Annotated in this window: 204 protein-coding genes, 2 tRNA genes, 1 other RNA gene and 5 pseudogenes (1 of these 212 running past the window's edge); 118 read left to right on the top strand and 94 right to left on the bottom strand. The window is 59.3% G+C overall.

Annotated elements, in window-relative coordinates; all coding sequences use genetic code 11:
• The 6 genes from AACU78_RS01060 to AACU78_RS01035 form a co-directional block, all read left to right on the top strand.
• Window positions 1-285, top strand: partial view of a sigma-54-dependent Fis family transcriptional regulator gene (locus tag AACU78_RS01060; protein WP_106579391.1) — the 3' end only. 1617 nt of this gene lie to the left of the window's left edge; the window shows 285 of its 1902 coding nt (coding positions 1618-1902); the start codon falls outside the window, past its left edge; the stop codon is at window positions 283-285.
• A 236-nt stretch (window positions 286-521) separates the two neighbouring features.
• Window positions 522-3692: a hypothetical protein gene (locus AACU78_RS01055; protein ID WP_146151452.1), complete on the top strand. Its 3171-nt coding sequence runs from the start codon at window positions 522-524 to the stop codon at window positions 3690-3692.
• A 194-nt stretch (window positions 3693-3886) separates the two neighbouring features.
• The gene (locus AACU78_RS01050) at window positions 3887-4858 is read left to right on the top strand and encodes a hypothetical protein (RefSeq protein WP_146151451.1); all 972 of its coding nucleotides are present in this window, start codon (window positions 3887-3889) and stop codon (window positions 4856-4858) included.
• Window positions 4859-5080: 222 nt separating this feature from the next.
• Entirely contained in the window at window positions 5081-6430 is a 1350-nt protein-coding gene (mpl, locus tag AACU78_RS01045) for a UDP-N-acetylmuramate:L-alanyl-gamma-D-glutamyl-meso-diaminopimelate ligase (protein ID WP_106579388.1), read from the top strand.
• The gene (gene ubiX, locus AACU78_RS01040; protein ID WP_003219402.1) at window positions 6427-7056 is read left to right on the top strand and encodes a flavin prenyltransferase UbiX; all 630 of its coding nucleotides are present in this window, start codon (window positions 6427-6429) and stop codon (window positions 7054-7056) included. Before mpl ends, ubiX begins: the two co-directional genes overlap by 4 nt.
• A complete protein-coding gene (locus AACU78_RS01035) occupies window positions 7049-7333 on the top strand; it encodes a YceK/YidQ family lipoprotein (protein ID WP_106579387.1) in 285 nt (94 codons plus the stop codon). Before ubiX ends, AACU78_RS01035 begins: the two co-directional genes overlap by 8 nt.
• 147 nt (window positions 7334-7480) lie before the next feature.
• On the opposite strand, the gene AACU78_RS01030 is transcribed toward AACU78_RS01035, so the two are convergent.
• The 3 genes from AACU78_RS01030 to AACU78_RS01020 form a co-directional block, all read right to left on the bottom strand.
• Entirely contained in the window at window positions 7481-8122 is a 642-nt protein-coding gene (locus tag AACU78_RS01030) for an oxidoreductase (protein ID WP_106579386.1), read from the bottom strand.
• A gap of 29 nt (window positions 8123-8151) precedes the next feature.
• Complete coding sequence (locus tag AACU78_RS01025) at window positions 8152-9870, bottom strand: C13 family peptidase (RefSeq protein WP_106579385.1); 1719 nt, start codon at window positions 9868-9870, stop codon at window positions 8152-8154.
• Between the two features lie 105 nt (window positions 9871-9975).
• A complete protein-coding gene (locus AACU78_RS01020; protein WP_106579384.1) occupies window positions 9976-10431 on the bottom strand; it encodes a MaoC family dehydratase in 456 nt (151 codons plus the stop codon).
• A gap of 158 nt (window positions 10432-10589) precedes the next feature.
• Here AACU78_RS01020 and AACU78_RS01015 point away from each other — a divergent pair, with 158 nt between their 5' ends.
• From AACU78_RS01015 to AACU78_RS01005, 3 genes are read left to right on the top strand one after another with little or no spacing between them, the layout of a single operon-like run.
• Window positions 10590-10943, top strand: a complete 354-nt coding sequence (locus AACU78_RS01015; protein WP_106579383.1) for a CidA/LrgA family protein — start codon at window positions 10590-10592, stop codon at window positions 10941-10943.
• Window positions 10940-11656: an LrgB family protein gene (locus AACU78_RS01010; protein ID WP_106579382.1), complete on the top strand. Its 717-nt coding sequence runs from the start codon at window positions 10940-10942 to the stop codon at window positions 11654-11656. The genes AACU78_RS01015 and AACU78_RS01010 overlap by 4 nt, the downstream gene beginning before the upstream one ends.
• A gap of 21 nt (window positions 11657-11677) precedes the next feature.
• Window positions 11678-12271: an LON peptidase substrate-binding domain-containing protein gene (locus AACU78_RS01005; protein WP_106579381.1), complete on the top strand. Its 594-nt coding sequence runs from the start codon at window positions 11678-11680 to the stop codon at window positions 12269-12271.
• Here the strand turns inward: AACU78_RS01005 and AACU78_RS01000 are convergent.
• Together AACU78_RS01000 and AACU78_RS00995 are read right to left on the bottom strand one after the other, a co-directional pair.
• On the bottom strand, window positions 12265-13581 hold the full coding sequence (locus AACU78_RS01000; RefSeq protein ID WP_106579380.1) for a bifunctional DedA family/phosphatase PAP2 family protein: 1317 nt from the start codon (window positions 13579-13581) through the stop codon (window positions 12265-12267). The genes AACU78_RS01005 and AACU78_RS01000 overlap by 7 nt on opposite strands.
• Window positions 13582-13778: 197 nt before the next feature.
• On the bottom strand, window positions 13779-14462 hold the full coding sequence (locus tag AACU78_RS00995; RefSeq protein WP_106579379.1) for a DNA-3-methyladenine glycosylase: 684 nt from the start codon (window positions 14460-14462) through the stop codon (window positions 13779-13781).
• Window positions 14463-14636: 174 nt separating this feature from the next.
• Here AACU78_RS00995 and AACU78_RS00990 point away from each other — a divergent pair, with 174 nt between their 5' ends.
• The 13 genes from AACU78_RS00990 to AACU78_RS00930 all read left to right on the top strand — a co-directional run bounded on the left by AACU78_RS00990 (window position 14637) and on the right by AACU78_RS00930 (window position 27128).
• The gene (locus AACU78_RS00990; RefSeq protein WP_106579378.1) at window positions 14637-15902 is read left to right on the top strand and encodes a glutamate-5-semialdehyde dehydrogenase; all 1266 of its coding nucleotides are present in this window, start codon (window positions 14637-14639) and stop codon (window positions 15900-15902) included.
• Complete coding sequence (gene nadD, locus AACU78_RS00985; RefSeq protein WP_106579377.1) at window positions 15902-16546, top strand: nicotinate-nucleotide adenylyltransferase; 645 nt, start codon at window positions 15902-15904, stop codon at window positions 16544-16546. Before AACU78_RS00990 ends, nadD begins: the two co-directional genes overlap by 1 nt.
• Window positions 16547-16615: 69 nt before the next feature.
• Window positions 16616-17110 carry a ribosome silencing factor gene (gene rsfS, locus AACU78_RS00980; protein ID WP_003215432.1) on the top strand — a complete coding sequence of 165 codons (495 nt, stop codon included), beginning with the start codon at window positions 16616-16618 and terminating at the stop codon, window positions 17108-17110.
• Between the two features lie 9 nt (window positions 17111-17119).
• Window positions 17120-17587: a 23S rRNA (pseudouridine(1915)-N(3))-methyltransferase RlmH gene (rlmH, locus tag AACU78_RS00975; RefSeq protein ID WP_106579376.1), complete on the top strand. Its 468-nt coding sequence runs from the start codon at window positions 17120-17122 to the stop codon at window positions 17585-17587.
• Between the two features lie 15 nt (window positions 17588-17602).
• Window positions 17603-19501 carry a penicillin-binding protein 2 gene (gene mrdA, locus AACU78_RS00970; protein WP_106579375.1) on the top strand — a complete coding sequence of 633 codons (1899 nt, stop codon included), beginning with the start codon at window positions 17603-17605 and terminating at the stop codon, window positions 19499-19501.
• A 31-nt stretch (window positions 19502-19532) separates the two neighbouring features.
• Window positions 19533-20636 (top strand): rod shape-determining protein RodA, encoded by a 1104-nt coding sequence (gene rodA / locus AACU78_RS00965; RefSeq protein WP_057703348.1) that lies wholly within the window; start codon window positions 19533-19535, stop codon window positions 20634-20636.
• Between the two features lie 17 nt (window positions 20637-20653).
• The gene (gene mltB, locus AACU78_RS00960; RefSeq protein WP_106579374.1) at window positions 20654-21664 is read left to right on the top strand and encodes a lytic murein transglycosylase B; all 1011 of its coding nucleotides are present in this window, start codon (window positions 20654-20656) and stop codon (window positions 21662-21664) included.
• Entirely contained in the window at window positions 21664-22674 is a 1011-nt protein-coding gene (locus AACU78_RS00955) for a septal ring lytic transglycosylase RlpA family protein (RefSeq protein WP_106579373.1), read from the top strand. The genes mltB and AACU78_RS00955 overlap by 1 nt, the downstream gene beginning before the upstream one ends.
• A 176-nt stretch (window positions 22675-22850) precedes the next feature.
• A complete protein-coding gene (locus AACU78_RS00950; RefSeq protein WP_106579372.1) occupies window positions 22851-24008 on the top strand; it encodes a D-alanyl-D-alanine carboxypeptidase family protein in 1158 nt (385 codons plus the stop codon).
• Between the two features lie 85 nt (window positions 24009-24093).
• Window positions 24094-24375: a DUF493 domain-containing protein gene (locus tag AACU78_RS00945; RefSeq protein WP_017136054.1), complete on the top strand. Its 282-nt coding sequence runs from the start codon at window positions 24094-24096 to the stop codon at window positions 24373-24375.
• Complete coding sequence (gene lipB, locus AACU78_RS00940) at window positions 24375-25022, top strand: lipoyl(octanoyl) transferase LipB (protein WP_106579371.1); 648 nt, start codon at window positions 24375-24377, stop codon at window positions 25020-25022. The genes AACU78_RS00945 and lipB overlap by 1 nt, the downstream gene beginning before the upstream one ends.
• A 2-nt stretch (window positions 25023-25024) precedes the next feature.
• Complete coding sequence (gene lipA, locus AACU78_RS00935; protein WP_090401916.1) at window positions 25025-26044, top strand: lipoyl synthase; 1020 nt, start codon at window positions 25025-25027, stop codon at window positions 26042-26044.
• A 166-nt stretch (window positions 26045-26210) separates the two neighbouring features.
• Complete coding sequence (locus AACU78_RS00930; protein WP_106579408.1) at window positions 26211-27128, top strand: S66 peptidase family protein; 918 nt, start codon at window positions 26211-26213, stop codon at window positions 27126-27128.
• A gap of 125 nt (window positions 27129-27253) precedes the next feature.
• Here the strand turns inward: AACU78_RS00930 and AACU78_RS00925 are convergent, their stop codons facing one another.
• The 5 genes from AACU78_RS00925 to leuS all read right to left on the bottom strand — a co-directional run bounded on the left by AACU78_RS00925 (window position 27254) and on the right by leuS (window position 33402).
• On the bottom strand, window positions 27254-28579 hold the full coding sequence (locus AACU78_RS00925) for a lytic murein transglycosylase (RefSeq protein ID WP_106579370.1): 1326 nt from the start codon (window positions 28577-28579) through the stop codon (window positions 27254-27256).
• 61 nt (window positions 28580-28640) lie between these two features.
• Window positions 28641-28805, bottom strand: coding sequence for an alternative ribosome rescue factor ArfA (gene arfA, locus AACU78_RS00920; RefSeq protein ID WP_003176285.1), 165 nt, complete (start codon window positions 28803-28805; stop codon window positions 28641-28643).
• A gap of 219 nt (window positions 28806-29024) precedes the next feature.
• A complete protein-coding gene (holA, locus tag AACU78_RS00915) occupies window positions 29025-30062 on the bottom strand; it encodes a DNA polymerase III subunit delta (protein WP_106579369.1) in 1038 nt (345 codons plus the stop codon).
• A gap of 39 nt (window positions 30063-30101) precedes the next feature.
• Entirely contained in the window at window positions 30102-30707 is a 606-nt protein-coding gene (locus AACU78_RS00910) for an LPS-assembly lipoprotein LptE (protein ID WP_106579368.1), read from the bottom strand.
• 88 nt (window positions 30708-30795) lie between these two features.
• A complete protein-coding gene (leuS, locus tag AACU78_RS00905; protein ID WP_106579367.1) occupies window positions 30796-33402 on the bottom strand; it encodes a leucine--tRNA ligase in 2607 nt (868 codons plus the stop codon).
• Window positions 33403-33664: 262 nt separating this feature from the next.
• On the opposite strand from leuS, the gene AACU78_RS00900 reads away from it, so the two are divergent.
• Both AACU78_RS00900 and AACU78_RS00895 read left to right on the top strand, forming a co-directional pair.
• On the top strand, window positions 33665-33976 hold the full coding sequence (locus AACU78_RS00900) for a hypothetical protein (protein ID WP_106579366.1): 312 nt from the start codon (window positions 33665-33667) through the stop codon (window positions 33974-33976).
• A gap of 97 nt (window positions 33977-34073) precedes the next feature.
• Window positions 34074-34835, top strand: coding sequence for a YdcF family protein (locus tag AACU78_RS00895; protein WP_106579365.1), 762 nt, complete (start codon window positions 34074-34076; stop codon window positions 34833-34835).
• Window positions 34836-34971: 136 nt separating this feature from the next.
• Here the strand turns inward: AACU78_RS00895 and lnt are convergent, their stop codons facing one another.
• From lnt to miaB, 5 genes are all read right to left on the bottom strand, one after another.
• Window positions 34972-36495 carry an apolipoprotein N-acyltransferase gene (gene lnt, locus AACU78_RS00890; protein WP_106579364.1) on the bottom strand — a complete coding sequence of 508 codons (1524 nt, stop codon included), beginning with the start codon at window positions 36493-36495 and terminating at the stop codon, window positions 34972-34974.
• Between the two features lie 8 nt (window positions 36496-36503).
• On the bottom strand, window positions 36504-37343 hold the full coding sequence (locus AACU78_RS00885; protein ID WP_015373027.1) for an HlyC/CorC family transporter: 840 nt from the start codon (window positions 37341-37343) through the stop codon (window positions 36504-36506).
• Window positions 37344-37370: 27 nt separating this feature from the next.
• Window positions 37371-37844, bottom strand: coding sequence for an rRNA maturation RNase YbeY (ybeY, locus tag AACU78_RS00880; protein ID WP_106579363.1), 474 nt, complete (start codon window positions 37842-37844; stop codon window positions 37371-37373).
• Window positions 37837-38838: a PhoH family protein gene (locus tag AACU78_RS00875; protein WP_106579362.1), complete on the bottom strand. Its 1002-nt coding sequence runs from the start codon at window positions 38836-38838 to the stop codon at window positions 37837-37839. Before AACU78_RS00875 ends, ybeY begins: the two co-directional genes overlap by 8 nt.
• Window positions 38839-39064: 226 nt before the next feature.
• On the bottom strand, window positions 39065-40393 hold the full coding sequence (gene miaB, locus AACU78_RS00870) for a tRNA (N6-isopentenyl adenosine(37)-C2)-methylthiotransferase MiaB (RefSeq protein WP_106579361.1): 1329 nt from the start codon (window positions 40391-40393) through the stop codon (window positions 39065-39067).
• A 131-nt stretch (window positions 40394-40524) separates the two neighbouring features.
• Between miaB and AACU78_RS00865 the strand changes: the two genes are divergently transcribed.
• Window positions 40525-40851, top strand: a complete 327-nt coding sequence (locus AACU78_RS00865) for a DUF1820 family protein (RefSeq protein WP_003194436.1) — start codon at window positions 40525-40527, stop codon at window positions 40849-40851.
• A 128-nt stretch (window positions 40852-40979) separates the two neighbouring features.
• Here AACU78_RS00865 and AACU78_RS00860 read toward each other — a convergent pair whose 3' ends face one another.
• The 4 genes from AACU78_RS00860 to AACU78_RS00845 form a co-directional block, all read right to left on the bottom strand.
• Window positions 40980-41540: a tetratricopeptide repeat protein gene (locus AACU78_RS00860; RefSeq protein WP_106579360.1), complete on the bottom strand. Its 561-nt coding sequence runs from the start codon at window positions 41538-41540 to the stop codon at window positions 40980-40982.
• Window positions 41541-41765: 225 nt separating this feature from the next.
• Window positions 41766-43049 carry a glutamate-1-semialdehyde 2,1-aminomutase gene (hemL, locus tag AACU78_RS00855; protein WP_106579359.1) on the bottom strand — a complete coding sequence of 428 codons (1284 nt, stop codon included), beginning with the start codon at window positions 43047-43049 and terminating at the stop codon, window positions 41766-41768.
• 11 nt (window positions 43050-43060) lie between these two features.
• Window positions 43061-43690: a thiamine phosphate synthase gene (gene thiE / locus AACU78_RS00850; RefSeq protein ID WP_106579358.1), complete on the bottom strand. Its 630-nt coding sequence runs from the start codon at window positions 43688-43690 to the stop codon at window positions 43061-43063.
• A 19-nt stretch (window positions 43691-43709) separates the two neighbouring features.
• Window positions 43710-44507 carry a hydroxymethylpyrimidine/phosphomethylpyrimidine kinase gene (locus AACU78_RS00845; protein ID WP_106579357.1) on the bottom strand — a complete coding sequence of 266 codons (798 nt, stop codon included), beginning with the start codon at window positions 44505-44507 and terminating at the stop codon, window positions 43710-43712.
• A gap of 286 nt (window positions 44508-44793) precedes the next feature.
• Between AACU78_RS00845 and AACU78_RS00840 the strand changes: the two genes are divergently transcribed.
• The 4 genes from AACU78_RS00840 (at window position 44794) to AACU78_RS00825 (ending at window position 51276) form a co-directional block, all read left to right on the top strand.
• Window positions 44794-47172, top strand: a complete 2379-nt coding sequence (locus AACU78_RS00840) for a hybrid sensor histidine kinase/response regulator (protein WP_106579356.1) — start codon at window positions 44794-44796, stop codon at window positions 47170-47172.
• Window positions 47173-47261: 89 nt separating this feature from the next.
• Window positions 47262-48911 (top strand): acyl-CoA dehydrogenase family protein, encoded by a 1650-nt coding sequence (locus AACU78_RS00835; protein ID WP_106579355.1) that lies wholly within the window; start codon window positions 47262-47264, stop codon window positions 48909-48911.
• Window positions 48912-49096: 185 nt separating this feature from the next.
• A complete protein-coding gene (gene amn / locus AACU78_RS00830) occupies window positions 49097-50569 on the top strand; it encodes an AMP nucleosidase (RefSeq protein ID WP_164487962.1) in 1473 nt (490 codons plus the stop codon).
• A gap of 71 nt (window positions 50570-50640) precedes the next feature.
• Complete coding sequence (locus AACU78_RS00825) at window positions 50641-51276, top strand: pseudouridine synthase (protein WP_106579354.1); 636 nt, start codon at window positions 50641-50643, stop codon at window positions 51274-51276.
• On the opposite strand, the gene AACU78_RS00820 is transcribed toward AACU78_RS00825, so the two are convergent.
• Window positions 51271-51480: a DUF2788 domain-containing protein gene (locus tag AACU78_RS00820; RefSeq protein ID WP_007975837.1), complete on the bottom strand. Its 210-nt coding sequence runs from the start codon at window positions 51478-51480 to the stop codon at window positions 51271-51273. The two genes, AACU78_RS00825 and AACU78_RS00820, sit on opposite strands and share 6 nt — an antisense overlap.
• A 205-nt stretch (window positions 51481-51685) precedes the next feature.
• A complete protein-coding gene (locus AACU78_RS00815; RefSeq protein ID WP_003194418.1) occupies window positions 51686-52165 on the bottom strand; it encodes an Lrp/AsnC family transcriptional regulator in 480 nt (159 codons plus the stop codon).
• 442 nt (window positions 52166-52607) lie between these two features.
• Between AACU78_RS00815 and AACU78_RS00810 the strand changes: the two genes are divergently transcribed.
• The gene (locus AACU78_RS00810; RefSeq protein ID WP_106579353.1) at window positions 52608-53702 is read left to right on the top strand and encodes a DUF6515 family protein; all 1095 of its coding nucleotides are present in this window, start codon (window positions 52608-52610) and stop codon (window positions 53700-53702) included.
• Here the strand turns inward: AACU78_RS00810 and AACU78_RS00805 are convergent.
• Both AACU78_RS00805 and AACU78_RS00800 read right to left on the bottom strand, forming a co-directional pair.
• Window positions 53699-54592, bottom strand: coding sequence for a cation diffusion facilitator family transporter (locus tag AACU78_RS00805; RefSeq protein ID WP_106579352.1), 894 nt, complete (start codon window positions 54590-54592; stop codon window positions 53699-53701). The genes AACU78_RS00810 and AACU78_RS00805 overlap by 4 nt on opposite strands.
• A 15-nt stretch (window positions 54593-54607) precedes the next feature.
• Complete coding sequence (locus AACU78_RS00800) at window positions 54608-55027, bottom strand: polyribonucleotide nucleotidyltransferase (RefSeq protein WP_106579351.1); 420 nt, start codon at window positions 55025-55027, stop codon at window positions 54608-54610.
• A 254-nt stretch (window positions 55028-55281) separates the two neighbouring features.
• Between AACU78_RS00800 and AACU78_RS00795 the strand changes: the two are divergent.
• A pseudogene (locus tag AACU78_RS00795) lies at window positions 55282-55701 on the top strand (DEAD/DEAH box helicase); the annotation flags it as partial.
• 217 nt (window positions 55702-55918) lie between these two features.
• Window positions 55919-58444: an ATP-dependent helicase HrpB gene (gene hrpB / locus AACU78_RS00790; RefSeq protein WP_106579350.1), complete on the top strand. Its 2526-nt coding sequence runs from the start codon at window positions 55919-55921 to the stop codon at window positions 58442-58444.
• 123 nt (window positions 58445-58567) lie between these two features.
• On the opposite strand, the gene AACU78_RS00785 is transcribed toward hrpB, so the two are convergent.
• A complete protein-coding gene (locus tag AACU78_RS00785) occupies window positions 58568-59485 on the bottom strand; it encodes a hypothetical protein (RefSeq protein WP_106579349.1) in 918 nt (305 codons plus the stop codon).
• Window position 59486: 1 nt separating this feature from the next.
• Window positions 59487-60584 (bottom strand): type IV toxin-antitoxin system AbiEi family antitoxin, encoded by a 1098-nt coding sequence (locus tag AACU78_RS00780; RefSeq protein ID WP_106579348.1) that lies wholly within the window; start codon window positions 60582-60584, stop codon window positions 59487-59489.
• A 504-nt stretch (window positions 60585-61088) separates the two neighbouring features.
• Here AACU78_RS00780 and AACU78_RS00775 point away from each other — a divergent pair.
• Genes AACU78_RS00775 through AACU78_RS00765 form a run of 3 tightly spaced genes read left to right on the top strand, consistent with a single transcriptional unit; the run spans window position 61089 to window position 63661 of the window.
• Window positions 61089-61733: a hypothetical protein gene (locus AACU78_RS00775; protein WP_256587017.1), complete on the top strand. Its 645-nt coding sequence runs from the start codon at window positions 61089-61091 to the stop codon at window positions 61731-61733.
• The gene (locus AACU78_RS00770; protein ID WP_106579346.1) at window positions 61726-62592 is read left to right on the top strand and encodes an ImmA/IrrE family metallo-endopeptidase; all 867 of its coding nucleotides are present in this window, start codon (window positions 61726-61728) and stop codon (window positions 62590-62592) included. The genes AACU78_RS00775 and AACU78_RS00770 overlap by 8 nt, the downstream gene beginning before the upstream one ends.
• On the top strand, window positions 62585-63661 hold the full coding sequence (locus tag AACU78_RS00765) for a beta family protein (protein ID WP_106579345.1): 1077 nt from the start codon (window positions 62585-62587) through the stop codon (window positions 63659-63661). The genes AACU78_RS00770 and AACU78_RS00765 overlap by 8 nt, the downstream gene beginning before the upstream one ends.
• On the opposite strand, the gene AACU78_RS00760 is transcribed toward AACU78_RS00765, so the two are convergent.
• The gene (locus tag AACU78_RS00760) at window positions 63620-64207 is read right to left on the bottom strand and encodes a sce7726 family protein (protein WP_106579344.1); all 588 of its coding nucleotides are present in this window, start codon (window positions 64205-64207) and stop codon (window positions 63620-63622) included. The genes AACU78_RS00765 and AACU78_RS00760 overlap by 42 nt on opposite strands.
• A 205-nt stretch (window positions 64208-64412) precedes the next feature.
• On the opposite strand from AACU78_RS00760, the gene AACU78_RS00755 reads away from it, so the two are divergent.
• Window positions 64413-64955, top strand: a complete 543-nt coding sequence (locus AACU78_RS00755; protein ID WP_106579343.1) for a hypothetical protein — start codon at window positions 64413-64415, stop codon at window positions 64953-64955.
• A gap of 14 nt (window positions 64956-64969) precedes the next feature.
• Here the strand turns inward: AACU78_RS00755 and AACU78_RS00750 are convergent, their stop codons facing one another.
• The 4 genes from AACU78_RS00750 to AACU78_RS00735 all read right to left on the bottom strand — a co-directional run bounded on the left by AACU78_RS00750 (window position 64970) and on the right by AACU78_RS00735 (window position 68708).
• Window positions 64970-65176, bottom strand: a complete 207-nt coding sequence (locus AACU78_RS00750) for a hypothetical protein (protein ID WP_106579342.1) — start codon at window positions 65174-65176, stop codon at window positions 64970-64972.
• A gap of 542 nt (window positions 65177-65718) precedes the next feature.
• On the bottom strand, window positions 65719-66573 hold the full coding sequence (locus AACU78_RS00745) for an HNH endonuclease (protein WP_146151450.1): 855 nt from the start codon (window positions 66571-66573) through the stop codon (window positions 65719-65721).
• Window positions 66570-68108 carry an AAA family ATPase gene (locus AACU78_RS00740; RefSeq protein ID WP_106579340.1) on the bottom strand — a complete coding sequence of 513 codons (1539 nt, stop codon included), beginning with the start codon at window positions 68106-68108 and terminating at the stop codon, window positions 66570-66572. Before AACU78_RS00740 ends, AACU78_RS00745 begins: the two co-directional genes overlap by 4 nt.
• 144 nt (window positions 68109-68252) lie before the next feature.
• Window positions 68253-68708 carry a helix-turn-helix domain-containing protein gene (locus AACU78_RS00735; RefSeq protein ID WP_106579339.1) on the bottom strand — a complete coding sequence of 152 codons (456 nt, stop codon included), beginning with the start codon at window positions 68706-68708 and terminating at the stop codon, window positions 68253-68255.
• Window positions 68709-68866: 158 nt separating this feature from the next.
• Between AACU78_RS00735 and AACU78_RS00730 the strand changes: the two genes are divergently transcribed.
• Genes AACU78_RS00730 through AACU78_RS00720 form a run of 3 tightly spaced genes read left to right on the top strand, consistent with a single transcriptional unit; the run spans window position 68867 to window position 70167 of the window.
• Window positions 68867-69262, top strand: coding sequence for a DUF6957 family protein (locus AACU78_RS00730; protein ID WP_106579338.1), 396 nt, complete (start codon window positions 68867-68869; stop codon window positions 69260-69262).
• 42 nt (window positions 69263-69304) lie between these two features.
• Window positions 69305-69775 carry a hypothetical protein gene (locus AACU78_RS00725; RefSeq protein WP_106579337.1) on the top strand — a complete coding sequence of 157 codons (471 nt, stop codon included), beginning with the start codon at window positions 69305-69307 and terminating at the stop codon, window positions 69773-69775.
• A 2-nt stretch (window positions 69776-69777) separates the two neighbouring features.
• The gene (locus AACU78_RS00720; protein WP_106579336.1) at window positions 69778-70167 is read left to right on the top strand and encodes a hypothetical protein; all 390 of its coding nucleotides are present in this window, start codon (window positions 69778-69780) and stop codon (window positions 70165-70167) included.
• Window positions 70168-70523: 356 nt separating this feature from the next.
• Here AACU78_RS00720 and AACU78_RS00715 read toward each other — a convergent pair whose 3' ends face one another.
• Together AACU78_RS00715 and AACU78_RS00710 are read right to left on the bottom strand one after the other, a co-directional pair.
• Window positions 70524-71219, bottom strand: coding sequence for a hypothetical protein (locus AACU78_RS00715; protein WP_106579335.1), 696 nt, complete (start codon window positions 71217-71219; stop codon window positions 70524-70526).
• Between the two features lie 385 nt (window positions 71220-71604).
• Window positions 71605-72360: a hypothetical protein gene (locus AACU78_RS00710; protein ID WP_106579334.1), complete on the bottom strand. Its 756-nt coding sequence runs from the start codon at window positions 72358-72360 to the stop codon at window positions 71605-71607.
• Window positions 72361-72638: 278 nt separating this feature from the next.
• On the opposite strand from AACU78_RS00710, the pseudogene AACU78_RS00705 reads away from it, so the two are divergent.
• Window positions 72639-73055: pseudogene (locus tag AACU78_RS00705) on the top strand (DJ-1/PfpI family protein); the annotation flags it as partial.
• 540 nt (window positions 73056-73595) lie between these two features.
• Here AACU78_RS00705 and AACU78_RS00700 read toward each other — a convergent pair.
• Complete coding sequence (locus AACU78_RS00700) at window positions 73596-75104, bottom strand: hypothetical protein (protein WP_106579333.1); 1509 nt, start codon at window positions 75102-75104, stop codon at window positions 73596-73598.
• A 103-nt stretch (window positions 75105-75207) separates the two neighbouring features.
• Between AACU78_RS00700 and AACU78_RS00695 the strand changes: the two are divergent.
• The 3 genes and pseudogenes from AACU78_RS00695 to AACU78_RS00685 form a co-directional block, all read left to right on the top strand.
• Window positions 75208-75601: pseudogene (locus AACU78_RS00695) on the top strand (DinB/UmuC family translesion DNA polymerase); the annotation flags it as partial.
• 127 nt (window positions 75602-75728) lie between these two features.
• Complete coding sequence (locus AACU78_RS00690; RefSeq protein WP_106579332.1) at window positions 75729-77261, top strand: LA2681 family HEPN domain-containing protein; 1533 nt, start codon at window positions 75729-75731, stop codon at window positions 77259-77261.
• A gap of 67 nt (window positions 77262-77328) precedes the next feature.
• Window positions 77329-78327: a DUF4238 domain-containing protein gene (locus tag AACU78_RS00685; RefSeq protein ID WP_106579331.1), complete on the top strand. Its 999-nt coding sequence runs from the start codon at window positions 77329-77331 to the stop codon at window positions 78325-78327.
• A 347-nt stretch (window positions 78328-78674) separates the two neighbouring features.
• Here the strand turns inward: AACU78_RS00685 and AACU78_RS00680 are convergent, their stop codons facing one another.
• Complete coding sequence (locus AACU78_RS00680) at window positions 78675-79025, bottom strand: hypothetical protein (RefSeq protein ID WP_177410117.1); 351 nt, start codon at window positions 79023-79025, stop codon at window positions 78675-78677.
• Between AACU78_RS00680 and AACU78_RS00675 the strand changes: the two are divergent.
• Window positions 78930-79334: pseudogene (locus AACU78_RS00675) on the top strand (ATP-dependent helicase C-terminal domain-containing protein); the annotation flags it as partial. The gene AACU78_RS00680 and the pseudogene AACU78_RS00675 overlap by 96 nt on opposite strands.
• Window positions 79335-79471: 137 nt before the next feature.
• Here the strand turns inward: AACU78_RS00675 and AACU78_RS00670 are convergent.
• Both AACU78_RS00670 and AACU78_RS00665 read right to left on the bottom strand, forming a co-directional pair.
• Complete coding sequence (locus AACU78_RS00670) at window positions 79472-80560, bottom strand: endonuclease/exonuclease/phosphatase family protein (protein ID WP_106579329.1); 1089 nt, start codon at window positions 80558-80560, stop codon at window positions 79472-79474.
• Window positions 80561-80599: 39 nt separating this feature from the next.
• Window positions 80600-81259 carry a YciC family protein gene (locus tag AACU78_RS00665; protein WP_106579407.1) on the bottom strand — a complete coding sequence of 220 codons (660 nt, stop codon included), beginning with the start codon at window positions 81257-81259 and terminating at the stop codon, window positions 80600-80602.
• A gap of 180 nt (window positions 81260-81439) precedes the next feature.
• Between AACU78_RS00665 and AACU78_RS00660 the strand changes: the two genes are divergently transcribed.
• The 3 genes from AACU78_RS00660 to AACU78_RS00650 all read left to right on the top strand — a co-directional run bounded on the left by AACU78_RS00660 (window position 81440) and on the right by AACU78_RS00650 (window position 83442).
• A complete protein-coding gene (locus AACU78_RS00660) occupies window positions 81440-82207 on the top strand; it encodes a DUF2076 domain-containing protein (protein ID WP_106579328.1) in 768 nt (255 codons plus the stop codon).
• Window positions 82208-82324: 117 nt separating this feature from the next.
• Entirely contained in the window at window positions 82325-82801 is a 477-nt protein-coding gene (locus AACU78_RS00655; RefSeq protein WP_032884625.1) for a LabA-like NYN domain-containing protein, read from the top strand.
• Window positions 82802-82830: 29 nt separating this feature from the next.
• Entirely contained in the window at window positions 82831-83442 is a 612-nt protein-coding gene (locus AACU78_RS00650) for a 3'-5' exonuclease (protein ID WP_106579327.1), read from the top strand.
• A 257-nt stretch (window positions 83443-83699) separates the two neighbouring features.
• Here AACU78_RS00650 and AACU78_RS00645 read toward each other — a convergent pair whose 3' ends face one another.
• The gene (locus AACU78_RS00645; protein WP_106579326.1) at window positions 83700-84008 is read right to left on the bottom strand and encodes a DUF3077 domain-containing protein; all 309 of its coding nucleotides are present in this window, start codon (window positions 84006-84008) and stop codon (window positions 83700-83702) included.
• Between the two features lie 1048 nt (window positions 84009-85056).
• Here AACU78_RS00645 and AACU78_RS00640 point away from each other — a divergent pair.
• Window positions 85057-85320 carry an acyl carrier protein gene (locus tag AACU78_RS00640; RefSeq protein ID WP_106579325.1) on the top strand — a complete coding sequence of 88 codons (264 nt, stop codon included), beginning with the start codon at window positions 85057-85059 and terminating at the stop codon, window positions 85318-85320.
• Window positions 85321-85439: 119 nt separating this feature from the next.
• Here AACU78_RS00640 and AACU78_RS00635 read toward each other — a convergent pair whose 3' ends face one another.
• Window positions 85440-85901 carry an Lrp/AsnC family transcriptional regulator gene (locus tag AACU78_RS00635; protein ID WP_106579324.1) on the bottom strand — a complete coding sequence of 154 codons (462 nt, stop codon included), beginning with the start codon at window positions 85899-85901 and terminating at the stop codon, window positions 85440-85442.
• Window positions 85902-86061: 160 nt separating this feature from the next.
• Between AACU78_RS00635 and yedA the strand changes: the two genes are divergently transcribed.
• Together yedA and AACU78_RS00625 are read left to right on the top strand one after the other, a co-directional pair.
• Complete coding sequence (gene yedA, locus AACU78_RS00630) at window positions 86062-86958, top strand: drug/metabolite exporter YedA (protein WP_106579323.1); 897 nt, start codon at window positions 86062-86064, stop codon at window positions 86956-86958.
• 48 nt (window positions 86959-87006) lie between these two features.
• On the top strand, window positions 87007-88344 hold the full coding sequence (locus AACU78_RS00625; RefSeq protein ID WP_106579322.1) for a DEAD/DEAH box helicase: 1338 nt from the start codon (window positions 87007-87009) through the stop codon (window positions 88342-88344).
• Window positions 88345-88466: 122 nt separating this feature from the next.
• On the opposite strand, the gene AACU78_RS00620 is transcribed toward AACU78_RS00625, so the two are convergent.
• Window positions 88467-89693: a TIGR03862 family flavoprotein gene (locus AACU78_RS00620; RefSeq protein WP_106579321.1), complete on the bottom strand. Its 1227-nt coding sequence runs from the start codon at window positions 89691-89693 to the stop codon at window positions 88467-88469.
• Between the two features lie 170 nt (window positions 89694-89863).
• Entirely contained in the window at window positions 89864-90784 is a 921-nt protein-coding gene (locus tag AACU78_RS00615) for a histone deacetylase family protein (protein WP_106579320.1), read from the bottom strand.
• A gap of 75 nt (window positions 90785-90859) precedes the next feature.
• On the opposite strand from AACU78_RS00615, the gene AACU78_RS00610 reads away from it, so the two are divergent.
• Genes AACU78_RS00610 through AACU78_RS00600 form a run of 3 tightly spaced genes read left to right on the top strand, consistent with a single transcriptional unit; the run spans window position 90860 to window position 92936 of the window.
• Window positions 90860-91429 (top strand): GNAT family N-acetyltransferase, encoded by a 570-nt coding sequence (locus tag AACU78_RS00610; protein WP_106579319.1) that lies wholly within the window; start codon window positions 90860-90862, stop codon window positions 91427-91429.
• A gap of 41 nt (window positions 91430-91470) precedes the next feature.
• The gene (gene tesB / locus AACU78_RS00605) at window positions 91471-92340 is read left to right on the top strand and encodes an acyl-CoA thioesterase II (protein WP_106579318.1); all 870 of its coding nucleotides are present in this window, start codon (window positions 91471-91473) and stop codon (window positions 92338-92340) included.
• Entirely contained in the window at window positions 92337-92936 is a 600-nt protein-coding gene (locus AACU78_RS00600; protein ID WP_106579317.1) for an HAD family hydrolase, read from the top strand. Before tesB ends, AACU78_RS00600 begins: the two co-directional genes overlap by 4 nt.
• 123 nt (window positions 92937-93059) lie before the next feature.
• Here AACU78_RS00600 and AACU78_RS00595 read toward each other — a convergent pair whose 3' ends face one another.
• The 3 genes from AACU78_RS00595 to AACU78_RS00585 all read right to left on the bottom strand — a co-directional run bounded on the left by AACU78_RS00595 (window position 93060) and on the right by AACU78_RS00585 (window position 95522).
• Window positions 93060-94046 (bottom strand): hypothetical protein, encoded by a 987-nt coding sequence (locus AACU78_RS00595; RefSeq protein WP_106579316.1) that lies wholly within the window; start codon window positions 94044-94046, stop codon window positions 93060-93062.
• Window positions 94047-94934, bottom strand: coding sequence for a KPN_02809 family neutral zinc metallopeptidase (gene ypfJ, locus AACU78_RS00590; protein ID WP_106579315.1), 888 nt, complete (start codon window positions 94932-94934; stop codon window positions 94047-94049).
• A gap of 171 nt (window positions 94935-95105) precedes the next feature.
• The gene (locus AACU78_RS00585; protein WP_106579314.1) at window positions 95106-95522 is read right to left on the bottom strand and encodes a membrane lipoprotein lipid attachment site-containing protein; all 417 of its coding nucleotides are present in this window, start codon (window positions 95520-95522) and stop codon (window positions 95106-95108) included.
• Window positions 95523-95719: 197 nt separating this feature from the next.
• Here AACU78_RS00585 and AACU78_RS00580 point away from each other — a divergent pair, with 197 nt between their 5' ends.
• Window positions 95720-96598, top strand: a complete 879-nt coding sequence (locus AACU78_RS00580) for a DMT family transporter (protein ID WP_106579313.1) — start codon at window positions 95720-95722, stop codon at window positions 96596-96598.
• Window position 96599: 1 nt separating this feature from the next.
• On the opposite strand, the gene AACU78_RS00575 is transcribed toward AACU78_RS00580, so the two are convergent.
• Window positions 96600-97934 (bottom strand): MFS transporter, encoded by a 1335-nt coding sequence (locus AACU78_RS00575; protein WP_106579312.1) that lies wholly within the window; start codon window positions 97932-97934, stop codon window positions 96600-96602.
• A gap of 220 nt (window positions 97935-98154) precedes the next feature.
• Between AACU78_RS00575 and quiC the strand changes: the two genes are divergently transcribed.
• Both quiC and AACU78_RS00565 read left to right on the top strand, forming a co-directional pair.
• The gene (gene quiC / locus AACU78_RS00570; RefSeq protein ID WP_106579311.1) at window positions 98155-100056 is read left to right on the top strand and encodes a 3-dehydroshikimate dehydratase QuiC; all 1902 of its coding nucleotides are present in this window, start codon (window positions 98155-98157) and stop codon (window positions 100054-100056) included.
• A gap of 81 nt (window positions 100057-100137) precedes the next feature.
• The gene (locus AACU78_RS00565) at window positions 100138-100803 is read left to right on the top strand and encodes a TetR/AcrR family transcriptional regulator (protein ID WP_106579310.1); all 666 of its coding nucleotides are present in this window, start codon (window positions 100138-100140) and stop codon (window positions 100801-100803) included.
• A 126-nt stretch (window positions 100804-100929) separates the two neighbouring features.
• On the opposite strand, the gene AACU78_RS00560 is transcribed toward AACU78_RS00565, so the two are convergent.
• The 4 genes from AACU78_RS00560 to AACU78_RS00545 form a co-directional block, all read right to left on the bottom strand.
• Window positions 100930-101778, bottom strand: a complete 849-nt coding sequence (locus AACU78_RS00560; protein ID WP_106579309.1) for a shikimate dehydrogenase — start codon at window positions 101776-101778, stop codon at window positions 100930-100932.
• Between the two features lie 5 nt (window positions 101779-101783).
• Entirely contained in the window at window positions 101784-102224 is a 441-nt protein-coding gene (gene aroQ, locus AACU78_RS00555) for a type II 3-dehydroquinate dehydratase (protein WP_106579308.1), read from the bottom strand.
• Window positions 102225-102407: 183 nt separating this feature from the next.
• Entirely contained in the window at window positions 102408-103487 is a 1080-nt protein-coding gene (gene trmA, locus AACU78_RS00550; protein ID WP_106579307.1) for a tRNA (uridine(54)-C5)-methyltransferase TrmA, read from the bottom strand.
• Window positions 103484-104779, bottom strand: a complete 1296-nt coding sequence (locus tag AACU78_RS00545) for an NCS2 family permease (protein ID WP_106579306.1) — start codon at window positions 104777-104779, stop codon at window positions 103484-103486. Before AACU78_RS00545 ends, trmA begins: the two co-directional genes overlap by 4 nt.
• Before the next feature lie 210 nt (window positions 104780-104989).
• On the opposite strand from AACU78_RS00545, the gene AACU78_RS00540 reads away from it, so the two are divergent.
• The 4 genes from AACU78_RS00540 (at window position 104990) to AACU78_RS00525 (ending at window position 109220) form a co-directional block, all read left to right on the top strand.
• On the top strand, window positions 104990-105433 hold the full coding sequence (locus AACU78_RS00540) for a DUF4879 domain-containing protein (RefSeq protein WP_106579305.1): 444 nt from the start codon (window positions 104990-104992) through the stop codon (window positions 105431-105433).
• 96 nt (window positions 105434-105529) lie between these two features.
• Window positions 105530-106054, top strand: coding sequence for a (2Fe-2S)-binding protein (locus AACU78_RS00535; RefSeq protein ID WP_106579304.1), 525 nt, complete (start codon window positions 105530-105532; stop codon window positions 106052-106054).
• Window positions 106051-107040 carry an FAD binding domain-containing protein gene (locus AACU78_RS00530; protein ID WP_106579303.1) on the top strand — a complete coding sequence of 330 codons (990 nt, stop codon included), beginning with the start codon at window positions 106051-106053 and terminating at the stop codon, window positions 107038-107040. The genes AACU78_RS00535 and AACU78_RS00530 overlap by 4 nt, the downstream gene beginning before the upstream one ends.
• Window positions 107037-109220 carry a xanthine dehydrogenase family protein molybdopterin-binding subunit gene (locus AACU78_RS00525; protein WP_106579302.1) on the top strand — a complete coding sequence of 728 codons (2184 nt, stop codon included), beginning with the start codon at window positions 107037-107039 and terminating at the stop codon, window positions 109218-109220. The genes AACU78_RS00530 and AACU78_RS00525 overlap by 4 nt, the downstream gene beginning before the upstream one ends.
• Before the next feature lie 145 nt (window positions 109221-109365).
• On the opposite strand, the gene AACU78_RS00520 is transcribed toward AACU78_RS00525, so the two are convergent.
• Window positions 109366-110622 (bottom strand): MFS transporter, encoded by a 1257-nt coding sequence (locus AACU78_RS00520; protein ID WP_106579301.1) that lies wholly within the window; start codon window positions 110620-110622, stop codon window positions 109366-109368.
• A gap of 330 nt (window positions 110623-110952) precedes the next feature.
• On the opposite strand from AACU78_RS00520, the gene AACU78_RS00515 reads away from it, so the two are divergent.
• Genes AACU78_RS00515 through AACU78_RS00505 form a run of 3 tightly spaced genes read left to right on the top strand, consistent with a single transcriptional unit; the run spans window position 110953 to window position 113581 of the window.
• A complete protein-coding gene (locus AACU78_RS00515) occupies window positions 110953-112392 on the top strand; it encodes a cytochrome ubiquinol oxidase subunit I (RefSeq protein ID WP_106579300.1) in 1440 nt (479 codons plus the stop codon).
• Window position 112393: 1 nt separating this feature from the next.
• A complete protein-coding gene (gene cydB / locus AACU78_RS00510; RefSeq protein WP_106579299.1) occupies window positions 112394-113401 on the top strand; it encodes a cytochrome d ubiquinol oxidase subunit II in 1008 nt (335 codons plus the stop codon).
• Between the two features lie 12 nt (window positions 113402-113413).
• Window positions 113414-113581, top strand: coding sequence for a DUF2474 domain-containing protein (locus tag AACU78_RS00505; RefSeq protein ID WP_071489954.1), 168 nt, complete (start codon window positions 113414-113416; stop codon window positions 113579-113581).
• A 66-nt stretch (window positions 113582-113647) separates the two neighbouring features.
• On the opposite strand, the gene AACU78_RS00500 is transcribed toward AACU78_RS00505, so the two are convergent.
• Window positions 113648-114772, bottom strand: coding sequence for a methyltransferase (locus AACU78_RS00500; RefSeq protein WP_106579298.1), 1125 nt, complete (start codon window positions 114770-114772; stop codon window positions 113648-113650).
• Window positions 114773-114938: 166 nt separating this feature from the next.
• Window positions 114939-115649, bottom strand: a complete 711-nt coding sequence (locus tag AACU78_RS00495; RefSeq protein ID WP_106579297.1) for a helix-turn-helix transcriptional regulator — start codon at window positions 115647-115649, stop codon at window positions 114939-114941.
• Window positions 115650-116105: 456 nt separating this feature from the next.
• Between AACU78_RS00495 and AACU78_RS00490 the strand changes: the two genes are divergently transcribed.
• Window positions 116106-116882: a ferredoxin--NADP reductase gene (locus AACU78_RS00490; RefSeq protein ID WP_106579296.1), complete on the top strand. Its 777-nt coding sequence runs from the start codon at window positions 116106-116108 to the stop codon at window positions 116880-116882.
• 57 nt (window positions 116883-116939) lie between these two features.
• Here AACU78_RS00490 and mscL read toward each other — a convergent pair whose 3' ends face one another.
• The gene (gene mscL / locus AACU78_RS00485) at window positions 116940-117356 is read right to left on the bottom strand and encodes a large-conductance mechanosensitive channel protein MscL (protein ID WP_106579295.1); all 417 of its coding nucleotides are present in this window, start codon (window positions 117354-117356) and stop codon (window positions 116940-116942) included.
• A gap of 287 nt (window positions 117357-117643) precedes the next feature.
• On the opposite strand from mscL, the gene katB reads away from it, so the two are divergent.
• Genes katB through AACU78_RS00465 form a run of 4 tightly spaced genes read left to right on the top strand, consistent with a single transcriptional unit; the run spans window position 117644 to window position 121948 of the window.
• Window positions 117644-119185 carry a catalase KatB gene (gene katB, locus AACU78_RS00480; RefSeq protein WP_106579294.1) on the top strand — a complete coding sequence of 514 codons (1542 nt, stop codon included), beginning with the start codon at window positions 117644-117646 and terminating at the stop codon, window positions 119183-119185.
• 58 nt (window positions 119186-119243) lie between these two features.
• Window positions 119244-119783 carry an ankyrin repeat domain-containing protein gene (locus AACU78_RS00475; RefSeq protein WP_106579293.1) on the top strand — a complete coding sequence of 180 codons (540 nt, stop codon included), beginning with the start codon at window positions 119244-119246 and terminating at the stop codon, window positions 119781-119783.
• Between the two features lie 35 nt (window positions 119784-119818).
• Window positions 119819-121186: a DNA repair protein RadA gene (gene radA, locus AACU78_RS00470; protein ID WP_017139308.1), complete on the top strand. Its 1368-nt coding sequence runs from the start codon at window positions 119819-119821 to the stop codon at window positions 121184-121186.
• Between the two features lie 27 nt (window positions 121187-121213).
• Window positions 121214-121948 carry a hypothetical protein gene (locus AACU78_RS00465; RefSeq protein WP_106579406.1) on the top strand — a complete coding sequence of 245 codons (735 nt, stop codon included), beginning with the start codon at window positions 121214-121216 and terminating at the stop codon, window positions 121946-121948.
• A gap of 4 nt (window positions 121949-121952) precedes the next feature.
• Here the strand turns inward: AACU78_RS00465 and AACU78_RS00460 are convergent, their stop codons facing one another.
• Window positions 121953-122321, bottom strand: a complete 369-nt coding sequence (locus AACU78_RS00460) for a PilZ domain-containing protein (protein ID WP_106579292.1) — start codon at window positions 122319-122321, stop codon at window positions 121953-121955.
• A gap of 173 nt (window positions 122322-122494) precedes the next feature.
• On the opposite strand from AACU78_RS00460, the gene AACU78_RS00455 reads away from it, so the two are divergent.
• The 3 genes from AACU78_RS00455 to yjiA all read left to right on the top strand — a co-directional run bounded on the left by AACU78_RS00455 (window position 122495) and on the right by yjiA (window position 125912).
• Window positions 122495-124561 carry a carbon starvation CstA family protein gene (locus AACU78_RS00455; RefSeq protein WP_106579291.1) on the top strand — a complete coding sequence of 689 codons (2067 nt, stop codon included), beginning with the start codon at window positions 122495-122497 and terminating at the stop codon, window positions 124559-124561.
• A 15-nt stretch (window positions 124562-124576) separates the two neighbouring features.
• The gene (locus tag AACU78_RS00450; RefSeq protein ID WP_003194308.1) at window positions 124577-124774 is read left to right on the top strand and encodes a YbdD/YjiX family protein; all 198 of its coding nucleotides are present in this window, start codon (window positions 124577-124579) and stop codon (window positions 124772-124774) included.
• A gap of 178 nt (window positions 124775-124952) precedes the next feature.
• Window positions 124953-125912 carry a GTPase gene (gene yjiA / locus AACU78_RS00445; RefSeq protein ID WP_106579289.1) on the top strand — a complete coding sequence of 320 codons (960 nt, stop codon included), beginning with the start codon at window positions 124953-124955 and terminating at the stop codon, window positions 125910-125912.
• 198 nt (window positions 125913-126110) lie between these two features.
• Here the strand turns inward: yjiA and glyA are convergent, their stop codons facing one another.
• A complete protein-coding gene (gene glyA, locus AACU78_RS00440; RefSeq protein ID WP_106579288.1) occupies window positions 126111-127364 on the bottom strand; it encodes a serine hydroxymethyltransferase in 1254 nt (417 codons plus the stop codon).
• Window positions 127365-127594: 230 nt separating this feature from the next.
• Window positions 127595-131446, bottom strand: a complete 3852-nt coding sequence (locus AACU78_RS00435; RefSeq protein WP_106579287.1) for a sensor domain-containing protein — start codon at window positions 131444-131446, stop codon at window positions 127595-127597.
• A 284-nt stretch (window positions 131447-131730) separates the two neighbouring features.
• On the opposite strand from AACU78_RS00435, the gene ettA reads away from it, so the two are divergent.
• Entirely contained in the window at window positions 131731-133395 is a 1665-nt protein-coding gene (gene ettA, locus AACU78_RS00430; protein ID WP_106579286.1) for an energy-dependent translational throttle protein EttA, read from the top strand.
• A gap of 349 nt (window positions 133396-133744) precedes the next feature.
• Window positions 133745-135082 (top strand): NADP-specific glutamate dehydrogenase, encoded by a 1338-nt coding sequence (gdhA, locus tag AACU78_RS00425; RefSeq protein WP_106579285.1) that lies wholly within the window; start codon window positions 133745-133747, stop codon window positions 135080-135082.
• Here gdhA and AACU78_RS00420 read toward each other — a convergent pair.
• The 5 genes from AACU78_RS00420 to AACU78_RS00400 all read right to left on the bottom strand — a co-directional run bounded on the left by AACU78_RS00420 (window position 135079) and on the right by AACU78_RS00400 (window position 139948).
• Window positions 135079-135567, bottom strand: coding sequence for a GreA/GreB family elongation factor (locus AACU78_RS00420; protein WP_106579284.1), 489 nt, complete (start codon window positions 135565-135567; stop codon window positions 135079-135081). The genes gdhA and AACU78_RS00420 overlap by 4 nt on opposite strands.
• A 70-nt stretch (window positions 135568-135637) precedes the next feature.
• Window positions 135638-135994, bottom strand: a complete 357-nt coding sequence (locus AACU78_RS00415) for a hypothetical protein (RefSeq protein ID WP_106579283.1) — start codon at window positions 135992-135994, stop codon at window positions 135638-135640.
• A 381-nt stretch (window positions 135995-136375) separates the two neighbouring features.
• Entirely contained in the window at window positions 136376-136681 is a 306-nt protein-coding gene (locus AACU78_RS00410) for a chorismate mutase (RefSeq protein WP_106579405.1), read from the bottom strand.
• A gap of 834 nt (window positions 136682-137515) precedes the next feature.
• The gene (locus AACU78_RS00405; protein WP_106579282.1) at window positions 137516-139369 is read right to left on the bottom strand and encodes an Lnb N-terminal periplasmic domain-containing protein; all 1854 of its coding nucleotides are present in this window, start codon (window positions 139367-139369) and stop codon (window positions 137516-137518) included.
• 90 nt (window positions 139370-139459) lie between these two features.
• On the bottom strand, window positions 139460-139948 hold the full coding sequence (locus AACU78_RS00400; protein ID WP_083356699.1) for a DUF3015 domain-containing protein: 489 nt from the start codon (window positions 139946-139948) through the stop codon (window positions 139460-139462).
• A 280-nt stretch (window positions 139949-140228) separates the two neighbouring features.
• On the opposite strand from AACU78_RS00400, the gene AACU78_RS00395 reads away from it, so the two are divergent.
• Both AACU78_RS00395 and AACU78_RS00390 read left to right on the top strand, forming a co-directional pair.
• Window positions 140229-142667, top strand: coding sequence for a Lon protease family protein (locus tag AACU78_RS00395; RefSeq protein WP_106579281.1), 2439 nt, complete (start codon window positions 140229-140231; stop codon window positions 142665-142667).
• Between the two features lie 315 nt (window positions 142668-142982).
• Window positions 142983-143312, top strand: a complete 330-nt coding sequence (locus tag AACU78_RS00390; protein ID WP_106579280.1) for a PA4575 family protein — start codon at window positions 142983-142985, stop codon at window positions 143310-143312.
• A gap of 4 nt (window positions 143313-143316) precedes the next feature.
• Here the strand turns inward: AACU78_RS00390 and AACU78_RS00385 are convergent, their stop codons facing one another.
• Complete coding sequence (locus tag AACU78_RS00385; protein WP_106579279.1) at window positions 143317-145137, bottom strand: hypothetical protein; 1821 nt, start codon at window positions 145135-145137, stop codon at window positions 143317-143319.
• Window positions 145138-145302: 165 nt separating this feature from the next.
• On the opposite strand from AACU78_RS00385, the gene AACU78_RS00380 reads away from it, so the two are divergent.
• Window positions 145303-145791 carry a TIGR00645 family protein gene (locus AACU78_RS00380; RefSeq protein ID WP_106579278.1) on the top strand — a complete coding sequence of 163 codons (489 nt, stop codon included), beginning with the start codon at window positions 145303-145305 and terminating at the stop codon, window positions 145789-145791.
• 15 nt (window positions 145792-145806) lie between these two features.
• On the opposite strand, the gene AACU78_RS00375 is transcribed toward AACU78_RS00380, so the two are convergent.
• From AACU78_RS00375 to AACU78_RS00325, 11 genes and pseudogenes are all read right to left on the bottom strand, one after another.
• Window positions 145807-147240, bottom strand: coding sequence for an ArnT family glycosyltransferase (locus AACU78_RS00375; protein WP_106579277.1), 1434 nt, complete (start codon window positions 147238-147240; stop codon window positions 145807-145809).
• Between the two features lie 127 nt (window positions 147241-147367).
• The gene (locus AACU78_RS00370) at window positions 147368-148393 is read right to left on the bottom strand and encodes a hypothetical protein (protein WP_106579276.1); all 1026 of its coding nucleotides are present in this window, start codon (window positions 148391-148393) and stop codon (window positions 147368-147370) included.
• Between the two features lie 106 nt (window positions 148394-148499).
• Window positions 148500-148754, bottom strand: a complete 255-nt coding sequence (locus tag AACU78_RS00365) for a DUF6124 family protein (protein ID WP_106579275.1) — start codon at window positions 148752-148754, stop codon at window positions 148500-148502.
• Window positions 148755-149210: 456 nt separating this feature from the next.
• Window positions 149211-149864, bottom strand: a complete 654-nt coding sequence (locus tag AACU78_RS00360) for an RraA family protein (protein WP_106579274.1) — start codon at window positions 149862-149864, stop codon at window positions 149211-149213.
• 27 nt (window positions 149865-149891) lie between these two features.
• Window positions 149892-150947, bottom strand: coding sequence for an NAD(P)-dependent oxidoreductase (locus tag AACU78_RS00355; protein ID WP_106579273.1), 1056 nt, complete (start codon window positions 150945-150947; stop codon window positions 149892-149894).
• Between the two features lie 64 nt (window positions 150948-151011).
• Entirely contained in the window at window positions 151012-151221 is a 210-nt protein-coding gene (locus AACU78_RS00350) for a hypothetical protein (protein ID WP_157986848.1), read from the bottom strand.
• A gap of 701 nt (window positions 151222-151922) precedes the next feature.
• Window positions 151923-152535 (bottom strand): annotated as a pseudogene (locus tag AACU78_RS00345) (integrase arm-type DNA-binding domain-containing protein); the annotation flags it as partial.
• Window positions 152536-152724: 189 nt separating this feature from the next.
• Window positions 152725-153121: a transfer-messenger RNA gene (ssrA, locus tag AACU78_RS00340) on the bottom strand.
• Window positions 153122-153224: 103 nt separating this feature from the next.
• Window positions 153225-153506, bottom strand: coding sequence for a hypothetical protein (locus AACU78_RS00335; protein WP_106579272.1), 282 nt, complete (start codon window positions 153504-153506; stop codon window positions 153225-153227).
• A gap of 135 nt (window positions 153507-153641) precedes the next feature.
• Entirely contained in the window at window positions 153642-156452 is a 2811-nt protein-coding gene (locus AACU78_RS00330) for an FAD-binding and (Fe-S)-binding domain-containing protein (protein ID WP_106579271.1), read from the bottom strand.
• A gap of 70 nt (window positions 156453-156522) precedes the next feature.
• Complete coding sequence (locus AACU78_RS00325) at window positions 156523-158217, bottom strand: lactate permease LctP family transporter (RefSeq protein WP_106579270.1); 1695 nt, start codon at window positions 158215-158217, stop codon at window positions 156523-156525.
• A 251-nt stretch (window positions 158218-158468) separates the two neighbouring features.
• Here AACU78_RS00325 and AACU78_RS00320 point away from each other — a divergent pair, with 251 nt between their 5' ends.
• The gene (locus AACU78_RS00320) at window positions 158469-159236 is read left to right on the top strand and encodes an FCD domain-containing protein (protein ID WP_106579269.1); all 768 of its coding nucleotides are present in this window, start codon (window positions 158469-158471) and stop codon (window positions 159234-159236) included.
• Window positions 159237-159273: 37 nt separating this feature from the next.
• On the opposite strand, the gene smpB is transcribed toward AACU78_RS00320, so the two are convergent.
• Complete coding sequence (gene smpB, locus AACU78_RS00315) at window positions 159274-159756, bottom strand: SsrA-binding protein SmpB (RefSeq protein ID WP_003176160.1); 483 nt, start codon at window positions 159754-159756, stop codon at window positions 159274-159276.
• A gap of 166 nt (window positions 159757-159922) precedes the next feature.
• Between smpB and AACU78_RS00310 the strand changes: the two genes are divergently transcribed.
• Both AACU78_RS00310 and AACU78_RS00305 read left to right on the top strand, forming a co-directional pair.
• Window positions 159923-160357 carry a type II toxin-antitoxin system RatA family toxin gene (locus AACU78_RS00310; protein ID WP_106579268.1) on the top strand — a complete coding sequence of 145 codons (435 nt, stop codon included), beginning with the start codon at window positions 159923-159925 and terminating at the stop codon, window positions 160355-160357.
• A complete protein-coding gene (locus AACU78_RS00305; protein WP_106579267.1) occupies window positions 160350-160652 on the top strand; it encodes an RnfH family protein in 303 nt (100 codons plus the stop codon). The genes AACU78_RS00310 and AACU78_RS00305 overlap by 8 nt, the downstream gene beginning before the upstream one ends.
• Before the next feature lie 64 nt (window positions 160653-160716).
• Here AACU78_RS00305 and AACU78_RS00300 read toward each other — a convergent pair whose 3' ends face one another.
• A complete protein-coding gene (locus AACU78_RS00300) occupies window positions 160717-161244 on the bottom strand; it encodes an outer membrane protein assembly factor BamE (protein ID WP_106579266.1) in 528 nt (175 codons plus the stop codon).
• 98 nt (window positions 161245-161342) lie between these two features.
• Between AACU78_RS00300 and fur the strand changes: the two genes are divergently transcribed.
• Complete coding sequence (gene fur, locus AACU78_RS00295; RefSeq protein WP_024077449.1) at window positions 161343-161747, top strand: ferric iron uptake transcriptional regulator; 405 nt, start codon at window positions 161343-161345, stop codon at window positions 161745-161747.
• Window positions 161748-161832: 85 nt separating this feature from the next.
• On the opposite strand, the gene recN is transcribed toward fur, so the two are convergent.
• Window positions 161833-163506: a DNA repair protein RecN gene (gene recN, locus AACU78_RS00290; RefSeq protein ID WP_106579265.1), complete on the bottom strand. Its 1674-nt coding sequence runs from the start codon at window positions 163504-163506 to the stop codon at window positions 161833-161835.
• Between the two features lie 254 nt (window positions 163507-163760).
• On the opposite strand from recN, the gene grpE reads away from it, so the two are divergent.
• From grpE to AACU78_RS00250, 8 genes are all read left to right on the top strand, one after another.
• Window positions 163761-164321 (top strand): nucleotide exchange factor GrpE, encoded by a 561-nt coding sequence (gene grpE / locus AACU78_RS00285; protein ID WP_017139264.1) that lies wholly within the window; start codon window positions 163761-163763, stop codon window positions 164319-164321.
• Window positions 164322-164423: 102 nt separating this feature from the next.
• Window positions 164424-166340 carry a molecular chaperone DnaK gene (gene dnaK, locus AACU78_RS00280; RefSeq protein ID WP_106579264.1) on the top strand — a complete coding sequence of 639 codons (1917 nt, stop codon included), beginning with the start codon at window positions 164424-164426 and terminating at the stop codon, window positions 166338-166340.
• A 316-nt stretch (window positions 166341-166656) separates the two neighbouring features.
• A complete protein-coding gene (dnaJ, locus tag AACU78_RS00275; protein WP_106579263.1) occupies window positions 166657-167781 on the top strand; it encodes a molecular chaperone DnaJ in 1125 nt (374 codons plus the stop codon).
• Window positions 167782-167791: 10 nt separating this feature from the next.
• A complete protein-coding gene (gene dapB / locus AACU78_RS00270) occupies window positions 167792-168598 on the top strand; it encodes a 4-hydroxy-tetrahydrodipicolinate reductase (RefSeq protein WP_106579262.1) in 807 nt (268 codons plus the stop codon).
• A 259-nt stretch (window positions 168599-168857) separates the two neighbouring features.
• Entirely contained in the window at window positions 168858-169994 is a 1137-nt protein-coding gene (carA, locus tag AACU78_RS00265) for a glutamine-hydrolyzing carbamoyl-phosphate synthase small subunit (protein ID WP_106579261.1), read from the top strand.
• 105 nt (window positions 169995-170099) lie between these two features.
• Entirely contained in the window at window positions 170100-173321 is a 3222-nt protein-coding gene (gene carB, locus AACU78_RS00260; RefSeq protein ID WP_106579260.1) for a carbamoyl-phosphate synthase large subunit, read from the top strand.
• The gene (gene greA, locus AACU78_RS00255; RefSeq protein ID WP_083356716.1) at window positions 173318-173794 is read left to right on the top strand and encodes a transcription elongation factor GreA; all 477 of its coding nucleotides are present in this window, start codon (window positions 173318-173320) and stop codon (window positions 173792-173794) included. The genes carB and greA overlap by 4 nt, the downstream gene beginning before the upstream one ends.
• A gap of 28 nt (window positions 173795-173822) precedes the next feature.
• Window positions 173823-174227, top strand: a complete 405-nt coding sequence (locus tag AACU78_RS00250; protein ID WP_106579259.1) for an MFS transporter — start codon at window positions 173823-173825, stop codon at window positions 174225-174227.
• An 8-nt stretch (window positions 174228-174235) separates the two neighbouring features.
• On the opposite strand, the gene AACU78_RS00245 is transcribed toward AACU78_RS00250, so the two are convergent.
• A complete protein-coding gene (locus AACU78_RS00245) occupies window positions 174236-174544 on the bottom strand; it encodes a YhbY family RNA-binding protein (RefSeq protein ID WP_106579258.1) in 309 nt (102 codons plus the stop codon).
• A 106-nt stretch (window positions 174545-174650) separates the two neighbouring features.
• On the opposite strand from AACU78_RS00245, the gene rlmE reads away from it, so the two are divergent.
• The 16 genes from rlmE (at window position 174651) to AACU78_RS00165 (ending at window position 190873) form a co-directional block, all read left to right on the top strand.
• Window positions 174651-175301 carry a 23S rRNA (uridine(2552)-2'-O)-methyltransferase RlmE gene (gene rlmE / locus AACU78_RS00240; RefSeq protein ID WP_034117848.1) on the top strand — a complete coding sequence of 217 codons (651 nt, stop codon included), beginning with the start codon at window positions 174651-174653 and terminating at the stop codon, window positions 175299-175301.
• 200 nt (window positions 175302-175501) lie between these two features.
• Window positions 175502-177412, top strand: a complete 1911-nt coding sequence (gene ftsH / locus AACU78_RS00235; protein ID WP_106579257.1) for an ATP-dependent zinc metalloprotease FtsH — start codon at window positions 175502-175504, stop codon at window positions 177410-177412.
• An 8-nt stretch (window positions 177413-177420) separates the two neighbouring features.
• Window positions 177421-178272, top strand: a complete 852-nt coding sequence (gene folP, locus AACU78_RS00230; RefSeq protein ID WP_106579256.1) for a dihydropteroate synthase — start codon at window positions 177421-177423, stop codon at window positions 178270-178272.
• Between the two features lie 16 nt (window positions 178273-178288).
• On the top strand, window positions 178289-179626 hold the full coding sequence (gene glmM / locus AACU78_RS00225) for a phosphoglucosamine mutase (RefSeq protein ID WP_106579255.1): 1338 nt from the start codon (window positions 178289-178291) through the stop codon (window positions 179624-179626).
• Window positions 179627-179692: 66 nt separating this feature from the next.
• Window positions 179693-180448 carry a triose-phosphate isomerase gene (tpiA, locus tag AACU78_RS00220; protein WP_003194193.1) on the top strand — a complete coding sequence of 252 codons (756 nt, stop codon included), beginning with the start codon at window positions 179693-179695 and terminating at the stop codon, window positions 180446-180448.
• A gap of 4 nt (window positions 180449-180452) precedes the next feature.
• Window positions 180453-180836: a preprotein translocase subunit SecG gene (gene secG, locus AACU78_RS00215; protein WP_010206600.1), complete on the top strand. Its 384-nt coding sequence runs from the start codon at window positions 180453-180455 to the stop codon at window positions 180834-180836.
• 22 nt (window positions 180837-180858) lie between these two features.
• Window positions 180859-180944, top strand: a tRNA-Leu gene (locus AACU78_RS00210).
• 96 nt (window positions 180945-181040) lie between these two features.
• Window positions 181041-181117, top strand: a tRNA-Met gene (locus AACU78_RS00205).
• A 140-nt stretch (window positions 181118-181257) separates the two neighbouring features.
• Window positions 181258-181716, top strand: coding sequence for a ribosome maturation factor RimP (gene rimP, locus AACU78_RS00200; RefSeq protein WP_003235029.1), 459 nt, complete (start codon window positions 181258-181260; stop codon window positions 181714-181716).
• Between the two features lie 47 nt (window positions 181717-181763).
• A complete protein-coding gene (gene nusA, locus AACU78_RS00195; protein ID WP_008057419.1) occupies window positions 181764-183245 on the top strand; it encodes a transcription termination factor NusA in 1482 nt (493 codons plus the stop codon).
• Window positions 183246-183272: 27 nt separating this feature from the next.
• Window positions 183273-185798, top strand: a complete 2526-nt coding sequence (gene infB / locus AACU78_RS00190; RefSeq protein ID WP_106579254.1) for a translation initiation factor IF-2 — start codon at window positions 183273-183275, stop codon at window positions 185796-185798.
• Between the two features lie 159 nt (window positions 185799-185957).
• Window positions 185958-186353: a 30S ribosome-binding factor RbfA gene (gene rbfA / locus AACU78_RS00185; RefSeq protein ID WP_016973761.1), complete on the top strand. Its 396-nt coding sequence runs from the start codon at window positions 185958-185960 to the stop codon at window positions 186351-186353.
• Between the two features lie 3 nt (window positions 186354-186356).
• Window positions 186357-187274, top strand: a complete 918-nt coding sequence (gene truB, locus AACU78_RS00180) for a tRNA pseudouridine(55) synthase TruB (RefSeq protein WP_106579253.1) — start codon at window positions 186357-186359, stop codon at window positions 187272-187274.
• A 115-nt stretch (window positions 187275-187389) separates the two neighbouring features.
• Window positions 187390-187659 (top strand): 30S ribosomal protein S15, encoded by a 270-nt coding sequence (gene rpsO / locus AACU78_RS00175; protein ID WP_003176135.1) that lies wholly within the window; start codon window positions 187390-187392, stop codon window positions 187657-187659.
• A gap of 194 nt (window positions 187660-187853) precedes the next feature.
• Window positions 187854-189959 (top strand): polyribonucleotide nucleotidyltransferase, encoded by a 2106-nt coding sequence (gene pnp, locus AACU78_RS00170; protein WP_106579252.1) that lies wholly within the window; start codon window positions 187854-187856, stop codon window positions 189957-189959.
• A 293-nt stretch (window positions 189960-190252) separates the two neighbouring features.
• The gene (locus tag AACU78_RS00165) at window positions 190253-190873 is read left to right on the top strand and encodes a BON domain-containing protein (RefSeq protein WP_106579251.1); all 621 of its coding nucleotides are present in this window, start codon (window positions 190253-190255) and stop codon (window positions 190871-190873) included.
• Between the two features lie 287 nt (window positions 190874-191160).
• Here AACU78_RS00165 and AACU78_RS00160 read toward each other — a convergent pair whose 3' ends face one another.
• The 14 genes from AACU78_RS00160 to dksA all read right to left on the bottom strand — a co-directional run bounded on the left by AACU78_RS00160 (window position 191161) and on the right by dksA (window position 210751).
• Window positions 191161-194094, bottom strand: a complete 2934-nt coding sequence (locus AACU78_RS00160) for a DUF748 domain-containing protein (protein WP_106579250.1) — start codon at window positions 194092-194094, stop codon at window positions 191161-191163.
• A gap of 87 nt (window positions 194095-194181) precedes the next feature.
• Window positions 194182-195198 carry a class I SAM-dependent rRNA methyltransferase gene (locus AACU78_RS00155; protein ID WP_106579249.1) on the bottom strand — a complete coding sequence of 339 codons (1017 nt, stop codon included), beginning with the start codon at window positions 195196-195198 and terminating at the stop codon, window positions 194182-194184.
• Window positions 195199-195252: 54 nt separating this feature from the next.
• Window positions 195253-196122 carry an oxygenase MpaB family protein gene (locus AACU78_RS00150; protein WP_106579248.1) on the bottom strand — a complete coding sequence of 290 codons (870 nt, stop codon included), beginning with the start codon at window positions 196120-196122 and terminating at the stop codon, window positions 195253-195255.
• A gap of 16 nt (window positions 196123-196138) precedes the next feature.
• Window positions 196139-198076 carry an acetate--CoA ligase gene (gene acs / locus AACU78_RS00145; protein ID WP_106579247.1) on the bottom strand — a complete coding sequence of 646 codons (1938 nt, stop codon included), beginning with the start codon at window positions 198074-198076 and terminating at the stop codon, window positions 196139-196141.
• A gap of 105 nt (window positions 198077-198181) precedes the next feature.
• Entirely contained in the window at window positions 198182-199846 is a 1665-nt protein-coding gene (pgi, locus tag AACU78_RS00140) for a glucose-6-phosphate isomerase (RefSeq protein ID WP_106579246.1), read from the bottom strand.
• 239 nt (window positions 199847-200085) lie between these two features.
• Window positions 200086-200937: a pantoate--beta-alanine ligase gene (panC, locus tag AACU78_RS00135; protein ID WP_106579245.1), complete on the bottom strand. Its 852-nt coding sequence runs from the start codon at window positions 200935-200937 to the stop codon at window positions 200086-200088.
• Window positions 200934-201734 carry a 3-methyl-2-oxobutanoate hydroxymethyltransferase gene (panB, locus tag AACU78_RS00130; RefSeq protein WP_106579244.1) on the bottom strand — a complete coding sequence of 267 codons (801 nt, stop codon included), beginning with the start codon at window positions 201732-201734 and terminating at the stop codon, window positions 200934-200936. Before panB ends, panC begins: the two co-directional genes overlap by 4 nt.
• Window positions 201735-202100: 366 nt before the next feature.
• Window positions 202101-202586, bottom strand: coding sequence for a 2-amino-4-hydroxy-6-hydroxymethyldihydropteridine diphosphokinase (gene folK / locus AACU78_RS00125; protein WP_106579243.1), 486 nt, complete (start codon window positions 202584-202586; stop codon window positions 202101-202103).
• 2 nt (window positions 202587-202588) lie between these two features.
• Window positions 202589-203992 (bottom strand): polynucleotide adenylyltransferase PcnB, encoded by a 1404-nt coding sequence (locus tag AACU78_RS00120; RefSeq protein WP_106579242.1) that lies wholly within the window; start codon window positions 203990-203992, stop codon window positions 202589-202591.
• A 708-nt stretch (window positions 203993-204700) separates the two neighbouring features.
• Window positions 204701-206140 carry a sigma-54-dependent transcriptional regulator gene (locus AACU78_RS00115; protein ID WP_106579241.1) on the bottom strand — a complete coding sequence of 480 codons (1440 nt, stop codon included), beginning with the start codon at window positions 206138-206140 and terminating at the stop codon, window positions 204701-204703.
• Between the two features lie 22 nt (window positions 206141-206162).
• Window positions 206163-209117, bottom strand: coding sequence for a sensor histidine kinase (locus tag AACU78_RS00110; RefSeq protein WP_162530298.1), 2955 nt, complete (start codon window positions 209115-209117; stop codon window positions 206163-206165).
• On the bottom strand, window positions 209101-209277 hold the full coding sequence (locus tag AACU78_RS00105; protein ID WP_003176118.1) for a hypothetical protein: 177 nt from the start codon (window positions 209275-209277) through the stop codon (window positions 209101-209103). The genes AACU78_RS00110 and AACU78_RS00105 overlap by 17 nt, the downstream gene beginning before the upstream one ends.
• A 62-nt stretch (window positions 209278-209339) precedes the next feature.
• The gene (gene gluQRS / locus AACU78_RS00100; RefSeq protein WP_106579239.1) at window positions 209340-210227 is read right to left on the bottom strand and encodes a tRNA glutamyl-Q(34) synthetase GluQRS; all 888 of its coding nucleotides are present in this window, start codon (window positions 210225-210227) and stop codon (window positions 209340-209342) included.
• An 83-nt stretch (window positions 210228-210310) separates the two neighbouring features.
• On the bottom strand, window positions 210311-210751 hold the full coding sequence (gene dksA / locus AACU78_RS00095) for an RNA polymerase-binding protein DksA (RefSeq protein ID WP_034100675.1): 441 nt from the start codon (window positions 210749-210751) through the stop codon (window positions 210311-210313).
• Between the two features lie 320 nt (window positions 210752-211071).
• Between dksA and AACU78_RS00090 the strand changes: the two genes are divergently transcribed.
• Together AACU78_RS00090 and sfsA are read left to right on the top strand one after the other, a co-directional pair.
• Window positions 211072-212244 carry a pyridoxal phosphate-dependent aminotransferase gene (locus tag AACU78_RS00090; RefSeq protein WP_106579238.1) on the top strand — a complete coding sequence of 391 codons (1173 nt, stop codon included), beginning with the start codon at window positions 211072-211074 and terminating at the stop codon, window positions 212242-212244.
• Window positions 212244-212957, top strand: a complete 714-nt coding sequence (gene sfsA / locus AACU78_RS00085) for a DNA/RNA nuclease SfsA (protein WP_106579237.1) — start codon at window positions 212244-212246, stop codon at window positions 212955-212957. Before AACU78_RS00090 ends, sfsA begins: the two co-directional genes overlap by 1 nt.
• Here sfsA and AACU78_RS00080 read toward each other — a convergent pair.
• Window positions 212954-213271, bottom strand: a complete 318-nt coding sequence (locus AACU78_RS00080) for a Rieske (2Fe-2S) protein (protein WP_106579236.1) — start codon at window positions 213269-213271, stop codon at window positions 212954-212956. The two genes, sfsA and AACU78_RS00080, sit on opposite strands and share 4 nt — an antisense overlap.
• An 83-nt stretch (window positions 213272-213354) precedes the next feature.
• Here AACU78_RS00080 and AACU78_RS00075 point away from each other — a divergent pair, with 83 nt between their 5' ends.
• Genes AACU78_RS00075 through AACU78_RS00065 form a run of 3 tightly spaced genes read left to right on the top strand, consistent with a single transcriptional unit; the run spans window position 213355 to window position 216034 of the window.
• On the top strand, window positions 213355-214233 hold the full coding sequence (locus AACU78_RS00075) for a heme/hemin ABC transporter substrate-binding protein (RefSeq protein WP_106579235.1): 879 nt from the start codon (window positions 213355-213357) through the stop codon (window positions 214231-214233).
• Window positions 214230-215267, top strand: a complete 1038-nt coding sequence (locus tag AACU78_RS00070) for a FecCD family ABC transporter permease (protein ID WP_106579234.1) — start codon at window positions 214230-214232, stop codon at window positions 215265-215267. Before AACU78_RS00075 ends, AACU78_RS00070 begins: the two co-directional genes overlap by 4 nt.
• Entirely contained in the window at window positions 215267-216034 is a 768-nt protein-coding gene (locus AACU78_RS00065; RefSeq protein WP_106579233.1) for a heme ABC transporter ATP-binding protein, read from the top strand. Before AACU78_RS00070 ends, AACU78_RS00065 begins: the two co-directional genes overlap by 1 nt.
• A gap of 255 nt (window positions 216035-216289) precedes the next feature.
• On the opposite strand, the gene AACU78_RS00060 is transcribed toward AACU78_RS00065, so the two are convergent.
• From AACU78_RS00060 to AACU78_RS00050, 3 genes are all read right to left on the bottom strand, one after another.
• Window positions 216290-216562, bottom strand: a complete 273-nt coding sequence (locus AACU78_RS00060) for a TfoX/Sxy family protein (protein ID WP_010562703.1) — start codon at window positions 216560-216562, stop codon at window positions 216290-216292.
• 203 nt (window positions 216563-216765) lie between these two features.
• Window positions 216766-217110 (bottom strand): pentapeptide repeat-containing protein, encoded by a 345-nt coding sequence (locus AACU78_RS00055; protein WP_106579232.1) that lies wholly within the window; start codon window positions 217108-217110, stop codon window positions 216766-216768.
• Window positions 217111-217203: 93 nt separating this feature from the next.
• Window positions 217204-218760 carry a bifunctional aminoglycoside phosphotransferase/ATP-binding protein gene (locus tag AACU78_RS00050; RefSeq protein ID WP_106579231.1) on the bottom strand — a complete coding sequence of 519 codons (1557 nt, stop codon included), beginning with the start codon at window positions 218758-218760 and terminating at the stop codon, window positions 217204-217206.
• 118 nt (window positions 218761-218878) lie between these two features.
• Between AACU78_RS00050 and mrcB the strand changes: the two genes are divergently transcribed.
• The 9 genes from mrcB (at window position 218879) to msrQ (ending at window position 228696) form a co-directional block, all read left to right on the top strand.
• Window positions 218879-221203, top strand: coding sequence for a penicillin-binding protein 1B (gene mrcB, locus AACU78_RS00045; RefSeq protein ID WP_106579230.1), 2325 nt, complete (start codon window positions 218879-218881; stop codon window positions 221201-221203).
• 16 nt (window positions 221204-221219) lie between these two features.
• Window positions 221220-221954 carry a tetratricopeptide repeat protein gene (locus tag AACU78_RS00040; RefSeq protein ID WP_106579229.1) on the top strand — a complete coding sequence of 245 codons (735 nt, stop codon included), beginning with the start codon at window positions 221220-221222 and terminating at the stop codon, window positions 221952-221954.
• Window positions 221954-222283 carry a YqcC family protein gene (locus AACU78_RS00035; RefSeq protein ID WP_095013553.1) on the top strand — a complete coding sequence of 110 codons (330 nt, stop codon included), beginning with the start codon at window positions 221954-221956 and terminating at the stop codon, window positions 222281-222283. The genes AACU78_RS00040 and AACU78_RS00035 overlap by 1 nt, the downstream gene beginning before the upstream one ends.
• 431 nt (window positions 222284-222714) lie before the next feature.
• Window positions 222715-224439 carry an acetolactate synthase 3 large subunit gene (locus AACU78_RS00030; protein ID WP_106579404.1) on the top strand — a complete coding sequence of 575 codons (1725 nt, stop codon included), beginning with the start codon at window positions 222715-222717 and terminating at the stop codon, window positions 224437-224439.
• Between the two features lie 2 nt (window positions 224440-224441).
• Window positions 224442-224933 (top strand): acetolactate synthase small subunit, encoded by a 492-nt coding sequence (ilvN, locus tag AACU78_RS00025; RefSeq protein ID WP_003176102.1) that lies wholly within the window; start codon window positions 224442-224444, stop codon window positions 224931-224933.
• A gap of 47 nt (window positions 224934-224980) precedes the next feature.
• A complete protein-coding gene (gene ilvC, locus AACU78_RS00020; RefSeq protein WP_003176099.1) occupies window positions 224981-225997 on the top strand; it encodes a ketol-acid reductoisomerase in 1017 nt (338 codons plus the stop codon).
• A gap of 144 nt (window positions 225998-226141) precedes the next feature.
• Window positions 226142-226999 carry a CDP-diacylglycerol--serine O-phosphatidyltransferase gene (gene pssA / locus AACU78_RS00015; RefSeq protein WP_106579228.1) on the top strand — a complete coding sequence of 286 codons (858 nt, stop codon included), beginning with the start codon at window positions 226142-226144 and terminating at the stop codon, window positions 226997-226999.
• A 63-nt stretch (window positions 227000-227062) separates the two neighbouring features.
• Window positions 227063-228076, top strand: coding sequence for a protein-methionine-sulfoxide reductase catalytic subunit MsrP (gene msrP / locus AACU78_RS00010; RefSeq protein ID WP_106579227.1), 1014 nt, complete (start codon window positions 227063-227065; stop codon window positions 228074-228076).
• The gene (gene msrQ, locus AACU78_RS00005) at window positions 228076-228696 is read left to right on the top strand and encodes a protein-methionine-sulfoxide reductase heme-binding subunit MsrQ (RefSeq protein WP_106579226.1); all 621 of its coding nucleotides are present in this window, start codon (window positions 228076-228078) and stop codon (window positions 228694-228696) included. The genes msrP and msrQ overlap by 1 nt, the downstream gene beginning before the upstream one ends.
• Window positions 228697-228830: the final 134 nt, after the last annotated feature.

Here is a 228830-nt window from a genome sequence, read left to right as displayed (position 1 = left end):
GGCAACGTGCGGCAGTTGCGCAACGTATTACGCACCTTGGCGGCGTTGTCCGAGGATGGGCGAATCAGGTTTGACGACTTGCCGTCAATCATTCGCCAGACCCGACCCGCCGTGGCCTCTGAACTCCTTCCCGGCCTTGCCTTGAACGATGCGGAGCGCGTGGCCTTGCTTGAAGCGTTGCAGCACCACCATTGGCACATGACCCACACCGCTGAGCATTTGGGGGTGAGCCGGAATACGCTTTACAGAAAGTTGCGCAAACACGGGATTGAACGAAGTTCTTAAGCTTAATCAGGCCATTAACGCCGGTTATGTGTTGCGTAATGTAGAGAGAGAAACAAACAGTAATTGACATATCTGAACGCAGACTTTTCGGTGGTCTGTTGTGATGTTTGTAGGCGGTTGCACCACTCAGTGAGTGAACAGTCAGCCAGACTGTTTTGCCTGCGAGGTGTTGAATGACTAATGTTTCGAAGTTTAGTCCACAGCCAATCTTTGCAACTCATGCACCGGCGCCGGTCGTGAAGTCCGCCCCGGCGCCTGCCAATAACCCTGCCATTGGACAGCAACGCTGTGCCGCGTTGCCGGACAGCACCGAGTGCCGTGCCATGGGGGATGCCCAGTTGGCGAGGTACTTCGCAAGCGCATTGGCCACGCGTTCCTATCAGACGTCGGGGATGCCGCCTGACGTTCAAGTGCCCGCGGGGTCCACGCTCGGGCGTTGGCGCGCCCAGCTGGACAGCGCGTTCAAAGCCCCTGGGTTTCTGGCGTGGGCAAAGGGGCAGGGGCTTGATACGGCGGGCATGCAGCTGGACGCGGCGCGCGGGGAGCTTGCCGGCATCGTCGACGGCAAGGTGCGGACTTTTACGCTGCGGGACGATTCGGGGTGGTCCGATGTTTCCCGAACACTGTTGTCGATTGCCAGGGTGATCGCGCCTCAACCCGGGCAGGGGTTCAGTTACCCCTGGCCGGAAGGCAAAGTGCCGTTGTACACGGTGGGCCGGTTTTACAACCAGCCGATAGACCTCACGCCGGCGCAAGCGGCCTTGCACCGCAAGAAGCTGGCGAATAAGGCGCTGTTTGAGTTCGCGCCCTCGGCTTATGCGTCGCTGCGGTCTGCAGAGGCGTTGGCCCTGCAGCAGACGGCGCTGGGTGATGACGCTGACCGTCATGCGCTCATGGCTGCGCTGAGGTCTCAGACAGACGACGCCAGCGAGAGCATCGACCTGGACCAGGTCATGCTCCAGATCGACCCGCGTTCCAGCCGATTTGCCAGCGAGCAGCGCCGCCAGATGAGCGTGGCGCACATGCTCAGGCAGGATGGGCATAAAGTGCCCGTCAATCGTCAGCAGGCCCAGGGGTTGGCGCTGGCGTTATCCTTTGACCTTGCCCATCGGGCGCCGCGGGCGAACGCTGGCGGGGCAAGGCCGATCGCTGGTTTATTGAGCGCAACCTCACTGCGCAAGGTCCGCGCAACGGTAGTTCAATGGCACAAGGCCCAAGTAAACCACCGTTCAAATCCTCAAGCGGGTGCCGGCAGCTTATTACGGGGGTTGATCAGCGAGCTTCCTCAGTCCGCCAGGGCGACGATAGCGAGCAACCCTGCGTCGGCATTGGACCAGCTGATTCGATCACCCAAGGCGCGGGCCTTGGGTCAGGAAATACAAAAAAAGATCAAGGTGATCGAGACGCCCACCAGTGTCATTGAGAGTGTAAGTGTCGCCCTGGTGCAAGAGCTTGATCCTGGAATGGGCAAGTCTTGCTTCAACCTGTCGGGCTACAACCTGTATCAAAGGGACAACGCAGGGTGCTCACCGGCAACCATTGTCAAAAGTTTCACCACTCACCTTGAGCGTAAGGTCGGGGTTGAAGCGGCGCCTGTTGCTGCGCAGCTGTTATTAGCGGCGGCCGCCCCGGAGTTCCTGGTAAAAGACATACCGCCTAACCTTGTTTACGGTTCTCATACGTGGGCGAACTTTTCCATAGAAGTTTCACGTATAGAACAACAAGTGCCTGGTGCTGCGGGGAACATGACGTTCAGCCAAATAATGGCGTTTGGTCAAGCGCCGCTTACGTCCCTGGAAAGCGAGGATCAACTGAGCGCTGCGTCAGGCATTGCGATTATTACCTGGGGCCTGGCCAACGGTGTTATCGCGCTTAAACCCGACCATAACTATGCGTACACAGACGTCAAGCGTTCACAAGAGGCGGTGAATAAACAACAAAAAGAGCTGGCATGGGCAGGTGATGCCTTGTCAGCACCTGCGACGACGCGAGAGCAGTTGGCGGTGGCTGAGTTGAAGCGGGTGTTTCCTGAGTTGGACCCCACCCAAAAGGTGTTGCAGGCACCGTGGGTCAAACATGACCCTGTTTCGCTGCTTGATGTGTATATGAGTGGTCCGATCAAACCAGAGCGCTGGCGGTCGCTGAATAATAAGGCGCTGCCTTGGGCGGCGATAACGCCACGCCTTGCTCAACTTGTTCCTGATATCAATCAGGTATTTTCTACAACCTTTGAGAACTATAAAGTGGCGCATGACAGTGCCTGGGCCATTCAGTTTAAGTATCAGCTTTCGCTATTACCCAAGGTGGACCGAGCGCGTATCGAACAGTCGGCTGTCAGTTTTATCGAGGTGTCTCGCCCCTTTCTTGATACGGCGCCTGCACCGGGATTTTCCTGGAACAGTGCAGAGCCTGTATCAGGGCTCTCCTTGTACGCCGATATCAAGCCCCGAACGCCCACAGTACAAGAGGTCGAGGCACTCAAAGGCCGGCATGGTTTGCTCATGAAAGTAGCGGGGAATGCGGGCCAGGCCAGCTACTACAGTTACTTCCCGGCATTGGGGCGGTTCGTCAAGGAAAGCGGGTTTCCGGGTGAAAACACCAATGCTGACGATGGCGCCTATTTTGGCGGGAGCACCCAAGGTCGTGTTCCGGGCACGTACAACGTCTATACGCAATACGGCGCGACCCATCACGGGCGTGATCCCCTTGAACGCCCCGGTACATTGCACGGGACGTATTTTTCCGCCCAAAGCGGTGCCCTAGGTATCACGGCAGCGAGTTTTTTTACCCGTGACTATGAGGCGTTAAAGTCCAAGGCGGCCGGGATGACAGCGATAGAAAAAGGAAGACGCTACGACAAACAGTTGAAGGATTTTTTTCTTGGGCTCATCCCTTTCTATGACGGTATTCACGACGCGATCAAGGGCGACGTGTCGGGAGCGATCTTTAATATCGGCTTCGATATTTTAGGCTTTGCGCTTCCGGCACTTAACACGGCTCGAAAAGCAGTCAAGGGCGGTCAGTCGCTCGGCAATATCATCAAGAGTTCGGTCTTTTCCGGTGTCGGCGCTTCGGTGGGCTATACCGACGCGGCCGATATTGCAAAAAACCTTAATCGAGGGGCGAGCGCTGGGTATAAGGATATCAAGTACGTACTTGAACATGGCGACAAGGTATTGTCCCGATTAAGAGGGCACTGTCGCAGCTATGATGTGACAAAAGTCTATAAAGACGGCGATATCGTTAAAGGGTTTTATCCCGCGCAAGGCAATAATTTGTGGGTCCCTGTGGTTGCTGTTTTCAAGAAAGGTGGGTGGTACGCCTACAATATTCTCACCAATACGCCATTTGGGCCCCAGTTGCTACAGTTCGGTGTGGTGAGTGCGCTGGCGCCGGCGGCCAAATAAATTAGTCAGTAACGACGTGGGTTAAATAACGGTCTCTTGGTGTTTGAGGGGTTATGGCGGTGGGTAAGGAGTAGGCTTATTAATCGGTTGTGTATTTATAGGGTTTGGTCGGAACGTTATTGGTTGTTTTGCCACGTATTAAATGAAGGAAATGGATGACTTTCTAATGTTAATCAACCATTAGGTAAATCATTATGATGTTTTCAAATTCAATCTCGCGGCCATTGGCATTCTCAAAGATTGGGGATCTTTTCTCCACGGGTTTTACCAGGGTGGACGTCTCGGGTGTTTCTTCCGGTTCTACGCGAGTTATTGACGCGCCGAAATTCGACGGCGGGTCAGCCAGCAAGCCCGGGGCAGGTAGCCAGGCCTATGATCAGCATTTCGTAGACGCCCGCGTTAATGGCTTCAGCGCGCCAGGACACGCGAGCGGTACCCGCACGCCGGGAGAGGCACCTGATACTCCTGACACACCGGAAATGGCTGATTATCACGCCAAGCATCAAAAAGAGTGGCAAGCCCAGAAAGATGCTGGGTTGCGAGATAAGTTGTTCGCGCAACCGACGCCCGGTCGAGTAGAGGGCCAGGAAGTCGAACCGTTTTCTGCACAGGGTCTGGAAGAAAAAGCAGCGGAGTTGGTCAAGGCCAGCAGTGCGAAAGCGCCCCGTGCGCTTCCACTTCAGCGCAAGGACATTGCAAAAGTCGCCAGCATCACGGCAGCGGTCACAGTACCGCTTTCGACGGTTGGCGTGATCGCCAGCGGAGCCATTCTGGAGGTCGTAAAACCCCTCATCAGTTCGACGAAGACGGCCGCCACTGAGCAAAGTGTTCAGGATGGGCGTCTGGTGGATCATAGTCAGAAGAGCGTATTTCTGTTGGCAAATACCTTGGCGGATCTTCGTTCCGAGCCGCATGTACAGCCAGGCCTGGAATGGGTCGCGAAAACAAACGAAGAGCGAATGGATTATCTCGAGGAGATGCTTGATTACATCGAGCCGGCATTTGCCAACGAAGCGCAGAAGCTGGGTATTTCCTTTCAGGCCGCCTCAACCGGGGCCGAAAAAGACGACATCAAAAGCCGGGCACTTGGCTTGGAGTCCAGGATGGCGGCCCTTACCGCGTTGATGGGGGCAATGAAAGTGAAGCACCGGGGCAGCGCCGCCTAGGTGAGCGCCGGCGTCCCAGGCTCTGAGCCACAGAGCCAGCAATGAAAGAAGTGCGGCTGTCTTCGATGGGTTGCGTACTGGCAACCACAGCGTAGGCGGCGGCGCTTCTTTTTCGGTAAACGGCCGTCTGGATTGACCCCGTCACCCCAGCACTGCGGCAGCTAAAGAGTGCGATTTTCCCCTCCCTGCGCTAACCTGCCTCGATGTTTTACGAGGTCAACCATGCACATTCATATTCTCGGTATTTGCGGCACCTTCATGGGTTCGATGGCGGTTCTGGCCAAAGAGCTGGGCCACCACGTCACCGGCTCCGACGCCAACGTTTACCCGCCCATGAGCACGCAACTGCAGGCCCAGGGTATCGAGTTGACCCAAGGCTACGATCCGTCGCAATTCGACCCGGTGCCAGACCTGGTGGTGATCGGCAACGCCATGGTGCGGGGCAACCCGGCGGTCGAGTACGTACTCAATAAAGGTTTGCCTTATGTCTCCGGCCCGCAGTGGCTGGCGGACCACGTGTTGCAAGGTCGCTGGGTACTCGCGGTGGCCGGCACTCACGGCAAGACCACCACCAGCAGCATGCTCGCGTGGGTGTTGGAGCACGCAGGCATGAGCCCGGGCTTTTTGATTGGCGGTGTGCCGCAAAACTTTGCGGTGTCGGCGCGCCTGGGTGACACGCCGTTCTTCGTGATCGAGGCAGATGAATACGACAGCGCGTTCTTCGACAAACGCTCCAAGTTCGTCCATTACCGCCCGCGCACGGCGATCCTGAACAACCTTGAGTTCGATCACGCCGACATCTTCCCCGATCTGCCGGCCATCGAGCGCCAGTTCCACCACTTGGTGCGCACCATACCGAGCGAAGGCCTGGTCATCCATTCGACCACCGAGCCGGCCTTGCAGCGTGTGATCGATATGGGCTGCTGGACCCCGGTGCAAACCACCGGCGCGGGCGGGCAGTGGCAGGTCAACCTGCTCAGCGAAGACGGTTCCAGATTTGAAGTGCTGTTTGAAGGGCAAGCCCAAGGCATCGTCGAGTGGGGCATGACTGGCCAGCACAACGTCGCCAACGCCTTGGTCACCCTGGCGGCCGCGCGACATGTGGGCGTGGTGCCCGCCATGGGCATCGCCGCGTTGAGTGCTTTCAAAAGCGTGAAGCGCCGCATGGAGAAAGTCGCCGACGTCAACGGGATTACCATCTACGACGACTTTGCCCACCACCCGACGGCCATTGCCACCACGCTGGATGGCCTGCGCAAGCAGGTCGGCGATGCGCCGATCATTGCCATTGTCGAGCCGCGCTCCAATTCCATGAAGCTGGGCGCACACCGCGATGGCCTGCCGGAAAGCGTCAATGACGCCGACCAAGTGGTCTGGTATGCGCCGCCCAACCTTGGCTGGGACCTGCCGGGCATTGCTGCGCTGTGCACCGTGCCCTCAACCGTTTGCGATTCCATTGAGGGCATCATTGAGCACGTCAAGCATCAAGCCACGCCGGGCACCCACATCGTGGTGATGAGCAACGGTGGCTTCGGCGGCTTGCACGGCAAGCTGGCCGAGGCGCTCAAATGAGCGGCCCGGAACGCGTCACCCTGGCGATGACCGGTGCCTCCGGCGCGCCCTATGGCCTGCGTCTGCTCGATTGCCTGGTGCGCGAAGACCGCGAGGTGCATTTTTTGATCTCCAAGGCCGCGCAGTTGGTGTTGGCCACCGAAACTGATGTCGCGCTGCCGCCCAAAGTGCAGATGATGCAAGCCTTCCTCACCGAATACACGGGTGCGGCGGCAGGGCAGATCAAGGTTTACGGCAAAGAGGATTGGATGTCGCCCGTGGCCTCAGGCTCCGGGGCGCCGGCGGCGATGGTGGTGGTGCCGTGCTCTACCGGCACCTTGTCGGCGATTGCGACGGGCGCCTGCAACAACTTGATCGAGCGCGCGGCGGACGTGACCTTGAAGGAGCGCCGCCAGCTGATTCTGGTGCCGCGCGAGGCGCCGTATTCGAGCATCCATCTGGAGCACATGCTCAAGTTGTCGAACATGGGCGTGACCATCTTGCCGGCTTCGCCCGGCTTTTATCACCAGCCGCAGACCATTGATGACCTGGTGGATTTTGTAGTGGCGCGGATTCTCAACCTGCTGAACATTCCCCAGGACATGCTGCCGCGTTGGGGCGAGCACCATTTGAGCAGCGATGAATAAAGCCCTGTTAGTGCTGCTGGCGCTGCAACTGACGGGCTGCGCTACCGCACGCACGCTGGACGCAGCGCAGCCTGGCGCGCCGGTGGTGTACGCCGGCACGCGGCTGGATTTGTATGCGATTGACGGTGGCTGTTGCGCCAAGGACCGATTTGGCGCTGAAGCGCCGAGCTATCCGCACATCGACCTGCCGGCCAGCGCGCTGCTCGACACACTGCTGTTGCCGCTGTCGGTTCTGACGGTGTTGGGTGTGGGCTTCAACGCAACCGGTGGTCTGTAGCACCAACCTTGCAGGCAACACAAAACCAATGTGGGAGCGGGCTTGTTCGCGAAGGCGGTGTGTCAGTCGATGCCTAAGTTGACTGATCCACCGCCTTCGCGAGCAAGCCCGCTCCCACCGTTTATTGTGTGCCAAAGCTGAACGACGTTACTTGCCGAGCTTGCGCAACTCATCCGACTCGACCACCCGCACCCCGTCCTGCTCTTCCAGCGCCAGGCGCCACATGGCCCGGGCCAGCTCGCAGACTTCAATGCCGTGGTACTTGCCCGGAATCAGCCGCGACAACGGCCCGGCGAGCTGTTCAGCCAAACGGGGTTCCAGGCGCTCTCCCAGCAACAGCGAAGGTCGCGCGATCGTCAGTTGCGGCCAGTCCTGGGCCTTCAACGCCTGCTCCATTTCGCCTTTGACGCGGTTGTAGAAGATCGAGGATTTCGGGTCGGCGCCAATTGCACTGATCACGATCAGGTGCCGCGCGCCCATTTCCCGAGCGCGCTTGGCGAAGGCCACGACCATATCCAGGTCGACCGCGCGAAAGGCCGCTTCGGAGCCAGCCTGTTTGATTGTGGTGCCCAGGCAGCAGAAGGCGATATCGACCTGGCCGCTCAGTTGCGGCAGCAACGCCACTGGATCACCCACCGGGTTTTCCAGGTGCGGGTGTTCAGCCAGCGGCTTGCGGCTAGGCGCCAGTACGCGGGTCACGGTAGGTTCGTTGAGCAGGCGGTCGAGCAGGTGTTCGCCGGTGAGGCCCGAGGCCCCGGCGAGCAAGATATGTTGTGGTGTCAGGTACATGGTGTTTCCCCCTTGTTACACGTTACAGCTTAGTTGCCTTTGGCTTCCTTGCTATTCATTGAGACGCTTTCGAGCGCCTTTCGTGCCTGCTGTTTACGTAATAACTGCCAATGGGCGATCACGCCTTTGGGCGCCCATATCTGCGGTTCGGACGCTTCGAAGTTGTCCGCCTGTTCGCGCTCGGACACGTGCATTTGTGCCAGTTTGAAAGCCTGCTGTAAGTCATCTGTCTGGTTTAAAGCTTGTGCGAAAAGTGCATCGCCAAAGTAGGTGAAGTCCGCTTCCTCGGAGCAGCCGAAGGACACGCGATCGGCACGCGAGGCGGTCATGATCAGCGTGCGCTCATCTTTGAGCGCCGGGATAAACCCACCGGAGTAGCAGGCGGAAATCACGATGACCTTGTCGCGGTGTTTCAGCGGGGCGAGCACGGCGGCCAGTTCATCGGCCGGCAGGTCGGCCAGTTCCATGCGCGGTTGGTCGAGCACCAGTTCGTGTTCGTGAGTGCCATGGCTGGTCATGTAGATAAACACCAGGTCTTCCGGCCCCGTGCGCTCGGCCAGGGTTTGCACGGCGCGGCGCAGGCTTTCGCGCGTGGCCAGAGGGCGGTCGGCAATATGGTCGCGGTGGTTGACCAGGCGAATCTGCCCGCGCGCGCCGAAACGGGTGGCGAGCATGTTGCTCACATAATCGGCTTCGCGCAGGAACACGCTTTGCTTGCCGTCGCCGGCCAGCACCAGGGTGTACAGCTCGACGGCGGGGGTGGAGGCGGGCACGGCGGCGAGGGCGGCATCGAGTAAGCGGCCTTGGGCCAGTATGCCGATTTCCAGCGGGTCGGGCAGCAGCTTGCCGTCGGCGTCGCGCACGCGCATGCCATTGACCCAGGTGCCGGCCTCTACGGTGCCATCGGTGAGCACGAGGGTGCCCTTGCCTTGATAGCTGTCGCTGTCGAACCCCCCGATATAGAAGCTGCCGTCGGTAAGGTTCAAGCGGCCTTCGCCGGTGAAGCGCCAGTCGCTGAACTGGCCGACATAGTGGCTGCCGTCCACGCCGATCAGCTCGCCTTTGCCGCTGAGGGCGCCTTCCTTGAACTGGCCGATCCACACGTCGCCGTCGGCGTTTTCATAGCGGCCTTTGCCATTGAGCTGGTTCTGTTTGAACTGGCCGACATAGATGTCGCCGTCGGCGCTGTTGAACGTGCCATTGCCTTCGAGTTGGCCATCGACAAAGTGGCCGCTGAACTGGTTGCCACTGTCGTCGTTACGCTGGCCTTCGCCATTCGGTTTGCCGTGGGCGAACTGGCCCTGATATTGGCTGCCGTCGGCCAGCTCGAGGCGGCCGAGGCCGGAATATTGATCGTCCTTGAATTCGCCGCGATAGGTCATTTGCCCCTCTTTGAGGGTGCCCTCGCCGTTGCGCCGGCCATTCTTGAAACCACCGACGTAACTGCTGCCCGCCGTGGTCAGGCTGCCCTGGCCATCGAACAGGCCTTGCTGGAACTGACCTTTATAGACCTCGCCGTTACTGCCATGCCATTCACCCTGGCCGTGCCATTGGCCTTTGTCGAACTGGCCGGCGTACCAGCTGCCGTTGGGGTAGTCGACCCGGCCCTGGCCTTGCAGCAAACCATTGACCACATCGCCCCGGTAACGGCCGCCATCGGGCAGGCGCGCATCGGGCGGCAACAGCGATTCGCCGTCTCCGCAAGCGGTGAGCAACAGGGCAAGGGCAAGGGGAGCGAGTGGGCGCATAGCGGGATCCGGATAATTGAGCGCCGAGTATGCCGCAGCTGCGAGTTTCATACATAAATTTACATACGCTGTGGTGAGGTTTATATCCCCACCACAGGCGCGGGCTTACACGAAGTAGAGCGACAACGACTCGGCGACGTAAGCCGGTTTTTCCTGCCCGTCGATTTCCAGGGTGGCGGTGGCTTTGAGTAGCCATTGGCCAGGCTTTTTCTCGGTGACGTCGTTGAGCGTCACGTTCAGGCGCACCTTGGAGTTGACCTTGACCGGTTGGATGAAGCGCACGCTGTCCAAGCCATAGTTGACCGCCATCTTCAGGCCTTCGGGCACGATCAGGAGGTCTTCCATCAGCTTGGGCATCAACGACAGCGACAGGAAACCGTGGGCAATGGTGCTGCCGAACGGGGTCTGCGCGGCCTTGACCGGGTCGACGTGGATGAACTGATGATCGCCGGTGGCCTCTGCGAACAGGTTGATACGCGCCTGGTCGATGGTGAGCCATTCGGAACGTCCCAGTTCCTTGCCGACATAATCTTTGAGCTGCGCTACAGGTACATAGGGCATTGCGACTCTCCTTGGTTCATCGTTTTTATAGGTGGGCCAAATCCAGGGTAGATCATCATGGGCAACCCACCCGGTCAACCCACCATGCTTTTGGCGAATGCCGAAGCATAGAGCCGGCGTGCTTATAATGCGGGCGGGTTTTGAGGGGGAGATAACCGATGCTGTTACGGGGCCTGACATGGCTGGTGCTGTTTCAATTGATCGGCACCGCGATCAACCATTTGCTGGTGCCGGTGCTGCCGGGGCCGATCATCGGCTTGCTGCTGATGCTGGGCTTCCTGATCTGGCGCGGTGAAGTCGGCGAGCCCTTGAGCCTGGCCGCCAGCAGCCTGTTGCGTTACTTGCCATTGCTGCTGGTGCCGCCGGCCGTGGGCGTGATGGTGTACGCCAAGGACATCGCTGCCGACTTCTGGGCTATCGTCGGCGCACTGGTGCTGTCGCTGGTGATCGCCATGGGCTTTGTCGGTGTGCTGATGCAGCAGATGGTCAAGCGCAAGGAGAAGGATCAATGACCTTCGACTGGCAAGGCGCATGGACGGCGGTCATTCATCACCCTCTGTTCGGCATCGGTATTACCCTTGGCGCCTATCAACTGGTGCTGGCGGCCTTCGAGAAAACCCGCTGGATCTTCCTGCAGCCGGTGCTGGTGTCCATGCTGCTGGTGATCGGCGTATTGCTCAGCTGTGGCCTGACTTACGTCGAGTACCGCAAAAGCACCGAGATCATGGGCATCCTGCTTGGCCCTGCGACCGTGGCCCTGGCCGTGCCGCTGTTCCTGAATCTGCGGCGGATCCGCCAATTGTTCTGGCCGATTTTTACTACGCTGGTGGTAGGTGGCGTGTTGGCCACCGGCCTGTGTGTGCTGCTGGGCTGGTGGTTTGGCGCTGAGCATAGGATGCTGATGACCATGGCGCCCAAGTCGGTGACCTCGCCGATCGCCATGCTGGTGGCCGAGCAGATCGGTGGAGTGGCGGCCCTGGCGGCGGTGTTTGTGTTGATCACCGGGGTGGTCGGCGCGATGATCGGCCCGGCGTACCTGTCGCGCCTGGGCGTGCACAGCCCCGAAGCGCGCGGCATGGCCCTGGGCATGACCGCGCATGCGGTCGGCACCTCGGTCGCGCTGCAGGAAAGCGAAGAGTGCGGCGCTTTCGCGGCGTTGGCCATGAGTCTGATGGGCGTGGCCACGGCGGTGTTCCTGCCGCTGGCCGTGTCCGTGATCGTTTAAACCGGGTTTAAGGAAACCTCTATGAGTCTGGCGCTGTTCCCGCTCAATACCGTGCTGTTCCCTGGCTGCACCCTCGACTTGCAACTGTTCGAGGCGCGCTACCTGGACATGATCAGCCGCTGCATGAAAAAGGGCGAAAGCTTCGGCGTGGTGTGCATCTTAAGCGGCAGGGAAGTGGGCATGGCCCCGGACGGCTACGCGCTGATCGGCTGTGAAGCGCTGATTCGCGACTTCAAGCAACAAGACAACGGCCTGCTGGGGATTCGCGTCGAAGGCGGGCGCAGGTTCCGCGTGCGTGACACCGGGGTGCAGAAGGACCAGCTACTGGTCGCCGAGGTGCAGTGGCTCGAAGAACTGCCGGATCAACCGCTGGGCGAAGAGGACGCCGACCTGCTGGCATTGCTCCAGGCGCTGGCTGAGCATCCGATGGTTGCCTCGCTGGACATGGGCACCCACGCCGATGGCCAGCAAGCCTTGGGTAACCAACTGGCCTATCTGCTGCCGTTCACCGAGGCCGACAAGATCGACCTGCTGCAACTCGACGACCCGCAGCAACGCCTGGATGCCATCCAGATGTTGCTCGACGAGTTGCAGGGCGAACTCTTCACTCAGTAGGCGTAGCGCAGCAGGGCGTGGGAGGTGCCGGTCAGGGCGATAAAACTCATGAGCGCCACCAGCACCGGCAGCAGCAGCCACCAGGTCTTGCGCGGCATCGCCGGCAGCGAGCGTTGATGCTGGATGACAGTCAGGCTGAACGCACACACCGTCATCGCCAGCAACGTACCGGCCAGGATGTCCGTGGGCCAATGTGCGCCGAGATAGACGCGCGACAGCGCAATGAAGGCCGCCGGAATACAGCCCAGCAGCATCCAGGTCAGGCGCAATCGCGTGGGCTGGCCGCGACCGGCCAGTACCGCCAGCGCCAGGAAAAACGCAAATGCGCCGGAGGCGTGGCCGCTGGGCATGCTGAAACTGGTCAGCGGGTCCGTGAGGATTTCCGGCCGGCCACGGGCGAAAAACAGCTTGGTGCCGGTGTTGGTCACCGCCGCGCCAGCCAGTGTGGCGCCCACGAACACGGCATGACGCCACTGCCGCGCCAGCAGCAGCAAGCCGGTGAAGATGGCGCTGGCGACAAACATCTTCCTGAACTCACCCAGCTGGGTAATCCGCACCATCACCTCGTCCAGCCAGGGGCTACGGTGTTCCTGCACCAGTGCGCTCAAACCCTGATCAAAGTCATTGAGGTGCGGGTAGCCAATGAACAGGGCGATCAACAGCGTCAGGCTTGCGCAACCCATCCACAAGGTGGCGCGACGATGGCCGCGCAGGCTGCTGTTCAAGCTCAGGCCCAGCAACACCGCCAGGCAGGCCGCGACGATACCTGCCTGCGGCCAGAAACCGGCCGGCAGTGGCAGGCGAAAGGCCGCGCCGGTGGCCCAGCCCGGCAGCAGATAGGCCACCGACCAGCCGGCCGCCGCCAACACGCTCACGGCGGCAAAGCGCGGGAAGGGCATGTCGCACATCCCGGCCACCATCGGCAGCATCGGGCGTAACGGCCCGATGAAACGTCCTACCAACAGGCTGGCGATGCCGTATTTGTGGAAGTAGGTTTCCGCGCCGTTCATCCATTCAGGATGGTGGCGCAGGCCGGGCAAGCGTCGGATGTTCTGATGGAAATGTCGGCCCAGGTAGTAGGAAACCCCGTCGCCCAGCAAGCCGCCGAGGAAACCCAGCAACAGGGTTTCACTCAAGGACAGCGCGCCACTGCCGGCGAGCGCCGCAATGGCAAACAGCAACACCGTGCCCGGCACGATCAGCCCGGCGATAGCCAGGCACTCCACGCACGCGACGATAAACACCGCGACGGCCAGCCATTGCGGGTTCAGGGTCAGCCAGCCGGTAATGCTATCGAGCCATTGGCCCATAAAACGCCACTCCAGGTAGGTAATACAGAATCTGAGACAGTGGTCATCACCTGTGGGAGCGGGCTTGCTCGCGAACGCGGTGTCTCAGTGAAGGAATCCGCAGCTGACACACCGCATTCGCGAGCAAGCCCGCTCCCACATTGGATCTGCTGTGTGGCTGGGATCAATGACCGGCGCGAACAGCAGTCTCAATCAATTCAAATCAAAAAATAATCGCGGCCTTCTACCTGGCCCCGGCGCAGCGGGTTCCGGGTGCAGTAAGGCGCGTAGCCAGCATCGACAAAGCGGTACATCAAGTGCTCATCGCGCCCGCTGGGAATGCCCAGGCGCGTGGTCTGGATGATCTGCGACGGCGCCTGGCCCACGTCTTCAACGTAGAGCAGTTCCTGGTCAAAACGCTTGGCATCCCACATTGGCACTTTCAGTCCCAAGGCTTTGCACAGCAGCGTCTGGCCCGCGCAGAGTTTCTGCGCGGGGCGAGGGTGGCCGTTGGCATCGGGGTTGTTCAGCAGCATCTGCGCCAGACTCGCCGGGCCGCAGATCTCATCGACCCACGGATAGGCCGATTTGATCAGCACGGCATTGCCTGGGCCCTGAGCGCTGAAGTTCAGCGAATCGCCGCCACGGGCGTAGTACATGTAGATGTGCCCACCATCCAGAAACAAAGCCTTACGCTTTTCTGTATAGCCGAGCGACGCGTGACTGCCTTTTTCGGCCACGTAATAGGCTTCGGTTTCAATAATTCGCGCTGAAAGCCAGATATCGCCCACGCGGTGGCGTATGACTTTTCCGAGTAATTCGCGCGCGAGTAGTTGCGCGTCGCGGTCGAAGAAGCTGTCGGGCAGGGCGCTGGCGGGGAGCTGAGGGGCAAAACTGGACATGGCGATCAGGGTTAATGCGGCTAAATGTGACGGAATAATAACAACTCCCACCTTAATTACCGCTGAACCCCAAGTTTTTACAGTTCATTTCGACCATCCGCCCCTCACCGCTGTCAGTCGGGCGGCGTCACAGCTATAATCTGCCGCTTTCCTCTTTGCCAAGACTCCCTGACCATGACTGAGTCCGTTCTTGACTACATGACCCGCCTGGGTCGCGCTGCCCGGCAGGCCTCGCGGTTGATCGCCCGTGCGAGCACTGCGCAGAAGAACCGTGCCCTGTTGGCCGCCGCCGATGCTCTGGATGCTTCGCGCTCCGAGCTGGCCGCCGCCAATGAACAGGACCTGGCCAATGGCCGCGCCAATGGCCTGGAGCCAGCCCTGCTGGACCGCCTGGCGCTGACCCCGGCGCGTATCGACGACATGATCGAAGGCCTGCGTCAGGTGGCCAAACTGCCTGACCCCATCGGTGAAATCCGCGACATGCGTTACCTGCCGTCCGGTATCCAGGTCGGCAAAATGCGCGTGCCCCTGGGCGTGATCGGCATTATCTATGAGTCGCGCCCGAACGTGACCATCGACGCCGCGAGCCTGTGCCTCAAGTCCGGCAACGCCACCATCTTGCGTGGCGGTTCCGAGGCGATTAATTCCAACCGCGCCATCGCCGCCTGCATTCAGCAGGGCCTGGCCGTGGCCGAGCTGCCGGCTGAAGTGGTGCAAGTGGTGGAAACCACCGACCGCGCCGCCGTTGGCGCGCTGATCACCATGCCGGAATTTGTCGACGTGATCGTGCCGCGCGGTGGCAAGAGCCTGATCGAGCGCGTGAGCCGCGATGCGAAAGTGCCAGTGATCAAGCACCTCGACGGCGTGTGCCACGTGTTCATCGACGTTGCCGCCGACATCGACAAGGCGATCCGCATCGCCGACAACGCCAAGACCCACCGCTACGCCCCCTGCAACACCATGGAAACCCTGCTGGTGCACGTCGGCATTGCCGATCGCGTGCTGCCGCCGCTGGCTGCCATCTACCGTGACAAGGGCGTGGAACTGCGCGGTTGTGAACGTACCCGTGCGCTGCTGGGCGCGGACGTGATCGAGGCGACAGAGCAGGACTGGTACACCGAGTACACGGCGCCGATCCTGTCGATCCGCATCGTCGACGACCTGGACCAGGCCATCGAGCACATCAATAAATACGGCTCCAAGCACACCGATGCCATTGTTTCCGAGCATTTCAGTGATGCCCGGCGTTTCCTCAACGAAGTGGATTCCGCTTCGGTGATGGTCAACGCCTCGACGCGTTTTGCCGACGGCTTCGAATATGGCCTGGGGGCGGAAATCGGCATCTCCACCGACAAACTCCACGCACGCGGCCCGGTTGGCCTTGAAGGCCTGACCAGCGAGAAGTACGTGGTGTTCGGCGACGGTCACGTGCGCACTTGATGGCTAAACGCATCGGGCTGCTCGGCGGTACCTTCGACCCCGTGCACATCGGCCATTTGCGCAGTGCCCTGGAAGTGGCGGACGCCCTCGCGCTGGATGAGCTGCGGGTGATGCCCAACGCGCGGCCACCGCATCGCGATACGCCGCAGGTATCACCGCAACAACGCCTGGAAATGGTGCGCCTGGCGGTAGACGGCATTGCGCCGCTGGTGGTGGACGACCACGAGCTCAAGCGCGATAAACCGTCCTACACTGTCGATACCCTGGAACTGATGCGTGCCGAGTTGGCCGCAGACGACCAGTTGTTTCTGCTTTTGGGCTGGGACGCATTTTGCGGCCTGCCCTCTTGGCATCGCTGGGAGGAACTCCTCCAGCATTGCCACATCCTGGTTTTGCAACGCCCGGATGCCGACAGCGAACCGCCGGATGCCTTGCGCAACCTGCTGGCCGCGCGGTCGGTAAGTGACCCCTTGGCCCTGACCGGGCCGAACGGGAATATTGCATTCGTCTGGCAGACCCCGCTTGCGGTGTCCGCCACCCAGATCCGTCAACTGCTGGCCAGCGGGAAGTCGGTACGTTTCCTGGTGCCTGACGCGGTCCTGGCCTACATCGATGCGCACGGGCTTTACCGTGCGTCGAACTGAAAAGGCGCGTTTGATCGCACGCACAGTCGTGCAGCAAGCGCCCGAACATACGAGCAAAACGAGTTTTATATGACGAACAAAGACGTAAGCAAAGTTAAGCGCAAAGGCACTTTCAAAAGCGCCCCGCTGCCAGTTGAAGCGCACACCGGCCCTGAGCTGGCTGGCGAAGAGCTGGTTAAAGTCGCCGTGGCTGCCCTGGAAGACGTTAAGGCCCAGGACATCCAGGTGCTGGACGTGCGCGACAAGCAGAGCATCACCGACTTCATGATCATCGCCACCGGTACCTCCAACCGCCAGATCGGCGCGATGCTGGACAAGGTTCGCGAAGCCGTCAAAGCCCAAGGCGTGAAGCCGCTGGGTGAAGAAGGCAAGGGCGACAGCGACTGGGTGCTGCTGGACATGGACGACGTGATCGTTCACATGATGACTTCCAATGCCCGTCAGTTCTACGACCTGGAGCGTCTGTGGAAGGGCGCCGAGCAGAGCCGTGCCGCTGATGGCAAGCACCACAGCCCGGAAGTGGGCCACGCGCACTTCGACAAGCTCAACAAAGACCAGGAATAAGGAACGGCTGTGCGCCTGCGTCTGATCGCTGTCGGTTCACGCATGCCCAAGTGGGTGGAAGAAGGTTGGCACGAATATGCCAAGCGTCTGCCCGCTGAGCTGTCGCTGGAACTGGTGGAAATACCGCTCAACACCCGGGGCAAGAATGCCGATGTGGCGCGCTTTATCCGTCAGGAAGGCGAAGCCATGCTGGCCAAGGTCGGCCCCAACGAGCGCATCGTCACCCTCGAGGTGCACGGCAAACCCTGGAGCACCGAGCAATTGTCGGTGGAGCTGGATCGCTGGCGCCTGGATTCGCGCACGGTCAACTTCATGGTCGGCGGGCCCGAAGGGCTGGCGCCGGAAGTCTGTGCGCGGGCGGACCAGCGCTGGTCGTTGTCAGCGCTGACGCTGCCGCACCCGTTGGTAAGGATTCTGATCGGTGAACAGCTGTATCGCGCCTGGACAGTTCTGTCCGGGCACCCTTACCACAAATAATCTGCGCCCCTGCCGATGACCCAGCCGATCCGCATCAAGGACCACGAGAAAGACGCACGTCTGGTACGCGCGCGGGTCGTGTTCGGTGCCTTTCTGGTGGTGGGGCTGATCGGTGTGCTGATTGCGCGCCTGTATTTCCTGCAGGTGATCCAGTACGACTATCACTCCACGCTGTCGGAAAATAACCGGGTGCATGTGCAGCCGATTCCGCCGACCCGTGGGCTGATTTTCGACCGCAATGGCGTGGTGGTGGCCGATAACCGGCCCAGCTTCAGCCTGAGCATGACCCGCGAGCGTTCCGGCGACTGGCAGCAAATCCTCGATGTGATCGTCGAGGTGCTGCAGCTGACGCCGGAAGACCGGGTGATCTTCGAAAAACGCATGAAGCAGGGGCGCCGGCCATTCGAGCCGGTGCCGATCCTGTTCGAGCTGACCGAAGAGCAGATCGCGCGAATCGCCGTGAACCAGTTCCGCCTGCCCGGTGTGGAAGTGGTGGCGCAGTTGGTGCGGCATTACCCGCAAGGGCCGCACTTTGCCCACTCCGTCGGTTACATGGGGCGCATCAACGAGAAAGAGCTGAAAAGCCTCGATCCGGTGAATTACAGCGGCACCCACCATATTGGTAAAACCGGCATCGAGCGTTTCTACGAGCCGGAGCTGCATGGCCAGGTGGGTTACGAGGAAGTTGAGACCAACGCCCGCGGCCGCGTGTTGCGCGTGCTCAAGCGCACCGACCCGGTGCCGGGCAAAGACATTGTGTTGAGCCTGGACATCAAGTTGCAGGAAGCGGCCGAAATGGCCCTGGGTGGCCGGCGCGGCGCGGTAGTGGCACTGGACCCGAGAACCGGCGAAGTGCTGGCGATGGTCAGTCAGCCAAGCTTCGACCCCAACCTGTTCGTCACCGGCATCAGCTTCAAGGCCTACGCCGAGCTGCGTGATTCCATCGACCGGCCGCTGTTCAACCGCGTGCTGCGCGGGTTGTATCCGCCGGGTTCGACCATCAAGCCGGCGGTGGCGATTGCCGGCCTGGATTCGGGCGTGGTCACCGCATCAAGCCGCGTGTTCGACCCGGGCTACTACATGCTGCCCAACTACGATCACAAATACCGTAACTGGAACCGTACCGGTGACGGCTATGTCGACCTGGACACCGCGATCATGCGCTCCAACGACACCTATTTTTACGACCTGGCCCACAAGCTGGGCATCGACCGGCTGTCTGCCTACATGGGCAAGTTCGGCCTGGGTCAGAAAGTCTCCCTGGACATGTTCGAAGAATCCCCCGGCCTGATGCCGTCGCGGGAGTGGAAGCGCGCCACCCGTCGCCAGGCGTGGTTCCCGGGCGAAACCCTGATCCTCGGCATCGGCCAAGGCTACATGCAGGCCACACCGCTGCAACTGGCCCAGGCCACGGCGCTGGTTGCCAACAAAGGCATCTGGAACCGTCCGCACCTGGCCAAGACCATCGAAGGCGAAAAGCCTGTGGATGAAAACCCGATTCCCGACATCGTGCTGCGTGACCCGTCCGACTGGACCAAGGTCAACCACGGCATGCAGCAAGTGATGCACGGCGCCCGTGGCACCGCGCGCAAAGCGGCGGCCGGCGCGCAATACCGCATTGCCGGCAAGAGTGGTACCGCGCAGGTGGTCGCGATCAAGCAGGGCGAGAAATACGACCGCTCCAAGGTTCAGGAACGCCACCGCGACCACGCCTTGTTCGTCGGTTTTGCCCCGGCAGACGACCCGAAAATCGTCGTGGCAGTAATGGTCGAAAACGGCGAGTCCGGCTCCGGCGTGGCTGCACCCGTGGTGCGCCAGATCATGGACGCCTGGCTGTTGGCCGACGACGGCAGGCTCAAATCCGAATATGGCGGCCCCCCTTCAAACACCGAGGTTACGGCCCGTGAAGAGTAATTTTGACCGCATCCTCTCCAGCGAGGATGTGATGCGTCGCCGCGCGACGTTATTGCAGCGCATGCACATTGATGGCCCGTTGCTGATCCTGTTGCTGACCTTGGCGGCCGGCAGCCTGTTCGTGCTGTATTCGGCCAGCGGCAAGAACTGGGACCTGCTGATCAAGCAGGCGTCGTCGTTCGGCTTGGGCCTGTTGTCGATGGTGGTGATTGCCCAGCTCGAACCGCGTTTCATGGCGCGCTGGGTGCCGCTTGGTTATGTCGCCGGCGTATTGCTGCTGGTGGTGGTGGACGTAATGGGCCACAACGCCATGGGCGCGACGCGCTGGATCAACATTCCAGGGGTGATCCGCTTCCAGCCGTCGGAATTCATGAAGATTTTGATGCCGGCAACCATCGCCTGGTATTTGTCCAAGCGCACCTTGCCGCCGCAGCTCAAGCACGTGGGCATCAGCCTGATATTGATTGGCGTGCCGTTCATCCTGATCGTGCGCCAGCCCGACCTCGGCACCTCGCTGCTGATCCTCGCGGGCGGTGCGTTCGTACTGTTTATGGGCGGCCTGCGCTGGCGCTGGATCCTCAGCGTGCTGGCCGCCGCCATCCCCGTGGCCGTGGCGATGTGGTTCTTCTTTATGCACGACTACCAGAAGCAGCGGATCCTGACGTTCCTCGACCCGGAGAGTGACCCGCTGGGCACCGGCTGGAACATCATCCAGTCCAAGGCCGCCATCGGTTCCGGCGGAGTATTTGGTAAGGGCTGGTTACTGGGCACTCAGTCGCACCTGGACTTTTTGCCCGAAAGCCACACCGACTTCATCATTGCCGTAATGGGCGAAGAGTTCGGCCTGGTAGGCATTTGCGCGCTGTTGCTGATTTATCTGCTGTTGATTGGTCGCGGTTTGGTGATCACCGCGCAGGCGCAGACGCTGTTCGGCAAACTGCTCGCCGGCAGCCTGACCATGACTTTTTTTGTTTACGTTTTCGTCAACATCGGTATGGTCAGTGGCCTGCTGCCGGTGGTTGGGGTGCCGTTGCCGTTCATTAGCTACGGCGGAACTTCGCTGGTGACATTGCTGTCAGCGTTTGGGGTTTTGATGTCGATTCACACGCATCGCAAGTGGATCGCACAGGTTTGAATAAGGTGAAGATGTCAATGCAAGTAATGCGCGGCTGGGCGACTCGGCATGCGTCCTGGATGAGCCTGATTGGGCTGCTGGGCGCGACGCAAGAGGCGCAGGCCGGTGACTACGATGGCTCACCCCAGGTCGCCGAATTTGTCGGTGAAATGACCCGCGACTACGGTTTCGCCGGTGAACAGCTGATGGGCGTGTTCCGCGAAGCCCAGCGCAAGCAGGCGATCCTCGATGCGATCTCGCGTCCCGCCGAGCGCGTGAAACAGTGGAAAGAATACCGCCCGATGTTCCTCGCCGACGCCCGCGTGGCGCGGGGTGTGGACTTCTGGCGCCAGCACGAAGCCGCGCTGGCCCGCGCCGAGCAGGAGTACGGCGTGCCGGCCCAGGTCATCGTCGCGATCATCGGCATTGAAACCTTTTACGGGCGCAATACCGGCAGTTACCGGGTGATCGACGCCTTGTCGACCCTGGGCTTCGATTACCCGCCGCGCGCCGAGTTCTTCCGCAAGGAGCTGCGCGAATTTCTGCTGCTGGCCCGCGAAGAGCAGGTCGACCCGCTGACCCTCAAGGGCTCCTATGCCGGTGCGATGGGCTTGCCGCAGTTCATGCCGAGCAGCTTTCGTGCATACGCCGTGGATTTCGACGGCGACGGCCACATCAATATCTGGAGCAATCCGGATGACGCCATTGGCAGCGTGGCCAGCTACTTCAAGCGCCATGGCTGGGTGTCCGGCGAGCCGGTGGTGATCCGTGCCGATGTCACCGGCGAGCGCGCCGACGAAGGTTTGACTCAGGGAATCGAGCCGGTCAAGACCGTCGGGGAGTTGCGAGCCCTGGGCTGGTCGAGTCAGAATGCGCCACGCGATGATATGCCGGTGACGGCGTTCCGCCTGGAAGGCGAAAACGGCCCGGAATACTGGATGGGCCTGAAGAATTTTTACGCAATCACGCGTTATAACCGCAGTGTGATGTACGCCATGGCCGTGCATCAGCTGTCAGACATGCTGGTCCAAGCACGGGGCAACAAGTAATGCGGGCATCGCCGTTCAATAAACCGCTCAAGCTGGTGGCGTTTGCCGCGTTGTCCTTGCTGGTTGTCAGTTGTTCTTCTACCACCACCACAAGCCGCGCGCCGGCGCAGAAGGGCGGTGGCGGTATCGTTCGCGCCCAGCCGGGCCTGGACATCAACCGCGCGCACAAAGACGGCGCGCCGTGGTGGGATGTCGACGTATCGAAAATCCCGGATGCCACGCCGACCCTGCACACCGGGCCTTACAAGGCCAACCCGTATACCGTGTTGGGCAAGAATTACTTCCCGCTGCAGGATTCCAAGACCTACGTCCAATCGGGCACGGCGTCCTGGTACGGCACCAAGTTCCATGGCCAGAACACCGCCAACGGCGAAGTGTATGACCTGTACGGCATGAGCGCGGCCCACAAGACCCTGCCGCTGCCCAGCTACGTACGCGTGACCAACCTGGACAACAACCGCACGGTGATCCTGCGGGTCAACGACCGTGGGCCGTTCTATTCGGACCGGATCATCGACTTGTCCTACGCCGCCGCGAAGAAACTCGGTTATGCCGAAATCGGCACCGCACGCGTGAAAGTCGAAGGCATCGACCCGGCGCAGTACTGGGCCCAGCGTGGCAAACCGGCACCGTTGATGCTCAACGAGCCACAAACGCCGCAGCCGCAAGTGACCGCGTCAACCGGCAAGATCGAACAGTGGACACCGCCACCGGCGCAGCACGCGCCGGACACGGTGGTCGTGCCGCACGCAGCACCGGGCGCTTCCGCGGTGGGCGGTCAGTACCTGCAGGTCGGCGCTTTCGCCAACCCGGACGCGGCAGAACTGTTAAGGTCCAAGCTCAGCAGCATGGTCAATGCGCCGGTTTTCATCAGCTCCATCGTGCGTAACCAGCAGACTCTGCACCGTGTGCGCATGGGGCCAATTGGTTCGCCAAGTGAAGTGGCGCAAGTACAGAACAGCGTGCGCCTGGCCAACCTGGGGCAACCCAGCGTGGTCACCGCCGAATAAGAAAGATTGATGGCTCAGACGCGTGCGCGGGTCTGGGCCCTGGTTGTTGGCTCTGAACAATAAAAACCCAGGGGCAAGGGGTGAGCGGGCAACCGAACACGTGACAGTCTGGCAGCGGGCTGTCTGAATAGTTTTGCCCGCGAGGGCAAGTTTCCATAAGCAATTTCGAGAGACGGATGAACATCACCACCTTAGCCAAACGCACGTGCCTGCTTCTTTCGCTGATCATCACCCCGGCCGCCTGGGCGGTTGAAATGGTGCCGGCTTCCCCGCAACTGGCCGCCAAGGCCTGGGTCCTCATGGATGCCGCCAGCGGCAACGTGCTGGTCGAGAACAACGGTGACCAGCGCCTGCCACCGGCGAGCCTGACCAAGCTGATGACGGCGTACATCGCGACCCTGGAAATCCGTCGCGGCCAGATCGGCGAAAACGACCCGGTCACTGTCAGCGAAAACGCCTGGCGTACCGGCGGTTCGCGGATGTTCATCAAGGTGGGTTCGCAGGTGACTGTCAGCGACCTGCTGCACGGCATCATCATCCAGTCCGGTAACGACGCCAGCGTGGCCCTGTCCGAGCACATCGCCGGCAGCGAAGACGCCTTTGCCGACATGATGAACAAGACGGCCGGCGACCTGGGCATGACCAACAGCCACTTCATGAACCCGACCGGTCTGCCGAACCCGGAGCACTACTCGTCGGCTCACGACATGGCGCTGCTGGCCCGCGCGATCATCCGCGTCGACCCGGTGCACTACGCGATCTACTCCCAGAAGGAATTCTTCTGGAACAACATCAAGCAGCCTAACCGCAACCTGCTGCTGTGGCGCGACAAGACTGTCGATGGCCTGAAAACCGGCCACACCGACGAAGCCGGCTACTGCATGGTGTCGTCCGCCGTACGTGACGGCCAGCGCCTGATCGCCGTGGTCTTTGGTACTAACAGCGAGCAGGCCCGCGCGGCCGAGACGCAAAAGCTGCTGACCTACGGTTTCCGCTTCTTCGAAACCCAGACCTTCTACCAGAAGGGTGCTGAGCTGGCTCAAGCCCCGGTATGGAAAGGCGCTACCCACCAAGTCAAAGCCGGCCTGGCTGACGACCTGACGTTGACCATGCCTAAAGGCCAGCTGAAAAAGCTCGCTGCCAGCATGACCATGAACCCGCAATTGGTTGCGCCAATCGCCAAGGGTGACGTTATCGGTAAAGTCGAAGTGAAGCTGGACGACAAGGTGGTGCACAGCGCCGACCTGATCGCGCTGGACGCCGTCGACGAAGGTGGTATCTTCCGCCGCGTGTGGGATAGCATCCGTCTATTCTTCTACAGCTTGTTCAACTGATAAGTGTGCACCTGCAAAGCCCCGCGTCGACCTGACGTGGGGCTTTGCCCGTCGCCACGGCTTACGCTTACGAGGCCGTTACGCCATGACCGATAAAGAAGTAGAAGTAAAGGCGCCAAAGATCGAATTCCCTAACGTGGACTATCCCGTCAAGGTGATCAGCGATACGGGTGTGGGCAACAAAGACAAGATTCTGGAGATCGTGCGTAAACACGCGACGATCAACGACAACCGTGTGGACGAGCGTTTGAGCTCCAACGGTAAGTACACCACGATCCAGTTGCACATCGTTGCGACCGGTCAAGACCAGCTCTACGACATCAACAGCGAACTGCGGGCCACCGGCTTCGTGCACATGGTGCTGTGATGTCTCAGGTCCTGGGCTTTCGCGAGCTCGGCCAGATGGCCTACGAGCCGGTCTGGCATGCCATGCAGCGCTTTACCAACGAGCGCGGCAGCTCGGCCCCGGATGAAATCTGGCTGGTGGAACACCCGCCGGTATTCACCCAGGGCCAGGCCGGCAAGGCCGAGCATCTGCTGCTGCCGGGGGATATTCCGGTGGTGCAGGTCGACCGAGGTGGTCAAGTGACTTACCATGGGCCGGGTCAGCTTGTTGCTTATCTCTTGCTGGACGTACGCAAGCTGGGTTTTGGCGTACGTGACCTGGTGAGCCGCATGGAAGCTTGCCTGATCGAGCTGTTGGCCAGTTACGGCGTGAGCGCCGCGGCCAAGCCCGATGCACCCGGTGTGTATGTGGACGGCGCGAAAATCGCCTCCCTCGGTTTACGGATTCGCCACGGTTGTTCCTTTCATGGCCTGGCCCTGAACGTGGACATGGACCTGGCGCCGTTCGGGCGCATCAACCCGTGCGGTTACGCAGGGTTGGCGATGACCCAACTGAGCGACCACGCCACACCGATTAAATTTGCCGAGGTAAGTGCCCGGCTGCGTGCGCAGCTCGTCAAACACCTCGACTATGCTGAGCAGACGACCCTTACGGGCGGAATCGACTGATTATGACTACTGATGCAGTGCAAACCATGATCCCGACGCTGGACATCACCGAGCGTCCGGCCCCGCGTGCCAAGGTGGAAGCCGGCGTCAAGCTGCGCGGCGCCGAGAAAGTTGCACGCATCCCGGTCAAGATCATCCCGACCACCGAACTGCCGAAAAAACCTGACTGGATCCGCGTGCGCATCCCGGTTTCGCCGGAAGTCGACCGTATCAAGGCCCTGCTGCGCAAACACAAGCTGCACAGCGTGTGCGAAGAGGCGTCCTGCCCGAACCTGGGCGAATGCTTCTCCGGCGGCACTGCCACCTTCATGATCATGGGTGACATCTGCACCCGTCGTTGCCCGTTCTGCGACGTTGGCCATGGCCGGCCGAAGCCTCTGGACGTCAACGAGCCGGAAAGCCTGGCCATCGCCATCGCCGACCTGAAGCTCAAATACGTGGTCATCACCTCGGTAGACCGCGACGACCTGCGTGACGGCGGTGCCCAGCACTTTGCCGACTGCATTCGCGAGATCCGCAAGTTGTCGCCGAACGTGATGCTCGAAACCCTGGTGCCGGACTACCGTGGCCGTATGGACGTCGCGCTGGAAATCACCGCGGCCGAGCCACCGGATGTGTTCAACCACAACCTGGAAACCGTGCCACGCCTGTACAAGGCTGCGCGTCCAGGCTCGGACTACCAGTGGTCGCTGACCCTGCTGCAGAAATTCAAGCAGATGATGCCGCACATCCCGACCAAATCCGGCCTGATGCTGGGCCTGGGCGAGACCGACGAAGAAGTGATCGAAGTCATGAAGCGCATGCGCGAACACGACATCGACATGCTGACCCTCGGCCAGTACCTGCAGCCGTCGCGCAGCCACTTGCCGGTGCAGCGTTTTGTGCACCCGGACACCTTCGCCTGGTTCGCCGAGGAAGGTTACAAAATGGGCTTCAAGAACGTGGCGTCCGGCCCGCTGGTGCGTTCCTCGTACCACGCTGACGAGCAGGCCAAGCTGGTCAAGGCTAGCCTGGTTTCCTGAGCCTAACCTGAAGTAATTTGGGCGTGGCTTGTGTGGGAGCGGGCTTGCTCGCGAAGGCGGTGTTTCAGTCACCTGATGTGTAGACTGACACCCCACCTTCGTGAGCAAGCCCGCTCCCACATTTCGTTCTGCGTCATAGATGGGAGACTTATGGATGAGCACTGAACTGGCAGCCGCGGTACCTGCACTTCGCCCCGAAGGCATCATCGGCCTGATCGCCCCCGCCGGCCCTGCTGCCCTCGACGTTGAAAAAGCCGGGCAATGGATGCGTGCCCGTGGCCATGAGCTGCGGATTTTCCCTGGTGTATACGAGCGCGACGGTTACCTCGCAGGCAGCGATGACGTGCGCCTGCGTGACCTTCACGCTGCCTTCGCCGACCCCGAAATCGATGCCATCTTCTGCCTGCGCGGCGGCTACGGTACGCCACGCTTGCTGGATCGCCTGGATTACGACCTGCTGCGCGCCAACCCCAAGCCATTCGTGGGTTATAGCGACATCACCGCGTTGCACCTGGCGATCAGCCGCTACGCCGGCTTCGTGACTTTCCACGGGCCAATGCTCAATGCCGATTTGCTGGGCGACAAACAACAGCCCACGGAGTCATCGCTGTTCAGCATGCTGCGCGGCCAGCTTGGCGCCGGCAGTGTCGTGGCGCACCCGGTGGCCTACGCATTGACCACCCTTGAGCCGGGTATTGCCTGTGGACGCTTGCTGGGCGGCAACCTGTCGATGATCGCCGCAGTCATGGGCACGGCCTATGAGATTGATGCCGAGGGCATCATTTTGCTGATCGAAGACGTCAACGAGCCGATCTACCGTATCGACCGCCTGCTGACTCACCTGCGCCTGGCCGGCAAGCTGGAGCAAATTGCCGGTGTGCTGGTGGGCGACGTGGCGGGTGTGGATAAAGCAGCGCTGGAGCGACTGCTGAAGCAGACCTTCGCACCGTTGTGCATTCCGGTGTTGTCCGGCTGGCGCAGTGGGCACTGCGATCCGAATCTGACGCTGCCGATGGGCGCGTTGGTGCGGCTGGATGCGGGGGAGCAGCGGCTGGTGTTGGAGCAGGATGTAGTTTTGAAATAATTGTCGCTTGTGATGCCGTCTTCGCGAGCAAGCCCGCTCCCACATTCGACCGAGTTCCAGCCTTGGAATGTCGTTGAATGTGGGAGCGGGCTTGCTCGCGAAGGCGATAGTCGCCATACGCCGGCCTATTGGCTTTGCAACGACTCCAGCAGTTTCACCGTCGGATACCCGTCCGCCGGCCAACCCAGCGACTGCTGCGCCGCGCGGATCGCCTTGCGCGTGTTGGCGCCGATGATGCCGTCTGCATTGCCCGCGTCATACCCTTTGGCGCTCAGCACTGTCTGCAAATCGATGCGTTGGGAGCGGCTCAGTGGCAGCTCATCTTTGGGCCAATCGCCACGAATCACACCACCGCCACCAAACCGCTCCGACAGCAGGCCAACCGCCAGCGCGTAGGACGACGAGTTGTTGTACTTGAGGATCGCGCGGAAGTTGTCCAGCACCAGGAAAGCGGGGCCACGGTAGCCTGCCGGCAGCAACAAGGCAGCGGACAGTTGGTCGACGTTGGGCGGCATGCTCGCGCCAGGTGGCAACTGGATGCCGAGTTTCAGCCACTCGGCGACGGTCTTGCGTACGCCGCCGTCTGCCAGGGCGTAATCAAAGTTGGCCGGCAGCTGTTGCACCTCAAAGCCCCACGGCTGGCCTTTTTGCCAGCCAGAGCTTTGCAGGTAGTGCGCCGTGGAGGCGAGGGCGTCGGCCGGGCTGTTCCAGATGTCACGGCGACCGTCACCGTCGAAGTCGACGGCGTGGGTGTTATAGGTAGTCGGGATAAATTGCGTCTGGCCCATCGCGCCGGCCCAGGAGCCTTTCATCTGGTCGGCATGGATGTCGCCATGCTGGATGATCTGCAGCGCCGCCAGCAGTTGCGCCTGGGCGAACGCCGGGCGACGGCCTTCGTAGGCCAGGGTTGCCAGGGAACGGATCACCGAATTATTGCCCTGGAACTGGCCAAAATTGCTTTCCATGCCCCACACCGAAACCAGCGCCTGGCGGTCGACGCCATAGCGTTGTTCGATGCTTTGCAGGATGTCGGCGTACTTGATCAGCAAGGCTTGGCCGTTGCGTACGCGCACCGGCGAGAGGGCGCCGTCGAGGTATTCCCAAACCGGGCGGGAGAATTCCGGTTGGCTGCGGTCAGCGCGAATCACCGCCATGTCGGGGGTGACGCCGGCAAAGGCGTTGTCGAACACCGCAGGCGTGATCCCGGCTTTCAGGGCGTCCACGCGAAAGGCCGCTTGCCATTCGGCGAAGGTCTGGGTCGGTTGGATATCGAGGTTGTCCACGGCCAACGGCGCAACGACGGCAGGCGCGACGGCCGGCACAGTCTGCAGTTTTGGCAGGGGTTGCGCGTCTGCGGCGGTGGGTTTTTCCGCGCAGGCGACAAGCAGAATGAGGCTGGAGGCAGCGATCAATTGGCGAAGGTGCCAACGACGGGAAAGGCTAGAGGGCATGCACAGGTCCAGGGATTACAAATCAGGTACAGACCTTATCATGCCGGAGGGGCGCTTGCCTTCAGGCAGCCAGAAAGTAAGAAGCCTCCCAGCTATTAGACTGGAAGGCTTCGCGGCGGTAGCTGCCTTTGCCCTTGCCGGCGCGTTCCTGACGGCTTCGGAACAGTGGCTGGGCGATGATGGATTTGGCCTTGTTGGGGCCATGCTTGGATGGCTTTTTGCTCATGTCGATACTCTCTGTCGGTGGGATGAAGCGGTGCAAATCATCTGCCGAAGTGACGCCGCTGTAAAGCCCGGCGCGGTGTAGGAAAGGTGCACGATCAAAATCGGGGAGCGGGCTTGCTCGCGAAGGCGGTGGGCCATTCGCCTGATCTATAAACTGATACACCGTCTTCGCGAGCAAGCCCGCTCCCACATTCGGATTGTGGTGTTTTTGGGCGGGGCGTTATTCAGCCGGTAACGACAGGCGCTGACCAGACATCAAAAGTGACAAACGGCTCAGGCTCATCCACGGCGAACCCGCCGCCTGACCCTTGATTTGCGCATCGATGCGCTGCGCTTCAAGTAGAAGCTGTGCCCAGCGTTGCGCCGAGTGCCGTTGCAGGGCTTTGCTCATCAGGGGTTTGCGTTTGTCCCAGACCGGTGGCCGCGCCTGGCTGAAGCATTTGTCCAGCGGAGTGCCCTGGCTGTATTGCAGCGAAATATTGGCCAGCACCCGCAACTCACGGGCCAGGGCCCATAGAATCACCGGGGGTTCCACGCCTTCGCCGCGCAGCCCTTCGAGCATGCGCAGGGCGTGGGCAGGTTCACCATTTAGAATCGCGTCCACCAGCCCGAACACGTCAAAGCGAGCACTGTCGGCCACTGCGCCTTGCACGGTTTCGACGGTGATCTGCCCGTCTTCGGCCATCAACTTGAGCTTTTCGATCTCCTGGGCGGCGGCAAGCAAGTTGCCTTCGACCCGGGCGGCGATCAGTTCAACAGCGTCTTGCGTCGCTGACAGCCCCGACTGGGACAGGCGCTGACGAATCCACTGCGGCAACTGGTTGCTGTCCACTGGCCAGATCTGGATGAACTGGGTCTGTGGTCCCTCTACCAGCGCCTTGCCCCATTTGGTTTTCTGCGCACTGCCGTCGAGCTTGGGCAAGCTGATCAGCAGCACTGTGTCTTCAGCGGGACGCGAGCAGTATTCCATCAAGGCCGCCGCGCCCTTGTCCCCGGGTTTGCCCGAAGGCAGGCGCAATTCCAACAGGCGTTTTTCGGCGAACAGCGACATGCTCGCACCGGCTTGCAGCAGCGTGCCCCAGTCGAAACTGGCGTCGGCGCTAAAGACCTGGCGTTCATCGAAACCCTGCTGGCGAGCGGCGCTGCGAATAGCGTCTGCCGCTTCCTGGCACAACAGCGGGTCATCACCGCTGACGATGTAGACAGGCGCGAGGCCACCTTGCAGGTGTTTGGCGAGTTGGGCGGGGGCGAGCTTCATAGGCGGGGCAAACGGGGCGCCAGGGGCGCCCCGTCTGGCTTACTCGACAGGGACTTCAACAGGCGATTGTTTCGGCGTGTTGTCTTCGTACTCTTTTGCGGCTTTCAGGGCGTCGGCGTCAGCCTTGGCCTTGTTGTCGGCGGTTTGCTGCAGAGCGGCCAGTTTTTCCGGCGTCAGCTGTTGCAGACGTACCATCAGGCGCTGGATCAGCTCACGACGCATTTCCTTGCGAACCTGAATGATCTCCGAGTCCGAACCCACCAGGTTGTTGCCGTCGTGGCTCACCACTTTCTGGACTTCGAGCTTGTCAGCCATCAATGGCAGGTGGTCACGGCCTTGTACTTCATAGTTGACGGCTGTATTGAGCTCAACGTCCGACGCGCGGCCAGCGCTGGCGTAGCTCAGGCTACGCTGGGATTCCTGCTCGTCCACCAGGACCAGTTTGTAGGTTGCACCGGTGTAGACGCGCACACCGCTGTTTTCCAGGGTCTGGCGCAGCTGAACCACCGTGTCGCCATAGGCGTTGCGGGCGCTGACGTCCAGTTCCTTGATGCTCAGTTCATTGGTGCCGGTACCGCGCAGCTGGAAGCCGCAAGCGCTCAGCAGCACAGCGAGGCCCATCACCAGCAAATTGCGTTTGATCATTTTGTTGCTCCCCTTGAAACCATGTGGGCCTTATCGAGGCCTTAAAGGTTTGGTTCGGCGCAGGGCCCAAGCCCTGCGCCCGATCCGATTAGCTGGCGACGATGTTGACCAGTTTGCCAGGCACTACGATCACTTTGCGGATCGTCAGGCCTTCGGTAAAGCGCAGCACGTTCTCGTTGACCCGTGCAGCCGCCTCGACGTCTTCACGACTGGCGCTGGCTGGCATATCAATCTGGCCACGCAGTTTGCCGTTGACCTGGATTACCAGCTGCAGCGTGTCCTGTACCAGCGCGCTGTCATCCTGTACCGGCCAACCGGCGTCGATCACCGCGCCACTGTGGCCCAAGCGGCTCCACAGATCATGGCTGATGTGCGGCGTGATCGGAGCCAGCAACAGGACGACCGTTTCCAGGCCTTCCTGTACCAGCGCGCGGTCCTGTTCGGTCGCCTGTGGTGCTTTTTCCAGCACGTTCATCAGCGTCATCACCTGAGCGATGGCGGTGTTGAATTTGTGGTTCTGGCCCACGTCCTGGCTGGCCTGGCGGATGGCCAGGTGAGTGCTGCGGCGAATGGCTTTCTGTTCATCGCTCAAGGACGCCACGTCCAGCTTGCCCGGCAGGCCCTGGCTGACATGGGCGTGCGCCAGGCGCCAGACGCGCTTGAGGAAACGGTGCGAGCCTTCGACGCCGGAGTCGGACCATTCGGCGCTCATGTCGGGCGGCGAGGCGAACATCATGAACAGGCGGCAGGTGTCGGCGCCGAACTGATCGATCATCGACTGTGGGTCGACGCCGTTGTTCTTGGACTTGGCCATCTTCTCGGTGCCGCCGATTTCCACCGGCAGGCCGTCGGACTTCAGCTTGGCGCTGATCACCTTGGCCTTGCTGTCACGCTCAAGCTCTACGTCCGCCGGGTTGAACCAGGTGTAGGCGCCATTGGCTTCGCGGCGATAGTAAGTGTCGGCGATCACCATGCCTTGGGTCAGCAGGTTCTTGAACGGCTCGTCGGAGCTGACCAGGCCTTCGTCGCGCATCAGCTTGTGGAAGAAACGCGCGTACAGCAGGTGAAGAATTGCGTGTTCGATGCCGCCGATGTACTGATCCACCGGCAACCAGTGGTCGGCCGCGGATTTTTCCACCAGACCGCCTTCATAGTGCGGCGAGGCGTAGCGAGCGTAGTACCACGAGGACTCGACGAAGGTGTCCATGGTGTCGGTTTCACGCTTGGCCGGTGCACCGCATTTCGGGCAGGCGCACTCGTAGAATTCGGGCATGCGCGCCAATGGCGAACCGGCGCCATCGGGCACCACGTCTTCGGGCAGTACCACCGGCAACTGGTCTTCCGGCACCGGCACGTCACCGCAGGTTTGGCAGTGGATGATCGGAATCGGGCAGCCCCAGTAGCGCTGGCGGCTGATGCCCCAGTCGCGCAGGCGGAACTGGGTGCGCGAGGCACCGAGGTTTTTCTTGATCAGTGCCACTTCAATGGCGTCGAAGGCACCCTGGAAATCCAGGCCGTCGAACTCGCCGGAGTTGATCAGTTCGCCGTGCTCGCCGTAGGCGTCTTGCCATGGGGCCGGGTTGGTATCGCCCGCGCTGGTACGCACGACCGATTTGATCGGCAGGCCGTACTTGGTGGCAAATTCGAAATCGCGCTCGTCGTGAGCCGGCACGGCCATTACTGCGCCATCGCCGTAGTGCATCAGCACGTAGTTGGCGACCCACACCGGCAGTTTTTCACCGGTCAGTGGGTGCTCGACGAACAGGCCGGTTGGCAGGCCTTTTTTCTCCTGGGTGGCGACGTCGGCTTCGGCCACGCTGCCGCCTTTGCATTCGGTGATGAACGCCGAAAGCTCTGGATTGTTCTGTGCGGCCTGGGTGGCCAGCGGGTGTTCTGCGGCCACGGCGACGTAGGTCGCGCCCATCAGGGTGTCCGGGCGGGTGGTGAAGACTTTCAGTGCGCCGGCAACGCCAATGGAATCGACGTTGTACGGGAACTGCACTTCCATGCCCTTGGATTTGCCGATCCAGTTGCGCTGCATGGTCTTGACCTGTTCGGGCCAGCCCGGCAGGTCGTCGAGGCTCGACAAGAGTTCATCCGCATAGGCGGTGATCTTGAAGTAGTACATCGGGATTTCGCGCTTTTCGATCAGCGCGCCGGAGCGCCAGCCGCGACCGTCGATGACCTGTTCGTTGGCCAGTACGGTCTGGTCGATCGGGTCCCAGTTCACGGTGCCGCTTTTCTTGTAGATCACACCTTTTTCGAACAGGCGGGTGAACAGCCATTGTTCCCAGCGGTAGTAATCGGGCTTGCAGGTGGTGACCTCGCGCGACCAGTCCACCGCCAGGCCCAGGCTGCGCAGCTGGGTCTTCATGTAGGCGATGTTTTCGTAGGTCCACTTGGCGGGCGCCACGTTGTTTTTCATCGCGGCGTTTTCCGCCGGCATACCGAAGGCGTCCCAACCCATGGGTTGCAGGACGTTCTTGCCGAGCATGCGCTGGTAGCGCGAAATCACGTCGCCGATGGTGTAGTTACGCACGTGCCCCATGTGTAGCTTGCCGCTGGGGTAAGGGAACATCGATAGGCAGTAGTAAGTCTCCTTGCCTGGCTGTTCACTGACTTCAAAGGACTTTTGCTCGTCCCAGAAGGTTTGGGCGGCATTTTCTATTTCACGGGGCTGATATTGTTCGTGCATGGCTACTTTTGAACTGAATAGGGGTGGCCTAATCCTCTTCGGTGCAACGTTCAGGTTGATCGACACCAAAAAGCGGCGCGTCCGTGCCCAAACCCTGCGGGAAGTGGAGTTACAGGAAGCGCCGTAGCATACATGACCCCACTCTATCGAGGGAAACCCTGATTGCGCAGGCAGGGCCGTCTGTCGCGGCGCCGGGCAGGCGCAGCCATGGGGACTACGCTGTTTATTGGGGAGTGAGTCTTATCTTCAATGAGGTGAGGGGATGGTTGAATCGCAGCGAACTTTAACGAAACCGCAGTTGTACCAAGGACTGATCGACCGCTTGGGTCGGGCATTGGATGCCGCCAGAACCGCAGGCCGATTGCGTGATGAACGGCCTCTGGAATTGGAGTTGCGAGGCTTGAGCCAGGCTGAGCTTGAATTGATCAAGGTTTACCTGGAATTGAATCACCACCGTGCCTCTCAAGGGCAGGCTTCCCCGCCAGCCCAGGTGCCATCACGTTCGGCCAAGGTGGTCTGGCTGAAGGATGTGGCGGCCGGTCGCGGCCCCGAAAAGCTTCGGGCCGTTCGGTGAAACATCGCGTTATCCAGTGACCTTCTCGAAATGTGTTGGTAAAGATTGTCGCTAAATCCCGTTGCATCTAGGCTTCGGGCATCTTTGGAGATGCCCGATGCCTTTTCGTTATTTCATTAAACAATTGCTCTTGCCGCCCGGCATTTTTTTGCTGTTGCTGGTGTTTGCCTGGTGGTTTCGTAAAAGCCGCCCGCGCCTGGCCGGGTTTTGCTTTGTAGTGGGGTTGGGCGGGATGTGGCTGATCAGCCTGCCGGTGATGGTGCAATGGGGCGCGCATGCGCTGGAAACCGAGCCACCGTTGGCGCGTGACGCGTGGGCAACATTGGCGCAGCGCGCCGATGCCATTGTGGTGCTGGGCTCCGGGCGCGAACGCGGTGATCCGGCCTGGGGCAGTGATCAGCCCACCGGCATCGGTCTTGAGCGCCAGCGGTATGCCGCGCGACTGGCCAAGGCCTCCGGGTTGCCGGTATTGACCAGCGGCGGCTTGCACTACGGCACGCCGCCCAGTGAGGCGCAGCTGATGGCCGTGTCGATGCAGGATGACTTCGGCGTGACGGTGCGCTGGAAGGAAGAACGCAGCCGCACCACCTGGGAAAACGCGCAGATGAGTGCCGAGATACTGCTGCCCCAAGGCATCAAGCGCGTGGTGGTGGTGACCCAGGCCTGGCACATGCCGCGCGCGGTGTGGAGTTTTGAGAAGGCCGGCTTCACCGTGGTGCCGGGGCCGGTGGGTTTCTTGGGCGTGGACAATGCCCGGCCACTCGGCGGCTGGATGCCCGAGTTTGTATCGGTGTGGCGCAGCGGGCAGTTGATCAATGAGGCGGTGGGGCAGGTGGGGTATCGGGTGTTTTATCGATAACACCGAGAATCAAGGTGCGGTGGGCTTATGTGGGAGCGGGCTTGCTCGCGAAGCGGTGCGTCAGTCAGCCTGTTCGTTAGCTGATGCACCCTGTTCGCGAGCAAGCCCGCTCCCACATTGATTTTGGGTTTGTCTGTCAGACCGTCTTGGACATCCGGCCCGCCAGCAACGCCCAGCCAAACAGCCCCAGGCAGACGATGATCAACGGCCATGAGCGCCATTGCAGGTACGGCGTGAGGTTATGCATCGGCACCACTTCGCCGTACAGGATCCCGCGCTCGAACTGCGGGATCTGCGCGGTGATCTGCCCGAACGGGTTGATCAGGCCGGTAACGCCGTTGTTGGTCGCCCGAATCATCCAGCGGCCAGCCTCCAATGCGCGCATCTGCGCCATTTGCAGGTGTTGCAGCGGGCCGATGGAGCGGCCAAACCAGGTGTCATTACTGATGGTCAGCAACAGGTCGCTCTGGGCCGACAGGCCGGCGGCAAATTCCGGGTACACCACTTCATAGCAAATGAAGGGCGCAATCTGATAGCCCTTGGCCTGCAGCATCGCCTGGTCAGCCGGGCCGCGCGCAAAGTCCGACATCGGCAGGTCGAAGAACGCAATCAGCCCGCGCAGCATGTCTTGCAGCGGCACGTATTCGCCAAACGGCACCAGCTTCTGCTTAAGGTAGGTGCCTTCGCCTTCACCGACCACGGTGATGCCATTGAAAAAACGCTTCTGGTGGTGCACTTCCTGGCGGATCGGCACGCCGGTGATCAGCGCCGTGTGCCGGTCTGCAGCAAACTTGCCCATCATGCCCAGATAGCCTTCGACGGAATCCTTGAGCACCGGCACGGCGGTTTCCGGCCACACCAACAGGTCGACGCGCTTGGAGCTGAAGCTCATGTCGCGGTACAGCGCCAACTGCGCATTGAGCTGCTCCGGGTCCCACTTCATGCTTTGTTCAACGTTGCCCTGGATCGCTGCCACCGTCAGGGGCGCGCCCGAGGGCGCGGTCCAGGCGTGGTGCTTGAGCGCCAGGCCGATGGCCCAGGGGGCAACCAGCAGAATCAGGCCTGCGCCGATGAACCCGTTGCGCTTGCTCGCCAGCAGGCGTGGCAGGTTGCACAGCACCGCAGCGGTCAGTGCCAGCGCGAAGGAAATCAGCCACATCCCGCCCAGCGGCGCGAGGCCGGTAAGTGGGCCGTCGAGTTGACTGTAGCCAGAGTACAGCCAGGGGAAACCGGTGAGGAACCAGCCGCGAAACGCCTCCTGGCCGACCCACAACGCAGCAAACGTCAGCGCGTCGGCCAAAGGCGCTTCATTACGGCGCAGCCAGCGCGCCCACAGCCAGGCGGGCAGGGCGAAAAACCAGGCGATGGCGGCGGTAAACAGCAGCATCAAAAAGCCAGCCAGCAGCACCGAAGCGCCGCCGAAATGGTGAATGCTGTAGTAGATCCAGCTGGTGCCGGCGCCAAACAGGCCGAAGCCGAAGCACCAGCCACGGCCCAAGGCCTGACGTGGCGTCAGCTCGCGCAGGCCGATATAGAACAACCCGATCGCCAGCAGTGCAAATGGCCACAGATCGAACGGCGCCAGCGCCAGGGTGGTGATGGCGCCGGCCACCACGGCCAGCAAGTTACCGGGCCAGCCGGGGCGGGTCAGACGGCGCATATCAATCCTTAGCGGGCAATAGGTGTCAGGCGAATCAGATGGATGCGGCGGCTGTCGGCATTCAGGATGCGGAAGCGATAGGCGCCGATCTCGGTGGTCTCGTTACGTTTGGGCAGATGCCCGAACGCGCTCATTACCAGGCCGCCGACGGTGTCGAACTCGTCGTCGGAGAATTCGCTGTCGAAGAACTCGTTGAAGTTCTCGATCGGCGTGAGCGCCTTGACCAGGAAATCACCGCTGGGCAGCGGCTTGATGTAGCTGTCTTCTTCGACGTCGTGCTCGTCTTCGATGTCGCCGACGATCTGTTCCAGCACGTCTTCGATGGTCACCAGACCGGCCACGCCACCGTATTCGTCGATCACGATGGCCATGTGATTGTGGTTGGCGCGAAATTCACGCAACAGCACATTCAGGCGCTTGGATTCAGGCACGAAGGTGGCTGGACGCAGCAGGTCCTTGATGTTGAAGTTGTCGCCGTTCTCCTTGAGGATCAACGGCAGCAAGTCCTTGGCCAGCAGGACACCCATGACGTCGTCATGGCTTTCACCGATCACCGGGTAGCGCGAGTGCGCCGAGTCGATCACGGCCGGGAGGAATTCCCGAGGGGTCTGGGTCGCCTTGATGCTGATCATCTGCGAACGCGGGACCATGATGTCCCGGACTTGCAGGTCAGCCACCTGGATGGCGCCTTCGACGATGGCCAGCGCTTCGCTGTCCAGCAACTTGTTCTGATGGGCCTCGCGCAGCAGCTCAAGCAGCTCCTGGCGGTTTTTCGGCTCGTGGGCAAAAGCCTGGGTCAATTTACCCAGCCATGACTTCTGCCCGTTGCTCGATCGGTCTTCGCTCATAGCGATTACTCTAAATCCTTTATTGTTTCAGTGAGGTGTAGTTTCGATTTCGTCGTCTGCATAAGGGTCGCGGTGACCCAATTCAGCAAGCAACGTTTGTTCCAGTGTTTCCATCTCTAGCGCTTCGTCATCGTCTATATGGTCGTAACCCAAGAGATGCAAGCAGCCGTGGATCACTAGATGGGCCCAATGGGCCTCAAGTTCCTTGCCTTGTTCCTTGGCTTCGCGTTCCACCACCTCGACACAGATCACCAGGTCGCCCAGCAGCGGGATGTTCAGTAACTCATCCGGCACGTCGGCCGGGAATGACAGCACGTTGGTCGCGTAATCCTTTTGACGCCAAGTGTGATTCAGTTCGCGGCCTTCGGGCTCGTCCACCAGGCGGATGGTCAGCTCCGAGTCGGCGGTGCGCTGGCGCAGGGCCAGCGTGCACCATTGACGGAACTGTTCTTCGCTGGGGGCGGGCGCTTCGGTGGCCAGCTGCAGGTCAAGCTCAAGCATCGCGGCGAACGTCCTTGGCGGGTGCGTCGTCCTTGTGGTCGAAGCGCTCGTAGGCTTCGACGATGCGCTGCACCAGCGGGTGGCGCACTACGTCTTTGGGCATGAAATGCGTAAAGCTGATGCCCGGCACGTCCTTGAGCACTTCGATGACTTGGGCCAGGCCCGACTTGGTGCCCTTGGGCAGGTCGACCTGGGTCACGTCACCGGTGATCACAGCGGTTGAGCCGAAACCGATACGGGTCAGGAACATCTTCATCTGTTCGACGGTGGTGTTCTGGCTTTCGTCGAGGATGATGAAGCTGTTGTTCAGCGTACGCCCACGCATGTAGGCCAGCGGGGCGATCTCGATCACCTGGCGCTCGATCAGTTTGGCCACGTATTCAAAGCCGAGCATCTCGTACAGCGCGTCATAGAGCGGGCGCAGGTACGGGTCGATCTTCTGGGCCAGGTCGCCGGGCAGGAAGCCAAGCTTTTCGCCGGCCTCGACCGCCGGGCGCACAAGCAGGATGCGGCGTACTTGCTCGCGCTCCAGGGCGTCCACCGCACAGGCCACGGCCAGGTAGGTCTTGCCGGTACCGGCGGGGCCGATGCCGAAATTGATGTCGTTACCGAGGATTTCTTTGACGTAGCGCTGCTGATTCAAGCCGCGTGGGCGAATCATGCCTTTTTTGGTGCGCAGGGCCACGCTGGCTTCGGCAACCGGGTTGTTCGCCAGGTCTTGCACGGCAGATTCCTGCAGGTACAGGTGCACGGTCTCCGGCGACAGCTCGCTACCCTTGGTTTCGCGGTAGAGGCGGCGGAGCAGGTTTTCTGCAGACGTGGTGTGCTGGGGTTCACCAATAAGCTCGAACTGATTGCCGCGGTTGCGGATCTCGATGCTCAGGCGTTGTTCGATCAGGCGCAGGTGCTCGTCGAACTGTCCGCACAGGTTGGCGAAACGGCGAGCCTCAAAAGGCTCGAGGAGAAAACGATGAGGTTCTATGGGTGCGTTCAAGGTCGCTTTTAGCCGCCCTTTGGCTGTTGAGGTGAAAGAGAGGATAACGCCAGCCGTCGACGTGCGAAAGCACTTATCTAGCCCAAGTGCAGCACGGTTCCCATGTGGGAGCGGGCTTGCTCGCGAATGCGGTGGGTCAGCTAATCCATGTATCAACTGATCCACCGCATTCGCGAGCAAGCCCGCTCCCACATTTTGATCTCTACCAGTCAGCAATATGGGTGGGTTACTGAACCAACGACCCGCGCAACGAGTGCGGTTGCGCCGCGTCAATGTGCACATCGGCAAACTGGCCGATCAGGGTCGGGTTGTCGCAGCGGAAGTTGACGATGCGGTTGTTTTCGGTACGGCCTTGCAGCTCGCCCGGGTCTTTTTTCGAATAGTCGGTGACCAAGATGCGCTGGATCGAGCCGACCATTTGTCGGCTGATTTCGAAACCTTGCTGGTTCAGGCGATGTTGCAGAGCATTGAGGCGCTCTTTTTTCAGCGCTTCGGGGGTTTCATCCGCCAAGTCGGCAGCCGGGGTGCCCGGGCGCTGGCTGTAGACGAACGAGTAGGAGAAGTCGAAACCGACGTCTTCGATCAGCTTCATGGTCTGCTCGAAATCTTTCTCGGTCTCCCCAGGAAAGCCGACGATGAAGTCCGAACTGATGCAGATACCCGGTACCGCCGCGCGCAGTTTGCGCAGTTTGGATTTGTATTCCAGGGCGGTGTGGTTGCGCTTCATCGCCGACAGAATGCGGTCCGAGCCCGATTGCACCGGCAAGTGCAGGTGTTTGACCAGCTCCGGCACTTCGGCGTGGGCCTGGATCAGGCTGTCGGAGAACTCCAGCGGGTGCGAGGTGGTGTAGCGAATGCGCTCGATGCCATCGACGGCGGCCACCACGCGGATCAACTCTGCGAGGTCGGCCAGGCGACCATCGTGGGTCTGGCCGCGATAGCCGTTGACGTTTTGGCCCAGCAGGGTCACTTCGCGCACACCGTTTTCGGCCAGGTGGATAATTTCCGCCAGCACGTCATCAAACGGCCGGCTGACTTCTTCACCACGGGTGTAGGGCACCACGCAGAAGGTGCAGTACTTGCTGCAGCCTTCCATCACCGACACATAGGCGCTCGGGCCGTCGATGCGCGGCTCGGGCAAGTGGTCGAATTTTTCGATTTCCGGGAACGACACATCCACCTGCGGCAGCTTGGTGATACGTGCCGCGTCGATCATTTCCGGCAGGCGGTGCAAGGTTTGCGGGCCGAAGACCACGTCGACGTAGGGCGCGCGGTCGCGGATCGCGGCGCCTTCCTGGCTGGCCACGCAGCCGCCAACGGCAATCACCATGTCGGGGTTGGCCAGTTTTAACTCGCGCCAGCGGCCCAGCTGGGAGTAAACACGGTCCTGGGCGCGCTCACGAATCGAGCAGGTATTGAGCAGGATAACGTCGGCATCTTCGGCGCGGGCGGTGACTTCCAGGGCCTGATGTTCGCCCAGCAGATCGACCATGCGCGAGCTGTCGTACTCGTTCATCTGGCAACCGTGGGTTTCGATGTAAAGCTTCTTGGCCATGGGAATCATCAACTGGTGGTAAAGAACCGCGCATTATAGGGGGCATGCCCATTGGTTCCTAGCGTTGTGCATCGGGTGCCATGCTATAGTTCGCGCCCTCTTTTATATCCCCGATGTGTTATTCGCCCACCATGACCAAACGTGAAGCTCCAATCTATAAGGTGATTTTCCTTAACCAGGGCCAGGTGTTCGAAATGTACGCCAAGCAGATCTATCAAAGTGATCTGTGGGGCTTCCTGGAAGTGGAAGAGTTCGTCTTTGGCGAGCGCACCCAGTTGGTCGTCGATCCGGGCGAGGAAAAGCTGAAAGCGCAGTTTGAAGGCGTGGTACGCAGCTTTGTACCGATGCATTCGATTGTGCGCATCGACGAAGTCGAGCGCCTGGGCACGCCAAAGATCAGCGAAGCGCGTGGCACCAGCAATGTCATGCCGTTTCCGATGCCGATGCCTGAGAAGTAGGGCGTTAGACCGAGGTGTGCCCATCGCAGGCAAGCCAGCTCCCACATTCGACTGCATTCCAATCTTGGAGCGCGTTCAAGTGTGGGAGCTGGCTTGTCTGCGATAGCGGTAGAAGGGTTTAGCTGAAATCAGGGAAGGGGTGAGAAGGGCGAACGCCCATCGGCACTCTGCAATTCCTGCAAGTAATTGCGGAAGATCTGGCCCAGCACCTGGGTCGCCACTTCCAACTCATCACGCTGCATGTGCTCGGCGACTTCGTCGGCGGTGTCCAGCGCGTCTTCAGCGCCGTTGACCGCGGCCATTTTCAGCACGATATAGGCCTGGACGTTATTGGCCGGCACGCCTTCGCCATGGAAAAACATTTTTCCCAGTTCGAATTGCGACTGGGCATGGCCCTGCAGCGACGCTTTCTCGAAGTAGCTCAAGGCTTTGTTGAGGTCGCGCGCGGGGTTTTTGTCGTCGTGGTAGTACTCGCCCAACTCGTATTGCGCCTGCGCATCCCCGCCGTCGGCCTGTTTCTGGCACGCGCTCAGGGCTTCGGCCTGGCTGTCTGGCTGGGTATTGAGGGTGCAACGACCCATCGCTGGGATTAACAACGAGTTGCCGCCTGCTTGTGCTTGTGCATGTGCCAGCAGCGGCTGAAGGAGCAACAGGCAGCCCAGAACCAGGGTGCGGCCGGTGCGTTTCATGGGAATCGACTTACCTCTGACGGGGCGCGCGGACCCTCGGGGGTCCAATAAGCGCGCATTATGAAATAAGCAGGCCTCTGCTTACAAAGTCTTTACTCGTTTTTCTGCTGCGTGGGCAAGTTATCTGCCGGATTGCAGGTGATTTCTCGAAAAATGCAGGAAAGCGCTGTAAGCAAAGTAGCAAATTCTGACGTCACCCAAGGCAACGTCAGCTTGATATGCCCCTTATTTCAGGGCCGCGAAGGCGCGCTCGGCAGCATCCAGGGTCAATTTCAACTCTGCATCGCCATGGGCGATCGAGGTGAAGCCCGCTTCAAAGGCGCTCGGTGCCAGGTAAACGCCGCCTTCCAGCATCAGGTGGAAGAAGCGCTTGAACAGGTCGGCATCGCTGCCCATCACGTCATCGAAGGTGACGATATCGTCGGCACCGCTGAAGTACAGGCCGAACATGCCGCCGGCTTGCGTGGTGACGAACGGGATACCGGCAGCATCGGCGCGCTGTTGCAGGCCATCGAGCAGGCGCGTGGTGTAGTCGGTCAGCTCGGCGTGAAAACCCGGGCGGCTGATCAGGCGCAAGGTGGTCAGGCCGGCCGCCATCGCCAATGGGTTACCGGACAAGGTGCCCGCCTGGTACACCGGGCCCAGTGGCGCGATGTGCTGCATGATGTCGCGCTTGCCGCCGAAGCAACCCACCGGCATGCCGCCGCCGATGATCTTGCCGAAGGTGCTCAGGTCCGGCGTGACGCCGTAGTAGGCCTGGGCGCCACCGAGGGCGACACGGAAACCGGTCATGACTTCGTCGAAAATCAGCACTACGCCGTGCTTGTCGCACTGCTCGCGCAGGCCTTCAAGGAAACCAGGCGCCGGCGGTACGCAGTTCATGTTGCCGGCGACCGGCTCGACGATGATGCACGCCACCTCTTGGCCTACTTCACTGAGCATCTGCTCGACCGCGGCGATGTCGTTGAACGGCAGGGTCAGGGTGTGCTTGGCGAAGGCCGCCGGTACACCGGCCGAGCTTGGTACGCCCTGGGTCAGCGCGCCGGAACCGGCTTTTACCAGCAGGCTGTCGGAGTGGCCGTGGTAGCAGCCTTCGAACTTGATGATGCTGTCGCGGCCGGTAAAACCACGGGCCAGGCGAATCGCGCTCATGGTGGCCTCGGTGCCGGAGCTGACCATGCGCACCATTTCCATCGACGGCACGATCGAGCACACCAAGTCCGCCATTTCGGTTTCCATGGCGGTCGGGGCGCCGTAGGACAGGCCGTGTTGCAACTGCTGGCGCACCGCATCGAGCACGTCCGGGTGGCTGTGGCCGAGGATCATCGGGCCCCAGGAACCCACGTAGTCAACGTAGCGCTTGTCATCTTCGTCGGTGACGTAGGCGCCTTCGGCATGCTTGAAGAACAACGGCGTGCCGCCCACGCTCTTGAACGCACGCACGGGGGAGTTCACACCGCCGGGAATGTGTTTCTGAGCATTGGCAAACAGGGTTTCGGAACGGGACATGGTCGGGCTCTCTAAACTGAAATTTTAAGAAGATCGTTGAATGCGCGCGCGCGGCGCGTGACTTCCTGGGTGCTGTCGGCACCGAACAGGCCGTGCACCACGGCGAGCAGGTCGGCACCGTGGGCCACCAGCGGTTCGGCGTTTTCCAGGGTGACGCCGCCGATCACGCAGATCGGCAGCTGCAGGCGCGCGCGGGCCTGCGCCAGCATTTCAACGGTGGCGGCGGGTGCGCCGGGCTTGGTGTTGGAGTTGAAGAAGCGGCCGAAGGCGACGTAGCTGGCGCCTTCTTTGGCGGCCTGTTCGGCCAATTCGATCTGGCTGTGGCAGGTGGCGCCGATGATCGCTTTGGAACCGAGCAACGCTCGGGCCGGAGTCAGTGGGCCGTCGGTTTGGCCCAGGTGTACGCCCACGCCCAGGCGCGCGGCCAGTTCGGCGTCGTCATTGATAATAAGCTGGGTCTTGTAGCGCGAGCACAGCTCGCGCAGTTTCTCCGCTTCTCGCAGGCGGCGGGCTTCATCGCTGCTTTTGTCGCGGTACTGCAGCAGGATTACGCCGCCGTCCAATGCCGCTTCGACGTAGGCGAGAAATTTGCCGGCCAACAGTTGGCTGTCGGTAATGGCATACAGGCCACGTAGTTTCATCGGGCAGGCCTCTTGTGCTTTAAGAGCAGAAATCCAGCGGCAAACGGCGCGGCACGAACTGGCCCTGGCCGAGTTGTTCGGCGTCACGCAAGGTGCGCCACGTGTAGTTGAGCGCTGACTGCACGGCGCTGACCAGGCCTTCGCCCTGGGCGATGCGACCAGCCAGTGCGCTGGCCAGCGTGCAGCCCGAACCATGATAGCTGCCGGGCAGGCGCTGGCAGGTAAAGGTCTGGCGCGTGCCGTCGCGGCTGTACAGGCGATTGTGCACTTGATGCTCGTCGCCGTGGCCGCCGGTGATCAGCAAGTGCTTGATAAACGGCAGCAGCTTCTCGGCGCATTCGTCCGCGGTGCCCTCAGGCAATTCGGCGAGGATGCGCGCTTCAGGCAGGTTGGGCGTGGCGATCAGCGACAACGGCAGCAGCCGCTCGCGCATGGCGTAGCCGACTTCGTCCTTGCCCAGGCTGCCACCGCCGCCGGCCCGCAGCACCGGGTCGCACACCACCGGCAGGTGCGGGTGCGCCTGCAGCAGTTCGACCACGGTGTCGACCATCGCGGTGGAGCCGAGCATGCCAAGCTTGACCGCCGCTACTTCGGAATCGCCGAGCACGGCATTCGCCTGGGCCAGGACCCACTCGCGGTCGAGCACGCGGAAATCGCTGACATTGACGGTGTTCTGCACGGTCAGGGCGGTGACGGCGGGAGCCGCATGACAGCCTTGGGCGAGCAGGGCTTCGATATCTGCCTGCAGGCCGGCGCCACCACTTGGGTCATGGCCGGAGAGACAGAGGACAACGGGGCGAGAGCTGTAGATATTCATGGTGCGCGAGCTTACCACCAAACGCTTTTTGCGTGGCTGTCTGGCGATGGTTGAATTTTGCCGCTGCCCAGGTGTAATTGTGGCTGATAGCCATTATCGAGCGTTGCGGCATAAACCCGTTGAAAGCCGCGTTCTAGAGCCTTTCAAAAAATTATTTCAATGGTGTCTAATGGCCTCCAGCGGCTATGCTAGAGTGGATCCAAACAACTTACTGTATCGCCGGTATACGTCTTCTCAAAAGGAATGGGGGCTTTTGACATAACCGGACAGGCCACGCTGGGGCTCTATGCGCTATTTGCTGATCTTATTATTGTGCGGGCTGCCAATGCTCGCCGGCGCCGTCGAGTTCAATCAGAGCACTCGAAGCCTGCCGCTGGGCCGGGTCATGCAAGTACTCGAAGACCCTACCGACGCCCTCACCATCGCCCAAGTCAGTTCCCCCGCCTACGCCGCCCAGTTCAAGACCCACGACCAGGCCACCCTCAATGCCGGCTATTCACGTTCGGTGTTCTGGCTCAAGGTCGACCTGCATTACACCGCCACTGACCCGCGCGCGCCGCGTACCTGGTTCCTGGAGCTGGCGTACCCGCCGCTGAACCGCCTGGACCTGTACCAGAACGACGGCACCGGCGGCTACCGACTGACCACTCGCACCGGCAGTGCACTGCCCTTTTCCAGCCGTGAAGTGCGCCAGAGCAACTACCTGTTCAAGCTCAACTTTGTGCCCGACCAGCAGCAAACCGTGTACCTGCGCCTGCAAAGCGAAGGCTCGATCCAGGCGCCGTTGACGCTCTGGGCCGGCACCGCGTACCTGGAAGAAGAGCCACTGCGCCTGTATGTACTGGGCGCTATCTACGGCGTACTGCTGGGGATGCTGGTCTACAACCTGTTTATCTACCTCAGCGTGCGCGACACCAGCTACCTCTATTACATCCTTTATATCGCCTCGTTCGGCCTGTACCAGCTGTCGGTCAATGGCGTGGCCGTGGAGTACTTCTGGCCGAACAACCCGTGGTGGTCGAATGCGGCGGTGCCGTTCCTGATCGGGTCGGCGGCGCTGTTCGGCAGCCTGTTTGCGCGCAGCTTCCTGCACACCGCGCAGCACAGCCGCTGGCTCGACCGGATCTTGCTGGCGCTGGCGACCTGCGGCGCGGTGGTGATGGTGCTGGCGCTGCTGACCAGCTATGCAGTGGCCCTGCGCCTGGCTACCGGTCTGGCGCTGGTGTTTACCGTGACCATCTTTGTTGCCGCGATCAAGGCGTGGTATTGCGGCCAGCGCATGGCGCGGTATTTCATCATCGCCTGGTCGGCATTCCTGCTCGGCGGGGTGGTCAACACCCTGATGGTGTTGGGCTACTTGCCCAACATGTTCCTCACCATGTACGCCAGCCAGCTCGGTTCTGCGATTGAGGTGGCGCTGCTCTCGTTGGCCCTGGCGGACCGCATCAATGGCATGCGTGAGCAGCAGGCGCAAATCCTGTTCGACGCCAGCCAGAAACTCGAAGTGCTCAACCAGCAGCTCGCGCGCAGCAATCGTCTGAAAGACGAATTCCTCGCCACCCTGACCCATGAACTGCGCACCCCGATGAACGGCGTGATCGGCTCCCTTGAGCTGATGCAAACCGTGCCGCTGGACGATGACCTGGCGCAGTACCAGCAAACCGCCGCCGGCTCGGCGCGGGACATGATGCGCATGGTCAACGGCATTCTCACTCTGACCGAACTGCAGGCCGGGCGCCTGACCGCCCAACCCCAGGTGTTCAGCCTGCGCGGCGCGCTCGACACCTTGCGTCAACAGTTCAGCACCGGCGCCCAGAACAAGGGCCTGGCATTCTCCATCGACGTGGCGGACGAGTTGCCGGACCGCGTGATCGGCGATGCCGACAAACTGATCCAGTGCCTGGATTGCCTGCTCGACAACGCGTTCAAGTTCACTCACGAAGGCGCCGTGCGCGTGCGTGTGGTGGGTGTTCCACAAAGCGATGGCAGCTTGCGCCTGAGCTTTATCGTCACCGACAGTGGTATTGGCTTCGCTTTCCTCGACGAGGCCACGCTGTATCAGCGCTTCTTCCAGCTCGACGGCTCGACCACCCGCGAATACGGCGGCCTGGGCATCGGCCTGGCGATTTGCCGACAGCTGATCGAGCTGCTCGGTGGGCGCCTGACCCATCATTCCGAGCCGCGCAAGGGCAGCCGTTTCCAACTCGAGGTGACGGTAACCCCGGTGCCTCCCGAACCCAAAGCGACGCCCCAGGAAACCTTGACGCAGCGCGCGCCCCACGAGTGCGCGGTGCTGCTGGTGGACGACAACAGCGTCGGCCAGTTGGCGGTGCGTGGCATGCTGCTCAAGCTGGGCTATCGGGTGAAAACCGTGGACAACGGTTCGTCTGCGCTGGCGATGTTGCAGAGTGAAACGTTTGATGCGGTGCTGCTGGACGTGCCTGAAGGCGGGTTCTCATTGTGCTGTCAGATCCGTGCACTGCCTGGGTGTGGCGAACTGCCGGTGATCGCCCTGACGACGTCCCTCAATGGCACGGAGCGCGAGCGCTGCCATGGCATTGGCATCACGGACCGGCTGGCCAAGCCTGTGCGTTTTGAAGCGCTACAGGCGGTGCTGGAGCGTCGGCTGCTGTGCCCGTTAGAGGGCGAAAGCGCCGGGCATTAGGCGGGTATGCCACTTTTTTAAGCCCCGTGACGGTGCTTAACTGAAATTCAGGCCTCAACTGCACGTGGCCTTTTTCCAGGAGGCCCGTCATGAACCTGCATCAGTTCGCCGAAACCCACGACGTCACCAATCAGCCACCGTCCCTGGACGGCACCAACCTGTACCGCATTGACGTGCCCCTGCAAGACTGGTCGCGCCGCTTTGGCGCCGGCTGGGCCCATGCGCGTATCGATGCGTATGGCGCACTGGCGGGCGGGCCGTTGATGGCAGCCGGGTTCCTGGCAAACGAGAACAAGCCGGTGTTCAACAGCCATGACCGTTATGGCCATCGCATCGACTGCGTGGCGTTTCATCCGGCGTACCACGAGCTGATGCGCACTGCCGTCGAACATGGCCTGCCGTCGCTGCCGTGGGCGCACCCGCAACCCGGCGCCCACGTGGCGCGCGCCGCCATGACCTACCTGCACAGCCAGGCCGAAGCGGGCACCGGTTGCCCGCTGACCATGACCTTCGCCTGCGTGCCGGCCCTGCGCCTGCAACCGGATCTGGCGCAGACCTGGCTGCCGAAAATCCTCAGCACCGAATACGACCCGCGCAATGTCGGCATCGCCCACAAGGCCGGGGCCACCATCGGCATGGCCATGACCGAGAAGCAGGGTGGCACCGACGTGCGCGCCAACACCACCCGCGCGTATCCGGTGGGCGCGGGCGGCCCAGGGCAAGCTTATGAGCTGGTGGGGCACAAGTGGTTCTGCTCGGCGCCGATGTGTGATGCGTTCCTCACGCTGGCGCAGACCGACAAAGGCTTGACCTGTTTCCTGCTGCCCCGGCACCGCCCGGATGACACCCGCAACGAGTTCTACATCCAGCGCCTGAAAAACAAACTCGGCAACTGCTCCAACGCCTCCAGCGAAGTGGAGTTTCGTGGCGCGCTGGCCTGGATGATCGGCGAAGAGGGCCGTGGCGTGCCGACCATTATCGAAATGGTCGCCATGACCCGCTTCGACTGCATGGTTGGCTCCAGCGCGCTGATGCGTCAGGCGTTGACCCAGGCCAGTCATCATTGTGCGCACCGCTTGGTAGGTGGCCGTGTGTTGAGTGAGCAGCCGCTGATGCAAAACGTATTGGCTGACCTGGCCCTGGAAAGCGAGGCGTCGCTGGCACTGAGCATGCGCATGGGCCGGGCGCTGGACCATCTGGATAACGAGCAGGAAGCCAAATTCGCCCGGCTGGTGACGGCAGTGGGCAAGTATTGGATCTGCAAGCGCGCGCCAGCAATGATCAACGAGGCGGCCGAGTGCATGGGCGGTGCCGGGTATGTCGAGGACAGCATCCTGCCGCGCTTGTACCGTGAGGCGCCGGTAAATTCAACGTGGGAAGGTTCCGGCAATGTGCAGTGCCTGGACGTGTTGCGGGCACTGTCGAAAGAGCCGGGCGTGCTCGAGGCGCTGTTTGTCGAACTCGGGGACGGGCATGGCCACACGCAACTGGCGCGGCATATCGAGCAGCTGAAGTCGGCGTTTATGGACACTCAGGACATCCAGTACCGCGCGCGGCAATTGACCGAGGATATTGCCGTGGCGTTGCAGGCCAAGCTGTTGCTGGAGGCCGGGAATGCGGCGGTCAGTGATGGGTTTATTGCCAGCCGTTTGGGGGAGTCGTCCGGTCGGGTGTACGGCACCTTGCCGCGTGGGGTGGATGTGGGAGCTATCGTCACCCGCTCAACCCCAACCCTCTGACTGCACGCGGTCAAAATGTGGGAGCGGGCTTGCTCGCGAATACGGTCTGTCAGTGACTGATTAGGTGACTGATACACCGAATTCGCGAGCAAGCCCGCGCCCACATTATTAACCGCATTCCAATCCCACTGTTTCAGTGAGGCTGGGATACAGGCAAGATAAAGGCCTGCAAGTCAGAACACAGGATGCTTACCGTGACCGAAGCTTTTGTTGTCGTTCAAACCGCCGAAGAAGCCGTGGATCGGCTGGCGGCTCTTCACGAGCGTGCTACCGGTGCGCTCAATCAAGCCCTCAAGCAATACCTTAAGGACCGCGTCGAGCCCGACGCCGCCCAACGCGCGTTGTTTCGCTATCCAGAACTGCGCCTGACCTACCACTGCCACGGCGAAGTCCCACAGACGACTCGGGCGTACGCCAAGGTTCAGCTGCCGGGAACCTACAGCGTCACCGTCACCCATCCGGCCGCATTCCGTAAGTACCTGCTGGAGCAACTGGTGCCGCTGATGCACGACTTCACCGTGACGGTAGAAGTCGGCGTGAGCCAACAGAATATTCCTTACCCGTATGTGGTGGAGCAGGGCGACGAACTGGCTGGCTCAGGCGTGACTGCCGCAACCCTGGCGCGGGTGTTCCCCAGCACCGACCTGTCCGCGGCCACCGACGGTATCGCCGATGGCCTATACGACTGGGAAAACACCGACCCGCTGCCGCTGGCGCTGTTCGATGCCGCCCGCGTGGACTTTTCCCTGCGCCGCCTGGTGCACTACACCGGCAGCGACTGGCGCCATGTGCAGCCGTGGATCCTGCTGACCAACTACCATCGCTATGTTGACCAGTTCATCCTGCATGGCCTGGAGCAATTGCGCAGTGACCCGCGGTTTATCCGCATGGTGCTGCCGGGCAACGTGATCATCGACAAGAGCATGGACCACGGCGAAGCCTCGGCCATTGCGGCGGGCGTGGTCTGGCACCGTTATCAGATGCCGGCCTATCACCTGCAGGCCACTGATGGCCACGGCGTGACCCTGGTGAACATTGGCGTTGGCCCATCGAATGCGAAGAACATCACCGATCATTTGGCCGTGCTGCGCCCGCATTGCTGGCTGATGATCGGCCACTGCGGCGGCCTGCGCCAATCCCAGACCATTGGCGATTACGTACTGGCCCACGCCTACATGCGCCGCGACGGGATTCTGGACCGCGTGGTGCCGCCGAATATTCCGATCCCGGCCCTGGCCGAAGTGCAGATGGCCCTGCAGCAAGCGGCGGCCAACGTCACTGGCGAGAAAGGCGAAGAGCTGAAAAAGCGCCTGCGCACCGGCACCGTGTTGACCTACGACGACCGCAACTGGGAGCTGCGTTGGGCCCAGGAACGGCCGCTGATCAACCTGTCCCGCGCCGTTGCCGTGGACATGGAAAGCGGCACCATCGCCGCCCAGGGCTATCGTCTGCGGGTGCCGTATGGCACGTTGCTGTGCGTCTCGGACAAGCCGCTGCACAGCGAGATCAAGCTGCCGGGTTCGGCCAACGCGTTCTATGAGCGTGCGGTCAGCCAGCACTTGAAGATCGGCATCGAGGCGGTGGACCTGTTGCGCACCGAACTCAACTCGCTGCACTCGCGCAAACTGCGCAGCTTCGACGAGCCGCCGTTCCGCTAAGCGGTTGGGATGGTCATTTAGCGGTCAGGCCACTAGCATTGTCGGTCCTGACCGTTAGATGTTCCTTTGCCATGTCCCGTCCCCCCCGTCCCGATTCGCGCCGCCCTGGCGTGAAACCTGCGTATTGCGCTCCTCGTCGTGTCGCCAAGGCGCCACCGGCCGAGCCGAAGTTGATCCTGTTCAATAAACCCTTCGACGTGCTGACCCAATTCAGCGACGAAGGCGGGCGCGCGACCCTCAAGGATTTTATCGACATCCCCGGCATCTACCCGGCTGGCCGCCTGGACCGTGACAGCGAGGGCCTGCTGCTGCTGACCAACGATGGCCAACTGCAGGCCCGGATTGCCGACCCCAAGCACAAGCTGGCGAAAACCTACTGGGTGCAAGTCGAGGGCGAGCCGACCGAAGAGCAATTGCAGCGCCTGCGTGACGGCGTGAAGCTTAACGACGGCATGACCTTGCCCGCGCAAGCCCGGCAGTTGGACGAACCTGAATTGTGGCCGCGCAATCCGCCGGTGCGTTTTCGCAAGAGCGTGCCCACGCATTGGCTGGAGCTGGTGATTCGTGAAGGGCGTAACCGCCAGGTACGGCGCATGACCGCAGCGGTGGGCCTGCCGACTTTGCGCTTGGTGCGCGTACGTATCGGGGATTGGTCGATTGACGGCCTGGATCAAGGCCAATGGAAGGAAGTGCCGGCGCGTTTATAAGGCGCCGGATTCGATCAGGCCGATCACCACGCTCTTGATGATGAACGCGGCCACGCCCAGGCCCAGTACGAAGAACAGAATGAACGAGCCAAAGCGCCCGGCTTTGGATTTCTTCGCCAGGTCCCAAACGATAAAGCCCATGAAAATGATCAGAATGGTGACCAGGCCGGTCATCATCCATTCTTCAAACACGGCGGGGTCGATGTTGTTCATGTGAGCATTTTCCGGCAGGGCAGGCGGGAAGTATAAAGCAGGGCTTCAGGCGCAACATTGACCTGAGTCGAAGTGCAATCCAAATGTGGGAGCGGGCTTGCTCGCGAATGCGGTCTGTCAGTTAACGAATAGGTAACTGATCCACCGCATTCGCGAGCAAGCCCGCTCCCACATTGGATCTTCATTGATTTCGCGATCAGGTACGCAGGTGCGTCAGCGGCAATTCTGTGCTGTTCAATACTTGGTTAAGCACAAAACTCGACCGCACGCTGGTCACCCCTTCAATGCGGGTCAGGTGGCCCAACAGCAGTTTCTGGTAGTGATCCATGTCCGGCACCACCACTTTCAACTGATAGTCCGCATCCATGCCAGTGACCAAACTGCATTCCAGCACTTGCGGCAGGGTGCGGATGGCCGCTTCGAAATTCTCGAAACGCTCGGGTGTGTGGCGGTCCATGCCGATCAGCACATAGGCCGTGAGGCTCAGGCCGAGCATCTTGCGATCGAGCAAGGCGACCTGGCGCGCGATGTAACCATCGTCCTCAAGCTGCTTGACCCGGCGCGAGCAGGGCGAAGGCGACAAGCCGATGCGCTCGGCCAACTCCTGGTTGGAGATCCTCGCGTCGCGCTGCAATTCCGCCAAAATACTCAGGTCGTATCGGTCAAGCTTGCTCATTGGGTTGGCCTTTGTCGTAACTATTGCGGCGAATTATCTATGAAGGGTTAAAAATTGCGCAAGCACTGTTTATTGACGCAATCTTCGCAATCATCTGTCGGCGCGGCGGGCCTATGATTACCAACAGAATCACCGCTTGGACAACAGTCCACTGCAGCCCGCCCAATCAGGCCCGCTGCGGCCGCCGCCCCAGCAGGGTTGAGCCGGCCTCCAGGCTGCACACTGTCCACAAGACGGCGTGAGGTGAGCCAACGTCAAAAGCGTTGAGCACGGACGAAATTCTCAAGGGGTGGCCGACGGGTCACCCCTTTTTCTTTGCGCGCGTTTTTACCCGAAAAAATACTTCTCGTGACTGATAACCTGTCTCAGAACCGGGCGAGGCTTTTCCAGTCTCATCTATGAGGCCGGACGTTCTAGGCCCTTATCCGCAGTGAGGAATAGCATGAAGCGCATCTGGCGTATGGCAGGTGTAGGTTTGCTGATGATGACCGTTGGCTCGCACGTGATGGCCGACGACCCGCGCTCTGAAGGGGGCGGTCAGCATGAAAGAGGTCCCGAAGGCGGACGGCAAGGCAACGAACAGCCGCGACCGCAAAATAACCAACCACGTCCGCAAAACAATCAACCGCGCCCCGAAATCAACCAGCCGCGCCCGCAGAACCCGCATGTCGAGAACAACCAGCCTCGGCCGCAAAACCAGCATTTTGATCGCGCCGAGCAACAGCAGCACGGCGGTGGGCAATGGCAAGGTCGCCCGCAAGGTGCCGAACAGCCTCGGCCGGCGCCGCAGCCCGCGAATAACCTGCCGATTCAGGGGCGCCCGGACACGGTTCGGCAAACCCAGGAGCCGCGCCAGGGTCATTATCAGGACATCCCGCGCCGTAACGATGGCAACCAGCATTGGCAGGCCGGCAATGGCCCCGGGCGCCCGGGTGGCGGCTTCAACAATGGTCACCCCAACGACAACCGCTGGCCGGGTCGCCCCAGTGGGCACGGCAATGGTTGGGGCCCTGGCCCGCAATATCGCCCCGGCTATACAGTGGATCGGTTTCCCGACCGCAACTACCGCGTGCCTTACCGTGGCCAGGATTACTTCTTCTCCGGCGGTTACTGGTATCGCCCGCAAGGCCCGCGTTATGTCGTGGTGACGCCGCCGTACGGCATCCGCGTGCAATACCTGCCGGACTATGCGCGCGAAGTGTGGGTGGGAAGCGCGCTGTTCTTCCTTGCAGCGGGTTCGTACTACACCTACGAAAACGCCACCCAGCAGTACGTGGTGGTGCAGCCGCCGACAGAGGTGCCGGCACCGCAACCTGCGCCGCAAGGCAATGGCTATGACGTGGTGGCCTACCCGGCCAACGGCCAGTCACCGGCGCAAGTGCAGCAGGACGGCTACGACTGTTATCGCTGGGCAGTGCAACAAAGCGGTTTCGACCCACGGACCGTCACCTACGCCCCGGACCCTGCGGTGGTGCAAACCTACCGCCAGGCCCAGGGCAACTGCCTCACCAGTCGCGGGTATCAGGTGCAGTACTAAGCCTTATTGCCCGTGACCACTTCCCGCGGGTCGGCGTGCACCAGCACTTCGGCGCGCGGGTAGGCGTTGTGAATGGCATCGGCGGCCTGGTCGCTGATGCCGTGGGCAACCGACAACGATAATTCCCCCGGCAACTCCAGATGCAGTTGCACGAACCAGTGGCTGCCGGAAATCCGTGTGCGCAAATCATGCGCACCCAACACGCCCGGCACACCGCGCGCCAGTTCCAGCATGTGCTGGCTCACTTCGGCTGGCAGTTCCTCGTCCATCAACACTGCAAAGCTTTCGCGGGCGATCTGGATGGCGCTCCACAAAATGTACGCGGCGATACCCAGCCCGAACCACGCATCGACCTGATTGAAGCCGAACCCCGCCAACACCAACGCCACCAGAATGCTGCCATTGAGCATCAAGTCCGAACGGTAGTGCAGCGAGTCCGCGCGCACGGCGTTGGAGCCGGTTTCGCGGATCACCCGGTGTTGCAGCATTAGCAGCGCGACCGTCATCACCAGCGAAAACACGATGACCCCGATGCTCAGCCAAGGCGCGCCGACCGGTTCCGGATGGTGCAAACGCTGGTACGCCTGGAACGCGATCAGCACCGCACTGCCGGCGATAAACAACGCCTGGGCCATGCCCGACAGCGACTCCGCCTTGCCATGCCCGTAACGGTGATCATCGTCGGCCGGGCGCAGCGCGTAATGCACTGCCAGCAGGTTCAGCAACGAGGTCACGCCATCGAGCAGCGAGTCGGTCAACCCGGCGAGCATGCTCACCGAGCCACTGAACCACCAGGCGATGGCCTTGGTAATAATCAGCGCACAGGCCACGCCCACCGACGCGCGAGTGGCCAGGCGCAAGAGCCTTGCGTGTTCGGGACTGCTGGTCATAAGCGGGTCGAATCCTTAAGCGGCGGGCTGCAGGCCCAGGGAGGCGAGTTGCTGCACGCTGCCCTTGAACTGGATCATGCGCGGGTCATCCAGCGGCAGGGTGCGGCCGGTTTCCTTCTGGATGATGGTTTGCAGCTTGGCGTTATCGACCTTGCCGTCGGCGCCGATGGCTTCGTGCAGTTTCTCGGGTGCGACTTGAGCCGTTTTGCCGGGTTCGAAGTAAATCGCGCCGGTGGCGAAGTCCACGCCGAATGCGATCAGGCCGGGGATTACGTAGAACAGCAGGCCCACGGCGTCGAGCACGGCAATCGCCGGGTCGATCTTGCCGTCGATCTGGCCACGGCGGTCCGGGTAGAAAATCGAACCGCAGGCGGTCAGTTGGCTCAGCAGGGTGACGGCGAGGACACCGCCGATGACACGGGAAGCGATACGCATGAAAACTCTCCTGAACACGGTTGATACGAAACTATAAGCCAGATCTACCGGACGACGACTATCCAATGTGGGAGCGGGCTTGCCCGCGAAGACGGCGTGTCAGTCAATACATGTGTCGACTGATACACCGCCTTCGCGAGCAAGCCCGCTCCCACACTTAACCGCGTTACCCGTGGGATTGTGCGGTGTCTTTGAGACCAGCACCGGCATCCGGCAGTTCGCCGTTATACTCGCCGCTCTGCTTTGGAGCCAGTATGAATTCGTTGCCGATCGATGATGTTTTACCCGCCCTGCGTGACGCCTTGGCGATTCGCCATGAAGCCGTGCTGGAAGCGCCGCCCGGCGCCGGTAAAACCACCCGCGTGCCCTTGGCCTTGTTGAACGAGCCATGGCTGGCCGGGCAGACCATCCTGATGCTCGAACCCCGACGCCTGGCCGCGCGTGCGGCCGCCGAACGGTTGGCCAGCGAGCTGGGCGAAAAGGTCGGCGAAACCGTCGGCTATCGCATCCGCCTCGACAGCAAGGTCGGGCCCACGACGCGTATCGAAGTGGTCACAGAAGGCATCCTCACCCGCCGCTTGCAGGACGACCCTGCGCTGGAAGGCGTGGGCCTGCTGATCTTTGACGAATTCCACGATTTGCCGATTGGTTCTCTTTTAGGCTTCTCATTGTCAAGCTTTAAAGGCAGCGCTCACAAGGCGCTGCCTGCTTTTGCTCTTGCTTGAAAGTCAAAGCCCACAAGGCTTTGATGCTCCTGCTCCTGCTCCTGCCCTCGCTATTCTTATCTTCAAATCGTGTACTTAGGTAGCTCACTGATCCTGACTGGCACTCTCAAGTCCAAATCATCACTCAACGCCAAGCGTATACTGCTTCCCTGCTTTGGGAGCCTTGATGATTTCTCTACCTATTGATCTCGTATTGCCAGACCTACGAGAGGCCCTGGCCAACCGCCACGAAGTAATCCTTGAAGCGCCACCTGGTGCGGGTAAGACCACTCGAGTGCCCCTGGCGCTGCTGAATGAGCCTTGGCTTGGTGACAAAAAGATCATGATGCTCGAGCCTCGCCGACTGGCTGCTCGGGCGGCTGCTGAGCGCCTGGCGAGTGAGCTGGGTGAGAAGGTTGGTGAGACTGTCGGCTACCGAATTCGCCTTGAAAGCAAGATAGGCCCGCGCACCCAGATCGAGGTGGTCACCGAAGGTATCCTGGCGCGCCGACTCCAAGATGATCCCGCGCTCGACGGTGTGGGTGTGGTCATCTTCGACGAGTACCACCTTCGAAATCTTGACTCTGACCTTGCACTGGCTCTGTGCCTGAGTGCTCGCGAATTGCTACGTGATGAGCCCCCGCTGAAGCTGCTCCTAATGTCCGCAACGCTGGAAGGTGCTCGCCTTTCAAAGGTGCTGAATGATGCGCCTGTGGTCACCAGTGAAGGGCGGATGTATCCGGTCTCGACGGTTTGGGGTAGCCCCTTCCAGCCGGGCGAGCGAATCGATGCGCGAGTCACAGACACCTGTTTGGCCGCCATCAACGAACAGTCGGGAAGTGTTCTGGTTTTCCTTCCTGGGCAGGCTGAGATTCGGCGGCTGGCAGAGATACTCAAAGAGGAGTTAAGCAGCCGTCCAGAGGTGATCGTATGCCCGCTGTACGGTGACCTTGACCTGAACGCACAGCGTGCTGCTATAGACCCGGCCCCCAAGGGCTCCCGGAAGATCGTACTGGCCACGAACATTGCTGAGACCAGCTTGACCATCGAAGGCGTCAGAGTTGTGGTGGACAGTGGTCTCGAGCGAGTACCGAAGTTTGATCCTCGCAGTGGTATGACCCGACTCGACACGCAGCGTATCTCGAAGGCCAGCGCGACCCAGCGTGCGGGGCGGGCAGGGCGATTGGAGCCAGGTGTCTGCTATCGCCTGTGGTCGGAGTCGCAGCACGAGCAAATGGCCGGCTACAGCACTCCAGAGATCCTGCAGGCGGATCTCGCAGTCCTGGCTCTCCAGCTGGCCCGGTGGGGAATGAAGCCGGAAGAGATGACCTGGCTCGACCAACCTCCATCAGCCCCTTTTGGCCAAGCTAGAGACCTACTTAAGCGCCTAGGCGCACTCGACGATGCTGGACTGCAGCTCACACCACACGGATCGGCGATGAGCGAGCTCCCAGCGCATCCACGGATCGCTCACATGCTCATCAAAGGCAATGCGATGGGCCTGGATGACCTGGCGTGCAACATCGCGGCGCTGCTCGGTGAGAAGGACATCCTACGTGGAGTAGGGGCTGACCTTCACACCAGGCTGAGTGCCTTGTCAGGCGAGCAACATTCACGTCGAAGTGGTGGCTCCCTCCAGCGGGTGAAGCAGTCTGCTCGGCAGTACCGATCTCTGCTGCGTGGGAAAGCCTCCAGCCCTGTCAGCGAGCCCGATCATCCAAGATGGGTAGGGTGCCTCCTGGCGTTCGCGTACCCTGACCGAATCGGCCTGCAGAGGCGTGCAAGTGCATCTGAGTATCGTCTCTCCAACGGTCGGGCTGCCGTGTTCTCAGAGCCCGATGCTCTCACCAAGCATGAGTGGCTGGTAGTGGCCGACCTGGGTAGCCGACAAGGGCAGCGTGAGGAGCGGATCTACCTGGCGAGTGACCTCGATCCGGCTCTGTTCGATGACGAGCTGGCTGACCTTGTGAGGTCTGTGGATGAGGTCGATTGGGATGAAAGGGAAGGGGTGCTGAAGGCTGAGCGGCAGCTCAAGGTGGGGCAGCTCATCTTGTCGACGAAAGACCTGCCGAGTCTTGATGAGCAAACCCGTTCGTTGGCCTTGGTCAACCTGGTGAGGCGCAAGGGCATTGAGCTCCTCCCTTGGAATCCCGATCTGCGGCAGTGGCAAGCGCGGGTCGATCTACTGCGACAGCTGGATATTCAGAATGGCCATGTAGAGAGCAAATGGCCTGATCTCAGCGATGCCAACCTCCTCGACACACTCGAAGAGTGGCTCACGCCGTATCTGGGCAAAGTCACGAGGCTCAGTCACTTCAGCCAGCTGGATCTATCGTCGATAGTCAGAAATCTCCTGCCGTGGCCGCTTCCGCAGGCGCTGGAAGTCCAAGCGCCTCAGGCGATACAGGTGCCGTCCGGCTCGAGTATCCGTATCGACTACTCGCAGCATCCGCCAATTCTCGCTGTGCGGCTGCAGGAGCTCTTTGGGCTAGCAGAAACTCCTCGCATCGCTCAGGGTAAGCAGCCGCTGATTCTGCATCTCCTGTCGCCGGCTCGTAGGCCAGTGCAAGTCACCCAGGATCTCGCCAATTTCTGGCGCAGCACCTATGCAGAGGTGAAGAAAGATCTCAAGGGTAGATACCCCAAGCACCATTGGCCTGAAGATCCATTGGTGGCCGAGGCGACTGCCAGAGCGAAGCCTAGGAAGCCCTGAGGTTTGGGCGTGCCTGTCGGACGGCTGTCGTGAACCAAGCCGCCTTGGCGTCTTGGCCCTGCGGGCTTCCATCCTCACGCCTTCAGCCATCCTAGCTGCCTGTTTTTCTGCTGTTTAGGCTAGTTATTCAACTGGCCCAAGATCACGTTCAAGCAACTTCAGGAAATTTTCGATGAGGCCCGACGCGTAACGGGCCTCGGATATAAGTTCCTCGTCATCTGCCCCTTTTCCGAGCATAAACTGAGCATACGATTTAGGCCCAATCAGATCGTGCCCCTCTGTCTTCAGGGTGCTGCAGAATCTCTCTTTCAATGCGATCCGGCATGCCTTGACCGCCTCCGGATGCAGGCCAGAGTTCGCACGCGCAACAAATTGGCCCACTACATCTTCGAGAGTGCCGGCATAGCGCATCACATGAATCAGGTCTCCCGAGTCTTTCTTCTCTGCGCGGCTGTGAAATGCCAAAGCTTTGAGGATGATGAATGCCGGGACGTCAGCGTAATGTACGGTCTCGATAGTAACGCCACGATCACCGAGCATTTCCGCCTCAATTTTTCTCGACTCGTACCAGTCATGCACGATTTCCATGTGCTCTACTGACAGTGCTGAAACATCCTCGCCATCGAGTGCAGCAATCTTGCTTGGTGGGCAGTCATCGGTTGAACCTCTGAGGAATTCAACCAAAACGACTTGCTTGGGAGAAATCTGATACTCCCACCGCCATGCTGTGTCCCAGCCATTTTTTGGATCAACCCATCGCTTGAATCCACGAGCCAGCAGCTGCTTGGACAGAGAAGTATATTTTCCGGATGCGAGCACGGAGAGATTAAGCGCAACGTCGACATCCGATGTACCAAAGTGGGCCGGCACATCTGGGTACTGTTCAGGCGTCAAATACCTCGGCACCAACCCGCCTACCAGGCGGATGGTATCCTTCAGTGAACCGAAGGCGCTGAGGAGGGTGACGAGCACTTGCTCACAGGTATGTGTCTGTACAGCACTGTATCCATCAGCCGACTGTGGTTTAGCTTCTACTGCCACATTACACCTTTAAAATATCTTCACGAAATTGGGCCGCAAGTTCTGCGTTTCGTCCACGGCCATTTAAGAGGTCAAGGTACTGTATGAAAGGACTCGCAAACCAGGCTTGTTCATTGTGCGAATACTCTTGGAAGAGCTCACTGGCTCCAGAGCGCTCGATCAAAACAACGTTGGCACCTTTTTCGGCTGGTTTTAGACCAAGTTTTTCAGCAACTCGCTCAGCTTTTGTTGGTATTATGATTTCTGCAATATCGACATGAGTGAGTAGGGGGGACAGACGATTGGCAGCGATAGCGCCGGTGAATGCTACCGACAAACCATCTCGTTGATCACGACCATTCCAGCTCATATTTGAGGACAATTCCTCGACAAGCCTTTTGGGGTTTTGGCAGAAGAAATACCAGCGTGAAGTTTGTTGCTTGCGTTGTACCCATACTTCGGCCCAGGCGTCCAGTAGTTCGGTAGGCCTGATGAGCCGGCGAATTCGGTGCCGTCCTTCTCCTTGGGATTCTACCCAGCCAAGACGCTCAAGCTCTTGGAGCAAATTAGACACGGTAGCGCCAGATGTTTGGGAAAGCTCAACTACCTGCTGACCATGAAACCAGTCTCTATCCATATGAAGCAGAGTATGGATAATTTTTTCACGTGAACCTTTGAACACATCAACTTCTCGGAGTGTGCCTTTGGTCGCAGACTTACCTTTTTCGATGTTGACTAGCCAGTTTCGATGCTTAAAGAACAGTGTGCCACTGGCATCGAAGAAGCTCACCCCACGGTTTTTGAGTTCGTCACGCGCCCCTTTGCTGATGTGTTCGGCAAGGAAAATTGGCACCATGTCAGAAGCATTCTTCGTTCGGCTCTGATGCCCCTGCAGATCCCACAAGGCATCTTTGATGTCTCGTGGATACGCTTCTTTCTTGATGGAGAACACAAGACGCCAGTCGCCCTCGGGGGTGTTCAGGCGACCCATGGCATCCGGCTCCCAAGGCTCACCTTCAGGATTGATCTTGATAGATGACAATGCTGATCCTGTGGCCTCCTCAATTGCCTCAGCGAAGGCGCTCATCAGCGGTTCATGCTTTTCGAAATCGTAATTCATTGCTACCCCTGCACCGAAAGCTTGGACGAACCTCCATCCATTTCTTAGCCCAAAGCTACGCTAGATTTTAAAAAAATCAATGCTTGATTCGGTGTTTTTTCTATTTTTCCTGTACAGGGAATCAAGCGAATCGGGACTTAGATTCGGTATTTTGGCCATTTTCCCTGTTCAGGAAATCAAGCGAATCGGGGCTTTGATTCGGTGTTTCGGCTATTTTTCCTGTTCAGGAAATCAAGCGAAATGAGCCCTTGATTCGGCGTTTCGCCTATTTTTCCTGTACAGGAAATCAAGAAAATCTATATCGCAACCCAGGCAGCCCTATGCCATAGTTGGGGAGGTTGAGTGAGCGTCTAGAATGGTTGCCAATGGGATATTGACGCCATAAGCCGAACGTTGAGGTCAGCGATCATTAGTGGCATCATCTAGCCATCAGTACGGAGAGGGATTTCCACATGACGTCATTCGGACTAGCCGAGTGCTGCGCCTTGAGCGATGGGCGCGTTGATGAGTGAGCCAACGCTGAAGTGCCGCCATACGGGGCAGCAGGTGACTTATCAGATCCACCAGGGCCTGGCGCCTATGTACGTGTTCCAGCTGAACGAGCAATGGGACGCCGAGAAGCGTCAGATCCTGAGGCAGCTGATGGCGGATGTCCCTGCTGCCGCTGAAGACCCCAACGTGCTTTTCGATCAATTACCGTCGTATGGCCTTTCGGATTTCCATTGGAGCTGGCTGGATAAAGCCTTCGCCTTCCGTAGCGATGACTACCACTGGTTCTTCCTGAGTGCTCAGGGACGGATCCAGGCGACCTGCGTCATCTACCATCCCAAGGAAAGCCGCCTGGATGGTGAGCGCATTTTCTACATCGACTACGTAGCGTCCGCGTACTGGAACCGTGATCGACCGAACTACGTGAAGCAGTTTGGGAGCGTCAGCCGAATCCTGATCGCCCATGCCTCCCACTTCGCCATCAACCAGCTGGGCTACCGTCCAGGCTTCTGCTTGCACTCGCTGCCGACTGCGGAGGGGTACTACCGATACCTGGGTATGATCGACTACGACGTTGATGCCGATAAAGAGAACCTGCGTTACTTCGAAGCGCCCCCTGAGATAGCTAGGAAGCTGGCAGGGGAGGCTCATCATGTCTGATGCTCCAGAAGGGCTTCCAGGCGACTTCGAGGTCTATCCATCCTCGCGGGATGCTGCGGTTGAGTTCACGGCGGCTCTGTCCAACCTGAAGAAAGCGCTGAAGCCGGCGGATGCCAAGACGCATGCGCGACCTGGTGAGGCGTATGACGACTTCATCATTCGGCTTGCTCTCAACGCGACCACCAACAAGGCGGTGCTCTATCGCAAAAATGACTCTGCGGAAGAGACCAAGATCCAAGCGTGGTTGTCGCTGATCGATGAGAAATCCAAGTTCACTGTACTGAGCCGGATGGTGCCTGCTTTCGAGGGCTTGAGCTCCTCTCAGCTCCGAGAGATCGCACTCCTGAGTCTCAATCCTGGAAACATCACCTCCTTGGTCGATGTTTTGGCGGAGTCCTACGGGGTGCTCTTGGTGGTAGAGCCTGGCTTCAAGGCGATGAAAATGGACGGGTGCACCTTCAAGTTGTCGCAGGGCACGCCAGTTGTTGGGATAGCGCTTCGCTACAATCGCTATGATAACTTCTGGTTTACGCTCATGCACGAGCTTGCCCATATTCATATGCACTACGATTATCTCGATAATCCTATTTTGGATGATCTCGAAGAGGACAATAAATCTGATCGTGAGATTGAGGCCAATATTATAGCGAAAGATAGTTTTGTCTCTCGCCAATATTGGCGGACGGCTTGGAATGTCCGGGCCGATAGGAAGCAGTTGCTGGATGTTTGCTCTAGAGCGGAAGTGCATCCGTCCATCATGGCCGGGATGATTCGCCACCAAGCTAAAAATTATAAGCTTTACCCTGAATTGCATCTCTCCATGGACGTTAAAAGCGCTCTCGGGTTTGCCAATGATTAAATATGTTCCGTTTCTTAAACTTAAGCAGAATGAGATCCAAAGTGTGGGGGTGTTGGATGGAGGCATTCGTGATCAGATTGCTCCCATGTATGACATTCCCCGAACGCAAAAAGTGATGGATGAGGATGAGGTTATTGATCGTTTGAGGATCGCAGATAAAGAGCTAGGGAATGCTCTGGGAAATGGCATAAATTATAAATTCTTTGTCGACAACTTCGATGTCGATGACAGTGTCGATCTGGGCACTGTCCCGCAGTACAGGGCAGTTCTTGCAACGCTGTCGAATTACCAAGTTATGCCAGTTCTGGCCTTTGATCGGCACCCAGATCATAACGTCGCGGCACTTGATTTCGTCAAATCGCGACCGGGAACAGATGTCGGTATACGCCTTCAAATGATCGACATTGAAAGCTACAACCTCACAAAGAGCAACCTTCAGGCACTTTGGGCAGACTTGGTGGTCGCCAAGCCACAGACAGTAATTCTTTTGATTGATCTACGCATCATCGATGATGCAGCCGACTCCAAAAGGAAGGTGGAAAGGTTTGTGGCTAGCTTCCAAGGTGATTTTCCAGGCGCAAAAGTGGTTGTCTCTGGGTCAGTAGTGCCTGCATCTATCGCAGGGCTACTCCCGACAAACTCCAAGGCTCATATTCCTCGAGAGGAATACAAGCTGTGGCGGGCTATGAACTCAACCCCGGCCTTCAAGGAGGTGTTGTTTGGAGACTACGGCGTGGTCAGTCCGGAGTATTCAGACTTCGAGATGGAACCCGAGTTTATTAGTAGTCGGGCGGCGCCTAAGGTTTTCTACACTTATAGCGATAGCTTCTTCATTGCGCGTGGGCGACGGTTCAAAACTCACAAATTTAGGCAGTATTTTGATATTTCTGATGTGATTGTGAATGAGCCATTTTTTAGGCTGTCTACTCCGCATTATTCATATGGTGAGCAGTACATTCATGACCGCAGCTACAAGGCTCCAGCAAGGTCGAAAAAGACAGGCAACCCAGGAACGTGGATCAAAAGCTCAACCGCCGCTCACATCACTTTCGTGGTTAATAACATTTGAGCGCCTTTGAATGAGGGCGCCTTGGATTCCTGCGAGGGCGTCTTCGCGGCTCAACTGATAGCTGATTTGTTCAGCGATATCGTCACGATTGAAAGACTTTTTGAAGATCACGTCGGGGTGTGAGGTCGCAATGGCCGTAAGCTCTGCCTTCCAGAGCATGAGAAGGGCGTCTTTCTTGGAGAACATTGGATTAGTGCCTGCCTTTCGGACGTAACGCAATATTGTCCGATCTTTACCTGACGTGGCCAGGATAATGCCCCAGTAGGAGGGGATTTTATCCATTGCCCAGCGTACATGGTTTTCTGTTGTCACCAGGGTCAGTTTCGGGAACGACCTTGAATAGAACTCTGACTGCGACAGAATGCGTCGAACGTTATCTGTCTCGCCCTTGATTTCGTAGCAATGCATCTCGCGATAGCAGGCAACTACGTCGGCAATGGCATTGCCATTATCGATGGTGAGCTCTTCGAGCACTTGAGCAGGTTTAGGCGACCGCTTCATTAGGTGGTCGACTAAAGCTGTTCGGATTTCTTTATCTCTGAGCACTCAGAGCTCCAGGCGGGCGCAAACGCAACATTTTAGCCTATGAACCCTTCAGTTGTGGAGTGCGCTTATCCAGCCTTATCACGTTCCCGACCAACAACCTGTGGCGCCTGAGGGCTGTTTCAGACTTCATCGTTTCGAGCAGGGAGGCTTTGGGTGATAGCCTACCGGAGTGCCTTAGCTACCACCCGAGTCACCGGAGCCCCACATGATCAACCTTCATCGCTTAATCACCAGGCTGTTTCCCGACCGCCGTCCCGATTGGGAGCAGAAGCGTGAGCGCGAGTTCATCCTGGCGGCAAACTCCTTGAAAACCCTCTCGGTAACTGACCGGGGTGGCATGTCCATTGATCCAGAAGAGCTCCGTGAGCAAATTGTCGTGGCACGTGAGCAGTTGAAGCACCTTGTCCACAACCCAGGAACGCATAGTGGGCCGTGCAAAGCAGTTGCAGCAGTCGAGGTGGCTCAGGAGGCTGATCCGTCTGCTGAGGAGCTGCAGGACTGTATTGAGGTGGTGGCCTGGCGTCGGCTCTCTAGGGGCGCTGCTGCGCGTTATGTGTGCCTTCAGTCCACGCATACCGGTAGATATGCTGTCGCGACAGCTTGCATATTTTCAGGTGGCGTAGAAACCTTCCCGGTCTGGATCGATGGCAATACCTCCAGGCAAATTGCAAATGCCTTGCAGGGTTGTGAGCTTCATTGGTGCGCAACCGTGAGTGAGGCGATAGATGCTTGGGATACAGAGCCCTAATGGTCTGGAGAGTCTTATTGGCACCACGGCCCCCAAGAGGGCGGCTCCTCGACGATGTCGATTGAAATGCTGAGCTCGTACTGCATGTGCTCGAACACCTTTTCGAGGTTGGAGTAGGCCTTCGAATCTCGCAGTATGATTACAAGCTGCAGTAGCTCCCGGCCTTGATACGGTGGCATCTGAATGTCGCAGTACACGGTGTCATAGTCGTCATTTTCCATGCTTCCCCCGTTCAACCTGTTACAACCTTGTGTCAGGCTGTCCTGTGCTCCAGCAGGTGGGCCATTTCTTGTTCCCAGGTAGTTAGGAATTTATCCCAGTCCTTGACGTAAAGCCCATCAGCAAGCCTGGTTGATCCGATGCTTGCTTGCAGGAAGCGTTCTCTCCACGGTTGGGGTATGTCGTGTTCCAGGACGATTTCGATTCCGCAGCGGTGGTGCTGTGCCGGAACAGAATCGCGCATTTGTTTGAGGCCGACTGGCGTGTCGGTTGACCGTCCAGGTGATCCAGGATGGCTAGGTGGGCGAATGCTTCTGGGTCACCAGGATAGAGACTGGCGAGTGCCCATAGTGCTTTTCGCCTAGCCTTCTCAAGCTCGCGGAGCTTATTGAGTGTCATCCAGTCTCCTCCAGATTTCCATGGCGCAGCGCGCGTGTGGCGTGCCGCCCCTAGCGGAACGGCTGACGTCCCGCATGCCTGCGCCTCCGCTTACCTTGAGCCATACTCCTATCCCAGGTGTAGCATATTTGACGCGAGCATTAACTTAGAACACGGTCGAGCAGAATCGCTGATCGACAGACAAAGCCTGATACATTACGCGTCTCCATTGATTTGGTAACAACCTTGCGCCTGCAACGGACTGCAAATAACTCGAGAAATCCTGAGCGCTCAAATTAGCGAGAAATCCACGTCTTTGGTCGATGATTACGCTTAACTCGTCTCCTGCTTGGATCGCATAACGCTTACCCAGATCAAACTCGGTGAAGTGATTTATTGCGCGGCTTATATCTGTCGCTGGCCATGCCTGTGGGGGACTTGCAAAAAAATGAATATAATATGGTTCGGTGTAAACCACTGTAGCATGCACCCATTGATCAATAAAAAAACGATCTGAGTCTAGGTAAGGATGTATGTACTGCCTAGTAGCAATTGTCGCCAGATCATTACTTTTTCCGGTATTGCAGTCCCGGCAAGCAGGAATCAAGTTCTGCGGGTTAACAGAGTGCTGAGGATAGTGAGCCTTTGGCAAGTAATGATCAAGGCTTTGCGGTCTGCCGATTCCTCCGCAGTAAGGACATTTCTCATTTGCTGCAATCAGAATTCTATCGTAATAGTCTCGCCCAGGATGGCGCTGAACCATATTATAGTCATAGAGATTAATCAGCTCGCTCTTGAGGACGGTTTGCAACACTACTGGATCATCACCTCGAGCAGCATAGATAGGGGGGATGGAAAATAATGTTCCGCCGCGAGCGTTGTCGGAGTAAGCCGCTGCTGCGGTTTCAATATCGGCGCATGCAGCAAGCATCCTCTGTCTTAGTACGGGTTGGAAGATAGAGTTGGCGCAGTGGGAGAAAGATTCTAGTCCGGTAAGCGTAGGAAGGGAAATGCGGTTCAATTCCCACCTCTCGAGTTACGGTATGCTACCATAGCGCGCAAAATTGCTTGCGCTTCAAAACCAAGCTGATAATCGAACTCGGCCATTATATCTTCGAAAGTTCCGCCTCCCTGTACTGCAGCTTCTAATAGGCGATGAAATCCTGACTTTCCTACCTCAAGACCGAAAACTTCGCGAGTTAATACGCCGACGTTCTCACCAAAAGTTTGAATCTCCGGGCGTCGGGAATCCAAAATTAACCGCGACCTGTTGATCTTCCAAGCACAAGAGGTTGGAATCTCCTGCAGCACCACGGGTGAGTGTGTTGCGATAATGGCCACGCCATTCCGATCATATAACAGCTCACTTAACGCTCTTAGAAATGCGGAAAGAAGTGGTGGATGTAGGTGGCTTTCGGGCTCATCCAGGATGACTAATGTTTTTTCCTCGACCATCGCAACAAGCTTGGTTATTGTAAGTAGCACTACTGCGTGCCCAGAACTCATTCTAGAAATTAAGGCGGACGCTGCGTCTTGAGCATCCTGACCCGAAAACTGTATTAAAGAAGGAAGTCCCATGTCTGCGAAATTTTCGTCGGACTCTAGGGCGAGAATTGCATTATGCCAGCGCTCTTTTTTCCTGGAGTCGCTCATGCACAAGCCCAAAGCACTGAGGCACTCACCCTGTAGTTGATGAAAGGTCTTGAGCTCGCCGTTACTTGAGGAGGGAATTTTTAATCCTATATAGTAGTAGCATGTCCCCTTGGTAGGATCAGATTGTTCGGGCGGAGGTTCAAATGGGTCGAATGCACTAAAAGATACTGATATTAGACTACTAAAATATTCAGTAGTGATTGGGGATTGCATGCCAGCCCAACCACCTTGTAGAAAAAAACCCTCCCCTTCAGGCAATCCACCTGTCACTGCCTGAATCATTCCGTTTAGGATTGTAGTTTTGCCCACGCCATTTCTGCCGATAATAGCGTGGATGTTCGTACTAGGCTTAGAGTGTGAAGCCACCTCAAAAGCCAAATCCAAACCTGCCGCCCGTTCGGCAGGAAGTCTCCGGTATGAAAATGAAAAGTCAGTCCTGACAACGCCCCCGTTAAGTACCCGAGTAAATTGATCCTTGATTGTGCTCATGCTGACCCCGCGAAGATGTGAAGTGCTAAATACATCTTCTTGAGCGGCCTGCTCAAGCTCGCTAGGATTTGCAACAACATCCCTCAGTCCATTTAGAAAGCTGTTACGAATCTCTTGGCTAACGTCACGGGCTAACTTTTTATAGTAATCAACATCCGTACCTAACGAGAAGAAACCTTCAGGAAGAGTATCAAATCGTCTAGGGAGCACTGAGTATGTGGTCTGTGATGTTGTTTGGCCAGGAAAGCCTATTTTCACGTTTCCAAGGTCATGGCGCGCCCCGTTTTCATCACACAGAGTTACATAAAACATCGTCACATATGAGTAATCATTCCAGTTATCAATAGCTAAATAGGCGATATTACGCCCATCAGAAGGCGTTCTTTCAGATCGACTAACTAGCAAGAAATCCATATCTACATCCGTGTTAGTGAAGGCTTGTAGTCACTTGAGATGCTCCCCGCTGCACTCAGCTTAGGATCGGTCTCAGTGGTTTGGTGCTTTTTCCCATCTGATTATGGTAGCAACCTGACATATCTATTTGCCAGTTTGACACGCTCAACCATCAAGGTGCCATAGCCGCCCAATCGTGCTTGTCGGCAATCCCAGCTTCCGGGAAACCTCCATTTGGGTAAGCCCTGCCGCTCTCAGCTCACGAATAACCTTGAGCTTTTCTTCCGCTGCCAGCTTTCTGGGTGGGGTGAGCTTTTGGGGTTCGCGAGGTAGCTCTTCGTCTAGAACACCGAGCCGTCCCAACTCTTCGAGCGCGTCATTCAAGGCGGCGCGTGCAGTCTTGCCATCATGGGCGGCAGCCACAAGCGTGAGAAATGACAGGGGCGTTAATCCCAATGCCTGAGCTAAATCGGCGCTGAGGTCGACGCTGGCAGAAGTCGTCGATGCTTCCAAGCGGCTGATGTGGCCTTGGTCGGTCTGGGTTTGGAGCTCCGCTTGCGATAAGCCGTGCCTAACTCTCAACCACTGCAACGTTGCTGCGTATGCCTTGCGCAAAGACATCCAAGCAATCCTCTCCAAAAGGAGACGGTATGCCGTGTTTGATCGTTCCCACACAAATGTATATAGTCATTGTCGTGGGAATTTCTGGCTTGCCATGGGGTGGCTAACCCATGTGACTCGCTCTGAATTCCTCCTAGCGTTATGAGGATTATCAATTTATGGGAAATTATCCTGAGCACGAATTGTTGCAGGATGGCCAGGCTTCCTCAGCTGGCACATCTCTTTCGCCTGCCGAGATAGGGGAATTAGTGGCTGAGCGCTTTCCTCGCAAGGCGCACTGCACTGTCGAGGATTGGATCATCTTCCATGTGGACGAGTCGCCCGAGTCGCTCACGAAGGTACGTGCGTCTGGCCTGGAGCCGATGTTTATGTATGCCCACTGTGTGATCTATGACGGGCATGGACGGTTTCCACCTGGAGGTTGGGTGCGCTCGACACTGTGTAAATCGTTCGACGGCGTTTGCCTCTTCGAGACCCGAAACACGGTCTACGTATTGGTGGGTAAGGGCCGCGAAATGACTGCATCGCTGAAGACAATATTTGGCTTATGTTAATCGCAGGCTCACCAGACGGGCCCGCTCCATACGAGATACACGATGTTCCGGATTAGCATGCAAGACCAGGCGGGCCCCGTAGGGATGTTCGGCGATGGACTCGCTCATTTTCACGCGGTGTCGCGATCCCTGGCGACTCACTGGTTCCACGTCAGCCTGAAGCGTAAGCATGAAGGCAGGTTCGTAGCTTTTGAGGAGATGCTCAACGACGAGCCTAGGTTGGTGGAGTTGCTGTTGGCCCAGGGTGAGGATCTGGTTGTGCAGGAAGTCCAAGTCGTCAGCCCGTCCTGGATGAATCATGACTCGGGCTGGAAAATGGAAAAGCTAATGTCGCTCTCCATGGGGTTCAACCAAGTCGGTGTGCCTGTAAGTCTACTTGAGGTAGAGAGTGGTGCCGTGTACGTCAATACCCATCAGGTGGGGCTTGAGGTTGGCTCTCTCAACGGGGTCAAAGAGCTGTATCGGCGGCGTGTGGCACAGGGCAATGTTACTGCTGAGAATCGGAAGGAATAGGTGTGTCGGAGATCAACACGGTGGTGGTGGACTTTCATGTGAAGCGTTACTCAGACTTTGATCTCCTGAGGATTGCCCGAGCTGTTGCGCAGGACTATGAGGCCATAAACACGGCCTATTTAGTGAACGTTCATATTTATGCCTGCAGTGCAGTAGGGGTGGTGTTTGGACATATCGCGCCTGGGCCGCATGGGCGCTTTTCGGACGGTCACTTGATTCGGACTTCAGATATCCAGAAGATCGCGAAGGAAGGGCGATTTTGGATTATTAATACCGTTAACTCCAGGTACGTGATTGCCACGTTCAAGAAAGACGGCGGTCGGCAAAGCCTTCGAGACTTTCGCCGTTTGGCTGGTGATCAGTACGTGCCTACCCCCTCCAGCCTCCACTGATTTGTGAAAGCGAGCCTGGGCGCGTTTTCCTGTCAGTCGTTCAGACGAGACGACCGCACTTCTGACTGCAGTCGCCCCCCTTCGCTAATCAAAGTTTAACAATCGCTGCAGGGGTCAGCCGAGCATCGTCGTGAAGTTCGATTTCGTTAAAACTGCCAGCAACGTTGGCAGGCAAGTGTCCTTTTATCTCTCCACTAACGAGATGGCTGGAGGCTCTGTGTGTTGCATGATATCGGGAATCCACCTCTCTCTCAGGAGCAGGGGCCTCTGTTTGAGCATCAACCCCCCCCACCATCCTCAGTGGGGGAAGGTCTCGGGTCTTCAGCGATTCGTCAAAAGTCCGCCGCACATAACAGCTACTGAGCGCTGGCTTCCTTGGCATCAGGTAGGTCAGGTGTAGCACTGACTTGCGCTTGAGCTTGTCTGGTCTTTCGAAGGTAGTCCGCTGTGGTTCGACCCAGGCGAACTGCCAACGCGAACGCAACCAGGAACGGGTAGAGAACCAGTTCGACGGCATTCCAATTACTTCCTCGCGCCTTGTCTTTGAGCGCCTTCAGCTCGGCGTATCGTTTCGATACCTCTTCAAAGTCTGAGTCTATCTTGTTAAGTTCCTTAAGAACTACAGGGGATGTCAGACCATAGGACATCGCGTCATGAGAGTATTCAGTCTTGAGAAACTGCTGCCAGCCAACTTTGTCAATTTCTTCGAGGGTTGCTTGTACACGTTTGTTAAGCTCGATGCTGTCTGTTTCTTGAGCGTTATTAGCGCTTTCCTTTGCCTCTCGTTCAGTTCTTTCGAGGTGGAGAATGCTGTTGCTCAATCCGTAGGATGACAATACATCGCTTTGTTCGTTGTGTTTGATATATGTCGGTAGCATTCGATTGGCCTCATATTGGTCGGCCTTAGATGCGTAAAATATTAATGCTGTTGCTGCAATTAACAACCAAAGGTAGTCAGTCAAAAGCCAGCGGGCTTCTTGAGTGTAGGTGCGATAGGCAACAACTTGAAAAGCAATTGCCAAAATGCAGAAAAATATTATAGCTGTCCACATGGGGTCTTACATCCTTATTATGACCAATGCAAAATCTTGCTGAAGTGTACGTGTTCTAACAGTTATTGCTCTTGGAATCGACTTTGCTATATGGCCTTTGAGCTGAGAGTTTTTCACTCCCAAGGTTTCTGATGACAATGGTACGCTCATTCGCCAGGGCTCAGACGCTCCCGTACGAACTCGATGAACCGCTGGGTTTTCGCCGGCAGCGGGCGCGTTTCGGTCGTTGCGTAGATCGTGATGGGTTGCCCCTGCCAGCCCTCCAGAATCTGAACCAGCTCCCTGCTGGCGATTTCGTCGGCTAAGGGTTACACCGACTACCCAACGCTGCAGTCGTAATTTAGGTGGAGGAGGGGGTGGCTACTATCGCCATTCCCTCCCTGCCTTAGAAGGCCAAGATCAGTTTCCGATCACGCCTGTTCTGCATGAACAGCAGGATGTCGAAAAACCTGCCCGGTGTGTCTCGCAGATTCTGGTGATGACTACCTAAAATCCCCTCCATGAACACTTCCCGGTTCAGGCTCCAACAGTGGCCCAGGTAAAAAGGCAATTCGCAGATCCGACGACCTGAGGCCTGTTGTGGGTTCCTAGGTAGGAGCTGTTGTCCGGTGAAGCCGGCTCTCCCTGCTCGGGTTAGGCCGCCCCTCACCTGGCTATCCAGCGCTGGCATCAGTCCGGTGATGAGAAGCAGGGCTTTCATGGGATAAGTGATGCTGGTGTTGTTGAGAAACAGCGCATCCGCCATCGTGTTCAGGATCCCCAGAATTTCCTTGTCGAACGTCCCAACATCACTGAGTGGTGCATTGCTGTCCAGAAGACGATGCCCTTGATCATTGAGACTGAATGCCGCGAGGCTTTGCAGGCTCAGTTTGAGTAGGCGCTCATGAAGCTGCCTGTCCTTGAGAGCACTTTCGATTTGCGGGAGGGTGCGAAGGGTTGGGCTCTTACGTCTGCATGCGCCCCAGTTACGCAACGCTGTAGATAGCGCTTTGGCGAGTAGGGCTGCATTTGCGCTGCCCGAGGGTGCATTGAGATATCGCCGTGCAATGGGCTGCACATTGGCGAAGTCCTGATGGTAGGACGGCCTGAAATCGTCAATGGCTAATGTGATATCGAGAGAGCTGCCAACCAGTCGAAGCATGTTTTGCGTCACAGCCAACAAGGTGAGGCCACGAGTGTGTGAGCTCCCCTTGGAGTTAGTCAAGCTGTGGCCAGAGATGCCCAGTCTTTCAGGCGGGCCATAGGGTCATGGCATGACGAAGATGCCGCCTTGGAAAAGCATTACAAAGTCATCGGATCGGGTTGACGATAGTTCCATACGCTACCTTTGACACTTGTCCCCGCGACCTCACAGTTCTGTTTACGCCTGGTGGTACAGACGGCACTCTGGCGGCAGCATGAGATCCGAAAACCCTCAAGTTCTTTGCTGATCGAGGTGCCCGAGCGAAATACATCACCAGTGTCTGCTCGGGCTCGCTGATCCTTGGGGGGCTGCAGGTTTGGAAGGGCTACAAAGCGACGTCGCACTGGTCATGCCGAGAAGCCCTGGCCGGATTCGGCATGATTCCCACTGATGCGCGGGCGGTTCGTGACAGGAAGAGGATCACCGGGGCAGGGGTTACGGCGGGATTGGATTTCCACCTAAGCATGGTTGCCGAGTTGCGTGGCCAGATCTATGCCGAATGCAACCAGCTGATGAGTGAGTACAGCCCGAAGCCCCTTTTCAACGCGGGGTCAATGAAGACTGCCTCACCAAACGTGAAGAAGGCGATGATCGTTTTGGTGGCTGACTTTTCGAAGAAGGCTGGAGCGCTCGCCGGTCTCGCTAAGGGCTGATTTCTCCAGCGTTTCAGGGTGGTCTGGACGGCATCCTGAATCTTGAGCAACCGTAGATGTCTGCAAAGCCAAATACTTGAAGATCTGACGGTATCCTGGAGAAAGACGTCAAATCCTCGATTAATTCTAGTCCCCTACAGATAAATGGGCCCAAGATCGACAATCTCCCCCACGCAGACGTCATCCCAGATGACCTGCCTGGTGGAGGCTGTTGAGGGTGATTTCGACCTTCACATCGTCCGCCGTCCCCATGGGGTTTGGGGGGCCCCGGAATCACTTCCGGCGTCGGCCTAATGGCCAAAGCGTTCAGCGCATCATCCCAGGATGACTGCGACCTTGTACATGGCAGCGACGGTTGTACAGGGAGAGCGCCACTAAAATGGTGAGCAGAATGAGAGAATTAATTCGGTCTGCTTGGCGTCTAGTGGTTGATGTTTCACGAGTGCTCCGTGCGGGGCTCGCGATACTTGATTACTACGACCGTCATAATCCTTAACCAGCAACCCGCCTGAGGTAGCTCAGGCGGGTTCTACTCTGCGGTTATGAGGCTGTGCCTCCGTTGGTGGAAACGAAAAGGGAGAGTTTTTCCTCCAGCAGACCTAAGTCGCGGGTGTCGAGGATGCGAGTAATACCTTCGTTAATAGACTCTGTTATAAGGAGGCGTGATTTGAAAACATCTTGCTGGCCGAGAATGGTGCATGTCAGGTAGTTTGCGCGTGCCATCCAATAGCGAAGTGATCCTTCCGAAACATCGAAGTTGATATGCTTAAAATCGATCTTGTTAAGAAATTCGAAGAGTCCGCCTGATATATGCTTTCTGCCATACCAGAATGGCTTGAATGGTGTGCTTTTAGCTTGCTCTGTTAATATTAGTGCGACTGCGCCAATAAGCGGCATCAGAGATACTTTGTCATCAACCTCTGCGCGGGCGAACATTTCTGAGAACTTGCCGACGTGCGATATCGCTTTTTGATAAGACGGCTCGTCGATGAGTCCTCCAAATAGCCTGGAGTAGAAGTGAATGAAGCTAGGTTGGTTGTCCTGAAAGAAGCTCTCGCAGCTATTGGTCTTTATGTAAACAAGCTGAGGTGAGCGATTGCCGAGATTAACATTCCACATCAGCGTATCAATGTCTTCCATTGCTTTACCGAACGGCGGCTCGATAGACACAACAACATCATGCAGCTCTGCGGAGGCCTGCATGTGATGGTAATGCTCGAGCTGAATCATATAGGTGAACAAGTGTTCGTCTATTGGCAGCTTTGCAGGTGAGCGTTCTGGGAAGTGGAAGGTCTCCCTGATGCAGTCTGCAATGTGGATGGCTAAAGCACTATGGGCCTTGAGGTCGCCATGGCTCTGATGCGCTGCGGTATTAACAAGGAGCTCTTCGACACCATCCAGCACGCTTCGCATCTGCCCATACGTAGACATGATGTGTTTCAGTCGTTCATGCGGTATTTCAAAGCTCAGATGTGCTTTGAGGTCAGCGATGATCTCTACTTCTTCAGTGGAACCGTCGATGCCGTATGAGTCGCGAATCTCAAACGAAGGTTTTCCGCTTTTCTGGGGTGGGGCTAGAAGAGTAAATAGGGTCGTATACTCCCGCTGGAACCTATAAAGTGTCTTGAGAATCTTAAGAGCTTTTGATTTGTCTTCTTCGAAGAAATCCGAAAACTTTCTATCAAGTAGCGAAGCGATTCGGGTTTTTATGGTCTTTAAGGTTTCGTGCGGGTCTATGCCGTTGTTGTCTTTTAGTAATTCTTCTTCCAGGTTTACATACTTCCTAAGCTCTTGCGGAATCTCCCGAAAATTCCCAAGGTCGTATACGCCGGGGAATACTTTTTTCCTCTCATCATCAGTCAGCATCTTGTTGACCAACACATGCAATTGACTTACCCCCTCGGGGCCACCACCTAGGAATCTGTTGCCAATGCGGTCTTTCCGAAAACTTCGGTGGTGTACATAATCATGAGAGGCAAAAGTGGCATCTTCACCGAAGCATTCCTTGACCTGTTTTTCCATAAAGTGCCGAAACATATCTATGTCCATAACATGCTCAATGTAAAAGTCTAAAGTGGCATAGTGCCATATTTTCTGGTTTTGATGATATTGGATGGCGAGTGCCAGATAGGCTCGGCACAATGCGCCGGGTGACCTGTGCGATCAATTCAAGTGCGACTGGACGCTTCGGATCACCGAGGTGGGTGAGGTGTGGGGCGTTAGCAAGCGGATGAAAGCCCACTTTGAAGTCATGGGCTTCAAAAGCGCGATGGACTTGGCCAAGGCTGACGCCTGGACGCTGAGGCAGAAATTCAGTGTGGTGATCGAGAAGACCGCTCGGGAGCTTGCCGGCACTCCATGCCTGGAACTTGGAGAGGCTGACCCACTCAAGCAAGAGATTTTGCTGCAGCCGGATGTTCGGCAATCGCCTGACGGACATTGAGCCCATCAAAGAGGCGGTAGCCACGTACACGCAACGGACGGCGGAAAAGCTTCGGGCGCAGAACTCACGGTGCAAGAAGATCCGCTTCAGCATCCGCATAGGCGATGCGCCGTGATTTGATGAGTCAGAGCTACAAAACGAAGTTAGACCAGTTATGGACGGTCAAGGCCTGGTAGTTGGTGCGAAACTCTAGGTGACCTAGACCTGTTCACCTTCAACGGAGGCAGTACATGTTGAGCGAATTCTTGAAGCTGTCATCCAACCTCAGCTCCCTAGTGGATGCTGATCCCGCGCTTGCAGTGCAACAAGCACGTGAAATCGATCTAGATAGGCCTGATCGCGTTAATTGGATGTCATTGCGAGCAGCCACATTGGTTAATGCCGGCGCCTCGCTAGGGTGTCAGGATGCAATCGATGAAGGGGTAGAGCTATACCGCGAGCTTCACGACCTGTATCCAACAGCAGATGTCACCTACAACTTGGCAAATGGGCTCGTGGAGGCCGCAAATTGCGGCAGCGCTGATTCGGAGTGGGTTGATCATCAGGAGCACACCCGAGCACACAGAGCCGAAGCTCGCAGGCACTACTGGAGGGTGGTTCAGGATGTAGATGCCGATGTGGAGTTACGCACCCAGGCATGGACTAACATCGCGAATCAGTTCGCAAAAACCTACCGGCTCTCCGAGGCTCATGATGCACGCCTTTCCGCATTGAGGGTTGATCCAACGAACGGTGTCGCCGCCTTTTGCGCGGCGTTGGATCTAATGTGGCTTTTTAAGCGTGGAGGTTGCTCTGAACTAACCCACATGGAAGCCGTGATGCTAGCCAGGCAGGCGCTTCGAAATAAGGAGCGAATTCTCCAATACGCCGGAGCGAACGTGGTGGCCAAGGTTGAAGCGCTCGCCAGTGAGCTAAGTGATCCGCCATCTCGGTCTGAGCATACCGACCCATTTATCAGGTGGGTGGAGGAGGAGCGCCTCACACTTGCTCCAGCTGTCGAACTCGTTGATCCATCTTTGGGTAAGCTTGATTGGCTCACGCTTCCAGGCATTCTTGAACGTGAGCCTGAAAAGGGAGTTAGCCCTCCGCCACTGTTTGCCATGTTCAATATGCTGAAAGGCGATTTTTTGCTGGCCCGAGAATTAGCATGGCGTGCAAGAGACGAAAGCGTTTGGCCAAAGACGGGGCAATTTGCAGACACTCTTGACTATGCTTTATACGGCCCTGATACCTCTGCAATTATACTGGCGCACCGGACAGCCCTTGATCTGCTCGACAAGGTAGCCGTAACAGCAAACTCCTATTTCGAGCTCGGATTAGCGCCAAAAAAAGTGAGCTTCGGGAGGCTATGGCGGGATCCCGAAGACAAGAAAACAGGTACTCGGCTTGTAGAGAAAGTTGAGGGGCTGATTCGGGCAGGCGTATACGCAATGTACGGATTGGCCGAGCTTGCAGAGGACTATGAGGGCGCAGATGGGATTCTCCGCTCACAGAAAAATCTGCGAAATTCGGGTACACACCGATTCCTGGTGCTGCATGACCTTTGTGATCCCGCGTTAGCGAGGCAGGCTCCGGAAATTGAGCATCTCAACCACACTGATTTTGTCGACGAGGCTCTGGGTGCCCTGCGAGTCGCGAGATCTGCAATCCAGATGCTCGCACTGGCAATTTCTCAGCATGAGGAAATCCTGAGAAAGCAGGCTGATGGAGTTATCGGCACACTGATCGTTCCTGATCACCATTGGATTCGTGGTGAAGATTAGTAACTCTGATCCCTTGCTGTGGAGCATTCAGTAAGCGTCGTATTTTTTCTTGATATCTAGGTGAGCAGTGAACTCAACTCAGCAAAAAAAACGCCATCACTTCGTGCCCAAAGCGTATCTCAAAGCGTTCGCGAATCAGGGTGGCCAAGTTCTCGTTTACCGTAAAGACAACCCTGGACGAGCGCTTCCTGCCAAGCCAGATACGACGCAGTTTGAGCGCTATTACTATTCGCAACCGCTGCCAGAAGGCGGCCAGGACAATAACACCCTTGAGGACATCTTCTGTGAAGTAGAGTCCGCATGGCCGTCCCTCGTTGAAAGGTTGGCTCGGAAAGAGTCCATAAACGATGACATTGAGCCCTTCATCCAGTTTGTTGCGCTACAGAGGGCTCGAGTACCTGCGGCGCGAGATGCTTTTGAGGCGGGGCTGGCGGCAACCGTTAAGGACACGATCAACACGCTGGTGAGAAACGGAAAGCTCTCACCACCACCCCGAGGTTTCGAAGACATCCTCGACAAGGTCGAGGTGTCCATCGACCCTCATCAAAGCATTCATGCGATGCCCGGCCTTATCAAAAAAATCGGGGAACTTTTTGACACGGTTGGCCTTGCCATTATTCATAACGCGTCAGACGTCCCGTTTCTCACAAGCGACAATCCAGTCGTTTGGTACGACCCAACAATCCCAATCGAAAGCCAGAATCCGTATGCCATTTCCCCTGATGGGCCGATAGCAATCCAGTTTCCCATCAGTCCCAACATGATGTTATTTGGAGTTAAAGAATACCGAGAGCGCTACCGTACGAAGGGGCTCATGCATGGTGAGATACCAAACGTTGAATGGGTACATTATGTAAACACCCAAACCTGTCGCTTCGGCTATGGAGCTGTCATTGCCCAAAGCTCAGGACAGGAGGAAATGATTGAGGCGCATAGTGCGCTGTCGCCAGTGTTCGAGCGCTCCTTGCTGGAACTTGGCCCCCAGACAGTATCAATAGGTAGGTTCGTTTTTGGATCACGAGTAGCCAAGCCAAAGTGGATACCTCACAAAGATAAATTAGCCTGAACTCGTGCCGCGTTCGCAGCTATTGGCACTCACTGAGTCACTGCGTTATGAGTAATGAACAGACTCTTGGTGTCAGGATTATCTATTTATGGGCCTTCCTGCATCGCAAGCGGAGCGCGCCTGCCCAGGATGGGCCCGAGACTTGAGAATGGAATCCCGCAGAGCCAAAACCGGGCGAAGCCGGGGTTGGGTTCACGAGAGCCGTACTCCTGAGGGGGCAAGCCCAAAACGTAGGGCATAGTGATCCCGATACGGGACATTGAGGTCATTTTTGCCCCGTAATTTAACCATATGGGGTATTAAGAGCCGCGTCCCATCGCCGAATGCCGCAATCCTTGTAGTCACAGTCATTTGGGCTTAGCGTCATATCTGGACAGCTCAAGATCTCGCAGTTCCATCAACTCGTCACTCTTGCGCACGAACTCATCCGGAGTAACGTTCTTGAGCTTGAACTCTTTGTAGAGAGCATCGTACTTCTTCTGGTAAATCTTGAGCGTATTAGCCTGATGAACGCTTTCTGCGGCATTGCCTATGCTCCTATCCCCTTCAAATACCTTGGTCAGGTAGGTTCTGAGAGACTCAATGCTCTTGTGGCCTGTCCACTCTCTGACCTCGCCAACCTGGATATTTCCAGTTTCCTGCACAACCTGTTGCCCTGGCCGCTGCCTCAGCGCTTGGACGAGCTGGCGCCGCAGCACGTGAAGGTGCCCTCGGGCTCCTCGGTGCGTTTGGACTACAGCGAGCAGCCGCCGATTCTGGCGGTGCGCTTGCAGGAATTGTTCGGGCTGGCGGACACGCCGCGCATTGCCGGTGGGCGCCAGGCAGTCAAGCTGCACCTGTTGTCTCCGGCGCGCCGGCCGGTGCAGGTGACGCAGGACTTGGCGAACTTCTGGCGCAGTACCTACGCCGAAGTGAAGAAGGATTTGAAAGGAAGATACCCCAAGCATTACTGGCCGGACGACCCCTTGGTGGCCGAACCCACCGCCCGGATTAAACCCCGCAAGTAGGTCGTGTGCAGATCAAATGTGAGAGCTGGCTTGCCTGCGATGCAGACGACTCGGTCTATCGGGTTCACCGCGGTGATGCTATCGCAGGCAAGCCAGCTCCCACACAAGCCAGCTTTCCACAGAGTGTTAAGTGTGGGTTATTGCGCGGCCGGGAGCAGGAACCGAGCGATCACGGGTAGGTGGTTGGAGATACGCAGTGTGTCTTCTTGCCGTACTTTGGCCTCTACCCGCTTGATCCTTGGGCTATAGAACAAATAATCCAAGGTCCGATCCGGCCCATCCACACTCGGGTCATTGGGGAAGTGCGTTAGCCACTTCGCCCGGTCAATCCCGCTGGATTCACTGTTACTGGGGATCATCGGGTATTTATCCCACAGCAGGTGCAGCTCGCTGTCCGGCGAATACTGCCCGCGCTTGCCCGCGTCCAGGCGCAGGAATTGCCCCAGCGGCAGCAAGTTGAAATCCCCACCAATCAACCACGGCGTGCCACGGCCTTCGAACTTGTCCAGCAGCTTAACCGTGGCTTTTACCTGTTCCTGCACCGCCGACCGCCCAGGCTTATCGCCGTCCAGCCGGGTGTTGAGCACGGCCAATTGGCCACCATCGCTCAACGGCAAGTAGGTCAACAATAAGGCGGGTTTGGGTTGGAACTGGCGACTGATGAAGTTGGCCGGAGACACCGGCAGTTGCAGGCGTTCGGCGTGTTCGATCTGGTAGCGGCTGAGCGTCACCAGCTTGCGGCCGACGCTGCCGAAAATATGCAGGCTGGGCACAAAGTCGGCTTTCCAGTCGAAGGCCTGGGCGCTGCACGGGTAGAGATCGACCAGGCGTTCCTGCAGCAGGGCGATCTGGTCCTGGTAATGGGAGGGCTTGGCGTTTTCGTCGAGTTCCTGCAGCAGCAGGATGTCGGGTTGTTCGTCGCGGATCACCCGCGCCACTTCGTCGAGGCTGGAGGCCATGTCTTCCACGGTAGGGCGATCATCCGGGCCGTTGCCGTCGGCGGTGTCGTACCAGAACACATAGTTCTTGCCCGCCAGGTATTGCACATTCCAGGTCATGACCTTCAGCGCCTGCCCGGGCAGCAGCGTTGGCGCACGCGGCGCGACGCAGCTTACGGGCAGGGTTTGTTTGTCGGCGGGGCGCCAGGTCAGGCTGTAGATCAGGGCGGCGAGCAGGCCCGCGATAATCAGCAGGCTCAACAGGGTGATGCGCAATAAACGGGTCATCGGCTCGGCTTATGGCGTTTCAGGAGTGGCAGGAGCATATCACCGCGCGTCGGCATCGCCACCGATCAGCATGAATAAACGGAACAGCACCACGCTGGTAAACAGTTGCAGGAAGCTGTGGGCGCTGTCGATCAGTACGCCCAGCAACGGCGCGGGGTCAGGGTACGCCGCCACGCTCGCGCCTTTGAGCAGCCACAGCGGCGTCATCACGCACAGCAGGCACACCAGGATTCGCCAGAAATGCCCACGGGTCAGGCGAAAACTTTCCTTCATCGCCTCCAGCGCCGACATACCGCGTAACACCAACAGGTACTCGGCAAACGCTAGCACTACCATCAGCCACAGGCCCGGCAAGAAATACAGCGACAAGCCCAGCAGGATCAGCAAGGTGCTGATGGCCGTGAGCAGCGCTAAACGCGGCCACAGGGTCAGTGCCATGGCCCACACGTCTTTGGTCCGCGGCGACTCCCCACGGGTGCGCGCATCCAGAAACAGGATCAACGCGCCGGTGTACAGCGGGTACACCAACAGCCCCACCACCACGCTGTAGCCGGGGAAGGCGTCCGGGCCCAGCATGTGATTGAGCACTTGTTGCAGCAGGGCTTCGAGAATCACCAACGGCAGGCACAGCTGGACGATAGCGCCCAGATTGCGTTGGGTGAAACGGAAGGAGTCGCGCAAAACGTCTAACGGATTCATCAGGTTCATCACAGGCCGAAAAGCAAGGCCCATACTTTAACCGATCATGACGAAAGGTAAGCAAACGTAAACCTTGCGTAAAGACCATTGAAACGTCTGGTAACAACCCCATAACTAGTGCGTAGCTCGTCTGATCACAGGCGGGCCCATGATTTTTACCGGCAATCTAACGAGGTCGCCATGAACAGCGAAGAGCAAACCCTGATCGATGGACTGTTTTCACGGCTGCAGCAAGCCGAAACGGACTCAGCCCCCCGCGACGCCCTGGCTGAAGCGCGGATCAAGGAGCACATGACTCGCCAACCGGCCGCCGGGTACTACATGACCCAGTCGATCCTGGTGCAAGAACACGCGATCAAGAGCCTCGACGCGCAGAACAAGCAACAGGCGCAGCAGATCCAGCAGTTGCAGGATGAGTTGCAGCAGGCCAAGGCTCAGGCAGCACAGCCGGCGCCGAGCAGTGGCGGTTTTCTGTCGAGCATCTTTGGCGGCGGCTCCCGTGATCCGCAACCCGCGCAAACTGCGCCGGCGGCTTCCGGTGGCGGCTGGCGTGAGCCTGGGCGGCCTTCGTTCGGCCAGCCTGCGCCGCAGCAAAACTACGGCGCGCCGCCGCAAAACTATCAACAGCCCCAACAAGCGCCCGCAGCACCGATTGGCAGTGGCTTTCTCGGTGGGGCGTTGAAAACCGCTGCCGGCGTGGCCGGTGGTGTGATGCTGGCCGAAGGCATCAGCAGCTTGTTCAACCACAACTCGCAACAGCCGCAAGTGGTGGAAGAAATCATCCGCGAAGAGCCGGCGCCCGCCAGTGATAACGGCAATTGGGGCAACGACGACCAGAAGTTTGCCGGCAATGACAGCTGGGGCAGCGACAATGCCTCGGACAGCTTCGCCGACAGCGACTATGGCGACGATTCCTCCTCGTTTGGCGACGACGATTCCTTCGTCTGACCCGCCTTCAACCGGGGCGCTTCGTCGCCCCGGGCTGATTTTTCGCTGAAACTTTCCCATGGCTGGCATACTGGCGCCTTTCCGGGCGCTGGCGCCTGGCTGTCATGAGGAAGTGCGGTGAAGAAAATTGCGGTGTTCGCCGATGTACAAAACCTCTACTACACCGTGCGCCAAGCCTACGGCTGCCACTTCAACTACGCGGCCCTGTGGGCGGACATCAGTTCGCGCGGGCAGATCGTCGAAGCCTATGCGTACGCCATCGACCGTGGCGACAGCAAGCAGCAGCAATTCCAGCAGATCCTGCGCAACCTGGGCTTCACGGTAAAACTCAAACCCTACATCCAACGCAGCGACGGCTCGGCCAAGGGCGACTGGGACGTGGGCATCACCCTCGACATCATGGACGCCGCCGACCACGTCGACGAAGTGGTGCTGGCCTCTGGCGACGGTGATTTCGACATGCTGCTCGAACGCATCATCCAAAAGCATGGCGTCGAAGCCGTGGCCTATGGCGTTCCGGGGCTGACGGCCAACTCGCTGATACGCGCCGCCAGCCGCTACGTGCCGATCGAAGGCGCGCTGCTGCTTAAATAAGTCAATTGTCAGACGGAGTTGGAACAGGTTTGGAACGTATAGCGGTCATCGACTTTGAAACCACCGGCATCACCCCGAGCAGCCACTGCCGGGCCACGGAAATCGCGGTGGTCATCCTTGAGCGCGGCCAGATCGTGGACCGCTACCAGAGCCTGATGAATGCCGGCGTGCGTGTGCCGGGCTTTATCGAACAGCTCACCGGCATCAGCAACGCCATGCTGCGCAGCGCGCCACCGGCCGAGCGCGTGATGAACGAAGTGAATGAATTCGTCGGCACCACGCCACTGCTGGCGCACAACGCCGCGTTCGACCAAAAGTTCTGGGATTTTGAGCTGGGCCTGATCCGCCGCACTCGCCTGCAAAAATTCGCCTGCTCGCTGCTGCTGGCCCGCCGCTTGATGCCGTCGGCGCCGAACCACAAACTCGGCACGTTGAATTCATTCGCCCAACTGCCCCACACCGGCAAGGCTCACCGGGCGATGGCGGATGCCGAAATGGCAGCTAACTTGACGGCGCACCTGGCCGAGCAACTGCGCGGTACGCATGGGTTGCGCGAACTGTCCCACGACCTGCTGTGCACCTTGCAGAAAGTGCCGGCAGCGAAGATCAATGAGCATCTGAAGAAGCACCGCGGGTTCTAAACCCTGCGCAGATCTCATGTGGGCGGAGGACTAATTGTGGCGAGCGGGCCTATTGTAGGGAGCGGGTTTGTTGTGGCGAGCGGGCTTGCCCCGCGTTGGGCTGCGCAGCAGCCCCAAACCCTGACGCCCAGTTCCAACTGACAGAACGCGGTGACTTCATTAGGGCCGCTTCGCAGCCCAACGCGGGGCAAGCCCGCTCGCCACAGAAGCCCGCTCGCCACAACAAGCCCATTTGCCCCAAAAGTTCGCTTGTCAGGCTATCGAGGCTGCACGCATTCCAACGCCCGCTCCACCACCTCCTTCGCCATCCCCACCAAATGCATCACCGCCCGCTGCTGCGCGCTGGTCGTCTCACCCGCCACCTGCGCCGTCTCCACCGCGCAATGCAGCAAGTCGGCCGCATGGGCGAGGGCGTCTTCGAAGCTCAGGTTATCGTTCATAACAAAATTGGGTGCATCCGGGGCGCAGGCTTTAAGGTAGTAGTCGATGGCTCGTCGGTTGAGCAGGGCGTCTTCGCTGAGGAAGTCTGGTTTGGAGCGAGGTGGGTCGGGGGTAACTTTGACCATGATGTAACTTCTCCGCTAGGTAAGAAGCTGCAGCCGTTCGCTTGCACGCGAATTAGGGTGGCAGCAATACGCGGGTGTGCAAGACCGGGGCGGAAAAACCCAGCAGGCCTAATGGCCTCCCGCGCACAGCTGCCATAACGTGCCAACGCCTAATAAAATTGGGCGCTGGATGGTAAGGCTTTGTGCATTTTCCACAGATCGGACTTGCACGTCCGGCCACCGAACATTCGATGACTGAGCGAGACTAGCGACCTGATCCGACGGAAACAAGGCCGTGGAATTCTCTAGGAAACGTCCCGCAAATGAAAGAGATCGGTCTTGCTGGCCACTAAAACATCAACTGTTTGTGGGGCCTTTTGCGCTCTTTCTGATTGGTCAGTAGGCCGATCAGCTAATGCATCGTCGGACCTTTCTGTTTTATTTCTTCACCCATCTATTGCCCTTTGCTGCGACCTAACATTGCGCCTGTCATTTACGTAAAGGGACTACGTCATGCAGGAAAGCGACCTCCACACAGCAATCATGCGAAGCCAGTCTGAACTCCAGCGCGATGGCGTAGATCTTGGATCAACTTCCAGCATGGCGTTTCATTTGGGAAACACGATGACAAGCTGCCCGGCAGTCATGCTTTTGCCTCATTCACCAAGCTGGACTCATGGCGCCAGTTACACGCTACTCAGGCCTCTTCAGGCGGACTCCACTGTGCCTAACACCACTGTTGACGACCTCTGGAAATGCACACAGCAACACCACGGCCTGACGGCTGCGACGGTTCTCACCGGCGCGGCGGGCATACCCATCAGCAAAATTGCCGTGGGGACTTGGGTCCACGTCGGCTCCAGCAAAACGACGAACCTGGCGAGCCTTATTGGAATGCGCTTTTTCCCTCGTAAGCTGATCAGGCAGCCAACAGCGGCCAGGTTGGCAAAAGCAACGTTAGGCACCGTCCGCGTATTTGGCATTATTGGGCGACGCATTCCCTTCGTTGCTGTGGGCCTGGCTATTTTTGACCTGATCAGTATTGGCAAGTGTGCCTATGAGGCGAGAAATGGAAGGTGGCCCGACCCGAGCCGAGATTTCCGAAAAGGTGATTCAGCTGTTCGTCGATATCATTGGTTTTATCGACCGAAGCCAAGTGACGGAACACACGGATTTCATCCATGACTTCACGATCATTGATGACGATTTGACCTGCTTCGTTATGCAGATTAAGTGGCAATTCAACCTGCAGGCGACTCAGGAAGACTGGGATCACATCACGACCATCAAGCAGGTTGTCGAGTTGATTGCTCAGCGCTCAAGTCTTCGCTGAAGCAACTGACGCCATCGCAGGCAAGCCAGCTCCCACGGTTGACCGAGTCGCCAGGGCTGGATGCAATCTACTGTGAGAGCTGGCTTGTCGGGGCGCCGCATCGCAGCGATGACGGTGTATCAGCCGCCATTTTTCCCATTGCGTTCCAACTGCCCCAACGGCACCCGCCGCGCTATTGCGCTCGACAAAATGATCGAGGTCTTGCTGAAGCCAAACTTCGCCACCCGGTTGATCAGGTTCTCCAACTCCGGCATCGAGCCCACCGCTGCTTGCATGATCACGCACGGGTCGCCTGTTACCCGGTGGCATTCGGTCAGCTCGGGGATTTCCGCGAGGGCGTCGTAAACCTTTTGGCTGCCATTGTTGGTCAGGCGCAGCTCTATCGTGCATTGGATCGGCAAACCGATTTTCGACAGGTCGACCTTGGCCTGATACCCGGTGATCACGCCGCTGGCTTCCAGCTTGGCCACGCGCTCGGCCACGGCGGGGGCGGAGAGGTTTACAGTGCGGGCCAACTGCGCATAGGACGCGCGGCCATCCTCGAGCAGGGCGCTGAGGAGCATGCGGTCGTATTTGTCCATGATAAGGCTCCGGTGATGCGTGGCTTTCGAATACATGGGTTATAGCCTTCAGAAGCATGTTTTGAAAAGTGTATGGGCGCTTTAAACAGGTTTTGTAACTTATGTTCAGCGTGCTGCCTTTTTAGAATAAGCCTCCAATATTCTGCCGCAGAGCTACCCAATGCCTGGCCCACGTCGCTTTCCCTTACCGTTGATTGCCGCTTTTTTTGCGCTGTATGTGATCTGGGGTTCTACCTACCTGGTCATTCGAATCGGCGTGGAGTACTGGCCACCGCTGATGCTGGGCGGGATTCGATTCCTGGTAGCGGGGTTGGTGATGTATGGCTATTTGCGCTGGCGCGGGGCGCCTGCGCCGACGTGGGTGCAGTGGAAGGCCGCGGCCAAGATCGGCGTTTTGCTGCTGACCTTTGGTAATGGTGCGGTGACGGTTGCCGAGCACACCGGCGTTGCTTCCGGCGTGGCCGCGTTGGCGGTGGCGACGGTGCCGTTGTTCACGTTGCTGTGTGGGTATTTCTGGGGCGCACGCAATACGCGCCTGGAGTGGGCCGGCGTGGTGCTGGGGATTATCGGCATTGCCATGCTCAACATGGGCTCCAACCTGCAGTCGAGCCCCACCGGTGCAATGTTGCTGCTGTTCGCCGCCGCCTCCTGGGCCTTCGGCTCGGTGTGGAGCCGGCATTTGCCGCTGCCGGCCGGCGCCATGGCCAGTGCGGCCGAGATGATCATCGCCGGTGCCCTGCTGCTGGTGGGCAGTGCGCTGACCGGTGAGCGCCTGCATTCAATCCCGCCAATTGAAGGCTGGCTGGCCTTGGCTTACCTGGCCGTGTTCGGCTCGATCATCGCCTTCAATGCCTATATGTACCTGCTCAAGCATGTACGCCCGGCAGCGGCGACCAGTTATGCCTACGTGAACCCGGCCGTCGCGGTGTTGTTGGGTATTGTCTTCGTCGGCGAGACCATCGGCATGGAGGAAGCCTTGGCGATGCTGGTGATCATCAGCGCGGTGTTGCTGATCAGCCTGCCCCAGTGGCGAAAGCCCAAGCCGGAAATAAGGTAAACTGCCGCGCATTACGCCCTTGCGCTGAATTTTTCCTACGGTAAACACATGACTTTCGCCACACTTGGCCTGATCGAACCCTTGCTGCGCGCCCTTGAGACGCTTGGCTACCAGACCCCGACGCCGGTGCAGGCGCAAGCCATTCCGGCGGTGCTGGCCGGTCGCGACCTGATGGCCGCGGCCCAGACCGGCACCGGCAAGACCGCAGGTTTCGCCCTGCCGCTCCTGCAACTGTTGACCATGGAAGGGCCGAAAGTCGCCGCCAACTCGGCGCGTGCGCTGATTCTGTGCCCGACCCGCGAGCTGGCCGAGCAGGTTCACGCCAGCGTCGCCGAGTACGCCCAACACCTGCCGCTGACCACGTACGCGGTGTACGGCGGCGTGAGCATCAACCCGCAGATGATGAAGCTGCGCAAGGGCGTCGACATTCTGGTCGCCACGCCTGGCCGCCTGATCGACTTGTTTCGCCAGAACGCGCTGAAGCTCGACCAGTTGCAAACCCTGGTACTGGATGAAGCCGACCGCATGCTCGACCTGGGCTTCTCGGAAGAACTGGCGAACATCTACCGCATGCTGCCGAAAAAGCGCCAGACCTTGCTGTTCTCCGCGACCTTCTCCGATGAAATCCGCTCGCTCGCCGGGCAGATGCTCAACGACCCGCTGAGCATAGAAGTCAGCCCGCGCAACGTCGCCGCCAACACCGTGAAACAGTGGGTGGTGCCGGTGGACAAGAAGCGCAAGGCGGAGCTGTTTGTGCACCTGATGCGCAAAGGTCGCTGGAAGCAGGTGCTGGTGTTTGCCAAGACCCGTAACGGTGTGGATGCGCTGGTAGACAAGTTGCAGGGCTTGGGCATCAATGCCGATGGCATCCATGGCGACAAACCGCAAGCAACCCGCCAGCGTGCGCTGGACCGCTTCAAATCCAGCGAAGTGCAGATTCTGGTAGCCACCGACGTGGCAGCCCGTGGCCTGGACATCGAAGACTTGCCGATGGTGGTCAACTTTGACCTGCCAATCGTGGCCGAAGACTACATTCACCGTATCGGTCGCACCGGCCGTGCGGGCAACACCGGCGAGGCGATTTCGCTGGTGTGTGCCGATGAGGTGAACATGCTGTCGGCCATCGAGATGCTCACGCGTCAGACCCTGACCCGCAAAATGGAGCCGGATTTTGAGCCGGAGCACCGCGTGCCGGACACCGATGCCAGTGGGCAGGTGGTGAAAAAACCGAAAAAGCCGAAGAAGCCAAAGACGTCGGGCGGTGGCGGCGGTAAGCGCAATCTGGGTAAGTGGGTGGACAGCGGGGACGTAGCGCCGGCTGAGCCGTCGATCAAGCCGGTGCGCAAGGTGCCGGTGTTCAACACCGGGCCGCGCAAGAAGAAGTGATTTTGCGGCGCTGCTGATGGCCTCATCGCAGGCAAGCCAGCTCCCACATTTTGAATGTATTCACAGCTCAAAATGTGGGAGCGGGCTTGCCTGCGAAGGCGGCTTTGAAGTCGCCACAGACCTCAGCGCTTAAGCCATTCCAACATTCCCCGCCCAGCCGCTCTGCCGCTGGCAAAACACCCGGTCAGCAAATAGCCGCCCGTCGGCGCTTCCCAATCCAGCATCTCCCCGGCGCAAAACACCCCCGGCAATTGCTTGAGCATCAGCCGCTCATCCAGCGCCTCAAACGGCACACCCCCCGCCGTGCTGATGGCCTCATCCATCGGCCGGGTTTTCACCAGTGTCAGCGGCAATGCCTTGATATCCACCGCCAGTTGCGCCGGATCGTGGAAGTGTTCCGCAGGCGCCAGCTCACGCAACAGGGCCGCCTTGACCCCGTCCAGGCCCAATTGGCTGTGCAAATGCTTGCTCATCGAGCGCGAACCACGCGGCTTGGCCAGTGCAGCCTGGACCTTGTCCAGCGGCTTGCTCGGCAGCAGGTCGATATGCACCGTGGCTGAGCCATCGCGATTGATCGCTTCACGAATCGGCGCTGACAGCGCGTAGATCAAGCTGCCCTCGATGCCCATGGCGGTGACCACGCATTCCCCCAACCGAGGCTTGTCATCTGCCACGCCGATGGCGACGTTTTTCAACGGCGCGCCGGCGAATTTGCTCACCATCAATTCGCTCCAGGCTGACACCTCAAAGCCGCAATTGCTCGGTTGTAACGGCGCGAAGGGCACGCCTTTGTCTTCCAGCAACTTGAGCCAGGCGCCATCGGAGCCCAGGCGCGACCAGCTGCCGCCGCCCAGGGCCAGCAACACCGCATCGCTGTGGACAGTTTTTTCGCCGTCCGGGCTGTGGATAAGTAAACCGCCGTCGGCCGTCCAGCCCAGCCAGCGATGCCGGGTGTGGATAACCACGCCTTGATCGCGCAGGCGTTTGAGCCAGGCGCGCAGCAGCGGGGCGGCTTTCATGTCGGTAGGAAACACGCGGCCGGAAGTGCCGACAAAGGTTTGTATGCCCAGCCCATGAATCCACTCGCACAACGCCTCGGCACCAAAGGCTCGCAGCAGCGGCGCCATGTTCGGCGCGCGTTCGGCGTAGCGCGACAGGAACGCCGGGTACGCCTCGGAGTGGGTGATGTTCATGCCGCCCACACCCGCGAGCAGAAACTTGCGGCCCACTGACGGCATGCCGTCATACAGGTCTACCCGCACGCCCGCCTGGCTCAGGACTTCAGCGGCCATCAGCCCGGCTGGGCCGCCGCCGATAAGAGTGACGTGTCGAGAAGGGTGCTGAGGCATGGGCAAGGCTACGGTCGTTGAATAGGCCGAGCATTCTACCCGACGGCAGCGTGGCTGCCTGATCAAAAAACGTACACTTTCCTACAGGCCATACGGCTGTGCGCTTTCAGGCGCTTACGCTCAAGTTATCCACAGGCCGTTCCACAGGCATTGTGGGTAACGCGCACAGTTCAATGACACCCTGATGACGTCCACACCCGCTGAGCGCTGTGGTGCAGGATGCCGTGGCGGCGGGCCAGGGCCGGGCGGTCTTTGCTGTAGCCGCCACCGATCACGCCCATCACCGGAATGTCGCGGCCCAGGCAGTGGCGCATCACGCTCTCGTCGCGGGCGGCGACGCCTGCGTCTGTCAGCTTGAGGTAACCGAGGGCGTCGTCCTTATGCACATCGACACCGGCGTCGTACAACACCAGGTCAGGCTGGTAGAGCGGCAGCAGGTAGTTGAGCGCGTCGTCCACCACCTTGAGGTAATCGGCGTCGCCCATGCCCATGGGCAGCGGGATGTCCCAGTCGCTCTGAGCCTTGCGTGCGGGGAAGTTCTTTTCACAGTGCAGCGACACGGTGATGGCATCCGGCGTGTCGTGGAGGATGCGTGCAGTGCCGTCGCCCTGGTGCACGTCGCAGTCGAAGATCAGCACGCGGTTGACCCGGCCGCTGGCCAGCAGGTAATGGCTGATCACCGCCAGGTCATTGAAGATGCAAAAGCCGGCGGGGTAATCGTAATGGGCGTGGTGGGTGCCGCCCGCCAGGTGGCAGGCCAGGCCGTGTTGCAGCGCCTGTTCGGCCGCGAGGATCGAGCCGCCGACCGCGCGCACGGTGCGCCGCGCCAGGGCTTCGTTCCACGGCAGGCCGAGGCGCCGTTGGTCTTCGCGCGACAGCTCACCGCTCATGTAGCGCTCGATGTACCCCGGTTCATGCGCGAGGGCCAGAATCTGCGCCGGGCATACCTCTGGTCGCAGCAATTGGCTGTCCTCGGTCAGCCCGCTGTCCACCAGGTGATCGCGCAACAGGCGAAACTTGTCCATGGGAAACCGGTGGTCTGCCGGGAACTCAGGGCTGTAGTCATCGTGGTAGATCAATGGCAATGGCATGGGATTTTCTGACGGGAACCTGCGAAGGATCTTACCAGCGCTGTACACTCACGCACATGGCAAGGGAGGGGACCCATGGAGCCGATACTGGAATTGGAAAGCGCGCGCTTGCTGCTGCGCCAATGGCGCGACAGCGACTTACCGGAATTTGCGCGCATGTGCGCCGATCCGCAGGTGATGCGTTATTTCCCGGCCAAGTTGAGCCACTTGGAAAGCGCGGCGTTGATCGGCCGGATTCGCGGGCATTTCGCCGAATACGGCTTTGGCCTGTGGGCCTTGCAGCGCAAGGACACCGGCGAATTTATCGGCCTGACCGGGCTGCTGAATGTCAGCTTTGAAGCGGACTTTACCCCGGCGGTGGAAATCGGCTGGCGCCTGGCCCGCGAACATTGGGGGTTGGGGTACGCCAGTGAGGCGGCGTGGACCGCGCTGCGGTGTGGTTTTGACCGACTGCAGCTGGATGAAATTCTCGCCTTCACCACCGAAACCAATCTGCCATCACAAAAAGTCATGCAAGCCATCGGTATGCATTACGATCCCCAGGCAGATTTTGAACACCCCAAGGTCGCAGCCGATGATCCGCTGCGCCATCATGTTTTGTATCGCATCACCCGCGCCCAATGGTTGGACACGCTGCACGGATAAGCAGCCCGGAATGCCCTCTCGATTGTTGTAGGAGTTGCTCTATGAGCCAAGTATTGGAAGATCTGGTGGACTTGCTGACCCTGGAGCCGATCGAGGAAAACCTCTTTCGCGGCCGCAGCCAGGACCTGGGTTTTCGCCAACTGTTCGGTGGCCAGGTGCTGGGCCAGTCGTTGTCGGCTGCCAGCCAGACCGTAGAAGAAGCGCGACATGTGCATTCCCTGCATGGTTACTTCCTGCGCCCCGGCGACGCCTCATTGCCGGTGGTTTACTCGGTTGACCGTGTGCGCGATGGCGGCAGTTTCAGCACGCGCCGCGTCACGGCGATCCAGAAGGGCAACCCGATTTTCACCTGCACCACTTCGTTCCAATATGACGAGAAGGGCTTTGAGCACCAGACCACCATGCCTGTGGTGGTCGGCCCGGAGAACTTGCCGTCCGAACTGGAACTGACCCAGCAGCGTGCGCACCTGATCCCCGAGCACATGCGCGACAAGTTGCTGTGCCCCAAGCCGATCGAAGTGCGCCCGGTGACTGAAAAAGACCCGTACAACCCGCAGCCGTCCGACCCGGTCAAGTACGTGTGGTTCCGAGCCGACGGCGCGCTGGCCGACGCGCCCGCGCTGCATAAATACCTGCTGGCCTATGCCTCGGATTTTGGCTTGCTGACCACCTCGTTGCTGCCCCATGGCAAGACCGTGTGGCAAAAGGATATGCAGGTCGCCAGCCTCGACCACGCGCTGTGGTTTCATGCCGACCTGCGCGCCGATGACTGGTTGCTGTACGCCATGGACAGCCCGTGGGCCGGTAACTCGCGCGGTTTCTCGCGCGGCAGCGTGTACAACCGCGCCGGGCAACTGGTGGCCTCGGTGACCCAGGAAGGCTTGATTCGCCATCGCAAGGACTGGGCATGAGCCTGTCGGACGTCAAGCATTGGGTGTTTGACATGGACGGCACCCTCACGGTCGCCGTGCATGATTTTGCGGCGATTCGCGTGGCCCTGGAGATTCCGCCCGAGGACGACATCCTCACGCACCTGGCGTCTTTGCCGGCGGACGTGGCGGCAGCCAAGCACGCGTGGTTGCTTGCGCATGAGCGCGAGCTGGCTGTGGGGTCAGTGGCGGCGCAAGGTGCGGTGCAGCTGGTGCGCGAGCTGGCCGGGCGCGGTTATCGCCTGGGCATCCTGACGCGCAATGCGCGCGAGTTGGCGCACATCACGCTGCAGGCGATTGGCCTGGAGGACTGCTTTGCCGTCGACGATGTGCTGGGGCGTGAAGATGCGCCGCCCAAGCCGGACCCGGGTGGTTTGCTGAAACTGGCGCAGGCTTGGAAGGTGGCGCCGAGCGAGATGGTGATGGTCGGGGACTACCGCTTTGACCTGGATTGCGGGCGGGCGGCGGGGACCAGGACGGTGTTGGTGAATGTGCCCGAGAACCCTTGGCCGGAGTTGGCGGATTGGCACGCTAAGGATTGCGCGGCCCTGCGCCGGATGATCCAGCCCCAGCACTGAAGATCGAATGTGGGAGCGGGCTTGCTCGCGAAAGCGGTGGATCAGTCACTGATGAGTCGACTGAAAATCCGCCTTCGCGAGCAAGCCCGCTCCCACATTTTTATCCGGTTTCGTCAGCTGTTTTTACTTAGGGAACAACACCTTCTCGCCCTGAGGCGAAGTAAACATCTTGTCCCCGTCGTGCCCAACCCCTGGCACTTCCACCAGTTTCTGAGTCAGCTGCGGATGACGCTGCTTGAGGTAGTCAAAGTAGTTGTGCCCACGAATCAGGCGATACGCACCCTGGGTTTCGGCCTCGCAGCTTTTATCCAGCGCCGGGTGGTTGGGGTCGGTGTCCTGTTGGCCGAGCAGGTAGGTGATGTCGCGTGACACGTAAGCCTGCTCAAGCTGCTGCGCACTCTGGCCCTTGGCGTAGTCCGGCAGGTTTTGCATGCCGTACTTCCAGTCGTTGAAGCCAGGGCAACTGGCCGTGTCGAATTTCACCGGGCGTTGTGGGCTGAAGTAGGCGTAGGACGACGGGTTGGCTACCACGTAGCGCAGGCTGATGCCTTCGGTTTGCAGCAGCGGGTGGTCGTGGCCGGTGAGGGCGAAGCGCTGCACCACCTGGCCGCCGCCGGAATGGCCGGCCACTACGATTTCCTTCAACGCCGGGAACAGCTTGCGGTTGCCCAGGTGCTTGATGATCTGGTCGAGCGCGCCGTAGGAACTGAGCTGGCCAGGGCCCGTCGAGGCGTCGCCGGCCATCCAGTCATTGCCGTTCCAGCGCAATACCTGGGTGCCCAAGTGGTTGCGCTTTATGTCGGACTCGTTGAGAAATTGCGGCGCGATCACCAGGGTGGTGGCAGCAACGCCGGCGTGTTCGGCTGCATCTTCGCCGCTTTGCAGGTAGGTCTGTGCGTTGCGCAGGCGGCCATGCACGATGATCAGCGCGCGGGTCACGTTGGGCAGCGGCTGGCTCCAGTCCTGGCTCAAGCCCAGGCTGAGGTCACCGGCGTCCAGGTGGAAACGATCGGGGCTGACCACCTTGACGCCGTGTTCTTTCTCGGCGGCCCAGGTGGAGGAGGAACAGGCAATCATCACGCCGAACAGCAATCCCAATCGTTTATTCATCTAAAGACTCTTCGCTGTAAAAGTGTCGCATTGAGTGATCTGGCCCGCTGCGAAGCCGGTCTTGAACCAGCGAACGCGCTGCGCAGAGGTGCCGTGGGTAAACGAGTCCGGCACCACGCGGCCCTGACCCTGCTGTTGCAAACGGTCATCGCCGATGGCGTTGGCCGCATTCAGTGCTTCTTCAATATCGCCGGGCTCCAGCCAGTTCAGGCGTTTTTGCGCACGGTTGGCCCACACCCCGGCGAAGCAGTCGGCTTGCAGTTCCTGGCGTACCAGCAGGCCGCCTTCGCCTTGCATCTGGCGACCTTGTTGGCGTGCGGCTTGAATCTTGGCCGAGATGCCCAGCAGCGTTTGCACGTGGTGCCCGACTTCGTGGGCGATCACGTAGGCCTGGGCGAAATCGCCGGCGGCCTGGAAGCGCTGCGACATTTCCCGGAAGAAATCCAGGTCCAAATACACCTGCTGGTCAGCCGGGCAATAAAACGGGCCGCTGGCCGAGGTGGCGCCACCGCAGGCGGAATTGACCCGACCACGGAACAGAATCAGTTTCGGGTTCTTGTAGACCAACCCGTTTTCCTTGAACACCTGGCCCCAGGTGTCTTCCGTATCACCCAGAATCGCGCGGACGAAATCGGCCTGCTGGTCATTGGCCGGCGGTGCCTGGCGCGACTGCGTGCTCACCGACGTCGCTTGCTCCGCCTGGCCGGTCAATTGGCCGAGGATCTGCAGCGGGTCCTGGCCGGTCAGCCAGCCAATACCGACGATCAACACAATTGCCGTCAGGCTCAGCCCCTTGCCGCCGCCAAACCGCATGCCGCCACCGCCGCCGCCACTGTCATCGCGGGCATCTACCACGTTGTCGCTGCGTCGGCCTTTTTTCCATAGCATGGGGCAATCCTCTCGTTAAACCTGTCGAACACTTTTCTAAGAGCAGTGTTGTTGGTGCGTATGAATGGCGCCAGCCCGGCTGTCCGACAAGCAACGAGAGTTGCCTAGTATCGTTGCTGTCAGGCCGTGCGGGCAGGGGCGCCAGATGAAAGTTGTGTCACGTTGATTGGGTCAGTCGCGGCAATAGCCTTCGCCGGTATCGACGATCAGGCAGTCCTTTTTATCCGCCAGCCATTTCAGGCCAGTGGCCTCACCGTCACCGGCGCTCAATTGTTGCGGGCCGTCCGGGCGGGTAAAGGCGATACCGTCTTCGTTGGCTTCACCTTTGAAGGTGCCTTCGTCGTCGGCGTCAAGGCCGTACTTCATGGTCAGAACGTAGTGGCCGCGGCCGATGCTGTCGTCTTTGGCGATGGTCAGGTTCAGGCCTTCGACGCCGATCCACTTGCCGACCCATTTGTCGGTGGGCGGCGTGGCCGGTACCAAGGTGGCTTGCACCGAGGCCGGGGCCGGCTTGGGCGCTTCTTTGGACTCCTGGTTACAAGCAGTGAGCAGGACGAGAGCAGAAAGAACAAAGAGTGTCTTTTTCATAGCGGCAAGGCCTTGGTTAAAAAGTGCAACGCGCGGGCAAAGGTGCAGCGTTGGACTCGAATCCGGTGATTTAGTGCGCTGTTCGCACGGTGTTTGGTTATGCTCTTGGGGCGCACGCAGGCCCGCCTGCTAGATTACCGGGTTGAGTGCCTGCGTGTTCAGTGCTCAGCGTTCAGCCCGCCATGCAAGAGAATTCAATGACTGTCAGTACACCCCTTTCCGGCGTCAACCATCCCTTCAAAGGCATCCTGCTGATTGTGGTGGCGACGTTTCTGTTTTCCAGCCACGACGCCTTGTCCAAATACCTGGCCGGGTTCTACCCGATTGTGATGGTGGTGTGGGCGCGGTACCTGGTGCATACCTTGCTGATGGCCGGCATTTTCCTGCCGCAGTCGGGTTTGCGCGTGCTGCGCAGCAAACGCCCGGGCATGCAGGTGGTGCGTGCGTTGTGCCTGCTGGGCACCAGCCTGTTTTTTACCGCGGCGCTGCATTACATCCCCTTGGCGGAAGCCACGGCGGTGAACTTCCTGGCGCCGATCCTGGTGACAGCATTGTCGGTGCCCTTGCTCGGTGAACACGTGACACGTGGCCAATGGCTGGCGGTGATCTGCGGGTTTGTCGGCGTGCTGATCATCATCCACCCCGGTGGTGAGCTGTTCACGCCTGCGGTGCTGCTGCCGCTGTGTTCGGCGTTGTTCTTCTGCTTCTACCAGCTGCTCACGCGCATCCTCAGCCAATACGACACGCCGACCACCAGTAACTTTTTCGCCGGCCTGTGCAATACCCTGGTGATGAGTGCGCTGGTGCCGTTCTTCTGGCAGTTGCCCACGGTGTGGCATGGCGTGCTGATGCTGGCGTTGGGCACGTGCGGCATGACCGCGCACTTGATGTTGACCCAGGCCTTCCGCTTTGCGGCGCCGGCCTTGCTGGCACCGTTCGGCTACTGCCAGATCGTGTTTGCGGGTTTGTTGGGCTGGCTGGTGTTCAACCATACCCCCGACATGACCACGGTGGTCGGCATCGGGGTGATCTGCATGAGCGGGTTGGCCGCTGCCTGGCAGCAGCGGCGGCGTTGAATCAAACCTCGACTGTCGGAATCTTGCGCGGTGCCATGAAGTACATCCAGGTCAGCGCGATGAAGTACATCGCCGGGATCAGGGTGAACAGCACGGTGTAGTTGTTGTTCGTGACCGTGAGGATATGGCCGACGATCTGGGTCATGAACATGCCGCCGATGGCTGCGCACATGCCGCCGAAACCGAACACCGTGCTCATCATGTGCTTGGGCGTGTAGTCCATCACCAGGCTCCAGATGTTGGCGGTCCAGGCCTGGTGCGCACCGATGGCCAGGGAGATGGCGAACACGGCGACCCACAATTGGCTGGAGCCGGCGGCCATGATCACGCCGACGATGCAGCAGGCAAACAGCAGCATCGACAACAGCCGCGCCTTGATCGGATTCATCCCACGGCCGATCAGGAATGACGACAGAATCCCCCCACCCACGCTGCCGAAGTCGGCTGTCAGGTAAATGATGATCAGCGGGATGCCCATTTGGGTCACGTTGATGCCCAGGTTGTATTGCTGGTTCAGAAACGGCGGCAGCCAGTACAGGTAGAACCAGAACACCGGCGCGGTCATTGCGTAGGCAAGAGCGAACGCCCAGGTGCCGCGCATGCGCAGGATGCGGCTGAAGGGCACGCTGGGTTGCGGCGGTTCGACTTCCTGCTGCACGTAGTCCAATTCGGATTGTTTGACCGTCGGGTGGTCTTCCGGGTTGTAGTACTTCAGGCCCCAGCCCACCAGCCAGATCCCGCCCAGTGCCGACATGCACAGAAACGCCGCCTGCCAGCCCCAGACGTGAAGGATCAATGGCAGCAGCATCGGCGTCATCATCGCGCCCACATTGGTGCCGGCGTTGAAAATACCGGTGGCCACTGCGCGCTCGCCGGCCGGGAACCACAACCGCGTGGTCTTCACGCAGGCCGGGTAGTTGGCGGCCTCGGTCAGCCCGAGAATGAAGCGGCACACCATAAAGCCGACGGCCGACGTCGCCAGGCCATGGGCGCCCGTGGCCAGGCTCCACAGCAGCACGGCGCAGAAAAACACGCGCTTCACGCCAATTCGATCAATCAGCCGGCCTTGCAGCACAAAGCCGATGGCGTAGCCAACCTGAAACCAGAAGTTGATGTTGGCGTAATCCATCGCCGTCCAGCTCATCTCCTTGGCCAGGATCGGTTGCATCACGCCCAGCGCGGCGCGGTCGATGTAATTCAGGGTGGTGGCGAAGAACACCAGGGCCAGCATGCCCCAGCGGGTTTTGCCCACGGCCATGGCGCCGCGGATTTTGTCGCCGATGCCGCTGTGCGGATTGCTGTGGCGCACGGCCACGGCGGGAGTTTGCGAAGGCATGAGGTCGTACCCGTTTTTTGAAATTTTTATGGTGTGTTCTGGGTCTTGATACGTGTTCGATGGTGCGCAGTGGCTAAAAACTCGTCAATTCGCGGATTGCCATTTTGTTCGATAATCGCCCAAAAAACTAACCGGTTCGTACATTTCAATTGCTGTGCACAGTTTAGCGGCCAATAATTTGCCGTAAATAAGACGAGCCTCATTTGCCGGGAGTCGCCCCATGCAACGCTCCATTGCCACTGTTTCCTTGAGTGGAACCCTGCCGGAAAAACTCGAAGCCATTGCCGCTGCCGGGTTTGATGGTGTGGAAATCTTCGAAAACGATCTGCTGTATTACGACGGCAGCCCACGGGAAGTTAGGCAGATGTGCGCCGACCTGGGTATCGCCATTACCTTGTTCCAGCCGTTTCGCGACTTTGAAGGCTGCCGCCGCGACCGCCTGGCGCGCAACCTGGAGCGCGCCGAGCGCAAGTTCGACTTGATGCAGGAGCTGGGCACCGACCTGGTGCTGGTGTGCAGCAATGCCTCGGCCGATTGCGTCGGCGATGAGCAGATTTTGCTCGACGACCTCAGCCTGCTCGCTGAACATGCCGCTCGCCGTGGCTTGCGCATCGGCTATGAAGCGCTGGCCTGGGGCAAGCACGTGAATACCTGGCAGCAAGTGTGGAACCTGGTGCGTCAGATCGACCACCCGAGCCTTGGCGTGTTGCTCGACAGCTTCCACACCCTGTCGCTCAAGGGTGACCCGAGTGCAATCGCCCAGATCCCGGGGGACAAAATCTTCTTTGTGCAAATGGCCGACGCACCGATCCTGGCCATGGATGTGCTGGAGTGGAGCCGGCATTTTCGCTGCTTCCCGGGGCAGGGTGAGTTCGATCTGGCGGGGTTTCTCGCGCCGATTATCCAGAGTGGCTACAGCGGGCCGTTGTCCCTGGAAATTTTCAACGATGGTTTTCGCGCAGCCCCGACGCGGGCGAATGCGGCGGATGGCTTGCGCTCGCTGTTGTACCTGGAAGAGAAAACCCGCGAGCGCCTCAAGCAGCAAGCGCCTGCTCAACCGGTCGACCTCCTGTTTGATACGCCGGCCGCCAGCGAGTACGACGGCATCGAATTTCTTGAGTTTGCCGTGGATGAAAACCTCGCAGCCAAACTCACCCAATGGCTGGAGCGCCTGGGTTTCGTCAAGGCCGGGCAGCACCGTTCCAAGAGCGTGAGCCTGTTGCGCCAGGGCGATATCAACCTGATCCTCAATTGCGAACCCTATTCTTTTGCCCACAACTTTTTTGAAGCCCACGGGCCGTCGCTGTGCGCCACTGCGATTCGGGTCAAGGACAGCGCCAAGGCGTTGCAGCGGGCGGTGGCTTACAAGGGCCAGCCATATCGGGGGCTTGTAGGGCCAAATGAACTGGAGTTGGCCGCCGTGCGTGCGCCGGACGGCAGCCTGATTTACCTGGTGGATCAGAACGAAGGCGGGCTGTACGGCACCGACTTCAATCTGCAACCGACTACCGCCTCAAGCGGCGGCCTGCTGCGCATTGACCATATGGCCATGGCCTTGCCCGCCGACAGCCTCGACAGTTGGGTGTTGTTCTACAAGAGCCTGCTGGATTTCGAAGCCGATGATGAAGTGGTGCTGCCTGACCCCTACGGCCTGGTGAAAAGCCGCGCGCTGCGCAGCCGTTGCAGCTCGATTCGCCTGCCGTTGAACATTTCCGAGAACCGCAACACGGCGATTTCCCACGCGCTGTCGAGCTACCGCGGCTCGGGTGTGCACCACATCGCCTTCGACTGTGCAGATATTTTCGCCGAGGTGAGTCGGGCCAAAGAGGCAGGTGTGCCATTGCTGGACATCCCGCTCAACTACTACGACGACCTGGCGGCACGCTTTGATTTTGACGACGAGTTCCTCAGCGAGCTGGCGTACTACAACGTGCTGTACGACCGTGACGCCCAGGGCGGTGAGCTGTTTCATGTGTACACCGAGCCGTTCGAAGGGCGGTTTTTCTTCGAGATCATCCAGCGCAAAAACGGCTACGCCGGGTATGGCGCAGCCAACGTGGCCGTGCGCCTGGCGGCGATGGCCAAATCGCGTAGCGGGGCGCCGCGACAAGCACGGTTATGACGGCGCGGCCAGGTGCTTCCTTCGGGAAGCGCCTCGGCCCATAATCGCGGCCTGCACAACAAAAATGGCCGTGAGCGCACCATGACCCTGACCCCCGATGTCTCCGCTGTGTCAGACGCACCGCGCAAGAGTCGTAAGAACAATCCGGAAAAGACCCGCGAAAACATCCTGCAGGAAGCGATCGTCGAGTTTGTCCAGCAGGGCCTGTCCGGCGCTCGCGTGGATGCCATCGCCGAACGCATCCACACCTCCAAACGCATGATTTATTACTACTTCGGCAGCAAGGAGCAGTTATACGTCGAGGTGCTGGAGAAGCTCTACGGCGACATTCGCAATACTGAAACCCGCATGAACCTCACCGCCCTGGAGCCGCGCGAAGCGATTCGCCGGCTGGTGGAATTCACCTTTGATCACCATGACCAGAACGTGGATTTCGTGCGCATCGTCAGCATCGAAAACATCAACAACGCCGAATACGTGAAGCGCTCGGATTCGATCAAGGCGATGAACAGCAATATTCTCGAAGGGCTTGGCGCCACGTTGCAGCGCGGCGCCGAGCTGGGCGTGTTCCGCCAAGGGCTGGACCCGTTGGACGTGCACCTGCTGATCAACTCGTTCAGCTTTTACCGGGTGTCCAACCGCCATACGTTCAGTGAGATCTTTCAGATCGAGTTGTCGGACGAAGCGGTTAAGCAGCGGCATCGGGAGATGATCTGTGAGTCGGTGATGCGTTACCTGCAAGCCTAAATCCATCGAATAACCCGGGTGGGGGCGGGCTTGCCCGCGAATGCGGAGTGTCAGCCAATACAGCCGGCGACTGACACAGCGCTTTTGCGAGCAAGCCCGCTCCCACATGGGGTTTGGTTTCAGCAGTCAGGTATTCATGCTCTGGAAGTGCGCCAACATCCTCTGCGCATCCGGCCTCTGGCCACTGAACAGTTCAAACGCCTTCACTGCCTGAAACACCGCCATGTTGCCGCCATCCAGCGTGCGGCAGCCCAGGGCGCGGGCATCGCGCAGCAGCTCGGTTTCCAGCGGGAAATACACGATTTCTGCGACCCATAATGCCGCCCGCAACAGCTGGGCCGGTACCGGCGTGCCAGGCAGCTTGGCCATGCCCATCGGCGTGGTGTTGACCAGCCCATCGGCCTCGGCCATGGCGCTTTCCAGGTGGTTGCCGACCTGCGCGCGCCCGGCGCCAAAACGCTGGGCAAGGTTATCCACCAAGTCCCGAGCGCGGGCGACGTCCACGTCGAAAATGCTCAGGTGGTGCACGCCTTCGGCCAGCAGCGCGTGGGCCACCGCCGCGCCCGCACCGCCAGCGCCCATCTGCACCACATGCTGGCGCGCGACGTCATTCAAATTGCGCCGGAACCCTTCGGCGAAGCCCAGGCAGTCGGTGTTGTGGCCGATGCGTTTGCCGTTTTTGAACACCACGGTGTTGACCGCGCCTATCCCCATGGCTTCGTCGGACAATTCGTCGAGCAATGGCAGAATCGCCTGTTTGCACGGGTAGGTAATGTTCAAGCCGGTGAACTGCATCATCTCGGCGGCGTCCAGCAGGTCGGGCAGGGCATTGAGGTTCAGCTGCAGCGGTTCCAGGTCGATCAGGCGATACAGGTAGCGCAAGCCCTGGGCATCACCTTCGTGTTCATGCAGGGCTGGCGTGCGGGAGGCCTGGATACCTGCGCCGATCAGGCCGGCGAGGATGCGCGGTTTCATCGGGCTCACCCTTTCAACGTGTGGCTGAAGTGTTCCAGGGCCAGGTGGTAACCATGGCTGCCGAACCCGGCGAGCACCGCCTTGGCAATGGGCGACACAAACGAGTGATGCCGAAACGCCTCACGCGCGTGCACATTGGATAAATGCACTTCGATCACCGGCACTTCGCTGGCCACCAGTGCGTCGCGAATCGCTACCGAGGTGTGGGTCCAGGCTGCCGGGTTGATCACGATGCCAGCGCAACGGGCGCGGGCGCTGTGGATCCAGTCGAGCAGTTCACCTTCGTGGTTGGTCTGGCGGAATTCGATTTTCAACCCGAGTTTTTCCGCGCTGCGCCCACACAGGGCGGCGATGTCGGCCAGGGTTTCATGGCCGTAGGTGGCGGGCTCGCGGGTGCCGAGCAGATTGAGATTGGGGCCGTTGAGCACCAGCACGATGGGCGGCATTGGGGTATCTCCACAGTTATTATTGGTTGTGGAGATAAAATGTACTGGATGGTTAATTTGGTCAATTGACGGCGGCGGATCTGTTCGATTATCGAACCGTAAATCAGCGCGAGGGAGGGTGTTCGGTGGTCGGCGACCGCCCTTGCCAATAGCCAGGGGGCGGTCGCACGTGCAAGAGACGGGTTACCGGCGGGTCAACAACACGCCGGATTCCATATGGTGAGTCCATGGGAACTGGTCAAACATCGCACACTGGGTAATCCGGTGCGTGTCATGCAGTTGCGCAATGTTCGCCGCCAACGTCTCCGGGTTGCAGGAGATGTACAGGATGTTGTCAAAGCGCCGCGTCAGCTCGCAGGTGTCCGGGTCCATGCCGGCGCGCGGCGGGTCGACGAACACGCTGCCGAATTCGTAGCTTTTCAGGTCGATGCCATGCAGGCGGCGGAACGGGCGCACTTCGTTGAGCGCCTCGGTGAGTTCTTCGGCTGACAAGCGCACCAGGGTGACGTTATCCACCGCGTTTTCATCGAGGTTGCTCAACGCCGCATTCACTGAGGTCTTGCTGATCTCGGTCGCCAGCACTTTGCGTACACGGGTCGCCAACGGCAGGGTGAAGTTGCCGTTGCCGCAGTACAGCTCCAGCAAATCATCCGGGCGATCGCCCAAGGCTTCATACGCCCAGTTGAGCATCTTCTGGTTCACCGTGCCGTTGGGCTGAGTGAACGCGCCTTCGGGTTGGCGATAGCTGAACGTGCGCCCGCCGACGGCGAGTTTTTCCACCACGTAGTCGTGGCCGATCACATCACGCTTGCCCTTGGAGCGGCCGATGATGCTGACATTCAAATCGGCAGCGAGTTGGTTGGCGGCCGCGTGCCAGTGCTCGTCCAGCGGGCGGTGGTAGCACAGGGTGATCATCGCGTCGCCGGCCAGAGTAGTGAGGAACTCCACCTGGAACAGCTTGTGGCTCAGGGCCGCGCTGGCTTGCCAGGCGGCTTTGAGTTGCGGCATCAACTGGTTGATGCGCTGGCTGGCAATCGGGAATTCTTCGATCAGAATCGGCGTGCGCTTGTCGTCCTGGGAAAACATCGCGTAGTGGCGCTCACCGCCTTCGCGCCACAGGCGAAACTCCGCGCGCAGGCGGAAGTTCTGCAGCGGCGAATCGAAAACCTGCGGCTCGGGTGCGTCGAACGGTGCCAGCAGGTCACGCAAGCGCGTGACCTTGTCTTGCAGTTGAGCGGTGTAGCTTGCGGCGTCAAAAGTCATGCGTTGAACCAGCCCAGCTTGATCACAAACAGAATCGACAGGATCACCAGTGCCGGGTTCAGCTCACGGTAGCGGCCCGAAAGCAGCTTGATGGCGGTCCAGGCAATGAAACCGAAGGCAATGCCGTTGGCAATGGAGTAAGTGAAGGGCATCGCCAGGGCGGTGATCACCACCGGCGCTGCAACCGTAATGTCATCCCAGTCGATTTCGGCCAGGCCCGAGGTCATCAGCACGGCCACGAACAGCAACGCAGGCGCGGTGGCAAAGGCCGGAACGCTGGCCGCCAGTGGCGAGAAGAACAGCGCCAGCAGGAACAGGATCGCGACCACGACGGCGGTCAAACCGGTACGGCCACCGGCACTCACGCCCGCAGCAGACTCGATGTAGCTGGTGGTGGTCGAGGTGCCCAGCAGCGAACCGGCCATGGCCGCGGTGCTGTCGGCGATCAGCGCACGGCCCATTTTTGGCATGTGGCCGTCCTTGCCCATCAGGCCGGCGCGCTTGGCGACGCCGATCAGGGTGCCGGAGTTGTCGAACAGGTCAACGAACAGGAACGCGAAGATCACGCTGACCAGGCCGATATCCAGCGCGCCTTTGATATCCAGCTGCAGGAAGGTCGGGGCCAGGGACGGAGGCATCGAGATCACGCCGCCGAACGGGGTGACGTTCAACAGGATCGAGATAATGGTCACGGCCAGAATGCCGATCAGCACTGCACCGCGTACGGCCAGGGCTTCCAGCGCAACGATGAGGATAAAACCAAAGGTGGCCAGGATAGGCGCCGGTTTTTTCAGGTCGCCCAGGCCCACCAGGGTGTTCGGGTTGCCGACCACGATGCCGGCGTTGTGCAGGGCGATCAGCGCCAGGAACAGGCCGATACCGGCGGCAATCGCCGAGCGCAGGGGCAAGGGGATGCTGTTGATGATCCACTCACGGATGCGGAAGATCGACAGCAGGAAGAACAGCACCGCCGAAATGAACACCGCGCCCAGCGCCACCTGCCAGGTGTGGCCCATGTGCAACACCACGGTGTAGGTGAAGAAGGCGTTGAGGCCCATGCCCGGCGCCAGTGCGATCGGGTAGTTGGCGATCAGGCCCATCACGGTCGAACCGATGGCGGCGGCCAGGCAGGTCGCGACAAACACTGCGCCCTTGTCCATGCCGGTCTCGCCAAGGATGCTCGGGTTCACGAACAGAATGTAGGCCATGGCCAGAAAGGTCGTGATCCCCGCAAGAATCTCGGTGCGCACGTTGGTGTTATGTGCGTTGAGTTGAAACAGCTTTTCCAGCATGCCGGCTCCCTGTGACGCTATTTTGCGTCGTTATTTGTTGACCTCTAAGTCAAAGCACAAACTGCGCCAAGCGGCTGTGGTTTCAGAGAGGATCGGAAAAAGCGGCGCATCATACCAGCAGCCGAAGGCCAATGGCGCATAGGCTTGGTTTTGTGGGTGGATGGCCTTGATGCATACTGCGTCGACGTTTAATCCAGAGTCGTCAACAGCATGAAAAAAGCCAACGCCAGCAGTCTAGCTCTGTTCGCCCTAATCGGCCTGGGGCTGGCGGCACCGGCTTGGGGCGCGACTGCACCGGCGTTGAGCGAAGTGCGCGTGTTCAAAGTGGAGTCTGCCGCTTGCGCTGAAACCATCCCGGAGCGCGCGACCAGCACGCAGATGTGCGCCCATCGCGGCCCAACCAAGGTGTCGGTGATGGAAGTCGGCCTGGGCAAAAGCCCGATGGGCCGTTTCGATGGCGCCGAGTTGAACGGGCAACGCTCGCCGGTATGCCAGGTCGGCAACATCAGCCAGGCCTGTAATGGCGTGGGCACTGTGATGGGCTACATCTATGTGTTTGACCTGAACGTCCAGGCCCCTGGCTGGTTCGAATACAGCAATTCCTCGATCAACGGCTCGCAAACCCCGCTGACGACGATGCTCAACATCCGCTGATCAATCCTCTTGAACGCTCAATACCCCGGGAAGTCGTACCCCTGAGACGGCGACTTTCCTGAACGCCGCGGATATACCCCAACCCGTGAGGTGTTTATGAGCGCAACCCCCAATGGCGCGGCGGCCAGACCGTTCGTCAGCCACCCGATTCGTCTGACCCTGAACGGCCAGGACCGCCAACTTGACGTGTTGCCCTGGACCACCTTGCTGGACCTGCTGCGCGAACAGTTGGACCTGGTCGGCAGTAAAAAAGGCTGCGACCACGGCCAATGCGGCGCCTGCACAGTGTTGCGCGACGGTAAACGCGTCAACGCCTGCCTGACCCTGGCGGTGATGTGCGATGGCGCCGAGTTGACCACCATCGAAGGCCTGGCCGACGGCGACGCGTTGCACCCGATGCAGCAGGCCTTTATCAAGCATGACGCCTTTCAGTGCGGCTATTGCACCCCAGGGCAGATCTGCTCCGCCGTCGGCCTGGCCAATGAAGGCCGCGCCCACGACACCGCGCAGATTAAGGAGCTGATGAGCGGCAACCTGTGTCGCTGCGGCGCCTACAGCAACATCCGCGATGCCATCGAAGACGCCTTGCCGGCCTGCCGTGCCCAGGGAGGTGAGCAATGAATCCCTTCCAGTACAGCAAGCCAGCCGATGTGCACGAGGCCGTGCACATGAGCAGCGCGGCTTCACGTTTTATCGCCGGTGGCACCAACCTGCTGGACCTGATGAAAGAAAACATCAGCCGCCCCGAGCACTTGATCGATATCACCGGCCTGCCGCTGCAGGGCGTTGAAGAGACCGCCAGTGGCGGCGTGATGATCGGCGCGCTAGTGAGCAACGCCGACCTGGCCTGGCACCCCGTGATCGAGGCGCGTTACCCACTGCTGTCCCAGGCCATCCTGGCCGGAGCCTCGCCGCAGTTGCGCAACATGGCCAGCACCGGCGGCAACTTGTTGCAGCGCACTCGCTGCTACTACTTCTATGACGCCAGCGTGCCCTGCAACAAGCGCGAACCCGGCAGCGGCTGCCCGGCGCGCACCGGCTTGAACCGTATCCACGCGATCCTCGGCGCCAGCGAACACTGCGTCGCCACGCACCCGTCTGACATGTGCGTGGCCTTGGCGGCGCTGGAGGCGCGGGTGCATGTCGAAGGCCGCGCGGGTGCGCGCGTCATCGAATTTGCTGACTTCCATCGACTGCCCGGCGATACGCCGCAGCGCGACAACCTGCTGGCCGACGATGAGTTGATCACCGCCATCGAGCTGCCCGCCAACCAGCTGGCCCGTCACAGCCATTACCTGAAAATCCGCGACCGCGCCTCTTACGCTTTTGCCCTGGTCTCCGTGGCCGCCGCCCTCGAACTGGACGGCGACCAAATCATCGACGCCCGCGTTGCGCTGGGCGGCGTGGCCCACAAGCCTTGGCGTGACCGCGCGGTGGAAGCCTCGCTGATCGGCCAGACGGTCAGCCGCGAAACCTTCAGCAACGCCGCCGACGCCTTGCTGCAAGATGCCGTACCGCTGGAACACAACGGCTTCAAAATCAAGCTGGCGCGCCGTGGGATTATTCGCGCCCTGAGCGACGCGGCTGTCGCAGGAGAACGCCCATGACCGCTATCGGCAAACCTCTGGACCGCGTCGACGGTCTGCTCAAGGTCACCGGCCAGGCGCGATATGCCGGCGAGTTTCCAGACAAAGACTTGCTGCACGGCAGCGTGGTCTCCAGCACCATCGCCAAGGGCCGGGTGATCAAGATCGATGCCTCAAAGGCCCTGGCGCTGCCGGGCGTAGTCATGGTGCTGGATCACCACAATCGCCCCAGGCTTGCCAGCTACGATGACGCGTTCGCCGACGACGATGCGGCGGATGGCTCGCCGTTTCGCCCGCTCTACAACGACCGCGTCCTTTATAGCGGCCAGCCCTTGGCGCTGGTGATTGCCGACAATTTGGAGCTGGCGCGACATGCCGGCTCTCTGGTCGAGATCGAATACGCAAGCGAAGCCTTTGAAACCGACTTGCTGGCCATGCAGGAGCAGGCGCACCCCTCGCCGCAAACGCCGCCCGCGCCCCGCGGTAACTTCCAGGCCGAGTGGAGCGCTGCCGCCGTCAGCCTCGACGTGCACTACAGCACGCCCATCGAACACCACAACCCGATGGAACCCCACGCCAGTACGGTGCTGTATCAGCCGGACGGCACCCTGCATATCCACGACAAAACCCAAGGCCCACAGAACTGCCAGGCCTATGTGCAAAAAATCTTCGGCCTGGATAAGAGCCAGGTGAGGATTTTTGCCGCGTTCGTCGGCGGCGCTTTCGGTTCCGGCCTGCGCCCGCAATACCAGTTGCCCCTGGCGGTGATGGCGTCATTGGCGCTCAAGCGTTCGGTGCGCGTCACCCTGACGCGTCAACAGATGTTCACCTTTGGCTATCGACCACGCACCTTGCAGCGGTTGCAGATGGGCACGGCCGCCAACGGTCGGCTGCTGGCGTTGGGGCACACCGCAATTGGCCAGACTTCGCGCTTCGAAGACTTCAGCGAACACGTGGTGGAGTGGAGCGGCATGCTCTATCACTGCGATAACGTGCAGCTGACCTACAACCTGGTGCCGCTGGATGTGTACACCCCGCTGGACATGCGCGCGCCAGGCGCCGCGCTGGGCGTGATCGGCCTGGAGTGCGCCATGGACGAACTGGCCTGTGCCTTGGGCATGGACCCAGTGCAGTTGCGCCTGATCAACTACGCCGAGCGCAACCAGAACGAAGACAAACCCTGGTCGAGCAAAGCCCTGCGCGAATGCTACAGCGAAGGCGCCGAACGCTTCGGTTGGGGCCAGCGCAACCCGGAGCCACGCAGCATGCGTGACGGCAACCAGTTGATCGGCTGGGGCATGGCCGGCGGCGTGTGGGAAGCCATGCAGATGAAGGCCAGCGCCAAGGCGAGCATCGACGCCGAAGGCAAATTGACAGTCAGCAGCGCCACCACCGATATCGGCACCGGCACTTACACGGTCATGACCCAGATTGCCGCGCAGGCCAGCGGTGTGGCGATGGGCGATATCCAGTTTTTGCTGGGGGATTCGTCCTTGCCCACCGCGCCTTTGCAGGGCGGCTCGTTTACCGTGTCGTCAGTCGGCACTGCCGTGCAACAGGCGTGCGAAGCGCTGAACGCCAAACTGCTGAAGATTGCCCGGCAGACGTACCCGGTATTCAAGGACGCCGAGTCCGTGCGCTTCGAAGACGGCCAATTGCACACAGGCGACGTGAGTGTGTCGTTGGCCCAACTGGTTAAAGACAGCGGTGAGAATGCGCTGCAAGTGCAGGTCGACAGCGAGCCCGACAAAAAACGCGAGGGCTACGCTACGGCCACTCACTCGGCGGTATTTGTGGAAGTGCGGGTCGATGAAGACCTGGGCACCATCAAGGTCAGCCGCGTGGTCAGCGCGATTGCCGCCGGTCGCGTGGTCAATCCGAAGATGGCCCGCAGCCAGATTCTCGGCGGCGTGGTGTGGGGCATTGGCATGGCGCTGCATGAAGAGACGCAGATCGACCACCACCTGGGGCGCTACATGAACCACAGCCTGGCCGAGTACCACATCCCGGTGAACGCCGACATTGGCGAGATTGACGTGATCTTTGTCGACGAACACGACGATGTGGTCAATGCCCTGGGCTCCAAAGGCGTGGGCGAAATCGGCATTGTCGGGGTGGCGGCGGCGGTGGCGAACGCGATTTATCACGCCACCGGCAAACGGGTACGCGACTTCCCTGTCACCCTGGACAAGGTGCTCTAGCACACACCTCAAAACCACTGTGGGAGCGGGTTAGCCCGCGAAAGCGCGGCGTCAGTCAATGACTGTATCGACTGATGCACCGCCTTCGCGAGCAAGCCCGCTCCCTCAGTGTTCTGTAGTCCTGTCTCCGGTCAGGCGGCGGTGCTCAGACCTTCGCCGCTTCAGCCTTCGGCTCTTCCACCGCCACATGCATTCGGTCGCGATTGGCCAGGGTTGGGAACAGTTTTATCCACACCCCGGTCACCAGCAGCGTGCCGATCCCGCCCATGACCACGGCGGGCACGGTGCCGAACCAGTGGGCGGTGATCCCCGATTCGAACTCGCCCAGTTGATTGGACGCGCCGATAAACAGGCCGTTGACCGCACTGACCCGGCCGCGCATTTCATCCGGCGTTTCCAGTTGCACGAACGACGCGCGGATCACCATGCTGATCATGTCTGCTGCGCCCAGCACCACCAGCACCGCCAGCGAAAACCAGAACGAGGTCGACAGGCCGAACGCGATGGTCGCCACGCCAAACACGCCGACGGCAGTAAACATCACGCGCCCGACATGCCGGTCCACCGAAAACCGTGCCAGCCACAACGACATCAACAACGCGCCCACCGCCGGTGCCGAGCGTAGCAGGCCCAGGCCCCAGGCGCCGGTCAGCAGGATGTCCTTGGCAAATACCGGCAGCAACGCGGTGGCACCGCCCAACAGCACGGCGAACAGGTCCAGCGAGATGGCGCCGAGGATGTCCGGGCGGCTGCGGATAAAGCGAATCCCGGCCAGCAGCGAGTCCATGGTGGCCTTGGCTTTGTTCAGCGGGGTCTGGCGCGCGGGCAGGTTGAGGGTCAGCACGCAGGCGATCAGGTACAACGCCACTGTCGGGCCATACACCCACACGCTGCCGAATGCATAGAGCAAACCGCCCAAGGCTGGCGCGACGATGGTCGCCAGTTGCTGCGCCGATTGCGACGAGGCCACGGCCCTCGGGAATAGTGCGCTGGGCACGATGCTTGGCAACAGCGCCTGGGTGGTCGGCATTTCAAACGAACGCGCGGCGCCGAGCAGGAAGGCGAGGATAAAGATCATCTCGCGCATCACGTTGCCGGTCAGGCCGCCGATGGCCAGGGACAAGGCAATCAGCGCCTGCACGGTCTGGCAGATGGCGGCGACCTTGCGTCGTTCATAGCGATCGGCCACATGCCCGGTGTGCAGCATGAACAGTACGCGCGGGATGAATTCCACCAGGCCGACCAAGCCCAGGTCCAGCACGTTGCCGGTCAGTTGGTAGAGGTTCCAGCCGATGGCCACGGTGAGCATCTGGAAGCCGCTGGCGGTGAAGATCCGTGCCAGCCAGAACGCGATGAAAGGGCGATGGTGACGCAACAGCAACGCAGGTTCACTAGTAGGCATCGGGAATTCAGGTCGGGAGCAGAGGGAACGGCGAGATTAGCATCATGCTGTAACAAATAGTTGCAAGGGTTTGCTGTGCATCGGCATGAGGCAAGCTGTCACGCGGCAAAAGACCACGCCGTCCTACAGCGAAAATGGGACTACTCTTTCAGCAATGCTTGATCCAGATCAAAACCGGCCCCGGGATTGTTCTGGAGGCCGAAAGGCCCGATTCCCTACGTGGTGGGTTAAAAAAAGAAACGAATTGAAATTCGCCACACTCCATATCCGTGGGGGCAGTGGGTGCAGGCTCCCAGCCAGCAGCCGGTATTACCTGACAGAGGAAGACTTATGTTCGGTTTGGAGGCGCTAGATCTCGCCCGAATTCAATTCGCATTCACCATCTCGTTCCACATCCTGTTCCCGGCGATCACTATCGGCCTGGCCAGTTACCTTGCGGTGCTGGAAGGTTTGTGGCTCAAGACCCATAACGACACCTACCGTGACCTCTACCATTTCTGGTCGAAGATCTTTGCCGTCAACTTCGGCATGGGCGTGGTCTCGGGCCTGGTCATGGCCTACCAGTTCGGCACCAACTGGAGCCGCTTCTCGGACTTCGCCGGCGCTGTAACCGGGCCGTTGCTGACGTACGAGGTGCTCACGGCCTTCTTCCTGGAGGCGGGTTTCCTCGGCGTGATGCTGTTCGGCTGGAACAAGGTGGGGCGCAAGCTGCACTTCTTTGCCACGGTGATGGTGGCCGTCGGCACGCTGATCTCGACCTTCTGGATTCTTGCGTCCAACAGCTGGATGCAGACCCCGCAAGGCTTTGAAATCGTCGACGGGCGCGTGATTCCTACCGACTGGCTGGCGGTGATCTTCAACCCGTCGTTCCCGTACCGGCTGATGCACATGGCCACGGCGGCCTTTGTGGCCACGGCGTTCTTCGTCGGTTCGTCGGCGGCCTGGCACCTGCTGCGCGGCAAGGACAACCCTGCGATCCGCACCATGCTCTCGATGGCAATGTGGATGGCGCTGATCGTGGCGCCTATCCAGGCGGTGATCGGTGACTTCCACGGCCTGAATACCCTCAAGCACCAGCCGGCGAAAATCGCCGCGATTGAAGGCCACTGGGAAAATATCGGCAACGAGCCGACGCCGCTGATCCTGTTCGGCCTGCCCGACATGAAGGCCGAAAAAACCAAATACGCGGTCGAAATTCCTTACCTGGGCAGCCTGATCCTGACGCACTCCCTGGACAAACAGGTGCCGGCGCTCAAGGAGTTCCCGCCTGAAGACCGTCCCAACTCGACGATTGTGTTCTGGTCGTTCCGGGTCATGGTTGGCCTGGGTTTCCTGATGATCTTCACCGGCCTGTTCAGCCTCTGGCTGCGTCGGGGCGACAAGATGTACACCTCCAGGCCGTTCCTGTACCTGGCGCTGTGGATGGGCCCGTCCGGCCTGATCGCGATTCTCGCCGGTTGGTTCACCACCGAAATCGGCCGCCAGCCGTGGGTGGTCTACGGTTTGATGCGCACGGCGGACGCTTCCTCCGGGCATAGCCTGGCGCAGATGACGATCACCCTGGTGCTGTTCGTGGTGGTGTACTTCGCGCTGTTCGGCGCAGGGCTGGGCTACATGATGCGCCTGGTGCGCAAAGGGCCGCAGACCCACGAAGGCAGCGAGCCTACCCACGGTGGACCTGGCCAGAAACGCACGCCGGCCCGTCCGTTGTCCGCCGCCGATGATGGCAGCGACGACGACCACGCCCACATTCAGCACAAGGGGAATTGAGATGGGTATTGATCTTCCGCTGATCTGGGCCGTGATCATCATCTTCGGCATCATGATGTACGTGGTCATGGACGGCTTCGACCTGGGTATCGGCATCCTCTTTCCGTTCATTCCCGGCAAAGTCGACCGTGACGTGATGATGAACACGGTCGCCCCGGTATGGGACGGCAATGAAACCTGGCTGGTACTGGGCGGCGCGGCGTTGTTCGGCGCGTTCCCGCTGGCCTACTCGGTGGTGCTGTCGGCGCTTTACCTGCCACTGATCCTGATGTTGATCGGGCTGATCTTCCGTGGCGTGGCCTTCGAGTTCCGTTTCAAGGCCAAGGACGACAAGCGCCACTTGTGGGACAAGGCGTTTATCGGCGGTTCCATTGCGGCGACCTTCTTCCAGGGTGTGGCATTGGGGGCGTTCATCGATGGCATTCCGGTGGTCGACCGTCAGTTTGCCGGTGGCTCGCTGGATTGGCTCACGCCGTTCACGATGTTCTGCGGCGTTGCGCTGGTCATCGCGTATGCCTTGCTCGGCTGCACCTGGCTGATCATGAAGACCGAAGGCAAGTTGCAGGAGCAGATGCACAACCTGGCGCGGCCGTTGGCGTTCGTGGTGTTGGCGGTGATCGGCATTGTCAGCTTGTGGACGCCTCTGGCGCACCCGGAAATCGCCTCACGCTGGTTCACCCTGCCGAACCTGTTCTGGTTCCTGCCCGTGCCGATTCTGGTGCTGGTGACCATGTACGGCTTGATCCGCGCGGTGGCGCGAAATGCGCACTACACGCCGTTCCTGCTGACCCTGGTGCTGATATTCCTCGGCTACAGCGGCTTGGGTATCAGCCTGTGGCCGAACATCATTCCGCCGTCGGTCTCCATCTGGGACGCCGCTGCACCGCCGCAAAGCCAGGGCTTCATGCTGGTGGGCACGTTGTTCATCATCCCGTTCATCCTGGGCTACACCTTCTGGAGCTACTACGTGTTCCGCGGCAAGGTCACCCACGAAGACGGCTATCACTAGGAGGGTCGTTTCATGTCCGGCAAACCTTCGTTGCACGAGATCGAACAGGCCGAGAAACAGCCGTTGTGGCGGCGCCTGGGGTGGCTGGCGATGATCTGGACCGGCAGCGTGCTGGCCCTGTTTGTCGTGGCCAGCCTGATGCGCATGTTCATGAGCGCGGCGGGCTTGACCACCCACTGACATCCCAATCCGGGCCTCGCGGCCCGGCTTTTCAGCCCTGCCACTCGCAAGAGCGGCAGGGTTTTTTTATTTGCGCGCTTTGAGAATCACAAACTTTGGCGTGGCCGCGACTTGCTCGACGCCACGGAACAGCTTCGCCAATTTGCTGTGATAGCCCAAATGGCGGTTGCCCACGATATACAGCGCGCCCCCAACCACCAGGGCATCACGCGCCTGCTGGAACATGCGCCAGGCAAGGAAGTCACCGACCACCTGCTGCTGGTGGAAGGGCGGGTTGCACAGCACCACGTCCAGCGACTGCGGCGCCTGACCGGCCAGGCCGTCGTCGGCGCGCAGGGTGACCTCGCGAGCGCCCAGGGCGGCTTGCCAGTTCTCGGCCGCCGATTGCACGGCCATGTAGGACTCATCCACCAGCGTGTACTGCGCGTCCGGGTTTTGCAGGGCGCTGGCGATCGCCAACACGCCATTACCGCAGCCAAGGTCTGCCACGCGGGCGCTGCCGAGGTCGTTCGGCAGGTGCGGGAGGAAAGCGCGGGTGCCGATGTCCAGGCCTTCGCGGCAGAACACGTTGGCGTGGTTGAGCAGCTCGATGGCCGGTGCGTCCAGGGTGTAGCGGGTAGGGTAGGGCGACACGGCGGTTGGGCGAGCATCTACGGTGGCGATCAGCAGCCGGGCTTTTTTGACCGCAAGCGAGGCGTGCATGGGCCCGATGTAGCGCTCCAGCAGTTCACCGGCGGCCCGTGGCAGGTGTTTGATCATCGCCCCGGCGATCACTTCGGCGCCTGGCGCCAGTTGGCCTTGCAGGCGAATCAACTGTTCTTCGAGCAAGGCCAGGGTTTTCGGCACGCGGATCAGCACGCGGTCGAAAGGCCCGGTGGCTACGTGCGAGGCTGGCACAAACGCCACGGCATCAAACGCCTTGGCGTTGCGCACCAGGTTTTTCTCAAGGCCTAGGGCTGCCAGAAACGAATCGCCACTGGAGGTCACCTGCACCTGGCCTTCAAGGCTGGCCGCCAGGGCGCCGAAGCTGTCATTGAGCACCAGCACGCGGGTTGCCGAATTCAGCGACTGTTCGGCCAGGTAGTTGAGCAAGTACTCATCGGCGGCATCAAAGGCCTGCAGCGGGTCATTGTGTTGCTCTGGCTGGCGGATCAGATCGAGCTGGGCGAAGGGGCTGTCAAGCAGGGGCATGGCGGGGGAGACTCTGGTCATCGATGGGCGTTCGACGGGCGTGGTACCCGGCGTAACCGTCTGAGTGTACGGCGAGGCGGCACCCAAGGCGCAGCGTCAACACTCAGAATTGGCCGTAAATGTTACGTTTTTTTCAAGGGGATTACATGCGGTGTTTCCAGGTTGGCTAAAACCACCCCGCTTTTGAGGCGCGCAGTACAGCCGCGATCTTGTTGGTAACACCCAGTTTCTTGAGGCAACTGCTGATATGAAAGCCCACGGTCCGCTCTGACAGGCACAGGATCGTGGCGATTTCCGAGGCGGTCTTGCCGATGGCTGACCATCTGAGAATTTCTATTTCCCGTGGGGTCAGTTTGCAGGGCGGCGTGATACTGGGTGTGTCGGCATATGTTTGCGCTACGACGGCGTGCATGGCGTGACATAGCCACAGTACCTGGCCTGCTTTTTCGTACAGCTCTTCAGGGCTGACGTTGCCGGTACTTCGGCCCAGGGTCAGCATGCTGAACACACCCTGGAAGTCATGCACGGCTTGAGTCCATCCCAGGTGCACACCAAACGATTGGGCCAGCGTCCATAGATTCGGCGCGGTGCTGAACGCTTTTTCATCCCAGACCAGCGGCATTACGCTGCGTTTGCAGTGGGCGACTATGGGATCCACATCAAAAAAATGCGCTTGGTTGTACAGTGCATTCCATTCATTTGGATAATTGTTTAATCGAATAGGTTTTGTTTGGTTGGCAGGTTGTTGGGAACTCATCGTAAATGAGCAATATTCAAAACCGAGCTGGAAAGTTTGATTGACGATCATCTCGTAAACAGTGGTGATCTTGTTCTCGCCTTCCAGTTTTGGGAGTCTCGTGTTGCGCCAGTTAACCATAGGGTGAATCTCCATGGGGTAGGTGTGAGTTGGGTACGTCCTGGCTCCCAATGCGCCACGAACAGGAGTGTAGGATAAAGCCCACATACTGAGATGAAAAAGTTGTCAGAAAGATCGGGTATTTATACTTGTTGAGCTTGTACAACAACTGAGTTTTTGTGGAGGTTAGTTGTTGGGTGAAGAAAACTTATTGAATTTAACAGGTTGTGGAAATGGCCTATTCAGGGCTGTTTTTATGAACGCCATCATCTAATGGCCTATTGGATGGGGGGCGATAGCTAAATAATTAGTGTGAGCACGAAAACCCCGGCGAAGGTGCAATTGCGTGGCAAGCATCAGCGTTTCATTGGCGTTACATTCGCGGATGCCCGAGCAATGAAAATGCCAGTACAAACCACCGGTGTTTCCCAGCGACGCTTTGAGGGACACTAGGGCACCTGTTCAACGGAGCCCCCCATGACGGCCAGTGCTGAGAAATTTACCCGCCAGACCTTGCTCGATGTGCAATCGCTGACCCCCAGCCTGTTTACTTTGCGTACCACTCGCGACCCGGGTTTTCGGTTTACCGCCGGCCAGTTCGTGCGCCTGGGGGTGAACAAGGCGGATGGCAGCACCGTCTGGCGCGCTTATTCGATCGTGTCCTCACCGTTTGACGAGCACCTCGACTTCTTCTCCATTGTCGTTCCGGGCGGCGAGTTCACCAGTCAATTGAGCCGCCTGCGAGTGGGCGACACCTTGATGGTCGAGCGCCAGGCCACAGGTTTTCTGACGCTGAACCGATTTGTGGACGGGCGAGATTTTTGGCTGCTGGGCACTGGCACAGGCGTGGCGCCGTTCCTGTCGATCCTGCAGGACTTCGAGGTCTGGGAGAAATTCGAGCGCATTGTCCTGGTGTACAGCGCCCGCGAGGCCAAGGAGCTTGCGTATCAGGAACTGATCCACGCGTTGGGCGAGCGTGAGTACCTGGCCGAGTATGCGCACAAGCTGGTCTACATCCCCACCGTCACCCGTGAGCAACACCCTGGCGCCCTGAATGGTCGCATCACCACCTTGATCGAGAATGGCGAACTGGAGCGCGCGGCCGGCGTCGAGTTGACCCCGGAGCACTCCCGCGTGCTGATCTGCGGCAATCCGCAAATGGTCGACGACACGCGCCAATTGCTCAAGCAACGCGACATGCAACTGAGCCTGAGCCGTCGCCCAGGCCAGGTGGCAGTAGAGAATTACTGGTAGTACGGCGCATAAAAAAGGCGCCTGCAACAGGCGCCTTTTTGGCCAAACCAGTGCCGGTTAAAGCGGCTTGTCGTTCTGTGCCTTGAGCAGATCGCGGATCTCGCCCAGCAACACCTCTTCCTTGGTCGGGGTCGGCGGCAAGCTTGGGGCCACAGCCTCTTCACGCTTGAGGCGGTTGATCGCCTTCACGCCCATGAAGATTGCAAACGCGACGATCAGGAAGTCGACCACGCTCTGGATAAACTTGCCGTAAGCCAACACCACCGCAGGGACGTTGCCCTGAGCGGCCTTGAGTGTTATTGCCAAATCGCCGAAGTCCACACCACCGATCAGCAGACCGAGAGGCGGCATTACGACGTCGCCTACAAACGAGGAAACAATTTTGCCGAAGGCGGCGCCGATGATGATACCGACGGCCATATCGACCACATTGCCTTTGACCGCGAAGGCCTTGAACTCACTGATCACGCCCATAGGTTATTCCTTGTTACAGATGAGAAGGGTGGAGGTCAGTGTAAGTCAGTCGTAGAGGGCTTGCGCGACACAACCGTTAACACTGTCAGCTTTTATCGACACATTAAAACGCAAATAGTTTGCAAAGTGCCACCAATCGCGCGCGAAATACTCGCTATTTCAGTGGGTTACCACCGTATTTTCTTAATCGTCCCGGTGGGGTTTTTCTATTTATCTTCTGCGTCGCGGGTCACTAGCCTCTGGCAAGCACAACTGAATGTGCACTAGAAAAACCAGAGGAAACCTCGATGAAGAATCCAATCAAGCGCCGCCCGGTTATCGCGCGACACGCGCTGATACTGGCGAGCGCCAGCCTGCTTTCACTCTCCGTACACGCTGCCAACCTGACCCGCGATAACGGCGCGGCGGTGGGCGACAACCAGAACTCGCAAACGGCCGGCGCCAATGGCCCGGTGCTGTTGCAAGACGTGCAACTGATTCAAAAACTGCAACGCTTTGACCGCGAGCGCATTCCGGAGCGCGTGGTGCATGCCCGTGGCACCGGCGCCCACGGCACCTTCACCGTCACTGACGACCTGAGCGACCTGACCAAGGCCAAAGTGTTCGCCGCAGGCGAGGCCACGCCCGTGTTCGTGCGCTTCTCGGCCGTGGTGCACGGCAACCACTCTCCGGAAACCCTGCGCGACCCACGCGGCTTTGCCACCAAGTTCTATACCGCCGACGGTAACTGGGACCTGGTCGGCAATAACTTCCCGACGTTCTTTATTCGCGACGCCATCAAGTTCCCGGACATGGTTCATGCGTTCAAACCCGACCCGCGCACTAACCTGGACGACGACTCCCGCCGTTTCGACTTCTTCTCCCATGTTCCAGAGTCCACTCGTACACTCACCGAGTTGTACTCCGACGCCGGCACCCCGGCCAGTTATCGGGAAATGGACGGCAACGGCGTACATGCCTACAAGTTGATTAACGCCAAGGGCGAAGTGCACTACGTCAAGTTCCACTGGAAGAGCCTGCAGGGCATCAACAACCTTGACCCCAAGCAAGTCACCGAAGTGCAAGGGCGTGACTACAGCCACATGACCCACGACTTGGTTACCCACATCAACAAGGGTGACTTCCCCAAGTGGGACCTGTACGTGCAAGTGCTCAAGCCTGAGGACCTGGCCAAGTTCGACTTCGACCCGCTGGACGCCACCAAAATCTGGCCGAACGTACCGGAGCGCAAAGTCGGGCAGATGGTGCTGAACCGTAACCCGGCGAATGTCTTCCAGGAGACTGAACAAGTGGCCATGGCGCCGGCCAACCTGGTGCCAGGTATCGAGCCTTCTGAAGACCGCCTGCTGCAAGGCCGGGTGTTCTCCTACGCCGACACGCAAATGTACCGCCTGGGGCCGAACGCCCTGCAACTGCCGATCAACGCCCCACGGGTAACCGTTAACAACGGTAACCAGGACGGCGCGATGAATGCAGGCAAAACCACTACCGGCGTGAACTACCAGCCTAGCCGCCTGCTGCCGCGCGAAGAGCCGCAAACCGCGCGCTACAGCCAGTCGGCGCTGTCGGGCAGCACCCAGCAGGCGAAGATCCAGCGTGAGCAGAACTTCAAGCAGGCCGGTGATTTGTACCGCTCGTACAACAAGAAAGAGCGTCAGGACTTGATCGACAACTTTGGCGGCTCGCTGGCCACCACGGATGACGAGAGCAAGCACATCATCCTGTCGTTCCTCTACAAGGCCGACCCGGAGTACGGCACCGGCGTGACCAAGGTCGCCAAGGGTGATTTGGCTCGCGTGAAAGCGCTGGCAGAAAAACTCACTGACTGACGTTGGTTCCGGTCGGCGCCCGTGCACGGGCGTCGACCCCTGGCAGGAGAACTCCCCCATGCGTATTTCGATTGGTTTACTGATGGCGATGCTGGCCTTTGTCGCCCATGCCGAGTCGCCTGACCCGGTCGCGCTCAAGGCACAGCTGCAGGACTACTATTTCGACGCCGCCCGCCGTGGCGATATCGACATGCTCAACACCTTCATCGAGTCCGGCTACGGCCTCAACACCCAGGACGACAAGGGCTACACCGCGCTGATCCTCGCCGCCTATCACGGCCAGGGGCCTTTCGTGGAGCGCCTGCTCAGTGCCGGCGCCGATGCCTGCGTGCAAGACAAACGCGGCAACACCGCCCTGATGGGCGCAATTTTCAAAGGCGAGCTGAAAATTGCCCAGCGTCTGCTGGCCACTGACTGCAACCCCGACCAACGCAACGGCGCCGGGCAGACCGCGGCCATGTATGCCGGGTTGTTCAAGCGCGTCGAGTTGTTGGATGAGTTGAAAGCCAAAGGCGCCGACCTCAACGCTGAAGACCCGATCGGCAACAGCGCTTCACGATTGGCCAGTGGTGAAATCCGGACCCCGGCGCCGCGCTGAGCTATCATCGCGGTTTTTCGGTTGGAGGTTCTCAAATGGCAAAGGCCAAGCGCATGTACGGCTGCACAGAGTGCGGCGCGACCTTTCCCAAGTGGGCCGGCCAATGCACCGAGTGCGGCGCGTGGAACACCCTGACGGAAACCATGATCGAAAGCGGCGGCGCCGCAGCGCCCACCGGCCGTGCCGGCTGGACCGGGCAACAGGCGCAGATCAAGACCCTGGCGGAAGTCAGCGTCGAAGAAATCCCGCGTTTCTCCACCGCGTCCGGTGAGCTCGACCGCGTGCTCGGCGGCGGCCTGGTGGACGGCTCGGTGGTGCTGATCGGCGGCGACCCGGGCATCGGCAAGTCGACCATCCTGCTGCAAACCCTGTGCAGCATCGCCAGCCGCATGCCGGCGCTGTACGTCACCGGCGAAGAATCCCAGCAGCAGGTGGCGATGCGCGCCCGCCGCCTGGGCTTGCCCCAGGACCAACTGCGGGTGATGACCGAAACCTGCATCGAAAGCATCATCGCCACGGCGCGCATCGAAAAGCCCAAGGTCATGGTGATCGACTCGATCCAGACGATTTTTACCGAACAGCTGCAATCGGCGCCGGGCGGCGTCTCCCAAGTGCGCGAGAGCGCGGCGCTGCTGGTGCGTTATGCCAAGCAGAGCGGCACGGCGATCTTCCTGGTCGGCCATGTAACCAAAGAAGGTGCGCTGGCCGGCCCGCGGGTACTGGAGCACATGGTCGACACCGTGTTGTATTTCGAGGGTGAATCCGATGGCCGTTTGCGGTTGCTGCGGGCAGTGAAGAACCGCTTCGGTGCGGTGAACGAACTGGGCGTGTTTGCCATGACCGACCGTGGGCTTAAAGAAGTCTCCAACCCCTCGGCGATTTTTCTCACACGCGCTCAGGAAGAAGTCCCGGGCAGCGTGGTGATGGCGACGTGGGAAGGCACCCGTCCGATGCTGGTGGAAGTGCAGGCACTGGTGGATGACAGCCATTTGGCCAATCCGCGCCGCGTGACCCTTGGCCTGGACCAGAATCGCCTGGCAATGCTGCTGGCGGTGTTGCACCGTCACGGCGGCATTCCCACCCACGACCAGGACGTGTTTCTCAACGTGGTCGGTGGGGTGAAGGTGCTGGAAACCGCCTCCGACCTGGCGTTGATGGCGGCGGTGATGTCCAGCCTGCGCAATAAACCGTTACCCCACGATCTGCTGGTGTTTGGTGAGGTTGGCCTGTCGGGCGAAGTGCGCCCGGTGCCGAGCGGCCAGGAGCGTCTGAAGGAGGCGGCCAAGCACGGCTTCAAGCGCGCGATTGTGCCCAAGGGCAACGCGCCCAAGGAAATGCCGGCAGGGTTGAAGGTGATCGGTGTAACCCGCCTGGAGCAGGCGCTGGATGCACTGTTCGAATAATTCATGGATCAGTCAGGGATGAGTGCAATGCACAACTCGAATCGCTGGGCAGCCGTTGCCCTGTTCATGGCTTTGGTTGGGTTGCCGATGGGCGCTTTTGCCGAGCCGACCAAGCTGCCGGTCGGTTACCGATCGGCGCAAACGTTGGCAACGCAAGACGCCAGCGTGTTGCAGGTACTGGAAGACCAGCGCATCAGCGCCCAGTTGCACAAAGACAGCTGGGGCAATGGCCTGGATGAGGACTCGTTTGACGAGCCCGGTGATCTGGTTGAACACCCGCTGCTCAACGCCCGACTGCGCTTGCTGTCGGCGTCCGGAGAAGTGCTGGCAAGCGAAGAACTCGGCTACCCCTTGGCCCAGGTGGAGAAGGCCCCCATCAAAGGGCTGCCGGAAACTGTGTATTTTTTGACCATCGATCAAACCGCGCCGATGGGCAGCTACAGCGGCCCCGCGACACAGCTGCTGCTGCCGAGCCGGCAGCAACTCACGCCGCTGAATTACAAAAGCGCCGACGCTAAGGTCGAGCCATTGACCCTGGCCCAGACCGGCAAAGCCGCGTGGCAGATCGCAACGCCCGCCGAAGGAGGCGCGGATGAGTTGTTGCAAGTCTCGTCATTCATGGACGGTGACGGCGATGATGATTTTGCCACCCGGTTTGAAACCTACCGTTTTGTCGACGGGCAATGGCAGGCCACGTCGAGTCAGAAGGCGGGCTACTGGGACGCAGAAAACGAGTTCCCTGCGCGTACGGCGTTTCCCTGACGCGTCACACCTGCAGCAGTGCGCCCAGTTCGCGCTCAAGTTCTTCCTGATCGCCGAGGTTCAGTTCGATCAGCCGGCGTAAATGGCTGATCGAGTCCAGGTCGATGTGCTCGCACACAAACCCCAATTGCCCGTGATCGTCATGGGCCAGCTTCACCTGCATCTTTATATGCGCCTGCGGATCAAGGCGGATATCCACGTCGAACGACTCCGTGCGATTGCCCTGCCAGTCATCCGGGCGCTGCACCAGCAAACCTTTGAGCGACAGGTCCACCAGTTGCACCGGCCAATTCCAGCCGTTCTGCGCAATGGTCGTTCGTGCATCGAAGGCGATACGCCGAAAACGGCGTCGATCAGACGACTGTTCGTTCATGTCAAATCCTCTGTGGATAGAAGGATTGTAGCCCCGCGCCATCATCGAGCTTTTATTTGTGCTTTTTTTGCCCGTGCAAGGCTCTAGACCAATGTAGGGGGGTGGCCTTTAAAGCCAACAGCGCTAAACTCGGACTGGCTGTCCTTTCTGTCCACCCTGGCTGGAATATAAAAATGAAAAATAATAATAGCCTGCTACGCCACCTACCCTGGCTGGTGCTGGCAATCGTAGGAGCGTGCGCCCTGGGCGTAGTGGCCTTGCGCCGCGGCGAGGCGATCAACGCCTTGTGGATTGTGGTCGCTGCTGTGGCCATCTACCTGGTTGCGTACCGTTACTACAGTCTGTTCATCGCTAACAACGTGATGCAACTCGATCCACGGCGGGCCACCCCCGCAGTGCTCAACAATGACGGTCTGGACTATGTGCCGACCAACAAACACATCCTTTTTGGTCACCACTTTGCGGCGATTGCCGGTGCAGGCCCGCTGGTCGGCCCGGTGCTGGCGGCGCAGATGGGCTACCTGCCCGGCACCCTGTGGCTGATTGCCGGCGTGGTGCTGGCCGGTGCAGTGCAAGACTTCATGGTCCTGTTCCTGTCCACCCGTCGCAATGGCCGTTCACTTGGCGACATGGTTCGCGAAGAGATGGGCCGCATCCCGGGGACCATCGCGTTGTTCGGTTGCTTCCTGATCATGATCATCATCCTCGCGGTGCTGGCGCTGATCGTGGTCAAGGCCCTGGCCGAAAGCCCATGGGGCATCTTCACCGTAATGGCGACCATCCCGATTGCGATGTTCATGGGCGTGTACATGCGCTACATACGCCCGGGCCGCATTGGTGAAATCTCGGTAATCGGCGTGCTGTTGCTGCTCGGTTCGATCTGGCTGGGCGGGCAGATTGCCGCTGACCCGGTATGGGCCAAGGCCTTTTCCTTCACCGGGATCCAAATCACCTGGATGCTGATCGGCTACGGCTTCGTTGCCGCAGTACTGCCGGTGTGGCTGATCCTGGCGCCGCGTGACTACCTCTCCACCTTCCTCAAAATCGGCACCATCATTGCCCTGGCGATCGGCATTCTGGTCACCATGCCAGAGCTGAAAATGCCGGCGCTGACCCAGTTCATCGACGGCACCGGCCCAGTGTGGAAGGGCGGCCTGTTCCCGTTCCTGTTCATCACCATCGCCTGTGGCGCGGTCTCGGGTTTCCACGCGCTGATTTCTTCGGGCACCACGCCCAAGTTGCTGGATAACGAAGTCAACGCCCGTTACATCGGCTACGGCGCGATGCTGATGGAATCGTTCGTGGCCATCATGGCAATGGTTGCCGCCTCGGTGATCGAACCTGGCGTGTACTTCGCCATGAACAGCCCCGCCGCCGTGGTTGGTGGTGATGTGATGGCCGTGGCACAAACCGTCAGCAGCTGGGGTTTTGCGATTACGCCGGAAGCGCTGCAAGCAGTGGCCCATGACATCGGCGAAACCACCATCCTGGCACGTGCCGGCGGTGCACCGACCCTCGCGGTGGGTATCGCGCAGATCCTGCACAGTGTGTTGCCGGGTGAAAACACCATGGCGTTCTGGTACCACTTTGCGATCCTGTTCGAAGCGCTGTTCATCCTGACGGCGGTTGACGCCGGTACCCGTGCCGGTCGCTTCATGCTCCAGGACTTGCTCGGCTCCTTCGTGCCGTCGCTCAAGCGTACCGAATCCTGGACCGCCAACCTGATCGCAACCGCAGGTTGCGTGGCAATGTGGGGTTACCTGCTGTACCAAGGCGTGATCGACCCACTGGGCGGCATCAACACCTTGTGGCCGCTGTTCGGTATTTCCAACCAGATGCTGGCCGGGATCGCACTGATGCTCGCCACGGTCGTGCTGATCAAAATGAAACGCCAGCGCTACATCTGGGTGACCATGCTGCCGGCGGTCTGGCTGCTGATCTGCACCACCACGGCGGGCTTCATCAAGCTGTTCGACGCAAACCCTGCGATCGGCTTCCTGTCGCTGGCCAAGAAGTACAGCGATGCCCTGGCAGGCGGCCAGATCCTGGCGCCGGCCAAGAACATCGACCAGATGCAACACGTGATCTGGAACGCCTACACCAACGCAACGCTCACGGCGCTGTTCCTGTTCGTGGTCTTCAGCATCCTGTTCTATGCGCTCAAGGTCGGCGTCGCCGCCTGGGGCAACAAAGAACGTACGGATAAAGAAGCCCCGTTCCAGGCGGTTCCGGACGCGTAATCGAGGATTGCAACCATGTTCAATGACATCAGTCGCCTCGGTAAATACCTCGGTCAGGCCGCGCGCCTGATGGTCGGCATGCCCGACTACGACACCTACGTCGAGCATATGCAAACCAAACACCCGGACAAACCGGTGATGGACTACAAGGCGTTCTTCCGGGAACGCCAGGAAGCCCGTTACGGTGGCAAGGGTGGGCCCAAGTGCTGCTAGCCCGCCTGTCGGGTTAACGAGTCCCCTTGTGGGGGCAGGGCTTTATGTGGGAGCTGGCTTGCCTGCGATGGCATCACCTCGGTCTGACTGAAAGACCGAGTTGTCTGCATCGCAGGCAAGCCAGCTCCCACATTTGTTTTGTGTTCCTTCAGTTATTTCATTAAACAGGAGAATAGTTTTGTCCTCTCCCATCCCCGTCACCATCCTCAGCGGCTTCCTCGGCGCCGGCAAAACCACCTTGCTGCGCCACCTGCTCAAGGCCGAGCACGGCCTGAAAATCGCCGTGATCGAAAACGAATTCAGTGACGCCGGTATCGACACCCAGCTGCTGGGCGCAGAACCGGTGCAAGTCATGACCCTGTCCAACGGTTGCGTGTGCTGCACCATCCACACTGACCTGACCAAAGCCCTGTACCTGCTGCTCGAGCGCCTGGACAGCGGCGAGATTGCCTTCGACCGCCTGGTGATCGAGTGCACCGGCCTGGCCGACCCGGCGCCGGTGGCCCAGACCTTTTTCATCGACGAGGAGCTGCGCGAGCGCTACATCCTCGACGGCATCATCACCTTGGTGGACGCGGCCCACGCCGAACACCACCTGACCCAGACCATCGCCCAGGCCCAGATCGGTTTTGCGGATCGCTTGCTGGTAAGCAAGCGCGACCTGGTGGACGAGGCCACCTTCGACGCCCTCAGCCAGCGCCTGACCCGCATCAACCGCCGCGCGCCGATCCGCGTGGTCGATCATGGCGCCATCGACCTGGCCGAATTGCTTGATGTGCGCGGCTTCAACCTCAACGCCGGCATGAGCTTGCGCCCGGTCAGCGCGGCGCCGGCCATCGACCGCATTTCCAGCCTGGTGCTGCGCACCGACCAGCCGCTGGATATCGGCCGCCTCAGCGAGTTCATGAACGAGCTGCTGGAAGTCCACGGCAAGCAACTGTTGCGCTACAAGGGCGTGCTGAACATTGCCGGCGAAGACCGGCGCATGGTGTTTCAAGGCGTGCTCAAGCTTTACGGGTTCGATTGGGACACCGAATGGGCCGAGGGCGAGGCGCGCGAAAGTGTGATTGTGTTTATTGCCGATGAGTTGCCGGAAGACAAAATCCGCGAAGGATTTGCCAAGGTGTACCAATCCTGACTTGAAACACAGCCAAAATGTGGGAGCGGGCTTGCTCGCGAAAGCGGTTTGTCAGTTGATGCATGTGCCGACTGATACACCGCTTTCGCGAGCAAGCCCGCTCCCACATTTCATGTCATTTCAAATTTAGGAAAGCAGAGTTTTCAGGCATAAAAAAGCCCGGCGCCAAGGCCGGGCTTTTTATTCAAGCAACTGCAATCAAGCGCCGTACACCGGCAGCTTTTTGCAGATGGCCTTGACCTTCTCACGCACCGCGTCGATCACGGCTTCGTTGTTCAGGTCTGCCAGGATGTCGCAGATCCAGCCGGCCAGTTCCTTGCACTCTGCTTCTTTAAAGCCACGAGTGGTCACAGCCGGGGTGCCGAAGCGCAGGCCGGAGGTGACGAACGGCGAACGTGGGTCGTTCGGCACGGAGTTTTTGTTCACGGTGATGAAGGCTCTGCCCAGGGCAGCGTCAGCATCTTTACCGGAAATGTCCTGCTTGATCAGCGACAGCAGGAACAGGTGGTTTTCAGTACCGCCGGAGACCACGTCGTAGCCGCGTTCGATGAACACACCGGCCATGGCCTTGGCGTTCTTGACCACTTGTTGCTGGTAAGTCTTGAACTCAGGCTGCAGGGCTTCTTTGAAGCAGATCGCTTTGGCGGCAATTACGTGCTCCAGCGGGCCACCTTGGGCGCCTGGGAATACGGCGGAGTTCAGTTTCTTCTCGATCTCGGCGTTGGCGCGCGCCAGGATCAGGCCGCCACGTGGGCCGCGCAGGGTTTTGTGCGTAGTGGTGGTGACCACGTCAGCGTAAGGCACCGGGTTCGGGTAGACGCCAGCGGCGACCAGACCGGCTACGTGAGCCATGTCAACGAACAGGTAGGCGCCGACCTTGTCAGCGATTTCGCGGAAACGTGGGAAGTCCAGGATCTGCGAGTAGGCAGAGAAACCGGCCACGATCATTTTAGGCTTGTGCTCGACCGCCAGACGTTCGACTTCGTCGTAGTCGATCAGGCCGTTGGCATCGATACCGTACTGAACGGCGTTGTACAGCTTGCCGGAGGAGGAAACGCTGGCGCCGTGGGTCAGGTGACCGCCGTGGGCCAGGCTCATGCCCAGGATGGTGTCGCCGCCTTGCAGCAGGGCCAGGTACACGGCGCTGTTGGCTTGGGAACCGGCGTGTGGCTGGACGTTAGCGTAATCGGCGCCGAACAGTTCCTTGGCACGGTCAATGGCCAGCTGCTCAACCACGTCGACGTACTCGCAACCACCGTAGTAGCGCTTGCCAGGGTAGCCTTCAGCGTACTTGTTGGTCAGAACCGAACCTTGAGCCTCCATGACCGCAGGGCTGGTGTAGTTTTCCGAAGCGATCAGCTCAATGTGCTCTTCCTGGCGCACGGCTTCTTGCTCCATGGCGGCAAAGAGATCGGCGTCGTACTTGGCAATAGTCAAATCACGGCTGAACATGGCGGTCCTCAAGGATCGGGGGCAGAAAAGGAGGGCATTCTAACCCAATGGGTTTTAGATGGCATATGAAAGGACATCATGTCGCGGACAAGTGGGGCTCATCTGGGGATAAGCGGTGACTGTGCTGGCCCTATCGGGGGCAAGCCCCCTCCCACACTTGAATGGGTTCACAGATCAAAATGTGGGAGCGGGCTTGCCCGCGAAGAGGCCATCCAAAGCGCTGCAAGGTTTCAGTCGAACATGAACAGCGCATCATTACTGAACTGCGCTTCAAACCGATTCGCCGGCATCGGCCGCCCAAACAGATACCCCTGTACTTCATCGCAGCCATGCTCGCGCAGGAAGTCCAGCTGCTCATGGGTTTCCACACCCTCGGCGATCACCGCCAGGTTCAGGCTGTGGGCCATGGCGATAATGGCGCGGGCGATTTGCGCGTCTTGCTCGCCGGAGGGCAGGCCGTCGACAAAGGTGCGGTCGATCTTCAGCACGTCGATGGGGAATTGCTTGAGGTAGTTGAGCGACGAATAACCCGTGCCAAAGTCGTCCACCGCGATGCTCAGCCCGAGGTTTTTCAGGCTGGCGAGGATCTGCATGGCTTCGTTGACTTCGCGCATCAGGATGCTTTCGGTCAGCTCCAGCTCCAGGCATGCCGGCGGCAGACCGGTGTCCCTGAGAATGGTGGCGATGCGCTCGCCCAGTTGGCCATCGGAGAACTGCCGCGCCGAGATGTTCACCGAGACTTTCGGCACCCGCACCTTGTTCTGGTGCCAGGTCTTGAGCTGGCGACAGGCCTCGCTGAGCACCCAGTCGCCCACGTCCACCACCAGTCCCAACTCCTCCAGCACCGGAATGAAATCACCCGGCGGCACCAGCCCGCGGCGTGGGTGGCGCCAGCGCAGCAGGGCTTCGGCGCCGGTCAAGCGTTTGCCATCGCCACTGAACTGCGGTTGGTAATACAGCACGAATTCGTTCTGATCCAGCGCGTGGCGCAGGTCGCTTTCCAGCTCCAGGCGCTCCAGGGCGCTGGCGTTCATGTCCGCCTGGTAGAACTGGAAGTTGTTTTTGCCACGTTCCTTGGCGTGGTACATCGCGGTGTCGGCGTTCTTCATCAACTGGCTCAGCTCGTTGCCGTCCTGCGGGCTCAAGGCGATACCGATACTGGCGGTCACAAAGAACTCGCGGCCTTCAAGCACAAACGGCCTTACCAGGCTGGCCAGGATCTGCTCGGCCACGTGAATCGCGCGGTTCAGCGCCATGTCGCGGCTCACCCGTGGTTGCAGGAGCAAGGTGAACTCGTCGCCGCCCATACGCGCCACGGTGTCGTCTTCGGCCACGCAGCCCAGCAGGCGCGTGGCCATTTCCTTGAGCATGCGGTCGCCGGCGGCGTGGCCCAGGGAGTCGTTGATCGGCTTGAAACGGTCGAGGTCGAGGAACATCAGCACCACCCACGACTTCTGCCGTTCCGCTGCCTGCAGGGCAGTGTGCAGGCGGTCCTGGAACAGCGTGCGGTTGGGCAGGTGGGTCAGGGCGTCGTAATACGCCAGGCGGTGGATGCGCTGCTCGCTGGCCTTGCGCTCACTGATGTCACTGAAGAAGCACACGTAGCTGGCCAGGTCGCCTTCATCATCGAACACGGCGGTAATGCCGACCCACGCCGGGTAATGCTCGCCGTTGCGGCGCTTGAGCCACACTTCGCCTTCCCAGGTGCTGTGCTGGTGCAGTTGCTTGAGCACATAACGCAGGTGGGCTTCCTGTTGTTCGTCAACGGTGAGCATGTTCGGCAACTGGTCGAGCACATCCGCGACGGCATAGCCGCTGACCCGGCTGAAGGCCTCGTTGGCCTGCACGATATAACCGGCCGGGTCGGTGATCAGAATCGCTGAGGTGGAGTGTTCGAATACCGTGGCCGCCATGCGCAGGTCTTTTTCGGCGCGCCGTTGCTGGCTGATATCGCGGCCCACGCCGAGGATGCCCTCAAACGCGCCGTGCTCGTCCCACACCAGCACCAGGCGCAGCTCGATCGGCACCTTGCGGCCATCGGCGCGCAGGCAGTCGAACAGGAACAGCTGGGTTTGCACGTCATCGCGCAGCTTGTTCAGCGCCGCAGTGTCGCCCAGCGAGCGGCTGACCTGCTCCACCAGGCTGTAAATGCCGGACAGTTGTTGCGGGTTGGCGATGATCGACTGCCAGCCATTCTTGAACACCCAATCCACGTCATAACCCAGCACGGCATTGACCGACGGGCTGACGTAATTGAGCGCAAGCTGGCTGTCGGTGGAGCAGATCACGTCGCTGATGCTTTCGGCCAGCATGCGGTAGCGCTGCTCGCTGTCGCGCAGGGACTCGCTGGCTTCTATCTGATCGGTAATGTCTTTGGCCACGCCGATAATCCGCGTGACCACCGCCGTCTTGTCGCGGGCCAGGGCTTGCTCGCGGATATCGAAGCGGCGCCATTGGTTGTTGCGGTGCCGAAAGCGCAGTTGGCAATGCAGCTGCGTGGTGTAGCCGACTTCACGTTGTTGCTGGCGCAGGTCGTGGTAATACTCCGCATCGTCGGGGTGCAGCAGGATTTCCCAGAAGTACTCGCCCATTTGCTGCAGTTCGGCTCTGTTATAGCCGAGCGTGTGGCCCAAGTGGTGGTTGCTGAAAATCATCCGCTGGCTGATCACGTCCTGCACATACAGGTGATCCGGCACGGTGCGCACCACGTCTGACCAGAAACTCTCACGCTCCACCAGCGACAGCTCGATCAGCTTGCGGCTGGTGATGTCACTGATACTGAGGATGACCGCCTTGAAGTCGTCCTGCTGCTCCGGCAGGCGCATCACCAGCCACAGGTACTGGTCGTTACCGGCAACGTCGTTGAGCTGAATTTCCAGCTCCAGCTGTTTTTGCTGGGTCAGTACGGCTTCCAGAACCTGATAACCGATGGCCGTGGCGTTGCGCGGGCAGTCATCGATCAGACGCTCCCAGGCTTGCTCGCAAGAACTGACGTTCAGCAGGCGCACAGCCACCTGGTTGACCTCGGTGACGCGTAACTCCTTGAGCAGTTGTTGGCGTTCTTCGACGTGCGTGTGCAGCCAGGCCTGTAATTGCTCACGGGTGTGCAGGTTGGTTTTGTCGAAAAACGTCTTCAACCCCGACAGGTCGAGCACGCAAAGCGCCACGCCGGTGCCTTCGAAAATATCCTGATAGCGGCGCCGGCCTTCATGCACCTGGCGCTGGCGACGGCGCATGTTCAGCAGCACGATCACCGGGATCAGCGAAAAGGCCAGGCCCAGCAGGCATTTGCCGATGAAGGCCGGCAGCAGTTGCTCCAGCACGGCGCTGCGGTCGAACAGCCCGCGCAACTGCCAGTCACTTTTGCTCAGGGGCGTGACCAGTACGCTTTTGTTCAATTCGTCCGGCGTCAGCGCGGAGGCCCACTGCGCCGGCATGCCGCTGTCACGGCTGACCACGCGGTGGTTGAGGCGGTTCTCGATGGCCCACATCGGGCGCTGGCCCTGGCCGTCCTGGCGCGTCAGGTTGCTCAGGTAGTTGGGCGCCAGGCGCAGCGCCCAATACATCCGCGAGCCGCCGCTGGGCTGGTGCAGCAGCAGATAAATGATCGTGCCGTCCGGGTTGTTGCTCAGGTAATAAGGTTGCGAGTGACTGCGCTGTACCAGCTCTTCAAGCCAGGCGCTGTCCTGGCTGTCTTTGGCGCTGTCGCTGATCATCGCGCCGCTGGGGGCGAGCAGGGCGACACTGCGCAGTTCCGGCAGCGAACGTTGCAAGGTGCGCATCAGCGCCTGTTGCTGTTCGTCATTGCGCGGCGGCTCGACCATCGGCAGCAAATTCAGGGCGATTTTGGCGCTCAGGGCCATGTTCAAGCTGATCTGTTCAGCCAGGTCGGCGCTGTAGTCGATGGTGTATTGCTGTTGGTTTTTCTGGTTTTGCTGCAGTTGGTCCAGCAGTTGCCAGAACAATAACGCGAGCAGCAGCAGGACAAGCGTCGCCAATGCGCCTTTGAGGGTGCCGTGCAGGGGCGCTCCCGGCGCTATATGAGCGGCGCGCAGGGGAGTGGGCGGCGTGACTTTGGACAAGCTGTGATCCTGCGGTTTGGCTGGACTGGCGCGCGACGTGCACTATAAGCCGGACGCCCGGAGGGCGGCTAGCATGCCTTGACTTGTGGCAAAGTGCCAGCCCTGCCTGGCTGGACTGACCAAGCGCATTCAGGTAGCTTTGCCGGTTACGCGGGGGCGTTCCAGCCCCAGACATTCAGGCTTTTTGCGCACGAAGGCATTGACCACCGTCAACGGCCCGCGCGGCGCATGGCCTGCACGGGCTTCGCCCGCTCAATTCATCAGTCACTGACGCTAGGTTCACCATGGCTCAATACGTCTTCACCATGCATCGGCTGGGAAAAGTTGTTCCGCCGAAGCGGGAAATCCTGAAAAACATTTCGCTGTCCTTCTTCCCAGGCGCCAAGATCGGCGTGCTCGGCCTCAACGGTTCGGGTAAGTCCACGCTGCTGAAAATCATGGCCGGCGTCGACACCGAGTTCGAAGGCGAAGCCCGCCCGATGCCCGAGCTGAACATCGGCTACCTGCCGCAAGAGCCGATCCTGGACCCGACCAAGACCGTGCGTGAAGTGGTCGAAGAGGCCGTGGCCGTGATCAAGAATGCCCAGGCGCGCCTGGACGAGGTCTACGCCGCCTACGCCGAAGAAGACGCCGACTTCGACAAACTGGCCGCCGAACAGGCCAAGCTCGAAGCCATCCTGCAGGCCGGCGACGGTCACAACCTGGAGCGCCAGCTGGAAGTCGCCGCCGATGCGCTGCGCCTGCCGGCGTGGGACGCCAAGGTTGAATTCCTCTCTGGTGGTGAAAAGCGTCGCGTGGCCCTGTGCCGCCTGCTGCTGTCGGCTCCCGACATGCTGCTGCTCGACGAACCGACCAACCACTTGGACGCCGATTCCGTCGCCTGGCTGGAGCACTTCCTGCACGATTTCCCGGGCACCGTGGTAGCGATCACGCACGACCGGTACTTCCTGGACAACGTCGCCGGCTGGATTCTGGAACTCGACCGTGGCGCCGGTATCCCTTACGAGGGCAACTACTCCGGTTGGCTGGAAGCCAAATCCGACCGACTGGCCGCTGAATCCAAGCAGCAATCGGCCCACGAAAAAGCCATGAAGGAAGAGCTGGAGTGGGTGCGCAAAGGCGCCAAGGCCCGCCAGTCCAAATCCAAGGCTCGTCTGCAACGCTTTGAAGAAATGCAGTCGCAGGAATTCCAGAAGCGCAGCGAAACCAACGAGATCTACATCCCGGCCGGCCCGCGCCTGGGTGACAAGGTCATCGAGTTCAAGAACGTCACCAAAGGCTATGGCGACCGCGTACTGATCGACAACCTGTCGTTCTCCATGCCAAAAGGCGCGATCGTCGGCGTAATTGGCGGTAACGGTGCGGGTAAATCCACCCTGTTCCGCATGCTGATGGGCAAGGAAACGCCGGATTCGGGCACTATCGAAGTTGGTGAAACCGTGCAACTGGCCTGCGTCGACCAGAGCCGCGAAGACCTGGATGGCAGCAAGACTGTGTTCCAGCAAATCTCCGACGGTTCCGACCAGATCCGCATCGGCAACTATGAAATCCCGTCGCGCACCTACGTCGGCCGTTTCAACTTCAAGGGCGGCGACCAGCAGAAGTTCGTCAAGGACCTGTCCGGTGGTGAGCGCGGCCGCTTGCACCTGGCCCTGACCTTGAAAGAAGGCGGCAACGTGTTGCTGCTCGACGAACCGTCCAACGACCTCGACGTTGAAACCCTGCGTTCCCTGGAAGAAGCCCTGCTGGACTTCCCGGGCGCCGCCATTGTGATCTCTCACGATCGCTGGTTCCTGGACCGCGTCGCGACTCACATCCTGGCGTACGAAGACGACTCCCAAGCGGTGTTCTTCGAAGGTAACTACACCGAGTACGAAGCCGACCGTAAAAAGCGCTTGGGCGATGCGGCTGCCCAGCCGCACCGTGTGCGTCACAAAAAACTGGCCTGATTGGGGCTGGTTGGAACAAACGGAGCCTTCGGGCTCCGTTTTTTTTGCGCGTTTTTTCAAAGAGACCGAGGTGGATTCATTCGCGAGCAAGCCCGCTCCCACATTCGAGCGCATTCCATAGTTGGAAATCGATCAAATGTGGGAGCGGGCTTGCTCGCGAAAGCGGTTTAACGGCTGGTGCATGCGTCAGGTTGAAATCCCTCTCATGGTGCAAAAAAGCCCATTTATTTATATCCAATGCACCATTTAAATTCATAAAGGCGACATTTTGCGCTTTTCAGGTGCAACTTGAGTTGCTAAGGTCCGGCTCAATCTCCTTTAAAAACAATCAATTTGCCGAGACTTCTTCATGATCGAATCCGTTGAATCCTTCCTCGCCCGCCTCAAGAAACGCGACCCTGACCAGCCAGAATTTCACCAGGCCGTGGAAGAAGTCCTGCGCAGCTTGTGGCCGTTTCTCGAAGCCAACCCCCATTACCTGACCTCGGGCATTCTGGAGCGCATCTGCGAGCCGGAACGCGCGATCACCTTCCGGGTGTCGTGGGTGGATGATCACGGCAAGGTCCAGGTCAATCGCGGGTTTCGCATCCAGATGAACAGCGCCATCGGCCCCTACAAAGGTGGCTTGCGCTTTCACCCCTCGGTAAACCTGGGCGTACTGAAATTCCTCGCCTTCGAGCAGACGTTCAAGAACTCCCTGACCTCGCTGCCCATGGGCGGCGGCAAAGGCGGCGCGGACTTCGACCCCAAGGGCAAGAGCGACGCCGAAGTGATGCGTTTTTGCCAGGCGTTCATGAGCGAGCTGTACCGCCACATCGGCGCCGACGTGGACGTGCCGGCCGGTGATATCGGCGTGGGCGCCCGTGAAATCGGCTTCCTGTTCGGTCAATACAAACGCCTCAGCAACCAGTTCACCTCGGTGCTGACCGGCAAAGGCATGACGTACGGCGGCAGCCTGATTCGCCCCGAAGCCACCGGTTTCGGCTGCGTGTATTTCGCCGAAGCAATGCTCAAGCGCAACGGCCAGCGGGTTGAGGGCAAGCGCGTGGCGATCTCCGGTTCCGGCAACGTCGCGCAGTACGCGGCGCGCAAGGTCATGGACCTGGGCGGCAAAGTGATTTCCTTGTCCGATTCCGAAGGCACCCTGTACGCCGAAAGCGGGTTGACCGAGGAGCAATGGTCGGCCCTGCTGGAGCTGAAAAACGTGCAACGCGGGCGCATCAGCGAATTGGCTTCCCGTTACGGCCTGGAATTTCGCGCCGGTAAAACGCCCTGGGAACTGGCCTGCGATATTGCCCTGCCATGCGCGACCCAAAACGAACTCGACGCCGATGCCGCGCGCACCCTATTGCGCAACGGCTGCCTGTGCGTCGCAGAAGGCGCCAATATGCCGACCACGCTTGCGGCTGTGGATATCTTTATCGAAGCCGGCATTCTGTTTGCCCCGGGCAAAGCCTCCAACGCCGGCGGTGTGGCCGTCAGCGGCCTGGAAATGTCGCAGAACGCCATGCGCCTGCTGTGGACCGCAGGCGAAGTCGACAGCAAGTTGCACAACATCATGCAGTCGATCCACCACGCCTGCGTGCACTACGGCGAAGAAAACGGCCGGGTCAACTACGTGAAAGGCGCAAATATCGCAGGCTTCGTAAAAGTCGCCGACGCGATGCTGGCCCAGGGCATCGTCTAAACCTGTGGCTCGACGCGCAGCACTTCGATCACCTGATCACCGACGGGGCGCTTCCACACCACCTCGTCGCCGACCTCGGCGCCCAGTAATGCGCGGCCCAGCGGCGAACCCCAGTTGATCAGGTTGGCAGCAGCGTCCGCCTGGTCTTCACCTACCAACTGAATGCGCTGCTGCTCGTCTTGCTCGTTGGCGAAAGTGACCCAGCTGCCGATCTGCACCTTTTCGGTGGAGGTGGCTGGCGCCACCACTTGGGCGCTTTGCACCCGCTGATTGAAGTAGCGCAGGTCCCGCTCAAGATCCGCCTGGCGCTGTTTATCGTCCTTGGCAGATTCAAGGCTGTATTCGTGCTGCAACTGCGCGACCTTGGCCTGCAATTGCGCCAACCCTTGCGCGGTGAGGTGGTTGGGTTGCTCACTGACCTGGCGCTCTACCGGTTGGTCGGCCTGGGCGGCGGCGTGGTCTTCATTAACAAAAGCTCGGCTCATGACATTCTCCCTCTATGGCGTTTGGGCCATGGTCGCCGCGCTTTAGTTTCGATGGATGTCTGAAAGCGATCTACTGCGGGCGATAAGCCTTGGCGGCGTCGCGGTCTTTTTCCTGCTGCCAGTCCCGTTCACGGTCATCCCAGTGGTTGTCTTTGTAGTCGCGCAACTCTTCGTTCTCGCGCATGGCCTTGCACTGGCGAAAGCCGTCTTCCCAGCCTTCGGCGTACTGGCGGTCTTTGAGATACCGCGGCACGTTCTTGCGAAACTCCCCGCTGATCACACCGGCGGCCTGGCGACCGCTGCTGCAACCGTCATCAAAGCCATCGGCAAAGGCCGGTGGATAACCTTTGGCCAGCAAATCCTGGTGGGTTGATTGGCAACCTGACAACCACACTACTGCGCACAGCATTACCGCAGACCGCCACATGGCGTACTCCCTGACCGTTTCACGGCTGATAGGGTGAGTCTAGTCAGGGATTTGTCGGGCAGGTGTGAAAGCGAGGTGAGAAAGGTGTTGGGTTAAAGGCCCATCACGACGCGGCGAACAATATGCCTGGGCCGCGCATTAGCTGTGCGAGAGGGGCAAAGCCGTCGTGGACGACCTGACCAAGCGATAACACCCGCCACCTAACGCCTGACACCGCCACAAGTGCTGAACATGGCACATGTGGCGAGCAGGCTTGCCCTGCGTTGGGCTGCGCAGCCGCCCTGATAAACAGGAACGCGGAGTATCTGATACTCCCCCGACAGACTGCTTGGGGCTGCTGCGCAGCCCAACGCGGGGCAAGCCCGCTCGCCACAGCGGGGGTTATGTCGTCTGGTTAGACGTCAGCGCGGCATGCTCGGCCAATTCCTGCTGGATAAACGCCGCAATCATCGCGCGATACACCTGCTCAGTGACCTCAGGGTTGGCGCCCACCGCCTCGGACAAACCCCGCACCTTGGCAATCACCTGTTCAACCCGTTGCGGCGCCTTGACGCCGTCGGCGTCTTTTTTGAAGCGTGCCGCCTGGGAGACGTAATGACCGCGCTCGGCCAGCAGGGTGACGATGTGTTGGTCGAGGCGGTCGATGTTTGCGCGGACTTCTTCGAGGGTGGTGCAGTTAACGGCCATGTTGATGAAACTCCTGAGGTGGGCAATGCGATGCGCCTGAATGTACACGAGCCAAATGTGGGAGCGGGCTTGCTCGCGAATGCGGTGGTTCATTCAATACATCATCGCCTGACCGAGCGCCATCGCGGGCAAGCCCGCTCCCACCTTTGAACTGCGGCTTGCGTAGAATTCAGGCCAGGCACAAACCAGTGTGGGAGCTGGCTTGCCTGCGATGGCGGTGGGGCGGTCAGCCTGGTTGTTACTGATACACCGCCTTCGCGGGCAAGCCCGCTCCCACCTTTGAACTGCGGCGGGCAAGGGGTTTAGGCCAGGCACAAAACCAGTGTGGGAGCTGGCTTGCCTGCGATGGCGGTGGGGCAGTCAGCCTGATTGTTACTGATACACCGCTTTCGCGGGCAAGCCCGCTCCCACCTTTGAACTGCGGCGGGCAAGGGGTTCAGGCCAGGCACAAACCGGTGTGGGAGCTGGCTTGCCTGGGATGGCGGTGGGGCAGTGAGTCTGGTTGTTACTGATACACCGCATTCGCGGGCAAGCCCGCTCCCACATTTGAACTGCGGCGGGCAAGGGGTCAGGCCAAACACAAACCCGTATGGGAGCTGGCTTGCCTGGGATGGCGGTGGGGCAGTCAGTCTGGTTGTTACAGATACACCGCTTTCGCGGGCAAGCCCGCTCCCACATTTGAACTGCGGCGGGCAAGGGGTCAGGCCAAACACAAACCCGTGTGGGAGCTGGCTTGCCTGCGATGGCGGTGGGGCGGTCAGTCTGGTTGTTACTGATACACCGCTATCGCGGGCAAGCCCGCTCCCACAGTGGGTCTTCGCCCGGTCTCACAGGTCAGTAGTGATACCACTTCACTTCAAGCATCACTTCATTCACGGGGGTGGACAGGTGGCTGTACTCGCGCTGGGCGCTCAGGCGCAGGCCCAGGTTGCGCGACAATTCCCACTGCTGGTTCAAGCTGACACTGCGCCGCACTTCGCCATTGGTGAAGAAATCCCCTTTGGCTTCCAGGCTCAAATTCCCCAGCGGGTTTTTCCACAGCACGCCGGTGTTGAACCCGGCAGCCGGGGAGATGGCTTCGCTGAAGTCGTTGTTGTGTTCCACGCGCACGGTGCCGAGGGCGAAGCCGAGCATGTCGTCGGTGAGTTGCCAGGTGCCGCCGGCGCCGCCGTTGACGTGGGCCACGAGGGTTTCGTCGTCGTGTTTGCCTGGCACACGCTCCAGGCCGCCAGTCACTTGCCATGACCACGGCTGCAGCAGGGCGTTGCGTGGGGTCAGCGAGCGGATGGTGGCCAGGTCCAGTTGCTGCAGTTGCCAGTGGTTGCCTTCGTACTGGCGCAGTTTCATCTGCAGGATTTCAATCTGCGCGCCCAACGGGAAGCCTTCGGCGTTGTCGTTGAGGTCGTGGTAGGCCATGCGCAGGCCGTATTCGCCGAAGGTCTTGCTGCCACGGGTGCCGATGCCGGCCTGCCAGGTGCGGGACTCATGGCCGTCTTCCGGCAGGCCGGGACGTTCGACTTTCAGGTCTGGCGCCGGGTTCTGGTTGATCGCGCGCAGCAGTTCGAAGCTGCGTTGCGAGCGTTCGGTGTCGCGCTCAAGACCATTGGCGCGGTAGCGGCCCAGGCGATAGGCGGCGTCGATGATCAGCGCCTGGCGGTCGCGGGGCAGCGCCTTGAAGGCGGGCTCCTGCAGCTGCTTCTGGTCGTCGCTGATGTTCAATACCCATTGCTGCTCATCACTATCAAGCGGCTTGGCACGTTCGAGCAGTTCGCGTTCACGGGACGGGCGATAGTCGATTTTCTCTACCAGGCCAGCCTCTTTCACCGCCTTGACGGTGTCGGTGGGGATCGCCGTCAGCGGGAATTGTTCGGTCAGGCGCAGGCTTGGACGCGCCACTTGCAGCAGCTCCAGCAGGCGATACGAGCAGTTTTCGTCGAAAAAGAAATAGTCGAACTGGATCTGCTTGAGCTCCCATACGTGCCGGACCATGCGTTCGGTCTCGACTTGGGTAAGGTTCAGGCGGTATTCCCACAGATCACGGTTCTCGAGGCTACGGTACTCCGAGAGCTTTTCCTGGTAGGGCACCAACGCAAACAGGCCCGGATAGCCGCCCATCAGGCCTTTCCAGGCGTAGAGAATGCTGTTGTCGGAGCCTTCGATGTAGGCGCCGAAGTTGATCGCGTAGCTGAGCAGCGCGGTCTTGTCTCTTTGCACGTCAGCCTGGTCGATGCGCAGCAACGTGTGGCCGAACATCGACGACGGGCTGTTGAGGTAGGCCGCCGGGAAGATCATCACCGCGCTGTGGGGCGCGACGTCCTTGAACCACTGGGTGAATTCTTTGCACTCCAGGGTGGGCAAGTCGGTCAGTTGCAACTGTTCCTTGAGCCAGCGCGTACGTGCGGGGTAAACGCATTGGGCGTGTTTTTCGCCGAGGCTGGCCGGGGCGTACAGCGCCTCTACGGTCGCCTTGAGTTCCTGGTCCGGATGGTGGGCGCCATCAGGGGCGAGGAAGAATTTCTTGTCGCTGACATAACTGCGCCAGCCCTTGAGCTTGCCGGCTTCGTAATGGCCCAGAGATAGCCAGAACGGATCGTTGGCCAATTGCTGCAAACGTTGATCATCAATATGCGGGGCCGCATACAGCGGGGCGCAGGCGAAGAGTGCCAACCAGGCAAAGCGTTTGAGCATAGGGGCAACTTAAGTCGGAAATAGTGAGACCCAAAGGGGAGGCGGGTCCAAAATAAAACCCGCGCCTCGAAAGGCGCGGGCGGGTCGAGCTTAAGCCTGGGTAGCGTATTTTGCCAGGCGGGCATCGCTTTTCAGTACAGCCAGGGTGTTGTTGTGCACGTCATCGGCGGTCACGTCAGCTTTGCTGAAGATCTGCTGGAAGTGCTCGTGGGTCACGGCCGCGAAGTGATCGCGATCTTCCGGTGCAACGCCCAGTACCACCGCGTAGGTGGTCAGCGCTTCGCCGTTGCCTTTGGCCATGTCTTCGGACAGCTCGTTCATCATGCCATTCATGGCAATCCAGGACTTGCCGCCGTAGGTCAGGGCGCTGTTGGTGCTGCAACCGTTGGTGCCCGAGGTCATGCCGAAGGTGGCGTTACCCGAGGTGCCGTTGGTGGTGGAAGCGAGGAAGTGAGCTGGAGTACCGCGCTGGCCTTCAAACAACATGTTGCCCCAACCGCAGTTCGGGCCACCTGGTGCTTCTGCCATTGCATTGAGGGAGACGACGGTGAAGAGAGTACCAAGAAGGATCCGTTTCATAGCTTTGTTCTCTTTGTGTGCAAACCAATGGACAAGGGTTCAGGCGCGTCGCAGCGCCCTAGGGGCCAGTTATTAGTCCAACCCGCGCAGTTTGGAGTTTAGGCACGTTCCTGGGGTTCCGTTATTTTTTATAAAACAATCGGAGTGATTGCGCACTGTTGTCGCGATTTTTTTGTAGGACGCCTCCCGTGTCTACGCTTTCCCACAGGCGCGCCTTGCCAGAGCGCGCAACCGAGAGCCAGAATGCCGTCATCTGCCCCGCCTGATGTAAGGAAGCCCGATGCCTGATCCTGTTGCTGCCAGCTTGCGTCTAGCGCCTGAAGCGCTGACTCGCCCTTTCTCCGCTGAACAGTTCAGCTTCTCGACCACCAATGATTTGGAGCCCTTTCGCGGTGTGCTTGGCCAGGAACGCGCAGTTGAAGCGTTGCAGTTCGGTGTGGCGATGCCACGCCCCGGTTACAACGTGTTTGTCATGGGCGAGCCCGGTACCGGCCGCTTTTCGTTCGTCAAACGCTACCTGAAAGCTGAAGGCAAACGCCTGCAGACCCCGTCGGACTGGGTCTACGTCAATAATTTTGATGAGCCGCGTGAGCCACGCGCCCTGGAATTGCCGGGCGGCGGCGCAGCGGCGTTCATCGCCGATATCAACGCTCTGGTCGACAACCTGGTCGCCACTTTCCCGGCGGTGTTCGAACACCCCACCTATCAACAGCGCAAAAGCGCCATCGACCGCGCCTTCAACCAGCGCTACGACAAGGCCCTGGACGTGATCGAGCGTCTGGCCCTGGAAAAGGACGTGGCGCTGTACCGCGACAGCACCAACATCGCGTTCACGCCGATGCTTGATGGCAAGGCGCTGGACGAGGCCGAGTTTTCGCAGCTGCCGGAAGCTGATCGTGAGCGCTTCCACACAGATATTTCCGAGCTGGAAGAGCGCCTCAACGAAGAGTTGGCCAGCCTGCCGCAGTGGAAACGTGAGTCCAACAACCAACTGCGCCAATTCAACGAAGAAACCATCACCCTGGCCCTGCAGCCTTTGCTGGCGCCGCTGTCGGAAAAGTACGCAGAAAACGCAGCGGTGTGCGGCTACTTGCAAGCCATGCAGGTGTACCTGCTCAAAACCGTGGTCGAGCAACTGGTGGATGATGCCAAGACCGACGCCCAGGCCCGCAAGCTGCTCGAAGAGCAATACTGCCCAAGCCTGGTGGTCGGCCACCCGGTCAATGGCGGCGCGCCGGTGGTGTTTGAGCCGCACCCGACCTACGACAACCTGTTTGGCCGTATCGAATACAGCACCGACCAGGGCGCGCTCTACACCACGTATCGCCAGTTGCGCCCGGGCGCCTTGCACCGTGCCAATGGCGGTTTCCTGATTCTGGAAGCCGAAAAAATGCTCGGCGAGCCGTTTGTGTGGGACGCGCTCAAGCGCTCCCTGCAGTCGCGCAAGCTGAAGATGGAATCGCCGCTGGGCGAGCTGGGCCGCTTGGCCACGGTGACCCTCAACCCGCAGATGATTCCGTTGCAGGTCAAAGTCATCATTATCGGTTCGCGCCAGCTGTACTACGCGCTGCAGGACGCCGATCCGGACTTCCAGGAGATGTTCCGCGTCCTGGTGGATTTCGACGAAGACATCCCGATGGTCGACGAAAGCCTGGAGCAGTTTGCCCAGTTGCTTAAAACCCGCACCTCGGAAGAAGGCATGGCACCGTTGACGTCGGACGCGGTGGCGCGGCTGGCGACTTACAGCGCACGCCTGGCTGAACATCAGGGGCGGTTGTCGGCGCGCATTGGCGACTTGTTCCAGCTGGTCAGTGAGGCGGATTTCATTCGCCACCTGGCGGGCGACGAGATGACTGACGCGGGGCATATCGAACGCGCGCTCAAGGCCAAGGCCACGCGTACCGGGCGGGTGTCGGCGCGGATTCTCGACGACATGCTTGCCGGCGTGATCCTGATCGACACCGCCGGTGCGGCGGTCGGCAAGTGCAACGGGCTGACGGTGCTGGAGGTCGGCGACTCGGCGTTCGGCGTGCCGGCGCGGATTTCCGCCACGGTGTACCCCGGCGGCAGCGGTATTGTCGACATCGAGCGCGAAGTTAACCTCGGCCAGCCGATTCACTCCAAGGGCGTGATGATTCTCACCGGTTACCTGGGCAGCCGATATGCACAGGAATTCCCGCTGGCGATCTCGGCGAGTATCGCGCTGGAGCAGTCCTACGGTTATGTGGACGGCGACAGTGCCTCGCTGGGCGAGGCGTGCACCCTGATTTCGGCGCTGTCGAAGACGCCGCTCAAGCAGTGCTTTGCCATCACCGGCTCGATCAACCAATTTGGTGAAGTGCAGGCGGTGGGCGGGGTCAACGAGAAAATCGAAGGTTTCTTCCGCCTCTGCGAAGCACGCGGGTTGACCGGTGAGCAGGGCGCGATCATCCCGCAGGCCAACGTGGCTACGCTGATGCTTGACGAGAAGGTGCTGCAGGCCGTGCGCGACGGGCAATTCCACATCTACGCCGTGCGTCAGGCGGACGAGGCGTTGAGCTTGTTGGTCGGTGAGCCTGCCGGTGAGCCGGACGAGGAGGGCCAATTCCCTGAAGGCACCGTGAATGCGCGCGTGGTAGAGCGTTTGCGCGCGATTGCCGAGATGATCAGCGAGGATGACTTGAAGGAGGCGGAGAAGGAGCTGGCGCAGCAGGCGTTGGCGGAAGCCAAACCCACCTGATTGTTGTCAGCACGCGGTTAATGTGGGAGCGGGCTTGCTCGCGAAGGCGGTGGATCAGTCAGTATCAATGTGTCTGACAGATTGCATTCGCGAGCAAGCCCGCTCCCACATTTGATCAGCGGTGTATCGACCACCTCGGTAAATTCGCCACTAAATTGACTCCATCCTCAGGCACCAACGCCCGTTGGTCCCTACAAGCTTGGTTTGTACTGGTTTTCTTCTATTCTCACTTCAAGGGATATCCACAGGAGTCGCTGGACAGAGACAGCCTTGCCCTGCGCGAGGTTGAACACCGATCTACCGAGGGTCGCCGCCATGCCGCGCAACCTTTGCCTTACCCGCCAATGCCTGGGCCTGGTCACCCGTATCGAATGCTCCATTCGCCCTCTCGCCGGGGATAACGGGATGTGGACGCTGTTGTTTGCTGCCGGGATGACCGGCGAACAGCCTTCCACCATCAAGTCTCAAGGCCCGTTTCATGGGCCCTTCGTGGCAGAAACCATTCTGGGATCGATCGTCGAAAGCTTGACGCTGCACGGCTACGAGCTGGCGGACGACCCGCAGATCTGGTGCCTGCACCTGCAGGCACATCTGCGGCAACTCAATGGCGGGCGAGCCCAGACGCTCAGTGATATTCGCCACTGAGCCTTTATTTGCTGTCGGGCTTGTCCAGTTTGACCTCAAAGCCGTATTGCACGGTGTCGAGGTCGGTGCGCTGGTAGCTTTCCAGGCTGGTCGGCTGGCCGTAGAAATAGTGCACGTCAAACAACGCTGTGCCGTATTCCTCGGCACGGTGGCTGACGCCGAGAATTTCTTTCAAGTAGTTGCCGCTCGCGTCCTTGGCGTAGAAGCGCCAGCTGTCGGCGGGAAATTCCTTTTGATCGACGATCAATGCGTTGTCCTTGAGCGACAGGCCCTTGGGCAGCTTGGCAACGTTGATCGTGGCTTTCTCGATGGTGGCGAGAAACAGCGGAATCGAGCCCACCACAAACGCCGGGGTTTCCGGGAACAGGTTGAGATCGTAGGTGAGCGTGCCGGTGGCGGCGTTCAGCTCGAAGGCCTCGGCCGGCAGCTCGATGGGCTCGCCGCGTTGACCTTTGTCGTCCGCCGCAAAGAAGGTGATGGGCGCGTCGCTGTTGTTGCGATCGGCGCCGACCAGGTCGTCATTGAAGGTGAACGGGTGGTCAAAGACGATCTTCGCAGCGCTGGCGTCTTCGGTTGATTGGCTGATCGTCACGCTGTTTTTCAGCTGGTCTTCCGTCATTGCCGCGTCTTTGAGCCAGCTGGCAGCGCTGTCGTCGTACACGGTGACCGGCATCGGCAAGGCTTGCACGGTCTTTTGCAGGCTGTTCTTGTCAAAACGCAGCACCGGCAGGTCGAGGTCCTTGCGGGTGACGGTGGCCTTGGAAAAATCCAGGACGTCGACCTGCAGGGTGTCGATCAGGCCATTGAAATACACCTTGGCGTAATGGCTGCTTTGTTTGTGCTCGAAGGCTTTTTGCTCGTCCGTCAGCTGCTTTTCAAAGGCCTCCGACCAGGCTTTCTGCTTTTGCATCTCGGCCAGTTGTTTCTCGTAAAACGCCACTTGCGCGGCGTTTTCGTTGATCGAGCCTGAGCGGGTGAGAAATTGCCCGGTGCTGTCGCGCGCCTGCACCAGCAATGGGTTTGGCGATTCGTCGCCGACTTCCGGCGCCAGGGGCTCGCTGTTGGTCAGCTCGATCTCGGCGTAGTTTTTCTCAAGCAGCAGCAGGTTGAGGGTGATGTTGCCCTCGGTGAGTTTGTGGCCCACGTCTTTTTTCGACAAATCGAAGGTCAGCACTTTGCCCGGCGCCATCACCTCGACCGCGCCCTTGAGACTGACGGGCTGCGGCTGGCTCTTGTTCTCGGTCTCTACACCCTCGATAAACGGGTAAGTCACCGTCAGGTCATCGGGGTTGGTCAGGTTGGAACTGCTCGGGCTGAGCTGGATACCCGGGTCGGTTTCCGACCATTCGGGCTGAAAGGGAATGACCTTGTTGTTGCTCAACGTCACCGACTGCCATTCAAGGCCGTGGGGGAAGGGGAATTGGTCCGGGGTGTTGAAGTTGAAGGGGAACACCGGCTGCAAATCGGTCAGGTAGTCGGAATGCGAGGCTTTGCGCAGCACGAACAGGCCATTGATGTAGGTGTCCACCAAGGCCTGGGGCGTGGGGTAGTGCTTGAGCAGGGCCAGGGTGTCTTCGCCGTATTCGGCTTCGATGGGCTTGTTGGCGAGCTTGACCCGCGCCCGCTCCAGCAACAGCAGCGAGCCACCAAGGTCGGCGATGGCGTCTCTGAGCTTGGGGTCTTGAATGCTGTCCAGCGATTGTTCGAACTTCGCGGTTTTCTCTTCGAGGGTGGCCTGCTTCTGCTCTTCTTTGGGCGAGCAGCCGCCAGCCATCAGCAACACCGCACACAGGCCGAAAGTGGCCAAAGGGGATCGCACATCCATTATTCGAGTCTTCCTGTTCGTCAGCATCGAGCCGATTTGATGGGCTCGACACTAGCAGAAAAATTCTCTTACAGATGCCGCTCAGGTCAGTTTTCTCGCGGTTACAGGTGTTTGGTAGCGGCTGGTATACTCGCGGCCATTTTTAGCCAGGCTGTGTGAGATTCAATGGAACGCTTTATCGAAAATGCCATGTACGCCTCGCGATGGCTGCTGGCGCCGATTTATTTCGGCTTGTCCCTGGGGTTGCTGGCGCTGGCGCTGAAGTTCTTCCAGGAAGTGATTCACCTGCTGCCGAGCGTGTTCTCGATGGCCGAGTCCGACCTGATCCTGGTGCTGCTGTCGTTGATCGACATGGCCCTGGTCGGCGGCTTGCTGGTGATGGTGATGATTTCCGGCTACGAGAACTTCGTCTCGCAGCTGGATATCGATGAGAGCAAGGAAAAGCTCAACTGGCTGGGCACCATGGACTCTTCATCGCTGAAGATGAAAGTGGCGGCGTCTATCGTGGCGATCTCGTCCATCCACCTGCTGCGTATCTTCATGGACGCCAAGAACGTCGATCCGCAGCATTTGATGTGGTACGTGATCATCCACATGACCTTTGTGATCTCGGCGTTCGCCATGGGTTACCTGGACAAGCTCACCAAGCACTGATGGCCCGCGCCAGCCTTACTGCTCGACGAAGTAGTAAGGCTGGCGGTTGATCGAGATTTGTTTGATCACCGTGACCTTCTCGGCCAGTTGCTCCGTGCGGTCCAGCAACGCGATGTTGCCGGGCTTGGCCGTGAGATAGCTGCGCAGCTCAGCTTCGGTTTGCAGGATCGGCAAGTAGGCCTGCAGATAGAACACGCTGGCCCCGGCGATACGTTCGTTGGGCTGGAACAGCACCACGTGTTTGCCTTGGGCCTGGTAGGCCTGAACCTCACTGATGACGGGCACAAACGACTGGCGCACGTCGGCTTTGGGTGCAAACCAGAACGCCGCCGCCAGGTAACAGGCTATCGCCAGGGTGAACACGCCACCGATCACGCCTCGGTGGACGCGGTACAGCGCCGGTTTGTTGGCTTTGAGCCACGCCAACAATACCCCTGCGTATTCCGCTGCCAGTACGGCGGCGGCAGGCGTGAGTGCCATCAGGTAAACCACGCGCTTGCTCGAAGCCAGGGTCAGCAGGGTGAACTGCGCCACCAGCCACACGCTGAAAAACAGCCGGTAGCGGTTACGCACCAGGCTTTTGCGAAAGTGCCACAGGCCCAGGTACACCAGGATGTTCCACGGCAGGAAGGCTTCGGGCAGTTTGGCGATGTAGTAGTAGAAGGGTTCATAGTGCCCGGCCTCGACAAACGAGCCGCTGAAACGCCCGACGCTGTTGGTCCACAGCACTTCGGCCACAGCCTGCATGCCGCCGCGCTGGAACAGGAAGCTCAACCAGATGAGCAACGGCACCAGGGCCAGCAGCGTGAACAGCGCTGGCTTGAGCCAGTCGCCAATGCGCACACGCTTATCCATCACGCTGGTGCTGGCCAGGTACACAAAGATCACGATGCCCGGCATCGCCAGGCCCAGTACACCTTTGCTCAGGGTCGCGATGACCATGCCGACGGTGAACAACGCCCAGGCCCACGTACTTGAACCTTCGCGGTCCGGCCGCACAGCTTGATAGAACGCCAGCAGCGCGGTGGTCACGCCGAGGCTGAGCAGCGAGTCTTCCCCCACGCCCCGCACGTTGCCCCAGTAACTGGCCATGGTTGCCAGAATCAGCGCCGCGCAGAATGCCATTGGCTTGGGCCGTCCAAACTTGCGCAGCATCGCGTAAAACAGCATCACGCTGAACAGGCCGGCAAATGCCGACGCCAGGCGCACGGCCCACGTCGTGCCGCCGAACAGGCGAATGGCGCCGGCGTCCAGCCATAGGCTCAGGGGCGGTTTTTCCAGGAAGGGTTCGCGGAACAGGCGCGGGATGACCCAGTCATTGTCCAGGTGCATGGCCATGGCGATCCCGGCGACGCGGGCTTCGGTGGAGCCTTGCAGCTCATGGCCACCCAGGGCAAAGAAGAACAACAAACCAGCGAGAAGGAGCAGCAGAGGAGCGGGACGCGTCATGGTTTCTGGCTACCGGAGCAAGGGACCGTTCGGGGGAACGGCCGCGGCGATCGGCTAGTATCTGCCAGCACTTCTGAACATTTCATGAATGAGTGTCAGTTTTTTGTAAGGCTGGCCGACGTGCAACTCAGGGCAGTTTCAAGCTTGGCACGGCTGCCTTGCCTTGCGCTGTGAGTACCGGCTCCAACTGCTCCCAGGTGAAAGACAAGTCATTGTCGCAGCCGTCTCCCGTGGCCGGTGTCGAGAGTTGCAGGCCTTGGGTGTTGAAGCTCAGGTCAAAGGAGGAATAGCGGTTGATGGCCGGGCAGCCTTCGTCAGTGGTGGTTTGCTTGGCCAGCCAGCGGCTGAATGCGCTGGGCAGCTTGATTTGGCCGGAGTACGGGCTGTCCCATTCTTCGCGCCCACCCAGCCAGGTCCACGGGTCTACGCTGTCGCCGGTTTGCAGGTTCCAGCTGTGCAAGCCCCAACTGATGCCGCCGCGGCCGTAACCGGCTGTCCAGCGGTAAAACCGCACGGTGATCCACTGCGACGACCAGTAGAAGGGCTCTACGGTGATTTCACTGGTTGAGGTGCTGCCGCTTTGATCCAGCGCGTTGCGCCGCTCGCGGTAGAAGTCTGCCTGGCCCTCGGGGCTGATTGCCAGGCGCGCCAGGTCGCGGTTGATCTTTTCGATCGCCGGCCCGTCGCCTTCGAGTTTCAAAGTGACCTGCCCGCCCTGGGTTTTCACGTGGTAGGCGTGCTCGCCGAACGTCTTCTTCTCGACCGTCACCGCCGGCGGCACCGCCTCGAGCGGGTTGTTATAGGTGTCGCTGGCGCAGCTGTCCGAATCCGCCCGCTTGAGCGCCAATGCCAGGCTTTTACCGCCCAGTGTTTTACTCCAGGTTCCCGTCAGCGTGTCGCCTTGCGGTTCGTCCAGTTGCCAGAAACCGGTATTGCCCTCTTCGGCCCACGGCTCGCTGGCGTTGGCTTGCGTCAGCTGGATGGGGGTGAGAGTGCGCTGGTAGTAATAACTGCCATTGGCCCCGTGAGCCCCGTTGAAACAGGCCGTAATGGAGGACTTGCCCAGCGTGCCTTTCCAGACACCTGCCAGGTCGGCAGCAGAGACGAGCAACGGCGCGCAGGCGAGCGCGAGGACAGCGAGAGGCTTGAGCACGGGTATCGGACTTCCGGTTGTCTGATAAAGGCCGTCAGGGTAATGGGAAGTGCGAGGGGTTTCCAGAGGGCGAGGCGTTGTGAGGCGGCTCGCCCTTTTACGTCGCTTAGGGCTGAGGCGTGTGGCTGGGGAAGGGGTGGGTGCTCAACACACGGTCGATGAGTAGCTCGCCCAAAACGGTCAATTGCTGAGCCGCCAGCAGCCTGTGGCGATGCGAGCCTTCAAGCTCGAAGGCCAGGTCTGTGGTCATGGCGTTCAGGGAGGCGAGGGTTTCGCTGGCTTGGATCAGCAGGGTTTCGGGATCGACGCCTTCAGTAATTGTGAAGAGCGTTGTTGGAGGATTGGGGGTGATTTTTTTCATGGCGCAAACTCCTTGATTGATGGAGTCGCCAGACATCGCTGCTAAACGAAAAGGGTGGCGACTGTACGCGGGTTAGCAGACCAGGAATCAAGGAACCCAGCGCACCCGAAAGTGCCCCACGCACAGCCGCCATAATGCAGTCCAGCGGATGCTGGACAGGTGGTGGCGTTGCAGGCCTTGATATTAACCGAGCTGCTAAACCCGGTCGCTGATTTTGCAGCGACTGGGGGAGGTTAGCGGGGAGGCGCAAGCGCGGCCAGTTCACCGACAGCGCGACATATCGAAGGAAAAATCCGAAGGCCCGCCGGCTGGACTTTCCATCCTCCAGAAACAACAAAAACCCGCACTGGGCGGGTTCTGTTGATGCGTCGAATGGGTAAATACCCACTGCAATACCGTGCGAAATGGCATTTCACTTGAGCACTCACAGACACTCGCCATCAGTCAACGCTATCGTCAGCTACGTGGGGTTTGGAGTGCGTGGTAACCATAGTCGGCCCGAGCCTGGCGCAACGGCACGCCTGCCTCGATAGCCGCGCGGATATGCTCTTCGGCCTGGTGAACTTCTTCGGCCACCGTCAGCACTTCGCTCAGCGAACCGGCCGGAATCACCACCAGGCCATCGCCATCGCCGCGCAACCAATCATCCGGTTGTACCCGCACGCCGCCCAGCGTCACGGGCGCCTGGATCGCCTCAACACGCACCCGATCCTTGCCGGTGCGCATCCAGTTACCCCGGGAAAAGATCGGGTAATCAAGCTCCAGCGCACGGTCGACATCGCGGCAGATACCGTCAATCACCGTCCCGGCCAACTGCTTACGGGCGGCGGTAGAGGTCAGCAAGTCGCCCCACACGGTGGTGTCGAGCCGCGCCTGGTTGTCGATCACCACCACCTGGCCGGCCTCAAGGTCGTCGATGTAGTCCCCCACCGAACCGCCATCCCGGCCAATAGGGCCGTAGCGCAGGGTCCAGGCTTTGCCGGTGAGATTGAACGTGCGATCCAGGGGCATGATGTCGGTGCACTGGCAAACGATTTTCAGGCGGTCCATCGCATCGCTGAGGTCGGTGCAACTCAGGGCGTTCAGACGGGTAAAAATAGAGGTTTGCATGGTGTGGCCTTCCTTGTGTCCGATAGGTTAAAGCACGCTGGCGGCGTTACTGAATGCATGGATCTTGTCGACGATCTGGCGCGATGCCGCCCTGATTGCCGTGGTGGTATTGCCGGCGATATGCGGCGTCAATTGCGCGCAGGGAATGCCGGTCAGTGGCGACTCGAACCGGTCCTTTTCCAGGGCAAAGGTATCGATGGCGACCGCCTTGATATGCTTGGGAAACTGGCGCATGAAGGCTGCCAGCTGGTGTTCGTCGACGATCCCGCCGCGTGCGGTATTGATCAGGATTGAACCTGGGCGCATCTGCCGGAACTCGGCAGTGCCGAACAAGCCTCGGGTCAGCGTGGTGAGCGGAACGTGGATCGAAACGATGTGCGCCTCGGCCAGTAACTGCGCAAGGTTTGCTCGTCGCTCAAGCTCAAGGCTGCGTGCCACCTGTTCGGTGAAGCGCTCCGACCCGGTGGCGATCACCTTGATGCCCAGCGCCGCCGCCTTGCGTGCCACCTGCCGGGCAATGCTACCGGTGCCCACCAGCCCAAGCGTGAGTTCGGCGTATTCGGGGGTAGGTGCCAAGGTGCCTTTTGCCCAATGGCCGTTGTGGGTTTGGGCGTTGTAGTAATCCAGGTCGCGAGACAGAAACAGCGTCTGGGCCACGACGTACTCGGCAACAGCGGCCGCGTTGGAACCTGGCGTGTTGAGTATCGCCACGCCGCGCTGCTCGCACTCAAGCCGATCAATATGATTAACCCCGGTGCCGGCCTGGGCAATAGCGCTCAGTGGCGTGGCCAACGCGGGCGAGCTGGCGGCGCGGATCAAGCTGGCGCCCAGGGGGATGTTCAAGCGCGTCTTGAACACGCTATAACCCCCGGCCCGACTCACGGCGGCAATAAAGGCAGGCTCGTCGTGGCAGTTGATCTCGGCATATTGAATGCGCGTGGTGTAGTGCTGCCGGATGCGCTCTTTGTCTGCGAAATAGTGCAGGTTGAGGGTGACGGCCATGCCCAGCTCAAGAAAGCGATCAACTTCCTCAAACAGTAACGGTGGGCCGGGGGCATCGAGTATCAGGGTAGTAAATGCCATACAGTTGATCCTCTTGGAGGGTAGCGCCTGCCGATACCCAGGTTGCCCTGGGTATCGGGGCTGATCACCAGGTGAAAGGGTGGGCGCTGATGGGATCGACCAGACCTGCATCGGTACTCACGGCCGCGAGGAACCCGCTGTAGAAATCATTCAGCGATGAAGACTGGATGAACTCGGGATTGCTCTTGGCGTAGATAAGAAACAACCGATAGATTCTCAGGTTCTTTTCCTTGCGGTAGACCTCTGCCTTGAGGCTAGGCCACAGGTTGAGCAAGCTGCCTTGTCCAGATACGACAGCGTATCGATTTCGGCGTAGATCCTCAGGCAGGCGCGACTGTGCGGGGTTTGCGAAGCATCATCCGTGTTTGCCTTGAGTGCGTGCTCCAATGCTCGCCATAGAACGTCATGCAGTAACGCAGGGTTGGTATGGCCGATTGATGGGCGAGTTGATGCATTTTCCAGTATGGAGTTGATCACATGATTCATGGGTTCAAGCCTCGATAATTACAAATCCCTTATTTGCATTGCGCCAAACAGGCACAAGCAAAATCATCAATGTCCTAGGCTTAACCCACTGCGTCGCAACGAACGGAACTCTCCTGTTCGCCGACAGAAAGCCCCCCCTTGTCGGTACCGAAAAACGGTAAAAATTGAAACAACTCGTTACATCTGTGAGCAATAAAGCATGTCCCCGTTTTCCAGACAAAAGACCTTTTTGGAATAAATGGCATCAAAAAAATGATAGGGAGCTATTCAATATTGTTGGATGAAGTTCTGATTTTGAGCGCCGATATTTTCTTAAGCGTCTGTTTTTTCGAGATGAAAAAGCTAAAAGAAAAAATAGCCAGAAAAGCGTTGGTGCAACGGCGAGGTATTTTTAGAGGGATATGAAAAAAGTGTCATGAGGCGAACAGCCGCTCCCCGCTCCCATACACGAGCCTTTATATGATCCAAATGAACTCTCGGAGGTTAAATACGCCCGTTGGCGCTTTGAACCTCGTCTTTAACGACATGCGCCAGCGCGACTTCGATCAGCTCCGGATCCCACCCATGCTCATTCAGGACGGTGCTGGCCATGGAGCGCATGCGGTGGCTGACCAAGCGGTCCTGAAAACCCATGCGTTTCAATGCCATGTTGCCGGTCTGGCTATTGGCGACCATCGGGGCATTCACTTCTGATAAGGACGTTGATTTCATGCTCGGACATACACGCAGCGTGAGTGAGCACCAGATGTCTTCGGCATATGCGGGAGTGACGGAATCCTTCTTCAATTACGCGGTGGCCACGTTCTCGAACGTATATTGCGTGTCCGCTCGTTTAGCTTCCTGTAGCTCATCGCGTTGAGCTTTGGGGCCGATACCCTGCGCAAACAGCTCTATGGCCTCAACGGTTTTCTTCCTGGCTTGCGCAAGAGAAACCTCGGGGAATGAGCCGAGTGCCATGTTGATTCGATTCTTGGTGACGTGCATCGAGCGATTGACTCTGACACGCAGCTGAAGCCCGTCGCCATCGGTGAGGACGTCTTCCTTGTCTCTCGGTTTGATCGTCTTAAGGTGGCGGTCGGAGGCGGGTGGTTTGAGCGCACATGAGAAGTACTCCATGACACTTTTTGGTCTTCCCAGGATTAGCCCTAGGTAGCCGGTAATACCATTGGGAATACCAAACTGCCTGGAGTTCAAAAAACCTGGAAAGCCTCCAGCAGCCCTGAAACCCCCCAGTATTCACTGGATTTCAGGCACAAAAAAAGACGTCCGTGGACGTCTTTAGATGATGAAGTGGTGGAGCCGGGGGGATTTGAACCCCCGTCCGCCAGTACTCCGCTGTCGGTACTACATGCGTAGCCGTATCTATTAAGTTAACCCTCAGCGACCCGAAGGGCAGGGTGCTTTGGGCGAGTTGTGTAAGTTTTAGCCGCTTCGTCCACAACGTACTGCACGGCGATTCTGTTCTATATGACAATCACTTTGGGTTTACAGACATCCCCTGGTGATTGCTGGACCCGAAGGTACCAGAAGCTCAGGTCTAAGGCTGCTTACGCAGCGATAGCGAATTCCTGGCCGTAGTTTTCGTCATTGGCAACTATAAGAAGTTGCAACAGTGGATTTACGAGTTCTGTTACCAACTCGGCATGCACCTAAAGTTTCGCGACCGGCGTCGAATCCTAAACGGCCCCGTGCTTGTAACTCGTTGTTTCATAGTGAGTGACAAGCCTGTGCAGTGTACGCCAAACCGTCACAGAAGGCCAACCCGAAGGTTGACCTCTGCGGCTGGCGTGGTTACTGATTGCCGCCTTTGTCGCTGTTCTGCAGGTCTTGCAGGGCTTTGGAGGTGATCTCGATGCACTTCTTGTCATCACCGGCCGCGTGCGCGGCTTTGGCTTGGGAGACAGCGGTATCGATTTCGCCTTTTTTGCCACTGGTATCGGTTGCGAGCAGGGCTTGGCCGTTATTGATTTTGTCCAGGTTGATTTTGCACAGATCAGGCTCACCGGCAGCAAAAACAGGGGAGGCCATCATCGCAGCGGTAATGAACAAGCCAGCAAGAGCGGAACGCTTCATAGGGTATCTCCTTGCGAAAAAGGGCTCGACGCTGCTGGCGTTCAGAGGCGGCCAGCGACATCACTGTTAAGCCTCGTACGCCGAGGCCTATTCAAATGACTACGCAGACGCACAGGCGTTCGGTTTAGTGGCTATTTAATGCACTCGAGCTTGCGTTACCCGGTCCACCAGGTACACCAACCCGTGATAATCAATGCCTCCATGCTGGCTCAGGCCGATCTCGCAGGTGCGGCTGGTGGAAATGCCTTCGCTGCAATGTTGCACCGCGTCCTTGAGCGATCGCAGTGAGTGGGCGTTGAGCTCGGGCGTGGTAAAGCCTTTGTCGCCGGCAAAACCGCAGCAATGGATGCCTTCCGGGATCACCACGTTTTTTGAGCAGCGTCGCGCGAGATCAATCAACGCCTGGCTCTCGCCCAGGTGCTGAGTGCTGCAGGTGACGTGCACAGCGATGGGCGCCTCCTGCGGGGTGAAGTCGAGACGGTCCATCAGGTGGGTGCGGATAAAACGCACCGGGTCGTAGAAGTCCAGGCGTGTTTCGCCCAGGTCTTGTACCAGGCGCAGGGTGCAGGGGCTGGTGTCGCAATAGATCGGGTCGAGGCCGCCGCGGCTGGCGTGGAGCAGGGCGCCGATCAGTTCCTGACGTTTGTGCTCAGCCTGTTCGGCATAGCCTTTGGAGGCGAATGGCTGGCCGCAGCACAGGCTGTCCTGATTGTCGGGGAAGACTACTTGGTAACCGGCTTTTTCCAGCAGCCCACGGGTCTTGTCGTACAGCGACATCTGCTCTTTATCGCCAGCCGCTGGGCCCATGGCGCGTGAGACGCAGGCTGCCAGGTAGACCACGCGCGGCCGCTCATCCGTCACGGCCGGACTGAAGCGAATGGCTTTTTCCGGCTGTGGCATGGCGCTGCTCCACTGCGGGATTTGCCCCTTGGACAGCTTGGTTACCGTTGCTGACAGTTTGGCCAGGCGCGGCGCGCCCAAGAGCATGCGCGCGCCATTGGCGACATGCAGGGTAAAACGCGCACCTTGCAGTGCCGTGGCGAAATGGCTGGCGAGCCATTCGGCGGTTTTCTGACTGTCGGCGTCACGGGCGCGCAGCTTTTTCACCAGGTCGCCGGTATTGATGCCTACAGGGCAGCGTTGAGCGCATAACCCGGTGGCGGCGCAGGTGTCGATGCCCTGGTAGTGGTAAGCCGCTTCCAACTCGGTGGTGTCTGCACCCGCGCGCTTTTTCGCCTGGATATCGCGCCAGATCACGATGCGCTGGCGCGGGCTCAAGGTCAGGCCCTTCGAGGGGCATACCGGCTCGCAGAATCCGCACTCGATGCACTTATCCACAATCTCGTCGGCCGCAGGCAATGGCTTGAGGTGTTTAAGGTGAATGTGTGGGTCTTCGCTGAGCACCACGTCGGGGTTGAGAATGCCGTTGGGGTCGAGCAAGCGTTTGAGCTGCCACATCAATTGATACGCATCGCTGCCCCATTCGAGTTCAACGAACGGCGCCATATTGCGGCCAGTGCCGTGTTCGGCTTTCAGCGAGCCACCGAACTCGACTGCTACCAGTTGCGCGACGTCGTCCATGAACGCTTTATAACGTGCGATTTCTTCAGTGCTGTTGAAGCCTTGGGTGAATACAAAGTGCAGATTACCTTCCAGGGCATGTCCGAAAAGGATGGCTTCGTCGTAGTGATGTTTGTCGAACAACTCGATCAAGCGGTTCACGCCGATGGCCAGTTGCTCGACCGGGAAGGTCACGTCTTCGATGATTACGGTGGTGCCGGTTTTACGCACAGCACCGACGGCGGGGAAGGTGTCTTTGCGGATGGCCCACAGCCGTGCGTTCTCAACCGGGTCTTCGGTGAAGTCGACCTGTTTTTCCACAGGGAAAGGTGCCAGGGACGCCATGATCAGCGACAGTTGCTCGTGCAGCAATGACGGCGACGCGGCGCGGGATTCGATCAGCAACGCGCAGGCATTTTCCGATAACTGCTGTACGAAAGCCGGCATGCCCGGTTTGTCCTGTACCGAACGCATGCTGCGCCGGTCCAGCAATTCGACGGCCGAGACCGGCTGGGTTTTCAGCACCGTCACCGCGTTGCAGCAGGTTTCGACATCCGGGAACACGATCAGCGCCGAAGCTTTGTTCGGGTGATCGATCACCGTGTCGTAAGTCACCGCGCTGATAAAACCCAGAGTGCCTTCGGAACCCACCAGCAAGTGGCTGAGGATATCCAGTGGCTCGTCGAAATCCACCAGGGCATTGAGTGACAGGCCGGTGGTATTTTTCAGACGGTATTTGTGGCGGATTTTGGCCGCCAACTCAGCGTTTGCCCGCGTCTCACGTCCCATCGTCGCCAGGCGTTCCAACAGCGCGCCATGTTGGTTGCGAAAGGCCGCGACGCTGGCCGCATCTTCGGTATCCAGGCGGCTGCCATCGGCCAGTACCAAGCGGATGCCAGCCAGGGTGTGATAGGTATTCTGCGCCGTACCGCAGCACATGCCGCTGGCATTGTTGGCGACGATGCCGCCAATTTTGCAGGCATTGATCGACGCGGGGTCCGGGCCAATCTTGCGTCCGAACGGCGCAAGCCACGCATTGGCCTGCGCGCCAATCACGCCGGGTTGCAGGCGGATCTGTGTGCCTTGCCCACGAATCTCGCGACCGTTCCAGTTGTCACCCAGCACGATCAGCACCGAGTCGCTGATGGCTTGGCCTGACAGGCTGGTGCCCGCCGCGCGGAAGGTGACGGGCACGCGATCACGCTGAGCCAATTGCAGCAGTGCGACTACTTCGTCTTCCGACTCCACGCGGATCACCAGCTGTGGGATCAGTCGGTAGAAACTGGCGTCGGTGCCGAAGGCTAGCGTGGAAAGTGGATCGTCGAAGCGACGATCTTTCGGGATCAGTTGTGCGGCGTCGCTCAGAAAAGCAGCAGGCAGGCTCATCGGTCCTCCAGAAATAGCTGACGCCGGCATGAGTGTCCGGCGTCGATTCTTACCCTATTACGTGCAGGTTTCAGTGCACCAGCATACCGGTGAACCAGTAGGCCTGCGCCAGCGTGATCAGCCCGACGATGGTGGCAAAAAACAGGCTGTGCTTGAGGGTAAAGCGGAACAGATCGGATTCCTTGCCCACCAGGCCGGTGGCGGCGCAGGCGACGGCGATCGACTGCGGCGAAATCATCTTGCCGGTCACGCCGCCGCTGGTATTGGCGGCGACCAACAGCACGTCGTTGACGCCGATCTGGTGGGCAGTGGTGGCTTGCAGCGAGCTGAACAGGGCGTTGGACGATGTGTCGGAGCCTGTCAGGAAAACGCCCAGCCAGCCAAGGAATGGCGAGAAGAACGGGAATGCAGCACCGGTTCCGGCCAGCACCAGCGCCATGGTCGAGGACATGCCGGAGTAGTTGGTGACGAAAGCAAACGCCAGCACCATACCAATTGAGAGGATTGGCCAGCGCAGTTCGTAGAAGGTCTCTTTTAAAGTGGTAAGACCAGTTTTTATATCGATCTTGAGTACCAGCATCGACACAAGTGCGGAGAAGAAAATCGCCGTGCCGGTGGCTGAAATGGGGTCCAGTTTGAACACGGCTGGAATCGCCGTTGGGGCGGTGACGATCGGGGCGACCTTGATTACCAACTGGTCCAGGTGCGGGATCGCGAAGTTGAAGACCCAGCTGTACATCGAACCGCCCGCCGCGAACATTGCCTTGAAAGGTTTGAGGGTCCAAATGGTGACCAGGACGGTCAGGATCAGGAACGGCGACCAGGCTTTGAAAATCTGCCCCAGGCTGTAGGGCGAAGCGACCGTTTGGCGTGGTTGGCCGAAGCCGCCGACACTGGCGGTAACCGCGGCGCTGGATGTCGCGCCGGCAATCTGCGCGCCCGCGGTGCGCTTGGGCTGCCAAACTTTCAGGAACAAGGTCAGGGCTACCAGGCTGGCCAGCGCGGAAGTGATGTCCGGCAGCTCCGGGCCGATGAAGTTGGAGGTGAAATATTGGGTGACGGCAAAGCTCAGGCCTGCCACCAAGGCTGCCGGCCAGGTTTCACGAACGCCACGCAGGCCGTCCATCATAAACACCAGCCAGAACGGCACGAACAGCGACAGCAGGGGCAACTGGCGGCCGGTCATGGCGCCGATCTTGAATGCGTCAATGCCGGTGACCTGGCCTGCGACGATGATTGGAATGCCTAGCGCGCCGAAGGCCACCGGCGCCGTGTTAGCGATCAGGCACAGGCCGGCGGCGTACAGCGGGTTGAAACCCAGGCCGACCAGCAGTGCGGCGGTGATCGCCACTGGTGCGCCGAAACCGGCCGCGCCTTCGAGGAAGGCGCCGAAGCAAAAGCCGATCAGCAGCACTTGCAGGCGCTGGTCGTCGGTAATCGACAGAACTGAGCTGCGGATGATCTCGAACTGGCCGCTCTTGACCGTCAGTTTGTAGAGAAATACGGCTGCGACGATGATCCACGCGATAGGCCACAGGCCGTAGGCAAAGCCATAACCAGCGGCGGCCAGTGCCATGTCCACGGGCATCTGGAAGGCAAAGATAGCTACCAGGATCGACAGCCCCAAGGTGATGCTCCCGGCGACGTGGCCTTTGAGGCGAAACACGGCCAGGGCGAGGAAGAAAAATACAATTGGAATAACGGCGGCCAATGCGGACAGGCCGAGGCTGCCGAGCGGGCTGTAGAGCTGTTGCCAGGTTTGCATATGGGGTGGCCCCTGATTGTTGTTGTTAGGTCAGCTTGGATAATTGGTAATACCAATTTACAGTTGCTGTTGGCTAGAGTAAAAGCCTTGGATGGGGTGTGTCAATTTGCCGCTCGCGAAACTTTGGTCGTAACGGGGCGGTGCAGAGGTTCTGCTCGGGTGAATCGAGGGCGTTCTGATAGGTGCCGCAAGCGCGGCGATAGGCCAGAATAGAGGGCCCGGCGAGTGGTCGGGATTGTGGAGAGTGAGTTATGGGGTTTGATCAGGTGCGTCAGCGCCGTTTGTCTGACGATATCGTCGAGCAGCTTGAGGGCATGATCCTCGAGGGCACGTTGAAGTCAGGCGAGCGCTTGCCGGCCGAGCGCGCTTTGGCTGAGCAATTTGGCGTGTCGCGCCCGTCGTTGCGCGAGGCGATCCAGAAGCTGGCGGCCAAGGGGTTGCTGGTCAGTCGCCAGGGCGGCGGCAACTATGTGGCGGACTCCCTGGGGTCGACGTTCAGCGACCCGCTGCTGCACCTGCTGGAAAACAACCCCGAGGCTCAGCGGGATTTGCTCGAGTTTCGCCAGACGCTTGAAGCGTCGTGTGCTTATTACGCCGCGCAGCGCGCCACCGAAGTGGATCGTGAGCGGCTGACCGCAGCGTTTGAGGCGTTACAGGATTGCTATACGCGCGTTGATGAGGTCAGCCGGGTGGAGGAGGGCGCGGCGGATGCGAGGTTTCATTTGGCTATCGCCGAGGCGAGCCATAATGCGGTGTTGCTGCACACCATTCGCGGTTTATTCGATCTGCTCAAGCGCAATGTGGTGACCAATATCGGTGGTATGTATCAGCAGCGCACGGAAACCCGCGACATGTTGATCAGTCAGCACCGGGATTTGTACCTGGCGATTATCGAAGGGCGGGCCGAGCAGGCGCGGGAGGTTTCAACACGCCATCTGCTGTATGTGCAGGAGGTGTTGGAGGAGGTGCGTCAGGAGGTCCAGCGCGTGGCGCGGGCGGAGCGACGTAAAGGCCTGTAGCCCGGGTGAGTCACCCAGGGCTACATCGTCACAAGGATTATTCTTCCTTGCCCTTGTTGCGAACGGCGCGATGCAGCTCTCGATTGGAATCGCGCTCGCGCTCGGTATCGCGCTTGTCGTATTCCTTTTTACCCTTGCCCAATGCGATCTCGCACTTGACCAGGTGCTTGCTCCAGTACCACGACAGGCAGATGCAGGCATAGCCCTTCTGCTGTACAGCGGCGGCGAGCTTTTCGAGTTCGCGGGCGTTGAGCAACAGCTTGCGCGTGCGCACCGGGTCAGCAATCACGTGGGTGCTCGCGGTGGTCAGCGGGGTGATATGACTGCCGAGCAGCCATGCCTCGCCATCCTTGAGCAATACGTAGCTGTCGACCAGTTGCAGCTTGCTGGCGCGCAGACTTTTTACTTCCCAGCCGGCCAGGACCAGACCAGCCTCGAACCGATGTTCGATGAAGTAATCGTGTCGCGCCTTTTTATTTTGCGCGATGGTCCCTGTGGGGTGTTTCTTTTGTTTAGCCATAGGGGCGGCATTATAGGGAGTTGCGAGCGTGTCGGCTACGGTCAACCTGCGTGCTTGAGCGTGTTGGACGAATCCCGGACAATACCGGCAGTTCTTTGGTTTTTTTCTCTCGCGGATTGGGCTGTTCTTTCGCGATGTTTGCCTCAGCAGTGGAAGTAACGCTCACATGACGACGCATATTCAACGTTCGGCTTTATTGCCTTATCCGGCGCAGGCGCTCTATGACCTGGTCAACGACGTGGCGCGTTACCCGGAATTCCTGCCATGGTGCAACACCGCCGAGGTGCTGGAGAGCAGTGATGAGCACATGGTTGCCAGTGTCGGGGTGGCGAAGGGCGGCCTTAGCCAGCATTTTGTTACACGCAATGTGTTGGTCCCTGGGCAATCCATCGAAATGAATTTGCAGGAAGGGCCGTTCACTCAGCTTCATGGGGTATGGGTGTTCAAGGCGCTGACTGACAAGGCCTGCAAGATCAGCCTGGACCTGTCCTTTGATTATGCAGGGCCGATTGTGCGGGCAACGTTGGGGCCGTTGTTCAACCAGGCGACCAATACGCTGGTGGATGCGTTCTGTCAGCGGGCCAAGCAATTGCATGGTTGAGATTGAGGTGGTGTATGCCGCCGAGGACCGCCAGGTCTTGTTGGCGGTCACGGTGCCGGCGGGCACAAGCCTGAGGGCTGCGGTGCAGGCGTCGGGTATTGCGGTGCAGTTTCCAACAGTGGTCTTGGCTGATTGCCCTTTGGGCATATTCGGCAAGGTAGTTGCGGATGCGGATATGCGCGCTGTGCAGCCGGGTGACCGTATCGAGATTTACCGGCCCTTGCTGGCAGACCCCAAGGAAGTACGCAGGCTGCGCGCAGCCAAGGCGGCGATAGCCCGGCAGAAAAACTCATAACCCTGCTAAAAAGTCAGGCAACAAAAAGCCCGGCATGCCGGGCTTTTTATCGAGCGCCGCAAACTTACTGCGGGCCGGTGTCCAGAGGCTGAGGCGTCGGGACTGGAACGGTTTGCACGCCGTCCACGTCTTTCTGGATCTGATCCAGCAAGGAGCCTGGTTTGGCCGGTACTTCTGACTTCGGCTTTTCTGCTTCCTGCGCGGGCGCAGTCACATTGGTGCCGTTGTCCTTGCCCAGCAAGGCTTCATCGCGGCTTACGCCAGGCATGAAGTCACCGGACAAGCTGACGAGCTGGTCATTGCCATTAAAGATGACACTGACGCGTTCCTGCTGGCGTTCACCGCCACCAGGCTGGATGCTGTAGAGATAATCCCAGCGATCGGCATGAAAAGTGTCGGTCAGCAGGGGGTTGCCCATAATAAACCGTACTTGCCGTCGGGTCATTCCCGGGCGTAACTGGTCTATCATGTCCTGCGTGACGACATTGCCCTGCTGGATGTCGATTTTGTAAACCCCGGGGAATGAACAACCGGCGAGTGCGAGCAGTCCCACAAGGGTGAAACTGGTTAGCAAGAGCTTGGTGTTTTGCATCGGTGGGCGACTTCCACTATCTTGGCTGGGACAACGTAAACGCCGATCATACCCGTATTAAGAGAAGCTGCGAAGCAGCATCCGCGAGAAAGCTAACCATGGTTGAAAATAGCGAACTACGCAAAGCCGGTCTTAAAGTGACTCTGCCACGAGTCAAGATTCTACAAATGCTCGATTCTGCTGAGCAGCGCCACATGAGTGCCGAGGATGTTTACAAGGCGCTGATGGAGTCTAACGAGGACGTTGGCCTGGCCACGGTTTACCGTGTGCTGACCCAGTTTGAAGCCGCAGGGCTGGTGGTTCGTCATAATTTCGACGGCGGTCATGCGGTGTTCGAATTGGCTGACGGTGGTCATCACGACCACATGGTTGACCTGGATACCAATGAGGTTATCGAGTTCACCAGTCCGGAAATCGAGAAGCTCCAGAAGGCTATCGCCGAAGAGCATGGTTTCGATTTGGTGGACCATAATCTGGTGCTGTACATCCGTAAGAAAAAGTAAAAATCGACGCAGATTTGCTCTGCAAAACGATTGAAGGCGACCCTAGGGTCGCCTTCGTGCTTTCTAAATAGAAGAAATTACCGGGTTAGGCCTTGGCTGCCACGACCATTTTCTTCGCGTGGGCCAGAGACTCTTTGGTCAGGTCGATCCCGCCAAGCATCCGCGCCACCTCTTCCACACGTTCCGACTTGTTCAGTTTGGAGACGGCCGTGTGCGTCGCATCGCTGCCGCGTACTTTGTGTACAAACAGGTGTTGATGCCCTTGAGCGGCCACTTGCGGTAAGTGAGTCACGGTCAAGACCTGGCCACGTTCGCCCAAGCGGCGCAGCAACTGGCCAACAATTTCCGCAGTCGGCCCGCCGATACCCACGTCTACTTCATCGAATACCAGTGTGGGTACCCGTGAGGTTTGGGCGGTAATGACCTGGATCGCCAGGCTGATTCGCGACAGCTCGCCGCCAGACGCCACTTTTGCCAACGCCTTGAGCGGCTGACCGGGGTTGGCGCTTACCAGCAGTTCCACCTGTTCCAGGCCGTGGGGTTGCAGCTCGTTGCTGGTGTTGGCATGCAGTTCGATGGTGAAGCGCCCGCCTGGCATGCCCAGGCGCTGAATTTCCTGTTCTACCGCTCCGGCCAGGCCTGTGGCCGCCTGCTGGCGCAGGTCGCTTAATTCGCGAGCTTTTTCATGGTAGTGGCGAGCAAAGGAGGCGAGCTCGTCACCGAGGCGCTCAATGGATTCGTCATTCGCGTTCAAGGTTTCGATTTCATCCAGCAACTTCTGCTGCATCGTCGATACTTCGGTCGGCTGGATTCGGTGTTTGCGGGCCAGGGTGTAAATAGTGTCCAGGCGTTCTTCGATTTCCTGCAGGCGCGCTGGGTCCGCGTCGAAGTGATCCAGGAAGCGATTCAGTTCGCCCACGGCCTCTTCGACCTGGATTTGTGCGCTGGTCAACAGTGTTGTGGCTTCACTCAGTGAACCGGACGCGTTGTTCACGCTGGACAGTCGATTGAGGCTGGCAGTCAATGCGTTAAGGACATTGCCCGAATCACTCTCGCTGCATTGCTCCACCACTTGGCGACAGATACCCAGCAGGGTTTCGGCATTGGTGAGGTTCTTGTGCTCCTGCTCGAGCTGCTCCAGCTCTGTTTCGCCCAGGCCCAGGCTTTCGAGTTCTTCAAGCTGATAGCTGAGTAACTGATGGCGAGCGCGCTGTTCGTCGCCAGAGTTGGATAGGCGCTCCAGTTCCTGACGAGTCTGACGCCAGCGCTGGGCGGCAAGCTGTACCTGCCGGGCCAGGTCGGTGGCGCCGGCATACTCATCGAGCAGGCGGCGATGGGTATCGGTTTTCAGCAGGGATTGGTGTTCGTGCTGGCTGTGGATATCGATCAGCAACTCGCCCAGGGCTTTCAAGTCGCCGAGAGGGCAGGGCGTGCCGTTGATATAGCCGCGCGAGCGGCCTTCCGCTGTGATGACCCGGCGCAGAATGCACGGGCCTTCATTATTAAGGTCGCGCTCGGCCAGCCAGGCTTCGGCTTCCGGAATGTCTGCGAGGTCGAAGGTCGCCAGGATATCGGCCTTGTCCGCACCGGGTCGCACCACGCCGCTGTCGGCGCGGTCGCCAAGCGTCAGGCCCAGGGCGTCGAGCATGATCGACTTGCCGGCACCGGTTTCGCCTGTGATTACGCTCATCCCGCGATCCAGTTCAAGGTCCAGATGTTCAACGATGGCGTAGTTATGTACAGACAGGTGCACGAGCATGGCGGCCGCTCCGAAGCGTTAGGTCTGGTTATTTATACAGTGTTTTGTTTGAGGCTGACAATCCTGATGCTTAGCTCGATTTGCTTGATTGCAGGAGTTTCTTAGCTCAATGAGGAATGAGTGTGCAGGAATTGATCCAGAGCACGCGAAAGACTTTTGGTAACGCCTGCGCTCTTGAACCTGGAAATTGTGGCCCCATATACCGGAACAGAAGCGCGAGTTGAGTTCGCGCATGATTTTGAAAGGAGAAATCTATGGCTGACGAACAGACGCAGGATACGCAAACTCCAGACGCCAATTCGGCTGCCGGTGATGAGCTGGCGACTCGTGTGCAAGTGCTCGAAGAGCAATTGGCTGCTGCGCAGGATCAGTCTTTGCGTGTTGCCGCCGATCTGCAGAACGTCCGCCGCCGTGCCGAGCAGGATGTCGAGAAGGCTCACAAATTCGCGTTGGAAAAATTCGCCAATGACTTGCTGCCGATTATTGACAGCCTGGAACGTGGCCTTGAGCTGTCCAACCCGGACGATGAAAACATCCGCCCGATGCGCGAAGGGATTGAGCTGACGCTGAAAATGTTCCAGGACACCCTGAAGCGTTATCAGCTGGAAGCTATCGATCCGCAAGGCGGCGAGCCGTTCAATGCAGAGCATCACCAAGCCATGGCCATGCAGGAAAGCCATGACCTGGAGCCCAACAGCGTATTGAAAGTATTCCAGAAGGGTTATCAGCTTAACGGTCGCTTGTTGCGCCCGGCGATGGTGGTGGTGAGCAAGGCTCCTGCACCTGTCGCACCTTCTATTGATGAGCAGGCTTGAAATCAGTCGTAACGGCCCCATCTATAAGTCAAGCGTTTAAGTGCTACCGCAGTTAGCCACCACTGCTGCGGCAACCAAATTAAAGTTTCGGGAGAGTAAATCATGGGCAAAATTATCGGTATCGACCTGGGGACTACCAACTCCTGCGTCTCCGTGCTGGAAAACGGCGTTGCTAAAGTTATCGAAAATGCCGAAGGCGCGCGTACCACGCCGTCGATCATTGCATACGCCAACGACGGTGAAATCCTCGTGGGTCAGTCGGCCAAGCGTCAGGCCGTGACCAATCCGCACAACACCCTGTACGCGGTGAAGCGTCTGATCGGTCGTAAGTTCGACGAAGAAGTCGTACAGAAAGACATCAAGATGGTCCCTTACAAAATCGCCAAGGCTGACAACGGTGACGCCTGGGTTGAAGTAAATGGCCAGAAAATGTCGCCGCCGCAAATCTCGGCTGAAATCTTGAAAAAGATGAAGAAAACCGCCGAAGACTACCTCGGTGAAGCAGTGACTGAAGCGGTGATCACCGTTCCGGCCTACTTCAACGACAGCCAGCGCCAGGCGACCAAAGACGCCGGCCGCATCGCGGGCCTGGATGTAAAACGTATCATCAACGAGCCAACCGCAGCCGCTCTGGCCTACGGCATGGACAAGGCCAAGGGCGACCACACCGTGATCGTTTACGACCTGGGTGGCGGTACTTTTGACGTCTCCGTGATCGAGATCGCTGAAGTTGACGGCGAGCATCAGTTTGAAGTGTTGGCCACCAACGGCGACACCTTCCTGGGCGGCGAAGACTTTGACATTCGTCTGATCGACTACCTCGTTGACGAATTCAAGAAAGAAAGCGGCATGAACCTCAAGGGTGATCCGCTGGCCATGCAGCGTCTGAAAGAAGCCGCTGAGAAAGCCAAGATCGAGCTGTCTTCCGCTCAGTCGACCGACGTGAACCTGCCGTACATCACTGCAGATGCCACCGGTCCTAAGCACTTGAACGTGAAAATCTCGCGTTCCAAGCTGGAAGCACTGGTTGAAGACCTGGTTCAACGCACCATCGAGCCTTGCCGCATCGCGCTGAAAGACTCCGGTATCGACGTTGGCTCGATCAACGACGTGATCCTGGTTGGCGGTCAGACCCGTATGCCACTGGTTCAGAAGCTGGTCACCGAGTTCTTTGGCAAAGAAGCCCGTAAGGACGTGAACCCGGACGAAGCCGTTGCCATGGGTGCTGCTATCCAAGGTGCGGTGCTGGCCGGCGACGTGAAAGACGTGTTGCTGCTGGACGTGAGCCCGCTGACTCTGGGTATCGAAACCATGGGCGGCGTGATGACTGCGCTGATCGAGAAAAACACCACGATTCCTACCAAGAAATCGCAAGTGTTCTCGACTGCCGACGACAACCAGGGCGCTGTAACCATTCACGTGCTGCAAGGTGAGCGTAAGCAAGCGGCGCAGAACAAGTCTCTGGGCAAGTTCGACCTGGCTGAGATTCCACCAGCACCACGTGGCGTGCCACAAATTGAAGTGACCTTCGACATCGACGCCAACGGCATTCTGCACGTAGGCGCCAAAGACAAGGCCACTGGCAAAGAGCAGAAGATCACGATCAAGGCCAACTCCGGTCTGTCTGATGAAGAAATTCAACAGATGATTCGTGATGCTGAAGCTAACGCTGATGCGGATGCCAAGTTTGCTGAGCTGGCCGGCGCCCGTAACCAGGGGGATGCCCTGGTTCACTCGACGCGCAAAATGATCTCCGAAGCAGGCGACAAAGTGACTGCTGAAGAGAAAACCGCAATCGAAGCGGCTGTGGTTGCCCTGGAAGCCGCCATCAAAGGCGACGACAAGGCTGCCATCGAAGCCAAGGTTGAGGAGCTGTCGAAAGTCTCCGCACCGGTTGCTCAGAAAATGTACGCCGAACAAGGCCAGCCGGCAGAAGGCGCTGCGCAGCATGCAGAGCCTGAAGCCAAGCACGACGACGTTGTCGATGCCGAGTTCGAAGAAGTTAAAGACCAGAAGTAAGTTGGTCGCCCGGTTGACCGCTATCAAGCGGTGACTGGTAGGATGTCGCCGCGCGGGAGCTTGCTCCCGCGTTGGCGTGTCTGGGGTATGCGAATTTTTACAGCATGCGACAAGGTTCGGATGCTGGCGGTGTGATCGGGAATGCTCCTGCTTCCTGGCGACAGTCACCGCGTTTTTGGCCGGGTACCTGGCTAAAAGCAGTAATGACCAGGATCGTTGAATTGACGTGAGTTGGGTCCGGGCCTGTATTGGGGCTCAACGAGTTTGGCGAGGCTCAGGAGGGTCTGGCCGAACGTCCTTAAGAGTGCAAAGACTTATGGCAAAGCGTGACTATTACGAAGTATTGGGTGTGGAGCGCGGCTCCAGCGAGGCAGACCTGAAAAAGGCTTACCGTCGCCTGGCGATGAAGCACCACCCGGACCGTAATCCGGATAGCAAAGAATCCGAAGAGCTGTTCAAAGAGGCCAATGAGGCCTACGAGTGCCTGTCTGATCCCAACAAGCGTGCGGCCTACGACCAGTATGGTCACGCAGGTGTTGACCCAAGCATGGGTGGCGGTGGTGCTGGTTTTGGTGGTCAGAACTTCTCCGATATCTTCGGCGACGTATTCAGTGACTTCTTCGGCGGAGGCCGTGGCGGCCAGCGTGGCGGCGCTCAGCGTGGCAGCGATTTGCGCTACACCCTGGAGCTGAACCTGGAAGAAGCCGTGCGTGGCACCAGCGTCAATATCCGTGTGCCGACGCTGGTCAATTGCAAACCGTGCGATGGCTCGGGCGCGAAGAAAGGCTCCTCGCCGATCACCTGCCCAACCTGCGGCGGTATTGGCCAGGTCCGTATGCAGCAGGGCTTCTTCTCGGTGCAGCAGACCTGCCCGCGTTGCCATGGCCAAGGCAAGATCATTTCCGATCCTTGCGACTCCTGCCACGGCGAAGGCCGCATTGAAGAGTACAAGACCCTCTCGGTGAAAGTGCCGGCGGGTGTCGATACCGGTGATCGCATTCGCCTGTCGGGCGAGGGTGAGGCGGGTGCTCAGGGCGGCCCTACGGGCGACCTGTATGTGGTGATCAATGTGCGCGAGCACTCGATCTTCCAGCGCGATGGCAAACACCTGTTCTGTGAAGTGCCAATCAGCTTTGTCGATGCGGCCCTGGGTGGCGAGTTGGAGATTCCGACGCTCGATGGTCGTGTCAAGCTCAAGATTCCCGAAGGCACGCAGACCGGCAAGCAGTTCCGTATTCGTGGCAAAGGCGTTGCGCCGGTGCGCGGTGGCGGTGCTGGCGACCTGATGTGTCGCGTAGCCGTGGAAACACCGGTCAACCTCGGGCGTCGTCAGCGCGAGCTGCTGGAAGAGTTCCGCAGTTCGTTGGAAGGTGATGACTCTCATTCGCCGAAAACTACCGGCTTTTTCGATGGCGTGAAGCGCTTCTTCGGCGACCTGTAAGGAAGTGAGTATGCGACGTATAGCCGTAATGGGCGCTGCCGGGCGCATGGGCAAGACGCTGGTCGAAGCGGTGCAGCAGCGCTCGCCGGCCTCCGGGCTGACGGCGGCGATTGTTCGCCCGGGCAGCACGTTGATCGGTGCGGATGCGGGTGAGCTGGCCTCGCTGGGGCGCATCGGCGTTTCGTTGTCGGGCAATCTGGAGCAGGTGGCCGACGAGTTCGACGTGCTGATCGATTTCACCCTGCCGGAGGTGATGCTGAAAAACCTGGCGTTCTGCCGCAAGGCGGGCAAAGCCATGGTGATCGGTACCACGGGCTTGAGTGCTGAGCAGAAGCAGTTGCTGGTGGAGGCGGGTAAGGTTATTCCGATCGTCTTCGCTGCCAATTTCAGTGTGGGCGTGAACCTGTCGCTCAAGTTGCTGGACCTGGCTGCTCGTGTGCTGGGTGATGAGGCGGATATCGAGATCATCGAGACCCATCATCGCCACAAGATCGACGCGCCGTCGGGTACCGCATTGCGCATGGGTGAAGCGATCGCCGATGCGCTGGGGCGTGATCTGTCGAAAGTCGCGGTGTATGGCCGTGAAGGTCATACCGGGGCGCGTGCACGTGACACCATCGGTTTCGCCACTGTGCGCGGTGGCGATGTGGTGGGTGATCACACCGTGCTGTTCGCCTCCGAAGGCGAGCGCCTGGAGATCACACACAAAGCCTCAAGCCGCATGACATTCGCCAAGGGGGCGGTACGTGCCGCCCTCTGGTTGGAAGGTCGTGAGGCGGGGCTGTACGACATGCGTGATGTGCTGGATCTGCACTAATCAGTAGCTAAAACGGGGGCTCAGGATTATCCTGAGCCCCCGTTTTTACCCGCTAAGCGACTTCCTGTCGCATTCCCCTGCCTTTAAGGCTCATTAGCGGTGGACCAAAAAAGCCTTTTTCTGTAAGCTACAGCTTTAGTGTGTCCACTAAAAGCGCGCAGAATAATTCAGTGAAGAAGCGGGGTGACGTGTCCATACGTCACTCCGCTTTTTTACAACCTGCGATCGCCCTTTCAGGCTTTATTTACGGGAGGTCTTCTTGACTAAGCCAGCCATACTCGCCCTTGCTGATGGCAGCATTTTTCGCGGCGAAGCCATTGGAGCCGACGGTCAAACCGTTGGAGAGGTAGTGTTTAACACTGCCATGACCGGCTATCAGGAAATCCTTACCGATCCTTCCTACGCCCAACAGATCGTTACCCTGACCTATCCGCACATCGGCAACACCGGTACAACACCGGAAGACGTCGAGTCTGATCGTGTGTGGTCGGCTGGCCTGGTCATTCGCGACCTGCCACTGGTTGCGAGCAACTGGCGTAACACGATGTCGCTGTCCGATTACCTGAAAGCCAACAATGTGGTGGCAATCGCCGGTATCGACACGCGCCGCCTGACACGCATCCTGCGTGAAAAAGGCTCGCAGAACGGCTGCATCATGGCGGGTGACAATATTTCCGAAGAAGCGGCGATCGCCGCAGCGCAAGGCTTCCCCGGTCTGAAAGGCATGGACCTGGCGAAAGTTGTCAGCACCAAAGAGCAGTACGAGTGGCGCTCCACTGTCTGGGATTTGAAGACCGACAGCCACGAGACCATCGCTGCAGCTGACCTGCAATACCATGTGGTCGCCTACGACTACGGGATCAAGTACAACATCCTGCGCATGCTGGTAGAGCGCGGTTGCCGCGTGACCGTAGTGCCGGCGCAAACCCCGGCCAGCGACGTGCTGGCCCTGCAGCCGGACGGTGTGTTCCTGTCCAACGGCCCGGGTGATCCCGAGCCTTGCGACTACGCCATCAAGGCGATCAAGGATGTGCTGGAAACCGAGATTCCGGTATTCGGTATCTGCCTCGGTCACCAACTGCTGGCCCTGGCCTCCGGCGCCAAGACTCTGAAAATGGGTCACGGCCACCACGGCGCCAACCACCCTGTGCAGGACCTGGACACTGGCGTTGTGATGATCACCAGCCAGAACCACGGTTTTGCGGTGGATGAAGCGACTTTGCCGGCTAACGTTCGCGCGATTCACAAGTCGCTGTTCGACGGTTCCCTTCAAGGCATCGAGCGCACTGACAAGAGCGCGTTCAGCTTCCAGGGCCACCCTGAAGCAAGCCCGGGCCCGAACGACGTAGCGCCGCTGTTCGACCGTTTCATCAATGAGATGGCCAAGCGACGCTGACTGAGCGGCTTGCGGGCGGCCCCGAATCTCGGTGGCCCCCGCAGGCTCTTCAAAGAGTGTTCAAGACGGCTTGCCGACTGACCTGCGGATTTGAGTGACAAACCCATGCCAAAACGTACAGACATAAAAAGCATCCTGATTCTCGGCGCTGGCCCGATCGTGATCGGCCAGGCCTGCGAATTCGACTACTCCGGCGCCCAGGCCTGTAAAGCCCTGCGCGAAGAGGGTTACCGCGTCATCCTGGTGAACTCCAACCCGGCCACCATCATGACCGACCCGGACATGGCCGACGCCACCTACATCGAGCCGATCAAATGGCAGACCGTTGCCAAGATCATCGAGAAAGAGCGTCCGGACGCGCTGCTGCCAACCATGGGCGGCCAGACCGCACTGAACTGCGCCCTGGACCTGGAGCGCGAAGGCGTCCTGGAAAAATTCGGCGTAGAGATGATCGGCGCCAATGCCGACACCATCGACAAGGCTGAAGACCGCTCGCGTTTCGACAAGGCCATGAAGTCCATCGGCCTTGACTGCCCGCGTTCCGGTATCGCTCACAGCATGGAAGAGGCCAATGCGGTCCTCGAGAAGCTCGGCTTCCCGTGCATCATCCGTCCGTCCTTCACCATGGGCGGCACGGGTGGCGGTATTGCCTACAACCGTGAAGAGTTCGAAGAAATCTGCGCCCGTGGTCTGGACCTGTCGCCGACCAAAGAGCTGCTGATCGACGAATCCCTGATCGGCTGGAAAGAGTACGAGATGGAGGTTGTCCGCGACAAAAAGGACAACTGCATCATCGTCTGCTCGATCGAAAACTTCGACCCGATGGGCGTGCACACCGGCGACTCGATCACCGTTGCTCCTGCGCAGACCCTGACGGACAAGGAATACCAGATCATGCGTAACGCCTCGTTGGCGGTACTGCGTGAGATCGGCGTGGAAACCGGCGGTTCCAACGTTCAGTTCGGCATCTGTCCGGACACCGGCCGTATGGTCGTGATCGAGATGAACCCGCGTGTATCGCGTTCTTCGGCGCTGGCATCGAAAGCCACCGGCTTCCCGATTGCGCGTATCGCCGCCAAGCTGGCGATCGGTTACACCCTGGACGAATTGCAAAACGAAATCACTGGCGGCGCTACGCCGGCATCTTTCGAGCCGTCCATCGACTACGTCGTGACCAAGCTGCCACGGTTTGCCTTCGAGAAATTCGCCAAGGCTGACGCTCGCCTGACCACCCAGATGAAATCCGTCGGTGAAGTCATGGCCATCGGCCGGACCTTCCAGGAGTCCCTGCAGAAAGCCCTGCGTGGCCTGGAAGTGGGTGTTTGCGGTCTGGACGAGAAGCTCGACCTGAGCAACCCGGAAAGCATGAGCGTGCTCAAGCGCGAGCTGACCGTGCCGGGTGCCGAGCGCATCTGGTACGTGGCCGATGCTTTCCGCGCCGGCATGACTGTCGAACAAATCTTCGGCATGAACATGATCGACCCGTGGTTCCTGGTGCAGATCGAAGATCTGATCAAGGAAGAAGAGAAGGTCAAGACCCTTGGTCTGTCCTCCATCGACCGCGACCTGATGTTCCGCCTCAAGCGCAAAGGTTTCTCCGATCAGCGTCTGGCCAAGCTGCTGGGTGTGACCGAGAAGAACCTGCGTACGCATCGCCACAAGCTGGATATCTTCCCGGTCTACAAGCGCGTTGACACCTGCGCGGCCGAGTTCGCCACCGACACTGCGTACCTGTACTCCACCTACGAGGAAGAGTGCGAAGCCGCGCCGTCGGGCCGCGACAAGATCATTATTCTGGGCGGCGGTCCAAACCGTATCGGCCAGGGGATCGAGTTCGACTACTGCTGCGTACACGCCGCTCTCGCCCTGCGCGAAGACGGGTACGAGACCATCATGGTCAACTGCAACCCGGAAACCGTTTCCACTGACTACGATACTTCCGACCGTCTGTACTTCGAGCCGGTAACTTTGGAAGACGTGCTGGAAATCTGCCGGGTCGAGAAGCCAAAAGGCGTGATCGTCCAGTACGGTGGCCAAACTCCGCTGAAACTGGCTCGCGCTCTGGAAGCAGCCGGCGTGCCGATCATCGGCACCAGCCCTGACGCCATCGACCGTGCCGAAGACCGTGAGCGCTTCCAGCAGATGGTTGAGCGCTTGAACCTGCGTCAGCCGCCAAACGCCACCGTGCGCAGCGAAGACGAAGCCATCCGCGCAGCCAGCAAGATCGGTTACCCGCTGGTGGTGCGTCCGTCCTACGTGCTGGGCGGCCGTGCGATGGAAATCGTCTACGAAGAAGAAGAACTCAAGCGTTACCTGCGTGATGCAGTGAAAGTGTCCAACGACAGCCCAGTGCTGCTGGATCACTTCCTCAACTGCGCCATCGAGATGGATGTGGATGCTGTCTGCGACGGCACCGACGTAGTGATCGGCGCGATCATGCAGCACATCGAACAGGCGGGCGTTCACTCCGGTGACTCCGCATGCTCGCTGCCGCCATACTCGCTGCCGGCGCACATCCAGGACGAGATGCGCGAGCAGGTCAAGAAGATGGCTCTGGAACTGGGCGTGGTTGGCCTGATGAACGTACAGTTGGCGCTGCAAGGCGAAGACATCTACGTGATCGAAGTCAACCCGCGTGCTTCGCGTACCGTGCCATTTGTTTCCAAGTGCATCGGTGTTTCCCTGGCGATGATTGCTGCCCGTGTGATGGCCGGTAAGACCTTGAAGGAAATCGGCTTCACCAAGGAAATCATTCCTAACTTCTACAGCGTGAAAGAGGCGGTGTTCCCCTTCGCCAAATTCCCTGGTGTGGACCCGATCCTGGGCCCAGAGATGAAGTCCACCGGTGAAGTGATGGGTGTGGGCGACACCTTCGGTGAAGCGTTCGCCAAAGCCCAGATGGGTGCAAGCGAAGTATTGCCGACTGGCGGTACCGCGTTCATCAGTGTGCGTGATGATGACAAACCGCTGGTTGCAGGCGTGGCCCGTGATCTGATCAACTTGGGCTTTGAAGTCGTGGCCACCGCCGGGACCGCCAAGCTGATCGAAGCTGCCGGCCTGAAAGTGCGTCGCGTGAACAAGGTGACGGAAGGCCGTCCGCACGTGGTCGACATGATCAAGAATGACGAAGTCACCCTGATCATCAACACCACCGAAGGTCGCCAGTCGATCGCGGACTCCTACTCCATTCGTCGTAATGCCTTGCAGCACAAGATTTACTGCACCACTACCATTGCTGCTGGCGAAGCCATCTGCGAAGCGCTTAAGTTCGGTCCGGAAAAGACCGTGCGTCGCTTGCAGGATCTACACGCAGGATTGAAGGCATGACCAAATACCCAATGACTGTCCAGGGCGCCAAGGCCCTGGAAGAGGAACACGCCCATCTGACCAAGGTCGTCCGTCCGAAGCTGAGCCAGGACATCGGTACGGCTCGCGAGCTGGGTGACTTGAAGGAAAACGCTGAATACCATGCTGCTCGCGAGCAGCAGGGTATGGTCGAAGCGCGGATCCGTGACATCGAAGGCCGTATGCAGAACGCGGTGATCATCGACGTCACGACCATCCCGCATACTGGCAAAGTGATTTTCGGTACCACCGTGGAAATCGCCAACGTCGAGACGGATGAGCGCGTTGTTTATCACATCGTCGGCGAGGACGAAGCTGACTTCAAACTCGGCAAGATCTCGGTTGGTTCGCCTCTTGCCCGTGCCTTGATTGCCAAGGAAGAGGGTGATGTGGTGGCGGTGAAAACACCTGGTGGCGTAATCGAGTACGAGATTGTTGAAGTTCGTCACATCTGAAAGGCGGCGCCCGCTTCGTGCGGGCGCCATGCTTTGGCAGCTTGCCCAGATGCTTTGGGTGGGCGGCGTGTGGTTGTTACACATTGGTTTACTGCCGACGCTGGGCCTGATTGGCCTGGCGCCGTTGTTGATCGATGAAATCGACGGATTGCTCAGCGCGCTGCTGGTAGGTTTTGCGGCAGCGTGCGTGACGCTCCAGGTGCTGGTGCTGATCAAGGCCGAAGGCTTGGGGAGTTTGTGGCGGGATATTCGCGGCCAACTGCTGTTGATGGCGCTGTACGCATGCGCAATGTTTTGCGTGGTGCATACGTGGCTGCCGGAAGCGTTGCGCTGGCAGCTATTCAGCTATCTTGTGCTAGGGTTCTCCGGCTTGGTGCTGGTGTTGCAACCGGCGCCAGGATGGAGTGGCGGGGCGCGCGAAGCACGCCCGTGACCCTTTTATTACTTGAAGCGGTGTACGTTCGACAGTTGCTTGTTGACGCTGAAGTTCTTGCGATACAGCAGTGCCATCTTGCCAATGACCTGAACCAGATCCGCTTTGCCGACCTTGCACAGTTCTGCAACGGCGGCCAAACGCGCTTCGCGGTCAAGGATGTTGACCTTGATCTTGATCAGTTCGTGATCGCCCAATGCGCGTTCAAGTTCGGCTAACACACCTTCAGTCAAACCGTTGTCTGCCACAATCAGAACTGGTTTCAGATGGTGGCCAATGGATTTGTACTGTTTCTTCTGCTCTTGAGTGAGCGGCATAATCTGACCCCTGCGTCTGATCTTGTAAAAAGCGGCGGCCAGTTTACCCGAGCGAGTCCGGGACCGCCCAGTTAATCACGACCCGTTTTATTTTTCGAGGTGGCCCGTGGCCCGTTCCAAAACTAGCCTTAAGTGGCTGCAAGAGCATTTCAACGATCCTTACGTCAAAAAGGCGCAAAAGGACGGGTACCGTTCGCGGGCCAGCTACAAGCTCCTTGAGATCCAGGACAAGGACAAATTGATTCGCCCCGGCATGAGCGTTATTGATCTTGGCGCGGCCCCTGGTGGTTGGTCGCAGGTGACCAGTCGTCTGATTGGTGGGCAGGGCCGTTTGATTGCTTCTGACATCCTGGAAATGGACAGCATCCCGGATGTGACCTTTGTTCACGGTGACTTCACCCAGGACGCCGTGCTCGCAGAGATCCTCGAGGCGGTGGGAAATTCGCAGGTAGACCTTGTGATTTCCGACATGGCCCCCAATATGAGTGGATTACCGGCCGTCGATATGCCGCGCGCAATGTTCCTGTGTGAACTGGCGTTGGATTTGGCGGGTCGGGTGTTGCGTCCGGGTGGGGATTTTCTGGTGAAAGTCTTCCAGGGCGAAGGTTTTGACGAGTACCACAAGAACATTCGCAAGTTGTTCGACAAGGTGCAAACGCGCAAGCCAGACTCTTCTCGGGACAGGTCTCGAGAGCAATACCTGTTGTGCCGCGGCTTCCGCGGTGTTGAAGGTGCGGCGAGTGAAGAGCGTTTTTGAGGAATTCGAGGAAGGCGATAGGTTTTTTTATATCGCTTTCGTCACGAAGCTTTACGAATATTGTGTAGTCAAAGTTTCACAAAGGGTTACAGACGGCGCCTGCCAGAGTTGTAGGTAATGTAGTAAGTTAGGCCGGTGAATATCATGCGAAGCGCGCGCCAGTAGCGGAGCTTGCTTCAGAGGGTAGTTAATTGAACGATATGGCAAAGAATCTGATCCTGTGGTTGATCATCGCGGCAGTCCTGGTGACGGTGATGAACAACTTCTCCAGCCCTAACGAGCCGCAGACCCTCAACTATTCCGACTTCATCCAGCAAGTTAAGGATGGCAAGGTCGAGCGCGTAGCGGTTGATGGCTATGTGATCACCGGCAAGCGCAACGATGGCGACAGCTTCAAGACCATTCGTCCGGCTATTCAGGACAACGGTCTGATTGGCGATTTGGTGGATAACCACGTAGTCGTCGAAGGCAAGCAGCCTGAGCAGCAGAGCATCTGGACTCAACTCCTGGTGGCCAGCTTCCCGATCCTGGTGATTATTGCTGTCTTTATGTTCTTCATGCGCCAGATGCAAGGCGGTGCGGGAGGCAAGGGCGGGCCGATGAGCTTCGGCAAGAGCAAGGCGCGCCTGCTCTCCGAGGATCAGGTGAAGACCACCCTGGCTGACGTTGCGGGTTGCGACGAAGCCAAGGAAGAAGTCGGTGAGTTGGTCGAGTTCCTGCGCGATCCGGGCAAGTTCCAACGCCTGGGTGGCCGTATTCCACGCGGCGTACTGATGGTTGGTCCTCCGGGTACCGGTAAAACCTTGCTCGCCAAGGCGATTGCCGGCGAAGCCAAAGTACCCTTCTTCACCATTTCCGGTTCTGACTTCGTCGAAATGTTTGTTGGTGTGGGTGCCAGCCGTGTTCGCGATATGTTCGAACAGGCCAAGAAGCACGCACCGTGCATCATCTTCATCGACGAAATCGACGCTGTTGGTCGCCATCGTGGTGCTGGCATGGGCGGCGGTCACGATGAGCGTGAGCAGACCCTCAACCAGTTACTGGTGGAGATGGACGGCTTCGAAATGAATGACGGCATCATCGTCATTGCTGCGACTAACCGCCCTGACGTATTGGACCCTGCGCTGCTGCGTCCAGGTCGTTTTGACCGTCAGGTGGTGGTTGGCCTGCCGGATATCCGCGGTCGCGAACAGATTCTGAAAGTGCACATGCGCAAAGTACCGATGGGCGACGATGTGGCGCCTGCCGTGATTGCTCGTGGCACGCCAGGTTTCTCCGGTGCAGACCTTGCCAACCTGGTGAACGAGGCTTCGTTGTTCGCTGCCCGTACCGGTAAGCGCATCGTTGAAATGAAAGAGTTCGAGCTGGCAAAAGACAAGATCATGATGGGCGCCGAGCGCAAATCCATGGTCATGTCTGAAAAAGAGAAGCAGAACACCGCTTATCACGAAGCCGGTCACGCCATTGTGGGTCGTGTTGTGCCTGAGCATGACCCGGTTTACAAAGTGTCGATCATCCCTCGTGGTCGCGCGCTGGGTGTCACCATGTTCCTGCCGGAAGAGGATCGTTACAGCCTCTCCAAGCGAGCGCTGATCAGCCAGATCTGCTCGCTGTACGGTGGCCGAATTGCTGAAGAAATGACCTTGGGCTTTGACGGTGTGACCACCGGTGCCTCCAACGACATCATGCGCGCCAGCCAGATTGCACGAAACATGGTGACCAAGTGGGGCTTGTCGGAAAAACTTGGTCCATTGATGTATGCCGAAGAAGATGGCGAAGTGTTCCTGGGGCGTGGCGGCGGCGGTCAAAGCGCCAGCTTCTCCGGTGAGACGGCCAAGCTGATCGACTCCGAGGTGCGCAGCATCATTGACCAGTGCTACGGCACTGCCAAGCAGATCCTGACTGACAACCGCGACAAGCTGGATGCAATGGCTGATGCGCTGATGAAGTACGAGACCATTGACGCCGACCAGATCGACGACATTATGGCCGGTCGTACGCCTCGTGAGCCTCGCGATTGGGAAGGCGGTTCAGGCACCTCTGGCACCCCGCCAGTGGTTCAGAACGAACGCCCTGAAACCCCGATCGGTGGCCCTGCGGCTGACCACTAAGGTTTGAAATGACTTCTGCGTCGTCCTCCACCCGGTTGCCTTGCGGCAACCGGGTTCTTGATTTGGCCCAGACACACGTCATGGGCATTCTTAATGTAACTCCTGATTCCTTTTCCGACGGCGGCCGTTTCAGTCAGCAGGACGCTGCGTTGCGTCACGCCGAGGCTATGGTGCTGGCGGGGGCAACGTTGATTGATGTTGGTGGCGAATCGACTCGCCCCGGAGCGCGTGTTGTTTCTCCCTTGGAGGAGCTGGAGCGGGTTGCACCGATAGTTGAGCGTATCGCCCGCGAGCTTGATGTGATCATCTCGGTTGATACATCCACGCCGGCAGTAATGCGTGAGACGGCGCGCCTGGGTGCGGGCCTGATCAACGATGTGCGCTCCCTACAGCGAGACGGAGCCCTGGATGCCGCGGCGGCAACCGGCCTGCCGGTGTGCCTGATGCATATGCTGGGAGAGCCCGGCAACATGCAGGACAGCCCGCATTACGACGACCTGGTGAGTGAAGTGAGTGGGTTTCTTGCTGAAAGGATCGCTCAGTGCGCCAAGGTGGGAATCGCTGCCGATAAGATCATCCTTGATCCCGGATTTGGCTTCGCCAAGACGCTTCAGCACAATTTGAGCCTCTTTAAACATATGGAAGCCCTGCACGCCCTTGGTCGGCCTTTGTTGGTCGGTGTTTCGCGCAAGAGCATGATAGGGCTGGCCTTGAACCGCCCGGTAGGCGAGCGGCTGTACGGCGGTCTGGCGCTTGCTGCGCTTGCCATGACCAAAGGCGCGCGAATTTTGCGCGTGCATGATGTCGCCGAGACAGTCGATGTGGTGCGTATGATTGCCGCTGTAGAATCAGCCGAATAAGAATGACGGAGCACTTATGACTAAAAAATATTTTGGCACCGACGGTATTCGCGGTCGGGTCGGTGAATTCCCGATTACTCCTGATTTCATGCTCAAGCTGGGCTGGGCGGCAGGCATGGCGTTCCGCAGCATGGGCGCTTGCCGGATTCTGGTGGGCAAGGACACCCGTATTTCGGGTTATATGTTCGAATCCGCGCTGGAGGCGGGTTTGTCCGCCGCCGGTGCTGATGTGATGCTGTTGGGGCCAATGCCGACGCCTGCGATCGCTTACCTGACGCGTACCTTTCACGCTGAAGCCGGTATCGTGATCAGTGCGTCGCACAATCCCCATGATGACAATGGCATCAAATTCTTCTCGGGCCAGGGCACCAAGTTGCCGGACGAGATCGAGTTGATGATTGAAGAGTTATTGGATGCACCGATGACGGTGGTTGAGTCCAGCAAGTTGGGCAAGGTCTCGCGTATCAACGACGCATCGGGCCGTTATATCGAATTTTGCAAGAGCAGCGTGCCGAGCAGTACCAATTTTGCCGGGTTGAAGATCGTTATCGACTGTGCCCACGGTGCAACCTATAAGGTGGCTCCAAGTGTATTCAAAGAGCTGGGTGCGGACGTGACGGTGCTGTCGGCGCAACCGAACGGCTTGAACATCAATGATAATTGCGGCTCTACCCACATGGGGCAGCTGCAGGCGGCCGTTCTGGCTGAGCATGCCGACCTGGGCATCGCCTTTGATGGCGATGGCGACCGCGTGTTGATGGTGGATCACACCGGTACCGTGGTTGATGGCGATGACCTGCTGTTTATCATTGCTCGCGACCTGCATGAGCGTAACAAGCTGCAAGGTGGTGTCGTCGGCACATTGATGAGCAATCTTGGGCTTGAGCTCGCTCTGGCTGAGCTGGGTATTCCGTTCGTACGCGCCAATGTCGGTGACCGGTATGTGATCGCCGAGCTGCTGGAGCGTAATTGGCAGGTGGGAGGTGAAAACTCCGGGCATGTTGTCTGCTTCCAGCACACCACTACGGGCGATGCCATCATTGCTGCTCTGCAAGTGTTGTTGTCGTTGCGTCGCCGTGAAGAGAGTCTCGCTCAGGCGCGACAGGCGCTGCGTAAGTGCCCGCAGGTTCTGCTCAATGTGCGTTTTGCCGGTGGCGAAAACCCGATTGAGCACCCAGCTGTCAAAGACGCGTGCGAGCGCGTGACCCTGGCAATGGCGGGGCGTGGACGGGTGCTGTTGCGCAAGTCCGGCACAGAGCCTCTGGTGCGCGTCATGGTCGAAGGCGAAGACGAAACACAGGTTCGTGGCCATGCCGAAGACCTGGCAAAACTGGTAACTGAAATTTGCGCCTGAATTCGGCTTGCCAGTGATGATGTGGTTGGGTAACATCTGCGCCCACTTTGACCGACGAGGTACAGCATGCGTCGCACTATGGTAGCTGGTAACTGGAAGATGCACGGTACCCGCGCCAGTGTCGCTGAGCTGATCAATGGCCTTCGTCACTTGGCCTTGCCTAGCGGTGTTGATGTTGCGGTTTTCCCGCCTTGCTTGCATATCAACCAGGTTGTTGATGGCTTGAAAGGTAAGTCGATTCAGGTCGGCGCGCAGAACTCTGCGGTGGAGCCCATGCAAGGTGCGTTGACCGGCGAGATTTCGCCGAGTCAGCTGGTAGATGCGGGTTGTTCCTATGTGCTTGTCGGGCACTCCGAGCGCCGTCAGATGATGGGCGAGCGTGATGGGACGCTCAATCGCAAGTTCGCAGCGGCACAGGCTTGTGGCTTGATTCCAGTGTTGTGCATAGGGGAGACCCTGGAGCAGCGTGAATCGGGCAAGACTCTTGAAGTTGTCTCGCGTCAGCTGGGCAGCATCATCGAGGAGCTGGGTGTTGGTGCGTTTGCAAAGGCAGTCATTGCTTACGAGCCGGTCTGGGCCATTGGCACCGGGCTGACTGCTACACCGCAACAGGCGCAGGATGTGCACGCAGCCATCCGCGCTCAGTTAGCGGCAGAGAATTCTGAAGTCGCGCAAGGTGTGCGGCTTCTATACGGCGGCAGCGTGAAGGCGGCCAATGCGGTCGAACTGTTCGGCATGCCGGATATCGATGGGGGGCTCATTGGTGGAGCTTCCCTGAATGCAGATGAGTTCGGTGCGATCTGTCGCGCCGCGGGAAACTGAAAAAATGCTGGAAACAGTCGTAGTCGTTTTTCATCTGTTGGCTGCCCTGGGCGTAGTTGCCCTGGTTTTGTTGCAACAGGGTAAAGGTGCGGATGCTGGTGCGTCTTTCGGTGCAGGTGCTTCAAATACTGTGTTCGGAAGCCAAGGTTCCTCTACCTTTCTTAGTAAGTTTACTGCTATACTTGCCGCCGGTTTCTTCATAACCAGCTTGGGGTTAGGTTACTTTGCTAAAGAGAAAGCTCACGTGCTGACTCAAGTAGGTCTCCCAAATCCAGCAGTGTTGGAAGTACCAAAAGCAAAACCGGCTTCTGATGATGTCCCGGTGCTTCAAGAGCAAAAGTCGGCTACTCCAGCGACTGACGTACCTCCAGCTCAAGAGCAGAAGTAAGAAGGGTTGTAAACGCTGTATTGCCGAGGTGGTGGAATTGGTAGACACGCAACCTTGAGGTGGTTGTGCCCATAGGGTGTAGGGGTTCGAGTCCCCTTCTCGGTACCAATTATCAGGAGAGCCCGCTGTTGCGGGCTTTCTTGTAGGTGGAAGGTTACATTGACCCTGTAAGGGATCGGTCGTATACTTCCGCCCCAGCTTTGTCGCGGGGTGGAGCAGTCTGGTAGCTCGTCGGGCTCATAACCCGAAGGTCGTCGGTTCAAATCCGGCCCCCGCAACCAGTTTTAGCGGAGCCCCTTTTAAGGGGCTTTTTGTTAGCTGGACACTTTCAACGCCGCTGTTCGACGGCGTTTCAAGGATGGGCGTTTCGCCCATTTTTTTATTTTGCACAGCATGCACATACATGCACGAGGGGGTTCAGGTGTCGAGCAAGCTAGAAGAGTTGCAGGCCTTGCTGGCCCCGGTGGTCGTGGCCCTAGGCTATGAATGCTGGGGTATTGAGTTTTCGGCTCAAGGTCGCCACTCAATGTTGCGCGTTTATATCGATAAAGAGGGCGGCGTGCTGGTGGACGATTGTGCCATTGTCAGCCGTCAGATCAGCGGTGTCCTGGATGTTGAAGATCCGATTTCCGTTGAATACACCCTCGAAGTTTCCTCGCCTGGCATGGAACGCCCACTGTTCACTATTGATCAGTTTGCAAAATTTGCCGGTGAACAAGTGAAGATCAAGCTGCGTTCTCCCTTTGAAGGGCGACGCAACTTTCAGGGCCTTCTGCGCGGTGTAGAAGAACAGGATGTCGTGGTGCAGGTAGAAGACCATGAATTCCTGTTGCCGATCGATATGATCGACAAGGCCAACATTATTCCCAGTTTTGACTGAGACGCGGATCCCGCGGATCCAATGGCTTGCGAAAGGCGAGGCGTACGATGAGCAAAGAAGTACTGCTGGTTGTTGAGTCGGTATCCAATGAAAAGGGCGTACCGGCAAACGTGATTTTTGAAGCGCTGGAGCTGGCCCTGGCCACTGCTACCAAAAAGCGTTTTGAAGACGAAGTTGATCTGCGTGTGGAAATCAACCGCCACACCGGTGCCTATGAGACTTTCCGTCGCTGGACGGTCGTCGAAGAAGCCGATCTTGATGATCCGGCCATCGAAACCTGGCCGAGCAAGGTTGCTGAAACGCACCCTGGCGCCAAGGTCGGTGATGTCGTCGAAGAAAAGATCGAGTCGATCGAATTCGGCCGTATTGCTGCACAGACCGCCAAGCAGGTCATCGTGCAGAAGGTTCGCGAAGCTGAGCGCGCTCAAGTCGTTGACGCTTATCGCGAGCGCCTGGGTGAAATCATCTCCGGTACCGTGAAAAAAGTTACCCGCGACAACGTGATCGTTGACCTGGGCAACAACGCTGAAGCGTTGCTGGCCCGCGAAGACATCATCTCTCGCGAAACCTTCCGTGTCGGCGTGCGTCTGCGTGCGCTGCTCAAGGAAATCCGCACCGAGAACCGCGGCCCTCAGTTGATCCTGTCGCGTACCGCGCCGGAAATGCTGATCGAGCTGTTCCGTATCGAAGTGCCGGAAATTGCCGAAGGCCTGATCGAAGTCATGGCTGCGTCCCGCGACCCGGGTTCGCGCGCCAAGATCGCGGTCCGCTCCAAGGACAAACGCATCGACCCGCAGGGCGCTTGCATTGGTATGCGCGGTTCGCGCGTCCAGGCAGTGTCGGGCGAGTTGGGCGGTGAGCGTGTGGACATCGTCCTGTGGGACGATAACCCGGCGCAGTTCGTAATTAACGCCATGTCGCCGGCTGAAGTGGCGGCAATTATCGTTGACGAAGATGCCCATGCAATGGACATCGCCGTTGGCGCAGATAATCTGGCTCAGGCCATTGGTCGTGGTGGTCAGAACGTGCGTCTGGCCAGCCAACTGACCGGCTGGACCCTGAACGTGATGACCGAATCGGACATCCAGGCTAAGCAGCAAGCTGAAACCGGTGACATCCTGCGCAACTTCATCGACGAGCTGGAAGTCGACGAAGACCTGGCGCAGGTGCTGGTAGATGAAGGCTTCACCAGCCTGGAAGAGATTGCCTACGTACCGTTGGAAGAAATGCTCAACATCGACGGCTTTGACGAAGACACCGTCAACGAGCTTCGCGCTCGGGCCAAGGATCGTTTGTTGACTAAAGCCATCGCTACTGAGGAAAAGCTGGCAGACGCCCATCCGGCCGAAGACCTGCTCTCGCTTGAGGGTATGGACAAGGATTTGGCGATGGAACTGGCGGTGCGCGGCGTAATTACCCGCGAAGACCTGGCCGAGCAGTCTATTGACGATCTGCTCGACATCGACGGCATTGACGATGATCGTGCCGGCAAGTTGATCATGGCCGCCCGAGCCCATTGGTTCGAGTAACTAGGCGCGGCCTGAGGAGAGAAGTGCATGACGCAAGTCACGGTGAAACAACTGGCCGATGAGGTCAAAACACCGGTAGAGCGCCTGTTGCAGCAGATGCGTGAGGCAGGTCTGCCGCACACCGCCGCCGATGAAGGTGTGAGCGACAGTGAGAAGCAGTCTTTGCTGACTCACTTGAAGAGCAGCCACAAGGCGAAAGTGGAAGAACCGCGCAAGATTACATTGCAGCGCAAAACCACCAGCACCCTGCGTGTTGCTGGTAGCAAGAGCATCAGCGTTGAAGTACGCAAGAAGAAAGTCTTCGTACAGCGCAGCCCGGAAGAAATCGAAGCCGAGCGCAAACGCGAACTGGATGAACGTCGCGCAGTAGAAAATGCTGCTCGTCAGAAGGCTGAAGAAGAAGCCAAGCGTCGCGCCGAAGAAGAAGCGCGCCGCCAGCCTGCTGCTGCGCAACCTGCTGGTACTGACGCGGTCGCCGCTCCTGTAGCGCCTGTTGAAGCTGTGCGTGAGGCTGCTCCGGTTGCCGCTGCACCTGCTCCTGCAGCAGACGCTCGCAAGCGCGACGAGCCTCGTCGTCCGGACAAGCCACGTGCCGACGATAACAATCGTCGCGGTGGTGGTGGCGATGGCGAGCGTAAAAACGCTCCACATCGTGCCTCGGTCAAAGAGAAAGCGCCTGCTCCACGCGTTGCCCCACGTACTACCGACGAAGAAAGCGATGGCTTCCGTCGTGGTGGTCGCGGCAAGGCCAAGCTGAAAAAGCGCAACGCCCACGGTTTCCAGAGCCCAACCGGCCCTGTCGTGCGTGATGTGCAGATCGGCGAGACCATCACGGTTGGCGATCTCGCCAATCAGATGTCGGTCAAGGCTGCTGAAATCATCAAGTTCATGTTCAAACTGGGTACTCCAGCGACCATCAACCAGGTACTGGACCAGGAAACTGCCCAACTGGTTGCTGAAGAGCTGGGCCACAAAGTGACCCTGGTCAGCGACACCGCCCTGGAAGATTCCCTGGCCGAGTCCCTGAAGTTTGAAGGTGAGTCGTTCTCCCGTGCGCCAGTTGTGACCGTAATGGGCCACGTTGACCACGGTAAGACCTCGCTGCTCGACTACATCCGTCGTGCCAAGGTAGCTGCTGGCGAAGCCGGCGGTATCACCCAGCACATCGGTGCATACCACGTTGAAACTGAACGCGGCATGGTCACTTTCCTCGACACCCCTGGTCACGCCGCGTTTACCGCAATGCGTGCCCGTGGTGCCAAGGCGACTGACATCGTGATTCTGGTGGTTGCAGCGGACGACGGCGTGATGCCGCAGACCATTGAAGCTGTCCAGCACGCCAAGGCCGCTGGTGTTCCACTGGTTGTTGCCGTGAACAAAATCGACAAGCCGGGCGCCGATCTCGATCGCATCCGTAGCGAGCTGTCGGTTCACGGCGTGACGTCCGAAGAGTGGGGCGGTGATACGCCGTTCGTTTCGGTCTCGGCAAAAGTCGGTACCGGTGTAGACGAACTGCTCGAAGCGGTCCTGCTGCAAGCTGAAGTACTCGAATTGAAAGCAACGCCATCGGCCCCGGGTCGCGGTGTTGTGGTTGAATCGCGTCTCGACAAAGGTCGTGGCCCGGTTGCAACCGTTCTGGTTCAAGACGGTACGCTGCGCCAAGGCGACATGGTGCTGGTCGGTTCGAACTACGGCCGTGTACGTGCCATGCTCGACGAGAACGGCAAGCCAATCAAGGAAGCCGGTCCTTCCATCCCTGTCGAGATTCTCGGCCTGGACGGTACCCCGGACGCTGGCGACGAGATGAGCGTAGTAGCCGACGAGAAGAAAGCCCGTGAAGTGGCTCTGTTCCGTCAAGGCAAGTTCCGCGAAGTCAAACTGGCCCGTGCTCACGCCGGCAAGCTGGAAAACATCTTCGAAAACATGGGCCAGGCAGAGAAGAAGACGCTTAACATCGTCCTCAAATCTGACGTCCGTGGTTCCCTCGAAGCGTTGAACGGCGCCTTGAACGGCCTGGGTAACGACGAAGTGCAAGTGCGCGTTGTCGGTGGCGGTGTCGGTGGTATCACCGAGTCCGACGCCAACCTGGCACTGGCTTCCAACGCTGTACTGTTCGGCTTCAACGTGCGTGCCGATGCTGGCGCTCGCAAGATCGTCGAGCAGGAAGGCCTGGACATGCGTTACTACAACGTCATCTACGACATCATCGAAGACGTCAAGAAAGCCCTTACCGGTATGCTTGGCAGCGACGTTCGGGAGAATATCCTGGGTGTTGCCGAGGTGCGTGACGTGTTCCGCTCGCCGAAATTCGGCGCGATCGCCGGTTGCATGGTTATCGAAGGTGTTGTGCACCGTAACCGTCCAATCCGTGTACTGCGTGAAGACATCGTTATCTTCGAAGGCGAGCTGGAATCCCTGCGCCGCTTCAAGGATGACGCTTCCGAAGTGCGTGCCGGCATGGAATGCGGTATCGGCGTCAAGAGCTACAACGACGTCAAAGCTGGCGACAAGATCGAAGTCTACGAGAAGGTTCAGGTTGCTCGCAGCCTCTAACTCGCGCACTTCCGGAGCCACGCGACGCGTGGGCATGCAGATGCCCCGCGCAGCGTACGGACTCTAAACGCAACGCCCGGTCTGGCTTTTGTCAGGCCGGGCGTTTGCCGCTTTCAGACCCCACGGGTTTCACCGTGTGGCAGTAACAGGTAACAAGACATGGCAAAAGAATACAGCCGTACCCAGCGTATCGGCGATCAGATGCAGCGCGAGCTGGCCCAACTGATCCGTCGCGAAGTCAAAGACCCACGCGTTGGCCTGGTCACCATCACCGCCGTTGAAGTGAGCCGCGACGTAGGTCACGCGAAGATCTTCATCACCGTGATGGGCCAGGACAGCAGCGAAGAAATCGCGCAAAGCATCAAGGTGCTCAACTCGGCTGCAGGTTTCCTGCGCATGCAGTTGGCCCGCGAAATGAAGCTGCGCAGCGTGCCTCAGTTGCACTTCCACTACGACGAAAGCGTCGTGCGTGGTGCGCACCTGTCGGCGCTGATCGAGCGCGCCGTGGCTGAAGACAGCCAGCACCCGTCCACACCTGAAGACGCCAAGGAGTAAGCGGTGGCTCAGGTCAAACGTATCCGTCGCAACGTCAGCGGCATCATTCTGCTCGACAAGCCCATTGGCTTTACCTCCAATGCTGCCTTGCAGAAAGTTCGCTGGCTGCTCAATGCCGAGAAGGCCGGGCACACCGGCAGTCTCGACCCCCTGGCCACCGGCGTGCTGCCGTTGTGCTTTGGTGAGGCGACCAAGTTCTCGCAATACCTGCTCGATTCCGACAAGGGTTACGAAACACTGATGCAACTGGGCAAGACCACCACCACGGCCGATGCCGAGGGTGATGTTCTGCAGGTTCGCGACGTGACCGTTGGTCGTGCTGATATTGAAGCTGCTTTACCCGGTTTTCGTGGGCAAATCAGTCAGATACCGCCGATGTACTCGGCCCTCAAGCGTGATGGCCAGCCTCTGTACAAGCTGGCACGTGCGGGCGAAGTAGTGGAGCGCGAACCGCGTTCTGTTACTATTGCGCGCTTGGAATTGCTCGCCCATGAAGGCGACACTGCCCGCTTGGCCGTGGACTGCAGCAAAGGCACCTATATCCGTACCCTGGTGGAAGATATTGGTGAAAAGCTCGGTTGCGGCGCGTACGTTGCAGAATTGCGACGCACCCAGGCCGGTCCTTTCAGTCTGGCCCAGACGGTCACGCTGGAAGAGTTGGAAGCGGTACATGCCGAAGGCGGCAATGAAGCAGTTGATCGCTTCCTGATGCCATCGGACAGCGGTTTGCTGGATTGGCCATTGCTGCACTTCTCGGAGCACAGCGCGTTCTACTGGCTCAACGGCCAACCGGTACGTGCCCCGGATGCTCCGAAGTTCGGTATGGTGCGGGTACAGGATCATAACGGTCGCTTCATCGGTATCGGTGAAGTGAGCGAAGACGGGCGCATCGCGCCGCGTCGACTGATTCGGTCAGAATGACCGAACGAGTGTGGCTGTTAACAGGCACGGTCAACACTCATTTTTAGATACAGGGATTTGTCCCTGGCCTGTTGAGATCACCCTTTGGGTGGTTTCCTGAAAAAAGGATTGCCTCATGGCTCTCGACGTTCAAGAAAAAGCACAAATCGTAGCTGACTATCAGCAAGCTGTTGGTGACACTGGTTCGCCAGAAGTGCAAGTTGCACTGCTGACCCACAACATCAACAAGCTGCAAGGTCACTTCAAGGCCAACGGTAAAGATCACCACTCCCGTCGTGGTCTGATCCGCATGGTAAACCAGCGCCGTAAGCTGCTGGACTACCTGAAAGGCAAGGATCTGGGTCGTTATCAGGCTCTGATCGGTCGCCTGGGTCTGCGTCGCTAATCAGCGATTGCGCTAGAGGTTGGTTGTCTGCCGTGTGTCAGTGGGATTCCCGCTGGCCCATGGCAGGCTCCCAGCCTCAAGTTTTATCTGGATACACGTTTTACCCTGGACGAGCGTCGGGCCGATTCCCGGCATTGCCCAAGAATTTCGCAAGAAGACAAGTTCCCCAAGAGCCACAAAGAAGGTAGGACACCGTGAACCCGGTTATCAAAAAATTCCAGTTCGGTCAGTCGACCGTTACCCTCGAGACAGGCCGTATCGCCCGTCAAGCCTCCGGCGCAGTGCTGGTCACCGTTGACGACGACGTCACCGTATTGGTGACCGTTGTTGGCGCCAAGACCGCTGACCCAAGCAAAGGCTTCTTCCCTCTTTCTGTTCACTACCAGGAAAAGACTTACGCTGCCGGTAAGATCCCTGGCGGTTTCTTCAAGCGCGAAGGCCGTCCTTCCGAAAAAGAAACCCTGACTTCCCGACTGATCGACCGTCCGATCCGTCCACTGTTCCCAGAAGGCTTCATGAACGAAGTGCAGGTTGTCTGCACCGTCGTTTCCACCAGCAAGAAGACCGATCCGGACATCGCTGCGATGATCGGTACTTCGGCTGCCCTGGCCATCTCCGGTATTCCTTTTGATGGTCCGATCGGCGCAGCTCGCGTTGCTTTCCATGAAAGCACCGGCTACCTGCTGAACCCGACTTACGAACAACAGAAAGCGTCGAGCCTGGACATGGTCGTTGCCGGTACGTCGGAAGCCGTGTTGATGGTTGAATCGGAAGCCAAAGAGCTGACCGAAGACCAGATGCTGGGCGCGGTACTGTTTGCTCACGACGAGTTCCAGGTTGTGATCAACGCTGTTAAAGAACTGGCCGCCGAAGCTGCCAAGCCGACTTGGACCTGGGCTCCACAAGCCGAAGCGACTGAACTGCTGGGTGCTATCCGCTCCGACTTCGGCGCTGCGATCTCCGACGCCTACACCATCACCGTCAAGGCCGACCGCTACGCTCGCCTGGGCGAGCTGAAGGAACAGGTTGTGGCCAAGCTGTCCGGCGAAGAAGGCCAGCCTTCTTCCAGCGACGTCAAAGCTGCCTTCGGTGAAATCGAATACCGCACCGTTCGCGAAAACATCGTTAACGGCAAGCCGCGTATCGATGGTCGCGACACGCGCACCGTACGTCCGCTGAACATCGAAGTCGGCGTTCTGCCGAAGACCCATGGTTCGGCCTTGTTCACCCGTGGTGAAACTCAGGCTCTGGTAGTTGCAACGCTGGGTACTGCCCGTGACGCACAGCTGCTGGACACCCTGGAAGGCGAGAAAAAAGACCCGTTCATGCTGCACTACAACTTCCCTCCGTTCTCGGTAGGTGAGTGTGGTCGCATGGGTGGTGCTGGTCGTCGCGAAATCGGTCACGGCCGTCTGGCCCGTCGTTCGATTGCAGCCATGCTGCCTGCTGCCGACGTGTTCCCGTACACCATCCGTGTGGTGTCGGAAATCACCGAGTCCAACGGTTCCAGCTCCATGGCTTCGGTCTGCGGTGCTTCCCTGGCGCTGATGGACGCTGGTGTGCCGATGAAGGCACCGGTTGCCGGTATCGCCATGGGCCTGGTTAAAGAAGGCGAGAAGTTCGCCATCCTGACCGACATCCTGGGCGACGAAGACCACCTGGGCGACATGGACTTCAAAGTAGCCGGTACCGCTAAAGGTGTTACCGCGCTGCAGATGGACATCAAGATCAAGGGCATCACCGAAGAGATCATGGAAATCGCTCTGGGCCAAGCCCTGGAAGCGCGCCTGAACATCCTCGGCCAGATGAACCAGATCATTGGTCAGTCGCGCACCGAGCTGTCGGAAAATGCTCCGACCATGATCGCGATGAAAATCGACACCGACAAAATCCGTGATGTTATCGGTAAAGGCGGCGCGACCATTCGTGCGATCTGTGAAGAGACCAAGGCTTCGATCGACATCGAAGACGACGGCTCGATCAAGATCTTCGGCGAAACCAAAGAAGCTGCAGAAGCTGCACGTCAGCGCGTTCTGGGTATCACCGCAGAAGCCGAGATCGGCAAGATCTACGTCGGTAAAGTTGAACGCATCGTCGACTTCGGCGCATTCGTCAACATCCTGCCGGGCAAAGACGGTCTGGTTCACATCTCCATGCTGAGCGACGCTCGTGTTGAGAAAGTGACCGACATTCTCAAAGAAGGTCAGGAAGTGGAAGTGCTGGTACTGGACGTGGACAACCGCGGCCGTATCAAGTTGTCCATCAAGGACGTAGCAGCAGCCAAGGCTTCGGGCGTTTAATTACCTAGGTCTCACGCTGAAAAAAGGACTCTTCGGAGTCCTTTTTTTATGCGCGTGGGAAAATGCCGATAAATCAGATGCTTAGTAAATTCCAAAAGCCGCAACTTGCATGCAAGGACGGTCTGCTTCATGCAAGTTGCACGATTCCGAAAATTGGCTATTTCTATAAGCCATTGTTTTATAAGGATTTAATTCGAAAGCGTAACTTGGCACACTGCCTGCAATAACCCTGTTAACGCTGCAGCATCAAGGTTTACCCACTGCAGACTTTCAATAAAACAGGAGTTACTCGTATGAAGAAGTTCGCTCTCGCTACTGCTACCGCTCTGACCCTGGCCATGGGTGCTAACGTGGCCTTTGCTCAGACTTCCCAAGCTCCAATGACCATGGCCGCTGGCGAAGTGACCAAAGCCAAAGAATCCACTTCGGATACTTGGATCACCACCAAAGTCAAAGCTGACCTGCTGACCGAGAAAGGCATTCCTGGTTCGGACATCAAGGTTGAAACCAACAAAGGTGTGGTTTCCCTGTCGTCGACCGTAGCGATCTCTGATTCGCAGAAAGCCACTGCAGTAGCAATCACCAAGCGCATTAAAGGTGTGACCGCTGTATCTGCTGACGGCCTGCTGGCAGGCGGCGCAACTAAAGCCGACAACCTCGACAAAACCAAAGGCGCAGCAGCTGACGCCAAGGGCGCCACTTCCGATACCTGGATCACCACCAAAGTAAAAGCTGACCTGGTAACCGAGAAAGGCATTCCTGGCACCGACATCAAAGTCGAAACCAACAAAGGCGTAGTGTCTCTGTCCTCTTCGGTCGCAGTGACTGAAGCACAGAAAACCACCGCGGTGAATATCGCCAAGAAAATCAAAGGCGTTAAAGCTGTATCGGCCGATGGCCTGAAAGCAGAGTAACGCTCCACTGTTCGTCTGAACTGAATGGCGGCGGCTTAGGGTGAGTTAGATATCCACCCAAGGCACCTCTGGAGTTCATGCGACCGACCACACGGATGTGGTCATTACAGGCCCCGGCACTTGTGTCGGGGCCTGTTCTATTCTGGGCAGAAAAAACCCAAGTCGATCACACACAAATGTGGGAGCTGGCTTGCCCGCGATAGCATCACCTCGATTCAACTGAATGACCGAGGTGTGTGCATCGCAGGCCAGCCAGCTCCCACGTTTGGATGGGTGTCGCTCAGGTGTTACTCAGCATCCAGATGCATTGGGGTTACCACCCGGCCATCCTTTTCCGCCTGCCCCAGGTTGGCATCAATGAAGTACACCCGGTCATCTTCCAGCTGGCCCTTGTCCACCAGGTAGTCCTTGATGGCACTGGCTCGGTCTTGCCCCAGTTGACGCAGCAGTACATCACTGGCGCCCCAGAACTTGATCAGCCCGTCACGCAGCTTCGCGGTGCGTTCATCGCTGCTCAAGTCTTTCCACTCGGCCGGCGGTTGCTGTTTCAGGCGGGTGCGGTAGATGCCTTCCAGCAATGGCGCTTTTTCCTTCTCGGGTACGACCAGCAGCGAAGCCTGGGCCGGAACCTTATCGCCACGGCGCTGCAGTATCTTGTAGTAGTTGTACTGATATTCACGTTCCAGTCGCTCGGCAGCGAGCAAGGGGCCGTCACTGCTGGCAGCCGCCGTGCCTTCGATTTCAAGACGCAGGGTAGGGCGCTCTTTGAGTGCCTTGGCCAGGGTGTCCAGCGCGCTTTGAGCGTTTTTGTTCAACTCGCTGGAGCCTGGGGCGAACGACACATTGCCCAAGTCTTCCGAGCCTCCGCCCGTCACCAGCCCACCGATGAACTTGAACGGCGCCGTCGCCGCGCGCACCACCAGGTTACGCAGGGTTTGCCAGACAATCGGCATCACACTGAATTGCGGGTTGTTCAGGTCGCCGGTGACCGGCAGTTCGATGGAGATCTTGCCGTCGGAGTCCTTGAGCAGGGCAATGGCCAGGCGAATCGGCAAATCCACGGCGTCGGCGCTGTCGACTTTCTCACCCAGTTGCAGTTGCTCAACCACCACTTTGTTTTCAGCCTTCAATTGGCCTTTGGTGATCACATAATGCAGGTCCAGGTTAAGCCTGCCCTTGCGGATGCGGAAACCGGCGAACTTGCCGGAATACGGCGTCAACGTGGTCAATTCGACACGTTTGAAGCTGGTGGCGATATCCAGCGCCGCCATCGGATCAAACGGGTTCACGCTGCCTTTGATGGTCACTGGCGCATAGCGATCCACCTTGCCCTTGATGTCGACGCTGGCCGGTTTGGCTTGGCGACTGTCAATGGTGCCGATCTGCCCGTTGAGCTGTTGAATGGCCGTGGCAAAGTTGGGCGTGAGGCTGAAGTCGGCAAAGTTGGCCGAGCCGTCATTGATCGCGATCTGCCCTATATGGATACCCAGCGGCTTATCTTTGCTGGCCGCCGGCTTGGCTGCCGATTTGGCGCCACTGTCGGCCGGCTGCGGGATCAACAGGTCATCGATGTTGGTGGTGCGGTCATCATTGATCATGAAGCGCGCGTACGGTTGCAGCAGGTTGACCTTGTCGATCGACAGGCTGTCGCCGTGTTGATAATTGACACCTTCGAGCACCAGGCGCTGCCATTTTAGGAAGTCGCGGGTCTTGAGCGTGTCCAGGGTGTGCAATTGGTCGACCTGGGCGCGGCCGGTGACCTGAAGCGCCAAGGGCTCGGTGCTCTTGAGGTTCACATCCAGGTTGCTGCCCAACATACCGCTGCGCAGTTCCAGTCGAATGAACGGGCTGATATAAGACTGAGCAACCCGCAGGTCGATGTCCTGGGTATTCACTTTGAGTTTGGCGCTGACCGGGTTGAGATTGACCTCGCCGGTTGCCTGAATCTTGCCTTGCTTACCCAGGCCGGAGTCGACCTTCAAGGTAAACGGGCTTTGGTTCAGGCTGTCGAAGTTCCGCACATCGACGTTCAAGGGCCCCAGTTCCAGCGCTACCGCAGGTTTGGCCTGACGGTCGGCCAGGTGCACCTGATAGTTACGCAGCTGTACATCCTTGAGCAGTACCTGCCAGGGCTTGCTAGGCGCGGCCGGTTCAGCCTTTGGCGAGTCGGCCGTCGCCGGCGCAGTGGCGGGCTCGGGCGCCTTGGCCGGTTTGCTCGGTTGGCTGGCGAACAGTTTTTGCCAGTCCAATTGCCCATCGGCTTCGCGGGCGGCCCAGGTTTCCAGCTTGTTGCTGCGAATCTTGCCGACCACCACGTGCTGCTTGGCCAGGTCCACCGTGGTGTCACTGACGTCCAAGCGTTCCAGGCGCACCAATGGGCGGCCATCGGGCGCCTTGATAGCAAACGGCGCAATGCTGGCGGCCGTGTTGGTCAGGTTCAGTTCGGTTTCTTTGGCGAGGCTGAATGTGTAGTGGGTGCTGAAATTCAGCACACCGTCTTCCAGCACAAGCGGCACGGCGTCACGGACATACGGCCACCAGGCTTTCATCTTGCCGTCGGTGACTTTCAGCGTGCCCTCGGACGTGATCGGTACCAGGCTGAAGTTGCCTTTCCAGTCGATCTGCCCACCCTCGGGGCCGGCGGCCACCAGCGTCATGTCGGCGTTGTCTTCCGGCAAGGTGCTGAGGTTTTTCAGTTCAAAGTCGAGTTTGTCGTAGAGGAATTCGATCGGTTCGCTGGGACGCAGGTCTTGAAAATGCACATAGCCGCCCGCCAGCTTGATGCTGTCGATGCGCAGCGGGAACGGCTTGGCGTTCGGGTCGGCCGGAGTCGGCTCGCTCGGCGGCAGCTTGAACAACTGCGCCAGGTTCAGCTGGCCGGATTTGTTGAACAGCAGCTCAGTCTTGGGTTGGTCGAGTTGCACATCGGCCAGGTGCAGGGCACGAGTCCAGAGGCTGTCGATCTGCAGGTTGGCGTAGAGACGCTCGAAACCCACTTGCTCCTTGCCCGGTTCACCGATTTTCAAGCCCCAGGCTGTCACTTCCAGGCTGAACGGATTGAGTTCGATACGCTCGATGCGTGCCGGCACCGTGGCGTAATGGGCCAGCTGTTGATTGGCAATACGAAGGGCGATGCCCGGCAGAATCAGAAAACCCAGCAAGCTGTACAGAGCCAGGGCGGTCAACAAGGCGCCAGCGGCGCGGATCAATCCTTTGGGCATGAGTGACGCCATCTATGTCGAACAGGAGTGCCTTGGAGTATGGCACGGGATTTCGGTTCCGAAGCACCGGGCCTCTTGGGAAAAGTACTACAGCTGCAGGATGAGGGTTTTCAACGGTGGCTGCTGGTCCTGGGAAGGGAAGTCGGCGCCCGGCGTCATGATTTGCCAATCGCGTACCGGGCGACCGGCTTTCTCAGCGCAGCGCAGCACCTGTTCGCGCCAGTCATCCATGCTGACTTTCGCCAAGTTGTTGCAGCAGATCAGCACGCCATTGTCGGCCGTCGCGAGCAGCGCAGGCTTGAGCAGGCTCTGGTAGTCACGCAACAGGTCAACGGTGCCGAAGGCGCTCTTGGCCCATGCCGGTGGGTCGAGCAATACCAGGTCATATTGGCGCTGCTCGAGGCGGGGATAGCTCGGCAGTTTCTGCCCGCGACGTTGAGTGATCGGCAAGCCCGCCAGTTGGCGAATCGCCGGGAAGTAGTCGGACTGCACGAATTCCATGGTTGGCAATTGCGGGTTGAGCAGACCGTTTTCGCGACCGACCGCCAGGTTACCCTCGGCGAAGTCCAGGTTGCACACCTCACGCGCACCACCAGCCGCCGCGCTCAGGCCGACGCCGCAGGTGTAGGCGAACAGGTTGAGCACGTTCTTGCCGGCGCTGTGCGCCTTGACCCAGCCGCGGGTGTTGCGCAGGTCCAGGAACAGCAACGGGTCTTGCCCGGCGTGGCGCCCACGCACGCGATAATTGAGGCCCCATTCGTGGCCAACCAGGTCTACCAGCGCGGCAGGCTCGGCGCGGTACACCGTGTCTTCACGGTCAATGCGCGAGTTGCCACGGGAGCGGTCGTTGTAGACCAGCAGCAATTCCAGGCCCATGAACTGGTTGATCAGTTGGTGCAGGTCCAAGAGGTCAGCTGTTTCCAGGGATTGGTGGAAACTCTGCACCAGCAACTGTGGGCCGTAACGGTCGATAGTCAGGCCGCCGGCGCCTTCCTGGCTGCCATGAAACAAGCGGTAGCAGTCAGTGCCTTGGGCATGCAACTCGTTGATCAGGTCTTGGCGATAATCGAGGGCGGCGCGCAGCGCCTGATTCAAGGGAGTCATAGAGCGCGCCTTGCTGTAAATGGGGCGCGGAGTTTAACAGCTATAGGCGCCGGCCTACATCAACCCCATCCGCCGATGGGCACGCTGCACCGAGCCATTGCGCATCGCCCAGCGCAGCAACGGCGCACTGCGCTTGACCCCGGCGCGGACCATTTGCCGTTGCAGCGGGCTTTGGTGTTGCCCGAGCAGGCTGCTTGCCCAGTCCGGCAGCAAGTCGATCCCCGCCTGCATCATCAGCGCGCCAAAAGGTTTGGCCAGCGTGCTGGGGGACGGTGCATTGAGCAGCAGACGCAACACTTCGCGGCTGCGCTCGTCGCACAGCAGTTGCGGACGAATGCGTGCCAGGTAATCCGAAATTTCCTGCCGTGAACGCGGAACATGCCGCGCGCCCAAGCGTTCGGCCACCAACGCAATTTCACTGTAGTAGCGGTCCTGATCCCGACCCGAAAGGCGCGGGTTGCAGTAACGCAGGTGGGCCGCGAGGAAGTTGCTGACCTCCGCCACATGCACCCACGTCAGCAGCGCCGGATCACTGGCCGCGTAAGGTCGCCCGTCCGGGGCATGCCCCGTCACTTGCAGGTGAATGGTGCGCACTTTTTCGATCAGCCATTCGGCGTCTTTGCGCGAGCCGAACGTGGTGCCGGAAATGAACTGCGAGGTGCGCCGTAAGCGCCCGAGCATGTCCTGGCGAAAATTCGAGTGGTCCCACACACCCGCCAGTGCCAGCGGGTGCAAGGCTTGCAGCATCAAGGCGCTGATGCCACCAATCAACATGCTGCTGAAATCGCCATGGACCTGCCAACTGACCGAGTCCGGCCCGAACAGGCCTGGATCGCCCTTGGGGTTTTCCAGATCCAGCTGGCCCAGCGACAGGCCGGTGAGGCTCATCAACTGGGTTTCGATACGGTTGCGGATAAATTCCATGGCGACTCGAGGGTTCCTAGCGGTTCAGGCGTTTGTCGATCAGGCCATCCACGACGCTGGGGTCGGCCAGTGTCGAGGTGTCACCCAGGCTGTCCAGTTCATTGCAGGCGATTTTGCGCAGAATCCGCCGCATGATCTTGCCGGATCGGGTTTTCGGCAAGGCCGGCGCCCATTGGATCAGTTCCGGCTTGGCAAAGCTGCCGATTTCCTTGCTGACCAGCTCAAGCAGGTTTTTCTTCAACGCATCGCTGGGTTCAACCCCATTCATTGGGGTGACGAAGGCATAAATTCCCTGGCCTTTGACGTCGTGGGGATAGCCCACCACGGCGGCTTCGGCCACTTGGTCATGCAACACCAGCGCGCTTTCCACCTCGGCGGTGCCGATACGGTGGCCGGACACGTTGATCACATCGTCGATGCGCCCGGTGATCCAGTAGTCGCCGTCCTCATCGCGGCGTGCGCCGTCCCCCGTGAAGTAGTAGCCAGGGTAGGGTTTGAAATAGGTGTCGATCATGCGCTGCGGGTTGCCGTAGACGCTGCGAATCTGCCCCGGCCAGCTGGCCTTGATCGCCAGCACGCCACTGCCGGCGCCGCTGATTGGCTTGCCTTGCTCATCCAGCAGCACCGGCTGCACGCCAAACATCGGCTGGGTTGCGCAGCCGGGCTTGATCCGCTGGGCGCTGACCAGGGGGCTGAGCATGATGCCGCCAGTTTCGGTCTGCCACCACGTGTCGACAATCGGGCAGCGTTGTTCACCGACGGCGTTGAAGTACCAGTCCCAGGCTTCGGGGTTGATCGGCTCGCCGACACTGCCGAGCAGGCGCAGGCTGGCGCGGGAGGTATTCTCCAGTGGCCCGTGACCCTCACGCATCAGGGCGCGCAGGGCGGTGGGCGCGGTGTAGAAGATGTTCACCTGATGCTTGTCGATCACCTGCCAGAAGCGCGAGCTGTCCGGGTGGCTCGGCACGCCTTCGAACATCAGCGAGGTAGCGCCATTGGCCAGCGGGCCGTACACGATGTAGCTGTGGCCGGTCACCCAACCCACGTCGGCGGTGCACCAGAACACTTCTCCGTCGCGGTAATCGAGCACGTACTTGAAGGTCATCGCCGCTTGCAGGAGGTAGCCGCCGGTGGTGTGCAGCACGCCTTTGGGTTTGCCGGTGCTGCCGGAGGTGTAGAGGATGAACAGCGGGTCTTCGGCGTCCATGGGCTCGGGCGGGCAGTCGTCGCTGGCGGCATCCAGAGCTTGCTGGTACTTGAGATCGCGGCCTTCGTGCCAGGCAACGTCAGCGCCGGTGCGCTCCACCACCAGCACGGTGCTGACGTTCGGGCAACTGGCCAGGGCCTGGTCGACGTTCTTTTTCAGCGCCACCGGTTTACCGCCGCGCACGCCTTCATCGGCAGTAATCACGGTGCGGCAGTCGGCGTCGAGAATACGGTCACGCAGGGCGTCCGGTGAGAACCCGCCAAAAACCACCGAGTGCACCGCGCCAATGCGTGTGCAGGCCAGCATTGCGTAGGCGGCTTCCGGGATCATCGGCATGTAGATGCACACGCGGTCGCCTTTTTTCACGCCACGGTTTTTCAACACATTGGCCAGGCGGCTGACGTTTTGATGGAGCTGGCGGTAGGTGATTTTTGCAGACCGTGTCGGATCATCGCCTTCCCAGATGAAGGCAGGCTGGTCGGCGCGTTGCGCCAGGTGACGGTCGATGCAGTTGTAGCTGACGTTCAGTTGGCCGCCGGCAAACCATTGGGCGGCGCCGGTGTGAATGTCTGAATGCTGGACGGTGTGCCAGGGTTTGATCCAGTCGAGAAAGCTTTTGGCCTGTTCTGCCCAAAAGGTGTCGGGTTGCTCGATGGATTGGCGATAAAGGCGCTGGTAGTCGGCTTGACTGAGCTGCGCGGCCTGGCGGACGGCATCGGCGTTGGGGAATGTGCTGATATCGAACATGAGCGGTCCTTATTCTTGTTTTGGCGACAAGTCATAAAGATGCACGCAGTGGGGGGAGGGTACAAGGCCAACGTCCAAACGGACGTTGGCCTTGGTGTACCGGCTTCAGCCGCGGTGACGACCGCGGAAGTAGTTGATCAGGCCCTGGGTCGAAGCATCCTCGGCCGAGGTTTCTTCGGCACCGGTCAGGCGGTTATACACGCCTTTGCCCAGCTCTTTGCCCAATTCCACGCCCCATTGGTCGAAGGCGTTGATGCCCCAGACCACGCTTTGCACAAACACCTTGTGTTCATACATAGCCACCAGTGCGCCCAGGCGACGCGGGCTGATGCGTTCAACCACGATGGTGTTGCTTGGACGGTTGCCCGGGATCACCTTGTGCGGGGCCAGCTTCTGGACTTCGGCTTCGGGAACGCCTTTCTCACGCAACTCGGCTTCTGCTTCGCTGCGGGTTTTGCCGAGCATCAGTGCCTGGCTTTGGGACAGGCAGTTGGCGAACAACCACTGATGGTGGTCGGACACCGGGTTGAAGCTGACAATCGGCACAATGAAGTCGGCCGGAATCAGTTGGGTCCCTTGGTGCAACAACTGGTGGTAGGCGTGCTGGCCGTTGCACCCTACGCCGCCCCAGATGACCGGGCCGGTATCGGTGGACACTGGCGTACCGTCCTGGCGCACACTCTTGCCGTTGGATTCCATGTCCAACTGTTGCAAGTGTTTGGTGATGTTGCGCAGGTAGTGGTCGTACGGCAGGATCGCGTGGCTCTGCGCACCCCAGAAGTTGCCGTACCACACGCCCAGCAGACCCAGCAGCACGGGCATGTTGGCTTCGAATGGGGCGTTCTGGAAATGCTGGTCCATGGTGTAGGCACCGGACAGCAGTTCCTTGAAGTTGGACATGCCGATCGCCAGGGCGATGGGCAAGCCGATGGCCGACCACAGCGAGTAACGCCCGCCGACCCAGTCCCACATCGGGAAGATGTTTTCTTCGCGGATACCGAAGGCCACGGCCGCTGCGTTGTTGCTTGAGACGGCGATGAAGTGGCGATACAGCTCGGCTTCCGAGCCACCCTGAGCCAGGTACCAGGCGCGGGCGGCCTGGGCGTTTTTCAGGGTTTCCAGGGTGTTGAAGGATTTTGACGAGACGATAAACAGCGTGGTCTCGGCGCGCAGCTTCTGGGTCAGCTCGTGGAACTCGCTGCCGTCAATGTTCGCCAGGTAGTGGCAGCGCACGCCTTTGTGGGCGTAGGACAACAGCGCTTCGGAGACCAGCTCCGGGCCGAGGAACGAGCCGCCGATGCCAATGTTCACCACGTCAGTGATCGGCTTCTCGGTGTAACCGCGCCACAGGCCATCATGGATGCGGCCGACCAGGTCAGTGATCTGGTTCAGCACCTTGTGTACGTCCGGCATGATGTTCACGCCGTTGACCGACAACTTGTCGCCAACCGGGCGACGCAGTGCGGTGTGCAGGGCCGGACGACCTTCGGAGGAGTTGACCGGCTCGCCAGCGTAGAGCGCGTTGATCGCGTCTTTAAGGCCGACTTCATTGGCCAGGTCGACGAGCAAGGCGCGCGTTTGGGCAGTGATGAGGTTTTTCGAGTAATCGAGGAAAAGCCCGCAGCTGCTCAAGGTGAATTGGGAAAAGCGCTGGGGATCGGCATTGAATGCGTCGCGCATGCTGAAATCCTGCATGGCTTGGCGATGTTTATCGAGCGCTTGCCAAGCGGGCAGAGCGGTAACGTCATGAGGAGTGCGGTAATACGCCATCGCTGCGGGTTTCCTTTTTATTACGGGGACTTGCCTTTAGGACACTTCTAAATCCGGAACGTCCAGTCTTTCATCAGGCGTTGGGTTCCGGTCAGCGCCAACAATGGCACAGGGCGTTTACATTAAACCTAGCGTGTCGATATGTCTTGGCTTTGTCTGCGCTGTAGCCGGTACTTTTTTATACCGGCACAGCGGGGAGGGCAACAGGCGTGCTTGTTTTCAAGGGAGAAAAGGCAGGGTCAGGCCAGGGTCAGGTGCAGGTTGTCGATCAGGCGTGTGGCGCCCAAATACGCAGCCACCAGGATCACTACATCGCGATCCTCGGGCGTGGCGGGACGCAGGTGCACGCCCTGGCGCACTTCCAGGTAGTCGATGCGCAATCCGGCCGCTTCGATCTGCTGGATCTGCTCGGCACGCAGTTTGGCAAAATCGTGGTCGCCTCCCTTGATGGCGGCGGCAATCTGGCTGAGGCTGCGGTACAGCACCGGCGCGATGGCGCGTTGTTCTTCGCTGAGGTAGCCGTTGCGCGAGGACAGCGCGAGGCCGTCAGCGGCACGCACAGTGGGCTCGCCGATGATCTGGATCGGCATGTTCAGGTCATGCACCATGGCGCGAATCACCGCCAGTTGCTGATAGTCCTTCTGGCCAAACACGGCCATATCCGGCTGGACCATGTTGAACAGCTTGCTGACCACCGTCGCTACCCCTTCGAAGTGCCCGGGGCGGCTGGCGCCGCAGAGGCCTTCGGACAGTTGTGGGACGCTGACGCGGGTCTGGCCGGTCATGCCGCCGGGGTACATTTCTTCGACGGTTGGCGCGAACAGCAGGTTGCAACCGGCTTGCAGCAGTTTTTCCTGATCGGCGGCCAAGGTGCGAGGGTATTTGTCCAGGTCCTCGCCGGCACCGAACTGCAACGGGTTGACGAAGATACTCGCCACCACGAAATCCGATTGCTGGGCGGCCTTGGTCACCAGGGTGGCGTGGCCGCTGTGCAGGTTGCCCATGGTGGGCACAAAGCCAATGCGCTTGCCGGCGCTGCGCGCGTGGGCGACTGCAGCGCGCAGTTCTCGTACGGTTTTAACGGTGTTCATGCAGAGAATCCGTGTTCGGCGCCTGGGAAAGTAACGGCTTTGACTTCGTCGACGTAAGCGCTCAACGCGGCCTGGATACTGTCTTTACCTGCCATGAAGTTTTTCACGAACTTGGGGGCTCGCCCGGTCAGCGACAGGCCGAGCATGTCATGCAAGACCAGAACCTGGCCGTCGGTGGCAGAGCCCGCGCCGATGCCGATTACTGGCACTTTGACCGCCTGGGTGATCTCTGCCGCCAATTCGCTCGGCACGCATTCCAGCAGGATCATCGCGGCACCGGCCTGTTCCAGGGCAATGGCATCGGCGCGCATCTGACGCGCCTGGGCTTCATTGCGGCCTTGTACCTTGTAGCCGCCGAGGATGTTCACCGACTGTGGCGTCAGGCCCATGTGCACGCATACCGGCACACCGCGCTCGGCGAGCAGTCGGATCGACTCGGCGAGCCATACGGCGCCTTCGACCTTGATCATGTGCGCGCCGGCCTGCATCAGTTTGCCGGCGTTCTGAAAGGTCTGTTCCAGCGTGGCGTAACCCATGAACGGCAGGTCGGCGATGATGAAGGCACCCTCATTGCCGCGCTTGACGCTGGCAGTGTGGTAGGCGAGTTCATCGGTGGTGACGGGCAGGGTGCTGTCATTCCCTTGAAGAACCATGCCCAGCGAGTCGCCGATCAACAGCACTTCAACACCGGCCTGGCAACTGGCGTGGGCGAAGGTGGCGTCGTAGCACGTCAGCATGGTGATTTTTTCACCTTTGAGCTTGAGGCTCTGCAAGGTGGTCAGGGTAATGTCTGGCATGAAAAGGGTCCTCGTTCAGGCGCTTGGAAACAGCGAGTAACGCGCGTGAGTCTTCGTTTATACAGGCGCACTGTCTTGAGAGCAGTGCTTATAAGGCCTGGATTGCGCCCTTCAGCGCCGCGTTGGCGGCAGCGGGACGCCTATAGTCGTGATGAGGACTCGGGAAGTCAATTGGATGTGTTACCGCATTGTTACGATGGCGGTGTTACCGCTGTTACTGACGCGTTTCAGCACGTTGACGACCACTTTTGACGGCCTGTGAGATCAAATGTGGGAGACGCTTGCTCGCGAATGCGCTGGGTCAGTCAAAGCTTGTAGCGACGGGTTCACCGCATTCGCGAGCAAGCTGCTCCCACGCGGACTGCATCAGGCGCTAGAGAGGCGTTCCAGGCCGACAAACGGGCAGGCGTTCAACAGCTCCGCAAGGCTTCGGCCGTCGGGCAGTTGCAACTCAGCGGGGGCCAGTTCGGCCAGCGGGTACAACACGAACGCGCGCAGGTGCATCTGGTAGTGAGGCACTTTGAGGCGCGGCTCGTCGATCAAGCGATCGCCAAACAGCAGGATATCCAGGTCCAGCGTACGCGGGCCCCAACGCTCGAGACGTTCGCGGCCCTGGCCGTTTTCGATGGCTTGCAGTGCATCGAGCAGCGCCAGTGGCGCAAGGCTGCTGTCCAGGGCCGCGACCGCATTGGTATAGCGCGGCTGACCGGGGAGCAGGGAGTCACTCTGATAGAAGTCGGACACACCGACGAGGGCGGTGCCTGGCAATAGCGCCAGCGCCGCAATGGCGCTGCGCAGTTGCTGGTCCGGGGCAGCGAGGTTGCTGCCCATACCGATGTAGATACGTTCCACGTTTATTCGCCTGCAGCGCCCGAGGCATCGGCAGACGTGCGTTTGCGCTTGCTGGAGCTGCGACGACGCTTCTTCGGCCCATCGCTGGCGCCATCACCTTTGCTGCCAAGGTCACGAATCATGTCGCGGCGCTGGCTGTCGTTGGCGTCCTGGTAGTCGGTCCACCATTCGCCCAGGCCGTCGGTTTGCTCGCCGGCGCTTTCGCGCAGCAGCAGGAAGTCGTAGCCAGCACGGAAGCGCGGGTTGTCCAACAGCAGGTCGGCGCGTTTGCCGCTGCGCCGTGGCAGGCGCTCCTGCATGTCCCAGATCTCGCGGATCGGCAGGGTGAAACGTTTTGGAATGGCGATGCGTTGGCATTGCTCGGCGATCAGCTCGTGCGCAGCTTCCTGCATGGCAGGAATCGGCGGCATGCCACGGTCCTGCAGGCGCAGTACGCGTTTGGGCAGGGCCGGCCACAACAGGGCGGCAAACAGGAACGCCGGGGTCACCGGTTTGTTCTGTTTGATGCGCAGGTCGGTATTGATCAAGGCTTCGCTGATCAGCGTGTGGGTGTACGTCGGGTTGTATTCCAGAGCCTCGGCGCTGGCCGGGAACAATGGATCGAACAACTGCAGGTCGACGAGCATTTCGAACGTGTCGGCGGCGTACCCCGAGAGGAACAGCTTGAGCACTTCTTCGAACAGGCGTGCCGAAGGGATTTCCCGCAGCATGGGCGCCAGTTCGCGAATCGGCGCGGCCGTGTGTTTCTCGATACCGAAATTCAGCTTGGCCGCGAAACGCACCGCTCGCAGCATGCGCACCGGGTCTTCCTGGTAGCGCTGCGTCGGGTCGCCGATCAAACGGATCAGGTTGTTGCGAATGTCGTGTACGCCATTGGCGTAATCGAGGATGCGCTCGCTGACCGGATCGTAATACAAGGCGTTGATGGTGAAGTCGCGGCGTTGCGCGTCTTCTTCCAGAGTGCCGTAGACGTTGTCGCGCAGGATGCGGCCGCTCTCGTTGCGGGAAGACTGGTTGGTGTCTTCCTCTTCATCGTTTTGCGGGTGGCCGGCGCGGAACGTGGCGACCTCGATGATTTCGCGGCCAAAGTGGATGTGCACCAATTTGAAGCGGCGACCGATGATTCGCGCGTTGCGAAATTCGGCACGCACCTGCTCGGGCGTGGCGCTGGTGGCGACGTCGAAATCCTTGGGTGTGATATTGAGCAACATGTCACGTACACAGCCGCCCACCAGATAAGCCTGGTAGCCGGCGTTCTGCAAACGTTCGACGATGTTCACCGCATAGCGGCTGAATTGAGCACGCTGCAATGAATGCTGATTGCTGTTAAGCACTTCAGGCGTGCTGCGAATGTGTTGCGTACGACGCAAGGGAGAACGGAATGACTGGAACAACTTCTTCAGCATGGGATGCACTGTTTGAAGGAATGTTCGGCCATAACGAAGAATGACCGCATGATGGGCCGGGATTCTAGCATTTAGTCGAGGGATGGTGTAGGAACAAGCTGCAGGCCTTGCGCCATAAGCTTAAAAGAAAGGGGAACCGGCCAAATGCCGGAAACTACAAGGGGAGCCGAAGCTCCCCCAGAAGTAGTTGCGTGCTCTATTTTTATTATTGATTTCGGGCTTCTTGTTTTTGTTGATCGCCCTCGCCATGAAGCTTCACCTTCATGACACTCCCAATCGGGAGCCAAGAGCAAACGGATTGCTTTGGTCGCTGTGTTGCTGATCTACGATCCAACCAGTTCAGGCTCTGCCTTAGGGCAGTTTTTGTTGTTCTCGGCCTGGTTGCGGGGCAAGCCCCAAATGCAACGCCTCTCCAAAAGAATCAGTTAGCTGCGCCTCCGCCGTGTTGTTTTTATTGTGCGTGAGTCGATACGTCTTATTTTTATTGTCTGGTACTAAGCTTGTTATTGTTTTTGTACTAAGCATATAGCAGGGTGCGTGCCAACTTTTGTGTCGCCCTGCAAAACCGGGGGTGTGAGGCGCTTTCGGCGTTTTTGGGGGCGAAAAAAAGCCGGGGCTTCGTTACCGTAAGCCCCGGCTTTTGTTACGTGAAAATTCAGCGGTAACAGTTTTTTCACATCTGAGGGTGTTACCTGTTGGGGCGCACCCTCAACTCTCGCTGGCCACGCCGGTCTTGCGTCGCGGAATGCCCAGGCGCTGGCGGCGTTCCCACAGGCACTTGCGGCTCACGCCCAGCTTGCGCGCCAGCTCGGTCTCGGTCATGTGGTCCTGGTGCTCAAGAACGAAGTGCTGGAAGTAATCTTCCAGTGACAAATCTTCCGTCGGCTCGTGGCTGGTATTGCTACCGCCGCCCTGTTGTGGGGCCAGGCCGATGAAATCGTCGTCTTCAAGGTCACTCAGCTCGATGTCGATGCCCAGCAGCTCGGCAGAAATCTCCGGGCTCTCTGACAGAATGACCGCGCGCTCGACCGCGTTCTCAAGCTCTCGCACGTTACCCGGCCACGAGTAGTGACGAATCGCCTGCTCGGCGTCCGGGGCAAACTTGAGGTCGGTACGGTTGATCCGGGCGCTCTGGCGCAGCAGGAAGGCGCTGGCGATTTCGTTGACGTCGGCGCCACGCTCGCGCAGGGCCGGCAGCTTGAGGGCGATCACGTGCAGGCGGTAATACAAGTCTTCACGGAACTGGCCGATCTTGGCCAGGCTCTTGAGGTCGCGGTGGGTCGCTGCGATCAGGCGAACATCGACCTTTTGCGATTGCACCGAACCCACGCGGCGAATTTCGCCTTCCTGTAACACGCGCAGCAAGCGCGCCTGGGCTTCCAGCGGCAGTTCGCCGATTTCGTCGAGGAACAGAGTGCCGCCGTCCGCCGCTTCGACCAGGCCCGCGCGCCCGGCGCTGGCGCCGGTAAATGCGCCTTTCTCGTGGCCGAACAGTTCGGACTCGATCAGTGATTCAGGGATCGCCGCGCAGTTCACCGAGATCATCGGCGCCTTGGCGCGCTTGGACAGGTTGTGCAGGGCACGGGCGACCAGTTCTTTACCGGTGCCCGACTCGCCCTGAATCAATACATTGGAGTCGGTGGGCGCGACTTTGCGAATCTTGCTGTACAGGTCCTGCATCGGTGGGCAGGAGCCGATAATGCCGATTTCGCCGTTGCTGTTGTTGACGCCCGGCTTGTCCGCACCGTTGGCGGTCTTGCCGGCGGGGCGCTGTTCGGCGGGCGCGCTGCTGGCCGACTGACGGTCGCGCAGAATGCGGGCCACGGCCTGCAGCATTTCGTCGTGGTCGAAAGGCTTGGCGATGTAATCCACCGCGCCCATCTTCATCGAGTCCACCGCCGAACGCAGGCTGGCATAACTGGTCATGATCAGCACCGGAGTGCCCTGGCCAAGCTTGATCAGCTCGGTGCCTGGCGCGCCCGGCAAGCGCAGGTCGCTGACAATCAGGTCGAACGTGGGAATGCTGAATCGCTCTTGGGCTTCCTGCACCGAGCCGGCTTCGCTGACCTGGTACTGATTACGTTCAAGCAGGCGACGCAAGGCAGAGCGGATAATTGTTTCGTCTTCGACGATCAAAATGTGCGGCATTGATTCAATTCTCTCGACGGTCTCAGTTCACAGCGGACGTCGCTTCGACATGACGCGGCAAGGTCACCCGAATACGGGTGCCGCGTTGGCTTTCGGTGTCAGCCGGGCTGTCGATGGTGATTTGTCCATAATGCTCTTCAACGATGGAATAGACCAGTGCAAGGCCCAGACCGGTACCTTCACCCGGGTCCTTGGTGGTGAAGAAAGGTTCGAACAATCGGTCCATGATGTTCTGTGGAATACCGCTGCCTTCATCCTCCACGATCAGATCGACCGTGTGCTCGAAAGCCTCGCTCTTGACGCGTACCGCGCTGTGCGGCGGGGAAGCGTCACGGGCGTTGGACAGCAAGTTGATCAACACCTGCGCCAAGCGTTGGGAATCGCCGTCGACCCAGTGGTCCGGGTCGCACAGATTGAAGAACTGTACTTCGAAATTGCGCCGGTTCAAGGCCAACAGCCCTATGGCATCCTGCGCAACTTCGGCCAGGCACACGGCCTCGTCCTGATTCTGATGAGCGCCGGCATGGGCGAAGCTCATCAACGACTGCACGATGCGGGAAACGCGCTTGGTCTGCTCAAGGATTTGCCCGCTGATTTCGGTGATTTCGCCGTCCTCTTCGCGCTCTTCCCGCAGGTTCTGCGCCAGGCAGGCGATACCGGTGATCGGGTTGCCAATCTCATGGGCCACGCCTGCCGCCAAACGACCAATGCTGGCCAGGCGCTCGGAGTGCACCAGCTTGTCTTCGAGCATTTGCGTGTCGGTCAAGTCTTCGACCAGCAGCACCAGGCCGCTGTTGCCGGGTGCCAGCGGTTCGTCGATCGCCGCTTTGTGCAGGTTGAGCCACCGCGTCTGGCCGTCGAGTGCCAAGTGCTGCTTGTGCAAATGCTCGTCGGGCAGGTTGATAAAGCCTTGCAGCAGCTCCTTCCACGGATCGCCCAAGGTGTTCAGGCGCGAACCCACTACCCGCTGGGCGGCGATGCCGGTCAATTCTTCCATGGCCTTGTTCCACATCAGGATCTCTTGATCCTTGGCCAGGGAGCACACGCCCATCGGCAGTTCCTGCAGGGTCTGGCGGTGGTAGCGGCGCAGCGCATCGAGTTCGGCGGCAAGGCCGGTGAGGCGTGAGTGGTAATCCTCCAGCCGGCTCTCGATGAAATGGATGTCTTCGGTGACGTAGTTTTCGCCGCCAGCCTTGTAGGGCAAGAACGTTTCGACCATGTCTTGGGACACACTTGGCCCCATCAGGCCGGACAGGTTGGCCTCGATACGGTCACGCAAGCGCCGCAGCGCATACGGGCGGCGCTCGTCGAACGGCAGGTAGAGGTCGCGCAGTGCCTGTTCGACTTCCTTTTGCGCGGCTTTCGCACCCAGTGGTTTGGCCAGTTGCGTGGCGAACTCCTGGGGCGAGGCGGCGTGCAGCTCTCGGCGTTGCGGGCGGCGCACGTTGTCCACCGCGCAGGCTTCGGCGGCGCTGGTTTCTTCGGGGCTGGCGTTGGTGAACAGCGAGATCAAGGTGAACATCAAGACGTTGGCAGCCAATGAAGCGATGGCGGCCATGTGCCAACTGGTGTCGTCCAGCACGTAAATCATGTTCAGCAACGGAATGTAGAAACCCTGCAGGTTGCCGACCAGCGGCAGCAGCATGGTAACGATCCACACCAGAATCCCCGCCAGCAGACCGGCGATAAAGCCGCGGCGATTGGCGGTCGGCCAATACAGCACCGACAACACGCCCGGCAGGAACTGCAAGGTGGCAACGAACGCAACAATGCCGAGGTTGGCCAGGTCTTGCCCGGCGCCCAGCAACAGGTAGAAGCCATAGCCGGCCATGATGATCGCGACAATCAGCGCGCGGCGCGTCCACTTCAGCCAGCGGTAGATGTTGCCTTCGGCTGGCGGCTGATACAGCGGCAGCACCAGGTGGTTGAGCGCCATGCCCGACAACGCAAGCGTGGTGACGATGATCAAGCCGCTGGCCGCCGACAAACCGCCGACATACGCCAGCAACGCCAGGGATTTGCTGTTGGCGGCAATACCGACGCCGAGGGTGAAGTATTCCGGGTTGGTGGTTGCGCCCAGCTTGAGGCCGGCCCACAGGATCAGCGGCACCGCCAGGCTCATCAGCAGCAGGAACAGCGGCAAGCCCCAGCTGGCGCTGACCAACGAGCGCGGGTTGAGGTTTTCGGTGAAGGTCATGTGGTACATGTGCGGCATCACAATCGCCGAGGCGAAGAACACCAGCAACAGCGTGCGCCATGGGCCTTCCTGCAACGGTGTGTGCAGGGCGGCGAGGGCGGTCTGGTTTTGCAGCAGCCACAGCTCCAGCTGTTGCGGGCCGTCGAACACGCCATACAGCGCATACAGGCCGACGCCGCCGATGGCGATCAGCTTGATCACCGACTCAAAGGCAATCGCAAACACCAGGCCCTCGTGTTTTTCACGGGTGGCGATATGGCGTGAGCCGAAGAAAATCGTGAACAGCGTGATCAACGCGCAAAAGGCCAGCGCGACGCGATGCTGCACCGGCTCACGGGTCAAGATGCTGATGGAATCCGCCACGGCCTGGATCTGCAGGGCCAGCAGCGGCAATACGCCGAGTAACATGAAAATCGTGGTCAGCGCGCCGGCCCAGGTGCTGCGAAAACGGAAGGCAAACAGGTCCGCCAGGGATGACAGCTGGTAGGTGCGGGTGATTTTCAGGATCGGGTACAGCAACACCGGCGCCAGCAGGAATGCGCCGGACACCCCAAGGTAGCTGGACAGGAAGCCGTAGCCGTACTGGTAGGCCAGGCCCACGGTGCCATAAAACGCCCAGGCGCTGGCGTAAACGCCCAGGGACAAGGTGTAGGTCAACGGATGGCGAATGATCGCCCGCGGAATCATTCCGCGCTCACTGATCCAGGCCACGGCGAACAACGCGGCCAGGTAGGCGGCGCTGATCAGCAGCATCTGGGTGAGGCTAAAGCTCATCGGCATCTTTTTGGCTCTGCAGGATGAAGGTCACGACGATCAGGATCAGCCATAGCAGATAAGGGCGATACCAGGCGCCCGTGGCGTCGATCCACCAATCCATGATGGCGGGGGAAAACAGGTAGATCCCGACGACCAGCAGCAGGACCAATCGATAGATGTACATGTTGGCCTCTGATTAAAAAACTGCGGCGATGGTAACGGATGGCTGGCAAGCTGCAAGCGCCTTCAGCTCAATTGCGCTTCGGCCAGCGTGAGTGTGCGCGGGATCAGGGTTGCATCCCAGTGCGCAATGCCCCAATCGAGCAGCTCCCGTGGGCTGGCGTGCAGCAGTTCAGCGCCGGCGGGCTGGCCGAGGGCGCGCAATGCCCTTAACAGCAAAGGCGTGGCTTGGTCCGGTGTCAACGGCGGAGAACGGTAGGTTTTGCCCAACTTGTTACCGTCCGGCTGCACGATCAACGGCACGTGCAGGTAGCGCGGCTGGCGCAGGCCCAGCAGTTCTTGCAGGTAGAGCTGGCGTGGCGTGGAATCGAGCAGGTCGGCACCGCGCACGATGTCGGTCACACCTTGCCAGGCGTCGTCGAGCACGACGGCCAATTGATAGGCATACAAGCCGTCGCGGCGACGGATGACGAAATCGCCTACATCGCGGCCCAGGTGCTGTCGGAATTCACCCTGTACGCGGTCGGTAAAGTGGTATTCCAGCTCGGGCACGCGCAGGCGGATGGCCGCGTCTTGCTGATCGTGCCCGGCATTGCGGCATAAACCCGGGTAAATTCCATGGTAGGGCTCCAGCTGTTTGCGCGAGCACGTGCAGGCGTAGGCCAGGCCGTGGTTGAAAAGGCCGTCGAGGACTTTGGCGTAGGCGTCATGCCGCTCGCTTTGTCGGACCAGTTCGCCATCCCACTCAAAGCCGTAGCTTTCCAGGGCGTGCAGGATCGCCGTCTGGGCGCCGGGTTCTTCACGCGGTGGGTCGAGGTCTTCCATGCGCATCAGCCAGCGGCCTTGGTTGGCGCGGGCATCGAGGTAGGAAGCGAGGGCGGCAACCAGCGAGCCGAAATGCAAATGGCCGCTGGGCGTGGGGGCGAAACGCCCGATATAGGTAGAGGCTGTCATGGGCCGGATACTACTGGAAAATCGGTAAACGCCAGAAACAAAAATGGGGCGTTTGCACGCCCCATTCGTTTAGCCCGGCAGGATTACTTGCCGACCTGTTTTTCCTTGATTTCAGCCAAGGTCTTGCAGTCTACGCACAGGTCCGCGGTTGGGCGGGCTTCCAGGCGGCGAATACCAATCTCGACGCCGCAGGATTCGCACCAGCCATATTCCTCGTCTTCGATCAGTTGCAGCGTTTTGTCGATTTTCTTGATCAGCTTGCGTTCACGATCACGGGCGCGCAGTTCGAGGGCGAATTCCTCTTCCTGGCTGGCACGGTCTGCCGGGTCCGGGAAGTTGGCGGCTTCGTCCTTCATGTGGTCAACGGTGCGGTCGACCTCTTGCATCAAGTCCTGCTTCCACTTTTGCAGGATCTTGGTGAAGTGCTGGCGCATGGGCTTGCCCATGTACTCCTCACCTTTCGTTTCGACGTAAGGTGTGAAGCCACTGAGGCTCTGCTGCTGTTGCTTTGCTTGGGTGGACATGAATAGACCGCCTCTCACTCTTCTAATCCATTGCGCAGGATTGCAACGTCACCGACACCTGCCGGCCCTGCGGCTGCAAGCGGGCGAACTTACCAGATAGATTCGGGGTGCGCCACTCCCGGTTGTCGAGGCCCAACTTGGCGGGGGTGCAAACTGCAACAGCCCGCCATGGCTGGGTATAGCGTGTCTCGAATGTTGATTTTAGTCGTTTTGCAAGCGCTTGCTCGGTTCGTCATGGACGGCCGAGCAGGCAATAGAGCATGTTTTACCGCGAGGGTTCGGTAGAATCCTGATTTTGTCCTCACCGTTAAGGAAGGCTAATGGCTCAGCCCTACAGTGCGCGCAGTCGCGCCATCGAACCTTTTCATGTCATGGCGCTGCTGGCGCGAGCCAATGAGCTGCAGGCAGCCGGTCATGATGTGATCCACCTGGAGATCGGCGAGCCGGATTTCACCACGGCCGAGCCCATCATCCAGGCCGGCCAGGCGGCGTTGGCCAACGGCAAGACCCGCTACACCGCAGCGCGCGGGTTGCCGGAGTTGCGTGAGGCCATCAGCGGTTTCTACCAGCAGCGCTACGGGCTGAACATTGATCCTGAACGCATTCTGATCACCCCCGGTGGTTCCGGTGCGTTGCTGCTGGCGAGCAGCCTGCTGGTCGATCCGGGCAAACATTGGTTGCTCGCCGACCCAGGCTATCCGTGCAACCGACATTTCCTGCGCTTGGTGGAAGGCGCGGCGCAGCTGGTGCCGGTTGGCCCGGACGTGCGCTACCAATTGACTGCCGAGTTGGTGGCCAAACATTGGGACCAGGACAGCGTGGGCGCGTTGGTCGCGTCTCCGGCCAACCCCACCGGCACGATCCTTACACGCGACGAATTGGCGGGGTTGTCCAGTGCAATCAAGGCGCGCGACGGGCACTTGGTGGTGGATGAGATCTATCACGGCCTCACGTACGGCACCGATGCCGCCAGCGTGCTGGAAGTGGACGACGACGCGTTCGTCCTGAATAGTTTTTCGAAGTATTTCGGCATGACCGGCTGGCGCCTCGGTTGGCTGGTGGCGCCGCCCGCGGCGGTGGGGGAATTGGAAAAGCTTGCGCAAAACCTCTACATCAGCGCGCCGAGCATGGCCCAGTACGCGGCACTGGCGTGTTTTACCCCGCAAACGTTGAGCATTCTGGAGCAGCGCCGCGCTGAATTCGGTCGCCGTCGGGATTTCCTGCTGCCCGCCCTGCGCGAACTTGGATTCGGTATCGCCGTTGAGCCGGAAGGGGCGTTCTATTTGTATGCCGATATCAGCGCGTTCGGCGGTGATGCCTTCGCGTTCTGTCGGCATTTCCTCGAAACCGAACACGTGGCGTTTACGCCTGGGCTGGATTTTGGCCGCTATCAAGCCGGCCACCATGTGCGTTTTGCCTACACGCAAAACATCGATCGGCTACAACAGGCGGTAGAGCGTATCGCCCGTGGTTTGCGGAGCTGGCAAGGCTGATGCGTTTTCATCCTCCTCTCGAAGAAGCGCGGCTTATCCGCCGCTACAAGCGTTTTCTCACCGATATCGAGACCGTTGCCGGCGAGTTGCTGACGATTCACTGCCCGAACACCGGCTCGATGCTCAATTGCATGGTGGAGGGCGGCCAGGTCTGGTTCAGTCGCTCCACGGACCCCAAGCGCAAGTTGCCCGGCACCTGGGAAATTGCCGAAACGCCGCAGGGCCGATTGGCGTGCGTCAACACGGCGCGCGCCAACCAATTGGTCGAGGAGGCATTGCGCGCCGGGGTCATCACTGAGCTCAACGGGTTTACCGCCTTGAAGCGCGAAGTGCCTTATGGCCAGGAGAAAAGCCGCATCGATTTTCGTCTCGATTACCCGCAAGGCGCGGCGTTTGTCGAAGTCAAAAGTGTCACCCTGGGCTTTGATGGCACGGCGGTAGCAGCCTTTCCCGATGCGGTAACGCAGCGCGGCGCCAAGCACCTGCGCGAGTTGGCGCACCTGGCGCGTGACGGGGTGCGGGCGGTGCAGTTGTATTGCGTGAACCTGTCGGGAATAGAGGCAGTACGCCCAGCGGTTGAAATCGACGCCGGTTATGCTGCGGCATTGCGGGAGGCCAAGGCCGCCGGCGTGGAGGTGTTGGCCTACGGTGTTCGCGTCACGCCTGAGGAAATTGTTGTGGAACGTCGTTTGGATGTACTGATCAGCGACTAGAGTTGCACCCACAGGCCCTGTGCGTCTTCGCGGCCGGGCAGGGCGGTGAGGCTCTGGCCCGCACAGGGACCGGCGATGCACTCGCCGCTTTCGATCAGGAACAGCGCGCCGTGAGTGGCGCACTGGATCAGGCTGGCGCTGGTGTCGAGGAACTGATCGGGTTGCCATTCCAGCGCGATGCCGCGATGGGGGCAACGGTTGATATAGAAGTAGGCGACGCCGTCCCGGCGCACGGCCAGCAGTTTGCAACCGTCGATCTCAAAGCCGAGGCTGCTGTTGGCTGCAAGGGCCTCGGAGGTGCAGAGAAACTTCATTTCAATCCTTAAGTGCCTTGACGTTCAAATGCAAACAATTATCAAATGCCGGCTTCGCCCCGCCCCTGGAAGGAAACCCTGTCATGCGTCTGAGTACCAGCGCTATTGCGTTTGTTGCCTCACTGCTGGTCCACCATGGGGCGCAAGCCTCTGAACTGCCGCAACGCTGGGTGAGTGCCGGTGGAGCGCTATCGGAATGGGTGACAGCCTTGGGCGGCGAATCGAAACTGGTGGGCGTGGATACTACCAGCCAGCACCCGGAATCGCTGAAGGCCTTGCCGAGCATAGGTTACCAGCGCCAGTTGTCGGCGGAAGGCATTCTCAGCCTGCGCCCGCAAGTACTGGTCGGCACCGAGGAAATGGGGCCGCCGCCGGTACTTGCGCAGATTCGCGGCGCCGGTGTGCAGGTCGAAATGTTTTCGGCCGAGCCGGACCTCCCGACCCTGAAAGGCAACTTGCAGCACCTTGGCAAGTTGCTGGGCAGCGAGGCTAAAGCCAACGAATTGTTTACTGGATATGCACAAGCGCTCGAGCAGCAGAGGCGCTGGGTCACTCAGGCCCAGGCCACGCAAAAAGCCCCGGGTGTGCTGTTGGTGCTCGGTCATGCAGGCGGCAAGCCGCTGATCGCAGGTAAAGACACCGCCGCCGACTGGTTGTTACAGCAGGCGGGCGGGCGCAACTTGGCCACCCATACCGGCTACAAACCTTTTTCGGTGGAGTCGTTGGCGGGACTGAGCCCTGATGTGCTGGTATTCGCTGACCGTGCCTTGACCGGCGATGCCGCGCGCGCGGCTCTGTTTAAGGAAAACCCGATGTTGGCCTCAACGCCGGCGGCCAAAAATGGCCGGGTGTTTGAGCTGGACCCCACCCTGCTGGTGGGCGGCCTGGGCCCGCGTGTGCCGCAAAGCCTGGTGCAACTGTCTGCCGGTTTCTATCCGTCCCAGGCTAAACCTGCTCCATGACCACTCTGGTTAAGCCGAAAACGCTGTTTGTCGGGCTGGCGCTGTTGTGTGTATTGGCGATCTGGCTCTCATTAGCCTTGGGGCCGGTCAGCCTGCCGTTGCTGGATACACTCAGGGCCGCGTTGCGCTTGATGGGCGTGCCGATTGCAGCCGACGGCCTGGAGCAGGCCGAATTGATCCTGGGGCAGATTCGCCTGCCGCGCACATTGCTTGGCCTGGCGGTCGGCGGGGTGCTGGCGTTGTCGGGCGTGGCGATGCAGGGTCTGTTTCGTAACCCGCTGGCGGATCCCGGGCTGGTCGGGGTGTCGAGTGGCGCGGCGCTGGGGGCGGCGATTGCAATTGTCGGTGGCTCGTTTTTTGGCGGGCTGCCGGACGCGTTCGGGCCTTACCTGCTGTCGCTGTGTGCGTTTCTCGGTGGTTTGGGGGTGACTGCCTTGGTCTATCGTCTGGGGCGCCGTAACGGCCAGACCAATGTTGCGACGATGTTGCTTGCCGGCATCGCGCTCACGGCCCTCGCCAGCTCGGCGGTCGGGCTGTTTACCTATTTGGCCGACGACGCCACGCTGCGCACCCTGACTTTTTGGAACCTGGGCAGTCTCAATGGCGCGAGCTACTCGCGGTTATGGCCGTTGCTGCTGGTGAGCGCTGGTGTCGCGCTCTGGTTGCCGCGCCGCGCCAAGGCGCTGAATGCATTGTTGCTGGGTGAGTCCGAGGCCAGTCATCTGGGGATTGATGTGGAAGGGCTCAAGCGCGAGCTGGTGTTCTGCACCGCCCTGGGTGTAGGGGCGGCAGTGGCGGCGGCGGGGATGATCGGGTTTGTCGGGCTGGTGGTACCGCACTTGGTGCGGCTGCTGGCGGGGCCCGACCATCGAGTGCTGTTGCCCGCCTCGGTGCTGGCCGGCGCGAGTTTGCTGCTGTTTGCGGATTTGGTGGCGCGCCTGGCCTTGGCACCTGCGGAGTTGCCGATCGGCATTGTGACGGCGTTTATCGGTGCGCCGTTTTTTCTTTATCTGTTGTTGCGAGGACGCGCCTGATGCTGCGAGTGGAAGCGCTGCAGATCCGGCGTGGTCGCAAGACTGTGTTGGCCGATGTCAGCCTGGACCTGTTGCCGGGCCAGGTACTTGGCGTGCTGGGCCCTAATGGTGCTGGCAAAAGCACCTTGCTCAGCGCGCTGTGCGGTGAGCTGCACCCTGATCAGGGCAAGGTATGGCTGGATCAGCAGGCGCTCAAGAGCTGGACCGGCCCGCAGCGTGCCCAGCGCTTGGCGGTGTTGCCGCAAACCTCGACCCTGGATTTTGCGTTTCGCGTGGAAGAGGTTGTCGGCATGGGGCGTTTGCCGCATCAGACCGGGCGCGTGCGTGATGACGAGATCATCCGTGCGGCCTTGCAGGCGGCGGACATCGGCCATTTGAGCGGCCGCAGCTACCTGGCGTTGTCTGGCGGGGAGCGCCAACGTGTGCACCTGGCGCGGGTATTGGCGCAACTATGGCCGGGCGAGGCGGGACAGACGTTGCTGCTGGATGAACCGACGTCGATGCTTGACCCTCTGCATCAGCACACGACGTTGCAGGCTATTCGCAGTTTTGCCGATCGAGGCGCGGCCGTACTGGTGATCCTCCATGACCTGAATCTGGCAGCGCGTTACTGTGATCGCATTCTGCTGCTGGAAGGCGGGCGTCCGCACGCCTTGGATACGCCCGCAAACGTCTTGCGACCTGAACCGCTCAAAGCGGTGTTTGGGCTGGATGTGTTGGTGCAGCCGCACCCGGAGCGTGGGCATCCGTTGATTATCGCGCGCTGAGACTCGCGGCTTTATAGGCGTTTTACAGGCAAAAAAAGACCCGGCAAGAGCCGGGTCAAATAACCGTGATTAGCCTGATGAGGAGATAATCTGAGAGTCCGAACCAATGGTCTTTCAGTTATCGGCTGATCTCGCGACCAGTTGTGATAATCATAACGATTCTCATTTGAGAGTCAACATTTGTTTTTGCTCGACCTGCGGAATTTCTCAAACAGGCGTTCGTAATGCCCGTAAACGTTGAGTTTTATCGCTGAGCTAATTCTTCTGACGTGCCGAAATCGCATCCAGCTGGCGGTTCAGCGCTTCCTTCCGCTCCGCGGGAATGTCGTTCCAGTGCACATCCATCAATGCGCCTTCAATGGCATACAGCAATACTTTCGAGGCCCGGAAACCGCGGGTTCGCACTGCCCGGTAGGCATCGACCGCTCCCAGGCGGCGCAAGTCGGACGCGCTGTGGATGCCCACCGCATGCAGCCACTGCGCCGACGTCTTGCCAAGGTTTTTCAGGTGTTGCAGCTCATCGTTCATCAAGCCTCCTTGCGACGGCCGAATGGTGCGGTGGGTATCGTGACCAGGCAAGCCTGAAAAGGAGTGTAGCGCTCAGTAGGAAAAGCGTAGTTCTTTGGTCAGGAACGGCTGAAACGCTTATAAGAATGGTCAGGAGGTTTTAAGCAGGGGCAGGGCGAACCACCCGGCACGCTTGGTGCGTAGCCGGGGGCGGGCATGTGACGTCACTTGGTGCGATAGCGCAGGCGAGTACCGAAATTAACCGACATGAGAATCTCGTCAGCGGTCAGTTCAGGTGGAAAGTAGGTGCCGGAAATTTGCGCATGCGCCAGGCTGGCGCCTTCCAATGAGCAGTCGCGTAGATCCAGGCCACGCAGGTCGGCAGAACGGAAATACGCGTCGGTGAAATCTACACCCGTGGCGTTCAGGTCGCGCAGGTCCAGCCCGCGAAAGTCACCGCCACGCATGTCGATGCTGCCGTCTTTAGGCCGTTCCTGGTTGAAGCCTCGAATGTCGTCCTTGTGCAGGAGCGCGTAGAGCGGAGTATCAAGAAGCTTGGGCTGACTCATGACGGCGACTCCTGTTGGAATTATGACGCCATTATAGTGCCACTATTGCTCGGTCGTGCACCGTAGATCGGTGACACGACCAAGAAATATTTCTTACAGGCCTGGCAGGCGCTGGCGGATATGCGCCACCAAGGCATCCAGGGTTCCGCTTTCATTGGTCTCTACACGCTTGCTCAGCAGCAGTTCTTCCGCCGTCAGCGGGTCGCGGTTGGCCTGCTGCTCTTCGATGATGGTCAGCGTCGCGTCGGAAGGGTCGTTCTGATCCGCCTGACGTTGTGCCAACCAGCTGGCGATAACGGCTTGCGGTGCGTTGCAATCCAGGATCAGGAATGGCGCGCCGGTGGCCTCGGCAATCTTCGCAGCAGCGTCGCGCTGTTCACGTTTAAGGAAGGTGGCATCCAGTACGACCGGGTAGCCGGCGCGCAAGACGATATCGGCGATTTCATTCAGGCGAGCATAGGTTGCTGCGCTGGCGTCGGCAGCATAGATGCCGGCCTGTGGTGTGTTTTCCACGTGCTGTTCGCCAAACAGGCGTTTGCGTTCCACGTCCGAGCGCAGGCGCACGGCACCCAACGCTTCCACCAGGCGCATGGCTACGTGGCTCTTGCCGACTGCCGATACGCCGTGGGTAATCGCCAGGAAGCGCGAAGGAATAGTGCTGTAGCTTTCGGCCAGGTTGGCGTAGTTGCGGTACTGGCGCAGGGTGGAGGCGCGCTGCACCGGGCTTGCCTCGCTCGGCATGCTGAACAGTGCAACCTTGGCGCGTACCAGCGCCCGGTACGCTTTATAGAAGTTCAGCACTTCCAGGCCTTGGTAATCGCCGGTCAGTTCCAGGTATTGGCTGATAAAGCGACGCGCCAGGGATTTGAGGCCACGGTCTTCCAGGTCCATCGCCAGAAAGCCGGTGTCGGCGTACACGTCGGTGAAGCGGAACGGCTCGTTGAACTCGATGCAGTCGAAGATGACGACTTGGCCGTCGATCATCGTCGCATTGCCCAAGTGGATATCGCCGTGACATTCACGCGTGAAGCCATCCTGCTTGCGCTGCGCCAGCAGAGGCTTGAGGCGCTCGAAGCTGCTTTCGGCCCAGGCCTGCAGAGCTTCCAGCTGTGCCAGATCGGCCTTGTCGCTGAGGAAAGGGCGGATCTGATCGAAGTTCTGGCGCACCGGCGCCATCACCTCGTCCGGGGTGCCGGCCGGGTGCGCCTGTGGAACCTTTGGTGCGGTGAGGTGGAAGTGCGCAATCTGCTTGGCCATTTCATCAATATGCGCGCTGGTCAGTTCGCCGTTGGCTTGCAAGGTGCTCAGCAGTTGGCTTTGCGGGAACTGGCGCATTTTCAGCGCGTACTCGATTACCGGGCCATCGCCGCCCAGTTGCGGGGCCTCGGCGGTGCCCGTAATCGGCAACACTTCAAGGTACAGATCTTCGGTCAGGCGCTGGTTGAGGCGAAGTTCTTCGTTGCAGAAGTGCCCCCGGTCGTCCAGCTGGGTGAAATCCAGAAAGCCGAAGTTCATCGGCTTCTTCAGTTTATAAGCGAAGGGGCCAGTCAGAATGACCCAGGAAATATGGGTCTCGATAACGTGAAACGCTTCAACCGGATGGGGATACAAAGCCGGGTTCTGCAGGGCAGCGATCAGGGACTGGCTCACGGGCGATCCTTCAAAGTCTGGGGGAAATCATGGCGGGCATTATGGCTGTTACAGCCGGTCGTGCAAACCGCTGTCCGGCTCATGTTGATCATCAATAAAGTGCGTATAATCCGCCGCCATGACTCGAACCCGATCTCCCCGTTCCCGTAAAAAACCTCCTTCCCGCGGCCTGCGCCCGTGGCTGGGCTGGGCGCTCAAGCTCAGCCTGGTGGGCCTTGTAGTGCTCGCCGGCTTCGCGGTGTACCTCGACGCTGTGGTCCAGGAGAAGTTCTCCGGCAAGCGCTGGACCATTCCGGCCAAGGTGTACGCACGCCCGCTGGAACTGTTCACTGGCCAGAAGCTGAGTAAAGATGATTTCCTGACCGAGCTCGACGCGTTGGGTTACCGCCGCGAAGCCGTGAGCAATGGCCCTGGCGCTGCGGCCGTCAGCGGCAATACCGTCGACTTGAACACCCGCGGCTTCCAGTTCTACGAAGGCCTGGAAAAAGCCCAGCCGGTACGCGTGCGCTTCTCTGGCGATTACGTCGCCGAGCTGTCCTCGCTCAATGGTTCGAAGTTGCCTGTGGTGCGCCTGGAGCCGCTGCTGATCGGCGGCATTTACCCAAAGAACCTGGAAGATCGCATCCTGATCAAGCTCGATCAGGTGCCGCCGTATCTGCTTGAAACACTCGTTGCCGTCGAAGACCGCGACTTCTACAGCCACTGGGGTGTGTCGCCCAAGTCGATTGCCCGCGCCATCTGGGTCAACACTTCTGGCGGCAAGATGACGCAGGGTGGCAGTACGCTGACGCAACAATTGGTCAAGAACTTCTACCTGACCAACGAGCGCAGCCTGACCCGCAAACTCACCGAAGCCATGATGGCGATGCTGCTGGAGCTGCATTACAGCAAGCAGGAAATCCTCGAGGCTTACCTCAACGAAGTATTCGTCGGTCAGGATGGCCAGCGCGCCGTTCACGGCTTTGGCTTGGCCAGCCAGTTCTTCTTCGGTCAGCCATTGTCCGAGTTGAAATTGCATCAGGTTGCGTTGCTGGTGGGTATGGTCAAGGGGCCGTCCTATTACAACCCGCGTCGCAACCCGGAGCGTGCGCTTGAACGTCGTAACCTGGTGCTGGATGTACTCGAGCAGCAGGGCGTGGCTACCGCTGAACAAGTCGCGGCCGCGAAGAAAATGCCACTGGGTGTGACAACCCGCGGCAAGTTGGCCGACAGCTCCTTCCCAGGCTTTATCGACCTGGTCAAACGTCAGCTGCGCGAAGATTACCGCGACGAAGACTTGACCGAAGAAGGCTTGCGGATCTTCACCAGCTTCGACCCGATTTTGCAGATGAAAGCCGAAGCGTCGGTCAACGACACCTTCAAACGCTTGACCGGCCGCAAGGGCTCCGATGAAGTCGAGGCGGCCATGGTGGTGACCAACCCCGAAACCGGTGAAGTCCAGGCCATGATCGGCAGTCGCCAGGCCAGTTTTGCCGGTTTCAACCGCGCGCTGGATGCCGTGCGGCCGATCGGCTCGCTGGTCAAGCCTGCGGTCTACCTGACGGCCCTGGAAAAACCGAGCAAATACACCCTGACCAGTTGGCTGTCGGATGACCCGTTGTCGGTCAAAGGTGCTGATGGCCAAGTGTGGACGCCGCAGAACTTCGATCGTCGCTCTCACGGCACGGTGTTCCTGTATCAGGGCCTGGCGCATTCCTACAACATCTCCACCTCGCGCCTCGGGCTGGAAGTTGGGGTGCCGAATGTGTTGAAAACCCTGGGTCGCCTGGGCATCAATCGTGAGTTCCCGTCGTTCCCATCGATGCTGTTGGGCGCTGGCGCCATGACCCCGATGGAAGTGGCCACGATGTACCAGACCCTCGCCAACGGTGGCTTCAATACCCCGATGCGCGGTATCCGCAGCGTGCTGACTGCCGAGGGCGAGCCGCTCAAGCGCTATCCGTTCCAAATTCAGCAGCGTTTTGATGCAGGCTCCATTTACCTGATCCAGAACGCCATGCAGCGCGTGATGCGCGAAGGCACCGGGCGTTCGGTTTACAGCGTGCTGCCGTCGAACCTCACGTTGGCGGGCAAGACCGGTACCAGTAACGATTCGCGTGACAGCTGGTTCGCGGGCTTCGGCCAGGACGTGCTGGCCGTGGTTTGGCTGGGGCGTGACGACAATGGCAAGACGCCGTTCACCGGTGCTACCGGTGCGCTGCAGGTCTGGACCAGCTTTATGCGCAAGGCCGACCCGTTGCCGCTGAACATGCCGCAACCGGACAACATCGTGCAGGCCTGGATTGATCCGCACACGGGGCAGGGCTCCGATGCCAACTGTCCGGGCGCGGTGCAGATGCCGTATATTCGCGGCAGCGAGCCACCACCCGGCGCCGCATGCGGTGGCAGTGCCCCTGCTGACGCGGAATCGGTGATGGATTGGGTCAAGGGCTGGATGAACTAAGCAAAGAGGGTTTCACGTGAACAAGTGGTTGATTCCAGCTATTACAGCTCTGGCAGTGCTCAGCGGTTGCTCCAGCGTGCAGCGCGGTTCGATTCCCGTGGTGGATTCGAGTACCACCGTTTCCAATAACGATCGCATTTCGGCCAACGGCGGCTTCCGTCAGACCGTGGTCAAGCGTCCTACGCAAGCCGCACCGCAAGCCATGCCGCAGGATTCGGGTGTGGTAGTGATGGTGCCGGGCGGTGGTGCTGCAACGTCGGCGCCGATCAGCGCCGAGCCGTGGACCCCAGGTCCAAGCACGTCGGGGCCGGTTGATTCCACGCCGATCCAGACGGCGCCGGTCAATCAGGGCACCTACAACATGCCGTCGACGCCGAGCGGTATTCCGTCGTCGTCAAGCGCGGGCGGCCTGTCGGCTGATGAGCAACTGGACGGACCCGTGTTGTCGCTTTTGACTACTGCCCAGCAGCAGCAGGCCAGTGGTGATTTGAACGGTGCTTCGTCCAGTCTTGAGCGTGCCCAGCGCGTGGCGCCTCGCGAGCCGCAAGTGTTGTATCGCCTGGCCCAGGTGCGTATGGCCCAAGGTGATGCGCCGCAAGCTGAACAGTTCGCCCGTCGCGGCCTGAGCCTGGCCAATGGTCGTCCCGATCTGCAGGCCAACTTGTGGGCCTTGATTGGTGACGCGCGTGCTGCCCAAGGCGATGCCGCCGGTGCTGCGCAGGCTCGGCAGAAAGCCAAGGTCAGCCTCTGATGGATGCACGGTTTCCCGCGATTGCCGAACAGTTATTGCTGATCGAGCGCGAATTGCGCGTGCAGGGCTGGTGGGACGAGGTGTCCCCCAGCGCAGAGGCGCTCAGCAGTGTCGAGCCTTTTTCGGTTGATACCCTGGATTTTCACCAGTGGCTGCAATGGATCTTCCTGGTGCGCATGAAGCAGATTCTCGAGCAGGATCTACCGTTGCCTAATGCGTCGGGGATCCTGGAGATGGCGGAGATGGTTTACGCCGATCGCCCGCTTGAGAGCCTCGGTTTGCGTAACGCGCTGAAAAAGTTCGACCAATTGATCGTCGACGCTCGTTAATTGCCTGACTGCCGGGTTTTCCGGCAGTCTTGCGCACATTTCTACCGCTTGACGACATTCAGGCGAGTTTTATCCCTCCTCAAACCCCTTTAATCTACGTTCTCATGCGCTTAGTTGGAAAAAAGCGCAATTATTGCTTGACTTGAAGGGGCTGAAACAGAAGAATCCAAAGTCCGCTGTATCGGGACTGCCAGAAGCAGACCCGCTCAGCAGATCATGAGGCGCATATCCGCGCCGACCTGTAACACCCGCAACGCGTTACCTCGCGCTGGGTGGGAAAAGCCCGCAACACTTGGGACGATCCCAATACTTGCTCAGTCAGTGCTGACGTAGTCGGCGACCACCGTCGCTCATGCTCTGTTGAGAAGTAAACCTATTAAGACCCGTCGGTTTTTAACGGACGGTATTCTGGCGTTTTAGAGGTGAACAACGTGGAGCTTTTATCTGGCGGTGAGATGCTCGTCCGCTTTTTGCGTGACGAAGGCGTCGACTATATCTACGGGTACCCAGGTGGTGCTCTGCTGCATGTTTACGACGCACTGTTCAAGGAACCGGCTGTTACCCACATCCTGGTTCGCCACGAACAGGCCGCGACCCATATGGCTGACGGTTACGCCCGTGCCACCGGTAAAGCCGGTGTAGTACTGGTGACGTCCGGCCCAGGCGCAACGAATGCCATTACCGGCATCGCGACTGCGTATATGGACTCTATTCCGATGGTGATCATTTCCGGCCAGGTCGCAAGCACCATGGTGGGGACCGATGCATTCCAGGAAACCGACATGATCGGTATCTCCCGGCCGATCGTGAAACACAGCTTCATGATCAAGCATGCCTCGGAAATCCCGGAAGTCATGAAAAAGGCGTTCTACCTCGCACAGTCCGGTCGTCCGGGCCCTGTTGTGGTCGATATCCCGAAAGACATGACCAACCCGGCTGAAAAATTTGAATACATCTTCCCGAAGAAAGCCAAGCTGCGTTCCTACAGCCCGGCTGTTCGTGGGCACTCGGGGCAAATCCGCAAGGCAGCAGAAATGCTGCTGGCGGCCAAGCGCCCGGTGCTGTACTCGGGCGGTGGCGTGATCCTGGGCGGCGGTTCTGCTCCGCTGACCGAGCTGGCCAAGCTGCTCAATTTGCCAGTCACCAACACGTTGATGGGCCTCGGCGCATTCCCGGGCACGGACCGTCAGTTCGTCGGCATGCTCGGCATGCACGGCAGCTACACCGCCAACCTGGCCATGCACCACGCCGATGTGATTCTGGCAGTGGGCGCGCGTTTTGATGACCGTGTGATCAACGGCGCGAGCAAGTTCTGCCCGAATGCCAAGATCATCCACATCGACATCGACCCTGCGTCGATCTCCAAGACCATCAAGGCTGATGTGCCGATTGTGGGTCCGGTAGAAAGTGTGTTGACCGAGATGGTAGCCGCGCTCAAGGACATCGGCGAAACGCCGAACAAGGAGTCCGTTGCCAGCTGGTGGAAGCAGATCGACGAATGGCGCGGTGATCGCGGCCTGTTCCCTTACGACAAAGGCGACGGCAGCGTCATCAAGCCACAAACCGTGATCGAAACCCTGTGCGAAGTGACCAAGGGCGATGCCTTTGTAACCTCCGATGTAGGTCAGCACCAGATGTTCGCCGCGCAGTACTACAAGTTCGACAAGCCTAACCGCTGGATCAACTCCGGTGGCCTGGGCACGATGGGCTTTGGTTTCCCTGCGGCCATGGGTGTGAAGCTGAGCTTCCCCGACACCGACGTCGCGTGCGTCACCGGTGAGGGCAGCATCCAGATGAACATTCAGGAGTTGTCGACGTGCTTGCAGTACGGCCTTCCGGTGAAGATCGTCTGCCTGAACAACGGCGTACTGGGCATGGTTCGTCAATGGCAGGACATGAGCTACGGCAGCCGTCACTCCCATTCCTACATGGAATCGCTGCCAGATTTCGTAAAATTGGTTGAAGCCTACGGCCACGTCGGCATTCGCATCACCGATTTGAAAGATCTGAAGCCGAAGATGGAAGAGGCGTTCGCCATGAAGGACCGCCTGGTGTTCCTCGATATTCAAGTGGATACCAGTGAGCACGTCTACCCGATGCAGATCAAAGACGGCTCTATGCGCGACATGTGGCTGAACAAGACGGAGCGTACTTAATCATGCGGCACATTATCTCCCTGCTTCTGGAGAACGAACCCGGCGCTCTGTCTCGTGTGGTCGGCCTGTTTTCGCAACGCAACTACAACATTGAAAGCCTGACCGTGGCACCGACCGAAGACCCGACCCTGTCGCGTCTGACGTTGACCACCGTGGGCCACGATGAGGTGATCGAGCAGATCACCAAGAACCTCAACAAGTTGATCGAAGTGGTCAAGCTGGTCGATCTTTCGGAAAGTGCCCACATTGAGCGTGAGCTGATGTTGGTTAAGGTCAAGGCTACGGGTGCCCAGCGTGCCGAGATTAAACGGACTACTGATATTTATCGCGGGCAGATCGTCGATGTGAGCGCCAGCGTTTATACCGTTCAACTGACCGGTACAAGCGACAAGCTGGACAGCTTCATCCAGTCGATCGGGACGGCCTCGATTCTGGAAACCGTACGCAGTGGTGTCACCGGGATTGCCCGTGGCGACAAAGTACTCAGCATCTAACCCAAATTAGCGAATGGCCTTACGGCCTGGATATATAGAGGAACCTCATGAAAGTTTATTACGATAAAGATTGTGACCTGTCGATCATCCAGGGCAAGAAAGTCGCCATCATCGGCTACGGTTCCCAGGGCCACGCCCAAGCGTGCAACCTGAAAGATTCCGGCGTTGACGTCACTGTCGGCCTGCGCAAAGGCTCGGCCACTGTTGCCAAGGCTGAAGCCCATGGCCTGAAAGTGACCGACGTTGCTTCCGCCGTTGCTGCTGCTGACCTGGTCATGATTCTGACCCCGGACGAGTTCCAGTCCGCGCTGTACAAGAATGAAATCGAGCCGAACATCAAGAAGGGCGCCACCCTGGCCTTCTCCCACGGCTTCGCGATTCACTACAACCAGGTTGTTCCACGCGCTGACCTCGACGTGATCATGATCGCGCCGAAAGCCCCGGGCCACACCGTGCGTTCCGAGTTCGTCAAAGGCGGCGGTATCCCTGACCTGATCGCGATCTATCAGGACGCCTCGGGCAACGCTAAAAACGTTGCACTGTCCTACGCAGCTGGCGTGGGTGGCGGTCGTACCGGCATCATCGAAACCACCTTCAAGGACGAGACTGAAACCGACCTGTTCGGCGAGCAAGCCGTTCTGTGCGGCGGTACCGTTGAGCTGGTCAAAGCTGGTTTCGAAACACTGGTTGAAGCTGGCTACGCGCCAGAGATGGCCTACTTCGAATGCCTGCACGAACTGAAGCTGATCGTTGACCTCATGTACGAAGGCGGTATCGCCAACATGAACTACTCGATCTCCAACAACGCCGAATACGGCGAGTACGTGACTGGCCCGGAAGTGATCAACGCCGAGTCCCGTCAGGCCATGCGCAACGCCCTGAAACGTATCCAGGACGGCGAATACGCCAAAATGTTCATCAGCGAAGGCGCAACCGGCTACCCTTCGATGACCGCCAAGCGTCGTAACAACGCCGCTCACGGTATCGAAGTCATCGGCGAGCAACTGCGCTCCATGATGCCGTGGATCGGTGCCAACAAGATCGTCGACAAAGCCAAAAACTAAGTCGTACGCATCAACAGAAAACGCGGCTTAGGCCGCGTTTTTTCGTTTGAGGGGCTGGTTCTGGTATAAAGCTGCATCGTTTGCGGGCGAACACTCGCCGCAAGTTTCTGTCGAATTTTTTCACACCGTTGCAAGGTAAAATCCATGAGCGAACGTCCCGAAGAGCCACACCAGGCCTCTGACGCCGAAAGCCTGCTGCCGATCGATGAGCATGTCGAAGAAGGGCATGACGCGGAAGGTCGCAAGGTCCGGCATCGTGGCATCTATCTTCTGCCTAACCTGTTCACCACCGCGAACCTGTTTGCCGGCTTCTATTCCATCATCAACTCCATGAGCGCCCAAAGTGCGCTGGCGGCGGGTGATGCGGTGAGTGCCAGCAAGTATTTCGGTTTTGCCGCCATCGCAATCTTTGTGGCCATGGTGCTTGATGGCCTTGATGGCCGCGTGGCGCGCATGACCAACACGCAAAGTGCCTTTGGCGCCGAGTACGACTCGCTGTCGGACATGGTCGCTTTCGGGGTTGCACCAGCGCTGCTGGCGTTTGCCTGGGCGCTGGGAGATATGGGCAAGGTCGGCTGGATGGTCGCCTTCATCTATGTCGCCGGCGCCGCTTTGCGTCTGGCGCGCTTCAATACCCAGGTGGGTACCGCTGACAAGCGTTACTTCATTGGCCTTGCCAGCCCCGCGGCTGCAGGCGTAGTGGCAGGTATTGTCTGGGCATTCAGTGACTATGGAATCCAGGGCTCGAAAATGTCGTTCCTGGTGGCCTTGATGGTGGCTGCGGCTGGCATGCTGATGGTCAGCAACATCAAGTACAACAGCTTCAAGGAGTTCGACCTCAAGGGCCGCGTGCCTTTCGTAGCGATCCTGGTGGTGGTGCTGGTGTTCGCTGTAGTGTTCAGCGACCCGCCGCGTATTCTGCTGCTGGCGTTCCTGGCCTACGCCGCTTCGGGGCCGATTCAGTACTTGCTGCATCTGCGCCGCGACAAAACATTGTCTTAATGTAATGTCCGCCATACTCCGCAGTCTATTGGTGCATCAGTCCTCCAATGCTGCGGAGTTGCCATGTTAATCAAGATCCCCAAAGCGTCCGATTGCCACGAATCGGATGTCACGCCTGAATCCTTCTATTTATCTCGCCGTAGCTTGCTCGGTGGTGCGCTTGCTGGCGTCGCTGCCGGTACCTTGCCGCGCTGGGCCAGTGCTGACGATGCAGCGCGTTACGCCGACGTCGAGCCTGGCAATGCGCCGAGTTGGTTTGCCCAAAAGCTGCCAGGCACCCAGTGGCAGGCTGTTACGGTAAAGGACGAAGCCATTACGCCGTTCAAGGACGCAACCCACTACAACAACTTCTATGAATTCGGTACGGACAAGGGTGACCCGGCGAAGAACGCGGGTTCACTCAAGACCGAGCCCTGGAGTGTGGTGATTGATGGAGAGGTGGGCAAGCCGGGGCGTTATGCCTTGGAAGACTTCATGAAGCCTTATCAGTTGGAGGAGCGCATCTACCGTTTGCGCTGTGTCGAGGCGTGGTCGATGGTGATTCCGTGGATGGGTTTCCCCCTTTCAGCCTTGCTCAAGCAGGTGGAGCCGACCTCTAAAGCCAAGTTCATCCGTTTTGAAACGCTCCAAGACCCCAAAAGTATGCCGGGGCAGCGCTCAAGCTTTGGCTTGATCGACTGGCCATATGTCGAAGGGTTGCGCCTGGATGAGGCGATGAACCCATTGGCTATCCTTTCCGTTGGCATGTACGGGCGTGAACTGCCTAACCAGAACGGCGCACCACTGCGTCTGGTGGTGCCGTGGAAGTATGGCTTCAAGAGTGTGAAGTCGATTGTGCGGATCAGTCTTGTAAGCGAACAACCCAAGACGACCTGGCAGAGCATCGCGGCCGATGAGTATGGGTTCTACGCGAACGTGAATCCTACGGTCGACCATCCTCGCTGGACTCAGGCGCGAGAACGTCGTCTGCCCAGCGGCCTGTTCAGCCCGAACGTGCGTGAGACGCAGATGTTCAATGGCTACTCGGATGAGGTCGCTTCTCTTTATACGGGCCTCGATCTGCGGAAGAATTACTGATGCGTTATCCGATCTGGCGTGTCGGCGTCTTTATAGCCGCGGCGATTTGGCCATTTTTCTGGTTGTACGAGGCATGGAGTTCGGTGCTCGGGCCTGATCCAGGCAAAGTGCTGATGGATCGGTTGGGGCTTGGGACCTTGATTCTGTTGCTGATCACGCTGGGCATGACACCATTGCAGAAGCTCAGCGGATGGGCGGGGTGGATTGCTGTCCGCCGACAGCTGGGACTCTGGTGTTTTGCGTATGTGGTTTTGCACCTGGCGGCTTACTGCGTCTTTATCTTGGGGCTTGATTGGTCGCAATTCGGGGTGGAGCTGCGTAAGCGGCCCTACATTATTGTGGGCGCGTTGGGCTTCCTCTGCTTATTGGTGCTGGCAGTGACCTCCAATCGCTATAGCCAGCGTCGACTTGGCAGTCGCTGGAAGAAGCTGCATCGCTTGGTGTATGTAATCCTTGGGCTTGGTTTGCTGCATATGCTGTGGATTGTGCGGGCCGATCTGAAGGAGTGGGCGATATATGCATCTATAGGTGCGCTGCTTTTGGTGCTGCGTATTCCGCCGGTCACGCGCCGGATTCCCCGCCTTATCGCGAAAAAACCAGTTTCTGCACCAAAAGCGTAATTAGTGCTTGACGGCAGATTCTGGAAGTCTATAATTCGCCCCACTTCCGGCGCAGTCGAAACGGAAAACTCCTTGGTAAACAAAGAGTTACGCAGAATTCGACAGCGAGTTGCTTCAGTTCATCGAAGCCCAGA

Source organism: Pseudomonas sp. R9.37, assembly GCF_963878885.1.
Lineage (GTDB): Bacteria > Pseudomonadota > Gammaproteobacteria > Pseudomonadales > Pseudomonadaceae > Aquipseudomonas.
This window is presented reverse-complemented; position numbering and strand designations above follow the sequence as displayed.

What these genes read in the sequence shown, in the direction of transcription:
- AACU78_RS01050 (WP_146151451.1), top strand. Translation starts at nt 3,887, where the DNA reads ATGATGTTTTCAAATTCAATCTCGCGGCCATTGGCATTCTCAAAGATT.
- mpl (WP_106579388.1), top strand. Translation starts at nt 5,081, where the DNA reads ATGCACATTCATATTCTCGGTATTTGCGGCACCTTCATGGGTTCGATG.
- ubiX (WP_003219402.1), top strand. Translation starts at nt 6,427, where the DNA reads ATGAGCGGCCCGGAACGCGTCACCCTGGCGATGACCGGTGCCTCCGGC.
- AACU78_RS01035 (WP_106579387.1), top strand. Translation starts at nt 7,049, where the DNA reads ATGAATAAAGCCCTGTTAGTGCTGCTGGCGCTGCAACTGACGGGCTGC.
- AACU78_RS01030 (WP_106579386.1), bottom strand. Translation starts at nt 8,122, where the DNA reads ATGTACCTGACACCACAACATATCTTGCTCGCCGGGGCCTCGGGCCTC.
- AACU78_RS01025 (WP_106579385.1), bottom strand. Translation starts at nt 9,870, where the DNA reads ATGCGCCCACTCGCTCCCCTTGCCCTTGCCCTGTTGCTCACCGCTTGC.
- AACU78_RS01020 (WP_106579384.1), bottom strand. Translation starts at nt 10,431, where the DNA reads ATGCCCTATGTACCTGTAGCGCAGCTCAAAGATTATGTCGGCAAGGAA.
- AACU78_RS01015 (WP_106579383.1), top strand. Translation starts at nt 10,590, where the DNA reads ATGCTGTTACGGGGCCTGACATGGCTGGTGCTGTTTCAATTGATCGGC.
- AACU78_RS01010 (WP_106579382.1), top strand. Translation starts at nt 10,940, where the DNA reads ATGACCTTCGACTGGCAAGGCGCATGGACGGCGGTCATTCATCACCCT.
- AACU78_RS01005 (WP_106579381.1), top strand. Translation starts at nt 11,678, where the DNA reads ATGAGTCTGGCGCTGTTCCCGCTCAATACCGTGCTGTTCCCTGGCTGC.
- AACU78_RS01000 (WP_106579380.1), bottom strand. Translation starts at nt 13,581, where the DNA reads ATGGGCCAATGGCTCGATAGCATTACCGGCTGGCTGACCCTGAACCCG.
- AACU78_RS00995 (WP_106579379.1), bottom strand. Translation starts at nt 14,462, where the DNA reads ATGTCCAGTTTTGCCCCTCAGCTCCCCGCCAGCGCCCTGCCCGACAGC.
- AACU78_RS00990 (WP_106579378.1), top strand. Translation starts at nt 14,637, where the DNA reads ATGACTGAGTCCGTTCTTGACTACATGACCCGCCTGGGTCGCGCTGCC.
- nadD (WP_106579377.1), top strand. Translation starts at nt 15,902, where the DNA reads ATGGCTAAACGCATCGGGCTGCTCGGCGGTACCTTCGACCCCGTGCAC.
- rsfS (WP_003215432.1), top strand. Translation starts at nt 16,616, where the DNA reads ATGACGAACAAAGACGTAAGCAAAGTTAAGCGCAAAGGCACTTTCAAA.
- mrdA (WP_106579375.1), top strand. Translation starts at nt 17,603, where the DNA reads ATGACCCAGCCGATCCGCATCAAGGACCACGAGAAAGACGCACGTCTG.
- rodA (WP_057703348.1), top strand. Translation starts at nt 19,533, where the DNA reads ATGCGTCGCCGCGCGACGTTATTGCAGCGCATGCACATTGATGGCCCG.
- mltB (WP_106579374.1), top strand. Translation starts at nt 20,654, where the DNA reads ATGCAAGTAATGCGCGGCTGGGCGACTCGGCATGCGTCCTGGATGAGC.
- AACU78_RS00955 (WP_106579373.1), top strand. Translation starts at nt 21,664, where the DNA reads ATGCGGGCATCGCCGTTCAATAAACCGCTCAAGCTGGTGGCGTTTGCC.
- AACU78_RS00950 (WP_106579372.1), top strand. Translation starts at nt 22,851, where the DNA reads ATGAACATCACCACCTTAGCCAAACGCACGTGCCTGCTTCTTTCGCTG.
- AACU78_RS00945 (WP_017136054.1), top strand. Translation starts at nt 24,094, where the DNA reads ATGACCGATAAAGAAGTAGAAGTAAAGGCGCCAAAGATCGAATTCCCT.
- lipB (WP_106579371.1), top strand. Translation starts at nt 24,375, where the DNA reads ATGTCTCAGGTCCTGGGCTTTCGCGAGCTCGGCCAGATGGCCTACGAG.
- lipA (WP_090401916.1), top strand. Translation starts at nt 25,025, where the DNA reads ATGACTACTGATGCAGTGCAAACCATGATCCCGACGCTGGACATCACC.
- AACU78_RS00925 (WP_106579370.1), bottom strand. Translation starts at nt 28,579, where the DNA reads ATGCCCTCTAGCCTTTCCCGTCGTTGGCACCTTCGCCAATTGATCGCT.
- arfA (WP_003176285.1), bottom strand. Translation starts at nt 28,805, where the DNA reads ATGAGCAAAAAGCCATCCAAGCATGGCCCCAACAAGGCCAAATCCATC.
- holA (WP_106579369.1), bottom strand. Translation starts at nt 30,062, where the DNA reads ATGAAGCTCGCCCCCGCCCAACTCGCCAAACACCTGCAAGGTGGCCTC.
- AACU78_RS00910 (WP_106579368.1), bottom strand. Translation starts at nt 30,707, where the DNA reads ATGATCAAACGCAATTTGCTGGTGATGGGCCTCGCTGTGCTGCTGAGC.
- leuS (WP_106579367.1), bottom strand. Translation starts at nt 33,402, where the DNA reads ATGCACGAACAATATCAGCCCCGTGAAATAGAAAATGCCGCCCAAACC.
- AACU78_RS00900 (WP_106579366.1), top strand. Translation starts at nt 33,665, where the DNA reads ATGGTTGAATCGCAGCGAACTTTAACGAAACCGCAGTTGTACCAAGGA.
- AACU78_RS00895 (WP_106579365.1), top strand. Translation starts at nt 34,074, where the DNA reads ATGCCTTTTCGTTATTTCATTAAACAATTGCTCTTGCCGCCCGGCATT.
- lnt (WP_106579364.1), bottom strand. Translation starts at nt 36,495, where the DNA reads ATGCGCCGTCTGACCCGCCCCGGCTGGCCCGGTAACTTGCTGGCCGTG.
- AACU78_RS00885 (WP_015373027.1), bottom strand. Translation starts at nt 37,343, where the DNA reads ATGAGCGAAGACCGATCGAGCAACGGGCAGAAGTCATGGCTGGGTAAA.
- ybeY (WP_106579363.1), bottom strand. Translation starts at nt 37,844, where the DNA reads ATGCTTGAGCTTGACCTGCAGCTGGCCACCGAAGCGCCCGCCCCCAGC.
- miaB (WP_106579361.1), bottom strand. Translation starts at nt 40,393, where the DNA reads ATGGCCAAGAAGCTTTACATCGAAACCCACGGTTGCCAGATGAACGAG.
- AACU78_RS00865 (WP_003194436.1), top strand. Translation starts at nt 40,525, where the DNA reads ATGACCAAACGTGAAGCTCCAATCTATAAGGTGATTTTCCTTAACCAG.
- AACU78_RS00860 (WP_106579360.1), bottom strand. Translation starts at nt 41,540, where the DNA reads ATGAAACGCACCGGCCGCACCCTGGTTCTGGGCTGCCTGTTGCTCCTT.
- hemL (WP_106579359.1), bottom strand. Translation starts at nt 43,049, where the DNA reads ATGTCCCGTTCCGAAACCCTGTTTGCCAATGCTCAGAAACACATTCCC.
- thiE (WP_106579358.1), bottom strand. Translation starts at nt 43,690, where the DNA reads ATGAAACTACGTGGCCTGTATGCCATTACCGACAGCCAACTGTTGGCC.
- AACU78_RS00845 (WP_106579357.1), bottom strand. Translation starts at nt 44,507, where the DNA reads ATGAATATCTACAGCTCTCGCCCCGTTGTCCTCTGTCTCTCCGGCCAT.
- AACU78_RS00840 (WP_106579356.1), top strand. Translation starts at nt 44,794, where the DNA reads ATGCGCTATTTGCTGATCTTATTATTGTGCGGGCTGCCAATGCTCGCC.
- AACU78_RS00835 (WP_106579355.1), top strand. Translation starts at nt 47,262, where the DNA reads ATGAACCTGCATCAGTTCGCCGAAACCCACGACGTCACCAATCAGCCA.
- amn (WP_164487962.1), top strand. Translation starts at nt 49,097, where the DNA reads ATGCTTACCGTGACCGAAGCTTTTGTTGTCGTTCAAACCGCCGAAGAA.
- AACU78_RS00825 (WP_106579354.1), top strand. Translation starts at nt 50,641, where the DNA reads ATGTCCCGTCCCCCCCGTCCCGATTCGCGCCGCCCTGGCGTGAAACCT.
- AACU78_RS00815 (WP_003194418.1), bottom strand. Translation starts at nt 52,165, where the DNA reads ATGAGCAAGCTTGACCGATACGACCTGAGTATTTTGGCGGAATTGCAG.
- AACU78_RS00810 (WP_106579353.1), top strand. Translation starts at nt 52,608, where the DNA reads ATGAAGCGCATCTGGCGTATGGCAGGTGTAGGTTTGCTGATGATGACC.
- AACU78_RS00805 (WP_106579352.1), bottom strand. Translation starts at nt 54,592, where the DNA reads ATGACCAGCAGTCCCGAACACGCAAGGCTCTTGCGCCTGGCCACTCGC.
- AACU78_RS00800 (WP_106579351.1), bottom strand. Translation starts at nt 55,027, where the DNA reads ATGCGTATCGCTTCCCGTGTCATCGGCGGTGTCCTCGCCGTCACCCTG.
- hrpB (WP_106579350.1), top strand. Translation starts at nt 55,919, where the DNA reads ATGATTTCTCTACCTATTGATCTCGTATTGCCAGACCTACGAGAGGCC.
- AACU78_RS00780 (WP_106579348.1), bottom strand. Translation starts at nt 60,584, where the DNA reads ATGAATTACGATTTCGAAAAGCATGAACCGCTGATGAGCGCCTTCGCT.
- AACU78_RS00775 (WP_256587017.1), top strand. Translation starts at nt 61,089, where the DNA reads ATGAGTGAGCCAACGCTGAAGTGCCGCCATACGGGGCAGCAGGTGACT.
- AACU78_RS00770 (WP_106579346.1), top strand. Translation starts at nt 61,726, where the DNA reads ATGTCTGATGCTCCAGAAGGGCTTCCAGGCGACTTCGAGGTCTATCCA.
- AACU78_RS00765 (WP_106579345.1), top strand. Translation starts at nt 62,585, where the DNA reads ATGATTAAATATGTTCCGTTTCTTAAACTTAAGCAGAATGAGATCCAA.
- AACU78_RS00755 (WP_106579343.1), top strand. Translation starts at nt 64,413, where the DNA reads ATGATCAACCTTCATCGCTTAATCACCAGGCTGTTTCCCGACCGCCGT.
- AACU78_RS00750 (WP_106579342.1), bottom strand. Translation starts at nt 65,176, where the DNA reads ATGGAAAATGACGACTATGACACCGTGTACTGCGACATTCAGATGCCA.
- AACU78_RS00740 (WP_106579340.1), bottom strand. Translation starts at nt 68,108, where the DNA reads ATGGATTTCTTGCTAGTTAGTCGATCTGAAAGAACGCCTTCTGATGGG.
- AACU78_RS00735 (WP_106579339.1), bottom strand. Translation starts at nt 68,708, where the DNA reads ATGTCTTTGCGCAAGGCATACGCAGCAACGTTGCAGTGGTTGAGAGTT.
- AACU78_RS00730 (WP_106579338.1), top strand. Translation starts at nt 68,867, where the DNA reads ATGGGAAATTATCCTGAGCACGAATTGTTGCAGGATGGCCAGGCTTCC.
- AACU78_RS00725 (WP_106579337.1), top strand. Translation starts at nt 69,305, where the DNA reads ATGTTCCGGATTAGCATGCAAGACCAGGCGGGCCCCGTAGGGATGTTC.
- AACU78_RS00715 (WP_106579335.1), bottom strand. Translation starts at nt 71,219, where the DNA reads ATGTGGACAGCTATAATATTTTTCTGCATTTTGGCAATTGCTTTTCAA.
- AACU78_RS00710 (WP_106579334.1), bottom strand. Translation starts at nt 72,360, where the DNA reads ATGCTTCGACTGGTTGGCAGCTCTCTCGATATCACATTAGCCATTGAC.
- AACU78_RS00700 (WP_106579333.1), bottom strand. Translation starts at nt 75,104, where the DNA reads ATGGACATAGATATGTTTCGGCACTTTATGGAAAAACAGGTCAAGGAA.
- AACU78_RS00690 (WP_106579332.1), top strand. Translation starts at nt 75,729, where the DNA reads ATGTTGAGCGAATTCTTGAAGCTGTCATCCAACCTCAGCTCCCTAGTG.
- AACU78_RS00670 (WP_106579329.1), bottom strand. Translation starts at nt 80,560, where the DNA reads ATGACCCGTTTATTGCGCATCACCCTGTTGAGCCTGCTGATTATCGCG.
- AACU78_RS00665 (WP_106579407.1), bottom strand. Translation starts at nt 81,259, where the DNA reads ATGAATCCGTTAGACGTTTTGCGCGACTCCTTCCGTTTCACCCAACGC.
- AACU78_RS00660 (WP_106579328.1), top strand. Translation starts at nt 81,440, where the DNA reads ATGAACAGCGAAGAGCAAACCCTGATCGATGGACTGTTTTCACGGCTG.
- AACU78_RS00645 (WP_106579326.1), bottom strand. Translation starts at nt 84,008, where the DNA reads ATGGTCAAAGTTACCCCCGACCCACCTCGCTCCAAACCAGACTTCCTC.
- AACU78_RS00640 (WP_106579325.1), top strand. Translation starts at nt 85,057, where the DNA reads ATGGAAGGTGGCCCGACCCGAGCCGAGATTTCCGAAAAGGTGATTCAG.
- AACU78_RS00635 (WP_106579324.1), bottom strand. Translation starts at nt 85,901, where the DNA reads ATGGACAAATACGACCGCATGCTCCTCAGCGCCCTGCTCGAGGATGGC.
- yedA (WP_106579323.1), top strand. Translation starts at nt 86,062, where the DNA reads ATGCCTGGCCCACGTCGCTTTCCCTTACCGTTGATTGCCGCTTTTTTT.
- AACU78_RS00625 (WP_106579322.1), top strand. Translation starts at nt 87,007, where the DNA reads ATGACTTTCGCCACACTTGGCCTGATCGAACCCTTGCTGCGCGCCCTT.
- AACU78_RS00620 (WP_106579321.1), bottom strand. Translation starts at nt 89,693, where the DNA reads ATGCCTCAGCACCCTTCTCGACACGTCACTCTTATCGGCGGCGGCCCA.
- AACU78_RS00615 (WP_106579320.1), bottom strand. Translation starts at nt 90,784, where the DNA reads ATGCCATTGCCATTGATCTACCACGATGACTACAGCCCTGAGTTCCCG.
- AACU78_RS00610 (WP_106579319.1), top strand. Translation starts at nt 90,860, where the DNA reads ATGGAGCCGATACTGGAATTGGAAAGCGCGCGCTTGCTGCTGCGCCAA.
- tesB (WP_106579318.1), top strand. Translation starts at nt 91,471, where the DNA reads ATGAGCCAAGTATTGGAAGATCTGGTGGACTTGCTGACCCTGGAGCCG.
- AACU78_RS00600 (WP_106579317.1), top strand. Translation starts at nt 92,337, where the DNA reads ATGAGCCTGTCGGACGTCAAGCATTGGGTGTTTGACATGGACGGCACC.
- AACU78_RS00595 (WP_106579316.1), bottom strand. Translation starts at nt 94,046, where the DNA reads ATGAATAAACGATTGGGATTGCTGTTCGGCGTGATGATTGCCTGTTCC.
- ypfJ (WP_106579315.1), bottom strand. Translation starts at nt 94,934, where the DNA reads ATGCTATGGAAAAAAGGCCGACGCAGCGACAACGTGGTAGATGCCCGC.
- AACU78_RS00585 (WP_106579314.1), bottom strand. Translation starts at nt 95,522, where the DNA reads ATGAAAAAGACACTCTTTGTTCTTTCTGCTCTCGTCCTGCTCACTGCT.
- AACU78_RS00580 (WP_106579313.1), top strand. Translation starts at nt 95,720, where the DNA reads ATGACTGTCAGTACACCCCTTTCCGGCGTCAACCATCCCTTCAAAGGC.
- AACU78_RS00575 (WP_106579312.1), bottom strand. Translation starts at nt 97,934, where the DNA reads ATGCCTTCGCAAACTCCCGCCGTGGCCGTGCGCCACAGCAATCCGCAC.
- quiC (WP_106579311.1), top strand. Translation starts at nt 98,155, where the DNA reads ATGCAACGCTCCATTGCCACTGTTTCCTTGAGTGGAACCCTGCCGGAA.
- AACU78_RS00565 (WP_106579310.1), top strand. Translation starts at nt 100,138, where the DNA reads ATGACCCTGACCCCCGATGTCTCCGCTGTGTCAGACGCACCGCGCAAG.
- AACU78_RS00560 (WP_106579309.1), bottom strand. Translation starts at nt 101,778, where the DNA reads ATGAAACCGCGCATCCTCGCCGGCCTGATCGGCGCAGGTATCCAGGCC.
- aroQ (WP_106579308.1), bottom strand. Translation starts at nt 102,224, where the DNA reads ATGCCGCCCATCGTGCTGGTGCTCAACGGCCCCAATCTCAATCTGCTC.
- trmA (WP_106579307.1), bottom strand. Translation starts at nt 103,487, where the DNA reads ATGACTTTTGACGCCGCAAGCTACACCGCTCAACTGCAAGACAAGGTC.
- AACU78_RS00545 (WP_106579306.1), bottom strand. Translation starts at nt 104,779, where the DNA reads ATGCTGGAAAAGCTGTTTCAACTCAACGCACATAACACCAACGTGCGC.
- AACU78_RS00540 (WP_106579305.1), top strand. Translation starts at nt 104,990, where the DNA reads ATGAAAAAAGCCAACGCCAGCAGTCTAGCTCTGTTCGCCCTAATCGGC.
- AACU78_RS00535 (WP_106579304.1), top strand. Translation starts at nt 105,530, where the DNA reads ATGAGCGCAACCCCCAATGGCGCGGCGGCCAGACCGTTCGTCAGCCAC.
- AACU78_RS00530 (WP_106579303.1), top strand. Translation starts at nt 106,051, where the DNA reads ATGAATCCCTTCCAGTACAGCAAGCCAGCCGATGTGCACGAGGCCGTG.
- AACU78_RS00525 (WP_106579302.1), top strand. Translation starts at nt 107,037, where the DNA reads ATGACCGCTATCGGCAAACCTCTGGACCGCGTCGACGGTCTGCTCAAG.
- AACU78_RS00520 (WP_106579301.1), bottom strand. Translation starts at nt 110,622, where the DNA reads ATGCCTACTAGTGAACCTGCGTTGCTGTTGCGTCACCATCGCCCTTTC.
- AACU78_RS00515 (WP_106579300.1), top strand. Translation starts at nt 110,953, where the DNA reads ATGTTCGGTTTGGAGGCGCTAGATCTCGCCCGAATTCAATTCGCATTC.
- cydB (WP_106579299.1), top strand. Translation starts at nt 112,394, where the DNA reads ATGGGTATTGATCTTCCGCTGATCTGGGCCGTGATCATCATCTTCGGC.
- AACU78_RS00505 (WP_071489954.1), top strand. Translation starts at nt 113,414, where the DNA reads ATGTCCGGCAAACCTTCGTTGCACGAGATCGAACAGGCCGAGAAACAG.
- AACU78_RS00500 (WP_106579298.1), bottom strand. Translation starts at nt 114,772, where the DNA reads ATGCCCCTGCTTGACAGCCCCTTCGCCCAGCTCGATCTGATCCGCCAG.
- AACU78_RS00495 (WP_106579297.1), bottom strand. Translation starts at nt 115,649, where the DNA reads ATGGTTAACTGGCGCAACACGAGACTCCCAAAACTGGAAGGCGAGAAC.
- AACU78_RS00490 (WP_106579296.1), top strand. Translation starts at nt 116,106, where the DNA reads ATGACGGCCAGTGCTGAGAAATTTACCCGCCAGACCTTGCTCGATGTG.
- mscL (WP_106579295.1), bottom strand. Translation starts at nt 117,356, where the DNA reads ATGGGCGTGATCAGTGAGTTCAAGGCCTTCGCGGTCAAAGGCAATGTG.
- katB (WP_106579294.1), top strand. Translation starts at nt 117,644, where the DNA reads ATGAAGAATCCAATCAAGCGCCGCCCGGTTATCGCGCGACACGCGCTG.
- AACU78_RS00475 (WP_106579293.1), top strand. Translation starts at nt 119,244, where the DNA reads ATGCGTATTTCGATTGGTTTACTGATGGCGATGCTGGCCTTTGTCGCC.
- radA (WP_017139308.1), top strand. Translation starts at nt 119,819, where the DNA reads ATGGCAAAGGCCAAGCGCATGTACGGCTGCACAGAGTGCGGCGCGACC.
- AACU78_RS00465 (WP_106579406.1), top strand. Translation starts at nt 121,214, where the DNA reads ATGCACAACTCGAATCGCTGGGCAGCCGTTGCCCTGTTCATGGCTTTG.
- AACU78_RS00460 (WP_106579292.1), bottom strand. Translation starts at nt 122,321, where the DNA reads ATGAACGAACAGTCGTCTGATCGACGCCGTTTTCGGCGTATCGCCTTC.
- AACU78_RS00455 (WP_106579291.1), top strand. Translation starts at nt 122,495, where the DNA reads ATGAAAAATAATAATAGCCTGCTACGCCACCTACCCTGGCTGGTGCTG.
- AACU78_RS00450 (WP_003194308.1), top strand. Translation starts at nt 124,577, where the DNA reads ATGTTCAATGACATCAGTCGCCTCGGTAAATACCTCGGTCAGGCCGCG.
- glyA (WP_106579288.1), bottom strand. Translation starts at nt 127,364, where the DNA reads ATGTTCAGCCGTGATTTGACTATTGCCAAGTACGACGCCGATCTCTTT.
- ettA (WP_106579286.1), top strand. Translation starts at nt 131,731, where the DNA reads ATGGCTCAATACGTCTTCACCATGCATCGGCTGGGAAAAGTTGTTCCG.
- gdhA (WP_106579285.1), top strand. Translation starts at nt 133,745, where the DNA reads ATGATCGAATCCGTTGAATCCTTCCTCGCCCGCCTCAAGAAACGCGAC.
- AACU78_RS00420 (WP_106579284.1), bottom strand. Translation starts at nt 135,567, where the DNA reads ATGAGCCGAGCTTTTGTTAATGAAGACCACGCCGCCGCCCAGGCCGAC.
- AACU78_RS00415 (WP_106579283.1), bottom strand. Translation starts at nt 135,994, where the DNA reads ATGTGGCGGTCTGCGGTAATGCTGTGCGCAGTAGTGTGGTTGTCAGGT.
- AACU78_RS00410 (WP_106579405.1), bottom strand. Translation starts at nt 136,681, where the DNA reads ATGGCCGTTAACTGCACCACCCTCGAAGAAGTCCGCGCAAACATCGAC.
- AACU78_RS00405 (WP_106579282.1), bottom strand. Translation starts at nt 139,369, where the DNA reads ATGCTCAAACGCTTTGCCTGGTTGGCACTCTTCGCCTGCGCCCCGCTG.
- AACU78_RS00400 (WP_083356699.1), bottom strand. Translation starts at nt 139,948, where the DNA reads ATGAAACGGATCCTTCTTGGTACTCTCTTCACCGTCGTCTCCCTCAAT.
- AACU78_RS00395 (WP_106579281.1), top strand. Translation starts at nt 140,229, where the DNA reads ATGCCTGATCCTGTTGCTGCCAGCTTGCGTCTAGCGCCTGAAGCGCTG.
- AACU78_RS00390 (WP_106579280.1), top strand. Translation starts at nt 142,983, where the DNA reads ATGCCGCGCAACCTTTGCCTTACCCGCCAATGCCTGGGCCTGGTCACC.
- AACU78_RS00385 (WP_106579279.1), bottom strand. Translation starts at nt 145,137, where the DNA reads ATGGATGTGCGATCCCCTTTGGCCACTTTCGGCCTGTGTGCGGTGTTG.
- AACU78_RS00380 (WP_106579278.1), top strand. Translation starts at nt 145,303, where the DNA reads ATGGAACGCTTTATCGAAAATGCCATGTACGCCTCGCGATGGCTGCTG.
- AACU78_RS00375 (WP_106579277.1), bottom strand. Translation starts at nt 147,240, where the DNA reads ATGACGCGTCCCGCTCCTCTGCTGCTCCTTCTCGCTGGTTTGTTGTTC.
- AACU78_RS00365 (WP_106579275.1), bottom strand. Translation starts at nt 148,754, where the DNA reads ATGAAAAAAATCACCCCCAATCCTCCAACAACGCTCTTCACAATTACT.
- AACU78_RS00360 (WP_106579274.1), bottom strand. Translation starts at nt 149,864, where the DNA reads ATGCAAACCTCTATTTTTACCCGTCTGAACGCCCTGAGTTGCACCGAC.
- AACU78_RS00355 (WP_106579273.1), bottom strand. Translation starts at nt 150,947, where the DNA reads ATGGCATTTACTACCCTGATACTCGATGCCCCCGGCCCACCGTTACTG.
- AACU78_RS00335 (WP_106579272.1), bottom strand. Translation starts at nt 153,506, where the DNA reads ATGAAGCGTTCCGCTCTTGCTGGCTTGTTCATTACCGCTGCGATGATG.
- AACU78_RS00330 (WP_106579271.1), bottom strand. Translation starts at nt 156,452, where the DNA reads ATGAGCCTGCCTGCTGCTTTTCTGAGCGACGCCGCACAACTGATCCCG.
- AACU78_RS00325 (WP_106579270.1), bottom strand. Translation starts at nt 158,217, where the DNA reads ATGCAAACCTGGCAACAGCTCTACAGCCCGCTCGGCAGCCTCGGCCTG.
- AACU78_RS00320 (WP_106579269.1), top strand. Translation starts at nt 158,469, where the DNA reads ATGGGGTTTGATCAGGTGCGTCAGCGCCGTTTGTCTGACGATATCGTC.
- smpB (WP_003176160.1), bottom strand. Translation starts at nt 159,756, where the DNA reads ATGGCTAAACAAAAGAAACACCCCACAGGGACCATCGCGCAAAATAAA.
- AACU78_RS00310 (WP_106579268.1), top strand. Translation starts at nt 159,923, where the DNA reads ATGACGACGCATATTCAACGTTCGGCTTTATTGCCTTATCCGGCGCAG.
- AACU78_RS00305 (WP_106579267.1), top strand. Translation starts at nt 160,350, where the DNA reads ATGGTTGAGATTGAGGTGGTGTATGCCGCCGAGGACCGCCAGGTCTTG.
- AACU78_RS00300 (WP_106579266.1), bottom strand. Translation starts at nt 161,244, where the DNA reads ATGCAAAACACCAAGCTCTTGCTAACCAGTTTCACCCTTGTGGGACTG.
- fur (WP_024077449.1), top strand. Translation starts at nt 161,343, where the DNA reads ATGGTTGAAAATAGCGAACTACGCAAAGCCGGTCTTAAAGTGACTCTG.
- recN (WP_106579265.1), bottom strand. Translation starts at nt 163,506, where the DNA reads ATGCTCGTGCACCTGTCTGTACATAACTACGCCATCGTTGAACATCTG.
- grpE (WP_017139264.1), top strand. Translation starts at nt 163,761, where the DNA reads ATGGCTGACGAACAGACGCAGGATACGCAAACTCCAGACGCCAATTCG.
- dnaK (WP_106579264.1), top strand. Translation starts at nt 164,424, where the DNA reads ATGGGCAAAATTATCGGTATCGACCTGGGGACTACCAACTCCTGCGTC.
- dnaJ (WP_106579263.1), top strand. Translation starts at nt 166,657, where the DNA reads ATGGCAAAGCGTGACTATTACGAAGTATTGGGTGTGGAGCGCGGCTCC.
- dapB (WP_106579262.1), top strand. Translation starts at nt 167,792, where the DNA reads ATGCGACGTATAGCCGTAATGGGCGCTGCCGGGCGCATGGGCAAGACG.
- carB (WP_106579260.1), top strand. Translation starts at nt 170,100, where the DNA reads ATGCCAAAACGTACAGACATAAAAAGCATCCTGATTCTCGGCGCTGGC.
- greA (WP_083356716.1), top strand. Translation starts at nt 173,318, where the DNA reads ATGACCAAATACCCAATGACTGTCCAGGGCGCCAAGGCCCTGGAAGAG.
- AACU78_RS00250 (WP_106579259.1), top strand. Translation starts at nt 173,823, where the DNA reads ATGCTTTGGCAGCTTGCCCAGATGCTTTGGGTGGGCGGCGTGTGGTTG.
- AACU78_RS00245 (WP_106579258.1), bottom strand. Translation starts at nt 174,544, where the DNA reads ATGCCGCTCACTCAAGAGCAGAAGAAACAGTACAAATCCATTGGCCAC.
- ftsH (WP_106579257.1), top strand. Translation starts at nt 175,502, where the DNA reads ATGGCAAAGAATCTGATCCTGTGGTTGATCATCGCGGCAGTCCTGGTG.
- folP (WP_106579256.1), top strand. Translation starts at nt 177,421, where the DNA reads ATGACTTCTGCGTCGTCCTCCACCCGGTTGCCTTGCGGCAACCGGGTT.
- glmM (WP_106579255.1), top strand. Translation starts at nt 178,289, where the DNA reads ATGACTAAAAAATATTTTGGCACCGACGGTATTCGCGGTCGGGTCGGT.
- tpiA (WP_003194193.1), top strand. Translation starts at nt 179,693, where the DNA reads ATGCGTCGCACTATGGTAGCTGGTAACTGGAAGATGCACGGTACCCGC.
- secG (WP_010206600.1), top strand. Translation starts at nt 180,453, where the DNA reads ATGCTGGAAACAGTCGTAGTCGTTTTTCATCTGTTGGCTGCCCTGGGC.
- nusA (WP_008057419.1), top strand. Translation starts at nt 181,764, where the DNA reads ATGAGCAAAGAAGTACTGCTGGTTGTTGAGTCGGTATCCAATGAAAAG.
- infB (WP_106579254.1), top strand. Translation starts at nt 183,273, where the DNA reads ATGACGCAAGTCACGGTGAAACAACTGGCCGATGAGGTCAAAACACCG.
- rbfA (WP_016973761.1), top strand. Translation starts at nt 185,958, where the DNA reads ATGGCAAAAGAATACAGCCGTACCCAGCGTATCGGCGATCAGATGCAG.
- rpsO (WP_003176135.1), top strand. Translation starts at nt 187,390, where the DNA reads ATGGCTCTCGACGTTCAAGAAAAAGCACAAATCGTAGCTGACTATCAG.
- AACU78_RS00165 (WP_106579251.1), top strand. Translation starts at nt 190,253, where the DNA reads ATGAAGAAGTTCGCTCTCGCTACTGCTACCGCTCTGACCCTGGCCATG.
- AACU78_RS00160 (WP_106579250.1), bottom strand. Translation starts at nt 194,094, where the DNA reads ATGCCCAAAGGATTGATCCGCGCCGCTGGCGCCTTGTTGACCGCCCTG.
- AACU78_RS00155 (WP_106579249.1), bottom strand. Translation starts at nt 195,198, where the DNA reads ATGACTCCCTTGAATCAGGCGCTGCGCGCCGCCCTCGATTATCGCCAA.
- AACU78_RS00150 (WP_106579248.1), bottom strand. Translation starts at nt 196,122, where the DNA reads ATGGAATTTATCCGCAACCGTATCGAAACCCAGTTGATGAGCCTCACC.
- acs (WP_106579247.1), bottom strand. Translation starts at nt 198,076, where the DNA reads ATGTTCGATATCAGCACATTCCCCAACGCCGATGCCGTCCGCCAGGCC.
- pgi (WP_106579246.1), bottom strand. Translation starts at nt 199,846, where the DNA reads ATGGCGTATTACCGCACTCCTCATGACGTTACCGCTCTGCCCGCTTGG.
- panC (WP_106579245.1), bottom strand. Translation starts at nt 200,937, where the DNA reads ATGAACACCGTTAAAACCGTACGAGAACTGCGCGCTGCAGTCGCCCAC.
- panB (WP_106579244.1), bottom strand. Translation starts at nt 201,734, where the DNA reads ATGCCAGACATTACCCTGACCACCTTGCAGAGCCTCAAGCTCAAAGGT.
- AACU78_RS00120 (WP_106579242.1), bottom strand. Translation starts at nt 203,992, where the DNA reads ATGCTGAAGAAGTTGTTCCAGTCATTCCGTTCTCCCTTGCGTCGTACG.
- AACU78_RS00115 (WP_106579241.1), bottom strand. Translation starts at nt 206,140, where the DNA reads ATGCCGCACATTTTGATCGTCGAAGACGAAACAATTATCCGCTCTGCC.
- AACU78_RS00110 (WP_162530298.1), bottom strand. Translation starts at nt 209,117, where the DNA reads ATGCCGATGAGCTTTAGCCTCACCCAGATGCTGCTGATCAGCGCCGCC.
- AACU78_RS00105 (WP_003176118.1), bottom strand. Translation starts at nt 209,277, where the DNA reads ATGTACATCTATCGATTGGTCCTGCTGCTGGTCGTCGGGATCTACCTG.
- gluQRS (WP_106579239.1), bottom strand. Translation starts at nt 210,227, where the DNA reads ATGACAGCCTCTACCTATATCGGGCGTTTCGCCCCCACGCCCAGCGGC.
- dksA (WP_034100675.1), bottom strand. Translation starts at nt 210,751, where the DNA reads ATGTCCACCCAAGCAAAGCAACAGCAGCAGAGCCTCAGTGGCTTCACA.
- AACU78_RS00090 (WP_106579238.1), top strand. Translation starts at nt 211,072, where the DNA reads ATGGCTCAGCCCTACAGTGCGCGCAGTCGCGCCATCGAACCTTTTCAT.
- sfsA (WP_106579237.1), top strand. Translation starts at nt 212,244, where the DNA reads ATGCGTTTTCATCCTCCTCTCGAAGAAGCGCGGCTTATCCGCCGCTAC.
- AACU78_RS00080 (WP_106579236.1), bottom strand. Translation starts at nt 213,271, where the DNA reads ATGAAGTTTCTCTGCACCTCCGAGGCCCTTGCAGCCAACAGCAGCCTC.
- AACU78_RS00075 (WP_106579235.1), top strand. Translation starts at nt 213,355, where the DNA reads ATGCGTCTGAGTACCAGCGCTATTGCGTTTGTTGCCTCACTGCTGGTC.
- AACU78_RS00070 (WP_106579234.1), top strand. Translation starts at nt 214,230, where the DNA reads ATGACCACTCTGGTTAAGCCGAAAACGCTGTTTGTCGGGCTGGCGCTG.
- AACU78_RS00065 (WP_106579233.1), top strand. Translation starts at nt 215,267, where the DNA reads ATGCTGCGAGTGGAAGCGCTGCAGATCCGGCGTGGTCGCAAGACTGTG.
- AACU78_RS00060 (WP_010562703.1), bottom strand. Translation starts at nt 216,562, where the DNA reads ATGAACGATGAGCTGCAACACCTGAAAAACCTTGGCAAGACGTCGGCG.
- AACU78_RS00055 (WP_106579232.1), bottom strand. Translation starts at nt 217,110, where the DNA reads ATGAGTCAGCCCAAGCTTCTTGATACTCCGCTCTACGCGCTCCTGCAC.
- mrcB (WP_106579230.1), top strand. Translation starts at nt 218,879, where the DNA reads ATGACTCGAACCCGATCTCCCCGTTCCCGTAAAAAACCTCCTTCCCGC.
- AACU78_RS00035 (WP_095013553.1), top strand. Translation starts at nt 221,954, where the DNA reads ATGGATGCACGGTTTCCCGCGATTGCCGAACAGTTATTGCTGATCGAG.
- ilvN (WP_003176102.1), top strand. Translation starts at nt 224,442, where the DNA reads ATGCGGCACATTATCTCCCTGCTTCTGGAGAACGAACCCGGCGCTCTG.
- ilvC (WP_003176099.1), top strand. Translation starts at nt 224,981, where the DNA reads ATGAAAGTTTATTACGATAAAGATTGTGACCTGTCGATCATCCAGGGC.
- pssA (WP_106579228.1), top strand. Translation starts at nt 226,142, where the DNA reads ATGAGCGAACGTCCCGAAGAGCCACACCAGGCCTCTGACGCCGAAAGC.
- msrP (WP_106579227.1), top strand. Translation starts at nt 227,063, where the DNA reads ATGTTAATCAAGATCCCCAAAGCGTCCGATTGCCACGAATCGGATGTC.
- msrQ (WP_106579226.1), top strand. Translation starts at nt 228,076, where the DNA reads ATGCGTTATCCGATCTGGCGTGTCGGCGTCTTTATAGCCGCGGCGATT.